203 protein-coding genes and 7 pseudogenes (2 of these 210 only partly in view) are annotated in these 227,944 nt (G+C 73.3%); 105 read left to right on the top strand and 105 right to left on the bottom strand.

Going from position 1 to position 227,944, the window contains the following annotated elements; all coding sequences use genetic code 11:
* Both OG956_RS07885 and OG956_RS07880 read left to right on the top strand, forming a co-directional pair.
* Positions 1-211: pseudogene (locus OG956_RS07885) on the top strand (ATP-binding cassette domain-containing protein) (its annotated part extends 139 nt beyond the left edge of the window); the annotation flags it as partial.
* Positions 201-612: pseudogene (locus OG956_RS07880) on the top strand (ABC transporter); the annotation flags it as partial. The pseudogenes OG956_RS07885 and OG956_RS07880, both read left to right, overlap by 11 nt.
* Before the next feature lie 147 nt (positions 613-759).
* On the opposite strand, the gene OG956_RS07875 reads toward OG956_RS07880, so the two are convergent.
* From OG956_RS07875 to zapE, 9 genes are all read right to left on the bottom strand, one after another.
* Positions 760-2,283 (bottom strand): FAD-dependent oxidoreductase, encoded by a 1,524-nt coding sequence (locus tag OG956_RS07875; RefSeq protein WP_330337227.1) that lies wholly within the window; start codon positions 2,281-2,283, stop codon positions 760-762.
* Between the two features lie 168 nt (positions 2,284-2,451).
* The gene (metG, locus tag OG956_RS07870) at positions 2,452-3,981 is read right to left on the bottom strand and encodes a methionine--tRNA ligase (RefSeq protein ID WP_330337226.1); all 1,530 of its coding nucleotides are present in this window, start codon (positions 3,979-3,981) and stop codon (positions 2,452-2,454) included.
* A 217-nt stretch (positions 3,982-4,198) separates the two neighbouring features.
* The gene (locus OG956_RS07865) at positions 4,199-5,104 is read right to left on the bottom strand and encodes a PPK2 family polyphosphate kinase (protein WP_443065540.1); all 906 of its coding nucleotides are present in this window, start codon (positions 5,102-5,104) and stop codon (positions 4,199-4,201) included.
* Positions 5,105-5,159: 55 nt separating this feature from the next.
* Positions 5,160-5,723 (bottom strand): YbhB/YbcL family Raf kinase inhibitor-like protein, encoded by a 564-nt coding sequence (locus OG956_RS07860; RefSeq protein ID WP_330337225.1) that lies wholly within the window; start codon positions 5,721-5,723, stop codon positions 5,160-5,162.
* A 10-nt stretch (positions 5,724-5,733) separates the two neighbouring features.
* The gene (locus tag OG956_RS07855; protein WP_330337224.1) at positions 5,734-6,732 is read right to left on the bottom strand and encodes a slipin family protein; all 999 of its coding nucleotides are present in this window, start codon (positions 6,730-6,732) and stop codon (positions 5,734-5,736) included.
* 134 nt (positions 6,733-6,866) lie between these two features.
* On the bottom strand, positions 6,867-8,342 hold the full coding sequence (locus tag OG956_RS07850; protein WP_330337223.1) for a SulP family inorganic anion transporter: 1,476 nt from the start codon (positions 8,340-8,342) through the stop codon (positions 6,867-6,869).
* 8 nt (positions 8,343-8,350) lie between these two features.
* Positions 8,351-8,929, bottom strand: coding sequence for a carbonic anhydrase (locus OG956_RS07845; protein WP_330342771.1), 579 nt, complete (start codon positions 8,927-8,929; stop codon positions 8,351-8,353).
* 79 nt (positions 8,930-9,008) lie between these two features.
* A complete protein-coding gene (locus OG956_RS07840) occupies positions 9,009-9,347 on the bottom strand; it encodes a hypothetical protein (RefSeq protein ID WP_330337222.1) in 339 nt (112 codons plus the stop codon).
* Positions 9,348-9,530: 183 nt separating this feature from the next.
* Positions 9,531-10,634 (bottom strand): cell division protein ZapE, encoded by a 1,104-nt coding sequence (gene zapE, locus OG956_RS07835; protein WP_330337221.1) that lies wholly within the window; start codon positions 10,632-10,634, stop codon positions 9,531-9,533.
* Between the two features lie 37 nt (positions 10,635-10,671).
* On the opposite strand from zapE, the gene OG956_RS07830 reads away from it, so the two are divergent.
* The 11 genes from OG956_RS07830 to OG956_RS07780 all read left to right on the top strand — a co-directional run bounded on the left by OG956_RS07830 (position 10,672) and on the right by OG956_RS07780 (position 20,784).
* Positions 10,672-11,553, top strand: a complete 882-nt coding sequence (locus tag OG956_RS07830) for a pyrimidine reductase family protein (RefSeq protein ID WP_330337220.1) — start codon at positions 10,672-10,674, stop codon at positions 11,551-11,553.
* A 132-nt stretch (positions 11,554-11,685) separates the two neighbouring features.
* Complete coding sequence (locus OG956_RS07825) at positions 11,686-12,162, top strand: indole-3-glycerol phosphate synthase (protein ID WP_330337219.1); 477 nt, start codon at positions 11,686-11,688, stop codon at positions 12,160-12,162.
* An 81-nt stretch (positions 12,163-12,243) separates the two neighbouring features.
* The gene (gene murC, locus OG956_RS07820) at positions 12,244-13,632 is read left to right on the top strand and encodes a UDP-N-acetylmuramate--L-alanine ligase (RefSeq protein WP_330337218.1); all 1,389 of its coding nucleotides are present in this window, start codon (positions 12,244-12,246) and stop codon (positions 13,630-13,632) included.
* A gap of 14 nt (positions 13,633-13,646) precedes the next feature.
* A complete protein-coding gene (msrB, locus tag OG956_RS07815) occupies positions 13,647-14,054 on the top strand; it encodes a peptide-methionine (R)-S-oxide reductase MsrB (protein ID WP_330337217.1) in 408 nt (135 codons plus the stop codon).
* Between the two features lie 105 nt (positions 14,055-14,159).
* Positions 14,160-15,416: a PP2C family protein-serine/threonine phosphatase gene (locus OG956_RS07810; protein WP_330337216.1), complete on the top strand. Its 1,257-nt coding sequence runs from the start codon at positions 14,160-14,162 to the stop codon at positions 15,414-15,416.
* Between the two features lie 200 nt (positions 15,417-15,616).
* Entirely contained in the window at positions 15,617-16,954 is a 1,338-nt protein-coding gene (locus OG956_RS07805) for a ferredoxin reductase family protein (RefSeq protein ID WP_330337215.1), read from the top strand.
* A gap of 18 nt (positions 16,955-16,972) precedes the next feature.
* Positions 16,973-17,389: an FMN-binding protein gene (locus OG956_RS07800; protein WP_330337214.1), complete on the top strand. Its 417-nt coding sequence runs from the start codon at positions 16,973-16,975 to the stop codon at positions 17,387-17,389.
* A 1-nt stretch (position 17,390) separates the two neighbouring features.
* Positions 17,391-18,110 (top strand): FAD:protein FMN transferase, encoded by a 720-nt coding sequence (locus tag OG956_RS07795; protein WP_330337213.1) that lies wholly within the window; start codon positions 17,391-17,393, stop codon positions 18,108-18,110.
* Positions 18,111-18,236: 126 nt separating this feature from the next.
* Positions 18,237-19,469, top strand: a complete 1,233-nt coding sequence (locus tag OG956_RS07790; RefSeq protein ID WP_330337212.1) for an ABC transporter ATP-binding protein — start codon at positions 18,237-18,239, stop codon at positions 19,467-19,469.
* Complete coding sequence (locus OG956_RS07785) at positions 19,466-20,119, top strand: ABC transporter permease (RefSeq protein ID WP_330337211.1); 654 nt, start codon at positions 19,466-19,468, stop codon at positions 20,117-20,119. Before OG956_RS07790 ends, OG956_RS07785 begins: the two co-directional genes overlap by 4 nt.
* Positions 20,116-20,784 (top strand): ABC transporter permease, encoded by a 669-nt coding sequence (locus tag OG956_RS07780; protein ID WP_330337210.1) that lies wholly within the window; start codon positions 20,116-20,118, stop codon positions 20,782-20,784. The genes OG956_RS07785 and OG956_RS07780 overlap by 4 nt, the downstream gene beginning before the upstream one ends.
* 3 nt (positions 20,785-20,787) lie before the next feature.
* On the opposite strand, the gene OG956_RS07775 is transcribed toward OG956_RS07780, so the two are convergent.
* Genes OG956_RS07775 through OG956_RS07760 form a run of 4 tightly spaced genes read right to left on the bottom strand, consistent with a single transcriptional unit; the run spans position 20,788 to position 24,894 of the window.
* A complete protein-coding gene (locus OG956_RS07775) occupies positions 20,788-21,387 on the bottom strand; it encodes a GTP-binding protein (RefSeq protein ID WP_330337209.1) in 600 nt (199 codons plus the stop codon).
* Positions 21,388-21,397: 10 nt separating this feature from the next.
* Positions 21,398-21,784: a DUF742 domain-containing protein gene (locus OG956_RS07770; RefSeq protein WP_330337208.1), complete on the bottom strand. Its 387-nt coding sequence runs from the start codon at positions 21,782-21,784 to the stop codon at positions 21,398-21,400.
* Between the two features lie 34 nt (positions 21,785-21,818).
* Positions 21,819-22,301, bottom strand: coding sequence for a roadblock/LC7 domain-containing protein (locus tag OG956_RS07765; protein WP_330337207.1), 483 nt, complete (start codon positions 22,299-22,301; stop codon positions 21,819-21,821).
* Positions 22,282-24,894: a sensor histidine kinase gene (locus OG956_RS07760; protein ID WP_330337206.1), complete on the bottom strand. Its 2,613-nt coding sequence runs from the start codon at positions 24,892-24,894 to the stop codon at positions 22,282-22,284. Before OG956_RS07760 ends, OG956_RS07765 begins: the two co-directional genes overlap by 20 nt.
* A 230-nt stretch (positions 24,895-25,124) precedes the next feature.
* Here OG956_RS07760 and OG956_RS07755 point away from each other — a divergent pair, with 230 nt between their 5' ends.
* Entirely contained in the window at positions 25,125-26,087 is a 963-nt protein-coding gene (locus tag OG956_RS07755; protein ID WP_330337205.1) for an ABC transporter substrate-binding protein, read from the top strand.
* A 22-nt stretch (positions 26,088-26,109) separates the two neighbouring features.
* On the top strand, positions 26,110-27,681 hold the full coding sequence (locus OG956_RS07750; RefSeq protein WP_330337204.1) for an aromatic amino acid ammonia-lyase: 1,572 nt from the start codon (positions 26,110-26,112) through the stop codon (positions 27,679-27,681).
* A 58-nt stretch (positions 27,682-27,739) separates the two neighbouring features.
* On the opposite strand, the gene OG956_RS07745 is transcribed toward OG956_RS07750, so the two are convergent.
* From OG956_RS07745 to OG956_RS07735, 3 genes are all read right to left on the bottom strand, one after another.
* Positions 27,740-28,195, bottom strand: a complete 456-nt coding sequence (locus OG956_RS07745) for a tellurite resistance TerB family protein (RefSeq protein ID WP_330337203.1) — start codon at positions 28,193-28,195, stop codon at positions 27,740-27,742.
* A 200-nt stretch (positions 28,196-28,395) separates the two neighbouring features.
* Complete coding sequence (locus OG956_RS07740) at positions 28,396-28,863, bottom strand: DUF6114 domain-containing protein (RefSeq protein ID WP_330337202.1); 468 nt, start codon at positions 28,861-28,863, stop codon at positions 28,396-28,398.
* The gene (locus OG956_RS07735; protein WP_330337201.1) at positions 28,863-29,552 is read right to left on the bottom strand and encodes a DUF6230 family protein; all 690 of its coding nucleotides are present in this window, start codon (positions 29,550-29,552) and stop codon (positions 28,863-28,865) included. The genes OG956_RS07740 and OG956_RS07735 overlap by 1 nt, the downstream gene beginning before the upstream one ends.
* A 578-nt stretch (positions 29,553-30,130) precedes the next feature.
* Between OG956_RS07735 and OG956_RS07730 the strand changes: the two genes are divergently transcribed.
* From OG956_RS07730 to OG956_RS07720, 3 genes are all read left to right on the top strand, one after another.
* Positions 30,131-30,784 carry a Tat pathway signal sequence domain protein gene (locus OG956_RS07730; protein WP_330337200.1) on the top strand — a complete coding sequence of 218 codons (654 nt, stop codon included), beginning with the start codon at positions 30,131-30,133 and terminating at the stop codon, positions 30,782-30,784.
* A 538-nt stretch (positions 30,785-31,322) separates the two neighbouring features.
* Positions 31,323-31,970: a ScbR family autoregulator-binding transcription factor gene (locus OG956_RS07725; protein ID WP_330337199.1), complete on the top strand. Its 648-nt coding sequence runs from the start codon at positions 31,323-31,325 to the stop codon at positions 31,968-31,970.
* A 22-nt stretch (positions 31,971-31,992) separates the two neighbouring features.
* Entirely contained in the window at positions 31,993-33,174 is a 1,182-nt protein-coding gene (locus OG956_RS07720; protein WP_330337198.1) for a damage-control phosphatase ARMT1 family protein, read from the top strand.
* On the opposite strand, the gene OG956_RS07715 is transcribed toward OG956_RS07720, so the two are convergent.
* Together OG956_RS07715 and OG956_RS07710 are read right to left on the bottom strand one after the other, a co-directional pair.
* A complete protein-coding gene (locus tag OG956_RS07715; RefSeq protein ID WP_330337197.1) occupies positions 33,167-34,429 on the bottom strand; it encodes a cytochrome P450 in 1,263 nt (420 codons plus the stop codon). The genes OG956_RS07720 and OG956_RS07715 overlap by 8 nt on opposite strands.
* On the bottom strand, positions 34,426-34,584 hold the full coding sequence (locus OG956_RS07710; protein WP_330337196.1) for a hypothetical protein: 159 nt from the start codon (positions 34,582-34,584) through the stop codon (positions 34,426-34,428). The genes OG956_RS07715 and OG956_RS07710 overlap by 4 nt, the downstream gene beginning before the upstream one ends.
* Before the next feature lie 170 nt (positions 34,585-34,754).
* Between OG956_RS07710 and cyc2 the strand changes: the two genes are divergently transcribed.
* The 5 genes from cyc2 to OG956_RS07685 all read left to right on the top strand — a co-directional run bounded on the left by cyc2 (position 34,755) and on the right by OG956_RS07685 (position 42,111).
* A complete protein-coding gene (cyc2, locus tag OG956_RS07705; RefSeq protein ID WP_330337195.1) occupies positions 34,755-36,917 on the top strand; it encodes a germacradienol/geosmin synthase Cyc2 in 2,163 nt (720 codons plus the stop codon).
* 116 nt (positions 36,918-37,033) lie between these two features.
* Positions 37,034-38,911 carry an O-aminophenol oxidase PhsA gene (gene phsA, locus OG956_RS07700; RefSeq protein WP_330337194.1) on the top strand — a complete coding sequence of 626 codons (1,878 nt, stop codon included), beginning with the start codon at positions 37,034-37,036 and terminating at the stop codon, positions 38,909-38,911.
* A 286-nt stretch (positions 38,912-39,197) separates the two neighbouring features.
* Positions 39,198-39,776 carry a PDZ domain-containing protein gene (locus OG956_RS07695; RefSeq protein ID WP_330337193.1) on the top strand — a complete coding sequence of 193 codons (579 nt, stop codon included), beginning with the start codon at positions 39,198-39,200 and terminating at the stop codon, positions 39,774-39,776.
* Positions 39,777-39,999: 223 nt separating this feature from the next.
* Positions 40,000-41,127, top strand: a complete 1,128-nt coding sequence (locus OG956_RS07690; protein ID WP_330337192.1) for an aminopeptidase P family protein — start codon at positions 40,000-40,002, stop codon at positions 41,125-41,127.
* A 51-nt stretch (positions 41,128-41,178) separates the two neighbouring features.
* Positions 41,179-42,111, top strand: coding sequence for an aminoglycoside phosphotransferase family protein (locus OG956_RS07685; RefSeq protein ID WP_330337191.1), 933 nt, complete (start codon positions 41,179-41,181; stop codon positions 42,109-42,111).
* 56 nt (positions 42,112-42,167) lie between these two features.
* On the opposite strand, the gene treZ is transcribed toward OG956_RS07685, so the two are convergent.
* Positions 42,168-43,913, bottom strand: a complete 1,746-nt coding sequence (treZ, locus tag OG956_RS07680; protein ID WP_330337190.1) for a malto-oligosyltrehalose trehalohydrolase — start codon at positions 43,911-43,913, stop codon at positions 42,168-42,170.
* Positions 43,914-44,104: 191 nt separating this feature from the next.
* Between treZ and OG956_RS07675 the strand changes: the two genes are divergently transcribed.
* Both OG956_RS07675 and OG956_RS07670 read left to right on the top strand, forming a co-directional pair.
* Complete coding sequence (locus OG956_RS07675) at positions 44,105-44,656, top strand: DUF1707 and FHA domain-containing protein (protein WP_330337189.1); 552 nt, start codon at positions 44,105-44,107, stop codon at positions 44,654-44,656.
* A 99-nt stretch (positions 44,657-44,755) separates the two neighbouring features.
* Complete coding sequence (locus tag OG956_RS07670) at positions 44,756-45,169, top strand: SSI family serine proteinase inhibitor (RefSeq protein ID WP_330337188.1); 414 nt, start codon at positions 44,756-44,758, stop codon at positions 45,167-45,169.
* A 96-nt stretch (positions 45,170-45,265) separates the two neighbouring features.
* Here the strand turns inward: OG956_RS07670 and OG956_RS07665 are convergent, their stop codons facing one another.
* Positions 45,266-46,516, bottom strand: coding sequence for a M14 family zinc carboxypeptidase (locus tag OG956_RS07665; RefSeq protein ID WP_330337187.1), 1,251 nt, complete (start codon positions 46,514-46,516; stop codon positions 45,266-45,268).
* Between the two features lie 136 nt (positions 46,517-46,652).
* Positions 46,653-48,110: a dihydrolipoyl dehydrogenase gene (gene lpdA, locus OG956_RS07660; protein WP_330337186.1), complete on the bottom strand. Its 1,458-nt coding sequence runs from the start codon at positions 48,108-48,110 to the stop codon at positions 46,653-46,655.
* Positions 48,111-48,198: 88 nt separating this feature from the next.
* On the opposite strand from lpdA, the gene OG956_RS07655 reads away from it, so the two are divergent.
* The gene (locus OG956_RS07655) at positions 48,199-49,203 is read left to right on the top strand and encodes a LysR family transcriptional regulator (protein WP_330337185.1); all 1,005 of its coding nucleotides are present in this window, start codon (positions 48,199-48,201) and stop codon (positions 49,201-49,203) included.
* Positions 49,204-49,213: 10 nt separating this feature from the next.
* Here the strand turns inward: OG956_RS07655 and treY are convergent, their stop codons facing one another.
* Both treY and glgX read right to left on the bottom strand, forming a co-directional pair.
* Positions 49,214-51,589, bottom strand: a complete 2,376-nt coding sequence (gene treY, locus OG956_RS07650; RefSeq protein ID WP_330337184.1) for a malto-oligosyltrehalose synthase — start codon at positions 51,587-51,589, stop codon at positions 49,214-49,216.
* Between the two features lie 154 nt (positions 51,590-51,743).
* Positions 51,744-53,855: a glycogen debranching protein GlgX gene (gene glgX / locus OG956_RS07645; RefSeq protein WP_330337183.1), complete on the bottom strand. Its 2,112-nt coding sequence runs from the start codon at positions 53,853-53,855 to the stop codon at positions 51,744-51,746.
* 516 nt (positions 53,856-54,371) lie between these two features.
* Between glgX and OG956_RS07640 the strand changes: the two genes are divergently transcribed.
* Positions 54,372-55,610: an SAV2148 family HEPN domain-containing protein gene (locus OG956_RS07640; RefSeq protein ID WP_330337182.1), complete on the top strand. Its 1,239-nt coding sequence runs from the start codon at positions 54,372-54,374 to the stop codon at positions 55,608-55,610.
* A 102-nt stretch (positions 55,611-55,712) separates the two neighbouring features.
* Positions 55,713-56,441 carry a 3'-5' exonuclease gene (locus OG956_RS07635; protein WP_330337181.1) on the top strand — a complete coding sequence of 243 codons (729 nt, stop codon included), beginning with the start codon at positions 55,713-55,715 and terminating at the stop codon, positions 56,439-56,441.
* Between the two features lie 62 nt (positions 56,442-56,503).
* On the opposite strand, the gene OG956_RS07630 is transcribed toward OG956_RS07635, so the two are convergent.
* Together OG956_RS07630 and OG956_RS07625 are read right to left on the bottom strand one after the other, a co-directional pair.
* Positions 56,504-57,367, bottom strand: a complete 864-nt coding sequence (locus tag OG956_RS07630) for a phosphotransferase enzyme family protein (protein WP_330337180.1) — start codon at positions 57,365-57,367, stop codon at positions 56,504-56,506.
* Between the two features lie 210 nt (positions 57,368-57,577).
* Positions 57,578-59,836 carry an MMPL family transporter gene (locus tag OG956_RS07625; RefSeq protein ID WP_330337179.1) on the bottom strand — a complete coding sequence of 753 codons (2,259 nt, stop codon included), beginning with the start codon at positions 59,834-59,836 and terminating at the stop codon, positions 57,578-57,580.
* A 397-nt stretch (positions 59,837-60,233) separates the two neighbouring features.
* Here OG956_RS07625 and OG956_RS07620 point away from each other — a divergent pair, with 397 nt between their 5' ends.
* From OG956_RS07620 to OG956_RS07610, 3 genes are all read left to right on the top strand, one after another.
* Positions 60,234-60,785 (top strand): DUF1697 domain-containing protein, encoded by a 552-nt coding sequence (locus tag OG956_RS07620; RefSeq protein ID WP_330337178.1) that lies wholly within the window; start codon positions 60,234-60,236, stop codon positions 60,783-60,785.
* A 72-nt stretch (positions 60,786-60,857) separates the two neighbouring features.
* Positions 60,858-61,493 carry a mycothiol-dependent nitroreductase Rv2466c family protein gene (locus OG956_RS07615; RefSeq protein ID WP_330337177.1) on the top strand — a complete coding sequence of 212 codons (636 nt, stop codon included), beginning with the start codon at positions 60,858-60,860 and terminating at the stop codon, positions 61,491-61,493.
* A 654-nt stretch (positions 61,494-62,147) separates the two neighbouring features.
* A complete protein-coding gene (locus OG956_RS07610; RefSeq protein ID WP_330337176.1) occupies positions 62,148-62,456 on the top strand; it encodes a hypothetical protein in 309 nt (102 codons plus the stop codon).
* A 24-nt stretch (positions 62,457-62,480) separates the two neighbouring features.
* On the opposite strand, the gene OG956_RS07605 is transcribed toward OG956_RS07610, so the two are convergent.
* The 15 genes from OG956_RS07605 to OG956_RS07535 form a co-directional block, all read right to left on the bottom strand.
* Positions 62,481-63,218: a sirohydrochlorin chelatase gene (locus OG956_RS07605; RefSeq protein ID WP_330337175.1), complete on the bottom strand. Its 738-nt coding sequence runs from the start codon at positions 63,216-63,218 to the stop codon at positions 62,481-62,483.
* Between the two features lies 1 nt (position 63,219).
* Positions 63,220-64,104 (bottom strand): ABC transporter permease, encoded by an 885-nt coding sequence (locus OG956_RS07600; RefSeq protein WP_330337174.1) that lies wholly within the window; start codon positions 64,102-64,104, stop codon positions 63,220-63,222.
* Positions 64,091-64,894 (bottom strand): ABC transporter ATP-binding protein, encoded by an 804-nt coding sequence (locus OG956_RS07595; RefSeq protein WP_330342770.1) that lies wholly within the window; start codon positions 64,892-64,894, stop codon positions 64,091-64,093. The genes OG956_RS07600 and OG956_RS07595 overlap by 14 nt, the downstream gene beginning before the upstream one ends.
* Positions 64,895-64,906: 12 nt before the next feature.
* Positions 64,907-66,016 carry an aliphatic sulfonate ABC transporter substrate-binding protein gene (locus OG956_RS07590; RefSeq protein ID WP_330337173.1) on the bottom strand — a complete coding sequence of 370 codons (1,110 nt, stop codon included), beginning with the start codon at positions 66,014-66,016 and terminating at the stop codon, positions 64,907-64,909.
* 238 nt (positions 66,017-66,254) lie between these two features.
* Positions 66,255-67,589, bottom strand: coding sequence for a sulfate adenylyltransferase subunit 1 (locus OG956_RS07585; RefSeq protein ID WP_330337172.1), 1,335 nt, complete (start codon positions 67,587-67,589; stop codon positions 66,255-66,257).
* Between the two features lie 2 nt (positions 67,590-67,591).
* A complete protein-coding gene (cysD, locus tag OG956_RS07580; protein ID WP_330337171.1) occupies positions 67,592-68,527 on the bottom strand; it encodes a sulfate adenylyltransferase subunit CysD in 936 nt (311 codons plus the stop codon).
* Positions 68,524-69,060 carry an adenylyl-sulfate kinase gene (gene cysC / locus OG956_RS07575; RefSeq protein ID WP_330342769.1) on the bottom strand — a complete coding sequence of 179 codons (537 nt, stop codon included), beginning with the start codon at positions 69,058-69,060 and terminating at the stop codon, positions 68,524-68,526. The genes cysD and cysC overlap by 4 nt, the downstream gene beginning before the upstream one ends.
* A gap of 26 nt (positions 69,061-69,086) precedes the next feature.
* Complete coding sequence (locus OG956_RS07570) at positions 69,087-69,797, bottom strand: phosphoadenylyl-sulfate reductase (RefSeq protein WP_330337170.1); 711 nt, start codon at positions 69,795-69,797, stop codon at positions 69,087-69,089.
* Complete coding sequence (locus OG956_RS07565; RefSeq protein ID WP_330337169.1) at positions 69,794-69,973, bottom strand: hypothetical protein; 180 nt, start codon at positions 69,971-69,973, stop codon at positions 69,794-69,796. The genes OG956_RS07570 and OG956_RS07565 overlap by 4 nt, the downstream gene beginning before the upstream one ends.
* A 40-nt stretch (positions 69,974-70,013) precedes the next feature.
* On the bottom strand, positions 70,014-71,711 hold the full coding sequence (locus OG956_RS07560; RefSeq protein ID WP_330337168.1) for a nitrite/sulfite reductase: 1,698 nt from the start codon (positions 71,709-71,711) through the stop codon (positions 70,014-70,016).
* A gap of 128 nt (positions 71,712-71,839) precedes the next feature.
* Positions 71,840-71,923 (bottom strand): putative leader peptide, encoded by an 84-nt coding sequence (locus tag OG956_RS07555; RefSeq protein WP_310591794.1) that lies wholly within the window; start codon positions 71,921-71,923, stop codon positions 71,840-71,842.
* Positions 71,924-72,073: 150 nt separating this feature from the next.
* Positions 72,074-72,646, bottom strand: a complete 573-nt coding sequence (locus tag OG956_RS07550) for a GNAT family N-acetyltransferase (RefSeq protein WP_330337167.1) — start codon at positions 72,644-72,646, stop codon at positions 72,074-72,076.
* A 64-nt stretch (positions 72,647-72,710) separates the two neighbouring features.
* A complete protein-coding gene (locus OG956_RS07545; protein ID WP_330337166.1) occupies positions 72,711-74,045 on the bottom strand; it encodes a hypothetical protein in 1,335 nt (444 codons plus the stop codon).
* A gap of 174 nt (positions 74,046-74,219) precedes the next feature.
* Positions 74,220-75,506 carry a GAF domain-containing protein gene (locus tag OG956_RS07540; protein WP_330337165.1) on the bottom strand — a complete coding sequence of 429 codons (1,287 nt, stop codon included), beginning with the start codon at positions 75,504-75,506 and terminating at the stop codon, positions 74,220-74,222.
* 366 nt (positions 75,507-75,872) lie between these two features.
* The gene (locus tag OG956_RS07535; protein ID WP_330337164.1) at positions 75,873-77,516 is read right to left on the bottom strand and encodes an acyl-CoA dehydrogenase family protein; all 1,644 of its coding nucleotides are present in this window, start codon (positions 77,514-77,516) and stop codon (positions 75,873-75,875) included.
* Between the two features lie 131 nt (positions 77,517-77,647).
* On the opposite strand from OG956_RS07535, the gene OG956_RS07530 reads away from it, so the two are divergent.
* The 3 genes from OG956_RS07530 (at position 77,648) to OG956_RS07520 (ending at position 80,599) form a co-directional block, all read left to right on the top strand.
* Entirely contained in the window at positions 77,648-78,862 is a 1,215-nt protein-coding gene (locus OG956_RS07530; protein WP_330337163.1) for a YihY/virulence factor BrkB family protein, read from the top strand.
* Positions 78,863-79,063: 201 nt separating this feature from the next.
* Positions 79,064-79,858: a VC0807 family protein gene (locus OG956_RS07525; RefSeq protein ID WP_330337162.1), complete on the top strand. Its 795-nt coding sequence runs from the start codon at positions 79,064-79,066 to the stop codon at positions 79,856-79,858.
* Between the two features lie 54 nt (positions 79,859-79,912).
* On the top strand, positions 79,913-80,599 hold the full coding sequence (locus OG956_RS07520) for a helix-turn-helix domain-containing protein (RefSeq protein ID WP_330337161.1): 687 nt from the start codon (positions 79,913-79,915) through the stop codon (positions 80,597-80,599).
* Here the strand turns inward: OG956_RS07520 and OG956_RS07515 are convergent.
* The gene (locus OG956_RS07515) at positions 80,582-80,983 is read right to left on the bottom strand and encodes a VOC family protein (RefSeq protein WP_330337160.1); all 402 of its coding nucleotides are present in this window, start codon (positions 80,981-80,983) and stop codon (positions 80,582-80,584) included. The genes OG956_RS07520 and OG956_RS07515 overlap by 18 nt on opposite strands.
* A 139-nt stretch (positions 80,984-81,122) precedes the next feature.
* Positions 81,123-81,755 (bottom strand): VOC family protein, encoded by a 633-nt coding sequence (locus OG956_RS07510; RefSeq protein ID WP_330337159.1) that lies wholly within the window; start codon positions 81,753-81,755, stop codon positions 81,123-81,125.
* 102 nt (positions 81,756-81,857) lie between these two features.
* On the opposite strand from OG956_RS07510, the gene OG956_RS07505 reads away from it, so the two are divergent.
* From OG956_RS07505 to OG956_RS07495, 3 genes are all read left to right on the top strand, one after another.
* Positions 81,858-82,514 (top strand): ThuA domain-containing protein, encoded by a 657-nt coding sequence (locus OG956_RS07505; protein ID WP_330337158.1) that lies wholly within the window; start codon positions 81,858-81,860, stop codon positions 82,512-82,514.
* Positions 82,515-82,670: 156 nt separating this feature from the next.
* A complete protein-coding gene (locus OG956_RS07500; protein WP_330337157.1) occupies positions 82,671-83,534 on the top strand; it encodes an isocitrate lyase/PEP mutase family protein in 864 nt (287 codons plus the stop codon).
* Positions 83,531-83,794: a hypothetical protein gene (locus OG956_RS07495; RefSeq protein ID WP_330337156.1), complete on the top strand. Its 264-nt coding sequence runs from the start codon at positions 83,531-83,533 to the stop codon at positions 83,792-83,794. The genes OG956_RS07500 and OG956_RS07495 overlap by 4 nt, the downstream gene beginning before the upstream one ends.
* 310 nt (positions 83,795-84,104) lie before the next feature.
* Here the strand turns inward: OG956_RS07495 and OG956_RS07490 are convergent, their stop codons facing one another.
* Positions 84,105-84,308: a hypothetical protein gene (locus OG956_RS07490; RefSeq protein WP_330337155.1), complete on the bottom strand. Its 204-nt coding sequence runs from the start codon at positions 84,306-84,308 to the stop codon at positions 84,105-84,107.
* 207 nt (positions 84,309-84,515) lie between these two features.
* Positions 84,516-85,532, bottom strand: coding sequence for a hydroxyacid dehydrogenase (locus OG956_RS07485; protein ID WP_330337154.1), 1,017 nt, complete (start codon positions 85,530-85,532; stop codon positions 84,516-84,518).
* Positions 85,533-85,780: 248 nt separating this feature from the next.
* Here OG956_RS07485 and OG956_RS07480 point away from each other — a divergent pair, with 248 nt between their 5' ends.
* The gene (locus OG956_RS07480; protein ID WP_330342768.1) at positions 85,781-87,349 is read left to right on the top strand and encodes a carboxylesterase/lipase family protein; all 1,569 of its coding nucleotides are present in this window, start codon (positions 85,781-85,783) and stop codon (positions 87,347-87,349) included.
* Positions 87,350-87,442: 93 nt separating this feature from the next.
* On the opposite strand, the gene mmuM is transcribed toward OG956_RS07480, so the two are convergent.
* Positions 87,443-88,372, bottom strand: a complete 930-nt coding sequence (gene mmuM / locus OG956_RS07475) for a homocysteine S-methyltransferase (RefSeq protein WP_330337153.1) — start codon at positions 88,370-88,372, stop codon at positions 87,443-87,445.
* A 250-nt stretch (positions 88,373-88,622) separates the two neighbouring features.
* Between mmuM and OG956_RS07470 the strand changes: the two genes are divergently transcribed.
* Positions 88,623-90,344: a DUF2264 domain-containing protein gene (locus OG956_RS07470; protein WP_330342767.1), complete on the top strand. Its 1,722-nt coding sequence runs from the start codon at positions 88,623-88,625 to the stop codon at positions 90,342-90,344.
* Positions 90,345-90,410: 66 nt separating this feature from the next.
* Positions 90,411-91,313: an isocitrate lyase/PEP mutase family protein gene (locus tag OG956_RS07465; protein WP_330337152.1), complete on the top strand. Its 903-nt coding sequence runs from the start codon at positions 90,411-90,413 to the stop codon at positions 91,311-91,313.
* 2 nt (positions 91,314-91,315) lie between these two features.
* On the opposite strand, the gene OG956_RS07460 is transcribed toward OG956_RS07465, so the two are convergent.
* The 4 genes from OG956_RS07460 to OG956_RS07445 form a co-directional block, all read right to left on the bottom strand.
* Positions 91,316-91,912: a TetR/AcrR family transcriptional regulator gene (locus OG956_RS07460; protein ID WP_330337151.1), complete on the bottom strand. Its 597-nt coding sequence runs from the start codon at positions 91,910-91,912 to the stop codon at positions 91,316-91,318.
* A gap of 196 nt (positions 91,913-92,108) precedes the next feature.
* On the bottom strand, positions 92,109-94,985 hold the full coding sequence (locus OG956_RS07455) for a glycoside hydrolase family 2 TIM barrel-domain containing protein (protein WP_330337150.1): 2,877 nt from the start codon (positions 94,983-94,985) through the stop codon (positions 92,109-92,111).
* A gap of 86 nt (positions 94,986-95,071) precedes the next feature.
* Entirely contained in the window at positions 95,072-96,319 is a 1,248-nt protein-coding gene (locus OG956_RS07450; RefSeq protein WP_330337149.1) for an ROK family protein, read from the bottom strand.
* 137 nt (positions 96,320-96,456) lie between these two features.
* Complete coding sequence (locus tag OG956_RS07445; protein WP_330337148.1) at positions 96,457-97,731, bottom strand: FAD-binding protein; 1,275 nt, start codon at positions 97,729-97,731, stop codon at positions 96,457-96,459.
* Between the two features lie 155 nt (positions 97,732-97,886).
* Between OG956_RS07445 and OG956_RS07440 the strand changes: the two genes are divergently transcribed.
* The 6 genes from OG956_RS07440 (at position 97,887) to OG956_RS07415 (ending at position 105,098) form a co-directional block, all read left to right on the top strand.
* On the top strand, positions 97,887-98,561 hold the full coding sequence (locus tag OG956_RS07440) for a pyridoxamine 5'-phosphate oxidase family protein (protein WP_330337147.1): 675 nt from the start codon (positions 97,887-97,889) through the stop codon (positions 98,559-98,561).
* 58 nt (positions 98,562-98,619) lie between these two features.
* Positions 98,620-99,963: a radical SAM protein gene (locus tag OG956_RS07435; protein ID WP_330337146.1), complete on the top strand. Its 1,344-nt coding sequence runs from the start codon at positions 98,620-98,622 to the stop codon at positions 99,961-99,963.
* 237 nt (positions 99,964-100,200) lie between these two features.
* Entirely contained in the window at positions 100,201-101,685 is a 1,485-nt protein-coding gene (locus OG956_RS07430) for a cellulose-binding domain-containing protein (RefSeq protein ID WP_330337145.1), read from the top strand.
* Between the two features lie 236 nt (positions 101,686-101,921).
* Complete coding sequence (rsgA, locus tag OG956_RS07425; protein ID WP_330337144.1) at positions 101,922-103,016, top strand: ribosome small subunit-dependent GTPase A; 1,095 nt, start codon at positions 101,922-101,924, stop codon at positions 103,014-103,016.
* A 91-nt stretch (positions 103,017-103,107) separates the two neighbouring features.
* Positions 103,108-104,502, top strand: a complete 1,395-nt coding sequence (locus tag OG956_RS07420; RefSeq protein ID WP_330342766.1) for a DNA-3-methyladenine glycosylase 2 family protein — start codon at positions 103,108-103,110, stop codon at positions 104,500-104,502.
* A complete protein-coding gene (locus OG956_RS07415) occupies positions 104,499-105,098 on the top strand; it encodes a methylated-DNA--[protein]-cysteine S-methyltransferase (RefSeq protein ID WP_330337143.1) in 600 nt (199 codons plus the stop codon). Before OG956_RS07420 ends, OG956_RS07415 begins: the two co-directional genes overlap by 4 nt.
* Before the next feature lie 30 nt (positions 105,099-105,128).
* On the opposite strand, the gene OG956_RS07410 is transcribed toward OG956_RS07415, so the two are convergent.
* The gene (locus tag OG956_RS07410; RefSeq protein ID WP_330337142.1) at positions 105,129-105,500 is read right to left on the bottom strand and encodes a PPOX class F420-dependent oxidoreductase; all 372 of its coding nucleotides are present in this window, start codon (positions 105,498-105,500) and stop codon (positions 105,129-105,131) included.
* Between the two features lie 171 nt (positions 105,501-105,671).
* Here OG956_RS07410 and OG956_RS07405 point away from each other — a divergent pair, with 171 nt between their 5' ends.
* Positions 105,672-107,171, top strand: coding sequence for a GDSL-type esterase/lipase family protein (locus tag OG956_RS07405; protein WP_330337141.1), 1,500 nt, complete (start codon positions 105,672-105,674; stop codon positions 107,169-107,171).
* A gap of 252 nt (positions 107,172-107,423) precedes the next feature.
* Here the strand turns inward: OG956_RS07405 and OG956_RS07400 are convergent, their stop codons facing one another.
* Complete coding sequence (locus OG956_RS07400; RefSeq protein WP_330337140.1) at positions 107,424-108,404, bottom strand: helix-turn-helix domain-containing protein; 981 nt, start codon at positions 108,402-108,404, stop codon at positions 107,424-107,426.
* Between the two features lie 513 nt (positions 108,405-108,917).
* On the opposite strand from OG956_RS07400, the gene OG956_RS07395 reads away from it, so the two are divergent.
* On the top strand, positions 108,918-110,441 hold the full coding sequence (locus OG956_RS07395; RefSeq protein WP_330337139.1) for a protein phosphatase 2C domain-containing protein: 1,524 nt from the start codon (positions 108,918-108,920) through the stop codon (positions 110,439-110,441).
* A gap of 401 nt (positions 110,442-110,842) precedes the next feature.
* On the top strand, positions 110,843-111,316 hold the full coding sequence (locus OG956_RS07390; RefSeq protein WP_330337138.1) for an ATP-binding protein: 474 nt from the start codon (positions 110,843-110,845) through the stop codon (positions 111,314-111,316).
* 115 nt (positions 111,317-111,431) lie between these two features.
* Here the strand turns inward: OG956_RS07390 and OG956_RS07385 are convergent, their stop codons facing one another.
* On the bottom strand, positions 111,432-112,481 hold the full coding sequence (locus OG956_RS07385; protein ID WP_330337137.1) for a DUF2637 domain-containing protein: 1,050 nt from the start codon (positions 112,479-112,481) through the stop codon (positions 111,432-111,434).
* Positions 112,482-112,915: 434 nt separating this feature from the next.
* Between OG956_RS07385 and OG956_RS07380 the strand changes: the two genes are divergently transcribed.
* Positions 112,916-113,704 (top strand): GntR family transcriptional regulator, encoded by a 789-nt coding sequence (locus tag OG956_RS07380; protein ID WP_330337136.1) that lies wholly within the window; start codon positions 112,916-112,918, stop codon positions 113,702-113,704.
* A gap of 223 nt (positions 113,705-113,927) precedes the next feature.
* Here OG956_RS07380 and OG956_RS07375 read toward each other — a convergent pair whose 3' ends face one another.
* Together OG956_RS07375 and OG956_RS07370 are read right to left on the bottom strand one after the other, a co-directional pair.
* Entirely contained in the window at positions 113,928-114,695 is a 768-nt protein-coding gene (locus OG956_RS07375; protein WP_330337135.1) for a hypothetical protein, read from the bottom strand.
* Between the two features lie 166 nt (positions 114,696-114,861).
* Entirely contained in the window at positions 114,862-116,535 is a 1,674-nt protein-coding gene (locus tag OG956_RS07370) for a PucR family transcriptional regulator (protein ID WP_330337134.1), read from the bottom strand.
* Between the two features lie 679 nt (positions 116,536-117,214).
* On the opposite strand from OG956_RS07370, the gene OG956_RS07365 reads away from it, so the two are divergent.
* A complete protein-coding gene (locus OG956_RS07365) occupies positions 117,215-118,681 on the top strand; it encodes an NCS2 family permease (RefSeq protein ID WP_330337133.1) in 1,467 nt (488 codons plus the stop codon).
* A gap of 98 nt (positions 118,682-118,779) precedes the next feature.
* On the opposite strand, the gene OG956_RS07360 is transcribed toward OG956_RS07365, so the two are convergent.
* Both OG956_RS07360 and OG956_RS07355 read right to left on the bottom strand, forming a co-directional pair.
* Complete coding sequence (locus tag OG956_RS07360) at positions 118,780-119,220, bottom strand: SRPBCC family protein (RefSeq protein WP_330337132.1); 441 nt, start codon at positions 119,218-119,220, stop codon at positions 118,780-118,782.
* Between the two features lie 71 nt (positions 119,221-119,291).
* Complete coding sequence (locus OG956_RS07355; protein ID WP_330342765.1) at positions 119,292-120,059, bottom strand: polysaccharide deacetylase family protein; 768 nt, start codon at positions 120,057-120,059, stop codon at positions 119,292-119,294.
* Positions 120,060-120,228: 169 nt separating this feature from the next.
* Between OG956_RS07355 and OG956_RS07350 the strand changes: the two genes are divergently transcribed.
* The 6 genes from OG956_RS07350 (at position 120,229) to OG956_RS07325 (ending at position 129,065) form a co-directional block, all read left to right on the top strand.
* The gene (locus OG956_RS07350; RefSeq protein WP_330337131.1) at positions 120,229-120,867 is read left to right on the top strand and encodes a phosphoribosyltransferase; all 639 of its coding nucleotides are present in this window, start codon (positions 120,229-120,231) and stop codon (positions 120,865-120,867) included.
* A gap of 123 nt (positions 120,868-120,990) precedes the next feature.
* Positions 120,991-122,763 carry a trypsin-like peptidase domain-containing protein gene (locus tag OG956_RS07345; RefSeq protein ID WP_330337130.1) on the top strand — a complete coding sequence of 591 codons (1,773 nt, stop codon included), beginning with the start codon at positions 120,991-120,993 and terminating at the stop codon, positions 122,761-122,763.
* On the top strand, positions 122,760-125,045 hold the full coding sequence (locus OG956_RS07340) for a serine/threonine-protein kinase (protein WP_330337129.1): 2,286 nt from the start codon (positions 122,760-122,762) through the stop codon (positions 125,043-125,045). Before OG956_RS07345 ends, OG956_RS07340 begins: the two co-directional genes overlap by 4 nt.
* Before the next feature lie 47 nt (positions 125,046-125,092).
* Positions 125,093-126,595 (top strand): VWA domain-containing protein, encoded by a 1,503-nt coding sequence (locus OG956_RS07335; protein WP_330337128.1) that lies wholly within the window; start codon positions 125,093-125,095, stop codon positions 126,593-126,595.
* A complete protein-coding gene (locus OG956_RS07330; RefSeq protein WP_330337127.1) occupies positions 126,592-127,767 on the top strand; it encodes a hypothetical protein in 1,176 nt (391 codons plus the stop codon). Before OG956_RS07335 ends, OG956_RS07330 begins: the two co-directional genes overlap by 4 nt.
* Positions 127,764-129,065, top strand: a complete 1,302-nt coding sequence (locus OG956_RS07325) for an extracellular solute-binding protein (RefSeq protein ID WP_330337126.1) — start codon at positions 127,764-127,766, stop codon at positions 129,063-129,065. The genes OG956_RS07330 and OG956_RS07325 overlap by 4 nt, the downstream gene beginning before the upstream one ends.
* A gap of 282 nt (positions 129,066-129,347) precedes the next feature.
* Here the strand turns inward: OG956_RS07325 and OG956_RS07320 are convergent, their stop codons facing one another.
* Positions 129,348-130,196, bottom strand: a complete 849-nt coding sequence (locus OG956_RS07320; protein ID WP_330337125.1) for a patatin-like phospholipase family protein — start codon at positions 130,194-130,196, stop codon at positions 129,348-129,350.
* 79 nt (positions 130,197-130,275) lie between these two features.
* Positions 130,276-131,418: a magnesium and cobalt transport protein CorA gene (locus tag OG956_RS07315; protein ID WP_330337124.1), complete on the bottom strand. Its 1,143-nt coding sequence runs from the start codon at positions 131,416-131,418 to the stop codon at positions 130,276-130,278.
* 188 nt (positions 131,419-131,606) lie between these two features.
* Here OG956_RS07315 and OG956_RS07310 point away from each other — a divergent pair, with 188 nt between their 5' ends.
* Positions 131,607-132,716, top strand: coding sequence for a winged helix DNA-binding domain-containing protein (locus tag OG956_RS07310; protein WP_330337123.1), 1,110 nt, complete (start codon positions 131,607-131,609; stop codon positions 132,714-132,716).
* 175 nt (positions 132,717-132,891) lie between these two features.
* Here OG956_RS07310 and OG956_RS07305 read toward each other — a convergent pair whose 3' ends face one another.
* The 3 genes from OG956_RS07305 to OG956_RS07295 form a co-directional block, all read right to left on the bottom strand.
* Positions 132,892-133,683 carry a S1 family peptidase gene (locus OG956_RS07305; protein WP_330337122.1) on the bottom strand — a complete coding sequence of 264 codons (792 nt, stop codon included), beginning with the start codon at positions 133,681-133,683 and terminating at the stop codon, positions 132,892-132,894.
* 226 nt (positions 133,684-133,909) lie between these two features.
* On the bottom strand, positions 133,910-136,729 hold the full coding sequence (locus OG956_RS07300) for an ATP-binding protein (protein ID WP_330337121.1): 2,820 nt from the start codon (positions 136,727-136,729) through the stop codon (positions 133,910-133,912).
* A 151-nt stretch (positions 136,730-136,880) separates the two neighbouring features.
* Positions 136,881-137,711: a helix-turn-helix transcriptional regulator gene (locus OG956_RS07295; protein WP_330337120.1), complete on the bottom strand. Its 831-nt coding sequence runs from the start codon at positions 137,709-137,711 to the stop codon at positions 136,881-136,883.
* A gap of 111 nt (positions 137,712-137,822) precedes the next feature.
* On the opposite strand from OG956_RS07295, the gene OG956_RS07290 reads away from it, so the two are divergent.
* The gene (locus OG956_RS07290) at positions 137,823-139,496 is read left to right on the top strand and encodes an AMP-binding protein (RefSeq protein ID WP_330337119.1); all 1,674 of its coding nucleotides are present in this window, start codon (positions 137,823-137,825) and stop codon (positions 139,494-139,496) included.
* A complete protein-coding gene (locus OG956_RS07285; RefSeq protein ID WP_330337118.1) occupies positions 139,493-141,085 on the top strand; it encodes an AMP-binding protein in 1,593 nt (530 codons plus the stop codon). Before OG956_RS07290 ends, OG956_RS07285 begins: the two co-directional genes overlap by 4 nt.
* Positions 141,086-141,152: 67 nt before the next feature.
* Here the strand turns inward: OG956_RS07285 and OG956_RS07280 are convergent, their stop codons facing one another.
* On the bottom strand, positions 141,153-141,923 hold the full coding sequence (locus OG956_RS07280) for a hypothetical protein (RefSeq protein WP_330337117.1): 771 nt from the start codon (positions 141,921-141,923) through the stop codon (positions 141,153-141,155).
* 250 nt (positions 141,924-142,173) lie between these two features.
* Between OG956_RS07280 and gcl the strand changes: the two genes are divergently transcribed.
* Positions 142,174-143,961, top strand: a complete 1,788-nt coding sequence (gene gcl, locus OG956_RS07275) for a glyoxylate carboligase (RefSeq protein WP_330337116.1) — start codon at positions 142,174-142,176, stop codon at positions 143,959-143,961.
* A 233-nt stretch (positions 143,962-144,194) separates the two neighbouring features.
* Here the strand turns inward: gcl and OG956_RS07270 are convergent, their stop codons facing one another.
* From OG956_RS07270 to OG956_RS07250, 5 genes and pseudogenes are all read right to left on the bottom strand, one after another.
* Positions 144,195-144,425, bottom strand: coding sequence for a hypothetical protein (locus OG956_RS07270; protein ID WP_330337115.1), 231 nt, complete (start codon positions 144,423-144,425; stop codon positions 144,195-144,197).
* A gap of 35 nt (positions 144,426-144,460) precedes the next feature.
* Positions 144,461-144,571, bottom strand: a pseudogene (locus OG956_RS07265) (MOSC domain-containing protein); the annotation flags it as partial.
* Positions 144,572-144,882: 311 nt separating this feature from the next.
* On the bottom strand, positions 144,883-146,346 hold the full coding sequence (locus OG956_RS07260) for a catalase (RefSeq protein ID WP_330337114.1): 1,464 nt from the start codon (positions 146,344-146,346) through the stop codon (positions 144,883-144,885).
* 203 nt (positions 146,347-146,549) lie between these two features.
* Positions 146,550-147,440, bottom strand: coding sequence for a 2-hydroxy-3-oxopropionate reductase (locus tag OG956_RS07255; protein WP_330337113.1), 891 nt, complete (start codon positions 147,438-147,440; stop codon positions 146,550-146,552).
* 41 nt (positions 147,441-147,481) lie between these two features.
* Positions 147,482-148,321: a TIM barrel protein gene (locus OG956_RS07250; protein WP_330337112.1), complete on the bottom strand. Its 840-nt coding sequence runs from the start codon at positions 148,319-148,321 to the stop codon at positions 147,482-147,484.
* 153 nt (positions 148,322-148,474) lie between these two features.
* Between OG956_RS07250 and OG956_RS07245 the strand changes: the two genes are divergently transcribed.
* The 9 genes and pseudogenes from OG956_RS07245 to OG956_RS07205 all read left to right on the top strand — a co-directional run bounded on the left by OG956_RS07245 (position 148,475) and on the right by OG956_RS07205 (position 155,274).
* Positions 148,475-148,723 carry a hypothetical protein gene (locus OG956_RS07245; RefSeq protein WP_330337111.1) on the top strand — a complete coding sequence of 83 codons (249 nt, stop codon included), beginning with the start codon at positions 148,475-148,477 and terminating at the stop codon, positions 148,721-148,723.
* Entirely contained in the window at positions 148,720-149,088 is a 369-nt protein-coding gene (locus OG956_RS07240) for a helix-turn-helix domain-containing protein (protein ID WP_330337110.1), read from the top strand. The genes OG956_RS07245 and OG956_RS07240 overlap by 4 nt, the downstream gene beginning before the upstream one ends.
* 200 nt (positions 149,089-149,288) lie before the next feature.
* Complete coding sequence (gene uraD, locus OG956_RS07235) at positions 149,289-149,798, top strand: 2-oxo-4-hydroxy-4-carboxy-5-ureidoimidazoline decarboxylase (protein ID WP_330337109.1); 510 nt, start codon at positions 149,289-149,291, stop codon at positions 149,796-149,798.
* A gap of 8 nt (positions 149,799-149,806) precedes the next feature.
* Positions 149,807-150,220 (top strand): hydroxyisourate hydrolase, encoded by a 414-nt coding sequence (gene uraH / locus OG956_RS07230; protein ID WP_330337108.1) that lies wholly within the window; start codon positions 149,807-149,809, stop codon positions 150,218-150,220.
* Between the two features lie 8 nt (positions 150,221-150,228).
* Complete coding sequence (pucL, locus tag OG956_RS07225; protein WP_330337107.1) at positions 150,229-151,164, top strand: factor-independent urate hydroxylase; 936 nt, start codon at positions 150,229-150,231, stop codon at positions 151,162-151,164.
* A gap of 60 nt (positions 151,165-151,224) precedes the next feature.
* Positions 151,225-151,380 (top strand): annotated as a pseudogene (locus OG956_RS07220) (purine permease); the annotation flags it as partial.
* A 137-nt stretch (positions 151,381-151,517) separates the two neighbouring features.
* Entirely contained in the window at positions 151,518-152,903 is a 1,386-nt protein-coding gene (locus OG956_RS07215; RefSeq protein WP_330337106.1) for an 8-oxoguanine deaminase, read from the top strand.
* Positions 152,904-153,207: 304 nt separating this feature from the next.
* Positions 153,208-154,575, top strand: a complete 1,368-nt coding sequence (locus OG956_RS07210; RefSeq protein WP_330337105.1) for a nucleobase:cation symporter-2 family protein — start codon at positions 153,208-153,210, stop codon at positions 154,573-154,575.
* 72 nt (positions 154,576-154,647) lie between these two features.
* Entirely contained in the window at positions 154,648-155,274 is a 627-nt protein-coding gene (locus OG956_RS07205; protein ID WP_330337104.1) for a TMEM175 family protein, read from the top strand.
* On the opposite strand, the gene OG956_RS07200 is transcribed toward OG956_RS07205, so the two are convergent.
* From OG956_RS07200 to OG956_RS07170, 7 genes are all read right to left on the bottom strand, one after another.
* On the bottom strand, positions 155,228-155,842 hold the full coding sequence (locus OG956_RS07200; RefSeq protein ID WP_330337103.1) for a 3'-5' exonuclease: 615 nt from the start codon (positions 155,840-155,842) through the stop codon (positions 155,228-155,230). The genes OG956_RS07205 and OG956_RS07200 overlap by 47 nt on opposite strands.
* A gap of 121 nt (positions 155,843-155,963) precedes the next feature.
* On the bottom strand, positions 155,964-156,386 hold the full coding sequence (locus OG956_RS07195; protein ID WP_330337102.1) for an acyl-CoA thioesterase: 423 nt from the start codon (positions 156,384-156,386) through the stop codon (positions 155,964-155,966).
* 65 nt (positions 156,387-156,451) lie between these two features.
* The gene (locus tag OG956_RS07190) at positions 156,452-157,078 is read right to left on the bottom strand and encodes a hypothetical protein (RefSeq protein WP_330337101.1); all 627 of its coding nucleotides are present in this window, start codon (positions 157,076-157,078) and stop codon (positions 156,452-156,454) included.
* 109 nt (positions 157,079-157,187) lie between these two features.
* Complete coding sequence (locus OG956_RS07185) at positions 157,188-157,790, bottom strand: histidine phosphatase family protein (RefSeq protein ID WP_330337100.1); 603 nt, start codon at positions 157,788-157,790, stop codon at positions 157,188-157,190.
* A gap of 36 nt (positions 157,791-157,826) precedes the next feature.
* On the bottom strand, positions 157,827-158,987 hold the full coding sequence (locus OG956_RS07180; protein WP_330337099.1) for a serine hydrolase domain-containing protein: 1,161 nt from the start codon (positions 158,985-158,987) through the stop codon (positions 157,827-157,829).
* Between the two features lie 85 nt (positions 158,988-159,072).
* Positions 159,073-160,875 (bottom strand): trypsin-like serine peptidase, encoded by a 1,803-nt coding sequence (locus OG956_RS07175; RefSeq protein WP_330337098.1) that lies wholly within the window; start codon positions 160,873-160,875, stop codon positions 159,073-159,075.
* Between the two features lie 181 nt (positions 160,876-161,056).
* Positions 161,057-162,265, bottom strand: coding sequence for a pyridoxal phosphate-dependent aminotransferase (locus OG956_RS07170; protein WP_330337097.1), 1,209 nt, complete (start codon positions 162,263-162,265; stop codon positions 161,057-161,059).
* 81 nt (positions 162,266-162,346) lie between these two features.
* Here OG956_RS07170 and OG956_RS07165 point away from each other — a divergent pair, with 81 nt between their 5' ends.
* Entirely contained in the window at positions 162,347-162,973 is a 627-nt protein-coding gene (locus OG956_RS07165; protein WP_330337096.1) for a winged helix-turn-helix transcriptional regulator, read from the top strand.
* A gap of 113 nt (positions 162,974-163,086) precedes the next feature.
* Here OG956_RS07165 and OG956_RS07160 read toward each other — a convergent pair whose 3' ends face one another.
* Genes OG956_RS07160 through OG956_RS07150 form a run of 3 tightly spaced genes read right to left on the bottom strand, consistent with a single transcriptional unit; the run spans position 163,087 to position 166,676 of the window.
* Positions 163,087-163,890 (bottom strand): hypothetical protein, encoded by an 804-nt coding sequence (locus OG956_RS07160; protein WP_330337095.1) that lies wholly within the window; start codon positions 163,888-163,890, stop codon positions 163,087-163,089.
* A complete protein-coding gene (locus OG956_RS07155) occupies positions 163,890-165,152 on the bottom strand; it encodes a VWA domain-containing protein (RefSeq protein ID WP_330337094.1) in 1,263 nt (420 codons plus the stop codon). The genes OG956_RS07160 and OG956_RS07155 overlap by 1 nt, the downstream gene beginning before the upstream one ends.
* 9 nt (positions 165,153-165,161) lie before the next feature.
* Positions 165,162-166,676: an IucA/IucC family protein gene (locus OG956_RS07150; protein ID WP_330337093.1), complete on the bottom strand. Its 1,515-nt coding sequence runs from the start codon at positions 166,674-166,676 to the stop codon at positions 165,162-165,164.
* A gap of 84 nt (positions 166,677-166,760) precedes the next feature.
* Between OG956_RS07150 and OG956_RS07145 the strand changes: the two genes are divergently transcribed.
* Positions 166,761-168,275: an IucA/IucC family protein gene (locus tag OG956_RS07145; protein WP_330337092.1), complete on the top strand. Its 1,515-nt coding sequence runs from the start codon at positions 166,761-166,763 to the stop codon at positions 168,273-168,275.
* 6 nt (positions 168,276-168,281) lie between these two features.
* On the opposite strand, the gene OG956_RS07140 is transcribed toward OG956_RS07145, so the two are convergent.
* A complete protein-coding gene (locus OG956_RS07140; RefSeq protein WP_330337091.1) occupies positions 168,282-169,013 on the bottom strand; it encodes a CAP domain-containing protein in 732 nt (243 codons plus the stop codon).
* 508 nt (positions 169,014-169,521) lie between these two features.
* Here OG956_RS07140 and OG956_RS07135 point away from each other — a divergent pair.
* Positions 169,522-169,974: an Hsp20/alpha crystallin family protein gene (locus OG956_RS07135; RefSeq protein ID WP_330337090.1), complete on the top strand. Its 453-nt coding sequence runs from the start codon at positions 169,522-169,524 to the stop codon at positions 169,972-169,974.
* A 143-nt stretch (positions 169,975-170,117) separates the two neighbouring features.
* Entirely contained in the window at positions 170,118-170,318 is a 201-nt protein-coding gene (locus OG956_RS07130) for a cold-shock protein (protein WP_330337089.1), read from the top strand.
* Positions 170,319-170,533: 215 nt separating this feature from the next.
* Here the strand turns inward: OG956_RS07130 and groL are convergent, their stop codons facing one another.
* From groL to OG956_RS07115, 3 genes are all read right to left on the bottom strand, one after another.
* Positions 170,534-172,153, bottom strand: a complete 1,620-nt coding sequence (groL, locus tag OG956_RS07125) for a chaperonin GroEL (protein ID WP_330337088.1) — start codon at positions 172,151-172,153, stop codon at positions 170,534-170,536.
* A gap of 251 nt (positions 172,154-172,404) precedes the next feature.
* Positions 172,405-174,279, bottom strand: coding sequence for a molecular chaperone DnaK (gene dnaK / locus OG956_RS07120; protein ID WP_330337087.1), 1,875 nt, complete (start codon positions 174,277-174,279; stop codon positions 172,405-172,407).
* A 66-nt stretch (positions 174,280-174,345) separates the two neighbouring features.
* A complete protein-coding gene (locus tag OG956_RS07115) occupies positions 174,346-174,762 on the bottom strand; it encodes a J domain-containing protein (RefSeq protein WP_330337086.1) in 417 nt (138 codons plus the stop codon).
* Positions 174,763-174,907: 145 nt separating this feature from the next.
* Between OG956_RS07115 and OG956_RS07110 the strand changes: the two genes are divergently transcribed.
* The 3 genes from OG956_RS07110 to OG956_RS07100 all read left to right on the top strand — a co-directional run bounded on the left by OG956_RS07110 (position 174,908) and on the right by OG956_RS07100 (position 176,838).
* Complete coding sequence (locus OG956_RS07110) at positions 174,908-175,288, top strand: hypothetical protein (RefSeq protein ID WP_330337085.1); 381 nt, start codon at positions 174,908-174,910, stop codon at positions 175,286-175,288.
* 257 nt (positions 175,289-175,545) lie between these two features.
* Entirely contained in the window at positions 175,546-175,698 is a 153-nt protein-coding gene (locus OG956_RS07105) for a hypothetical protein (protein WP_330337084.1), read from the top strand.
* A gap of 240 nt (positions 175,699-175,938) precedes the next feature.
* Positions 175,939-176,838 carry a hypothetical protein gene (locus OG956_RS07100; RefSeq protein WP_330337083.1) on the top strand — a complete coding sequence of 300 codons (900 nt, stop codon included), beginning with the start codon at positions 175,939-175,941 and terminating at the stop codon, positions 176,836-176,838.
* A 44-nt stretch (positions 176,839-176,882) separates the two neighbouring features.
* On the opposite strand, the gene OG956_RS07095 is transcribed toward OG956_RS07100, so the two are convergent.
* Positions 176,883-177,350: a hypothetical protein gene (locus tag OG956_RS07095; RefSeq protein WP_330337082.1), complete on the bottom strand. Its 468-nt coding sequence runs from the start codon at positions 177,348-177,350 to the stop codon at positions 176,883-176,885.
* Positions 177,351-177,597: 247 nt separating this feature from the next.
* Here OG956_RS07095 and OG956_RS07090 point away from each other — a divergent pair, with 247 nt between their 5' ends.
* The 5 genes from OG956_RS07090 (at position 177,598) to OG956_RS07070 (ending at position 182,250) form a co-directional block, all read left to right on the top strand.
* The gene (locus OG956_RS07090; protein ID WP_330337081.1) at positions 177,598-177,882 is read left to right on the top strand and encodes a hypothetical protein; all 285 of its coding nucleotides are present in this window, start codon (positions 177,598-177,600) and stop codon (positions 177,880-177,882) included.
* Positions 177,883-178,108: 226 nt separating this feature from the next.
* Positions 178,109-178,297, top strand: coding sequence for a hypothetical protein (locus OG956_RS07085; protein ID WP_330337080.1), 189 nt, complete (start codon positions 178,109-178,111; stop codon positions 178,295-178,297).
* 337 nt (positions 178,298-178,634) lie between these two features.
* Positions 178,635-180,794 (top strand): SpoIIE family protein phosphatase, encoded by a 2,160-nt coding sequence (locus tag OG956_RS07080; RefSeq protein ID WP_330337079.1) that lies wholly within the window; start codon positions 178,635-178,637, stop codon positions 180,792-180,794.
* A gap of 255 nt (positions 180,795-181,049) precedes the next feature.
* Complete coding sequence (locus OG956_RS07075; RefSeq protein ID WP_330337078.1) at positions 181,050-181,964, top strand: HipA family kinase; 915 nt, start codon at positions 181,050-181,052, stop codon at positions 181,962-181,964.
* 10 nt (positions 181,965-181,974) lie between these two features.
* The gene (locus tag OG956_RS07070; RefSeq protein ID WP_330337077.1) at positions 181,975-182,250 is read left to right on the top strand and encodes a SelT/SelW/SelH family protein; all 276 of its coding nucleotides are present in this window, start codon (positions 181,975-181,977) and stop codon (positions 182,248-182,250) included.
* 3 nt (positions 182,251-182,253) lie between these two features.
* On the opposite strand, the gene aceB is transcribed toward OG956_RS07070, so the two are convergent.
* Positions 182,254-183,879 (bottom strand): malate synthase A, encoded by a 1,626-nt coding sequence (gene aceB, locus OG956_RS07065; RefSeq protein WP_330337076.1) that lies wholly within the window; start codon positions 183,877-183,879, stop codon positions 182,254-182,256.
* Positions 183,880-184,098: 219 nt separating this feature from the next.
* On the bottom strand, positions 184,099-184,701 hold the full coding sequence (locus OG956_RS07060) for a nucleotidyltransferase family protein (protein WP_330337075.1): 603 nt from the start codon (positions 184,699-184,701) through the stop codon (positions 184,099-184,101).
* A 129-nt stretch (positions 184,702-184,830) separates the two neighbouring features.
* On the opposite strand from OG956_RS07060, the gene OG956_RS07055 reads away from it, so the two are divergent.
* Positions 184,831-185,148 carry a DUF5955 family protein gene (locus OG956_RS07055; RefSeq protein WP_330337074.1) on the top strand — a complete coding sequence of 106 codons (318 nt, stop codon included), beginning with the start codon at positions 184,831-184,833 and terminating at the stop codon, positions 185,146-185,148.
* A 24-nt stretch (positions 185,149-185,172) separates the two neighbouring features.
* Here the strand turns inward: OG956_RS07055 and OG956_RS07050 are convergent, their stop codons facing one another.
* A complete protein-coding gene (locus OG956_RS07050; protein WP_330337073.1) occupies positions 185,173-185,967 on the bottom strand; it encodes an IclR family transcriptional regulator in 795 nt (264 codons plus the stop codon).
* Positions 185,968-186,239: 272 nt separating this feature from the next.
* On the opposite strand from OG956_RS07050, the gene allB reads away from it, so the two are divergent.
* The 3 genes from allB (at position 186,240) to OG956_RS07035 (ending at position 189,703) form a co-directional block, all read left to right on the top strand.
* Positions 186,240-187,580, top strand: coding sequence for an allantoinase AllB (allB, locus tag OG956_RS07045; protein WP_330337072.1), 1,341 nt, complete (start codon positions 186,240-186,242; stop codon positions 187,578-187,580).
* A 43-nt stretch (positions 187,581-187,623) separates the two neighbouring features.
* Entirely contained in the window at positions 187,624-188,763 is a 1,140-nt protein-coding gene (gene alc / locus OG956_RS07040) for an allantoicase (RefSeq protein WP_443065665.1), read from the top strand.
* A 124-nt stretch (positions 188,764-188,887) separates the two neighbouring features.
* Entirely contained in the window at positions 188,888-189,703 is an 816-nt protein-coding gene (locus OG956_RS07035; RefSeq protein ID WP_330337070.1) for an AIM24 family protein, read from the top strand.
* A 44-nt stretch (positions 189,704-189,747) separates the two neighbouring features.
* Here OG956_RS07035 and OG956_RS07030 read toward each other — a convergent pair.
* Positions 189,748-189,903: pseudogene (locus OG956_RS07030) on the bottom strand (D-arabinono-1,4-lactone oxidase); the annotation flags it as partial.
* 122 nt (positions 189,904-190,025) lie between these two features.
* Positions 190,026-190,130 (bottom strand): annotated as a pseudogene (locus tag OG956_RS07025) (LuxR family transcriptional regulator); the annotation flags it as partial.
* Positions 190,131-190,402: 272 nt separating this feature from the next.
* Between OG956_RS07025 and OG956_RS07020 the strand changes: the two are divergent.
* Positions 190,403-192,787 carry a phosphoketolase family protein gene (locus tag OG956_RS07020; protein ID WP_330337069.1) on the top strand — a complete coding sequence of 795 codons (2,385 nt, stop codon included), beginning with the start codon at positions 190,403-190,405 and terminating at the stop codon, positions 192,785-192,787.
* An 89-nt stretch (positions 192,788-192,876) separates the two neighbouring features.
* On the opposite strand, the gene OG956_RS07015 is transcribed toward OG956_RS07020, so the two are convergent.
* Complete coding sequence (locus tag OG956_RS07015) at positions 192,877-193,263, bottom strand: ribonuclease domain-containing protein (RefSeq protein ID WP_330337068.1); 387 nt, start codon at positions 193,261-193,263, stop codon at positions 192,877-192,879.
* A 226-nt stretch (positions 193,264-193,489) separates the two neighbouring features.
* On the opposite strand from OG956_RS07015, the gene OG956_RS07010 reads away from it, so the two are divergent.
* Positions 193,490-194,674 (top strand): cytochrome P450 family protein, encoded by a 1,185-nt coding sequence (locus OG956_RS07010; protein ID WP_330337067.1) that lies wholly within the window; start codon positions 193,490-193,492, stop codon positions 194,672-194,674.
* Between the two features lie 87 nt (positions 194,675-194,761).
* Here OG956_RS07010 and OG956_RS07005 read toward each other — a convergent pair whose 3' ends face one another.
* Positions 194,762-195,784: a Gfo/Idh/MocA family protein gene (locus OG956_RS07005; RefSeq protein ID WP_330337066.1), complete on the bottom strand. Its 1,023-nt coding sequence runs from the start codon at positions 195,782-195,784 to the stop codon at positions 194,762-194,764.
* A 129-nt stretch (positions 195,785-195,913) separates the two neighbouring features.
* On the opposite strand from OG956_RS07005, the gene OG956_RS07000 reads away from it, so the two are divergent.
* The 8 genes from OG956_RS07000 (at position 195,914) to OG956_RS06965 (ending at position 206,680) form a co-directional block, all read left to right on the top strand.
* A complete protein-coding gene (locus tag OG956_RS07000) occupies positions 195,914-196,651 on the top strand; it encodes a GntR family transcriptional regulator (RefSeq protein WP_330342764.1) in 738 nt (245 codons plus the stop codon).
* Positions 196,652-196,827: 176 nt separating this feature from the next.
* Positions 196,828-197,832 (top strand): sugar ABC transporter substrate-binding protein, encoded by a 1,005-nt coding sequence (locus OG956_RS06995; RefSeq protein ID WP_330337065.1) that lies wholly within the window; start codon positions 196,828-196,830, stop codon positions 197,830-197,832.
* On the top strand, positions 197,829-198,890 hold the full coding sequence (locus OG956_RS06990) for an ABC transporter permease (protein WP_330337064.1): 1,062 nt from the start codon (positions 197,829-197,831) through the stop codon (positions 198,888-198,890). Before OG956_RS06995 ends, OG956_RS06990 begins: the two co-directional genes overlap by 4 nt.
* Positions 198,887-199,657 carry an ATP-binding cassette domain-containing protein gene (locus tag OG956_RS06985; protein WP_330337063.1) on the top strand — a complete coding sequence of 257 codons (771 nt, stop codon included), beginning with the start codon at positions 198,887-198,889 and terminating at the stop codon, positions 199,655-199,657. Before OG956_RS06990 ends, OG956_RS06985 begins: the two co-directional genes overlap by 4 nt.
* A 117-nt stretch (positions 199,658-199,774) precedes the next feature.
* On the top strand, positions 199,775-200,920 hold the full coding sequence (locus OG956_RS06980; protein ID WP_330337062.1) for an ROK family glucokinase: 1,146 nt from the start codon (positions 199,775-199,777) through the stop codon (positions 200,918-200,920).
* Positions 200,917-201,495: a sugar kinase gene (locus OG956_RS06975; RefSeq protein ID WP_330337061.1), complete on the top strand. Its 579-nt coding sequence runs from the start codon at positions 200,917-200,919 to the stop codon at positions 201,493-201,495. Before OG956_RS06980 ends, OG956_RS06975 begins: the two co-directional genes overlap by 4 nt.
* 98 nt (positions 201,496-201,593) lie before the next feature.
* On the top strand, positions 201,594-204,437 hold the full coding sequence (locus OG956_RS06970; protein WP_330337060.1) for a DEAD/DEAH box helicase: 2,844 nt from the start codon (positions 201,594-201,596) through the stop codon (positions 204,435-204,437).
* Positions 204,434-206,680: an SWIM zinc finger family protein gene (locus tag OG956_RS06965; RefSeq protein WP_330337059.1), complete on the top strand. Its 2,247-nt coding sequence runs from the start codon at positions 204,434-204,436 to the stop codon at positions 206,678-206,680. The genes OG956_RS06970 and OG956_RS06965 overlap by 4 nt, the downstream gene beginning before the upstream one ends.
* A 100-nt stretch (positions 206,681-206,780) precedes the next feature.
* On the opposite strand, the gene OG956_RS06960 is transcribed toward OG956_RS06965, so the two are convergent.
* The gene (locus tag OG956_RS06960; protein ID WP_330337058.1) at positions 206,781-207,305 is read right to left on the bottom strand and encodes a transglycosylase SLT domain-containing protein; all 525 of its coding nucleotides are present in this window, start codon (positions 207,303-207,305) and stop codon (positions 206,781-206,783) included.
* A gap of 616 nt (positions 207,306-207,921) precedes the next feature.
* Between OG956_RS06960 and OG956_RS06955 the strand changes: the two genes are divergently transcribed.
* Positions 207,922-210,447, top strand: coding sequence for an MFS transporter (locus OG956_RS06955; protein WP_443065539.1), 2,526 nt, complete (start codon positions 207,922-207,924; stop codon positions 210,445-210,447).
* 395 nt (positions 210,448-210,842) lie between these two features.
* On the opposite strand, the gene OG956_RS06950 is transcribed toward OG956_RS06955, so the two are convergent.
* A complete protein-coding gene (locus OG956_RS06950) occupies positions 210,843-211,199 on the bottom strand; it encodes a hypothetical protein (RefSeq protein ID WP_330337056.1) in 357 nt (118 codons plus the stop codon).
* A gap of 379 nt (positions 211,200-211,578) precedes the next feature.
* On the opposite strand from OG956_RS06950, the gene OG956_RS06945 reads away from it, so the two are divergent.
* Positions 211,579-212,022, top strand: coding sequence for a DUF7144 family membrane protein (locus tag OG956_RS06945; protein WP_330337055.1), 444 nt, complete (start codon positions 211,579-211,581; stop codon positions 212,020-212,022).
* A 205-nt stretch (positions 212,023-212,227) separates the two neighbouring features.
* Here the strand turns inward: OG956_RS06945 and OG956_RS06940 are convergent, their stop codons facing one another.
* Positions 212,228-212,632: a VOC family protein gene (locus tag OG956_RS06940; RefSeq protein ID WP_330337054.1), complete on the bottom strand. Its 405-nt coding sequence runs from the start codon at positions 212,630-212,632 to the stop codon at positions 212,228-212,230.
* Positions 212,633-212,983: 351 nt separating this feature from the next.
* Here OG956_RS06940 and OG956_RS06935 point away from each other — a divergent pair, with 351 nt between their 5' ends.
* Complete coding sequence (locus tag OG956_RS06935) at positions 212,984-213,592, top strand: hypothetical protein (RefSeq protein WP_330337053.1); 609 nt, start codon at positions 212,984-212,986, stop codon at positions 213,590-213,592.
* Positions 213,593-213,646: 54 nt separating this feature from the next.
* Here OG956_RS06935 and OG956_RS06930 read toward each other — a convergent pair whose 3' ends face one another.
* The 3 genes from OG956_RS06930 to rpmB form a co-directional block, all read right to left on the bottom strand.
* On the bottom strand, positions 213,647-213,928 hold the full coding sequence (locus OG956_RS06930) for a hypothetical protein (RefSeq protein WP_330337052.1): 282 nt from the start codon (positions 213,926-213,928) through the stop codon (positions 213,647-213,649).
* Positions 213,929-214,032: 104 nt separating this feature from the next.
* Entirely contained in the window at positions 214,033-214,338 is a 306-nt protein-coding gene (rpsN, locus tag OG956_RS06925) for a 30S ribosomal protein S14 (RefSeq protein WP_330337051.1), read from the bottom strand.
* Complete coding sequence (gene rpmB, locus OG956_RS06920) at positions 214,338-214,574, bottom strand: 50S ribosomal protein L28 (RefSeq protein WP_053667034.1); 237 nt, start codon at positions 214,572-214,574, stop codon at positions 214,338-214,340. The genes rpsN and rpmB overlap by 1 nt, the downstream gene beginning before the upstream one ends.
* Positions 214,575-214,655: 81 nt before the next feature.
* On the opposite strand from rpmB, the gene rpmG reads away from it, so the two are divergent.
* Genes rpmG through rpsR form a run of 4 tightly spaced genes read left to right on the top strand, consistent with a single transcriptional unit; the run spans position 214,656 to position 216,512 of the window.
* Positions 214,656-214,820: a 50S ribosomal protein L33 gene (rpmG, locus tag OG956_RS06915; protein WP_014150502.1), complete on the top strand. Its 165-nt coding sequence runs from the start codon at positions 214,656-214,658 to the stop codon at positions 214,818-214,820.
* A 5-nt stretch (positions 214,821-214,825) separates the two neighbouring features.
* A complete protein-coding gene (locus tag OG956_RS06910; protein WP_330337050.1) occupies positions 214,826-215,083 on the top strand; it encodes a type B 50S ribosomal protein L31 in 258 nt (85 codons plus the stop codon).
* Positions 215,080-216,249 carry a GTP-binding protein gene (locus OG956_RS06905; protein WP_330337049.1) on the top strand — a complete coding sequence of 390 codons (1,170 nt, stop codon included), beginning with the start codon at positions 215,080-215,082 and terminating at the stop codon, positions 216,247-216,249. Before OG956_RS06910 ends, OG956_RS06905 begins: the two co-directional genes overlap by 4 nt.
* A gap of 20 nt (positions 216,250-216,269) precedes the next feature.
* On the top strand, positions 216,270-216,512 hold the full coding sequence (gene rpsR, locus OG956_RS06900) for a 30S ribosomal protein S18 (RefSeq protein WP_330337048.1): 243 nt from the start codon (positions 216,270-216,272) through the stop codon (positions 216,510-216,512).
* A 24-nt stretch (positions 216,513-216,536) separates the two neighbouring features.
* On the opposite strand, the pseudogene OG956_RS06895 reads toward rpsR, so the two are convergent.
* Positions 216,537-216,608: pseudogene (locus OG956_RS06895) on the bottom strand (translation initiation factor IF-1); the annotation flags it as partial.
* Positions 216,609-216,686: 78 nt separating this feature from the next.
* On the opposite strand from OG956_RS06895, the gene OG956_RS06890 reads away from it, so the two are divergent.
* Positions 216,687-217,175 (top strand): GNAT family N-acetyltransferase, encoded by a 489-nt coding sequence (locus tag OG956_RS06890; RefSeq protein WP_330337047.1) that lies wholly within the window; start codon positions 216,687-216,689, stop codon positions 217,173-217,175.
* Between the two features lie 275 nt (positions 217,176-217,450).
* On the opposite strand, the gene OG956_RS06885 is transcribed toward OG956_RS06890, so the two are convergent.
* The 6 genes from OG956_RS06885 to OG956_RS06860 all read right to left on the bottom strand — a co-directional run bounded on the left by OG956_RS06885 (position 217,451) and on the right by OG956_RS06860 (position 224,341).
* Entirely contained in the window at positions 217,451-218,155 is a 705-nt protein-coding gene (locus OG956_RS06885) for a hypothetical protein (protein ID WP_330337046.1), read from the bottom strand.
* A gap of 73 nt (positions 218,156-218,228) precedes the next feature.
* The gene (locus OG956_RS06880) at positions 218,229-218,576 is read right to left on the bottom strand and encodes a DoxX family protein (protein WP_330337045.1); all 348 of its coding nucleotides are present in this window, start codon (positions 218,574-218,576) and stop codon (positions 218,229-218,231) included.
* Positions 218,573-220,606, bottom strand: coding sequence for an acetoacetate--CoA ligase (locus tag OG956_RS06875; protein ID WP_330337044.1), 2,034 nt, complete (start codon positions 220,604-220,606; stop codon positions 218,573-218,575). Before OG956_RS06875 ends, OG956_RS06880 begins: the two co-directional genes overlap by 4 nt.
* Positions 220,603-222,225: a bifunctional 3-(3-hydroxy-phenyl)propionate/3-hydroxycinnamic acid hydroxylase MhpA gene (mhpA, locus tag OG956_RS06870; RefSeq protein ID WP_330337043.1), complete on the bottom strand. Its 1,623-nt coding sequence runs from the start codon at positions 222,223-222,225 to the stop codon at positions 220,603-220,605. Before mhpA ends, OG956_RS06875 begins: the two co-directional genes overlap by 4 nt.
* Positions 222,222-223,199 carry a fumarylacetoacetate hydrolase family protein gene (locus OG956_RS06865; protein WP_330337042.1) on the bottom strand — a complete coding sequence of 326 codons (978 nt, stop codon included), beginning with the start codon at positions 223,197-223,199 and terminating at the stop codon, positions 222,222-222,224. The genes mhpA and OG956_RS06865 overlap by 4 nt, the downstream gene beginning before the upstream one ends.
* Entirely contained in the window at positions 223,196-224,341 is a 1,146-nt protein-coding gene (locus tag OG956_RS06860) for a VOC family protein (protein WP_330337041.1), read from the bottom strand. Before OG956_RS06860 ends, OG956_RS06865 begins: the two co-directional genes overlap by 4 nt.
* A 138-nt stretch (positions 224,342-224,479) precedes the next feature.
* Here OG956_RS06860 and OG956_RS06855 point away from each other — a divergent pair, with 138 nt between their 5' ends.
* Positions 224,480-225,118, top strand: coding sequence for a TetR/AcrR family transcriptional regulator (locus OG956_RS06855; RefSeq protein WP_330337040.1), 639 nt, complete (start codon positions 224,480-224,482; stop codon positions 225,116-225,118).
* On the opposite strand, the gene OG956_RS06850 is transcribed toward OG956_RS06855, so the two are convergent.
* The 3 genes from OG956_RS06850 to OG956_RS06840 form a co-directional block, all read right to left on the bottom strand.
* A complete protein-coding gene (locus tag OG956_RS06850) occupies positions 225,084-225,341 on the bottom strand; it encodes a hypothetical protein (protein WP_330337039.1) in 258 nt (85 codons plus the stop codon). The genes OG956_RS06855 and OG956_RS06850 overlap by 35 nt on opposite strands.
* A 108-nt stretch (positions 225,342-225,449) precedes the next feature.
* Positions 225,450-226,496, bottom strand: a complete 1,047-nt coding sequence (locus OG956_RS06845; protein WP_330337038.1) for a zinc-binding dehydrogenase — start codon at positions 226,494-226,496, stop codon at positions 225,450-225,452.
* A 160-nt stretch (positions 226,497-226,656) separates the two neighbouring features.
* On the bottom strand, positions 226,657-227,944 hold the final stretch of the coding sequence (locus OG956_RS06840; RefSeq protein ID WP_330337037.1) for a bifunctional cytochrome P450/NADPH--P450 reductase. 1,934 nt of this gene lie beyond the right edge of the window; the window shows 1,288 of its 3,222 coding nt (coding positions 1,935-3,222); its start codon lies off the right edge, out of view; it ends in the stop codon at positions 226,657-226,659.

Raw genomic sequence — 227,944 nt, 5'->3', positions numbered from 1 at the left:
CCTCCTCCGCCTCCTCGCCCGCCTGGACGCGCCGACGGAGGGCCGGATCACGGGCCGCCCGCGCACGGCGTACGTACCGGAGCGTTTCCCCTCGGCGCTTCCCTTCACCGCCCTCGGCTACCTCACCCACCTCGGCACCGTCCACGGACTCGGCCGCAGATCCGCCGCCCACGCCGCCGGCGCCTGGCTGGAGCGCTTCGGCCCGGGCGCACCTCGCCTGCCTGCTGACGGCGCTGCTCGCGGCGGTGGGGCTCGGGCTGGCGGCGACCGTGGTGGTGACGCTGATCAGCGCCCCGGCGAGCAACGGCCGCCAGGTCCGGGTGCCGCTGCCGCGGGCCGCCGCGGCCGGACTGCCGGCCACGCTCACCTGTGCGCTGCTCGGCGCGGCCGACCCACCGGCCGCTGCTGCGCGCCACCGGCCGGGCCGTGCCCGCGATGCTGCTGGCGGTGGTGCTCACCGGGTCCCCGGCGCAGGCCGCCGTCAGCGGTCTGGTCACCGGTTCGCAGAGCGGCCGGGCGCCGGTGCCGCTGCTGCCGCTGGCCGGCGCGGTCCTGTGCACGGCCGCCGCCTTCGCCGCGGCCGCCGCGCTCACCGCCCGCCGGTCACCCTGAGCAGGCCGTGCGCTGCGCCTCCTGCCATGCACAGCGAGGGCACAGCGTGATGCCCTTGTACGACTCCGGGTACTCCGTCGGTTCCCGGCACAGCACGCTGCCCCAAGCGACGAGGACCACTGCACGGTGGTGCGGACGGCAGGAGCCTCACAGGTCCCGCTGCTCCAGCGGCCGGACGGCCGGGCCCTGCAGGACCGTGCCGTCGACGGCGAAGCGGGAGCCGTGGCAGGGGCATTCCCAGGCGCGCTCGGCCCGGTTGAAGGAGACCAGGCAGCCGAGGTGCGTGCAGCGGGCCGACACCGCGTGCAGGCGTCCCTCCTCGTCCCGGTGCACCGCCACCCGCCTGCCGTCCACCCGGACCACCGCCCCGTCGCCGGGCTCCAGGCCGTCCACCGAACCCGGCGGTTTCAGCCGGTCGCCGACCAGGTGCCGGGCCACCTCCGCCTGGGTCTTCAGCAGCGACGGCGCCTCGCGCACCACCGACTTCAGCCGCCGCGGGTCGTACAGCTCGCGCCAGGGGCAGTCCCGTCCGGTGATCAGCGCGGTCAGCAGCAGCCCGGCCATGATCCCGCCGCTCAGCCCCCAGCCGCCGAAGCCGGTGGCGACATAGGTGTGCCTGGCCGCCGGGTGGAAGGGGCCGACCAACGGCACGGTGTCGGTGGCGTCGTTGTCCTGGGTGGCCCAGGCCTGCTCCGGGGTCGTCCCCGGGAAGTGCTCCTCGGCCCAGCGCGCGAGGGTGCCGAAGCCGGCCTCGACGTCGCCGGTGCCGGGCGTGAAGTGCTCGCCGGTGACGACGAGCAGGCGCTGCCCGTCCGCGCCGTACGGCGCCGTGCGCACCGAGCGGGTGTTCTCCTCGGGCGTGATGTACATGCCCTCCGGGTCCGGGCCGTCGTTCAGCGGGCCCGCGACGACCAGTTCGCGGCGCGGGGAGAGCCGGGTGAACAGCAGCGCCCGGTCGAACACCGGGTAGTGGGTGGCGATCACGACGTCCCGGGCGGTGACCGTGTGCCCCGACTCGGTCGTCAGCCGGCACGGCTCCCCGCCCTCCTGCAGCCCGACGACGCGCGTCCCCTCGTACACCCGGCCGCCCCGCGCGACGAGGTCGTCGGTGATCGCCCGCAGGTACCTGACCGGGTGGAACTGCGCCTGTCCGGTCACCCGCACCGCGCCCGCCACCGGGAACGGCAGCCCGGTCTCCGTCGTGAACGAGGCCGGCAGCCCCGCGTTCCGGGCCGCCTCCGCCTCCGCCCGCAGCTCGTCGGCGCGTGCCCGGTCCCGCACGTAGGTGTACGCGTCCCGGGTCTCCCACTCGCAGTCGATGCCCAGCTCGTCGACCAGCGCCGCCGCGTGCTCGATCGCCTCCGACTGCGAGCGGGCGTACAACCGCGCCCCCTCGGGACCGCGGGTGCGCCCCAGCCGGTCGTAGACGAGCGTGTGCTGGGCGGTCAGCTTGGCCGTGGTGTGTCCGGTGACCCCGGCCGCCACCCGCCCGGCCTCCAGCACCGCCACCCCCAGCCCGGCGCGGGCCAGTTCGTAGGCGGTGCTGAGCCCGGCGATGCCCGCGCCGACGACGGCCACGTCGACGTCGACGTCCTCGCTCAGCGCGGGACGGTCGGGGCCTGGTGCGGTGCGGAGCCAGTACGAGCCGGTGACGTGCCGCTGCGTGTGCATGACCGCCGGGTACCCCGACCGCGGGCCGTTCAGCATCCGCTTCCGGCATCCCGCCGGCCACGTTCGGCGGCGTCCGGTGCGGAGAACCTCCGGTGGTCCAGCGGCTCAGCCTCCGGTGCGGAGAACCTCCGGTGGTCCGGCGGCTCACATGGTTCCGCCCCGCAGCGGTCAGGCGTCCCCGGCCGGCTCCTGGAGGCGGCGGAACAGCGGCGTGGCCGGTGGCAGGGGGCCGCCGACGGCGGTCACCTGCGCCGCGATCCGGGCCGCGGAGTCCGGCACGAACGGCCGCAGCTCCTTCGCCAGGACCCGGCACGCCGTCACCAGGGCGGCGAGCACCGCGTCGAGGCGTTCGGCCGCCCCGGCGTCGCCGTGCCGCTCCGCGCGGGCCAGCTCCCAGGGCCGGGTGGCGTCGACGCAGCGGTTGGCCTCCTCCACGACGTCCCGGACGGCGCCCGTGGCGCGGCGGAAGTCGAAGCCGGCCAGCGCCGCGTCGACGCGGGCCGGAACCCGCTCGCACACCTCCAGCAGTCCGGCCACCGCGAACCGGTCCCCGCCGAGCGCGGGCACTGTGCCGCCCCGGTAGCGGTGGACCATCGTCACGACGCGGTGGACGAGATTGCCGAGACCGCCGGCGAAGTCCGCGTCGGTACGGGCGATCAGCCGGTCCGGCGTGAAGTCGGCGTCCCCGACCCGGGGCACCTCGCGCAGCAGCCACCAGCGCACCGCGTCGGTGCCGTACGCCTCGGCCAGGGCCACCGGATCGACCGTCGTCCCACCGGACTTGCTGATCTTGCGGCCGCCGACCGTCAGGTAGTCGTGGACGAGGATGTCGGTGGGCAGCGGCAGCCCCGCCGACAGCAGCATCGCCGGCCAGTACACGGCGTGGAAGCGCAGCACGCCCTTGCCGACCAGGTGGGTGCGGCGCCCGCCGGCCGCCCACCACGTCTCGTACGCGGGGTCGTCGGTGCCGTAGCCCAGGCTGGTGACGTAGTTGCCGAGCGCGTCCCACCACACGTAGACGACCTGGGTGGGGTCGCCGGGCACCGGGATGCCCCAGCCGCGGGCGCGGGTGTGCGAACGGGAGACGGAGAAGTCGTGCAGGCCTCCGGCGATCAGGGCGAGGACCTCGTTGCGGCGGGCGGCGGGCTCGATGCGCAGGGCGCCGCCGGCGATCAGCTCGTGCAGCCGTTCGGCGTACCGGGACAGCCGGAAGAACCAGTTCTCCTCCGCCACGCGCTGCGGCTCGGTGCCGTGCTCGGCACAGCGCCCGTCGACGAGTTCGGCCTCGGTGTAGAACTGCTCGCAGCCGACGCAGTACAGGCCCTCGTAGTGCTTGCGGTACAGGTCGCCGGCGGCCGCGCACCGGCGCCACAGGCGCTCCACGCCGACGCGGTGGCGCGGGTCGCGGCTGGTGCGGATGAAGTCGTCCAGCGACAGCGCCAGCGGCCCGCGCAGGGCGGCGAACGCCTCGGCGTTGCGGTCGACGAGCGTGCGCACGTCGACGCCCTCGGCCTCGGCGGCCAGCACGTTCTTCAGGGAGTTGTCGTCGGTGCCGCTGAGCAGCCGCACCCGGTCGCCGCGGTGCCGGCGGTGGCGAGCCAGCGTGTCCGCCTGGACCAGCTCCAGCGCGAAGCCCAGGTGCGGGCGGGCGTTGACGTACGGGATCGTCGTGGTGATGTAGTGGCGGGATGCGGTCATCGCACACCTTCCGGTGTCAGGAGACGAGGGCCGCTCCGCACACCACGTCGAGGCCCCGTCCCGGGGCCTCGGATGCGTCACGCGTCCATGCTCAGCAGCCCCGTCGAGGGGGCATCGTCCGGTGCTGGGGCCAAGGCGTGATCATGCGTCGGATGCTAGCAACGCGGGCCGCGGCCGGGCACGCGCTTTTCGCGCCGCGCTGCGGTACGGCAGCGGCTCAGGGGCCCGTCAGCAGCCGCTCCCGGCACTCGGCGACGTCGAAGTCCGCCTTCGGGTACTGCGGGTCCAGGTCCTGAAGGTGCTCCAGCAGCAGGCGGCTGATCGCCCAGTTCCGGTACCACTTGTGGTCCGCGGGGATCACGTACCAGGGCGCGTACGGCGCCGCGCAGCGCTCCAGGGCGAGCTGGTACGCCTCCTGGTACGCGGGCCACAGGGCGCGCTCGTCGATGTCGCCCGGGTCGAACTTCCAGTGCTTGTCCGGGCGGTCCAGCCGGCGCAGCAGCCGGCGCCGCTGCTCCTCGTAGGACAGGTGCAGAAAGCACTTGACCAGGGTGACGCCGTCCTCGGCGAGGGACCGCTCGAAGTCGTTGACGAGGCCGTAGCGGCTGCCGATCTCGGCGGGCCGGGCCAGATGCCGGACGCGGGCGATGAGCACGTCCTCGTAGTACGAGCGGTCGAAGATCCCGATCTCGCCCGGCCGGGGCAGCACCGGGCGCACCCGCCACAGGAAGTCGTGCCGCCGCTCCTCCTCGGTGGGCGCCTTGAACGCGTGGATACGGCAGCCGGAAGGATTGAGGTGCCCGATGACGTGCTTGACCGTGCCGCCCTTGCCGCTGGTGTCCATGCCCTGCAGCACCAGCAGCACCCGCCGCTGGTCGCCCGCCGTGGCCGCCGCCCACAGCCGCTCCTGCAGCCGGGCCAGCCGCTTGCCCATCCGCGCGCTGTCGGCGCGGCCGGCCCGCTTGCCGCCGGGCGCTCCGGGTGTGGCGCGGGTGTCGAACGCGGCCAGGTCGACCGGCTCGCCGGGCGGGAGCCGCAGCATCCTGCGGAGGTCCTGACCGCTCGTGCCTCCGCCCCTGCCTTCGCTCTTCGTCCCGCTCTTCTTCTCGCTCTTCTCCGCCATGGCCGCCCCTTCCCTCGGTCCGTGTACGCCGGGACGCCCGGCGGGGCCTCGCGCGCTATGCGCGGCCGTACCGGCCCGTGAGAACGCCCGTGCCCAGCGTGTGCCCGGAAAGCGCCCGCAGCAGATCGCCGCCCGAGGCGCCCGCGGCGAGCGGTACCCGGCGGTCGACGGCGTACACGGTGAGGACGTAGCGGTGCGGCCGGTCGCCGTGCGGCGGACAGGGTCCGCCGTACCCGGTCCTTCCGAAGCCGTTGCGTCCCTCCGCCGCACCCTGCGGGCGCTGCCCGGCGGACAGCCGCGTGGTGTGCGGGCCGATGTTCCAGACCAGCCAGTGCGCGAACGTGCCGTGCGCGGCGTCGGCGTCCCGCAGGACCAGCGCCAGCGAGGCCGTCCCCGCGGGTACGCCGGTGACGGTGAGCGGAGGCGAGACGTCGGCGCCGTCACAGGTGTACCGGCGCGGCACGGTGGCGCCGTCGGCGTACGCCGTGCTCGTCACGGACAGCCGGGCGGTGGCGGTGGGGGAGGGCGCGGCGGAGTGCGTGGCGGACGGTGCGCCGCCGTCGCCGCAGCCCGCCACGAGGGCCGTCGCGGCCACGGCGATCACCCAGTTCCTGCGCATGCCCGGAACGTTATCCGGAGCGCGGCTCCCGGTCACCGACCGGCGCGGCAGGGCGGGCGTCGTCCGTCTCCGGGGCGGGCGCGGTGCCGCTGTCCGGTGTGATCTGCGGGACGCCCGCGTCCAGGAGGGGCTGTGCGTCGTCGTCCGGTGCCGTCCGTGCGTCCGCGTCGGCGAGGCGCTCGGTGTCGCCGCCGCCCGGCGCGGCCTGCCCGCCGCCTCGCCCCGGCCGGCTTTCCCCGTCCCCGACCGGCTGGTTGCCCCGCTCCAGGAAGTGCAGCAGCTCCACCGGGATCGGCAGGACCAGCGTGGAGTTCTTCTCGGCGGACACCGCCATCACCGTCTGCAGCAGCCGCAGTTGGAGGGCGGCGGGCGTGTCGGCCATCTGCTGCGCGGCCTCGGCCAGCTTCTTGGAAGCCTGGTACTCGGCGTCCGCGTTGATGATCCGCGCCCGGCGCTCCCGGTCGGCCTCCGCCTGGCGGGCCATGGACCGCTTCATCGTGTCCGGCAGGGACACGTCCTTGATCTCGACCCGGTCGACCTGGACGCCCCAGCCGACGGCCGGGCTGTCGATCATCAGCTCGAGACCCTGGTTGAGCTTCTCCCGGTTGGAGAGCAGATCGTCCAGGTCGCTCTTGCCGATGATCGACCTGAGGGACGTCTGCGCCATCTGCGACACCGCGAACTTGTAGTCCTCCACCTTCACCAGCGCGCTCACCGCGTCGACCACCCGGAAGTAGACGACCGCGTCCACGCGGACGGTGACGTTGTCGCGGGTGATGCCCTCCTGGGCGGGGATCGGCAGGGTCACGATCTGCATGTTGACCTTCTGCAGCCGGTCCACGAAGGGGATGATCAGGTTGAAGCCCGGCGATCGTATGTCATCCGCGACGCGTCCCAGCCGGAACAGCACGCCCCGTTCGTACTGCTTGACCACGCGCGCCGCCATCGCCAGGTACACCAGGCCGGCGCAGCCCGCCCCGATGAGCGCACCCAGCAGATCCTCGACCATGACGACCTCCTCGCACAGAGGTCCGATGCGTCCGTCTCTGCAACGATATGCCCCCGCCGCCCAACGGGGCCATGGCCTCGGCGGACGGCCGTACCAGAAAACGGAACCTCCTGGTACGGCCGCCTCGGGCGGGCTCACCCCACCGGCGCCGTCGTCTCCACCGGCTCCGTCCCCGCCGCATGCCGCTCCGCCCAGTTCTCCAGTGCGGTCCGGCAGGCGTGGTCCAGATGGTGCAGCCCGGACAGGTCGAGCCGGACGGGACGGTCCTGCGGCAGCGCCTCCAGGCTGTCCAGGATCATCGGCAGCCGCAGAAACGTCGCGTTGCCGGAGAGATACGCGTCGACCGGCCCTGCACCCTTGTCGACGACCTCCAGCCTGACGTGCGAGGCCTGCCAGGCCGCCTTGACGACCGCCAGCGTCAGCCCGATCAGCACGCCCTCGAACATGCTGACCGCCACGATCGACACCGCCGTCACGGCCAGGACCACCGCCTCGCCCCGGTGCTCGCGCCACAGCACGGCCAGCGCCCGGACCGGCACCAGCTTGGCTCCCGCGTGGATCAGGACGCCCGCGAGGGCCGGGACCGGGATCCAGGCGAGCACGCCCGGCAGCAGCGCGGCGAACAGCAGCAGCCACACGCCGTGCAGGACCCGGGAGGCCTTCGTACGGGCGCCCGCCTGGACGTTGGCCGCGCTGCGCACGATCACCGCGGTCATCGGCAGCGCGCCCAGCAGCCCGCACACCGTGTTGCCCGCGCCCTGGGCCACCAGTTCCTGGTCGTACCGGGTACGCGGCCCGGAGTGCAGCCGGTCCACCGCCGCCGCGCTGAACAGCGACTCGGCGGACGCGATCAGCGTGAAGGCGACGACGGTGCCGAGCAGCCCGAAGTCCGCCAGTTGCCCGAACGCGCCCGGCGGCGGGGGCTGGACCGAGCCCAGCAGTCCCCGCACCTCCACCGTGGCCACCGGCAGGCCCAGCGCGGCCACCGCCGCCGTGGCGAGGCCCACCGCGGCCAGCGGGCCGGGCAGGGCCCGCACCCGCGCCGGGACGTGCCGCCACAGCACCAGCACCGCGACCGTGCCCGCGCACACCGCGAGCGAGGCCATGGCCGTGCCCTCGCCGAGGGCGTCCAGGAACGCCCCGGGCAGCCCGGCGATCTTCGCCAGGCCGGAGTCGGGCGCCTTGGCCGCCAGCGCCGGGTACAACTGCCCGGCGATGAGCACCAGTCCGATTCCGGCCAGCATGCCCTCGACGACGGAGACCGAGATGGCGCGGAAGTACCGGCCCAGCCGGAGCAGGCCCATGCCCACCTGGAGGAGTCCGGTGGCGAGCACGATCACGCCGAGCGCCGGCAGCCCGAACTCCTTCACCGCCTCGAAGACGAGCACGGTCAGTCCGGCCGCCGGCCCCGACACCTGCAGACTGCTGCCCCGCATCAGCCCGGTGACGACGCCGCCCACGATGCCGGTGACCAGGCCGAGTTCGGCCGGGACCCCGGAGGCGACGGCCACGCCCACGCACAGCGGAAGCGCGACCAGGAAGACGACGAGGGAGGCGGCGAAGTCGTGCCGCAGATGAGGGAATCGACTTATGAGCCTCTTGCTCTGCATCGGCGCGCTCACAGGGACTCGAAGGTGTCGGTCTGCGGACGGTGCGCCCGTACGGCGCCGGTGTGCACCTCGTAGTACCAGGCGTGCAGCGTGAGTTGACATGCCGTCAGCTTGCGCTCGACGCAGGGGTACGAGCGCAGCCGCAGGAGCTGGGTCAGCACGTGCGCCTGCACGCCCTCGGCGACCTCGGGGTCTTCGGCCCGGCCGGCCGGGCGCGGGGTGGCGTGCGCGAGCCAGTCGCGCACGGCGGGTGCGGCGGTCAGGTCGTCGCCGCGCACCAGGGCGCCGACGGCGCCGCAGTGCGAGTGACCGCAGACGACGATGTCGCGGACGCCGAGCACCTCCACCGCGTACTCGATGGTGGCGGCCTCGCTGGTGGGGTGCCGCGAGGTGTGGGGCGGGACGATGTTGCCCGCGGTGCGCAGCTCGAAGAGCTCGCCGGGGCGGGCGCCCGTGATCAGGGCCGGGACGACCCGGGAATCGGAGCAGGTGATGAACAGCACCTGCGGGGACTGGCCTTCGGCGAGCCCGGCGAACTCCTCAGGGCGCTGTCCGAAGGTGCGGGCGTGGTCGATGAGGGGCTGCATGGCGGGTTCCTCCTGGCGCGCCTGCGCGGGCGCGTCGGACTCGAACACGGTCGTGGGGGAAGGGTGAGCGGGCCACCTGTCAGCAGCGGAAGACCTGAAGAGCTGCCGGGGCGTGCGCTCTGGAGGATCTGGGGGCGCTCTGCGCCGCGGTTCCGGGCGCGCTCGGGCCGCCGGCGCCGGCGGCCCGGCCGGCTATGAGGGGGTGTTCCTCCGCGCGGCGGGAGGCGGAGCCGCGGACCGGGTCCGTCTCCTCGCGCTCCGGCTCGGCGCAGGACCAGCTTCCGCACCCGGCTCCGGCCGTTGCCTCACTGGGCGGGTGCGCGGGTGCGAAGGTGTCCGCGGGCGCGGAGAACAGCAGGACGAGCAGGGTGACGGCAAGGGCGGCGAGCAGGGCACGGGCCGTCGTACCTCGGAACATGCGCCCCCCTTCGCACACCGCACGCCTCTTGCACAGACCAAGGCTTGGTCAATGGATGGTCAAGAAGCACATTAACCCGGCAAAGGGCTGTGCCGGGTTAACTGCGCGTTACCCGCGCGAGAGAGCGTGAAAAGTGCTGGTCCGGTGGCGTGATCCGGCTCTTGACCGCGAGTCGGGTCGCCGCTAGGAGCCGATGAGACCCTTCGCGTCGCGGGCCAGCGCGGTGAGCCGGGAGATCGCGCGGAAGTACTTCTTGCGGTAGCCGCCGTTCAGCATCTCCTCGCTGAACAGCCGGTCGAACGGCAGCCCCGAGGCCAGCACCGGGACTTCGCGGTCGTACAGCCGGTCCGCGAGCACCACGAGCCGCAGCGCCGTCGACTGGTCCGGCACCGGCCGCACACCGGTGAGGCAGACCGCCCTCACTCCGTCGGTCAGCGCGCCGTACCGGCTCGGGTGCACCTTGGCCAGGTGCTCCAGCAGCCGCGGGAAGTCGTCGAGCGAGGCGCCCTCGGTGGCGTATGCCGCCTTCGTCACCTCTTCGTCGGTGAACGGCTTAGGCGCCTCGGGCAGGCCCCGGTGGCGGTAGTCCTCGCCGTCGATGCGCAGGGTGCGGAAGTGGGCCGCGAGGCCCTGGATCTCGCGCAGGAAGTCGGCGGCGGCGAACCGGCCCTCGCCCAGCTTGCCGGGCAGCGTGTTGGAGGTGGCGGCGAGCGCCACGCCCGCCTCGACCAGCTTGCCGAGCAGGGTGGACACCAGCACCGTGTCGCCCGGGTCGTCGAGCTCGAACTCGTCGATGCACAGCAGGCGGTGCCCGGAGAGGGTCTGCACGGTCTGCTGGAAGCCGAGGGCGCCGACCAGGTTCGTCAGCTCCACGAAGGTGCCGAACGCCTTGAGCGCGGGCTCGGCGGGGGTGGCGTGCCACAGGGAGGCGAGCAGGTGGGTCTTGCCGACGCCGTAGCCGCCGTCCAGGTAGACGCCGCGCGGGCCGGCCGGGGCCTTGGGTGCCCTGGCCCGCCCGAAGCCGAAGAAGCCGCGCCGGCCGGCTCCGGAGGCGTGCGCCCCGCCGAGCCCGGCCGCGAAGCCCTCGAGGACCTGCACCGCCTCCCGCTGGCTGGGCTGGTTCGGGTCCGGTATGTACGTCGAGAAGCGGACCGAGTCGAAGCGCGGCGGCGGCACCATCTCGGCGACCAGCCGGTCCGCGGGCACGTGCGGCTCGCGGGCGCACAGGGACAGGGGGCCCGCGTGGGTCAGAGGGCTGGAACCGGAGGTGGTGGTGGAGGACGACACGGTTATCCATGCTAAGCGCCGTGTCACACTGCACGACATGCGACGCCTGTTCCCTGTGACCGACGAAACAGCAGCCCAGGCCTCCGGCGGGGCCATCGAGAGGGAGGGGGCCAGGGGCGTCGGTGTGAGCGCCGTGGCCCATGTGCCCGGTGGCGCCGGCGGCCACGCCGACCACGAGGCCCACGCCGACCGCGAGTGGAGCCTCGCCGAGCTGGCCGCCGCCTACGCCTACCCGGAGCCCGCGCCGGGCCCCGCGCGGCCGTGGCTGCGGGCCAACATGGTCTCCACGCTCGACGGCGCAGCCCAGCACGACGGGCGCTCCCAGCCCATCTCCAGCGCCGCCGACATGCGGATCTTCGGCACGCTCCGGGCGCTCGCGGACGTCATCGTGGTCGGTGCGGAAACGGTACGGCAGGAGGGGTACCGCCCCGCACGCGCGCGTGCCGAGTTCGCCGAGGCCCGCGAGGCCGCCGGACAGGGCCCGGCGCCGGCGATCGCGGTCGTCAGCGCGAGCCTGGACCTGGACTTCTCGCTGCCCCTGTTCACCTCCCCCCTGGTGCCCACGCTGATCCTGACCGGGGCCGGGGCCGCCCCCGCCCGCGTCGCCGCCGCCGAGAAGGCCGGCGCCACGGTGGTGACCGCCGGCGAGGGTGTGGCCGTCGATCCCGCGCGGGCGGTGCGCGCCCTGGCCGGACTCGGCCACACCCGGCTGCTCACCGAGGGCGGTCCCCGGCTGCTCGGCCAGCTGGTCGCCGCAGAGGTGCTGGACGAGCTGTGCCTGACCCTGTCGCCCATGCTCACCGCGGGCGACGCCCAGCGCATCGCCGGGGGCCCGGCGGTCGCGGTGCCGCACCGGTTCGAACTCGTGTCCCTGCTGGAGGACTCCGGATTTCTGTTCGGTCGGTACCGTCGGTCCTGAAATGAGCGGAATCTCCCGTTCCGTTTAGCTTCCGGGGGGCAGACTGAGGAGCGGCACTACCCGTGCGATCACGGGGCAGGATGGTTTCCGCAGGGGCCTTGTCCAGGGCCCACGGAGGAGAAGAGGCGTTTGGTGTTCACAAGCGTTCTGATGATCGAGAAGGCTTTGACGTCCGCCGACGTGGAGTTCGTCACGACCTTGCACGGAGACGAGCCGGTCGCCTTCCACGTGCTCCTCCAGCCGCGCGGAGACCAGGCGGACCGCCTGCTGCGGGCCATCGACGACATCGCGCTCGGTGAACTCGACGAGGCGGTCCGCGAACACGAGACCCCCGAGGGGGAGGAGGCGAAGAGCGTCGGGCAGCAGGCTCTGGAGGTGTCCGTGCAGGCGCTGCGCGCCTCGGGGAACGACGCCGAGGGCCGCCTGGTCGAGGACCATCCGCTGGACGCGCTGAAGTCCCTGGTCGCCGAGGTGAACGCGGACGAGGTGATCGTGCTCACCGACCCCCACTACGTGGAGGAGTTCTTCCACCGCGACTGGGCGTCCCGCGCCCGGCACAAGGTGGGGGTGCCGGTGCTCAAGCTGTTCTCGCACAGCAAGGCGCAGTGACCTCGGCGGTCGGAGACGGATCCCGGATCGGCATAGGCTAGGGCCCGCTCAGCCTCGTACCGGAATCTTGGGGAGAACCACATGGCACCCGGCCTTCCTACCGCCATGGACCGACCGCACTTCATCGGCATCGGCGGCGCCGGGATGTCGGGCATCGCCAAGATCCTCGCCCAGCGCGGGGCGAAGGTCGCGGGCAGCGACGCGAAGGAGTCGGCGACCGTCCAGGCCCTGCGGGCGCTCGGCGTCACCGTGCACATCGGCCACGCGGCGGAGCACCTCGCCGACGACGCGAGCTGTGTCGTCGTCTCCTCCGCCATCCGCAAGGACAACCCCGAGCTGGCCCGCGCCGCCGAGCTGGGCATCCCCGTGGTGCACCGCTCCGACGCGCTCGCCGCGCTGATGGAGGGGCTGCGCCCGATCGCCGTGGCCGGCACCCACGGCAAGACCACGACCACCTCGATGCTGGCGGTCTCCCTGACCGAGCTGGGCCTGAAGCCGTCGTACGCCATCGGCGGCGACCTCGACGCGCCCGGCTCCAACGCGCTGCACGGCGAGGGCGACATCTTCGTCGCGGAGGCCGACGAATCGGACCGCAGCTTCCACAAGTACGCGCCCGAGGTCGCCATCGTCCTCAACGTCGAGCTGGACCACCACGCCAACTACGCCTCGATGGACGAGATCCACGAGTCCTTCCAGACCTTCGCCGGGAAGATCGTCCCCGGCGGCACGCTGGTCGTCTCCGCCGACCACGAGGGCGCGCGCGAGCTGACCCGCCGGCTCGCGGGATCCGTGCGGACGGTGACGTACGGCGAGGCCGAGGACGCGGACGTACGCGTGACGTCGATCGTGCCGCAGGGCCTGAAGAGCCGGGTCACCGTCGTCCTGGACGGCCGGGAGCTGACCTTCACGGTCTCCGTGCCCGGCCGGCACTACGCCCTCAACGCCGTCGCCGCGCTCACCGCCGGGGCCGCCCTCGGCGTCCCGGCCGCCGGACTGGCGCCCGCGCTCGCCGCGTACACCGGCGTCAAGCGGCGCCTGCAGCTCAAGGGCGAGGCCGCCGGGGTGCAGGTGATCGACTCCTACGCCCACCACCCCACCGAGATGACCGCCGACCTGGAGGCCATGCGGGCCGCCGGCGGCGACGCGCGCATCCTCGTCGTCTTCCAGCCGCACCTGTTCTCCCGGACCCAGGAGCTGGGCAAGGAGATGGGCCAGGCCCTCGCCCTCGCCGACGCCTCCGTGGTCCTCGACATCTACCCGGCCCGCGAGGACCCGATCCCGGGCGTCACCAGCGAGCTGATCGTCGAGGCCGCGCGCGCGGCCGGCGCCGGCGTCACCGCCGTGCACGACAAGGCGGAGATCCCCGCCGTGGTCGCGGGAATGGCGAAGCCCGGCGATCTCGTTCTCACCATGGGCGCGGGCGACGTGACCGACCTGGGCCCGCTGATCCTGGACCGCCTGTCGCAGTGAAGGGGCTGACGCTCATGCCGTACGACGTCGAGAAGCCGGACGAGCAGTGGCGGGCGGAGCTGACGCCGGCCGAGTACGCCGTGCTGCGCCAGGCCGCCACCGAGCCGGCGTTCACCGGTGAGTACACGGACACCAAGACCAAGGGCGTCTACTCCTGCCGCGCCTGCGGCGCCGAACTGTTCACCTCCGACACGAAGTTCGCCTCGCACTGCGGCTGGCCGTCCTTCTACGACCCCAAGGACACCGACGCCGTGGAACTGGTCGAGGACCGCTCCCACGGCATGGTCCGCACCGAGGTGCGCTGCGCCCGCTGCGGCTCCCACCTGGGGCACGTCTTCGAGGGCGAGGGCTACCCGACCCCGACCGACCAGCGGTACTGCATCAACTCGATCTCGCTGCGGCTGACGCCCGCCGAGGACTGACACCTCCGCCCTGCCGACGGCACCGAGGCCGCCGGGACGCAAGAGGCTGGTGCCCGGTTCGCTCCGGTTTGAGATTCTGTGAGGGTGTGGGGTGCGGCGCGCTGGATGCAGTCCCGTCGCGGGACCGTGCCCGCCGACAGCGGCCGTCGCCGTGCGGCCGAAGGCGGCGGGGCGGTGCCCGCGCGGGGCGGGGATGCCCGCCCGCGGCCGGGCGCGCTGCGGGAGGCGCTGGCCGGCGTCGGCACGACCCTGGACGAGGCCACGACCTGCGCCGAGCTGACCCGGGTCGCCGTAGGGCTGACCGGCGGGGCGGCCGCCGTGATGCGCCGCAGCGGCGAGAGCCTCTCCGGCTACGAGGCGGTCAGCGGAGACACCGGCGCGCTGCCCGACGCCGGCTGGGCCGCCGCGGTGGCCCGCGACGCGGCCGTACCGGTGCTCGGCGCCCGCCCCGAGCCCTGGATCGAGTACACCGCCGGCCGCGACGCCCTGTGTGCGCCGCTGACCAGCGGCGGCGACGCGTACGGCGTCCTGGTGTGGGCCCGCCCCGGGCGGCCGCCGCGGCGCGCGGAGGCCGAGCTGCTCGGCCTGCTCGCCGAGCGCGCCGCCTCCCACATCCGGCACGCCCGCACCTACGCGAGCGTCCACCGCACCGTCGGCGACCTGCAGCGCGCCCTGCTCGCCGAGCCCGGCCGCCCGCACCCGAACCTCGACATCGCCGTGCGGTACCTGCCGGCCGGCGGAGGCGTCCTGGTCGGCGGCGACTGGTGCGAGACCGTACGGCTGCACTTCGGGCGGACCCTGCTGGTCGTCGGCGACGTCATGGGGCACGGTCTGGAGGCCGCCGTCGACATGCACGCCTACCGCTCCTCCCTGCGCTACATCGCCTCCGCCGACCTGCCCCCGCACCGGGTGCTGCGGCAGATGGACGAGATCGCCTCACGGGAGGCGGACCTCAGGCCCGCCACCTGTCTGCTCGCCCGGGTCGACCCCGGCCGGCACCAGGTCACCCTGGCCAGCGCCGGGCACCTGCCGCCGGTGCGCATCACGGCGGACGGCACGGCCTCGACGGTGCCGGTGCCCGTCGGGCCGCCGCTGGGCACCGGGCTCGGCGGCTACGACTCGGCCACCCACACGCTCGCCGAGGGGGAGACCCTGGTGCTGTTCACCGACGGACTGGTGGAACGCCGGGGCGAGGACATCGACCGGTCCCTGCAGCGGCTGGCCGCCGTCCGCTTCCCGGGCGGGCACGGGCTGGACGACGTCCTGGACCTCCTCCTCAGCCGGCTGGACGCGCGGCACGCGGAGGACGACGTCGCGGCGATGGCCTGCCGGCCGTACGGCAGGCACGCCGTCTCGCCGTAGGGGCGCGGGGCGGCCCGGGGAGCGTCGTGGGGGTGCGCTCAGGGCCCGGGCAGCCGCGGGGCCGGCCCACCCGTATGGACCCGCCGGAGCTGCCGGCTCCCGCCTGGCCTGCCGATACTCGAGTGCAAGTCGTCCGACAGGAGAAGGAACGTATCTGCGGGCGAAGCTCGTCACCCAGGACCGATCAAGGAGCTGTGGTTGTGACGACCCTCGAGACCCGTCCCGCGCCCTCCACGGCGATCCACCCGCGCGCGGTGGCCCGCACCGGCCTGTACAGCCTGCTCGCCGTCAACGCGGCCGTCGCGACCTGGTTCTACGTCCAGGCCGGATTCGCCTCGAACACCCTGATCGTGCTCGGCCGCCTCTGCGGCCTGTACGGCGCCCTCCTCATGGCCTTCCAGCTGCTGCTGGTGGCCCGGCTGCCCTGGCTGGACCGGCGTATCGGCATGGACCGGCTGACCGCCTGGCACCGCTGGACCGGCTTCGGCCTGCTGTGGACCCTGCTCACCCACGCGGTGTTCATCGTCTTCGGCTACGCGCAGGCGTCCTCGATGGACCCGGTGAACCAGCTGGTGAACCTCGCCGAGACCGTCGAGGGCGTGCTGCGCGCCATCGTCGCGCTCGGCCTGATCGTCATGGTCGGCGCCGTCTCGGCCCGCTGGGCCCGCCGCCGGCTCGCCTACGAGACCTGGCACTTCCTCCACCTCTACACCTACGTCGCCGTGGTGCTCGCCTTCACCCACCAGGTCGCGGCCGGTACCACCTTCACCTCCTCGCCGCTCGCGCGGGCGTACTGGTACGCGCTGTGGGGCGCCGCCCTCGCCGCGGTGCTCGCGGGCCGGGTGGCGCTGCCGCTGTGGCGGAACCTGCGGCACCGGCTGCGCGTCGCGGCGGTCGTACCCGAGTCGGACGACGTCGTGTCCGTCTACGTCACCGGCCGCGACCTGGACCGGCTGCCCGCCCGCGCCGGCCAGTTCTTCCTCTGGCGGTTCCTCAGCCGGGACCGCTGGTGGCAGGCCAACCCCTTCTCCCTGTCGGCCGCCCCCGACGGCCGCACCCTGCGCCTGACCGCCAAGGCGGCCGGCGACGGCAGCGCCTCCCTCCGGTACCTCAGGGTCGGCACCCGCGTCTTCGCCGAGGGCCCCTACGGCGCGTTCACCGCCCTGCACCGCACCCGCCCGGAGTCCGTGCTGATCGCCGGCGGCGTCGGCGTCACCCCCATCCGGGCACTGCTGGAGGAGCTGCAGGGCCACGCCGTGGTCATCTACCGGGTGTCCACCGACCGCGACGCCGTCCTCTACGACGAGCTGCGCGACCTCGCCCTCACCAAGGGCGCCGAACTGCACCTGGTGACCGGACCGGTCCTGCCCGACCGGCTCGCCCCGAGCGAACTGTCCCGGCTCGTGCCCGACATCGCCGACCGCGACGTCTTCCTGTGCGGGCCCCCCGGAATGATGGCCGCCGTCCTGCGCAGCCTGGCCGAACTGGGCGTACCGAAACGGCAGATCCACTTCGAGCGCTTCAGCCTCGCGGGCTGAGAGAGGGCGATTCCCACCGTGAAGCGAGCCATTCCCGTCTTCCTCCTGACCGTCGCCGGCCTGATACCGCTGTGGCGCTACCACCCGCCGGCCGAGACCACCGACACCGCACAGCCCGCGGTGCCGCCGCCCCCCGTGCCGTCCTCGGCCCCGGCCTCCACCGCCCCGGCCGCGGCGAAGGTCGTCCGGGGCACCGCGGTGAGCACCAGCAAGGGCGTCTTCCAGGTGGAGGTGACCTTCCAGGGCGACCGGATCGCCTCCGTGCGGATGCTCCAGGCGCCGCACCATCCGCAGACCCGGTGGGCCGTGCCCGAGCTGATCGCCGAGACCCTCAAGGCGCAGAGCGCCCACATCGACTCGGTGTCCGGGGCCACGATCACCAGTTCCGGATACAAGCAGTCCCTGCAGGCCGCGATCGACGCCAGCAGGGCCTGACGTGCGGCGTGTCGAGCACGTCATGGGCCTGCCGGTCTCGCTGCGGATCGACGACGAGGGCGACTTCGGCGCGGCCGCGGACGAGGTCTTCGCCTGGCTGCGCCACGTCGACGCCCGGTTCAGCCCGTTCCGGCACGACAGCGAGGTGTCCCGGTACGGGCGCGGCGAGCCGGCGGACGGCGAGCCGAGCGCGGACCTCAGGGAGGTCCTCGGCCTGTGCGAGCGGTACCGGGCCGAGACCGGCGGCGCCTTCGACGTGCGGCTTCCCGGCCGCCCCTTCGACCCCTGCGCGGTGGTCAAGGGATGGTCGGTGCAGCGGGCGGCCGGGCTGCTGTCCGCCGCCGGGGCACGGCGGTTCTGCCTCAACGCCGGCGGTGACGTGGTCGTCTCCGGCGGGCCGTGGCGCATCGGCATCCGGCACCCCGAACAGGCCGACCGGGTCTGCGCCGTGCTGGCGGTCACCGACGCCGCGGTGGCCACCTCGGGGCAGTACGAGCGCGGCGACCACATCCTCGACGGCCGCACCGGACGCCCCGCGACCGGGCTGCTCAGCCTCACCGTGCTGGCCCCGACCCTGACCGAGGCGGACGCCACCGCCACGGCCGCCTTCGCCCTGGGCGCGGGCGGCCCGGCCTGGGCCGCCGCCCGCCCCGGCTGCGAGGTGTTCGCCGTCGACGCCGCGCGCGGCGTGCTGCGCACACCGGGCCTGCCGGTGGTCTGACCGTCCCGCTCGCCCGAAAGAACGCCGCAACACGCGCGGTCTAGACTCTCCCGGCAACGGCCCGCACGGAACGACCTTGGCCGAAAGCGGGCGGAGAGCTGCCAAACCCGAAGGGCGTTCGGCGTTTTGATACGGATAGACTCAGTCACGAAGCGGTACCCGGACGGCACGGTCGCGGTCGACCGGCTGTCGCTGGAGATACCGGACCGCGCGATCACCGTCCTCGTCGGGCCCTCCGGCTGCGGCAAGACGACGACCCTGCGGATGATCAACCGCATGGTGGAGCCCACGGAGGGCAGCATCCTCCTCGACGGCGCCGACATCCGGCAGCAGCCGGTCAACACCCTGCGCCGCTCGATGGGTTACGTCATCCAGAACGCCGGTCTCTTCCAGCACCGCACCATCCTCGACAACATCGCCACCGTGCCCCGGCTGCTCGGCTGGAGCAAGCAGAAGGCACGCGCCCGCGCCGCCGACCTCATGGACCGGGTCGGACTCGACGCCTCGCTCGCCAAGCGGTACCCGTACCAGCTCTCCGGCGGCCAGCAGCAGCGCGTCGGCGTGGCCCGGGCGCTCGCCGCCGATCCGCCGGTGCTGCTGATGGACGAGCCGTTCTCCGCCGTCGACCCCGTGGTCCGCAAGGGCCTCCAGGACGAACTGCTGCGCATCCAGGACGAGTTGGGCAAGACCATCGTCTTCGTCACGCACGACATCGACGAGGCGATCAAACTCGGCACGATGGTCGCCGTGCTGCGCACCGGCGGCCGGCTCGCCCAGTTCGCCCCGCCCGCCGAGCTGCTCAGCGCGCCCGCCGACGCCTTCGTGGAGGACTTCCTCGGCGCCGACCGCGGCATCCGCCGGCTGTCCTTCTTCCCGTCCGCCGGGCTCGAACTGCGGACGGAGCCGATCGTCGCCGTCGACGCCGACGCCGGCGAGTTCGCGGCCCGCGCCGACGCCCCCTACCTCCTCGTCACCGACACCGACGGCAGGCCGCTCGGCTGGAGCGAGCCGGACCGGCTCACCGCGGGGAACATCGACCCGGGACAACTCCTCGACCCCGGACGGCCGTTCGTGCCCGGCAAGGACTCGCTGCGCACCGCGCTCGACGGGGCGGTGCTGTCCCCGACCGGCTGGGCCGTCGCCGTGGACGCCGGCGGACGCGCCGTCGGCGTCGTCTCCCAGCAGGTCATCGGCGAGGCCATCCGCACCGCCCACAGCCGGGCGGCCGACGCCGGCGGCGCACCGGCGGGCGACGCGCAGGGCACCGGCGCCGGATCCGGCCGGCCCGAGGACACCACCGGCACCGGATCCCGCGGTTCCGGCCCGGACGGCGCCGACGACGTCAGGGCCGCCCGGTGAACGGCTTCTTCGACCTCCCGAGCGATCTCCAGCACAGCTACCTCGGGCTCGTCGGCCTGCACGTGCGCGAGGGGCTGCTGCCGGTGCTGGCCGCGCTGCTCGTGGCGCTTCCGGTGGCCCAGCTCTGCGTGCGCTTCCGCTGGTTCTACCCGCCCGTCCTCGGCATCACCACCGTGCTGTACTCCATCCCCTCGCTGGCCTTCTTCGTGGTCCTCATCGACTACTTCGGGCAGAGCGAGACCACGGTGATGATCCCGCTCGCCGTCTACAGCCTGGTGGTGCTGGTGCCGGCGATCGTGGACGGCGTCCGCTCGGTGCCCCCGGAGACCCTGGCCGCCGCACAGGCCATGGGCTTCGGCCCCGTACGCCGGTACCTGCAGATCCAGCTGCCCATCGCCGCCCCCGCGATCATCGCGGGTCTCCGGGTGGCGGTCGTCTCCAGCTTCTCCCTGGTCAGCGTCGGCATGCTCATCGGCAACCAGGGCGCCCTCGGCAACATGCTCAACGACGCCACCACCTACCACCGGCCCGCCCTGGCCGTGAACTCGGTGGTGACGACGGCACTGCTGGGCGTTCTCGCCGACGCGCTGCTGGTCCTCGTACGCCGCCTGATCACCCCCTGGATGCCGAGGAAGGGTGCCACCCGGTGAACGTCATCAACTTCGCGCACGCCTTCTTCAGCGACAGCGCCCACTGGCACGGCTACGACGGCATCCCCACCCGGGTCGCCGAGCACGTCAAGTACTCCCTGGAGGCGCTGCTGTTCGCCGCCCTGATCGGGCTGCCCGTCGGCCTGGTCACCGGCCACTACGGCCGCGGCGGCAACGCGCTCGCCCTGATCGCCACCGCCGGGCGGGCGCTGCCCAGCTTCGGTCTGCTGGTCCTGATGTTCATCTGGATCGGGTTCGGGCTGCTGCCGGTGATGATCCCGCTGGTCGTGCTCGCCGTGCCGCCCATCCTGGTCACCACCTACGAGGCGATGCGCTCCGTCGACCCCTCGCCCGTGGACGCCGCCCGCGGCATGGGCATGTCCGAGGCACGGGTGCTCTTCCAGGTCGAGCTGCCGGTCGCGCTGCCCCTCGTCCTGAGCGGCCTGCGCACCGCGGCCATCCAGATCGTCTCCACGGCCACCATCGCCGCGTACGTCAGCCTCGGCGGCCTCGGCCGGTACATCATCGACGGGCTCTACCAGAAGAACTACGAGAAGGTGGTCGGCGGCGCCACCCTGGTCGCCGGACTCGCCCTCACCACCCTCGTGGTGTTCTGGGCGGCCTCCCGGATCACGGTCTCCGCCGGGGTGCGGCGCGGCAGCTGAGGCTCAGGCCCCGGTGCGGGCCAGCGCCAGCTCGAGGACGACGAGCAGCGCGTCCCGCACCGAGCCGCGCTCCCGGGCGTCGAACACCACGACCGGGACGCCGTCGGAGACGTCCAGCGCCCAGCGGACCTCCTCCAGGGTGTGCTCCACCCTGCCGTCGAAGGCGTTGACCGCGACGGCGAACGGGATGCCCTTGTGCTCGAAGTAGTCCACGGCGGCATAGCAGTCGTCCAGCCGCCGGGTGTCGACGACGACGAGCGCGCCGACGGCCCCCTCCACGATGTCGTCCCACATGAACCCGAAGCGCTCCTGCCCGGGCGTGCCGAACAGATACAGCTTCAGCGTCGGGTCGACGGTGACGCAGCCGAAGTCCATCGCCACGGTCGTCGTGGTCTTGTGCGGGGTGTGCGTGAGGTCGTCCACCCCGGCCGCGACCTCGGTGATCGACGCCTCGGTGGTCAGCGGCTCGATCTCCGAGATCGCGCCGACGGCGGTGGTCTTGCCCACGCCGAAGCCGCCCGCGATCACCATCTTCACCGGCAGCGGCGGCCGTACGGCGCCGGCCGCGGGAGCGTCCCGGACGAGCGGTTCAGTCGGTGTCACTCGGTTCCCTTCAGGAGTCGGGGATGGCCCGCAGGCCGTCGATCAGCCTGCGCAGGACGGACGCGTCGCGGGTGGCCTCGGCGTCGGGCACGTACACCGCCAGCTGCCCCGCCTCGCGCAGGTCTTCGGCCAGGACCCGGACCACGTTCAGGTGCAGGTGCAGCCGGGCCGCTATCTCCGCGAGCGACTGCGGCAGCCGGCAGGCGGCCACGATGTCGTGCCGCTCGAAGGAGAGCCGGGCGAGCGCGTCGAGACCGGCGGCGGTGGCGACCACCTGCGTCTCCAGGGGCATGGCCCGGCCCCGGCCCGCGTCCGCGACCCGGCCGGCGGTGACCAGGTACGGCCGTACGGCGGGGGCGGGGCCGGCCGGGTCGGGGCCGGGGATGCCGTCCGCCATCGGGGGAACCTGCGCTTTCTCGGCGTACGGCGGCTCAGCGGGCCGACGGGGCGCCGACGGACTTCTTCAGCTCCAGCACCAGCTGCGGGCTGAGCGCGGCGCCGGCGCGGTTGGCGAACAGGGTCATCTCGTAGGCGATGTTGCCGAGCTTGGCCTCCTTGCCGGTGACGACGCCGAGCACGGCGCCGCTGCCGATCGCCGAGACGATCACATGGCCGCCCTCCAGGTCGATGATGACCTTGTTGAGGCCGCCGAGGCCGTAGTTGCCGGAGGCGCCGGCGGCCAGGCTGGTGATGCCCGAGACGATCGCCGCGAGCCGTTCGGAGTCGGCGTGCTCGCGCAGCTCGGACACGGCGATCAGCAGGCCGTCGGAGGACACGGCGATCGCGTCCACGACGCCCGCGGTCTCGGTCGCGAAGCGGTTCAGCAGCCAGGCGAAGTCGGCCGCGGCCGCCTGCAGATCACTCGGCGCGGCGGGGCCGCCGCCCGTCGGGGTGTCACCTGTCGACGTGCTCAACTCTCGGCTCCTTGGGGGAGGGGGCTCGGTCGGGGGTGTTGCCGGGCTCGGGCGCGTTGCCGGGCGCGGGCGGCCCCTGCGGGGGCGGATCGGCGTCGGCGGCTGCGGGAGCCTCCGGCGGCAGGGGGTGGTCACCGGTGTCGTGGAGGGCGCGGGCCACGGCGGCCTCGAACTCCTCCAGCGCGGCCCGCTCGGCCTCCGCGTCCCGGATGCGGACGGCCTCAGGCACCGCTCGGGCGGCACCGGCGGTGGTGTGCAGGGTTGCGCCACGCACGCGGCGACGCAGAGGACGGGCGGCGGCGGAGCCGGAAGTCCGCTCGGAGGCATGCGTGTCCGACGGCACGCCGGCCGTGGGCCGCTCCCCTTCAGCGGCCGGCTCACGCCGTGGGATGCGGCGGGGGAGCGGGGCGTCCGTGGCCGGGGGTGCCGGCCGGCCGGTGTCCGGGGACGGCGAGGTGCCCGGCACAGGGGTGTCCCCGCCCTCCGTCGTCTGCGCCGGTGCGGGTCCGCCCCGCGCCGCCGCGTCGGTCGGCGCCGTCCTGACCGGCGTCGCGGGCCTCCGCCCCGGCGCCGGCTGCCCCGGGGACCCCCCGTCCGGGCCGGTCGTGTCCGGGTCTGCCCGCCCGCTCAGTGGGCTCATCGTCAGCAGCAGGGACGCCGGCAACGTCACCTCCGCCGTCACGCCGCCGCCCGGGGTGCGGGTCAGGGTGACGGCGATCGACCAGCGGCGGGCGAGCGCGCCCACCACGAACAGGCCGAGCACCTTCGTCGGCGCCAGGTCCAGGCGTTCGCGGCGGACCATCCGCGCGTTCTCCTCGGCGAGCCGCTCGGGGCTCATGCCGAGGCCGTGGTCGGTGATCACCACGTGCACGCCCTCGTCCCCGGCGCGGACGGTCACCTCCACCGGGCTGCCCTCGGGCGAGAACGTCACGGCGTTCTCCAGGAGTTCGGCCAGCATCAGCGTGAGGTCGCCGATGATGTCCGGGGCGACCACGGCGTCCGACGCCGCGTACAGCCGTACCCGCTGATAGCCCTCGATCTGCCCGAGCGCGGCCCGGACCACGTTGGACAGCGCGGTCGGCTCCGCGTCCAGCACGGTCTCGCGGATGCCGGCCAGCAGCATCAGGCTGTCGGCGTTGCGCCGCAGCCGTACGGCGATGTGGTCGATGGAGTACAGCCGCTCCAGCAGCGCCGGATCGGTCTCGCCCCGCTCCACCGCGTCGATCAGCGCGAGTTGACGAGTCGTCAGGTTGCTGACCCGGCGGCCCACGTTGCCGAACATCTCGGCGGTGTTGCGTCGGCTGATCACCTGCCGTTCCAGCAGCGCCCCGGCGGTGGTCTGCACCCGGTTGAACGCCTCGGCCAGCTCGCCGATCTCGTCGCGCGCGGTGACCGGCACATCCCGCAGCCGGGGCGGCCCGTCGTCCTCGGCGTCGTCGTCGGCCACCCGGGCCAGCTCGCGCCCCGCCGCCTCGGCGACCTCCCGCGCGGCCCCGGTGAGCGCCTGCACGGGCCTCACCACCGAGCGCCGTACCAGCACCGCGAAGGCGATCCACAGCACGAACGCGAGCAGCGCGCCGCTCAGCAGCAGTACGGCCCGCCGGCGGGCGGAGCCGGCGTCGTGGTCGGCCCGTTCGGCGATCTCCCCGATCAGCGCGGTGGTGATCCTCAGCCGGGCGGCGGCCTCCTGGGGGTAGTACGGGTAGTCGGCCAGCGCGTCCTGCACCGCCCGCCGGATCTCGGCCTGGTCGTTCGCCTGCAGCCCGCCGGCGCCGACCTGCAACTCGGCGTAGGACTGGGCGATGGCGCCCTGTGCCGGGGTGTGCTCGATGCCGCCGAGCCGCTCGGCCTGCGCCGGGGAGGCGAACCGGGTGAACCGGTCGGCCTGGTGGGTGTAGAGGTCGTACGCGCCGACCGCGCTGGTGAACTCGATCAGCGCGTTGGTGTCCCCGGTCGTCGCGGCGAACACATTGGTCTCGAAAGCGCCGTGGGCGGCGTCCGCGCGCAGCAGCGAGTCCAGCAGGTTGCCGGTGAAGGTGGCGGCCAGGTCGGCGTTGCGGTCCAGACCGAGGCCGTCGATGAGCCGCTGGGCGGCGCCCGCGTAGGCCGGGTCGATGTTGTCGGCCGGCAGATACGACTGTTCCACCGAGGTGCGCAGACTCGTCAGGCCCTCCACCTCGCGCAGCGCCTGCGCCTCGCCGGCCGGCAGCCGGTCGCCGAAGGCCGTGCGCACCCTCGCCACCTGGGAGTCGACCGCCCGTTGCGCCGCGCGGTAGGCGGACGCGGACGGCCGGGCGTCACCGGACTCGTACCGCGCGGACAGCAGGATCGCCTGCTGGTGCTCGGCCTCCACCCGGTCCACCAGCCGCGCCACCTGCGCGCTGTCCCGCACCAGTCGGGCCGCCGAGGCGGCGCTGCCCGACTGCCGCACCAGCTCGGAGAACAGATACGACAGCAGGACGGCGATCACCGCGAGCGGGACGCCCACCAGCAGGTTGAGCTTGCGCCGGAAGGGCCAGCGATCGGCGAAACCGGTGGTGCCGCCGCGTCCGTGGGCGTGCCGGGCGGGCGCGTCCACTTCGTCCGTGGACACCGGGCCTCCTTCTCGGGGGTGTGTCCGACACCGAAGCGGGCCCCGTCACACCGCTGTGCCCCGATGTCAACGGCCCAGAGACTACAGTCGCTCCAAGGAGTGAAGCGGGCGGCTTTCATCAAGAATGCGTTACAAGTGCGCGCTCTGCCGCCACAACTGCCCGCAGATCGAGGCCAATCGGTGATCCACGGGACTTGACTGACCGAGAACCGGCTGGATTGGATCGGCGCGTGACTTCCACCAACCGCATCAGCAGGTCCATCCGGAGGAACCGAGGCGCGGCGGTGGTCGCCCTCGCGGCGACGACGGCTCTGCTGGCGGGCTGTTCCTCCAACGACAAGTCCGGCGGCAACCCGCTGACGGACACCAGCAAGGCAAGCGGCGACACCGTGGTCGTCGGCTCCAACAACTTCCCCGAGTCCACCCTGCTCGCCGACATCTACGGCGAGGCCCTGAAGGCCAAGGGAATCAAGGTCGCCTACAAGCCGAACATCGGCAGCCGCGAGACCACCTACGGGCTGATCAAGAACGGCGCCATCAAGGTGCTGCCCGAGTACAACGGCGCCCTGCTCGCCTACCTCGACCCCAAGGCGGCGCCGAAGACGGCCGACGCCACCACCGCGGCCATCGAGGCCAAGCTGGACTCCAAGCTGACCCTGCTCAAGCCCTCGCCCGCCGAGGACAAGGACTCGGTCACGGTCAACGCGGCCACCGCGAAGAAGTACCACCTGACTTCCACGTCCACCATCGCCGATCTGAAGGACATCGCGAAGGACCTGGTCATCGGCGCCTCGCCGGAGTTCCAGACCCGGCAGCAGGGCCTGGTGGGCCTGAAGTCGGTCTACGGCCTCGAGTTCAAGTCGTTCAAGGCGCTCGACGCCGGCGGGCCGCTCACCCAGGCCGCGCTGAAGAAGAACGCCGTGCAGGTCGCGGACATCTTCACCACGGACCCGACCATCTCCAAGGAGAAGTTCGTCGTCCTGCAGGACCCGAAGAACCTCTTCGGCTTCGAGAACGTCCAGCCCCTCGTCTACAAGGGAGCCCTGTCCCAGAAGGGCGCCGACGCGCTCGACGCGGTCTCCGCCAAGCTCGACACCACGACCCTGCTCGACCTGGACACCCAGGTGCAGGTCCAGAACAAGGACCCGATGGACGTGGCCAAGGCCTGGCTGAAGTCCGCGGGCCTCGCCTGACGACCACTCGCTCCCGTACGACATGGACGTGCCGACGCGGGTGCCCCCGGAGACGGGGAGCGCCCGCGTCGTGCTCGACGGCACCGGCCTCACGCTGCCCGATCTGGTCCGGCTCGCCGACGGCACCGCCGAACCCGCCGTCGACCCGGCCGCGCTGGACCGGGTCCGCCGGGCCCGGGAGACGGCCGACCGGCTCGCCGCGGCCGGCCGCTGGTACGGCCGCGGCACCGGCGTCGGCGCCCACCGCTCCGTGCTCGTCGACCCCGGTGAGGAGACGGCCCACGGTCTGCGGCTCCTGCGCAGCCACGCGGGCGGCGCCGGCCCCCTGCTCCCCGCCCGCCCGGTCCGCGCGATGCTCGCCGTCCGCGCCAACCAGCTCCTCGCCGCCGGCTCCGGCATCCACCCCTGCTTCGTCACCGCCCTCACCGACGCCCTCCGCCGCCACGCCCACCCGGCGATCAACGCCTACGGCGCCGTCGGCACCGGAGACCTGACGGCACTGGCCCAGACCGGCCTGACCCTGCTGGGGGAACGTCCCTGGCTGACGGCGGGGCAGCGCCCCGAAGGGGCACAGCCGACCGCGGAACCGGCCACCACGCACCCGCATCGGCCGGACGACAGCCCCTCCCGCGGTGCGAGGCCGCACCTCGACCTGCCCGAACCCGTCACCCTCCGCCCGGGCGACGCCCTCGCCCTGCTGAGCAGCAACGCCCTCACGCTCGCCCAGTCCGCGCTCGCCGCGCACGAGGCGGACCTGCTGCTGCGCGCCACGCACGCGGTCGCCGCGCTGTCCCTCGCCGCCGTCTCCGGCTCACCGGAGGCGTACGCGGCACCGGTGCACGCCCTGCGGCCGTATCCGGGCCCGGCCCGCGCCGCCGCCGAGGTACGGCGGCTGCTCGGCATGCCCGACCGGCCGGTCACCGCCGGCCGCCGCATCCAGGATCCCTACGGCTTCCGCGCCTTCCCGCAGGTGCACGGGGCCGCCCTGGAGGCCTCGGACGCGTTGCGCCGGATCGTCGAGACCGAGATCAACTGCGCCACGGAGAACCCGGTTCTGACCCCCGACGGGCACCTCTACCACCACGGCGGCTTCTTCGCCGCGCACCTCGCGCTGGCGCTGGACGGCCTGAACCTGGCCCTGCTGAAGACCGCCCAGCTCTCCGCCGCCCGGCTGTCCGCGCTGAGCCGCACCGACCTGACCGGCCTGCCCGCCTTCCTCGCCGGCGGCGCTGCCGGCAGCTCCGGCACGATGATCCTGGAGTACACCGCCAACTCCGCCCTCGCCGACCTGCGTTCGAGCGCAGCCGCGCCCGCCTCCGCCGGTCACGCCGTCCTCTCCCACGGCCTGGAGGAGGCCGCCGGTTTCGCGGGCCAGGCGGCCCACCAGACGGCACGCGCCACCGCCGCCTACGCGACGGTCCTGGCCTGCGAACTCGTCCAGGCGGTCCGGGCGTTGCGCCTGCGTCCGGTGTCACCCCCCATCTCCGTCTACACCGTCGCGGCGGCCCGCCTCCCCGCGGACACCGAGGACCGCCCGCTCACCGGAGACATCACCGCGGCGACGGAACTCCTTGCCCGGCTGGCGGAGTTGTGAGCCGTACGGCATCCCCCACGGGCCTGCGGGACCGGCCGTGCCCGCAGCCGGCCACGGCTCAGAGGTCGAACTCGTGCGGCGGCAGCTCCAGCGTGTAGCAGGCCTCACGCACCACGGCCTGCTCCGTCTTGTCGAAGTCGCCGTCCGCTCCGCCGATCACGATGCCGATCTGGATCACCGCACGCGCCTCGGCGGGCTTCTTCTTCGCCTTGGCGACCTCCTGGAGCACGCTCACCTTGCCGAACGCGAAGTCGGCCGTGAGCTTGTTCAGGTTGTCCTCGAAGCGGCGCCGCAGGTCGTCCGCCGGGAAGTTCTGCAGCACCTCGTTCGTCGCGATGAGCTGCGCCACCCGCTGCCGCTCCGACGGATCGACGGTACCGTCGGCGGCCGCCACGAGGGCGCACATCGCCATGCTCGCGTCGCGGAACGCGCCGCTCTTCAGGTCGTTCTTCTTCGCCACCAACTGGGTCTGCATCTGCGACGCAGACTCCTTGACTCGGTCCCACAGGGCCATGCGCACTCCTCGTATCACTGGCATCACCGGTACGGCGCAGGCCGGACAGTCCCCCGCACACCGGCAGCAATGTCGGTAGTCAGTCCAGAAACTGACGGCACACCGGGAAAGTTCCCGTCGTCGTCGTCGGCGGCCGGCCTGCACTGCCCGCTCGGCTGCATCTGGTGTGGGCGCCTACGGTCCGCTGGGCCGAAGGGCCGTCAGGCGGCCGCGCTCTCCGCTTCCGCCGCGTCCTCGGTCCGGGCGCGCGCCGCCGCCCGTGCCTGCTTGCGGCGCTCGCGGCGGCTGACGCGCGGCTCCTGGTCGGGGAGCCAGCCGAAGGCGAGGCAGCTGCCGGTGACGCCCAGCAGCAGGCCGATGAAGAAGCCGCCGAGGTTGGACGTCACCCAGGTGCCCAGGGAGAGCAGGACGCCGGTGATGGAGTAGAAGAGCCGCTGCGCGGGGTTGAAGAGGACGAGCAGGCCGAGCAGCGCCATCAGCGTCGGCAGCAGGTAGCCGGCCGCTCCCTGCATGCCGATGTGCATCACGACCTTCAGTGAGGCCTTCTCGGTGAGCAGGATCTCGCCGCCGGCCAGGGCGAGCAGCAGCCCGCCCCAGAACGGCCGGCGGGCCCGCCAGTCCCGGAAGGCGGCCCGCGCCCCCGGACGCGGACGGCCGGCCGTGCTCATCAGCACCCCGAGTCGCTGAAGCGGAGCTTGAGACCGGGGAGCTTGAACACCCCTGCCGTCGTCGCGTAGTTGGTCTGCCGCAGGTTGGCGATGTGCACGGTGTCGGCCTGCTGGCTGAACACGCCGATCGGCCCCTTCACGCCTGCCTTGGTCAGAGTGCTGGCGTCGTTGCCGATCTCGATGTTGCGGAAGGCGGCGTTGCCGGACAGCTCCGTGGAGTCGGTGGTCAGATCGTTCGCCCGCACCTTGTCCGCGCCGCCGCCCGCCGTGATGAGCAGGTTGGTGCCGCCGAGGTCCACGCTCTGGCACAGGTGGTCGAGCGTGGCCTTCTTGATCGCGGAGGTCACCACCAGCACCTGGCCGCCGGTGTCCCCGGCGTTCGGGCTGCCGTCCGCCATGGTGTCGAGCCCGCCGAACTGCTCGAAACCGGTTCCCCGGAGGTCGGTCGCGGTGACGGTGAACGGCATGCCGGAGATCGCGAACTGCACGCCCAGCGCGCCCTGCGCGGTGAGCACCGCGAGACCGGCGGCGACGAGGGTGGCGGGGACCGCCATCACCGCGGCCCGGCGGGCCCGGACCCGGCCCCGTCTCTGCCCGGCGGCGGGCGCGGGCGGTGTTCCGGAGGGGGAGGCGTTCTCCGGGTTCTCGGGGGTGTTGCCGACGGACGGGACGTCCGGGGACGAGGCCATGTCTGCTCCCATGGGCGTGGATCGCTGCGGGCTGGGCTTCAGCGGCGTGTGTCCTGGCGCGGACAGCGACGGCCGCGTACGCCTCCTCGCACCCCGGCGGAGCAAGGGCTTTCTCGTTACGCGGCAGTAGCCTTTCGAGGAAGTTACCGCCGGTTACTTCGGGGGGTCAAGGGAGATGTGAAAAAAGGGTGCCGGATGTGCGCGAGCTGCGATCACGCGCCGAACTGTCCTGGCCCGCCTTGACGTTGACGCTCGATCAGGTCTACAACTTGCCCTGCTTCACGGATCCGTGGCGCCGGATCCGCCGAGCGGCACCGGCCGTGTCTCCCGGCCGCCGAGCCGGCCGCTCGCAGCAGATCGCAGCAACCGTTTCCCATCACCGCGGCCCCGCACCGCCCTTCCCCCCGGCGGTGCCGGGCCGCTGCACGCCGGCCCGGCCGGAGGCCCTTCCCCCCGGGGCCTTCGGCCGGCGCCGGACCGCCGCCACCGCGGGCCGTCGCGTACGGAGAAGGCGCGACGGCCCTGCGCCGACGGCACGAACACCTCATCCGAACCCCACTCAGGAAAGAGGCACCCGCATGCGCACGCGATCCCTTCTCGCCCTCGCCGGCACCGCCACCGCACTCGCCCTCGCGGTCGCCGCACCCGCCTCCGCCGACGGCGGCGCCGTCCTCACCACCGGCGGCGCGGGCGGCACCGCCGTCGCGGCCGGCGACACCCTCACCGCCCCGCTGGCCTCCGGCACCTCCGCCGCGTTCCGCTCCAGCGCGACCGGCACCAGCGGCGTCACCTGCACGTCCTCCCAGTTCACCGCCACGGTCACCGGCAATCCGAGCGCCCCCGGCACGGCCACCGAGTCCGTCACCGCGCACACCTTCGACAGCAGCTCCTGCACCAGCAACGTCACCGGCGTGCTCGGTGTCAGCGGCATCACCGTCGACAACCTGCCCTACTCGGCCACGGTCGCCTCCGACGGCACCCTCACCGTCAGCCCGGCCGCCGGCTCCACGATCCAGACCACGGTGAAGCTGCGCACCCTGCTGGGCTCCGTCACCTGCGTCTACCAGGCGCCCTCGCTCACCGGGAAGGCCGACAACGCCGACAACAGCATCAGCTTCACCAACCAGCAGTTCAGCAAGGTCTCCGGTTCGTCGCTGTGCTTCTCGAGCGGCTACTTCTCCGCCAAGTACGCGCCGGTGACGGACGGCGGAGCCCCGGTCTTCGTCAACTGACGCCTCTCGCCTGACGAAGAGCCAGTCCGGCGTCGTCGCGGACGCACTGCGCGGGCGGCGCCCCCGGTGAGGATCTCACCGGGGGCGCCGCCCGTCTGTGCGCGCAGGGGCCCCTGACGCCGTGGCGGGAAAGATCCCCGGCCCCCGGCGGATGCGGAAGCCGGGTCGTGACGGCGGTCGGCGCACCGTCGGCGCATCGGTGCACCCGGGGCGCAAAACACCGACCGGTTCGGCTGTTTCGCGCCCGCTTCGAGGCCCCGTTGAGGAGCCGGCCGCGGGCTGCGTATGGTGGCGATCATGGGTCGGGCACCGGTCCCTTCCGAGGTCGCCGGGGGCCACCGGGCAAGGAAAGGGGGAACCGTCCTGGTCTCGTCGTTCACGAACCGCCGGGGCCTCTCCCCGCCGGATCCGCCGGTGATGCGTGACCTGACGCCGGCCGGCGGCCGATTGCCGTCGGTGCTCGGTGGGTTAAGGTGTCCGGGGAGCCAAAAACAAACCGCACGTCCCGTTCGTATGAGTCGCGAGGAGGGGTCACACGATGGCGAGGCAGTTACGCGCCGAGCAGACCCGGGCAACGATCATCACGGCCGCGGCCGACCTGTTCGACCGGCACGGCTACGAGTCCACGAGCCTGAGCGACATCGTCGCACACGCGAAGGTCACCAAGGGCGCGCTGTACTTCCACTTCGCCGCCAAGGAAGACCTCGCCCGCGCCATCCTCCAACTCAACGCCAAGGCCGCCAAGACGCTGGTCGCCGAGATCGAGGGCCGCGGCTGCTCCTCGCTGGAGGCCCTGATCCGCACCACGTTCGGCATCGCCCGGCTCGCCGTGGAGGACCCGGTGCCGCGCGCCGCACTCCGCCTCGCCACCGCCGACGTCGCCGTACGGCCGCCCCTGCGGCACCCGTTCGCCGAGTGGCTGGAGTTCGCAACCAGGAAGTTCACCGGCGCCGTCAGGGAGTCCGACGTGCACGGCGATCTCGACGTCGGCATCGTCGCGCACTCCCTGGTCTCCTTCTTCGTCGGCACCCGCGTCGCGGGCCGCTCGCTGGAACCGGTGGGACGGCTGCCGCGCCGGGTCGCCGAGATGTGGTACCTGCTGATCCGGGGCCTGGTCCCGGTGCACCGCCGTCCCCGCTACATCAGCCTCGCCACACAGCTGGAGCGGGAGATCAGAACGGCCTGACCCGCGCGATACGGTGACGGACATGCCCTCCACCCCGTTCGCACCCGTGATTCTCGGCAACGAACCCGGCTCCTTCCCGCACAGCGTGCTGGCCGAGCGGCACCCGGCGATCATCAGCCGCGTACGGGACGCCTTCCCGTACGGCCCCGGGCAGCATCGGGCCCTGGACGAGCTGCTCGAGAACTGCGCTGAAGGGACGGTCGAGCCGCTCCCGGCCGACGCCCCGGACCGGGACCGCTGGCAGGAGTGGGGGCTGGCCGGCTGCGCCGGGCGCTCCTGGTACGACGTGCCGTGGCTGTGGGCGGAGAGCTACTTCTACCGCCGGCTGCTCGACGCCGTCGGCTGGTTCGGCCCCGGCGCCTGGCAGGGCATCGACCCCTTCCGCCCGTTCAAGCGCGCCGAACTGGACGCGCCGGAGACGGCCGAGGAACTGGCCGCGCTGGACACCCTGTCCGGCCTGCCCGAGGAGCGGCGGGCGCACGCCCTGCTGCACGGCTCGCTCTGGGGCAACCGCGCCGACCTCGGCTTCCGGCTCTCCGCCGAAGGCGCCGAGTCCCGCGACCCGGCGCCCGCGCTGGTCGCCGACGACAGCGAGGCCCTGTGGTCGCTGCTGCCGCCCGACGGTACGGCCACGCTGGTCCTGGTCGCGGACAACGCGGGCCGCGAACTCGTCCCCGACCTGCTGCTGATCGCCCATCTCCTCGCCGAGGGCCGGACCGCCCGGGCGGTCCTGCACGTCAAGCCACACCCGTACTACGTCTCCGACGCCACGACCGCCGACGTGGTCGACGCCCTGCACCGGCTGCGCGCGGTGCCCGGCGCGGCCGCCGGGTACGCGCGCGTGCTGTGGTCGGCCATGGCCGACGGCCGCCTCACCGTGCGCGCCCATCCCTTCTCCTGCGCCCCGCTGGGGTACGAGGAGATGCCGGACGACCTGCGCGCCGAGTTCGCCGCGGCCACGCTGACCCTGTTCAAGGGCGACCTCAACTACCGGCGCCTGGTGGGCGACCGGCTGTGGCCGCCGACCACGCCCTTCCACGAGACGACCGCGTACTTTCCCGGCCCGGTCGCCGCGCTGCGCACCCTGAAGTCGGACGTGATCACCGGCCTGCCGGCGGCGACCGAGGCCGCCCTGGTGGCGGCCGAGGGCCGGCGCTGGCGCACCGCCGGCACCCACGCGCTGATCCAGGCCGACGTCAAGTGACCCGTAGCGGCAGGGACTTGATGCCGTTGATGAAGTTCGACACCAGACGCCCGGGCGGCGCGGCGAGCCGGGGCTCCGGCAGGACGCGCAGCACCTCCTCGTGGAGCAGCCGGAGCTGCAGCCGCGCGAAGTGGGCGCCCAGGCAGACGTGCGGGCCGCCGCCGAAGGACACGTGCGGGTTGGGCGAGCGGGTCAGGTCGAGCCGGCCGGGACCGGCGAAGACCCGCTCGTCCCGGTTGGCCGAGGCGTGGAAGACCACGACCTTGTCCCCGGCCCGGATCCGCCGCCCCGCCAGCTCGGTGTCCCGCGCGGCGGTCCGGCGGAACGTCAGCACGGGCGGATGCCAGCGCAGCAACTCCTCGACCGCCGAGGGGATCCCCACCGTGCCGGCACGCAACAACCCGTACGCCTCCGGGTGCTCCGCGAGCGCCAGCAGCCCGCCGGGGGCCGCGCTGCGCACGGTGTCGTTGCCGGCGACGGTCAGCAGGAAGAAGAACATCTCCAGCTCCGCACCGGCGAGTTCCGCGTCGTGGGCGAGCGTCGTCATGATGTCGTCGTCGGGGAACCGCCGTTTGTGCGCGGCGAGCTGTCCGACGTAGGCGAACATGTCCTTCAGCATCGCCGGGGAGCGCGGATTGACCGGTGTGCCCGCCGCGTCCAGCACCACAGGGCCGGCCTCCTCCGGATCCTGGTAGCCGATCACCCGCTGCGTCCAGTGCAGCAGCAGCCGCCGGTCGCTCTCCGGGACGCCCAGCAGATCCGCGAGGTTGAGCAGGGCGTACTCGTCGGTGACGGCGGCCACCAGATCCACGGTGCCGTCCCCCGCACGGGCCCGCTCCAGCGCTCCGGCGAGCAGCGTGCGCGCCCGCTCCCGGGCGACGGCCGCGAACCGGTCGACCCGGCCCGGCGTGAAGGCCCGGCTCACCAGCCGCCGCAGCCTGCCGTGCTGCGGCGGATCCTGGTTGAGCATCATGCGCCGGATGAACGGCAGGTCCTCAGGGTCCGGGTCGCGGATCTGGGTCGCCCCGAGGCGGGAGGAGTAGGTCGTCGCGTCCTTCAGCACCCGGACGACGTCCGCGTGCCGGGTCACCGCCCAGAACCCCGGCCCGGCCGGCCAGCCCAGCACCTCCGGCTCCTCCTGCCAGGCGACGGGATGGTGATCGCGCAGCAGACGGTAGTCGTCGTACGGCACCCCGACGGCGTACCGGCGGGGATCGAACACGTCCGGCACGGGCGGGGTCCCGCCGGTGCTCACCGCCGCTCCTTCTCGCCGGCCGGCCCGGCCGCCGTGCACGCGCCGGACGCGTCCCGGGCCTCGCGGGAGCCGGGCAGGCCGGACCAGCCGTGCACGGCGAACGCCTTGCGGGCGCCGTCGCCGTGCACCTCATGGGGCAGCACGATGCGGGTCATGCGCCTACCGTGACCCGCGAGCGGGGGCAGGGCAAGGGCGCGGAGGGGGGAGGGGCAGGTGAACGCCTCCACGGACGGCCCGGGTTCCGGTTCCGGGGGATTTCACGCGATGGTGTGATCATGTTTCGCGCGGCGGATGCGTGCCGGGGCGGTGCGGGTAGGGCCCGGCCATGACGCAGCCGTTCGAACTCCCGCACTTCTACATGCCGTATCCCGCGCGGCTCAACCCGCACCTCGACGAGGCCCGGGCCCACTCGACCGCGTGGGCGCGCGAGACGGGCATGCTGGAAGGCTCCGGGATCTGGGAGCAGGCCGACCTGGAGGCGCACGACTACGGGCTCCTGTGCGCCTGCACCCACCCCGACTGCGACGGCCCCGCCCTCTCGCTGATCACCGACTGGTACGTGTGGGTGTTCTTCTTCGACGACCACTTCCTCGACATGTACAAGCGCACCCAGGACCGTGCCGCCGGAAAGGCCCACCTGGACCGGCTGCCGCTGTTCATGCCGCTCGACCCGGCGGCCCCCGTGCCCGAGCCGGAGAACCCCGTCGAGGCGGGCCTGAAGGACCTGTGGGCGCGCACGGTGCCGTCGATGTCGGCGGACTGGCGCCGCCGCTTCTCCGTGGCCACCGAGCACCTGCTCAACGAGTCGATGTGGGAGCTGTCGAACATCAACGAGGGGCGGATCGCCAACCCGGTCGAGTACATCGAGATGCGCCGCAAGGTGGGCGGCGCCCCCTGGTCGGCCGGGCTCGTGGAGTACGCGACCGCCGAGGTGCCCGCCGCCGTCGCCGGCACCCGCCCGCTGCGGGTCCTCATGGAGACCTTCTCCGACGCCGTCCACCTGCGCAACGACCTGTTCTCCTACCAGCGCGAGGTCGAGGACGAGGGCGAGAACAGCAACGGCGTGCTCGTCCTGGAGACCTTCTTCGGCTGTACGACACAGGAGGCCGCCGACACCGTCAACGACATCCTCACCTCACGCCTGCACCAGTTCGAGCACACCGCCCTCACCGAGGTCCCGGCCGTGGCCCTGGAGAAGGGCCTCACCCCGGACCAGGTGGCCGCGGTCGCCGCCTACACCAAGGGCCTGCAGGACTGGCAGTCCGGCGGCCACGAGTGGCACATGCGCTCCAGCCGCTACATGAACCAGCGGGCGCGCGGCAGCTCCCCGTGGCAGGCGCCGAGCGGCCCCGGCACCTCGGCGGCCGACGTCGGCGCACTCCTCGCCGCGGCCGCCCGGGAACGCCTGCGCGCCTGCACGCACGTGCCGTTCCAGAAGGCCGGCCCCTGCATCGTGCCCGAGTTCCACATGCCGTACCGGCTCGGGCTGAGCCCCCATCTCGATCGCGCCCGCCGGAACCTCGCCGCCTGGTCGCACCGCATGGGCATCCTCGAGGAGGGCGTGTGGGACGAGGACAAGCTCGCCGCCTACGACCTGGCGTTGTGCTCGGCGGGCCTGGACCCGGACGCCACCGAGGAGGCCCTCGACCTCAGCGCCCGGTGGCTCGCCTGGGGGACGTACGGCGACGACTACTACCCGCTGGTGTACGGCCACCGCCGCGACCTCGCCGCCGCCCGTCTGACCACGGCCCGGCTGTCGCGGTGCATGCCCGTCGAGGGGGAGCCGGACCTCGTCCCGGCCGACGCGATGGAGCGCGGGCTCACCGACCTGTGGACGCGGACGACGGCCGGCATGACCGCCGATGAGCGGCGCAGCCTGAAAGCCGCCGTGGACGCGATGACCGAGAGCTGGGTGTGGGAGCTGTCCAACCAGCTGCAGAACCGCATCCCCGACCCGGTCGACTACCTGGAGATGCGGCGCGCCACCTTCGGCGCCGACCTCACGCTGGGCCTGTGCCGGATGGGCCACGGCCCGGCCGTACCGCCCGAGGTGTACCGCAGCGGCCCGGTGCGCTCCCTGGAGAACGCCGCGGTCGACTACGCCTGTCTGCTCAACGACATCTTCTCGTACCAGAAGGAGGTCGAGTACGAGGGCGAGATCCACAACTCCGTTCTCGTCGTCCAGAACTTCTTCGGCGTGGACCATCCGACCGCCCTGCGCGTGGTCCACGACCTGAACACCCAGCGCATGCAGCAGTTCGAGCACGTCGTCGAGCACGAACTGCCCGTCCTCTACGACGACTTCCAACTGCCGGAGGCGGGGCGGGCCGCCGTGGACGGCTATGTCCGCGGCCTGCAGAACTGGATGGCCGGAATCCTCAACTGGCACCGGCGCGTGGACCGTTACAAGGCCGAGTGGCTGGCCCGCCGCACCCACGGCTTCCTGCCCGGCCGCGCCCCCGCCGTACCGGCCCTCTCCCTCGGCTGACGGTCGCCGAATCTCCGCGTACGGAACGGGGCATTCTGGGAACTTCGGTGAGTCCTCGGGAGTCTTGTGGAGTAAGGGGAACAACAAGACCGCGAACACACGGGGGGTGTTCCACCGTGACCGAGACCATCGACCGGCTCACCGAGACGACCGCGGGGCAGCAGCAGCCGTTACCGGCGGACCAACTGACGCCGTATCTGGCGCCGTTGACCGTCCCGCCCGTCCTGCGTCCCGCCGCGGACGACGTGCTGTGCGAGACCGAGATCGCCATCCGGCCGACCTGGGTGCGCCTGCACCCCCAGCTGCCCCCGACCCTGATGTGGGGGTACGACGGCCATGTCCCGGGCCCGACCATCGAGGTGCGGCGCGGACAGCGGATCCGCGTCGCCTGGACCAACCGCATACCGAAGGACGCCGAGTACCCGGTCACCTCCGTCGAGGTGCCCGGCCGCGCGCCCGGCACCCCGCCCGCCTCCACCGAGCCGGGCCGCGAGGGCGTCGAGCCGGACAAGGACGTCGCCGCACTGCCCGCCTGGACGGTGACGCATCTGCACGGCGCCCAGACCGGCGGCGGCAACGACGGCTGGGCGGACAACGCCGTCGGACACGGCGACGCCCAGCTGTCGGAGTACCCGAACGACCACCAGGCGGTGCAGTGGTGGTACCACGACCACGCCATGAACATCACGCGGTGGAACGTGATGACGGGTCTGTACGGCACCTACCTCGTCCGGGACGACGAGGAGGACGCCCTGCGGCTGCCGTCCGGCGAGCGGGAGATACCGCTGCTCCTCGCCGACCGCAACCTGGACACCGACGAGGACGGCCGCCTCAACGGCCGGCTGCTGCACAAGACGGTGATCGTCCAGCAGAGCAACCCGGAGACCGGAAAACCGGTCTCCCTGCCCTTCACCGGCCCCTACACCACGGTCAACGGCCGCATCTGGCCCTACGCCGAGGTGGACGCCGCCTGGTACCGCTTCCGGCTGGTCAACGCCTCCAACGCGCGCATCTTCGAGCTGGTGCTGATCGACGAGGACGGCGAGCCGGTGCCGGGCGCCGTGCACCAGATCGGCAGCGACGGCGGGCTGCTGCCCCGCCCGGTGCCGGTCGACTTCGACGGGGACCTGCCCACGCTGACCGTCGCACCGGCCGAGCGGTTCGACCTGCTGGTCGACTTCCGGGCGCTGGCGGGCCGGACGCTGCGGCTGGTCAACAAGGGGCCCGACCAGCCGGCGGGAGTGCCCGACCCGGCCGGCGACGTGCGCTACCCGGACGTCCTGGAGTTCCGGGTCCGCGAGAGCTGCGAGGAGGACCCCTTCGAGCTGCCCGAGGTGCTCTCCGGCTCCTTCCGCCGCCTGACGCACGACCTCCCGCACGGCCACCGGCTGGTCCTGCTCACCCCGCCCGCCACCAAGGGCGCCGGCGGCCACCCGGAGATCTGGGAGCTGACCGAGGTCGGGGACCCTGCCGGACTACGGCTACCGGCCGACGGCATCGTGCAGGTCACCGGGCCCGACGGCACCACGAAGACGTACCGGCGCACCTCGAGGACGTTCAACGACGGCCTCGGCTTCACCATCGCCGAGGGGGGCTACGAGCAGTGGAGCTTCCTCAACCTCGCGCCCATCGTGCACCCCATGCACATCCATCTGGCCGACTTCCAGCTGCTCGGCCGGGACGCCTACGACGTCTCCGGCTTCGACCCTGCCGCCGGCGGCACCCGCACGCCGATCCGGTACGACGCCGGGCGGCCGATCCCGCTCGCGCCCAACGAGCGCGGCAACAAGGACGTCTTCCGGGTGCCGGGCGGCCAGATGCTGCGGGTCATGGGCCGCTTCGACGGGGCGTACGGCCGGTTCATGTACCACTGCCATCTGCTGGAGCACGAGGACATGGGCATGATGCGGCCCTTCGTCGTCATGCCGGCCGAGGCGATGAAGTTCGACCACGGCGGCGCCCACGGCGGCCACGGAGAGGGGCACACCGGCTGACATCCACCGGGCCCCGGCAGGCCGTCCGGGACGCCTGCCGGGGACATGCCCCGGCCCCGAACCACCCGGCCCCGAACCGCCGGGCCCCGGACCGCCGGGCGCCGGACGTCACCCCGGCCGGGCGAGCCGGCCCGCCGCCGACCCGGCCCCGGGCCCGCGCCGGCGCCCGCACGCCCGCCCCCGCCTGCCATGACTACCCTCCGTCGGCCTTCGGCCAGTCTCACTCGTTCGTGTATCGTCGCGGGCCGGCGCCCCGGGTAGAGCATCAGCCGGAGGCGAGCGAACCATGGAATACACAGCATTGCGTCCCAAGGCGATGCCCGGGCAGGACCCGCGGGAGAGCGGCCCCGCGCCCGGCGCGCCGCACCGCCCGCACGCCGAGCCGCGTCGCGCGCGGCGGCTGCGGGCGCTGATCCTCGGCGTGTGCACCGGCACCCTGCTGGTGCTGGCCGGCGTCGGCATCGGCACGGTCGGCGCCACGGTGATCGGCCTGAGCAGGCTCGCCGAGCTGCGGCACCAGGCCCCGCCGGCCGCACCCCCGGACCGGGCCGCGCCCACCGCCCCCGCCGCCGGCCCGGGCCCCGCCCCGGCCGCCGCGCCCGGGGCCACCCTGGGCGTCGAGGCCGTCGACGCCGAGAAGGCGGGCGCGCTGGTCGTGGGCGTGCACGTGCCCGGACCCGGCTATACGGCCGGCCTGGTCCGCGGCGACGTCGTGCTGCGGTTCGGCTCCGCCCGCGTCGACGGCGCGGCCGACCTCGCCCGCGCCGTCGCCGGTGCCCGGCCCGGCCGGCAGGTGCTCCTCACCGTGCGTCACAGCAGCGGGCGCTACCAGCAGTTGACGGTTTCCCCGGGCGTGGTGACCTGAGCGGACCGGCGCCGGCCGCCGCCCCACACGTTCTCGGTCACCCCGGGAAACCCGCTGGTCACCGTGGGCCCTGCACGCCATGATGGCCCCATGCCGAGTCCCTTCCGAGCCGACCGCGCCCCGCGGGGAGCAGCGGCGACCGGCTCGCGCGACCCTGTCCGGCCGGGCAGGATGCTGCCCGAGACGCCGACGCCCGTTTCCCCACCCGCACCCGGAGGCCCGGATGACCGGTAGCACGCCCGCGACCTTCACCGCCGCCGACTACAGGGCCCGCATGGAGCGTGCCGCGCGCTCCGCGGCCGACGCCGGTCTCGCGGGGCTGCTCGTGGCGCCGGGGCCGGACATGGTCTGGCTCACCGGCTACACGCCCACCGCCGTCACCGAACGGCTCACCCTGCTCGTGCTCACGCCCGGCCAGGACCCCGTGCTCGTCGTGCCGACCCTGGAGGCGCCGGACGCCGAGCACGCCACCGGCGCGTCCGCGCTCACCCTGCGCGACTGGACCGACGGCACGGATCCCTACGCCGTCACCGCCGGCCTCCTCGACGGCCACGGCCGCTTCGGCATCAGCGACAACACCTGGGCCATGCACCTGCTGGGCCTCCAGCGGGCCCTGCCGGACACCTCCTACGCCGCTCTCACCGACGCCCTCCCGATGCTGCGCGCCGTCAAGGACGCCGCGGAACTGGAACTCCTCGCCGCCGCCGGAGCGGCCGCCGACGCCACGTTCGAGGAGATCCGCAAAGTTCCCTTCGCCGGCCGCCGCGAGTCCGACGTCGGCCACGACCTCGCCGGCCTGCTGCGCCGCTTCGGCCACGAGCAGGTCGACTTCACCATCGTCGGCTCCGGCCCCAACGGAGCCAACCCGCACCACGAGGTCGGCGACCGGGTCATCCGGCGCGGCGACATGGTCGTCCTGGACTTCGGCGGCCTGATGGACGGCTACGGCTCCGACACCACCCGCACCGTGCACGTGGGCGAGCCCAGCGAGGAGGAGCGCCGGGTGCACGACATCGTCCGCGAGGCCCAGGAGCAGGGCTGCCAGGCCGTACGGCCCGGGGCCGCCTGCCAGGAGGTGGACCGCGCCGCCCGCGCGGTGATCACCGACGCCGGGTACGGCGAGTACTTCATCCACCGCACCGGGCACGGCATCGGCGTCACCACGCACGAACCGCCGTACATGATCGAGGGCGAGGAGCAGCCCCTCGTGCCCGGCATGTGCTTCTCCGTCGAGCCCGGCGTCTATCTGCCCGGCCGCTTCGGGGTGCGCATCGAGGACATCGTCACGGTGACCGAGGACGGCGTCCGCCGTTTGAACAACACCACCCGTGAGATGGTCATAGTGGACTGAGAGGCCCAGGAGACACCCCTCGACGACACCCGGAACGGCGACCCGCGATCCATGACCCAGGCACCGACACCCACCGCGGACAGCGTCCGCAGACTGGTCCGCTCGCTGCTCAAGGACGGCGACGGCACCAAGGGACCGGACGTGCGGCCCGTGACCGAGGACCGCGCGTACACCTGGTGGGTCGGCACCCGCCATGTGCTGCGCCTCGCGCCCGACCGCGAGGCCTCGGTGGCGCGCCGCCGGGAGCTGCGGGTGCGCGACCTGGTCCGCCCGCACGTCCCCGTCACCGTCCCCGTCAGCGTCGCCCACGGCGAGTGGGCGCCCGGACTCGCCTGCACCCTCGACACCAAGGTGCCCGGCGGCACGGCCGACGAGCACGACGTCTCCGCAGTCGGCGAGGCCGACCTCGCCGGGCTGCTGCAGGGGCTGCGCGCGGTGCCCGCACGGCAGGCGGAGGCGCTCGGCGTGCCGCGCACCGCGCCGCGCTCCCTGGAGGCGCTGCGCCGCATGGCCGTGCATGCGGCCGAACGGCTCGCCGCCGCCGACGAGTTCGACGCCGCCCGGCTGCTCCAGCTGCCCCCGGCGGGCGCGGCCCAGCTCGCCGCGCAGCCCGGCACCGCCGTCCTCACCCACCACGGCCTGACCGGCGAGCACGTGGTGGTCAGCGCCGACGGGCGGGTGCGCGGCATCCTCGAGTGGACCCAGGCGGCCCTCGGCGACCCGGCCGAGGACATCGCCGGGCTGGCCGTCGCCGTCGGCTCGCCCGCGGCCGTCCGCGCCGCCACCCTCGCCGGCTACGGCGCCCGCCCCTGCCTGCGCGGCCTGTGGCTGGCCCGCTGCGACGCCGTCATCCGCCTCGCCGACCACCTGGAGGGGCGTGGGGGCGGCTCCCCGGTCCTGCTGCGGACGCAACTGCGGCGCGCCTGGGAGCCGATCCTGCTGGAGCGGCTGTCCGACTTCAAGGAGGACGGAACCGAGCCGTAGCCCGTCGGCGCCGAGGACCGGAGCCGTAGCCCGCCGGCGCCGGGGACCGCGCGGTCTCAGGGCTGCGCCAGCACCACGCAGGACTCCGCGGGCACCTGGAGCAGGCCGTTCTCGTCCGGCGTCGCCACCGGCTCCCACGCCGCCAGGACCTCCGCGGGACGGGTGCCGAGCGGGATGGACGCCGGCGCCTTGCCCAGGTTCACCGCCACGCACACGTCACCGCGCCGGAAGGCCAGCCAGCGGGCGTTCTCGTCGTACGCCACCTTGGTGTCGGCCAGGTCCGGATCGGTGAGGTCCGGCTGCTCGCGGCGCAGCGCGATCAGCCTGCGGTACCAGTCCAGCACGCGCGCGTGAGGCTCGCGCTGCGGCTCCGACCAGTCCAGGCAGGACCGCTCGCGGGTCGCCGGGTCCTGCGGGTCCGGTACCTCCTCCTCGGCCCAGCCGTGCGCCGCGAACTCCCGCCGCCGCCCCTGCCGTACCGCCTCGGCCAGCTCGGGATCGGTGTGGTCGGTGAAGAACTGCCAGGGCGTGCCCGCCGCCCACTCCTCGCCCATGAACAGCATCGGCGTGAACGGCGAGGTCAGCGTCAGCGCGGCCGCGCAGGCCAGCAGGCCGGGGGAGAGGAGGGCGGAGAGCCGGTCGCCCTGGGCGCGGTTGCCGACCTGGTCGTGGGTCTGGCCGTAGCCGACCAGCCGGTGCCCGGCCACCCGCGCGCGGTCCAGGGGCCGGCCGTGGTGCCGCCCGCGGAAGCTGGAGTAGGTGCCGTCGTGGAAGTAGCCGCCGGTCAGGGTCTTGGCGAGCGCGGCGAACGGCGCCCGCGCGAAGTCGGCGTAGTAGCCCTGCGACTCGCCCGTCAGCGCGGTGTGCAGGGCGTGGTGGAAGTCGTCGTTCCACTGCGCGTGCAGCCCGAGGCCGGACTCCGCGCGCGGGGTGATGAACCGGGGGTTGTTGAGGTCCGACTCGGCGATCAGGAACAGCGGGCGCCCCAGCTCCCCGGCGAGGCCGTCCACCGCCGCGGACAGCTCCTCCAGGTAGTGCACCGCGCGCGTGTCGTACAGCGCGTGCACCGCGTCCAGGCGCAGGCCGTCGATCCGGTAGTCCCGCAGCCACGCCAGCGCGCTGCCGACGAGGAACGCGCGCACCTCGTCCGAGCCGGGCGCGTCCAGGTTCACCGCCGAACCCCAGGGCGTGGTGTGGGTGTCGGTGAAGTACGGCCCGAACCGCGGCAGATAGTTGCCGGAAGGCCCCAGATGGTTGTGGACGACGTCCAGGACCACCCCGAGCCCCAGTTCGTGCGCCCGGTCGACGAAACGCTTCAGCGCCTCGGGGCCGCCGTACGGCTCGTGCACCGCCCACAGCGACACCCCCTCGTACCCCCAGCCGTGCCGCCCGGGGAACGGGCACAGCGGCATCAACTCCACGTGCGTGACGCCCAGTTCCGCCAGGTGCTCCAGACGGGCCGCGGCCGCGTCCAAAGTGCCCTCGGGGGTGTACGTGCCCACGTGCAGCTCGTACAGCACCGCGCCCGGCAGCCCGCGCCCCGCCCACGGCACCCGCCACGCGTACCGTCCGTGGTCCAGCACCGCGCTCAGCCCGTCCGGGCCGTCCGGCTGGCGGCGCGAGCGCGGATCGGGCAGCACGGGACCGTCGTCCAGCGCGAATCCGTACCGGGTGCCGTCCGCGGCCTCCGCCTCCCCCGTCCACCAGCCGGCGCGCTCGGGATCGCGCGCCAACGCGCGCGCGCCGCCCTCGCAATGGAGCGTCACTCGGTCTGCCTGCGGTGCCCACACCTCGAACTGCACGGACGGTTCCCCTTCGTCTGTGATCTCTCGCCTGCTCACCGTGATGTCCCGCGTCCCCATCGTGCCCGCCGGAACGATCAATCAGGCGTCGAATCCGTCCTTTCCCGCCGGGTGTCGTGGAAGTACCCGCAGACCGGCGCCGATTCCCCGTTTTCTGGACACCCGGGGTCCACTGCCCGACAATCACCAGCGTGACGTCGTCCTTCGAGTTCTCCACGTACCCCGCGCGGCTGTCGGACGCGGAACGGGACAAGGCGCTGCGGGTGCTGCGGGACGGCGTCGCCATGGGCCGGCTCTCGCACGACACGTTCGTGCGCCGCATGGAGCTGGCGCTGGCCGCCCGCCGCGCCGACGAACTGGCCGCCCTCGTCGCCGACCTGCCCCGCGAGAACCGTTTCTCCCGCGCGGTCCTCGGCACCGTCGAGGCCGTCTCCGGGTTCACCGTACGGCTGCGCCGGGCCTGGCAGGCCGAGCGGCTGCCCAAGCTGCTGCTGCCGCACCCCGCGCACACCCACCCGCTGCGCATCGGCCGCGACCCGGCCAACGGGCTGCGCCTGAACCACGAGACGGTCTCCCGCGTGCACGCGGAGCTGCGCCGGCAGGGCGGTGTGTGGGTCCTCAGGGACCTCGGCTCCACCAACGGCACCACCGTCAACGGCCGCCGGGTGATCGGCTCGGTCGTGGTCCGCGAGGGCGACCAGGTCGCCTTCGGCCGGGTGGCGTACCGGCTCGCCGCGAGCTGACCGGCGCCGGCCGGCGCTGTTCGAACGCACGCGCGCGTGCCGTCCCGATCGGGTGAGCCGCACTGCGGAACACCGGCCGGTGTGCCGATGCAAGGGGGCATGACGTATCTCACCAGAGCGGCGGCGGCGGGCGGGGCCCTGCTGGCGGCCGCCGGGCTCCTCGCCGCGGGCCCGGCCGCCGCGGCCACCCGCGCCCACGGACACGGCAACTGGCTCTACCTCACCGTCACCCGGGCCGAAGCGGGCAGGGGCGCCACCCGCCACGCCCTCCTGCTGTGCGGGCTGCCCCGGCGCGACGCCCACTCGGAAGAGGCCTGCGCCGAACTCGCCGCCGCGGGCGGAGACATCGGCCGCATCCCGCCCAAGCACGTCTTCTGTCCGATGATCTACGCCCCGGTGACCGCCCGCGCGTACGGCCGCTGGAACGGCCGGCCGGTCGACTTCCAGGAGACCTACGCCAACACGTGCACCATGGAGGCGCGCACGGGGGCGGTGTTCGAGCTGGACGGCTGACGGCTGACGGCCGACCGGGCGGCGACGGTGTGCCGGGCGGGGACGGCGTGCCGGGCGGGGACGGCGTGCCGGGCGGGTGGTGTGGGTCCACGCCGCTCACACCGCCCGCTCGCGGGCCTGCTGGGCGGCCACCAGGACCGTCCGCGACTGGTGCTCCACCTGGTGCTCCAGCGGCACCCAGCGGGCCCGGAAGCGCTCCGCGAAGGCGTCGCACCAGTCGGCCACGAGCCGCTCCAGCCGGGGCGCCGCCCGGTCGTCCGCCTCCCGCAGCACCCGCAGCAGCATCGCCGCCGCGCGCAGCGGCAGCCGCCGTCCGAAGGCGTCCACACTGCCGACGTACGCCATCGTCGTCCCGGCGGGCGGCGTGTGGATCCAGTCCTCGGCGAGCCCCGGGACCAGCTCCAGCGCCCAGCGCGCCGCCCGCAGCAGCGGGCCGTCCACCCCGTCGAGGCGGGGCAGCGCCTCGGCGAGGATCCGCTCCACCTCCCTCGAGTCCCGCAGCAGCCGCTTCGCCAGGCGCCGCATCGCCGCCGCCGGCGCCGGGTGCGGCGCCGGGTCGTCGACCAGGTCGCTGGCCCACATCGGCACCTCCACCACGGCCGTCAGACCGCCGTACCGGTGCGCGTGGTACCAGGTGCTGTGCCGCGCGTCGTCCGGCATGCTCGGGTACGCGGCGCCCGTCTCCGGGCCGGGCATGACATGCACACCGGGGGCGGAGGCCGGCCAGCCGGCGGCGTCGGAGGCGCCCGTCTCCACCGGGATGTGCAGCTGCGCGGCCGACTTGGCGAACGGCTCGGCGAGCCCGGGCACGTCCCTGGTCAGCTGCACCCAGCTGCCGCCGAGATCGGTGCCGTGCAGGGTGACCTGGAGGTAGGGCCGCAGCTCGTCGATCACCCCGGTCAGCGTCCGGGTCTCGGGCGGCAGCCGGTCGGGCGGCAGCACGGACGGCGACCACTCCGGCTGCTCGGCGCCCGTCGGCCGGTAGAAGCCGAGGTGGTAGTCGAGCAGGCTGCGCGGCGCCGGTGTCACATGCAGGCTCGCGCCGTCCGGATCCGCGCACAGCAGGAAGTGCCAGGACGTGTCGGCGCGCAACTCGCGCTCCGCGAGGACGCGTTCGGCCAGCACCCGCAGGGTGGAGCCGCCGGCCGGCTCGTTGGCGTGCGCGCCGGCGACCACGAACACCGCCCGCCGGGCATGTCCCACCGACAGCAGGTGCAGGGGCCTTCCCGCGCGGGAGACGCCGACCTGCCTGAGCGAGCACAGCCCGGGTTCCTGAGCGGCCAACGCCTGAGCGGAGGCGACCAGTTCGGGAACGGTGGGGTAGCGCAGCTCCGGCAGAAGACTCACCCCCGACTTGTTCCGCCCGGCTTCGCCCTCCCAGTCCCGCACGCTCGAGGTGAACTGTCAAGCATGCGGAGGGGAGGCTCCGGGAGCGCTCGGGCACAGGGCCCGGGGCGCTGCGCGGGCGGTGCGTGCCGTGCGGTCACTGCTGGTGCAGGCCGCGTCCCGCGAGCGTCAGGAACACCTCGCCCACCGCCTCCGACAGCGTCGGGTGCGCGTGCACGTGCCGGGCCACGTCCGAGGGCTCGGCGTCCCAGCCGACGATCAGCTGGCTCTCGGCGATCATCTCCGACACGTGCGGGCCGACCAGGTGCACACCGAGCACCCGACCGCCGCCGGCCTCGGCGACGACCTTCACCATGCCGCCCTGACCGTGCACCATGCCCTTGGCCACGGCGGTCAGCGGCATCGTGTTCACCTCGACCTCGCGCCCACGCGCGCGTGCCTCGCTCTCGCTCAGCCCCACCGAGGCGGTCTGCGGCGCGGAGTACGTCACCCGGGGCACGGCCGCGTAGTCCACCGGGGCCGGCACCCGCCCGGCCAGCGTCTCGGCGACCAGCAGGCCCTCCGCGAACGAGGCGTGGGCGAGCCCGGGCGACGGCGGCGGCAGCAGGTCCCCGACGACGTGCACGCCCGGCACGGCCGTCTCCAGCCGGTTCCAGTCCGCCGGTACAACGAACCCCCGCGCGTCCGCCGTAAGGCCGGCCGCGGCCAGGTCCAGGCCCTCGGTGACCGGCGCCCGGCCGACGGCCACCAGCAGCCGCTCCGCCTCGACGGTGCGCACCTCTCCCCGCGCGGTGCGCACACGCGCGCGTACGCCGTCCGCCAGCACCTCCGCGTCCAGCAGCCGGGCGCCCGCCCGCACGTCGATCCCGCGTTTCTTCAGGCCGCGCGTCAGATGCCGGCTCACGTCGGCGTCCTCCAGCGGAACGATCCGGTCGGCGGCCTCGACCAGGGTGACCTCGGCGCCCATCGACCGGTGGAAGGAGGCGTACTCCACGCCGATCGCGCCGCCGCCCAGCACCAGCACGGACGCCGGCAGGCCCGGCGCGAACAGGGCGTCGTCGCTGGTCACCACGCGCCGCCCGTCGGGCGTGAGGCCGGGGAGCGTGCGCGGGCGCGAGCCGGTGGCGAGCACGATCCCGCGACGGGCGGTGAGTTCCCGCGCGCCGGGTGCGGACTGCGGCCGTACGCCGGGCGCGGCATCCACCGGGGCCTCCTCCACGCGTACCGTCCGCGGCCCCGTCAGCCGGGCGCTGCCCCGGACCACCCGCACACCGGCGTGCGCCAGATGCGCCTCGACGCCCTTGTGGTTGCGCACCACGATGTCGTCCCGGGTGGCCACCAGCGCCGCCCAGTCCACCGAGTCCAGCGTGGCCTTCACGCCCCACCGCTCGCGCGCCTCGGCGATGCCGTCGACCAGCTCGGCGGCGTGCAGCATCGCCTTGCTGGGGATGCAGCCGCGGTGCAGACAGGTGCCGCCGACCTTGTCGCGTTCGACGAGGACGACGTCGAGACCGAGGGCGGCGGCGCGCAGGGCGGTGCTGTACCCGCCGGTGCCGCCGCCGATGACGAGGACATCCGCTGTGGTGATGGTCATGGGCACCACCCTGCGCCCCTCGCTTGCCATGCGTCCAAGGCAATGTTCTTGTGGAAGCCATGCAGGATCTTCATGGGAGGGCGGGGAGTTGAGCCTGCGGCAGATGGAGTACTTCGTGACGGTCGTCCAGGAGGCGTCGTTCACCCGTGCGGCGGACGTCCTGCACGTCACGCAGCCCGCGCTCTCGCACCAGATCAAGGCCCTGGAGAAGTCGGTCGGCGGCGCCCTGCTGGAGCGCATGGCGCGCGGTGTGCGCCTCACCCCGATGGGGCGGGCCTTCCTGCCGCACGCCGAACTCGCCGTCCGCAGCGCCGCGCAGGCCCGCCGGGCGGCCCGCGCCACCGCCGGCGCCGAGGGCGGCGAACTGCACGTCGCCACCCTGCACTCCCTCGCCGTCGGCGTCCTGCCCGACGTCTTCGCCCGCTGGCGCGCCGCCCGTCCCCGGGTCCTGCTGCGGCTGCACGAGTACGCCACCGCCGAGGCCCTGGAGGAGGCCGTGCAGCGCGGCACCGCCGACCTCGCCTTCGGCCCGGTGCCCGCCGACCCGCCCGGCACCGTCGTACCGGTCGGCGAGGAGGAGCTGGTCCTGGTGGTCCCGTTCGACGACCGGCTCGCGGGCCGTACGACGGTGCGGCTGCCGGAGCTGGTGGACCGGGCCTGGGTCCGCTGCGCGCTGGAACCCGTCGTCCAGGGTGAGCGGTTCCTCGACTGGGCCTGCGGGAAGGCCGGGTTCCGGCCGCGCACCGCCGTGTGGACCGAGCACACCTCGACGGCCGTGCGCATGGCCGCCGCCGGGGTCGGGGTGTGCGTGGCGTCGGCCGACGTCGTGCGCGGGGCGGTGGGCGAGGACTGCGCCATCCTCACCCCCGACCCGGCCTGGAAGCGCCCCCTCGCCGTCTACGCGCGCGTGCCGCCCACCGGCGCCGCCGAGGCCTTCGTGGACCTCCTGCGCACCACATGGCCCACGCCGACAGCGCCGCCCGACGGCCGGGCCACGCCCATCGACCGGCACGCAGAGCAGGGGGCCGACGGCGCGCCCGGCGTGCAGGGGCATGGGGTCGACGACCTGCCAGCCCCACAAGAGCTGCGCTGAGCCCGGGGGCTCACGCATCCTCCGTCCGCTCCAGGAGTGCCACCGGCCACTGGTCGAAGAGGTCGGCCAGAGGTGTGTCGCCGGTGAACTCCCGGTCCGGGGTGAGGACGTCCGTCCAGCGGCCGGGCGGCAGGGTGAGGCGGGTTTCCCGCCAGCCGCCCGTCTCGGCGAGCCGGAGGGAGAGCCGGGTCACCGCCGTGACGACCTCGCCGGAGCGCGCGAACGCCACACAGTGCCCGGCCGCCGGGCCCTCGGCGGTCAGCGGGTCGTAGGACCCGGACGCGCCGAAGGCGGCGGGACGCCGGGCGCGCAGCCGCAGGGCCGCCGCGGTCAGCGCGTCCTTCTCGCCGGGCACCTCCGGCGGGAAGGACACCGGACGCCGGTTGTCCGGGTCCACCAGCGCCCGGTACTCGCCCTCCGTGCCCTGATACAGGTCCGGCACTCCGGGCATCGTCAGATGGACCAGGGCCGTGCCGAGCACGTTGGCCCGGATGTGCGGCTCCAGCGCCTTGCGGAACGCGGCCACGCGCTCGCCGGGCGGGCCGCACGGCCCGGCCGCGACGAACGCCGCCACCGCCTCCTCGTACGGCGGTTCCTGCTCCGTCCAGCTGGTGTACATGCCCGCCTCGCGCGCGTGCTTCAGCAGCGCCTGCTGCACCCGCTCCTCCTCGGCGGGGCCCAGCCCGAACACCGTCTGCCAGGCCGCCCAGGCCAGCTGCCCGTCCGGCACGCCCACGCCCTCCTCGGGCCGGTTCACCTCGGCCAGCAGCTCCGCCCACCGGTCGGGGCACTCGGTGAGGACGGCCAGCGCGGCGCGGACGTCGGCGCTGCGCTTGGTGTCGTGCGTGGAGACCACCGTGCCGGTGTCCGGCCAGTCGCGCTGCATGCGTGCGCAGTACGCGTGGAAGTCCTCCGGCGACACCCCGGGCCGGCCCGGGTCGCCGCCCACCTCGGTCGCCGACAGCAGCGGCACGTAGCGGTAGAACGCCGTGTCCTCCACCGACTTGGCGCGCAGCGCCGACGCGGTCTGCGCGAACCGGGTGCGGAACTCCACCCGGCCGGCGTGGTCCGGCGCCGACGGATCGCCGGGCGGCTCGACGAGCAGCCGGCGCACGACGCCGACGGCGTCCGCCTCCTCGGGCACCACGAAGGCGAGCCGGGCCTCCTCGGCGGCGTCCTCGGTGATGACGGAGGCGGCGTCGGTGGAGGCGTACGGCCGGTAGACCCGCATCCGCACCAGCAGCTCCTCCACGGCCGTGCGCAGGGCCCAGGGCGCCCGGTCGCGCAGGTCCAGGTCCGGCGAGGTCGCGCAGAGCCGGGTGGCCGCCCGGGTGAGCCGGTCGGTCTCGGTGGCCAGCTCGTGTGTGAGCACCTTGTAGGCGGCGCGCCGTACCGTCGCCTCCCAGTTGCCGCCCCGGTCCGTCTGCGGCGCGGCGAACGCCCGGTAGCGGCCCAGCAGTTCGTACGCCCCGGTCTGGTCGGTGAACAGGCCGTCGATCTGCCGGAGGGCGTCGTAGCCGGTGGTGCCCGCGACGGGCCAGGACGCCGGGAGCCGCTCGCCGTCGGCGAGGATCTTCTCCACCACCGTCCAGCGCCCGCCGGTCGCCTCGTGCAGCCGCGCGAGGTAGCCGTCGGGGTCGGCGAGCCCGTCGGGGTGGTCGACGCGCAGTCCGTCGAGCACGCCCTCGTGCAGCAGCTGGAGGATCTTGGCGTGGGTGGCCTCGAACACCTCCGGGTCCTCCACGCGCACCCCGATCAGCTCCGAGATGCTGAAGAACCGCCGGTAGTTCAGCTCCGTACGGGCCAGCCGCCACCACACCGGGCGGTACCACTGGGCGTCCAGCAGCTCCGGCAGCGGCAGGCCGGCGGTGCCCGCGCGCAGCGGGAAGGCGTGCTCGTGGTAGCGCAGCACGTCGCCGTCGACCACGAGGTGCTCCAGCTGGGAGGCGAGCGGGCCGCCGAGCACCGGCAGCAGCACCTGCCCGCCCTGCGCCTCCCAGTCGATGTCGAACCAGCGCGCGTACGGCGAGCCGGGCCCCTCGCGCAGCACCTCCCACAGGGGGGCGTTGTGCCGGGGCGCCATGGCCATGTGGTTCGGCACGATGTCGGCCACGAGGCCGAGACCGTGCTCGCGCGCGGTCCGGGCCAGCCATCGAAGGCCCTCCTCGCCGCCGAGTTCCTCGCGCACGCGCGTGTGGTCCACCACGTCGTAGCCGTGCGGGGAGCCGGGCACGGCCTCCAGGACGGGCGAGAGATGCAGATGCGAGACGCCGAGCGACGCCAGGTACGGTACGGCCGCCGCGGCGGCCGCGAACGGAAACGCGGGCTGGAGCTGCAGCCGGTAGGTGGCGGTGGGCACTGCCGGTCCGGGTCGGGCGGAAGTCATGGAAACCTACGTACCCAGCCCGCCGCCTTTCGTGTCATCGCCGCCTGAACGGACGCATCCTCGCCCATCCGGCCCACCGGGCGAAAACGTCCGCCACGCGCGCGTACCGGGCGGGCGGCCCCGCCCGGCGGGGCCGCCCGCCGCGCGGCCCGGCTCACGCCGGCCGTTGCAGCACCGTCAGACTGCGGTCCGGCAGGGTGAGCCGGTCGCCGGCCCCGACCTTCGGCCCGGACCCCGGCGGCACCCCCTCCGGACGGGCCGTGTCGACCACCACCTGCCACTGCCGGCCGTGGTTCACCGGCACCAGGAAGTCCAGCGGCTGCGGGGAGGCGTTGAACATCAGCAGGAAGGAGTCGTCGGTGATGCGTTCCCCGCGCGGCCCGGGCTCGGAGATCGCGTTGCCGTTGAGGAACACCGTCAGCGCGGACGCGGGCGCCGAGTCCCAGTCCCGCTGGGTCATCTCGGTGCCCTCCGGGGTGAACCAGGCGATGTCGGACAGGTCGTCGTGAGTGCCCTCCACGGGACGGCCGTGGAAGAACCGGCGCCGGCGCAGGACCGGGTGATCCCGCCGCAGCCACACCATCGCGCGCGTGAACTCCAGCAGGTCGCCGTCCGCCGGCTCCGGCCAGTGCAGCCACGACAGCTCGTTGTCCTGGCAGTACGCGTTGTTGTTGCCGCGCTGGGTGCGGGCGAACTCGTCGCCGTGGCTGATCATCGGCACGCCCTGGGACAGCATGAGCGTGGCGATGAAGTTCCGCATCTGCCGGGCGCGCAGCGCGAGCACGCCGGGGTCGTCGGTCTCGCCCTCCACCCCGCAGTTCCAGGACCGGTTGTGGCTCTCGCCGTCCCGGTTGTCCTCGCCGTTGGCCGCGTTGTGCTTGTCGTTGTACGAGACGAGATCGTGCAGGGTGAAGCCGTCGTGGCAGGTGACGAAGTTGATCGAGGCGAGCGGGCGGCGGCCGTCGTCCTGGTAGAGGTCCGAGGAGCCGGTCAGCCGCGAGGCGAACTCCGCGAGCGCCCGCGGCTCGCCCCGCCACAGGTCGCGCACCGTGTCCCGGTACTTGCCGTTCCACTCGGTCCACAGCGGCGGGAAGTTGCCCACCTGGTAGCCGCCCTCGCCCACGTCCCACGGCTCGGCGATCAGCTTCACCTGGGAGACCACCGGGTCCTGCTGCACCAGGTCGAAGAACGACGACAGCCGGTCGACCTCGTGGAACTGCCGGGCCAGGGTCGCCGCGAGGTCGAACCGGAACCCGTCGACGTGCATCTCGGTGACCCAGTACCGCAGCGAGTCCATGATCAGCTGGAGCACGTGCGGGGACCGCATCAGCAGCGAGTTCCCGGTGCCCGTGGTGTCCATGTAGTAGCGCCGGTCGTCCATGAGCCGGTAGTACGACGGGTTGTCGATGCCCTTGAAGGACAGCGTGGGGCCCAGATGGTTGCCCTCGGCGGTGTGGTTGTAGACGACGTCCAGGATGACCTCGATCCCGGCCTCGTGCAGCGCCCGGACCGCCGACTTGAACTCCAGCACCTGCTGCCCGCGGTCGCCCCAGGAGGCGTAGGCGTTGTGCGGGGCGAAGAACCCGATCGTGTTGTAGCCCCAGTAGTTGCTCAGGCCCATGTCGACCAGCCGGTGGTCGTTCACGAACTGGTGGACGGGCATCAGCTCCAGCGCCGTCACCCCGAGCTTGGTCAGGTGTTCGATGACCGCGGGGTGCGCGAGCGCCGCGTACGTGCCCCGCAGCTCCTCGGGCAGACCCGGGTGGCGCATGGTCAGGCCCTTGACGTGCGCCTCGTAGATCACCGTGTGGTGGTACTCGGTGCGCGGCGGCCGGTCGTCGCCCCAGTCGAAGTACGGGTTGATCACCACGGACGCCATGGTGTGCGGAGCCGAGTCCAGGTCGTTGCGGCTGTCCGGCGCGCCGAAGTGGTAGCCGTACACCTCCTCGCCCCAGCGGACCGTGCCGCTGATCGCCTTCGCGTACGGGTCGAGCAGCAGCTTCGCGGAGTTGCAGCGCAGCCCGCGCCCGGGGTCGTACGGGCCGTGCACCCGGAACCCGTACCGCTGCCCCGGCATCACGCCCGGCACGTACGCGTGCCGCACGAACGCGTCGCTCTCGCGGAGTTCCACCGCCGTCTCCGAGCCGTCGTCGTGCAGCAGACACAGCTCTACTCGGTCCGCGGCCTCCGTGAAGACCGCGAAGTTGGTTCCGGCGCCGTCATAGGTGGCGCCGAGCGGATACGCCTCTCCAGGCCAGACCTGCATGGCTACGACTCTCCCAGGTGTGCCGCCGCCCCGGGGCCGCCTTGGCCCCCGAGTCTCCCCGAATTGACGGAACCTCCGTGACTTCTTACCCACCGACCGGCGCACCCGGCGACTCCGGTACCCGCTGTGAGCCGCCTCAGTGGGGACGACATGTACTCCGATGGGGTTACCAGGAGGATCGGCGGCTCACCTCCCCCACCCGCGGCTGCCGGTCGCCGTGCACCGCGACGATCCGGTGGAACCCCGGCTCCCGCCCCCACTGCGCGTGACCGGGGCCGGCGCTCCCGGGGGTCCACCCGCCGAGGTCTGCCGCACGCGCCCGCGGCGTGGACGGCTATGAATCCGCTCACTCCGCGTGACCTCGCACGGCGGAACGGCCACTGGACAACGCGGAGTTGAGCAAAACAGTTGAGAAACCGACCTGTCCATCCGGCTGCACCGCCCACCGCTCGCGGAGTACCCTTCCTTGATCGTTGAGACTGGGAAAGGCCCGGGGGAGCGGAAGGCGGTGCACGGGTGGGCTCGGGAGGCCTGGAGCTGCCCCCTGGTGACGAGGGTCACGAGGGGAACTCCACAGACGTCCCGCCCGGCGCGGTGTCCCTGGCCCGCCCGATGGACGCGGGGTCCATCGGGCCGGAGCTGGACTGGGACGCCGACGCCTGGCGCGAGGTGCGCACCCGCGCCCAGCGGGCCGGCCGGGCCTACATCTGGCTGAACCTCGTCGAACAGCGGCTGCGCGCGGTCGTCGCCGCCGTGCTGCGCCCGGTCTACGAACCCGTCCACGGGGACGACTGGGTGGTCGCCGCGGCCGGCCCGGCCGGGCAGGAGTGGGTGCAGCGCGCGGTCGCCGTCCGTGAAGTCAGCCGCCGCAAGGGCTACTTGCTCGACCCGGCCGACGACAACGTGCTCAGCTTCCTCACCCTGCCGCAGCTGCGCGAGCTGATGGTGCAGCACTGGCCCTGCTTCGAGCCGTACTTCGACGAGCGCCGCGACCTCGAACTCGCCCTGGACGAGCTCGAGGTGACCCGTAACGTCGTCTCCCGCAACCGGGCGCTGTCCGGGGCGGTCCTGAGCCAGGCCGAGCGGGCCTCCGCCCGGCTGCTGGAGATGCTCGGCGCCGGCGGCGACGTGCCCTCCGCGCGCCGGCTGCCCGTGGACGCCGTCGAGGACCTGGTCGGCGACCGGTACGCCGACGTCGTCGCCGTCCACCCCGACCGGGTGCGGCTGATGCGCCAGTTCCCCGCCGAGGACCTCTTCGGCGGCGCCCGCCGCCTCGACGCCATCGGCATCGGCCTCAACCTGCTGGTGCAGAACTTCTCCGGCCGCCGCCTGGTCCGGCTCGCCGAATCCGGCTGCCGGGTACGGCTGCTCTTCCTCAACCCGGCCTCCAGCTCGGTCAAACGCCGCGAACGCGAACTCGGGATGAAACGGGGCGAACTGAGCCGGTCCGTCGAGATGAACATCCTGCACATGCGCCGGGTGCGCTCCCGGCTGCGCGACCCGGGCGCCTTCGAGATCCAGGTCTACGACGAGACACCGCGCTTCACCGCCTACCTGGTGGACGGCGACGGCGCCGACGGCATCGCCGTGGTGCAGTCCTATCTGCGCGGGGCGCGCGGGATGGAGTCGCCGGTGCTGGTGCTGCGCAACGGCAGCAAGCTGGTCAAGTCGGATGACGCGGGCGAAGCGGGGCTCTTTCCGACATACCGTGAGGAGTTCGAGCTGGCCTGGGCCGATTCGCGTCCGGTGTCCTGAACTGTCCACCGGCGCAAGCGGAACGCGATCCTCTGATTGTCAGTGCCGCGTGCGAGGGTGGAGGCCACTGGGGGAACGCACCACCAAGAAGGGGGGCCGCCCATGGGCTGGCACCGGGAGCTGCTGATCGGCTTCGACCTGGAGACGACCGGGACCGATCCGCGCGAGGCGCGCATCGTCACCGGCGCGGTGATCGAGGTCAGGGCCGGTGAGCCCATGGGCCGCAGGGAATGGCTGGCCGATCCGGGCGTGGAGATCCCGGCCGACGCGGTGGCGGTGCACGGCATCAGCACCGCGCGGGCGACGGCCGAGGGCCACCCGGCCGACCGGGTGGCCGACTCCATCGCCGACACCCTGGTGGGCTACTGGAGGACGGGCGTCCCGGTCGTCGCCTACAACGCGGCCTTCGACCTCACCCTGCTCTCCGCCGAACTCCGGCGGCACGCCCTGCCGTCCCTCGCCGACCGCCTGGGCGGCCTGGCCCCGGCCCCGGTCATCGACCCCTACACCATCGACCGCTGGGTCGACCGCTACCGCCGCGGCAAGCGGAACCTGGAAGCGGTCTGCGCCGAGTACGGCATCACCCTCGACGCCGCCCACACGGCCCCGGCCGACGCCCTGGCCGCGGCGCGGCTCGCGTCCGCGATAGCCGACCGCCACCCGAAGATCGCGTCCCTGCCGCCGGCCGACCTCCACCTGCGGCAGATCGAGTGGTACGCGCAGTGGGCGGCGGACTTCCAGGCGTTCCTGCGGAGCAAGGGGGACGCGGGGGCGGTGGTGGACGCGACATGGCCCCTGCGGGAGGAGCCGGCCGAGAGCCGGCCGGTATAGCCGGGCTGCGCGACGTCCAGGGCTCGGCTCGGACACCGGGTGCCTGAAAACACCGGAGCCCGTCAGAACGGGTACCAGCGGACGGTCTCGTCCCCGTCCCGCAGCGACGCGACCCGCCGCCGGAACTCGGCCAGCGCCTTCGGATTGCCCGGCGCGTGCTGGGCCACCCAGGCGCAGCTCGCCGTCTCCCGGGCGCCGCGCAGCACCGCACAGCCCTCCCACTCCCGCACGTCCCACCCGTACGTCCGGACGAAGGAGTCGTACGCCTCGGCCGGCAGCCCGTACCGGTCGCGGGAGAGCGCCATGACCACCAGGTCGTGTTCGCGCAGGTCGGCGGAGAAGGTCTCCAGGTCGACCAGGACCGGCCCGTCCGGTCCGACGTGCACATTGCGGGGCAGCGCGTCGCCGTGGACCGGCCCCGGCGGCAGATGGGGCGTCAGCGCGGCGGCCTGCGCCGCGAACCCGTCCCGGCGCGCGCGGAGGTAGGCGGCGTCCTCGGGGTCGATCGCGTCACCCGCCAGCCGCAGCCACCGCTCCACGCCGCCCAGCAGCTCGCGGGGCGGCAAGGCGAAAGGAGGAGAGGGCAGTGCGTGCACCAGGCGCAGCAGCCGGGCCAGATCGCGCGGTTCGGCGGGCCGCACCGGATCCGGCAGCCGGTGCCACACCGTCACCGGGTGGCCCTCGACCAGCCGCGGCTTCGGCTCGGCCGGCCGTACCGCCGGCACGCCCGCCTCGGCCAGCCAGCCGGCGATCTCCACCTCGCGCCGGGCCCGCTCCAGCAACTCGGCGTCCCGGCCCACCTTCACCACGAGGTCACCGGCCGCGAACACCGCGTTCTCGCCGAGGGCGAGCAGCGCCGCGTCCCCGGCCGGCCCCGGCACGACCCCCGCCGCGGCCAGTACACCCCGCGCCCGCGCCTCGTCCATCCCGCCGCCTCCACACCGTCCCGCTGTGCCGTCTGCCGTATCCGCCCAGTCTCGCATTGGCACAGGTCACCCATCAGGCACGCCCAGCACGGACGTGCCCCGAAGGGGCGCGGGGCCGTGTCGACATGCGGCTCCGCCGCGCGGGCGCGACCAGCCCCCACGCCCCGCATCCGCGCAGGGCCGTAACCGTCCCACCCGGTGGGCGCACCGTCACACCGGCAGCCGCTCCCGCTCGCCCTCCCCGCGTGCCTGCCGGAAGGCTCCGGCGTCGGGCCCCTCGTCGTGGGTCAGGTCGGGCAGCCGGTGCAGCCACTTCGGCAGGTACCAGTTGCGCTCGCCGAGCAGGGCCATCACGGCCGGCAGCAGCACACCGCGGATGACCGTCGCGTCGATGAGGACCGCCGCGGCCAGACCCACGCCCATCTGCTTCATGGACTGCATCGACAGTGTGCCGAAGATCGCGAACACGGCGACCATGATGACCGCGGCACTGGTGACGACGCCGGCCGTGGTGACCACGCCGTGCCGGATCGCGTCCTTCGTCGTACGGCCGCTCATCCGGGCCTCGCGGATCCGGGACACCACGAACACGTGGTAGTCCATCGACAGCCCGAACAGGATCACGAACAGGAACAGCGGCAGCCAGGTCACGATCGCGCCGACGCCCTGCGCGCCCACCAGCGACGCGCCCCAGCCGTGCTGGAAGACCGCGACGAGGATGCCGTACGCGGCGCCCACCGACAGCAGGTTGAGCACGATGGAGGTGATCGCGACGGTCAGCGAGCGGAACGACAGCAGCATCAGCAGGAAGGCGAAGACGATCACGAAGGCGAAGACCGGGACGACGGAGCCGAGCAGCTGGTCGTTGAAGTCGTGGTTGCCGGCCACCTGCCCGGTGATCGGCGCCTCGACGCCGTCCACCGTGCCGAGCGTGGCGGGCCGCACCTCGTCGCGCAGCTTGTCCAGGCTCCTGACCGCCCGGTCCATGTCGGAGCCGCCGACCAGCGGCACCGAGACCACGGCGACGTTCTGCGCGTCGTGCACCCGGATGTCGATCGGGCCGCGCGAGGCACCCGAGGAGATCGCCCGCTGCTGGAAGGCGGCGAGGGCCTGCCGCACCTCGGGCGCGCCGATGTCCTTGGCCTTGACGACGACCTGGGCCGGCTCGCTGCCGCCCGGGAAGGCGTCGTTGATCCGGTTGTAGGTCTGCACGATCGGCAGCGACGTGCCGAACTCCTGGTCCAGGGTGAGCTGCTGGGTCTTCATGCCGAGCGCGGGCGCCGCGACCGCCAGCAGGGCACCGGCCGCCACCACGACCGAGACCAGCGGCCTGGCCAGCACGGCGCGCAGCACGGCGGTCCAGAGCCGGCTGCCGTCGCCCGCGGCCCGCTTGCCGCCGCGCCGGCTCAGGAACGGGATGCGGCCCTTCTCCACGCGCTCGCCGAGCAGCGACAGCAGCGCCGGCAGGACGGTCACCGACCCGACCATGGCGACCGCGACCACCATCAGCGAGGCCAGGCCCATCGCCTCGAACTCGGCGAGCCCGGTGAACAGCATGCCCGCCATCGCCACGCACACCGTGACACCGGAGACGATGACCGCCCGTCCGCTGGTGGCGGCGGCGATCCTGAGGGCCGTGCCCGGGTCCCGCCCGGCCTGCCGCTCCTCGCGCTCGCGGCGCAGGTAGAACAGGCAGTAGTCGACGCCGACGGCCATACCGACCAGCAGCATCACGGAGTTGGCGGTGTCGCTCATCGGCTGCAGATGGCTGACGACGCCCATCAGGCCCATCGTCGCCATGATCGCGGTGATCGCGAGGGCCACCGGCAGCAGCGCCGCCACCAGGGCGCCGAAGGCGATCAGCAGGATGCCGAGCGCCACCGGCACCGCCGAGTACTCGGCCTGCTTGAAGTCGTCCCCGAAGGCGTCCTTGTACTGCTTCTGCATGCTGGCGCCGCCGATCTCCTCGATCCGCAGCGAGCCGTGCGCCTTCTGCACCCCGGCGACGGCGTTCAGCACCGGCTCCACCCGGTCGACGGCCGTCTTCGCGTCGCCGCGCATGTCGAACTGCACCAGCGCGCTGCGACCGTCGCGGGAGACGGTGTGCGTGTCGTACGGCGAGGTCACGGCCGTGACCTTCCCGGTGCCTTCGACCGCCTTCACCACGTCCGCGACGGCGGCCCGGAACTCGGCCGAAGTCGCCGTGAGACCACCGGACTTCGCCTGGATCAGCACGGTCTCCCCGGCCGGCTGCTTGATGCCTGCGTCGTCGATGATCTGCGCGGCGGTGTGTGTCTCGCCCTTGAGCTGGTTGTTCTCGTCGACGTCGACCCGGCCCGCCGCCGAGCCCAGCCCCATGGCCAGCACGACGAACAGCACCCATATGCCGACCGCCGCCCAGCGGTGCCGGGCACTCCAGCCGCCGGCGCGGGCGGCCAGCCCCCGCACCCGCACATCCCTGTTCCCCATCGCGGGCCTTCCCCCTCGTGTGCGGTGGCGACCGGGTGCCGCCACGTCTGCGCTTGCTCCGTACGACGGTATGAGCCGCCCGAGCACGGCTCGTCGTGCTGCCCGGTGAACTCGGCGGCCCGGGTGTCGGCACTGGGGAGGACGACGGCCCCTTACACCTATCGGGGCTTCCCCGGGAGGACCCTCGGGGTCGCGGCGGCCGTGGGACGTGGGCTGTCCGATCTGCCGCCGGTGCGGTGATGTGTGATTACGAAACCTTGTTGAACAAGTCACAGGCGCGTGGAGAGGTTGATACGGCACCCCCGGATCGGCCAGAGTTTCGCGGAGCCCGCCCCGCGCGGGCCCCGGCCGTCGTGCCCGCCCCCACGGGGCACGACGGCCGCTCTAGGCTGGCCGGATGACGACCTACGCGGCGCTGTTGCGCGGAATCAACGTCGGCGGCAGCAAGAAGGTGCCCATGGCCGACCTCCGCTCGCTGCTGGCCGGCCTCGGCCACACCGGTGTGCGGACCCATCTGCAGAGCGGCCAGGCCGTGTTCACCGCCGGCCACGGCGACGAGGCCTCGCTCGCGGCGGAGCTGAGCCGGGCGATCGAGGAGCGGTTCGGCTTCCCGGTCGACGTGATCGTGCGCGACCACGCCTATCTGAAGGCGGTCGCCGAGGCCTGCCCGTTCCCGGCCGCCGACCTCGCGCCCAGGCAGCTGCACGTCACGTACTTCTCCGCGCCGGTCACCCCCGACCGGTTCGCGCAGATCGACCCCGCCGCCCATCTCCCGGAGGAGTTCCGGCTCGGCGACCGCTGCCTGTACCTGTACGCCCCCGAGGGCCTCGGCCGTTCCAAGCTCGCCGAGGCCCTGTCCCGCCGGCCGGTGACCAAGGGCCTGATCGCCACGAGCCGCAACTGGAACACGGTGCTCAAACTGGTCGAGCTGACCGCTCCGGCCCGGTGACGGAATTGGACCGGTGAAGCGATCCCGCATTGGCCCGGGACGCTGAACCAATCGGGCACTAGCGTCACTGCCATGACGCACCGCGACACCGCCACCGGACCCGCACCGACCCGGGTCGACTTCTACTTCGACCCGGCCTGCCCCTTCGCCTGGATCACCTCCCGCTGGCTGCTGGAGGTCGAGCGGCTGCGCCCCCTCGATCTCCGGTTCCACGTGATGAGCCTCTTCCTGCACAACACCGGCAACGAACTCCCCGGCTGGTACCGGGACCTGGTCGACCGCTCCATCGGCCCGGTGCGGGTCGCCGTGGCCGCCGCCGAACGGCACGGCGAGACCGTGCTGCGCGACCTGTACACCGCGTTCGGCACGCGCATCCACGAGGCCCGGACGGAGGACTTCGACCGGGTCGTCGCCGAGTCACTCGCCGAGCTCGGGCTGCCGGCGGAGCTGTCGGCCGCCGCGCACGATCCGTCGTACGACGACGCGGTGCGCCGCAGCCACGAGGCCGGCGCCGAGCCGGAGACGGGCGGCTATGTGGGCACGCCGACCCTCCACGTCGACGGCACGGTGTGGTTCGGGCCCGTGCTGCGCGCCGTGCCGCGGGGCGAGGAGGCGGCCGGACTCTTCGACAGCTTCCGGGTGCTGGCCCGCCATCCCGACCTCTTCGAGCTCAAGCGCACCCGCACCGGCGCCCTCCGCTTCGACTGACGGCATCCGGGGGTGGCCGATAACCACCCCTCGTCCCCGCCGGGCGTGTGACACGCGGACCGCGCCCGGCGCAGAACGAAGAGCCGCCGCGGTCCGACGTCACAGGGGAGCGCCGGACCCGGCGGCCCCTGCCCTTTACCACGCGCCCTGCCTCCCGGGCCAGCCGTCGCCGAACCGCGCGACAAACGCGTCCCGCGGTCCCTAGGGTGAAGCGCGCAGACGGCCGGAAGGGGACGAGGGGCGGATGAGCGTGTTGGGCGGACCACCACCGGCGCCGGCACGGCATCCCGGGCGAGCGGCGGCCCGGCGGCCGGGAGCATGGGCGCGGCGCGGCAGCGTACGCGGGGCGCCCGACCACCGGCTCGTGCGCCGCGTGACAGCGGTGCCCCGCGCGCCCCTCACCGCCTCCGGTGCCTGGTCAACGGACACCGATCACCTGGACGGGTGGCGATTTTCGGCCTTCTCGGCCGCGTATGCGGGTGCCACCCCTCACCGGCCCGCTGCATGGCGGCCCCTGGCCGCCGGGCACCGGCCCGCGACACCGGTGACGTCGGCCGCCCCAACGCCTTCGGCAGCCAGATCCCGGCCGCCCGCGGCGAAGCCGTAGCCATCCCACCGCCGAAGACTCCTTCGGACCACAAGCGAGGACACCGCATGAGCAGCTACACCTTCGGGAACGGCCCCGCCGACTTCAGTCACATCGACCTCCGCAACGGACCGCCGGACCTCGAGACCCTCATGGCCGTCGCCGACCGGCTCACCGAGGCCCTGCGGGCCGAGTACCCGGGGATCGCCGGCAACGGGGAGGTCATCCAGGCGGAGCTGGCGCTGTCCGCCGAGGACGGCCTGCCGCCCAACCGGGGCCGGATCCGCACCGCGCTGGAGAACGTCGCCATCACCGCGGGCGCCGGCACCGCCAGCCTCAACTACACCCGGCAGCTCCTCACCGGGCTCGATCTGTGACCCGCTGAGGACGCCGGGGACCGGTCAGGCGCCCAGGGCCGTCAGCGCCGGACGGCGCGCGGCGTCGTAGCGTTCCAGCAGCACCCGCGCCACCTCGGGCGCCGGGCCCAGCACGTCCGCCAGTACGTCCGCCCCGGCCGCGCCCCGCGCGATGCGGTCCGGCAGAAAGCCGGGGGCCAGGACGTACGGCGCGACGGCCACCCGCGCGCACCCGAGGGCGCGCAGCTCGGCCACGGCGTCCTCGGTGCGCGGAAGGGATGCGGAGGCGAACGCAGGCCGCACGGCGCACCAACCGGTGTGCCGCCACTCCCGCGCGATTGCTGCGATCACTGCGATCGCCTCCGGGTCGGTGGACCCCGCCGAGGCCAGCACGACCCCGGTCGAGGACTTGTCGGCGGGCGTCAGCCCCGCCTCGTACAGCCGCCGCTCCAGCGCCGCCCGCAGCAGCGGTGACGGACCGAGCACATCGGCCTGCCGGATCCGCAGCCGGGACGGCGCCTGGCGCAGCACGGCCGGGATGTCGGCCTTGGCGTGGAAGGCGCGGGTCAGCAGCAGCGGCAGCGCCACCACGTCCCGCACCCCGTCGCCGTCCAGCGACTGCAGCACCCCGTGCACGGACGGCACGTTGAAGTCCAGGAACCCGGTCTCCACGCGCAGCCCCGGCCGCATCGACCGGACCCGCTCCACCAGGGCGTGCACGGTGCGGGCATGCCGCGGATCACGGCTGCCGTGGGCGATGACGAGGAGCACGGGCTCGTTCATGTCAGCCCTTCACCAGCAGCCCGCGGCTGCGCAGCACCCAGCGCTCCAGCGGGCTGAAGATCAGCAGGTCGATGGCGATGCCGACGAACAGGATGAGCAGGATGGCCTCGAACACCATGGCCATGTCGCTGGCGGTGCGGGCGTTCTCCAGCAGCTGGCCGAGGCCCGTGCCCAGGTCGGGGAAGTTCGCGATGATCTCGGCGGCCATGAGCGAGCGCCAGGAGAAGGCCCAGCCCTGCTTCATGCCGGCCACATACCCGGGGAGCGCGGCCGGCAGGGTGACGTGCCAGGTGCCCCTGACGCCGGTCGCGCCCATGGTGCGGCCCGCGCGCAGGAACAGCGGCGGCACCTGGTCCACGCCGGACACCAGCCCGTTGGCGATGGACGGCACGGCGCCGAGCAGGATCACCGCGTACATCATCGAGTTGTTCAGGCCCAGCCAGATCACCGCGGGCGGCACCCACGCCACCGACGGCAGGGACTGCAGGCCGGACAGGATCGGGCCGATGGCCGCGCGCACGAACCTCACCCGGGCCACCAGCAGACCCAGCGGGGTGCCGATCAGCAGCGCGAAGCAGAAGCCGAGCAGACCCCGCGAGACGCTGGTCCAGATGTAGCCGAGCAGCTTGCCCTGCAGCCAGTCGTTGCGGAAGGCGTGCCAGACCGCACCCGGGGTGGGCAGCTTGGTCGGGTCGTCGACGATCTTCAGAGTGATCAGGCCCTGCCAGACCACCAGGACCACCACGACCGCGGTGATCGGCGGGACCACCTTGTCGACAAAGGTCCGGCGCAGCGGCGTACCGCCCGGCTGCGCGGTCTCCAGCGCGTCGAGGCCCGCCTCCACGCTCCCCGTCTCGGGAGAGGTCGTCGTCTCAGTGCTGGCCATGGCGGCGGATCTCCCCACGCAGTACCTCGGTGATCTCCAGGGACAGTTCCGCCACGGGCGCGTCCTCGATGCGGCGCGGCTGCGGAATGCCGACCTCCCACTGGCGGGCCACCCGGCCCGGACGGGAGGAGAGCAGCACGACCCGCTGGGCGAGCCGCACCGCCTCGCGCACGTTGTGCGTCACGAACAGCACCGACACGCCGGTCTCCGACCAGATCCGGGTCAGCTCGTCGTGCAGCACGTCGCGGGTGATGGCGTCCAGCGCCGCGAACGGCTCGTCCATCAGCAGCAGACTGCTCTCCTGCGCCAGCGCGCGGGCCATCGCCACCCGCTGCCGCATACCGCCCGACAGCTCGTGGACACGCTTGCCGTACGCGCCCTTCAGCCGGACCAGTTCGAGCAGTTCCTCGGCCTTGCCGCGCCGCACGGGCTTGGGCACCCCCCTGAGCTTCAGGGCGAGTTCGATGTTCTTGCCCGCGGTCAGCCACGGGAACAGGGCGTGCTCCTGGAACATCAGAGCCGGGCGGCCGTCCGTGGTGATGGACCCGGCGGTGGGCCGGTCCAGGCCCGCCACCAGGTTCAGCAGGGTGGACTTGCCGCAGCCCGAGGCCCCCAGGAGGGTGACGAACTCGCCGGGCGCGACATCGAGGCTGATGTCGTCCAGGACGAGCTGCTGCCCGCCGGGTGTCGGAAACGACTTCGAGACGTGCTCGAGGCGTGCGGCGTACTCGACCGACTCAGCGGCCTTGGCGAGGGTCGTGGCCACGGTCGTCACCTCCTGGGAACTGATCGGGAACGGGCGTCAGCTGGTGCCGAGACCGGCGGCGTCGACCGGGCTCTCGCCCGCGGCCTTGAGGACCTTGTTGAGGATCGTCAGGTCGTAGATCCCCTTCAGGTCCGGCTTGTCCAGCAGGCCGGCCTTGACCGCGTGCGCCGCCTCCGTGTTGAGGGTGGAGGCCAGCGGGTCGTCGGTGAACTGGATGGACTTCCAGGCCGGGTCGAGGACGTTCGCCGGCAGCGCCTTGCCGGAGTCCGCCGCCAGCTGCTTGTTCGCCGCCGCCTTCGCCTGGTCCGGGTTGGCGTTGATCCACTTGTTGGCCTCGACGGATGCCTTCAGCACCGCCTCGACGGCCTTCGGGTGCTCCTTCAGGAAGGCCTGCCGCACGATGATGTTCGTGATCACGAACTTCCTGTCCGGCCACAGCGACGACTCGTCCAGCAGCACCTTGCCGCCCTCGGCGACCAGCTTGGACGCGGTCGGCTCCGGCACCCAGGCGCCGTCGATCGACCCCGCCTTGAACGCGTCCGGGGTGACCTTGTTGTCGCTGCGGACGACCGTGACGTCACCCTTGCCGCTCTGCGCGTCGACCTTCCAGCCCTGCTCGGCCGCCCAGTTGAGGAACGCCACGTCCTGCGTGTTGCCCAGCTGAGGGGTGGCGATCCTCTTGCCCTTGACGTCCTTGAGGGACGAGATCTTCTTCGGGTTCACGACCAGCTTCACCCCGCCGGAGGCCGAACCGCCGATGATCTTCAGGCTCTTGCCGTTCGACTTGGTGTAGCCGTTGATCGCGGGGGAGGGGCCGATCCAGCCGATGTCGATGGAGCCGGAGTTGAGGGCCTCGATCTCCGACGGACCGGCGTTGAAGGTGGCGTAGTCCGCCTTGGTGGCGCCCAGCTCCTTCTGGAAGAGACCCTGTTCACGGCCGACCAGCGCGGTGGCGTGGGTCAGGTTGCCGAAGTAGCCGATCTTGACGGAGTCGAGTCCGTCGATCTTCTTGGCGCCGGCGGCGACCTTGGTGGTGTCGTCGTTCTTGGACTCGGACCCGTAGCCGCAGGCAGCGAGGGTGAGCAGGGGGAGTGCGGCGAACGCGGCCAGGCCGCGGCGGAACAGTTTTGAGCGGTTGGCAGGCACGGGAGGGTTTCCTCTCGTTGGCCCGGCGGTCACGGTCTCTCAGGTCGTGGCCGGGAGTTCGGCAAAGGGTCTTCGTCGTTTCCGGGACGACACCGGGTGGGGGGACGGGGCGCGCAAGCGGTGCGCGTACGTCAGCGCACACATCGGGCCACCCCGCCCTGCCCGCTGCCGAGGGCGCCGCTGCCGACGCGGCCGCCCTCCTTCGCGAACGTCGAGTAGACGTCGGTCGTCGTCATGCTCAGAAGTCCCAGCCGTCGTCGTCGGCGGCGTCCTTGACCGGCTCCGGCGTGGCGAACGACTCGCCGACCATGCCCGCGGTCAGCGTGGTGCCGTCGCTCGGGTCGATCAGGATGAAGGAGCCGGTGCGCCGGGAGTCGGCGTAGGAGTCCACCGGCAGCGGCTCGGCGGTACGGATCTTCACCCGGCCGATGTCGTTGGCGACCAGCTGCCCCGGGTGCGGGTGCAGCGACAGGTCGTCCAGCGTGAGCCGGGACGGGATGTCCTTCACGATCGCCTTGACCGTGCGGGTGCCGTGCTTGAGCAGCACCCGGTGGCCGACGGTCAGCGGGGCGTCGGCCACATGGCAGACGGTCGCCTCCACGTCCTGCGTGGTGGGCGGCGCGTCCTTCGTCGGCACGATCAGGTCGCCGCGCGAGACGTCGATGTCGTCCTCGAGCAGCACCGTCACCGACTGCGTCGTCCACGCCACGTCCACCGGCACGCCCAGCAGGTCGATGCCGGAGATCCGCGTCGTCCGCCCGGACGGCAGGACCGTGACCTCCTCGCCCACCCGGAAGGTGCCGGCCGCGATCTGGCCCGCGTAGCCCCGGTAGTCCGGGTGCTCGGCGGTCTGCGGCCGGATCACGTACTGCACGGGCAGCCGGGCGTGGCAGTGCGCCAGGTCGTGGCTGACCGGCACGGTCTCCAGGTGCTCCAGGACGGTCGGGCCGCCGTACCAGTCCATGTTCGCGCTCGGCTCCACCACGTTGTCGCCGGCGAGCGCCGAGATCGGGATCGCGGTCACCTCGGGCACGCCCAGCTCCAGCGCGTACGCCGTGAACTCCTCGGCGATCGCCGCGAACACGCCCTCCTGGTAGCCGACGAGGTCCATCTTGTTGACCGCGAGCACCACGTGCGGGACGCGCAGCAGGGCGGCGATGGCCGCGTGCCGGCGGGTCTGCTCGACCACGCCGTTGCGGGCGTCGACCAGGATCACGGTCAGCTCGGCGGTGGAGGCGCCGGTGACCATGTTCCGGGTGTACTGCACATGGCCCGGCGTGTCCGCCAGGATGAACCGGCGCCGCGGCGTGGCGAAGTAGCGGTAGGCCACGTCGATGGTGATGCCCTGCTCCCGCTCGGCGCGCAGGCCGTCCGTGAGCAGCGCCAGGTCCGGGCCGTCCTGACCGCGGCTCGCGGAGGCCCGCTCCACGGCCTCCAGCTGGTCGGCGAGGACCGACTTGGAGTCGTGCAGCAGCCGTCCCACGAGCGTGGACTTGCCGTCGTCGACGGAGCCCGCGGTGGCGAACCGCAGCAGGGTGGTGGCCGAGAGCGCCTCGGTCGTGGTCGTGCTCATGCTTAGAAGTACCCCTCGCGCTTGCGGTCTTCCATCGCGGCCTCGGACAGCTTGTCGTCGGCACGGGTCGCGCCCCGCTCGGTGAGCCGGGACGCGGCGATCTCGGCGATCACGGCGTCCAGCGTGGTCGCGTCGGAGTCGACGGCGCCGGTGCAGGACATGTCCCCGACGGTGCGGTAGCGCACGAGCCGCTTCTCGACGGTCTCGCCCTCCTTCGGGCCGCCCCACTCACCGGCCGTCAGCCACATGCCGCCCCGCCGGAACACCTCGCGCTCGTGCGCGAAGTAGATCTGCGGCAGCTCGATGCCCTCCCGGGCGATGTACTGCCACACGTCCAGCTCGGTCCAGTTCGACAGCGGGAACACCCGCACGTGCTCACCCGGGGCGTGCCGGCCGTTGTACAGGTTCCACAGCTCCGGGCGCTGCCGGCGCGGGTCCCACTGGGAGAACTCGTCGCGCAGGGAGAACACCCGCTCCTTGGCGCGGGCCTTCTCCTCGTCCCGGCGGCCGCCGCCGAACACCGCGTCGAACTTCTCGCTCTGGATCTTCTCCGTCAGCGGAAGCGTCTGCAGCGGGTTGCGGGTGCCGTCCGGGCGCTCCTTGAGCACACCCCGGTCGATGTAGTCCTGCACCGAGGCCACATGCAGACGCAGGCCGTGCCGGGCCACCGTACGGTCCCGGTACTCCAGCACCTCCGGGAAGTTGTGCCCGGTGTCCACGTGCAGCAGCGAGAACGGCACCGGCGCCGGCGCGAACGCCTTCAGCGCCAGGTGCAGCATGACGATCGAGTCCTTGCCGCCGGAGAACAGGATCACCGGGTTCTCGAACTCGCCCGCCACCTCGCGGAAGATGTGCACCGCCTCGGACTCGAGGGCGTCCAGGTGCGACAGGGCGTACGGGCTCTCCGTACCTTCCTCGACCTCGGTCACGGTCGTCATGCCAGTCCCCTCTCGCTCAGCAGCGCGTACACCGACGCGGCCGACTCCTGCACCGTCTGGTTCTGCGACTCGATCCGCAGATCGGGCGTCTCCGGCTCCTCGTACGGGTCGTCGACGCCGGTCAGCCCGGTCAGCTCGCCCGCGGCCTGCTTGGCGTACAGGCCCTTGACGTCCCGTACGGAGCACACCTCGACCGGGGTCGCGACGTGCACCTCCAGGTACGTCGTGCCGTTCGCCTCGTGCCGCTTGCGCACCGCGTCCCGGCTGTCCGCGTACGGCGCGATGACCGGGACGAGCACCTTCACGCCGTTGCGGGCGAGGAGTTCGGCGACGAAGCCGATGCGCTGCACGTTGGTGTGCCGGTCCTCGCGGGAGAAGCCGAGGCCCGCCGAGATGAACTCGCGGATCTCGTCGCCGTCGAGCACCTCGACGCGGTGGCCCCCGGCGCGCAGCCGGCCGGCCAGCTCGTGGGCGATGGTGGTCTTGCCGGCGCTCGGCAGACCCGTGAGCCAGACGGTGGCTCCGGTGGTCACGTCGTTCTCCTGGTTCTGGTCGGTCGTCATCCGTGCAGTCCGCACTCGGTCTTGGCGCGGCCCGCCCAGCGGCCGGCACGCGCGTCCTCGCCCTCGAGGACCCGGCGGGTGCACGGGGCGCAGCCGATGGAGGCGTAGCCGTCCGTCAGCAGCGGGTTGGTCAGCACGCCGTGCTCGGCGACGTAGGCGTCCACGTCGTCCTGCGTCCAGCGGGCGATCGGGGAGACCTTGACCTTCTGCCGCTTGGCGTCCCAGCCGACGACCGGGGTGTTCGCCCGGGTCGGGGACTCGTCGCGGCGCAGGCCGGTCGCCCACGCCTGGTAGGCCTTCAGCCCCTCTTCGAGCGGCTTGACCTTGCGCAGCGCGCAGCACAGGTCGGGGTCGCGGTCGTGCAGCCTCGGGCCGTACTCGGCGTCCTGCTCGGCGACCGTCTGCCTCGGGGTGAGCGTGATGACGTTGACGTCCATCACGGCCGCCACGGCGTCACGGGTGCCGATGGTCTCCGGGAAGTGGTAGCCGGTGTCGAGGAAGACGACGTCCACGCCCTTGCGCACACGCGAGGCGAGATGGGCGACGACGGCGTCCTCCATGGAGGAGGTGACGCAGAACTTCGTGCCGAAGGTGTCCACCGCCCACTGGAGGATCTCCAGCGCGGAGGCGTCCTCCAGGTCCCGGCCCGCCTGCTCGGCGAGCGCCTGCAACTCCTCGGCGGTGCGGTCCTGCTGAGCGGTCGTCATGACTCGTCCCCTCCGTTGTCGGCTCGCTGCAGGCCCCGGGCGAGCAGCCCGAGGAACTTCAGCCGGAATGCGCGGTTGCACGCCCCGCATTCCCAGGCGCCGTGGCCCTCTTCGCTCGGACGCAGGTCCTCGTCGCCGCAGTAGGGGCAGTAGAACGGCGCGGCACGCTCACTCACGACAGCGCCTCCCCTTCATGCGCGGCCCGGTTCGCCTGGTTCACGACAGCGCCTCCTCGGAAGCCCGGGCCGCCCAGGTCGCGAAGCGCTCGCCGTCCTGGCGTTCGGCCTGGAACCGCTTCAGGACCCGCTCGATGTAGTCGGGCAGCTCCTCCGCGGTGACCTTCAGGCCGCGCACCTTGCGGCCGAAGCCGGCCTCCAGCCCGAGCGCGCCGCCGAGGTGCACCTGGTAGCCCTCGACCTGCTCGCCCTTGTCGTTCAGGACCAGCTGGCCCTTGAGACCGATGTCCGCGACCTGGATACGGGCGCAGGCGTTCGGGCAGCCGTTGAGGTTGATGGTGATCGGCTCGTCGAAGTCCGGCAGGCGGCGCTCCAGTTCGTCGATGAGCGAGGCGCCGCGCTGCTTGGTCTCGACGATGGCGAGCTTGCAGAACTCGATGCCGGTGCAGGCCATGGTGCCGCGCCGGAAGGACGACGGACGCGCGGTGAGGTCCAGCGCCTCCAGGCCCTCGACCAGCGAGTCGACCTTGTCCTGCTCGACGTCCAGGACGATCATCTTCTGCTCGACGGTGGTGCGCACCCGGCCCGAGCCGTGCGCCTCCGCGAGATCGGCGATCTTCGTCAGCGTGGCGCCGTCGACGCGGCCGACCCGCGGGGCGAAACCGACGTAGTAGCGGCCGTCCTTCTGCCGGTGCACACCGATGTGGTCGCGCCACTGCTGCACGGGCTGCTCGGGCGCGGGCCCGTCGGTCAGCTTGCGCCCCAGGTACTCGTCCTCCAGCACCTGACGGAACTTCTCCGCGCCCCAGTCGGCGACGAGGAACTTCAGGCGGGCCCGGTTGCGCAGCCGGCGGTAGCCGTAGTCACGGAAGATCGAGATGACGCCCTCGTAGACGTCCGGGACCTCGTCGATCGGCACCCAGGCGCCCAGTCGCACACCGAGCTTGGGGTTGGTGGACAGGCCGCCGCCCACCCACAGGTCGAAGCCCGGGCCGTGCTCGGGGTGCCGTACGCCGACGAACGCCACGTCGTTGATCTCGTGCACGACGTCCAGCAGCGGCGAACCCGAGATGGCCGTCTTGAACTTCCGGGGGAGGTTCGAGTACGCCTTGTTGTTCAGGACGCGGCGCTTCATCTCCTCCAGCGCCGGCGTCGCGTCGATGATCTCGTCCTCGGCGATGCCCGCCACCGGGGAGCCGATCATCACACGCGGGGTGTCACCGCAGGCGGTCACGGTGGACAGGCCCACGGCCTCCAGCCGCTCCCAGATCTCGGGCACGTCCTCGACCCGGATCCAGTGGTACTGCACGTTCTGCCGGTCGGTGATGTCCGCGGTGCCGCGCGCGAACTCCTGGGAGATCTCCCCGATGACGCGCAGTTGCCGGGTGGTCAGCGCACCGCCGTCGATGCGGACCCGCATCATGAAGTAGCGGTCGTCCAGCTCCTCCGGCTCCAGCACCGCGGTCTTGCCGCCGTCGATGCCGGGCTTGCGCTGGGTGTACAGCCCCCACCAGCGCATCCGGCCGCGCAGGTCGCTGGGGTCGATGGAGTCGAAACCGCGCTTGGAGTAGATCGTCTCAATGCGTGTCCGCACATTGAGACCGTCGTCGTCCTTCTTCACCTGCTCGTTTCCGTTGAGCGGGGTGAAATGGCCTACGGCCCACTGACCCTCGCCGCGGTGACGGCTCACCTTGCGGCGGGGCGCGGAGGCGGCGGGGTTCGGCGGAGTGGCGGCCATGGTTCTACGTCCTTCGGGACCGGTGGGCATCGGCACTTGACCAGCGCGTATGGGCGCACGCGGACAGGCGTGCGCGTCCTTGCGCAGGCGGATTCGGAAAGAGGGGTGTCTCGGCGGTGCTGGAGCGGTCAGCGGGCCGGACAGATGGCGCTGGACATGCGGCCGAGGTCGACGTGCCGCCGACTCACCAAGGCAATTCCAGTTCCAGACATGACGGAAGCGTGTCACGGCGATCTGGACACAGTCCAGCTTTATCCATGATGCGGACACCCTGGTCTCGGAATATGGGACGAGGGTGTCGTCGCTCACATGCGTCGCCGGGGGGCTTGTCCCGGCTGGTCAGGCGGGGTATCGGGCGGAGGTCAGGCCTGGTGCGCGCCCGGCCAGGGCCCCGGTGCCGGCACCTCCGGCTCCAGCTCGACCTTCGTGTCGAACAGCGTGAAGCCGCGCCGCCGGTAGTTGTCCAGCGCGAACTCGCCGTCCTTGCTGCAGGTGTGCAGCCACACCCGCTTCGTCGGCGCCCGCCCCGGCCACCGCTCGGCGAGGTCCCAGGCGCGGGCCGTGCCGTACGCCAGCAGATGGCCGCCGATGCGCCGGCCGCGGAACGCCGGGAGCAGACCGAAGTAGACGATCTCGACCACGCCCTCGTCCTGCGGCTCCAGCTCCACGTAACCGGCCGGGGTGCCCCGCTCGTAGGCCACCCAGGTCTCCACGCCGGGCCGCTCCAGGTACTCCCGCCACCGCGCGTACGTCCAGCCGAGCCGGTCGGTCCAGCGGATGTCGCCGCCGACCGAGGCGTACAGGAAGCGGCTGAACTCGGGGGAGGGCACCTCGGCGCGCACGATCCGCACATCGCCCTCGGGCGCGGCGGCGGGCAGGAGATCGTCCGGCGAGGTCTGCTCCAGAGACCAGGTGGTGACAGGAACGCTGCTCATGCGGGTCAGGGAACCATCCCGCCGCCGGGTCTGTCGATCGGCTGCGTCCCGGCGCCGCCCGCGGTCACCTCAGGGATCTGTCCAGGTCGGCCAGGGGCGTGCTGAACAGCATCCGGTCCGACACGGACCACACCTCGCCCGTCGCCTGCCAGTAGGACAGGGAGCCCGCCGCCTCGGCCCAGCAGCGGTGCGAGCCGTCCGCACCGCAGGACGCGGCCTTCGCCCCGGCGGCGTCCTGCCGCCACAGCGCGCCGTGGCCGTCCCGGGAGCCGGGCAGCCGTCCCACATACCAGGACGCGCCGTCCGCTCCGGGCTGCCGGTACGACAGCACACCCCGGATCCCGGCCGCCCGGGTCCGGTACGCCTCCACCGCCGCCGCCCGCCCCCGGGCGTCCGTGGCGAGCAGCCCCGCGCGGGCCGGGGAGGTGCTGAACGCATAGCGCCACAGCCGGGCGTTCCGGCCGCCGTCCGGCGCGGTCCACTCCGCGGCGACGAGGCTGTCCGGCACGGTGCCCCGGTCGAGCGCGAGCGCGCCGGGACAGGGCGGCCCGGAGCGGGTGCAGCGGCCCGCGGTGAAGCGGTAGGAGCCGATCGCGGGCATCACGTACCGGTACCCGTCGGCCGACCAGCCGCCCGGCACGCGGCCGATCGCGGGCCCGTCGACACCGACGCGCTGGATCCGGTCCAGGTCGTACACATACAGCGCGTCCGCGCCGCCCGTCCTCGCGGTGACCAGCAGCTTGTCCTGGTACCAGACCATCCCGGAGATCCCCGAGGACAGCCCCCGGTAGTCCCGGCCGCCGTCGACCGGCACCACCAGCAGCACCCACCGGTAGGCGAGGCGGGCGGGATCGTCGGCGTTCACGAAGGCGACCCGGGCCAGGCCCCGCTCGGCGGCCCGGCCGGTGGTGGTGCTGTGGGTCCAGCCCGCCAGCACGACCCGGTGCGCGCCCCACACGCCGTCGTCGTCGGCGTCCCCGGAGGTGGTCACCGACGCCGGGCGCCAGGCGGTGCCGGCGGAGTCGGCCCGGTCCCAGCACCAGGCGCGGGCGGGAGCCGGGGCGACCGGCAGCGACGCCCGGTCGGCGGAGGAGCAGCCGGCGGAGGTGCGCATCGCGCGGTCGGCGCTCGCCAGCACGGCGTCGACGCCGACCGGGCGGCCCATCGCGGCGGAGAGCCGGTCCAGGGTGCGGGCGGGCACCAGCCGCTCCTGGAGCCGGAGCCGGCCGGTGCCGGCGGGGGAGGAGAGCGGCTTGAGCGCGCCGGGGCTGTCCGTGACGTCCGCCTGGGACACGCTGATCAGGGTGGCGGCCGCGGTGAGCGCCAGCGCGGTCCCGGTCAGGACCGCGCGCAGCGCGGCGCCCCTGCGGCGCCGGCGGTGTCTGCCGCGATGCTTCATCTCGTCCCCTTCTCCGGGGCCCTTTCGCCGCCGGGGCGCACCGGCCGGTGCCGTGCCAACTGCGCCCGATGATCCGAACGTTGACCCGTGAAGCGGCTGCGAGGCCCGCAAGCGATGCTACGGCAGCAACGGCCCGCGCACGGCGAAGACCCCGCAAATACCCGGAACACACCCTCACCTGGCCCCGCGCCCGCCGCCCGGCGCGGCCGCCCGCCCCCGCGTGACCGCCGGCGCCGACGAGAAGGGCAGCAGGTCACGGGGATCGTCGGGGAGCAGCATCTCGACCTCCGCGTCCTCACGGAACCGGTACGGCCGGTGCTGCAGGAGTTCCCCGCAGTACCGCCGGATCCGGGACATCTCCGCCCGCACCGTCACCGTGCGTGAGGGATCCCCGAACAGATCCTCCGCCAGGGCCGCCGCCCCGCGGCCGGACCGGTGCACGGCGAGCAGATACAGCAACTCCGCGTGCCGGGGGCTCAGCTCCCGCGACCAGGAGCCCGCCGCACCCGACACCGTCAGCGCGGCGTGCCCCGGCCGCGCCAGATCCAGCACGATCCGCGCGGGCGCCCCGGCCGGCTCCTCGGCCACCCGCAGCAGCCAGCCCCCGGCCAGCGGCTCCACCGCGCACGAGCCCAGCCCCGGCAGCCACCGGCGGCCCGGCGCCAGCGACTTGGGCAGCGCCACCCGCCGCACGTACGGCATCCCGGACACCGCCGCCGACCAGCCGTCCCGGTCCACCACCAGCGCCCGCCCCGCCAGCCGGGCCAGCACCGGCGCCGCCACCGCCCGCAGCCGCTCCAGCGAGTCCCGGTGCAGCTCCCGCAGCCGCGCCTCGGCGAGCTTGGCCACCGAGTCCACCCAGGCGAGGGTCGCCGGATGCATGGTCTCCAGCGGGCCGCTGACATCCACCACACCGATCAGCCGGCCGTCCCGCGGATCGGTGATCGGCGCTCCCGTGCACGTCCAGGAGGTGTGCGAGCGCACGAAGTGCTCGGACGCGAAGACCTGCACGGGCCGCCGTACGACCGCCGCGGTGCCCACCCCGTTGGTGCCGACGACGTCCTCCCGCCAGTCCGCGCCGAGTTCGAAACCCAGCCCGTCCGCCTTGCGCAGCACCGGCGAGGCGCCCTCGCGCCACAGCACCCGCCCGTCGGCGTCCGCGACGACCATGATGTGCTGGGCCGCGTCGGCGACCGAAAGCAGACCCTGCCGCAGCACCGGCAGCACATGTCTGAGCGGTGACTCCTCACGCCGGCGCCGCACTTCGTCGCCGGACAGCAGCCCCGACCTGAAGTCGCGGTCGGGGTCCACGCCGCTGCGCAGCATCCGGCCCCAGGACTGCTCGATCACCGGCCGGGGCGCGATCCTCGCCCGCTGACCGGCAAGGGTGGCGTCGCGTACCTCGCTCAGCAGCCGCGCCGCCTGCATCGCGTCCACGGCGGCCAGGCGCGCCACGTTCATCGGCGGGTTCACCACGGGGGTCCTCCCGGAAGGGCGTCGAACATCCTTGTCAAGCCGTCCGGGCGGCGGTTTCCGGTCCGGCTGTGCCCTCTCATCTTGCCGCTGCGGGCAGGCCGGAGGCACACACTCCGCGCACGTGCGCCGACGAATTGCAACCCCCTGCAACCCTGGTGGCCGGTCGGAGCGTGGCCAAGACTTGACTCCGGCGCGACTCGTCCCGGCGAGGCCGCGTCCGCGGGCTTCAACGGGCCCAGGTGGTGGGGGTGGTGCCGTGTCGGCGCAGCACCACCCCCGCCGGGGACCCGGCCGTTCACGGAAGAGCGTGCGCGGCACGGTGAGACGCCCCGCGCCCCTGGGCCGGCCGACTCAGTCCGCGTGTGCCGGACGTGCCCGCTCGACGATCGACGTCAGGTCCAGCCCTGTCGGCAGGGTGCCGAACGACGCCCCGTGGTCGCCGCCCAGTCGCGAGGCGCAGAAGGCGTCCGCCACCTCCGCGGGCGCGTACCGGACCAGCAGGGAGCCCTGCAGGACCAGCGCGAGGCGCTCCACCAGCCGCCGGGCCCGGCCCTCGACGTCGCTCAGATCGGCCAGTTCGGTGAAGAGGTCCTTCACCGCGCGGTCGAGACGGTGGTCGGCGCCGTGCGAGCGGCCGATCTCGGTCAGACAGGCGTCGAGCGCGCCCGGCTCCCGCCGCAGCGCCCGCACCACGTCCAGCGCCTGCACGTTCCCCGCGCCCTCCCAGATGGAGTTCAGCGGCGACTCCCGGACCAGCCGGGGCAGGCCGGACTCCTCCACGTAACCGTTTCCGCCCAGGCACTCCGCGGCCTCGACCGCAACGGGCGCACAGCGTTTGGTGATCCAGTACTTCGCGGCCGGCACCGCCAGCCGCAGGAAGGCGCGCTCCTGCTCGCCCCCGTCGTCGTACGCGGCCGCGAGCCTCAGCGCGAGCGTGGTCGCGGCCTCCGACTCCAGCGCGAGATCGGCGAGGACGTTGCGCATCAGCGGCTTGTCGACGAGCCTCCCGCCGAACGCCTCCCGGTACGTGCAGTGGTGCACGGCCTGCGTCACCGCCTGCCGCATCAGCCCCGCCGAGCCGAGCGCGCAGTCCAGCCGGGTCGCCGCGACCATCCCGATGATCGTCCGCACCCCGGCGCCCTCCTCGCCGACCCGGCGCGCCCAGGTGCCGGCGAACTCCACCTCCGCGGAGGCGTTGGACCGGTTGCCGAGCTTGTCCTTCAGCCGCTGCAGGAGGAAGACGTTGCGGGAGCCGTCGGGCAGCACGCGCGGCACCAGGAAGCACGTGAGGCCGCCCGGGGCCTGCGCCAGCACCAGGAAGGCGTCCGACATCGGCGCCGAGCAGAACCACTTGTGCCCGGTCAGCTCGTATGCGCCCGGATCGGTGAGCGGCCGCGCCTCGGTGGTGTTCGCGCGGACGTCGCTGCCGCCCTGCTTCTCGGTCATGCCCATGCCCATGAGCGCGCCGGACTTCTGCGCGGCGGGCCGCAGCTCGCGGTCGTAGACCGTGGACGTCAGCCGCGGCTCCCACTCGGCGGCGAGCCGCGGATCGGCCCGCAGCGCGGGCACCGCCGCGTGGGTCATCGACAGCGGGCAGCAGGTCCCCGCCTCGACCTGCGTCCACACCAGGAAACCGGCGGCCCGGCGGACGTGCCCGGACGGCCTGACCCAGGCGCCGGTCAGGCCCGCCGACACGCCCTTGCCGAGCAGCCGGTGCCAGGCCGGGTGGAACTCGACCTCGTCGATCCGGTGGCCGTACCGGTCGTGGCTGCGCAGCCGGGGCGGATGCTCGTTCGCCTGCACGGCCCACTCCTGCAGCTGCGCCGACCCCGCGGCCCGGCCCAGCGCGGACAGCTCGGAGCTCGCCTCCTCCAGCACGTCCGGACCGGCGTGCCGCTCCACGGCCTCCACCAGGGCCCGGTCGGCGGCGAAGACGTCGTAGCCGGCCAGGGGCGGCGGCTGGTTCGTCACGGAATGCGTGGGGGTGCCTGCCATGCTTGCGAACCTACCCGGGGCAGCGGCGGTGATGACCTCCAGAGTGGCACACCGGCGCCCCCGGGCGCGCCGGATGCGCTCACCTGCCCCGGAAGGTGAGGCCGGTCCCGTGCTGCGGATACCGTTGGCTCGTGCAGCAGGCAAGTGAATCCCCCGAGCGGCCCGCCGGCCGCCTCCACCGCGCCAGAGTCCTCTACCGGAACGTCTCCAAGCGCAGGACCGCCTGGCTGCTGCTCAAGGACACCGTCAACTCCTGCATGGAGTACCGCATCCTGGGCCTGGCTGCCGAGGCGGCGTTCTTCACGCTGCTGTCCGTGCCGCCGCTGCTGCTGTGCCTCATCGGGCTGCTCGCCTACGTCGACACCTGGACCGGCGCCCACACCATCAGCAGCCTCGAGAACAACATCCTCGAAGCCTCCCGGACGGTCCTGTCCGACAAGGGCGTGAAGGAGATCACCGAGCCGATCCTGCACGATGTGATGAAGGGCCGGCCCGACGTCATCTCCATCGGCTTCCTCTTCGCCCTGTGGTCCGGCTCCCGCGCGGTCAACGTCTTCATCGACACCATCACCGTCATGTACGGCCTCGACGGCGTCCGGGGCATCGTCAAGACGCGGGTGATGTCGTTCGTGCTGTTCATCGTGGCGCTGCTGATCGGCTCGGTGGCCCTGCCGCTGATGGTCGCAGGCCCCGACGCGGTGGTGCGGGTGGTGCCCTGGTCGGCCACCGTGGTGCAGGTCCTGTACTGGCCGGTCGTGATCGTGCTGTCCATCGCCTTCCTCACCACCCTCTACCACGTCTCCGTGCCGGTCCGCTCCCCGTGGATCGAGGACGTCCCCGGCGCACTCGTCGCCCTGGCCATGTGGGTCCTCGGCAGCTTCCTGCTGCGGATCTACCTCGTGCACACCATCGAGGGCGCCACCATCTACGGCTCCCTCGCCGCATCCGTCGCCGTCCTCCTCTGGATCGGCGTGTCGGCCTTCGCCGTCCTCGTCGGCGCGGCCGTGAACGCCGCCATCGACCGGGTCTGGCCCGCCGCCGCCACGGCCGCCGCCCGCGCCGCGAACGAGCGGATCCGCGAGGCCCAGGTCGCCGAGTACGTCGCCCGCGCCGCGGCCCAGCGCGACGCCGACCCCGACGACCCCGACATGCCCTCCGAGTTCCCCGAACGCTGGTCCCGCTTCCTCCCCCCGGAGGACGTCACCGCCCGCCTGCGCACCCACGCCAAGCACGCCCCCAAGACCCATGGCCGGGAGCCGCACGAGCCCGATGACCGGCATCCGCACGAGCCCGGCGAACGGCATGCGCACGGGGCCAACGGGGACGCCGGAACGGGACGGCAGTAGCCGGCCGCCGCGGGTGCGGGCGCCGCCACCGCGTCTCCACCCGGTGGTCTCCACCCGGTGAGTGACGCTGCTGTCCACCCTCTTTCCACCCGGTGCTCCACCCCTGCTCCGATCCGCCCGGCACCGCCCGGGACCTAGCGTTTTCGCGTGGGCCGGCGCCGTCCGGCCGGAGGCGTCGCAGCGGGCAAGGAGGCAGAGGACATGGTGAACGCGGTGGGCACGACCGACGGGGCGGACATGACGGACGTGGGGGAGGCGGATGCAGCCGGTGTGTCCGGCCGGGGACGGCGCCCGCGCACGGGGGCGAGGACGGGCGGCCCGGCCTACGGCCCGCTGCTGACCGTCGCCGCCGGCATCCTGTTACCGCTCCTCGTCTACTACGCCGCCCGCGGGCTCGGGGTCGGCCAGGGCCCAGCGCTGCTGCTCAGCGGCGCACCCCCGGCCCTGCGGCTGGTGTCCGGTGCGGTGCGGCAGCGGCGGATCGACGGCGTGGACCTGTTCTGCACCGTGCTGCTGGCCGCCGCCGCGCTCACCGCCCTGATCGGAGGCGGCAACCGCCTTCTGCTGGCCAAGGACGCCGCGCTGTCCCTCGTGGTGGGCGGCTGGATACTCGTCACCGGGTTCACCGGCAGGCCGCTGGCCTTCCAGCTGGGCCAGCGACTGCACCGAGGCCCCGTGGCCGGGACGAGGGCCGGCATATGGCGGGACTCCGCCGAGTTCCGCCGCGCGCTGCGTGTCCTGACCCTGGTCTGGGGCGCCGAGCAACTGCTCGACGGCGGCCTCGGCACGCTCGCCGCCGCCACCCTGCCCACGGACGTCGTGCCGCTGCTCGCCCGGGCCCTCTCGCTCCTCCTGCTGGTCCTGACCGCCGGGGCCACCGTCGCCTACGCCCGCGCCTTCCGCACCCGCCACGGCATCCCGCTGTTCGGCGCACCCGGCACGGCAGCCGGCGCCGGCGAGCGGGTCGCCGAGCGGGGGCTGACGCAGTCGCGCTGACCGGAGAGCTCGGGCAGTGGGTCCCGGCGTCGCCCGCGACGTAGGCTGGCCCCCGTGTACAGGGAGCGGGCGTCCCGGCTGGCCGGTGCGGTCGTGTGGACGAACGTCCCCGACGGAACCGGTGGCGGCCCCGTGCTGCCCGACGGCTGCATGGACCTGCTGTGGAGCGAGGGCCGGCTGCTGGTCGCCGGCCCGGACACGCGGCCGTACGTGCCCCAGGGCCCGCCCCGGCCCTGGGCCGGCCTCCGCTTCTTCCCCGGCACCGCACCCGCCCTGCTCGGCGTACCCGCGCACGAACTGCGCGACCTGCGGGTCGACTTGGCCGACCTCTGGCCCGCCGCCCGGGTCCGGCGGCTCAGCGGGCGCGTCGAGGCGGCGGCCGACCCGGCGACGGCACTGGAGGACATCGCCCTGGACCGGGCCGCGCGCACCACGCCCCCCGACCCGCTGCTGCACCGGCTGGTGCAGCGCCTGGACGAGGGCCGCCCGGTGTCGGCGACCGCCGCCGAACTCGGCCTCGGCACGCGCACCTTGCACCGCCGCTGCCTGGGCGCGTTCGGCTACGGCCCGAAGACGCTGGCCCGCATCCTGCGTCTGCAGCGGGCGCTGGCGCTGGCCCGCTCCGGAACGCCGTACGCCGAGACGGCCGCCCGCGCCGGCTACGCCGACCAGCCCCACCTCGCCCGCGAGGTGAGGGAGCTGACGGGCATGCCGCTCGGGCGGCTACTCGGCTCCGGGTAGCGGGGCGAACAGGTCGACGCCGTTGCCGTCGGGGTCGTGCACGGTGGCGTACCGCTGTCCCCAGAACGCGTCCCACGGCTTCAGCTCCCCGTGGTAGCCGGCGGCCACCAGCTCCTCGTACAGGGCGTCGACCTCGGCGGGCGAGCCGCAGCGGAAGGCGAGCCCGACGCGTCCGGCGCCCTCGGGCGGACGCCAGCCGGAGTGGAAGGAGCGGATCGTCTCCTCGGTGTCCAGCGCGAAGGTCAGCCCACCGGGCAGCTCCGCATCGACGTGCGGCTCCTTCTCGGACCCTTCCGGGAAGACGAGCCCGAGGCGACGGTAGAAGGCGAGCGCGGCGGCCATGTCGGACGTCACCACGCCGATCAGCGCGAATCGTGGAGTCATGCCGTCACCGTAGGTGCGCGGTCGGCGCCCGGTCTTGAAGGAATCGGACACCGGGGGCCCGGTCCGCTGGTCCGGGCAGGCCTTCCCCGGCGATCGCTCGCGGCTGCCCGTCCCTCGCCTCGCCTCGCTCTGCCCCGCCTCAGCCGAAGGTGACCGGCCCGTTCGGGGTGTCGACGGTGAAGGAGAGGGCGGTGGGGCCGGGGGCGAGCGGCAGAGCGGTGCCCAGGGCCGTCAGCGGGCCGTGCAGGTCGGCCGGAGCGGGGGCCGTGCCGGACAGGTGCAGCAGCGGGGTGACCGGCAGCCCGGAGGCCGTGGGGTGGGGCGAGTCGCCCCAGTCGATCAGGAACGGGACCAGACCCGAGGGATGCGCGTGGCCGCTGTCGGTCAGCCGCCACCGCAGGAGGGCGCCGTCGGGGGTGCGGCGGCTCATCGGATGCACGGGGCCCGGGTCGTAGCCCCGAGCGCGTGCCGTCGTGATCGCCGCGTTCAGGTCGGGCGGGCTGATGGCCCAGGTCAGCGTGCGCGGCCCGGACAGCCGGTCGACCGCGAACGGCCGTGGCGCGTCAGGTTCCGGCTGCTCGGGGTCGGGGCCGATGATCTCCAGGTAGCTCCGGCCGCCCAGCCCCACCAGATGGTTGCGCGTGCCGAGGCCGAGGTGCACCCCGCCGGGCGCGGGCGTCACTCCGGTCCGGCGCGCGAACTCCGCGACGGTCGCCGCCAGATCGGGCGTGGCCAGGACGAGATGGTCCAGGAACGGGGGAACGGGGTTCATGCCGCAGAGGCTAGAGGCTGAAGCAAGGGAGCAAGGGGCAAGGGCTGGTGGCGGACGAGGAGACGCAGACACGGAAGGGGCCGAGCGGTGAGACTCGGCCGTATGACTCGCCGGCTCCTGCTCTACACCCGCACCACCGACTACCGCCACGACTCCATCCCGGACGCCGTCGCCGCCGTGCGCGGCCTCGGGAGGTTCGTCGTCGAGCACACCGAGGACCCCGCCGACCTCGAGAAACCGCTGGACGGCTACGCGCTCGTCGTCTTCCTCTCCACCAGCGGGGAGGTGCTGACCCCCGCGGGGCGGGAGCGGCTCGCGCGGTACGTGGAGTCGGGCGGCGGTTTCGCCGGGGTGCACGCGGCGGCCTGCACCGAGTACGGCTGGCCGTACTACGGCGAACTCCTCGGCGCCCGCTTCGTACGGCACCCCGACTTCCAGCCGGGCCGGGCTGTCGTCGAGGACCCCGGTCACCCCGCGACCCGCTCGCTGCCCGCGGTCTGGGACGTCAGCGACGAGTGGTACGACTTCGACGCCAGCCCCCGGCACCGGGCACGGGTGCTGCTGAGCGCCGACGAGACGTCGTACGAGGGCGGCGGGATGGGTGCGGACCACCCGCTCGCCTGGTGCCGCGAGCACGGGGCGGGCGGCGGCCGCGTCTTCTACACCGCGCTCGGGCACGCCGCCGAGGCCTACCGCGATCCCGTCTTCCTGGCTCACCTGGACGGCGGACTCGGCTGGGCGGGACGGGCCCATCCGTGACGTTTCTGCGGTGAACCGGCTCCGCCGTTCGGGTGAGTAAAGGTCGCATCCATGGAGGGTCACGTGAATATCTAGAGATGCTCTTGTCTTGGCAAAGGGCGTCGAGACGTGCGGCCATCCGGCCCCGCGTCACCCACCCACAGGAGGAGCCGGACCTTGACTTACGGTAAGAAGTTGCGCGAGCGCATCGCCGGGCCCGGGACCACACCGCTGATCGGCGTGTACGACATGTACTCGGCGTCGATCGCGGCCAAGCACTACGACGGGATGTTCGTTTCGGGCTTCGGCTTCGCGGCCTCGTACTACGGGCTGCCGGACATCGGATTCATCGCCTGGCCCGACATGGTGGCCTTCGTCCAGCGGCTGCGGGGCGCGTTCCCGCACCACCATCTGCTCGTCGACATCGACGACGGGTACGTGGACCCCGAGGTCGCCTGCCACGTCGTCGAAGGGCTGGAACGCATCGGCGCCTCCGGAGTGATCCTCGAGGACCAGAAAAGGCCCCGCCGCTGCGGCCACGCCGACGGCAAGCAGGTGCTGCCGCTGGAGGAGTACCTGGAGAAACTGCACAAGGTCCTCGAGACCCGCAAGGACCTCGTCGTGGTGGCCCGCACCGACGCCACCGACGAGCACGACATCCTGCACCGAGCCGAGCGGCTGGCCGCGACCGACGCCGACGTGGTCCTGGTCGACGGGGTGCGCAGCGTCGAGTGGATCAAGCGGATCCGCGAGGTCGTCGGGTCCAAGCCGCTGCTGTTCAACCAGATCGCCGGCGGCAAGTCGCCCCGGCTCTCCCTCGGCGAGCTGTCCGACCTCGGCGTCGACGTCGCCATCTACAGCACCCCCTGTCTGTTCGCCGCGCACGAGGCGATGGACTCCGCGCTCGCCGACCTGAAGGCGGCCGACGGACGGCTGCCGGAGGTCGATCCCGCGAGCGGGGTCGGCGTGAAGGCCTCCACCAGCCTCCTGGAGCGCAACATCGCTCGCGACCGGCTCGTCCCCGAGGGCGTGGGCGTGTGACGGGCGTCGTACCGCGCCTCGGGGCGGCCACCGCGGCCGCGGCCGCACTGCTCGGGGCCGGTGCCGCACCCGCGCTCGCGTCCGGGAACCTGATCACCGTGATCGACAACTCCCACGCCGACTCCTGGCTGGAGGTCGACCGCACGGCCAACCTCCAGGCAGGCAGGGGCACGGCCGGCAGCGACCACGACGGCAGCGCCGTGGACGCGGTCCAGGCCCTCGTCGGCGGCAGCCGCCGGCACCGGGAGGCCTGGGACTGAGCGACAGGGACGTACGCCTCGGGCTGTCGGAGGCGACCGGCTGGTGGGCCGGTTGCCGGACGGCGATCGGCGGCTGGCGATGACCGGTTGCCGGTGCCGGTGCCGGTGCCGGATGTCGGAGGGGTGAGGGGCTGCCGGGCTGCGACCGGTCGCTGCGGCGAGCCGACGTGGCCGGTGAGCCGACGCTGCCGACAAGTCGGCGTAGCCGGCAGGCCGGTCGGCGGCGAGCCGGTGTCGCCGAGGAGCCGGTGCGCCGGTGATGGCCGGGCGCCTCCGCACGGGGTGTCCGGCCATCGCCTTGTCGTGGGCGTCAGTTCTCGGCGAGGCCGGGGCGGCCGTTCTCGTCCGCCTCCGCGTCCTCCGCCGGGTCGTGCCCACCGCCGGGCGCGGCCACCGTGGCCCGGTGCCGGCCGGGGGCGAGGGTGTGGCAGGAGGCGTCGGCCGTGCCGTAGGCGGCGATCAGGGCGACCGCGGCCACGGCGAGGGCCGCTGTGGTGCGCGTGGTGAGGTTCATGACCGGAAAACGCCCTCGCGGGCGGCGCGGTCACCGCCGTGGCCCGAACGGACGCCGCACGTCACGCAGTTGGCTGGTCTCCGGACGGCGGCGTGCGCATCAACGCGGGGCGGCGACGCGGGAGTGGTCCGGGGCGCGGTCGAGCGCCGGGGATCGCAGAAGGCAGTGACGGCCGGCGCGCGTCGCTGGTGTCACGCGGCGGGCGGGTCAGGCGACCCGGCTCAGATCCGCGTGCCGTACCTCGTGCAGCGGCGGCAGGCCCGCGGCCAGCCGCTCCAGTTCCTCCACGACGATCGTGCCCAGCCGCTCCAGCTCGTTGCCGAGGGAGCCGGCGATGTGCGGGGTGAGGAAGACGTTGGGCAGCCCGTACAGCGGTGAACCGGCGGGCAGCGGCTCGGGCTCGGTGACGTCCAGGATCGCGGACAGACGGCCGGAGACCAGCTCCCGGGTCAGCGCCTCGTGGTCGACCAGCGCACCGCGCGCGGTGTTGATCAGCACGCCGCCGTCCCGGACGAGGGCCAGCCGGGCGCCGTCGAGCATGTGACGGGTCTCGGGGATGTCGGGGGCGTGCAGGCTGACGATGTCGCTGCGGCGCAGCAGTTCCTCCAGCGGCAGCAGTTCCGCGCCCAGAGCCGCGGCCTCGGCGGGGCTCACATAGGGGTCGTACAGCAGGACCGTGAGGTCGAAGGGCCGCAGCAGTTCCAGGAGCCGGCGGCCCACGCGGGAGGCGCCGACGATCCCGACGCGACGGCGGAGACTGCCGGTGGCCGCCGTGTCGGAGGGGGCCGGCGGGGTGTGCGTGCGGCGGTAGCGCTCGCGGTGGCCGAAGGCGTCCTTGCCGGCGAGGAGGATCATCGCGAGCGTGTACTCCGCCACCGGTACGGCGTTGCCGGCGGCCGCGCTGGACACGGTGACGCCGTGTTCCCACACCGCCTCGCCGACCAGGGAGCGGACCGAGCCCGCGGCGTGCAGGACCGCACGCAGCTCCGGGGCCGCGGCGAGGACCCCGGCGTCCAGACGCGGGCACCCCCAGCCGGTGATCAGCACCTCGGCCGGGGCCAGCGCGTCGGCCACCGCGGGATCGGCGAAGTCCCGTACGACCAGCTCCGTGTCGATGGCGGCCGTGCGGCGCAGCCGGGCCATGAGCGGCGGCGGGAAGAGCAGCGGGAGGTGGACCGGATCCATCGCGAACACGGCTCGCGGCGGCTGGGCGCTGGGCGGCATGGCTCTCCTGACGAACCGGAAGGAGAAACGCTTTCAGAAAGCGCCTTCTACGGTAGGTGTGCCCGGAAGAGGCGGTCAATCGGCTCCCCCGTGGGTGATCGCATGTGTGACACTGTGGTGACTCACCGTGCCGGACGTCGCTCGAACGGCCCTCCCGTGCGCCCGTGCACCGGAATACCCGGCGTTCTTGTGGTGCTCTGATGGTGCACGGTGCAGTGCACGAGCGCGCGGCGAAGGGCTGGTGGGCGATGACGGCAGACCAGACGGATCCCGTGGTCAGAACGCCGTACGGGGCGGTACGCGGCCGGTACGAGCACGGTGTCGCGGTGTTCCGCGGCATCCCGTACGCCGCCCCACCCTTCGGTCCCCGCCGGTTCCGCCCGCCCGAGCCGCCCGAGCCCTGGGACGGGGTGCGCGACGCCGGCGACTTCGGGCCCACCGCGCCCAAACCGCCGTACTCCGAGGCGTTCGCCCAGTACCTGTCCGATCCCGAGATCCCCGGCGACGACTGCCTCAACCTCAACGTCTGGACCCCCGATCCGGATCCCGGCGCCCGCCTGCCCGTCCTCGTCTGGCTCCACGGCGGAGCCCTCACCAGAGGATCCTCGGCCGTACCCGTCTACAACGGCGCCACCTTCGCCCGGGACGGCGTCGTCTGCGTCTCTGTCAACTACCGCCTCGGGGTGGAGGGTTACGGCCTGTTCCCCGACTCACCGCCCAACCCCGGCCTGCGCGACCAACTCGCGGCGCTGCGCTGGGTGCACGACGCCATCGGCGCCTTCGGCGGCGACCCGGACCTGGTCACGCTGTGCGGCCAGTCGGCCGGCGCCATCAGCGCGGGCGCCCTGCTGGCCTCGCCCGCGAGCCGGGGCCTGATCCGGCGCGCGGTCCTGCAGAGCGGACCGCCCGAGTCGTCCGAACGGGACAAGGTACGGCGGATGGTGCGCCGCATGGCCGGCCGGCTGAAGATCCCCGCCACTGCCGAGGCCTTCGCCGCCGTCGACCGCGACCTGCTGCTGCGCACCCAGGCCGAGGTCGGCCGGCTCAGCAGCCCGGTCCTGGGCGGACCCGCGTTCGGCATCGTCGTGGACGGCGACCTCGTGCCCCGCGACCCGCTGGCCGCGCTGATCGACGGCGCCGCCCGGGACGTCGACCTGCTCATGGGCTGGACCCGCGACGAGTACCGGCTCTGGCTCGTGCCCGGCGGACTGGTGGACCACGTCGACCGGCTCGGAGCCGTCGCCCTCGCCGGCGCCATGGCCCGCTGCCGCACCGGCCACGAGGTGCCCCGCGGGTACCGCGCCCTGAACCCCGACGCGGGCGCCGCCGAGATCGTCGGCCAGATGGTCACCGACCACCTGCTGCGGATCCCGCTCCACCGCCTCGCCGACGCCCACGCCGCGAACTCCTACGTCTACGAGTTCGCCTGGCCCTCCCGCCTGCCCGGCCTCGGCGCCTGCCACGCCCTGGAGCTGGGATTCGTCTTCGACTCCGGGGACATCCCCGAGTCGAAGAAGCTCGCCGGCGAGGGCGCGCCGCAGGAGCTGGCCGAGACGATGCACGCGGCCTGGGTGCGGTTCGCGGCCACCGGGGATCCCGGCTGGCAGGCCTGGGACGCGACCCACCCGGTGCGGATCTTCGGCGACGGCGCACCGCACACCGCGTACGGACCCCGCGACGCGGAAATCGCCCTCTGGTCGCTCGCCCCCACCGTCCCCGAACCGGCCCCCACCGCGGAAGTCCGGGCCCCCGGCGCGGAGTTGGCGGCGGCGGTACGACGCCTGCGCCGCTCGACAGGACCGATGCGCCGCCGCTGATCGTCGCCGGTTGCTGGTTGCCGATTGCCGGTCGCCGTCCCTGCGGGCCGTTCCATGTGCTCCGGCAACCTCAGCGGAACCTGGCGCGCGCCGTCAGACCGCCGCGTCCACCGCCTGCCGGATCGCCGCGACCGCCTCCGGCCCCACTCGGCAGCAGCCCCCGACGAGTCGCGCGCCCGCGTCCCGCCACGCCTTGACCTGCTCGGCGCCGAACCGGGTCCGGCCGGTCCAGGCACGCGCCCCGGCGTCCCACGACTCGCCGCTGTTCGGATACACCACGACCGGCTTGCCGGTGACCCGTGCCGCGATCTCCACCGCGGGCTCCACGTCCTCGGGCGCGCAGCAGTTCACGCCGACCGCGATCACCTCGTCCCTGTCGGCGGCCGGGGCGAAGGCCTCCTCCAGCGGCTGCCCGGCACGTGTGCGCCGGCCGTCGACGGTGTACGACAGCCAGGCCGGCACCCCCAGCCCGCGCACCGCCCTGAGCAGCGCGGCGCCCTCGTCGGCGTCCGGCACGGTCTCCAGCGCGAGGACGTCCGGCGCGGCGGCGGCCAGCACCTCCATCCGCGGCCGGTGAAAGCGCTCCAGCTCGTCCACGCTCAGCCCGTACCGGCCGCGGTACTCGGAGCCGTCCGCGAGCATCGCCCCGTACGGCCCGACCGACGCCGCCACCCACAGCGGCCGGCCGACGCCCGCGTCCGCGGCCTGCCGGGCGGCCTCACGCGCGAGGTCCACGCTCAGCGCGAGCAGCCGCGCGGCCTCGGCATGGCCGATCCCGCGCCGGGCGAAGCCCTCGAAGGTGGCCTGGTAGCTGGCGGTGATGGCCACGTCGGCGCCGGCCCGGAAGTAGGCGAGGTGCGCCTCCGTCACCGCCTCCGGCCGTTCGGCGAGCAGCCGCGCCGACCACAGCTCGTCGCTCAGGTCGTGCCCGGCCGACTCCAGCTGGTTGGACATGCCGCCGTCGAGCACGACCGTCCCTGCGGCGAGGGCGTCGGCAAGGCTGGGGGAGGTGTCGCTGGTCATGCCACGACGCTAGTCCACACCGCACGCCCGTGCACCGCCCTGTCCAGCAGCCCGGCGGCAGATCATCGACGCGCTGCTGCGGTCTCGGCATGCGTGCACGGCGCCACGGTCTGCGCCGGCCTCGTCCGCGACGGACTTCTCGCCCTGCGTCTGGCGCCCGGGGCGCCGTACGGCTGGGATGAAGCCCTGGGGCGCCCCGACCGGAACCGGGGTGTCCCGGGCCACGTCAGGAAGGAACGCCGCAGCCGTGATCGAACTGCCCGCCGACGACCGAGAGACGAGCCCCGTAACCGGGTACACCCGCGCCCACTGGGAGGCCGCCGCCGACGCCCTGCTGGCCGCCGTCGCGCCCTACGCCACCCCCGACCGCGCCCTCTACCACCTCCCCGGCGACCACGTCAGTCACTCCGGGCACCTCTCCGACGGCCTGGAGGGGTACGCCCGTACGCTGCTGCTGGCCGCCTTCCGCCGCGACGAGAACGCCCTCGGCCGCTACGCCGACGGCCTCGCCGCCGGACCGCGCGGCGTCTGGCCGCGCATCGAGGACCGCAGCCAGCCGCTCGTCGAGGCCGCCTCCGTCGCGCTCGCCCTGCGGCTGACCCGGCCGCTGCTGTGGGACCGGCTGGAGGACCCGGTACGGCAGCGCACCGCCGCCTGGCTGGCGGACGCCCTCACCGCCGAACCCTGGCCGTGCAACTGGGAGTTGTTCCCGGTCACCGTCGGCGGCTTCCTGCAGGAGATCGGCCACCGGCCCGAGGCGGCGCGCAAGGCGATCGACCGTGGCCTGGAGCGGATCGAGGGCTGGTACCTCGGGGACGGCTGGTACACCGACGGCGACGGCCGGAAGTTCGACTACTACAACGGCTGGGCGATGCACCTGTACACCGTCCTGCACGCATGGCTGGCGGGCGACGGTGAACTGCTGTCCGTATACGGTCGACGGCTCTCCCGCCACCTCGCCGACTACGCCCGCCTGTTCGGCGGCGACGGCGCCCCCCTGCACCAGGGCCGCTCCCTCACCTACCGCTTCGCGACGGCCGCCCCGTTCTGGCTCGGCGCCCTGACCGGACACACCCCCCTCACCCCCGGCGAGACCCGGCGCCTGGCCTCCGGCGCGCTGCGGTACTTCCTGGACGGCGGCGCGGTCGACGAGCGCGGGCTGCTCCCGCTGGGCTGGCTCGGCCCCGACGACTCCGTCGCGCAGACCTACTCCGGCCCGGCCTCCCCGTACTGGGCGGGCAAGGGGTTCCTCGGCCTGCTGCTGCCGCCGGAGCACGAGGTGTGGACGGCCACGGAGGAGCCGGGGCCCGTCGACCGCGCCGACGGGGTGCGGCCCGTACCCGTCCCCAACTGGCTGCTGCAGTCGACCCGTTCGGACGGAGTGGTCCGGCTGCACAACCACGGCAGCGAGGACGTCCGCTACGACCCCTACTACACCCGGCTCGCCTACTCGACGGCGACCGCCCCCTCGGCGTCGTACGACAACAGCGTGATCGTCGGCGGCGATCCGAGCCGTACCCGGATCGAGCCGCTCGGCGCCGGCGAGGGATGGGCCGCCTCCCGGCACACCGTGCGCGACGGGATCACCGTCACCAGCCTCGTGGTCGCCGAGGGTGCGGCGGAGGTGCGCGCCCATCTCGTGGCCGGCGCCGCGCCCGGGACCCCGGTGCGGATCACGGGATGGCAGGCTCCCGACGGGCTGCGGGCCGAACTCCTGCCGGTGTCGGGCCTGTCGGAGGGCGTGCAGGGACCGACAGGGCACACCGGCGCGGACGGGACCGCACTTCTCGTGGCACTCGCCCGGCTCACCGGCGAGCCGCATCCCCGGCCCCTGGCCGAGCTGGTGTCCGTGGCGGTGGGGGAGGACCGCCGGGTGAGCGTCCGCTGGGCCTCCGGAGCGGAACACGTCTTCGCTTTCACGGCCTCGGAGGGAGGATGCGCGGACCCGCAGTGGGCGGTGGCGCGCCGGTGAGGGGCGCGGGGCGGGCGGAGCCACGGTTCGGCGGGCGCCGAAGGGTTCCGGTCCTAGCGTGGCCGTATGACCGCAGAGCACCCCCGGACCCCGTTCGCCGCGCTCCACCACCGGCCCGGCGAGCCGCTGCTGCTGCCCAACGCCTGGGACCACGCCTCGGCGGCGGCGCTCGCCGCGCGCGGCTTCCCGGCGATCGGCACCACGAGCCTGGCCGTGGCGGCGGCCGACGGGCTGCCCGACGGCCGGGGCGCGACCCGCGAGCAGACGGTCCGGCTCGCCCGGACCCTCGGTGCGGAACCCTTCCTCCTGTCGGTCGACGCCGAGGACGGCTTCAGCCGGGACCCCGACGACGTGGCGGAGCTGGCGCGCGCGGTGTGGGCGGCCGGCGCGGCCGGGATCAACCTGGAGGACGCGCTGGGGCCGGCCGACCGGCACGCGGCGAAGATCGCCGCGGTGAAGGCCGCCGCACCGGGCCTGTTCGTCAACGCCCGCACCGACACGCACTGGTGCGGCGACGGCGACGAGCGGGACACCCTGCGGCGCCTGGAGGCCTACCGGCAGGCGGGCGCCGACGGGGTGTTCGTGCCCGGTCTGACCGATCCCGGGCGCATCGCCGCCCTCGTACGGCACCTCGATCTGCCCCTGAACATCCTCTGGTCGCCCGCGGGGCCGACGGTCGCCGAGCTGGCCGGCCTCGGCGTGCGCCGGGTCAGCGTCGGCTCGCTGCTCTACCGGCGGGCGCTGGGCGCGGCGGTGGAGGCGATGGCCGCCGTGGCGGACGGGCGCGCGCCGGAGGGCGCCACGCCGTCCTACGGGGAGGTGCAGGCGCTCGGCCGCCCGCACCCGGGCGGTGATCGCCTCGACGTGACAGGGCGTCAGACGCACAGGGGTGCGCCCTGCCCGGGCGACGCTGCCCCGCGGCAGGAAGGTCCGGGCCTGGGCAAGGGACACCCCGCGACCCAAGGGTGACGTCAGCCGGCGCCGGCGTCCCCCCGCGCCGTCTCGCGCGGCCAGTGGGTGAGGGCCAGGTGCAGCGCGTCGACCGCCTTGTCCCAGGAGGCCTGTACGTCCCGGTCGGCGCCGAAGCCGCCACAGGACTCCAGGGCGCAGTAGCCGTGGAAGGTGCTGCGCAGCAGGCGTACGGCGTCGGTCAGGTCGGGCTCCTGAAGGCCGTAGCCGCGCAGCATGCCGTAGGTGATCTCGGCGGTCCGGCGCATCGCGGGGGAGTCGGCGACGAGCGACTGGTCGATACGGATCTGGGTGGCCGCGTACCGGCCGGGGTGCTCCAGCGCGTAGGCCCGGTAGGCGCCGGCGAAGGCGGCCAGCGCGTCCTTGCCCGCGCGGCCCGCGACGGCCGGCGCGATCCGGTCGATCAGCTCACCGCCGGCGTACAGCGCGAGCCGGGTACGCAGGTCGTCCAGCCCCCGGACATGCGAGTACAGACTCGCGTCCTTCACCCCGAACCGCCGGGCCAGCGCGGACAGCGTGACGTGCGCGAAGCCCGCCTCGTCGGCAAGCTCGGCAGCCGCCGCGACCAGCCGCTCGACGGTGACGCCGGCCCGGGCCATGCAAGCCTGCCTTTCCTTGTCCTGGGAGCCCTGGTTGAGGCCCTAGGTATAGCAGGTGAGCGGCCCCCTGAACTGCGCACGGCCGGTCCCGCACCGGCCCGTCCCGGCGCGCCGGCGCAGCGGGCGGGCGCCGGTGTGAGCGCGGCCGGCCGGGTGGGAGACCCGGCCGGCCGGGGTGGTGCCGGGGCCGTGGTGGTCAGTCGGCCTTCGGGCCGGGGGCGGCGGAGAACACGAAGGAGAACCGCGCCGGTTCCGCGTGCAGCTGGTACCGGGGCAGGGGGCCGGGACCGCAGGACTGGGAGCCGATGCCGTGCTGGGCGTGGTCCAGGTTGACCCAGACGGCGTTTCCGGGCGTGAGGTCGGTGCGGTGTGCGGCGGCGTCCAGGTGTTCGGTGGTCCAGCGGCGGGCGGTGAGGAAGAAGGCCGGGTCGCCCTCGATGCGCAGGCCGCCGAGTTCCGCCCAGCGGACGTCGATGCGGGCGCCGTTCTCCTGCGGGCGGACGTACGGCGTCTGCATACCGTCCACCGTCGACTGCCAGCGGCCGACCATCGCCGCCGCCCTGGTGTCGGGGTACGCCTCGCCGGGGCCGCCGCCGTACCACCGCACACCGTCGGCCGCGGACAGCGCGAAGCGGATGCCCAGCCGGGGCAGGGGGACCGTCCAGTCGCCCTCGGGGGTGGTGGACACGGTCAGCCGCAGACGGTCGCCGTCCGACGTCCAGCGGTACTCGGTCGACAGGCCCAGCTCCCGCGCCGCCGGCGCCACCCGGGTGCGGACCGTCAGGGTGTGCTCGCCGGTCTCCACCGCGTCCAGCCGGTGCCGCATCCGGTGCAGGCCGAGCCGCCGCCACACCGGCCCGTAGCGCAGGTCGGGCTGCCAGGGCGCGCCGTCGTCGTTGTCGGTGGTGGCCCGCCACACGTCCAGGCGCAGCCCGGAGACCGGCACGCCGCCGACGGCCGTCAGGGCGCCGGTGCGGGCGTCGAAGGTGCCGGGGCCGAGCGTGATCACCCCGTCGCCGGGCACCGGACGGGCGGTCGCCGGGACCGTGGGCGCCCGGCGCTCCGACGCCGGGACCTGGCCCCAGGCCACGACATGGCCCTTCGGCGCCCAGGCCGTGTCCTCCGCGAGCGCCGCGCGGACCGTCCAGTGGGCCTCGCCGGCCGGCGCCCCGGCCGGCGGCGCGGGCAGCTTGACGTCGGCGGACTCGCCGGGCGCCAGCGCCGGCACCGGCAGGGCGCCCGACTCCACCGGTTCCCCGTCGACCTCGTACGACCAGGTGAACGCCAGTGCCGACAGACCCGCGAAGTCCTGCTTGTTGGTGACCCGGACCGTGCCGTCGCCGAAGTCGCCGGTGATACCGACCGGTTCGATCACCTTCTTGAACTCGGCGAGCCCGGGGGAGGGCGTCCGGTCGGGGAAGAGCAGGCCGTCGCAGACGAAGTTGCCGTCGTGCAGTTCCTCGCCGAAGTCGCCGCCGTAGGCGTAGCCCAGTCCGGGATGGGCGATGCCGTGGTCGATCCACTCCCACACGAAGCCGCCCTGCAGCCGGTCGTACGCTTCGAACAGCCGCTGGTAGTCGGCGAGTCCGCCGGGCCCGTTGCCCATGGCGTGCGCGTACTCGCAGAGGATGAAGGGGAGCCCGCGTCGCTTGAGGGTGCCGCCGTCCAGGCCGCGGCCGATCCGCTCGACCTCGGCGTGGGCGGCGTACATCCGGGAGTACATGTCGGTGTCACGGCAGCCGATGTCGCCCTCGTAGTGGAGCAGCCGGGAGGGGTCCCGGCCCTTGATCCACTCGGCCATCGCGGTCAGGCCCCGGCCGGTGCCGGCCTCGTTGCCGAGCGACCAGATCACGACCGACGGGTGGTTCTTGTCCCGTTCGACCATGCGGGACGCCCGGTCCAGCAGGGCCGGGGTCCAGCGGTCGTCGTCGACGGGGTTGTCCCGCCAGCCCTGCTCGGTGAAGCCGTGGGTCTCCAGATCGCACTCGTCGATCACCCACAGGCCGTACTCGTCGCACAGGTCGAGGAACGCCGGGTGCGGCGGGTAGTGGGAGGTGCGGACGGCGTTGACGTTGTGCCGTTTCATCAGCAGCACGTCCTCGCGCATGGTCTCCAGGTCCAGGGCGCGGCCCTTCTCCGGGTGCCACTCGTGCCGGTTGACGCCCTTGAAGAGGACCGGCCTGCCGTTGACCCTGATCAGGCCGTCCGCCAGTTCCACGGTGCGGAAGCCGATGCGCAGCGGCACCCGTTCGCCCGCGGTGGCCAGCACGCCGTCGTACAGCCGGGGCGTCTCCGCCGACCAGGGCTCGACCGGCACGGTGACGCACTCGCCGGTCGCGACGTCGACGCCGAGTTCGGGCACGGTCACCCGGCCGTCCACGTCGGAGTCGACGCGCAGGGTGCCGGTGCCGGCGCGGTGGTCGTAGGAGGCGTGCACGAAGAAGTCGAGGGCGCAGCCCGCCGGGCGGTGCAGCAGGGTGACGTCCCGGAAGATGCCCGGCAGCCACCACTGGTCCTGGTCCTCCAGATAGGAGCCGGCCGACCACTGGTGGACCCGGACCGCCAGGACGTTGCGCTCGGGCCTGAGCAGAGGGCCGACGGCGAACTCGTGCGGCAGCCGCGAGCCCTTGAACTCGCCGAGGTCCGTGCCGTTCAGCCACACCCGGGCGCAGGACTCCACCCCGTCGAAGCGCAGCACCGCGCCGCCGTCCGCCGGCCAGTCCCGCGGCAGGTCGAAGACGCGCAGATGGTCGCCGGTCGGGTTCTCGGTCGGCACCCGCGGCGGATCGACCGGGAACGGGTAGAGGTGGTTGGTGTAGATGGGCGAGCCGTGCCCCTGGAGCACCCAGTGGCCGGGGACCGGGACCTCCGCCCAGTCACCGGCGTCGTACCCGTCGGCGGCGAAGGAGTCGTCCTCGGCGTCGGCGGCCGGCGACAGACGGAACTGCCAACGGCCGTTCAGTGAAAGGGAGTCGGCGTCGGAGGAGGCGTACCACGCGCGGGGCGGGAGCGCCCCGGAGCCCGGCGAGACGTCCTCGACGTAAGCGGTGACGGTGCGGTTGCGGAAGGACATCGGTCTCCTAGCTCAGCCCTTGATGCCGGTCTGCGCGATCCCCCTGCACCAGCCGGCGCTGGAAAGAGGAAGACGAACAGCCGTCGTCACGAAAACGGTGCGGTACGGCCCCTCGCGTGCGCGGCGCCGCGTTTCGCGGACCTGTGCGCGACGGACTGCAGCGCACCCTCCAGCGCGAACGTGGCCGCGCCCAGGGACACCGGGTCGGTGGGGATCGGGGACAGGACGATCTCCGTGGCGGCCAGCGGCCGGCGCAGCGCGTGCCGGGCGACGGCCTGGCGGACCTCGCCGAGCAGCGGCTCGCCCAGCCGGGCGGCGACCCAGCTGCTGAGCACGACCACTTCCGGGTTGAGCAGGTTGATCAGGTCGGAGATGCCGGCGCCCAGGTAGCGGGCGGTGTCCCGGACCACCTTCAGTGCGACCGGGTCCTCGGCGGCGACCGCGCGGGCCAGCGCGTCGATGGTGGCCGTCTGGTCCTCGGGGTGCAACAGCGGGGACTGCGGGCTGAGTTCGCGCAGGTTCTGCATGATGCCGGGCGCGCCCACGTACGTCTCGACGCACCCGTGGTTGCCGCAGTGGCACAGCCGCCCGTCCAGCACGAGCGTGGTGTGGCCCCACTCGCCGGCGCTGTTGCTCACGCCCCGGTGCAGCCCGCCGCCGAGGGCCAGACCGGCGCCGACCCCCGTGCCGAGATTGACCACGACCGCGTCCCCGCGTCCCCGCGCGGCCCCGAACCACAGCTCGGCCACCGTGCAGGCGCGCAGCGGGTTGTCCAGATGAAGCGGGTAGGCGATGTGTTCCGCGAGGAGATCGAGCAACGGCACGTCGTGCCAGTCGAAGTTGGGCGCGTACTCGGCGACGCCGGTGTCCCGGTCCACCTGGCCCGGCACGCTCACCCCGACACCGAGCACCCGGGCCGCCTCGATGCCGGCCTGCGCCACCACGGAGCCGACGGCCGCGGCCACATGGCCCACCACCTGCTCCGGGCGGCTCTCGCCGGGCCGCATCTCCTCGTCGGCGCGGGCCAGCACGTTCAGCGCCAGGTCGAACAGCTCGGCATGGACGTACGTCTCCGCGATGTCGACGCCGATCAACGCGCCCCCCGACGCGTTGACGGCCACCAGTCCCCGCGGCCGGCCGCCGGCCGAGTCCTCGAACCCCACCTCGGTGATCATGCGGAGGTCGAGCAGCTCGCCGACCAGGGTGGCGACCGTGGCCAGGCTCAGCCCGGTGGCGGCGGCCAGCTCCTGCCGGGAGGTGGGAGACCCGGCGATGATCTGGCGCAACACCTCGTAGCGGTTCGCGGTGCGGATGTCACGTGATGTGCGCTTCACGCGGCTGCGCCTCCCCTCCCGTCCAGCCGGACCCGGCCGGCGGTCTCGGCACCGGCGCGGGCGCCAGGCTATGGGCTGGAAGGGAGATTCGACAAGGCTTAGGAAAGGGGATGGAGGAAGTCCGGCCGGGCGGGCGGCTACCGCTGCCCGGGAAGCCCGAGGAGGTCCCGCACGAAGTCGTTGGCGAACGTGCCGGACGGGTCCGTCCGGCGGACCAGGGAGGCGAAGTCGTCGAACCGCGCGTACCGCCCGCGGAGCGCGGCCGAGGGGATCTCGAAGACCTTCCCCCAGTGCGGCCGCGGGTCGAACGGCTCCAGCGCCTCCTCCAGCCGGCGCACCACCGGCAGCACCGCCGCCTCGTCCCGCACCCAGGTGAAGTGCAGCGCGACCGAATCCCGGTCGTGGGCCGGGCTGAGCCACTGGGCGTCGGCGGCGACCGTACGCACCTCGCAGGTCTGCAGCACACCGGCGACCGTCGACCGGATACCGTCGATCGCATACAGCGCGTCGAGCGCGGCCGACCGCGGCAGCAGGTACTCCGACTGGATCTCCTCCCCGCTGCTCGGCGTGAACTCCGCCCGGAAGTGCGGCAGCCGCTCGTGCCACGGTCCCGGCACCCCGAACTGCTCGGTGCAGTTGCCCGCGGGCATGCCCGGGACCGGGTGCAGCGCCACTGCGGCGGGCGCCGCCCACGGGAAGTCCACGGCCGGCCGGTCCGTGCGCCGCTTGACCCACACCTGCCGAAAACCCGGCTTCCGCCAGTCCGTGAACAGGCTCACGCTGTACCCCGCGGCCGCCACGGCGCCGAAGTCCAGCCCCTCCAGCGGCAGTTCGGTGTAGACCCGCTGCTCCACCCCGTAGGCCGGCTCCAGGTCGAGCGTGAGCGCGGTGACGACGCCGAGCGCGCCGAGCGAGGTCACCGCACCGCCGAACCGCGCGTCGTCCCGGCCGATCACCTCGGTGTCACCGCTCGCGACGACCATCTCCACCTCCCGCACGGCCGAGGCCAGCGGGCCGTTGCCGACGCCCGAGCCGTGCGTGCCCGTCGCCACCGAGCCGGCCACCGAGATGTGCGGCAGCGAGGCCATGTTGGCCAGGGCGAGACCGTGCGCGTGCACCGTCTCGGCCAGCTCGGCGTAGCGGACGCCACCGGACACCCGGACCGTGCGCGCCGCCGTGTCGACGTCGATCACCCGGGGCAGGCCGGCGGTGGACACCAGCACGCCGTCCGGGCCGGGGTCGGCGATCCGGTTGAAGGAGTGCCCGCTGCCCAGCACCCGCACCCGCTCACTGGCCGCCACCAGCGCCGCGAGCGCGTCGAGCGTGCGCGGACGGTGGAACTCCCGCGCCGTGTACGTGATGGTGCGCGCCCAGTTGCTGACCGTCCCGGCGGTCTCGGCCGTCCCTGTCACCGTTGCGTCCTCCTGCAGAGTGGTTCTGCGCCGACCCTCTCATCCGGCACGGGCCGACCGGGAGGCCTGCTGCGGATTTCGTTGCCGTGAGGATGAGTGTCGATGTGATCGACATTTCCCTGGTCTGATCGCTGCGATATCGGTACCTTCGGCTCATGATCCAGGAACCGCTTCCCGCCCGCCTGCCCGTCACCGACCGCACGCGGCACCATCGGCTGCGCGAGCAGGGCAGCCTCGAACGGGCCGAGCTGGAGGCGATCCTCGACGCCGCCTTCGTGTGCCATCTCGGCGTGCTGGTCGAGGGGCGGCCCGTCGTCGTGCCCACGGTGTACGGGCGGGACGAGCACCGGCTCTATCTGCACGGATCCGTGGCCAGCCGCAGCCTGGCCGGCGACACCCCGGTGTGCGTGACCGTCACGCACGTGGACGGGCTCGTGCTCGCCCGGTCCGTCTTCGAACACGGCGTCAACTACCGCAGCGCCATGATCCACGGCACCGCCCGCAAGGTCACCGACCCCGAGGAGAAGCTGGCCGGCCTGCGCCGGCTCACCGAGCACTGCGCGCCCGGCCAGTGGTCGTACGCCCGCCGCCCCAGCCGCAAGGAGCTGGCCGCCACCACCCTCCTCGCCCTCTCCCTCCAGGAGGCGTCCGGCAAGATCCGCACCGGCGCCCCGGACGACGGCGACGGTCCCGACGCGGCCCTCGGCCTGTGGGCCGGCGTCCTGCCGCTGACCACCGTCTGGGGCGACCCCGAGCCCGACCCGGCGCTGCCCGCCGGGACGGCCGTACCGGAGCACATCGCCCGTCGTGCGGGGACCCGGCACGGCTGAGCCGCAGGCGGGGGCATACGGTGTGAGACGTACGCCTGAACCGGGAGGAGACAGACGGATGGGCAGTCGTACCGCGCTGGTCGAGGATCTGATGGAGCGGTTCCCGCATGTGCCACGGGAAGCCGTCTTCAAGGAGGACCTGCTCCGCGGGGGCGTCGCCTTCGACCCGTCCGCCCTCAGCGACAACGAGGACGGCGAGGTCAAACCGAAGTCGTACTTCATCTTCTCCTTCGACCACGGGACCCTGCCCGAACTGGGCGAGGCCGCGCTGCGCCGCCCGCCCGAGGAGATCATCCTCACGGGCGGCCCGTACGACCTGCGCCGCACCGTCGTCTCCGTGCGGGTGAACCCGGCCTCGCCGTACCGGGTGGCCGCCGACGAGGAGGGGCTGCTCGGGCTCTACCTCGACGGCAGGCGCATCGCCGACGTCGGGGTGCCGCCCATGCCGGAGTACTACCGGCACACCCTGTCCAACGGGAAGTCCGTGATGGAGGTGGCCCCGACCATCCAGTGGGGCTACCTGATCTACCTCACCGTCTTCCGGGTCTGCCAGTACTTCGGCGCCAAGGAGGAGTGCCAGTACTGCGACATCAACCACAACTGGCGCCAGCACAAGGCGGCCGGGCGGCCGTACACCGGTGTCAAGGACGTCGAGGAGGTGCTGGAGGCCCTCGAGATCATCGACCGGTACGACACCCAGAAGGCGTCCACCGCCTACACCCTCACCGGCGGCGCGATCACCTCCAAGGTGGCGGGCCGCGACGAGGCCGACTTCTACGGCCACTACGCCAAGGCCATCGAGGAGCGCTTCCCCGGCCGCTGGATCGGCAAGGTCGTCGCCCAGGCGCTGCCGAAGGCGGACGTGCAGCGCTTCAAGGACTACGGCGTGCAGATCTACCACCCCAACTTCGAGGTGTGGGACCGGCGCCTGTTCGAGCTGTACTGCCCCGGCAAGGAGCGGTACGTCGGCCGGGACGAGTGGCACAGGCGCATCCTGGACTCCGCGGAGGTGTTCGGCGCGCGCAACGTGATCCCCAACTTCGTCGCGGGCGTGGAGATGGCCGAGCCGTTCGGCTTCACGACGGTGGACGAGGCGATCGCGTCCACCACCGAGGGCCTGCGCTTCTTCATGTCGCACGGCATCACGCCCCGCTTCACCACCTGGTGCCCCGAGCCCACCACCCCGCTCGGCAAGGCCAATCCGCAGGGCGCGCCGCTGGAGTACCACATCCGGCTGCTCCAGGCCTACCGCCAGACCATGGACGACTTCGGGCTCTCCTCCCCGCCCGGCTACGGCCCGCCCGGACCCGGCCGCGCCGTCTTCTCCGTCAGCTCCTTCATGGACAGCCTGCCGGCGGACGAACCGGTGGCGGACGCCCCTCGGACGCCGGCCGAGGCCTGATCCCGCGCACCGGGCCGGCCGTGCGGTGAGCGAAACGGCTCCGGCGTCCGTACAGGAGGCCGGAGTCGCGGGCCCGTCGCGTCACGCATCCTGGCCGCCACCGTCGGTAAGCGGGTGTGAACAGGCCGCTTGTCAGTTCTGTCAGGGACGTGAAAGGCTCTGTGCCCTGCCGCGAGGCACCCCGCAACTCCTTTCCTTCTATGGTGAGTTGCCCTCGCTCGTGGATGCAGGAGTCCGATGCCCGACCTGCCGACCCCCAAGGACGCCACCGAGGCCGCGCTGTTCTCGGAGGGCTGGGACGCGGTGCTCAGCTATGCGGACCTGTGCACCTCCGGGTCCCTGACGGCCCATCAGCTGGCGAACGAGGCGTTCGCGCTCGGCATGCGCGAGGTCCGCGCCGCCGCCCGCACGCACGTGCGCGGCGCGGGCCGCCGCACCCCGCGCCTGCCCACGATTCCGGCGCTCCTCACCGCCGTACGCGACACCGCCGCCGCCTGGGAGGCCGACGGCCAGGGCCACAAGCTCGACCCCGATCTGCGGCTGTGGCTCAACTCCGGCAACGCCGCCCGCTTCTCCGGGCCGCCGCTGGAGCGGCCGGTCGCCCTGCGCGGCCTCCGGGACCTGCAGGAGGCAGACGCCTCGCTGCTGTGGCTCGCCGAGGTGGAGGCGCTGCCGCTGCCCACCGTCGCCCGGCGGCTCGGTCTGGACCCGGCGACCGTCGCCGACGAACTCGACCAGGTCCGCACCCTGTTCCGGGACCGCTGCCACCGCGCCCACCTGGACACCCCGATGGACGCCGAGTGCCGCTCCTACGCCCGCCTGCTGGACGCGGTCACCCGCTCGGCGGCCGCCGACACCCCGGACGACCTCTCCCGGCACCTCGCGACCTGCGTGCGGTGCGCCGAGGCCGCCGCGTGCCTGCGCCTGCACGGCGGCGGACTGCCCGCCGCGCTGGCCGGCGGGGTCATCGGCTGGGGCGGCCTCGCCTACCTGGAACGCCGCCGGCGCGCCGCCGAGGTCCGCCTCGGCGCGGGCCGCCCCGGCGCCGACGCGGCGGGCGGGGAACCGGAGGAGGGCGGCGCCGGCCGCCACCGGGCGCTGCGCGGCGGCCTGCTCGCCGCGGCCGTACTGCTGTCGGCGCTGGCGCTGGGGGTGTCGATGATGCCGTTCGGCGGCTCCGGCGACGACAGCGCCGCCGCCCGCGACGACCGGCAGCCGGTAGCCGACCCCAGCGTCTCCCGCACCACCAGCCGGCCCCCCTCCCCGAAGGCGCCCGCCCCCACCCCCGCCCCCTCCAAGACGCGCACGGCCCGCCGCACCGGCGGCGGGAAGCCCCGCCCCGAACCCCAGGGCAGCACCTCCTCGGCCGCCCACACTCCGGGCCCCGCCCGCAGCAGCGCCCCCGCGGCCGAATGCCGGGTCGCCTACCACCTCGTCGACCAGTGGCGGGACGGCTTCCAGGCCGCGGTCACCGTCACCACCGACCGCCCCCTCGACGGCTGGAGCGTCTCCTGGACCTATCCCGACGGCCAGCGGGTCGCCCAGATGTGGGACGCCACCGTCCAGCAGAACGGCGCCCGCGTCACCGCCACCGCCACCGACTACGACAAGGCCGTCACCGCCCACGGCACCCTGTCCTTCGGCTTCACCGGCACCTGGCAGACCGAGAACCGCTCCCCGTACGGGTTCACGCTCAACGGGGCACCCTGCGCGGCCGGCTGACCATCCGGAAGAAATAATGCGTTGACGAGGGGCCCAGGCGGCGGGCTACCGTTTGCGGGCACACCGAGGTGGTGTGCGCGAAGCACGCGTGGGACGAGGAGGTGTCGACCGATGGCTGTCATTGCGATGGGCGCTGCCCGCATCCAGGAATCCATCCAGTCCACCTCCGTGGCCACCGGCTGAACCCACCGCGCGCCCGACGCGCCGCCCGGGGCCACCCTTGTGAAGGGTCTCCCTTGACTGCCACCTCTGCTGTGTACTCCGCTCTGGCCGCCTACGGCTGGGACGACGCCTGGGCCGAGGCGTTCGCGCCCCACGCCGCCCACGGGCTGCTGCCCGGCCGTGTCGTACGGGTCGACCGCGGCCTGTGCGACATCGTCACCCCGGCCGGGACCGTCCGTGCCGACACCGAGTTCGTCGTGCCCCGGGACCCGATGAAGGTCGTGTGCACCGGGGACTGGGTCGCCGTCGACGCCGACGGCGACCCGCGCTATGTGCGCGCGTATCTGCCGCGCCGCACCGCCTTCGTGCGGTCCACCTCCTCCAAGCGGTCCGAGGGGCAGATCCTCGCCGCCAACGTCGACCACGCCGTCGTCGCCGTGTCCCTCGCCGTCGACCTCGACCTCGGCCGGGTCGAACGGTTTCTCGCGCTGGCCTGGGAGTCCGGCGCCCAGCCGGTCGTCGTGCTGACCAAGGCCGACCTGGTGCCGGACCCGGTCACCCTCGCCCACCTGGTGCAGGACGTCGAGACGAGCGCGCCCGGCGTGCCGGTGCTCACCGTCAGCGCCCTGCACGGCGAGGGGCTCGACGTCCTCGTCGCGCTCGTCGGCGCCGGCACCTCGGTGCTGATCGGCCAGTCCGGCGCGGGCAAGTCCACGCTGGCCAACGCCCTGGTCGGCGCGGACGTCATGGACGTACGGGCCGCACGGGACGTCGACGGCAAGGGCCGGCACACCACGACCACCCGCAACCTGCTCGCCCTGCCCTCCGGCGGAGTCCTCATCGACACCCCCGGACTGCGGGGTGTCGGGCTGTACGACGCCGAGAGCGGGGTCGGCCAGGTGTTCACCGAGATCGAGGAACTGGCCGAGCGGTGCCGCTTCCACGACTGCGCCCACGAGACCGAGCCGGACTGCGCGGTGCGGTCGGCCGTGGAGAGCGGCGACCTCGCGCCGCGGCGGCTGGAGAGCTACCGGAAACTGCTGCGCGAGAACCAGTGGATCGTCGCCAAGACCGATGCGCGAGTCCGCGCGGAGCTGCGACGGGACTGGAAACGCAAGGGCGCCGCCGGGAAGGCCGCGATGGAGCTCAAGCGGGGGCGCTGGGAGTAGGGGCCCGCGTTCCTCCGGCGTGCCGTCCGTCAGCGTCATGTCCGTTTTCCGCTGGCCGGGGCTCCTCCGGGCGTCCGACACTGGGAGCGTGATGGACGAGGACTCCAGGTACGAGGCGGTGCGCAGCCGGGACGGGCGGTTCGACGGGGTGTTCTTCTTCGCCGTCGAGACCACCGGCATCTACTGCCGGCCCAGCTGCCCGGCGGTGACGCCGAAGCGGCACAACGTGCGGTTCTTCCCGACGGCCGCCGCCGCGCAGGGAGCCGGGTTCCGGGCCTGCCGGCGGTGCCGGCCCGACGCGGTGCCGGGGTCGGCGGAGTGGAACGTGCGGGCGGACGTCGTCGGGCGGGCCATGCGGCTGATCGCCGACGGCGTCGTGGACCGCGAGGGCGTCGCCGGGCTCGCCGCGCGGCTCGGCTACAGCGCGCGGCAGGTCCAGCGGCAGCTGACCGCCGAGCTGGGCGCCGGACCCGTCGCGCTCGCCCGGGCCCAGCGGGCGCACACCGCGCGGGTGCTGCTGCAGACCACCGAGCTGCCGGTCACCGAGATCGCGTTCGCGTCCGGGTTCGCCAGCGTGCGCCAGTTCAACGACACCGTACGGGAGGTGTACGCCTCCACCCCGACCCAGCTGCGGGCCGCCGCACCCCGGCGCCGGGCCGGCCGGGGGACGGCGCCCGGCGCGGGGATCCCGCTGCGGCTCGCCCATCGCGGCCCCTACCAGGCCGGCGCCGTCTTCGACCAGCTCGCGCGGGAGGCGCTGGCCGGTGTCGAAGAGGTCACCGGCCCGCCGGGCGGCCGCACCTACCGGCGCACGCTGCGGCTGCCGTACGGCACCGGGATCGTCGCCGTGGCGGAGCGCACCCGGACGACGCGGCCGGGGACCGGCACCCGTCCGGGCGGCTGGCTCGACGCACGGCTGCACCTCACCGACCCCCGGGACCTCACCACCGCGGTGCAGCGGCTGCGGCGCCTGTTCGACCTCGACGCCGACCCGTACGCCGTGGACGAGCGGCTCGGCGCCGACCCGCGGCTCGGCCCGCTGGTCGCCGCCCGGCCCGGACTGCGCTCGCCCGGCGCCGTGGACCCGCTGGAGCCCGCCGTCCGGGCGCTGGCCGGGAAGGAGGGCGCCGAGGAGCTGGTGCGGCGGTACGGCAAGGTGCTCGACGCGCCCTGCGGTGGCCTCACCCGGCTCTTCCCCGAGGCCGCCGTCCTCGCCGAGGCCGAGCCGGACGGCCCGCTGGGCGCGCTCGCCGCCGCCCTGGCCGACGGCACGGTACGACTGGATCCCGGCGCCGACCGGGACGACGCGCAGGAGGCCCTGCTCGCCCTGCCCGGCATGGACCCGGCCACCGTGGCCGCCGTACGCGTGCGCGCCCTCGGCGACCCGGACGTCGCCCCGCCCGGCGCGGAGGTGCCCGACGCGTGGCGGCCCTGGCGCTCGTACGCCGTCCAGCATCTGCGGGTGGCAGGGGAGTGGAGCCGATGACGGCCGGCTACTGGACCGAACTGGACTCCCCCGTGGGCCGGTTGGTGCTCACCGCCGACGCGGACGGGGCGCTCGCCTCGCTGTCCGTGCCCGGGCAGAAGGGCGGGCGGAGCGCGGAGAGCCTGCGGAACGCGGGGGACGGGTGGCGGTGCGACAGGGGCCCGTTCCGGGCGGCGGCGGAGCAGCTGGCCGCCTACTTCGCCGGTGAACTCAGGGAGTTCCGGCTGCCGTTGCGCGCGCGCGGCACCGCGTTCCGGCAGCGTGTGTGGGCGGCGCTGGACGAGGTGCCGTACGGCGCCACCGCCACCTACGGGCAGATCGCCGCGCGGACCGGGGCGTCCCGCGCGGCGGTGCGCGCCGTCGGCGGTGCGATCGGCGCCAACCCGCTGCTGATCGTGCGCCCGTGCCACCGGGTCATCGGCGCGAACGGGGCGATGACCGGGTACGCGGGCGGCGTCGAACGCAAGGTGTGGCTGCTGACCCTCGAGGGCGCGCTCACGGACACAGCGCAGGCGGCGCCGTCCGCGGGCGGTCCTGCCGCGCGCAGGGGCGGAGCAGCCCGGCGTCCCGCCAGCGACGCGGGGCAGGCCGGCTGATGCCCGGCCCGCCGGCCGCCGGCGGCGCGGCTACTCCTCCTCCAATCCCCAGCTGTGCACCCTGCGGGGATGGATGCGGATCACCTCCTCGCTGAGGTGCGGGCCCAAGTCGTGCGGGCCGACGAGGAGTTCCGCCTCGCCGCGGATGTCGACGCCGCGCACCCGCCAGGGCCGCAGGCTCGCGATGTCGTCGACGACCAGGGCGACCTTGGGGTTCTGCCGCAGATTGCGCCACTTCTTCGTCGTCCCCATCGCGTAGCCGCCGATCAGGATGGTGCCGTCGTCCTGCAGGTGGAAGCCCACCGGGTTCGCCTGCGGCTGGCCGTGCCGGTCGACGGTGGCCATGCGCCCCAGCCGCTGCGACGCCAGATACGCGCGCTCCGCCTCGCTGAATTCGGTCATACCGCCAGCCAAGCACGCCCGCCCGCCCGGCACATCGGCTCTCCGCCCTAGAGCCGCCGCCCTACGCCCGGTTGCGCCGAGCGGGTGGCCGGCCGCCGAGGGTGCGGTGGCACGGCCCGGCCGTGTGGCACGGTCTGCACCGACGGGCGACGGGGAAGGTCGGGTGCGCGGATGACCGGGGTCGGGCGGATCCTCGCGGTGCTGGTGATGGCGATGCTGCCGGGTCCGGCACACCCGGCCGCCGCGGCGCCGGCGTCGTGGGCCTGGGGCGACGGTCCGGGGGCCGTCGCCGGGGTGGTCTCACGGGCCGCCACCGGTGGCCGGGCCGTGAGCGGTTGCCGGGCCGTGAGTGGTGTCCGGCGGGTGGAGCCGGGGGCGGTACGGGGGGAGTCGGCGAGGCCGCGTCGGGTGGGCGGCCGGGTGGTGGAGCCGGTTGGCCGGGCGGGTGGGCGGAGGGCCGAGGGCTCGCCGCCGTACGGGGCGGGTGGCCGGAGCGTCGAGGGGCCGCCGGTGCGCCGGGCGGGCGGTCCCGGAGTGGGGGTGTCGGCGGGCCGCTGGACCGGGAGCTGGGAGAGTGCGCCCTCGGGCGCCGCCGCCGCGCTGCCCGGTGCCGCCGTGCGCAACGTGGTCCACCTCAGCGTCGGCGGCAGCGCCGTGCGCGTGCGGCTCAGCAACCGTTTCGGCAGGGGGCCGCTGCGGCTCGGCGCGGTCACCGTCGCACTCCGCGCGGCCGGTCCCGGCGCCCTGCCCGGCACCCTGCGCGTCGCCACGTTCGGCGGCGCCCGCGCGGTCACCGTGCCGCCCGGCGAGGACACGGTCACCGACCCGGTGCCGCTGCCCGTCCGGCCCGCCGCCGACCTCCTCGTCAGCGTCGCCACCCCCGGCGACGACGGGCCCGCCACCTTCCACCAGACCGCCCTGCAGACCAGCTACATCGCCCCGCAGGGCGCGGGCCGGGCCGCGGACGAGGACGGCGCCGCCTACACCACGATGGTCGGCTGCTGGTACTACGTCACCGGCGTCGACGTCCTCGGCCCCGCCACCGGCAGCGTCGTCGCGTTCGGCGACTCCCTCACCGACGGAAACGGCTCCACGCCCGACACCAACCACCGCTGGCCCGACCGGCTCGCCGACCGCCTCCGCACGGACCGGCTCGGCGTCCTCAACGCCGGGATCTCCGGCAACCGTCTGCTCCGGGACGGCGCCGGACCGAGCGCCCTCGCCCGCCTGGACGCCGACGCCCCGGACCGTACCGGGGTGCGGGTGCTGGTCGTCCTGGAGGGCATCAACGACATCAAGGGCTTCCCGGCGGCCGACGACGTCTCCGCGTACGCCGCGGCCTACCGCACGCTCGTCGCCCGCGCCCACGCCCGGGGCGTCCGGGTCGTCGGCGTCACCCTCACGCCGTACCGGGGCTTCCCGGCCTACACGGCCGCGCGCGAGGCGGTACGGCGGCGGGTGAACGCGTTCATCCGCACCGGCGGCGCCTTCGACGCGGTCGCCGACGCCGACGCCGCCCTGCGCGACCCGGCCGACCCGACCCGCCTCCGTCCGGCCTACGACCCGGGCGACCACCTGCACTTCAACGACACGGGCATGGCGAAGCTCGCCGACCTCGTGCTGCGCGCGCTGCACCGGGTGACGGTGCGGGGTGGGTCCGCGGTGGGATGAGGTGGTGGTGTGGCGCGGTGGGGGGTGGGGTGTGGCCGGTGCGCGGGTGACGGGTGTCCGGTGCGCGGCGGCCACGCCGGCCGGCAGGGGTGCCGCAAGCGCGTCCGGGCCCTAGGTCCTGTCGTCAAACTCCCGCCGTCCGCCCGGAGGGCGGGCCTCGCGCCCGCTGCGGAGCAGCTGATGCATGCCGTAGGTGCGTGCTCTGGGGGTCCCCCCGGCCGAAGGCTGGGGGAGGGAGTTTGACGACAGGGCCTAGGCACGGGTCACCCAGCCCCGCTCGTACGCGTGCCAGCCCAGCTGCAGCCGGGTCGTCACCCCGGCCAGCTCCATCAGCCGCCGTACCCGGCGCTGCACGGTCCTCAGGCCCAGGTCGAGCTGTTTGGCCACGCTCGCGTCGGTCAGCCCGGCCAGCAGCAGCGACAGCACCTCCAGGTCCGTCGCGTCGGGCTGGTCCGGCTCCTCCTCGACCACCTCGGACGCCTCCAGCCGCAGCGGCAGCGCCTCCCGCCACACCGACTCGAACAGCCCGGCCAGCAGCTCCAGCAGCCCGCTGGCGTGCACCACCAGCGCGGCCGGCTCGCCCGTGCGCGAGGTCAGCGGCACCATCGCGAGCGCACGGTCGGCGATCACCAGCTTGGCCGGCACCCGGTCCACCACCCGCACCCGCTCGTCGCGGGCCAGCGCCGCCGACAACTCGGTGAACCCGTGCGGCAGTTCCAGCACCGCGCGCTCCACCACCACCCGGTAGCGCACCCCGCGTCCGGCGGCCTGCTCCTCCGCCTCGTTCTCCACGCCGGACACGACCACCGGATTGCCGGTGACCAGCGCGCACACCTCCTCGGCCGCGCCCAGCTGCAGCTGCAGAAAGCGCTGGGCGACCGCCGCGGCGCCGGTCACCACCTCGACCAGGTCGTGCACCGCGGGCTCGGCCGCCGCCGCCCGGTACTCCTCCGCCAGCAGCGCCGCCGTCAGCTCCGCCTTCTCCAACTCGTGCCGCCGCTGGGTGAGCAGCGCGCCCAGGGCCACGCCGGGCGGCGCGGCCACCCAGCGGCCCGGCCGCGCCGGGGACTGGGCGGCGAGCCCGTGCCGCTCCAGCCGGCGCAGCGCCCGCTCCGCCTCCGGCTCCGACAGTGCCAGGCGCCGTGCCAGATCGGTCACGTCGGCCGCGCCCACGGACACCAGCGCCCTGTACGCCGCCTCGTGCGTCTCGTCCAGCCCTATCGCCGCCAGCATCGGCTCACGTCCCCTCCCCTGGAACAGGCCCGGCGCCGGGCCCGGGAACTCGCCACCGAGAAGCCGCCATGACGGGCCCGGCCTGGCGGAAACCGGCCACGGCGCAAACCCGCCGCGCAACATCATCGCCGCACCGGTGGTGACTCTGCCAAGGCGGCAGCATCACGGAACGCGAGCGTGCACCCGAGGCACAGCCGCGTCCCGGGAAACCAAGCCACCATCAGGCCAGTCGGCCGGGTGCCCTGTTACGGCCCCGGCCGCCCTGGGCCGTGGCCCGGGCCCGGACCTGTGCGAGCCACGCGAAGGGGATCCAGGGCCGGGCCACTCCGGACGCCGCCGGGCGGCCCTCCCGTGGGGGGGGTGGGGCCGCCCGGCGGCCTCCTGCGCCCCTCGGCCGTCGCTCGTCGTCTGCTGTCCCACCCCTCACTCGACGCGCCGTTCGACGGCGCCGGGTGCGCCGGATTTTCCCGATGCCCCGTTTTCAGACGGCCCGCGCGGTGGACAATCAGGGGCATGAGCCAGCAGGGGGGAAGGCCCGCCCGTCCCGAGGACGACTGGTGGGGACAGCTGTACGACGACTCCACCGCGGACACGGGGCCGGCGGCCGCGGCCGATTCCCTGGACGACCGTTTCGCCTCCGCCAAGCGCACGGTGACGGGCCGTCCGTTCACGCCACCTCCCGCCCAGGCCGAACCCGGCGACGACACCGAGGGCGACACGGCCCCCGGGAATCCACCGGCACCGCCTCACCCCGGGCCGGCGTTGCCGGCCCAACGCGCGCCCGAGGCCCCGCCCGCCCCACCGCCTCCCGCCCCCGCCCCTCCGGCCGCCTCCAGCGACGTACCGCCACCCCGCCGCCCGACCCCGCCCGAGCCACTCCGGCCGACGGAGCGGCAACCCCGCGAGCCCCTGCGTCCGGCGGAACCGGAACCCCCTGCGCCGCCCGCGGAACAGCCCGCGCAAGAGCCGCAGGCCCCGGCCCAGCCGACCGCTTCCGCGCCGCCCGCCGAGCCGCAGGAGGCGTCCCCGGCCCCTGCGGCCCCCACCACCCCGCCCCCACCCCCCTCCTCCGTCGACTACGTCGGTTCGGGGCCGCCCACCTACGACCCGGAGCCCACCGCGTTGCCGGTCGCCGATCCGGACGGGCTGGGGGAGCTGGTCGCGGACACCGTGCTGGACGGGGCCCGGTACGGGGCGTGCACACTGCGAGCGGTGTCGCTGCGCGGGGACTCGGCGCGGTTCCGGGGCGAGCCGCGGCGGGACTCGCTGCTGACCGCGCGGTTCGGGACCGGCGAGAACGCCCTGGTGCTCGTCGCGATGGCGACCGGCGTGCGCGGGGCCCCCGACGCGCATCTGGCGGCGGCCGAGGCGTGCCGGTGGATCGGGCGGGCCGTCGGCCGCAGCCATCACCGGCTCGTGGAGGACATCCGGGCGGCCCGGCGCGGCGACCTGAAGTCGGGCCTGAACCGGCTGACCGACCGCAGCCTCGGCAAGCTCCGTGCGAGCGCCGCCGAACGGGGCGTCGACCCCGAGCAGTACACGGCGAGCCTGCGCTGCCTGCTGCTGCCCGCCGACCCCGGCTGCCGTACCCGCGTCTTCTTCGGCGTGGGCGGCGGCGGCCTGTTCCGGCTGCGCGACGGCGCGTGGCAGGACATCGAGCCGCAGGTCACCGCCGAGGCCGGCACCGGCGTGCCCGTGGTCGGCTTCGGCTCGCCCCCGGCGGAGACCCCCGACGGCGACCGGCTCACCATGGACTTCGGCATCCCGACCCCGCCGAGCCCGTACGAGCCGGCGCCCGAGCCGCCCCGGGAGCCCTTCCGGTTCCGCGCCTCGATAGCCCGCCCGGGCGACGCCCTGCTGATGTGCACCGCGGGCCTGGCCGATCCGCTGCACGGTGAGGCCGCCCTCTGCGCCTACCTGGCCCGCCGCTGGTCCGGCCGGACCCCGCCGGGGCTCGCCGCGTTCCTCGCCGACGCCCAGGTGCGGGTGAAGGGCTACGCCGACGACCGTACGGCGGCCGCCGTGTGGGAGGCGTGACCGTTTCCCCGACCGTATGGCGGGGGCCGTGTGGGAGGCGTGACCGTTTCCCCTGTGCGTCCAGGGGAGCGGGCGGTGCGCGCCGCGCCGCGCCGTGCGGAAACCCGGCCCCGGGGAGCGGATTTCGGCCAGTTTCACGGCGTGTGACGGTGTGCCGACGGCCGGTGCCGGGCGCATCTGCCTTGGCGTCCCGGGGCGTTCGAGGCGGCCCGCGCCGTGTGGAGGGCCGGCGCGCCGGGCGCGGCACGGCCCTGCGGGCGCCCCGGGACGCCGTACGGCCGTGGCCGAACCGCCGGTCATCGCGCACGGGTGATGACTGGCTGTGTGCGCGCTGGGCAAGCATCCCCCGTGAACGTGTTCGACCAGGAGGGGCAGGGTCCAGCGGCGTGCGGGCGGGGGTCATGAAGAGTCAGGCACGAGGGGGCGGTCCCGCGGTCGTCGGGGGCTCCTCGGCGGCGACGGGGGAAGAGGCCGGCACCATCAGGGCACACGCACACCGGCTGCGGCGCAAGCTGGGCCGGGCCGATCTCAGGGCGGTGCCCGAGGCCCGCCGGGAGTTGCGCGAACTGCTGCGGCACTGGGGCAAGCCGGGCCGCTCGGAGATCGCCGAACTGCTCACCAGCGAACTGGTCACCAACGCGCTCGTCCACACCGACGACGACGCGGTCCTCACCGCGGTCGTGGAGCCGGGCGGACTGCGCGTGGAGGTACGGGACTTCGTGGCCCGCAGACCCGAGCTGACCGGCCCGGACTCGGACGACGACACCCATGGGCGGGGCATGCTGCTGGTGCAGTCCCTCGCGGACGCCTGGGGCGTACGGCCGCACGGGGTGGGCAAGTCGGTGTGGTTCGAACTGGGCGCCGAGGCGGCGTGACACACGGCGGGCACGCCGGCTCACCGGCGGGACGGGCCGGGGGCGTGACCCGTGCGGTCACGCCCCCGGCCCGTCGTGAGCGGCGCCTCCAGCCGGCCCGCGCCGAGCGGCGGTTCTAGCCGAACTGCTGCTCCAGGTCCTTCAGCTTGCGCTCCAGGGAGTCCAGGCGCGGCAGCGCCATGGTGTCGTCCTCGGCGGTGAGGTCGACGGTCACCGGCTCAGCGGACGCGCTGCGGACCGGCTGCAGGGAGGGGCGGGCGCGCACGGGCAGCTGCTCCGCGGCCGATATGGCAGGCTCCGCGGTCGCCGGGGCGGGGCCGCGCTCGACCGCCTGCACCTCGACCTCGACCTGGCGGCCGCCGCGGCCCACGAAACCGCGGTGGCCCCGGCTGATGGCCTTCAGCTGGGCGCGCTCGATGCGCTGCTGCTCGCGCCGGCGCTGCCGCTGCTGGTCCTTCTGCCGCTTGTCGTCGCGGACCTCCTCGACCGCCTCGTCCAGGCTGCGCACGCCCTCCAGGAGCATCAGCGACCAGGCCTTGTAGGTCTCGCGGGGGGCCCGCAGCCAGCGCACGATGCGGATCTGCGGCAGCGGACGCGGCACCAGGCCCTGCTCGCGCAGCGCGGCCCGGCGGGTCTGCTTCAGCGCGCGGTCGAACAGCACGGCCGCGGACAGCGACATACCGGAGAAGAACTGCGGCGCTCCCGCGTGGCCGGCGCCCCGGGGCGCGTGCACCCAGTTGAACCAGGCCGCCGCCGCGGCGAACATCCACACGAGTATCCGGGAGCCGAGCGCCGCGTCGCCGTGGCTGGCCTCGCGCACCGCGAGCACGGAGCAGAACATCGCCGCGCCGTCCAGGCCGAACGGGACCAGGTACTGCCAGCCGTCGGTCAGCCCCAGGTTCTGTTCGCCGAAGCCGACGAGGCCGTGGAAGGACAGCGCGGCCGCGACCGCCGCACAGCAGAACAGCAGCACATAGGAGGCGGTGCCGTACACGGCCTCCTTGCGCCTGCGGCGCTCCTCGCTGCGCTCCCACGAGTCGTCCGCGCTCGCGTTCTCCCCGGAGGTGCGCTTGCCGCGTGCGAGCACCGCCACCGCGACCAGCATGCCCAGGAGCAGCACGGCGCCCGGAAGCAGCCAGTTCAGCGATATGTCGGTCAGTCTCATCAGAGGGTCCCTTGCATGGGGATAGGGCGTAACGCCCGCCATAGTGGCCCACTCCCGAGGGCCCTCAAGGGGTTTCGGGGCAAGAGGCCGCCACGGAAGCGCAAGGGGATGCCCAGGACGGCGTTCTGCTCGAACTACCGCGTGAGGGGCGGGAGTTGAGTTCGAATAAGACTACCCGTACGGGTGGTTCCTCGGAAAGTTCCCGCGACGGGTGAGGACATTGTGAATCACCTGTCGGAGGGGGTGGGGTGAGTGGGCGGCCGTACCGGCGATGATCTTAGTGGACGCCGCGCGGTGCGGAGGACTCAGGCAAGGCTTGCCTCGCTTGCCCTCGGTGAGTTTGACCTGGCGCCTCGGCGGCCTATGGTGCTTGACGGAGAAACGACAACCCGCCGTTAATGACCCAAGTGCCGACAAGCCGCCAGGAGGGACCCGTGAAGCAGAGCGCGCAGGGCTCCGCCGGCGCGGGGACCCCGCCCGGCCGGCCCCGGGTGCCCGTGCAGGCGCGCGCGGCGGACGCCCTCGACGGCTTCCGCGAGCGGGACACCGCCGTGCCCGCGGCCCGGGGCGAGCACACGCACGGTGAGCGGCCGGTCCCCGGCGTGCGGCCCGCGGTGCAGCGCTCCTCGGTACGGGGGCAGATCCTGGACGCGCTGCGTGCGGCCCTGGTGACCGGGGAGCTGCGGCCGGGCGAGGTCTACTCGGCGCCGGTGCTCGGCGAGCGGTTCGGTGTCTCGGCCACGCCGGTGCGCGAGGCCATGCAGCAGCTCGCCCTGGAGGGCGCCGTCGAGGTCGTGCCCAACCGCGGCTTCCGGGTCGTCGAGCGCGGGGCGCGGGAGCTGGCCGAGCTGGCGGAGGTGCGCGCGCTCATCGAGGTGCCGGTGATGCTGCGGCTGGCCCGGAGCGTGCCGGGGGAGCGGTGGGCCGAACTGCGTCCGCTCGCGGAGGAGACGGCACGCGCGGCGGCCTCCGGCTGCCCGGCGGCGTACGCCGAGTCCGACCGGGCCTTCCACCGCGCGCTGCTCGCCCTGTCCGGCAACGAGCAGCTGGTCCGCATCGCCTCCGACCTGCACCGCCGCGCCCAGTGGCCCCCGGTCCGGCAGGGCCGGGCGTACCTGGTCGCGGACGCGGCCGAACACATGGCCCTGCTGGACGCGTTGATCGCCGGCGACGTGGACGTGGTGCGGACGCTGGTCACCGAGCACTTCGCAGGCGCGCGCTGAGCCAAGCCGCCCCGAAGGGGTGCGGGCACTGCGCGAGTGCCCCACTGACCCGCGCCCGCGACGCGAGGGCGCCGACCGGCCCCTGGGCCCTGTCGTCAAACTCCCTCCCCCAGCCTTCGGCGGGGGGGACCCCCAGAGCACGCACCTACGGCATGCATCAGCTGCTCCGCAGCGGGCGCGAGGCCCGCCCTCCGGGCGGACGGAGGGAGTTTGACGACAGGACCTACGCCGTGGCCACCCCCGGCGCAGGCGGGGCCAGCTGCCGCGCCAGCCAGGTCGGCACGCCGCCGAGGAGCCGGAACAGCCGGCGGGCCTCCTCGCGCAGCCGGGACGCCTCCGGTTCGGACTCCGCGTCGGCCAGCGAGGCGAGCGCGGGGGCCGTGCCCACCAGGTAGCCCAGTTCCTCGCGGATCCGCAGGGATTCCGCGAACCCGTGCCGGGCCTCGGCCAACTCCCCGTCCCGCAGCGCGAGTCCGGCGAGGTGGCGCCAGGTGAAGGACAGCAGCAGCGCGTCCGCGTGCGCGGCGGCGCCCGCGTGCGCCCGGCGGTACGCGGCGCGCGCCGCCTGCGGGGAACGGGTCAGGTTCTCCGCGATCAGACCCCGGCGGAAGTCCAGCAGGGCCCGCAGGGGCGCCCCCGGAGGGATCAGCGCCGCCGCCCGCCCCAGCGCGGCCCGCGCCTCGTCCGCTCGGTCCCGGACGCCGTGCAGCGTGGCCGTGTAGGCGAGTTGGCCGCGCTCGCAGGCGGCCGCCCCCCGTTCCTCGTCGGTGTGCGCGAGCGCCTCCGCCGTCCGCAGGGCGTCCTCGGCGTCCGCCCAGCCCCGCTCGGTGTACAGGCACCGTTCGACGAGCAGCGCGGCTCGCTGCAGGGCCGTGGCGGGGGTGTCCGGCGGCAGCAGGGCCGCCGCGTCGGCCCAGCAGGCCCGCGAGCGCAGCCGCCATACCGCGGTCTGGAGAGGATCGTCACCGGCGGTCGTTCCGTTCCCAGACATGGCGGGATGCGCCACGTTGCCCTCCCCGAGCACGCCATCGAGCTGTTGAGTGGTGGCGGCATTCCAGCACCAATCGCGGGGCCGGGCCAAGAGGGTGGGTGAAAGATTTCACAAAGTGGCGGGGCGCGGGCCTGGCCGTATCCGGCCGCCCCGCGCCCCGCTGACCTCAGCTCATGCGCAGGGCGAGGAAGAAGTCGAGCTTGTCCTCCAGGCGCGACAGGTCCCGTCCCGTCAACTGCTCGATCCTGCTCACCCGGTAGCGCAGCGTGTTGACGTGCAGGTGGAGCCGGGTGGCGCAGCGGGTCCAGGAGCCGTCGCAGTCGAGGAAGGCCTCCAGGGTCGGGATCAGCTCGGCCCGGTGGCGGCGGTCGTACTCCCTCAGCGGGTCCAGCAGGCGGGCGGTGAAGGCGCGGCGGACGTCGTCCGGCACGAAGGGGAGCAGCAGGACGTGGCTGGCCAGTTCCTGGTGGCCGGCCGCGCAGACCCGGCCCGGCCGGGCGGCAGCCACCCGGCGGGCGTGCCGGGCCTCCTCCAGGGCGCCGCGCAGCGCCTCGGCGGAGTGCACGGCCGCGCTGACGCCGAGGGTGAGCCGGCCGTCGTCGTTCAGGCCGGCGGACAGCGTCTCGCCCACCGACCGCAGCAGGGCGTCGGCCAGCAGGCCGGTCTCCGAGCCGTCGTGCTCGGCGGCGACCGCGGGCAGCGGCACCAGGGCGACCGCCTCGTCGCCGGTGTGCGCGACGGCGATCCGGTCCGACGGCTCCGGGCCGGTCGCCAGCGGGTCGACGAGGATCTCCTCCAGCAGGGACTGGGCGACCGGGCCGCCCTCGACCTGACCGCCCTCCCACTCCACCCGGGCCACCACGACCTGCCAGTGCGGGGCCGCGCCGAGGCCGGGCAGCAGCACCGGGGCGGCCACCCTCAGGCGGGCGGCGATCTCGGCCGGCGCGGCGCCCGTCTGGACCAGCTCCAGCACCTCCTGGGCGAGCCGGCGCCGCACCGTGCGCGCCGCGTCCCTCCGGTCCCGCTCGACGGCGATCAGCTGGGTGACGCCGTGCAGCAGGTCCATGCGCTCCTCGGGCCAGTCGCCGGCGTCCGCCTCGACGGCCAGCAGCCAGTCCGACAGCACCGTCTCGCGCACGTCGCGGGCGCCCTGCGGGGAGCGGCCGGAGGAGCGGATCGGGAACAGCGAGTACGTCGTACCGCCCAGCAGGACCCGGTGCGGGCCGCGCCGGCCGGTGCGGGTGGCCGCCAGGTGCTCCGCGGCGAGCTGCGCGCAGGTCTCCGCGGACAGGGCCGGGCCGTGCGCCTCGGAGCCGGCGATCAGCCGCCCGGTCGGGGCCAGCACCCAGGCGCGCAGGTCCAGGTCGGAGCCGAGCAGGTCGAGGACCACGTCCGGGCCGCCGCCCGCCGGGCCGGAGGTCATCATGCGCCGGTGCCGGTCCACCACCGCCGCGAGGTCGCCGGCGCGCTCGCCGGAGACCTGCCGTACGACGTGCTCGGTGATCGTCGCGAACGCCACGGACTCGTGCACCGCGAACAGCGGCAGCCGGTGCTTGGCGCAGGCCACGACCAGGTCGTCGGGTATGTCGCCCAGCTCGGCCTCGCCGGCCGCGAGCGCCGCCACCCCGGCCTGCACCAGGATCCGTACGAACGGCTCGGAGTCGTCGGCGTCCCGGCGCCAGGCCAGGCCGGTGAGCACCAGCTCGCCCCCGGAGAGGTAGCGGCTCGGGTCGCGCAGGTCGGTGGTCATGACCCCGCGCACCGACCGGTCCAGCTCCTCCTCGCCGCCGAGCAGCCGCAGGCCCAGCGCATCGGTGTCCAGAAGTGCGCGCAGCCGCATCTCGTCGCCGCCGTTCTTTGTCTCGAAACCTACGATGATCTTGGAGGGTGACGGGGGAGTCGCCCGGAATCGGACGCACAGGGCGTCTCCGGGGTCTCCGCACTGTTTCCTGCGGTTCTGCGGGAAATCGGAGAGGTGACCGACGACCTCCGTTCATACGAATCTACAAGATGCCCGCCGTGGCCAGCCAACTCCTTCATGTTTTCGGTGACTGACCCGGCCGGAGCGCCGGACGGTGTACTGAGTCCGCTCCACGTGAACAGGACATGAACGAGCCGGGCCCGCCGCCCGCGGAGTGGCTCGATCCGTACGACCCCCCGAGACGAAGAAGAGAGCCGGTCATGGACTTCCTGCGCCCCGCCGGCCGGGAGGAGGCGCGCGCCCGCGCCCGCCGTCCCCGCGGCGATCCGGGACGCGACCGGGCCGGAGCCCGCCGGCACTCCGGTGCGGCCCGGCCACCGTACGGGACCGCGTAACCCCACAGCTCTCCGGGCGGCGCAGGGAACGTCACACACTCCGCCGCGCCGCCCGGAGGAACCCCCTTCGGTTCCGCACCGCTCGCGGGCCCCGAAGCACCACCCCTTTGTTCGTCTCGGGCCGTCCCCCGGGTCGTCCATTCCCAAATCCCGTACCCGGCACAGGTGTACGGGTGTCCCTATGAACCTTGGGAGATGGCACCATGACCCAGCAGTCAGTGGAGCCGACGACCACCGCCGAGGACGCGGGCGCGGGTTCGCGTCCCTCGGCCGGCAGGTCGTGGCTCGACCGGTACTTCCACATATCCGAACGAGGATCCACCGTCGCGACCGAGGTCCGCGGTGGCGTCACCACCTTCATGGCGATGGCGTACATCCTTCTGCTCAACCCGGTGATCCTCAGCGGCGCCGACAGGTCCGGCGACTCCCTGAGCCAGAAGGCGCTCATCACGGCGACCGCGCTCGGCGCCGCGGCCACCACCCTCCTCATGGGCTGGGTCGGCAAGGTGCCGCTCGCCATGGCCGCCGGACTCTCCGTCTCCGGTGTGCTGGCCGGTCTGGTCATGGGGACCAAGACCCTCACCTGGGCCCAGGGCCTGGGCATGTGCGTCGCCTACGGCGTCGTGATCATGCTCCTGGTGGTCACCGGCCTGCGCGAGATGATCATGAACGCGATCCCGCTGCCGCTCAAGCACGGCATCACGATGGGCATCGGCCTGTTCATCGCGTTCATCGGCCTGGTCAAGGCAGGGTTCGTGCACGCCGGTACGGCGACCCCCGTGACACTGGGCGACAAGGGCGAACTCGTCGGCTGGCCCGTCCTGCTCTTCGCCGTCACGCTGCTGCTCATCTTCGCGCTGCAGACCCGGAACGTCCCGGGCGCCATCCTCATCGGCATCGTCACCGGCACCCTGCTCGCGATCGTCGTCAACGCGTTCGGGCTCGTGGACGCCACGTCCTGGGCCAACGGCGAGAGCCCCGCGCTGCACGGCGGCGCCGTGTCCATGCCGGACTTCTCGCTCATCGGCAAGGTGTCCTTCAGCGGCCTGGGCGACGTCGGCTACATGACGGTCACCATGATCGTCTTCACCCTCGTGCTCGCCGGCTTCTTCGACGCGATGGCCACCATCATCGGCATCGGCACCGAGGCCGGACTCGCCGACGAGCGCGGCCGCATGCCGGGCCTGTCCAAGGCGCTGTTCATCGACGGCGCCGGCGGTGTCGTCGGCGGTGTCGTGGGCGGCTCCGGCCAGTCCGTGTTCGTGGAGTCCGCGACCGGCGTCGGCGAGGGCGCCCGCACCGGACTCGCCTCGGTGGTCACCGGCGGCTTCTTCGCCCTGTGTCTCTTCTTCACCCCGATCACGGCGATCGTGCCGCGCGAGGTGGCCTCGGCCGCCCTGGTCACCATCGGAGCGATGATGATGATGAACGCCCGTCACGTGGACTGGGCGGACCGCTCCGTCGCGATCCCGGTCTTCCTGACCGTCGTGATCATGCCGTTCACCTACTCGATCACCCCCGGCGTCGCCGCCGGCGTCATCTCCTACGTCGTCATCAAGCTCGCGCAGGGCAAGTGGCGGGAGATCAGCGTCTTCATGTGGGGCCTGACGGTGCTCTTCGTCGTGTACTTCTCGCTGCACCCGATCCGGGAACTGCTGGGCGTGCACTAGCCAGCCGCCCCGCCGGGAGGCCGTCAACGGGCCGGCGGCCGTCCGCCGGCCCGTCGCACGTCCCGGCGCCGCGCCCGCCCGCGCCGCCCGCGACCGGTTCACGCCTGCCTGAGCAGCCGGTTCGCGGCGCGTCCGAACACGTACCGCGCCGGGGCCTGCAGTACGTCGTCGACGGCGCGGGGCAGGAAGCGCACCCGCACCTCCTCGCGCCACAGCACCCGGCTGCGGCCCCCGGGACCCGGCAGGACCTCGATCTCCGCCCAGCCCAGCAGCACCCGGCCGCGCTTCTCCAGGCGGCACCGGCCGCCCTCGCCGCCGGCCGGCGGGCGCCACACCGTCACCTCCATCACGTCGTCGACGGCCAGCGGGCCCACGCCGCTCCGGGCCACGAAGCGCGTCCCCACACCCGTGGGCCCGGGGGTGAGCACCCTGATCCGGGTCAGCGGGACCGCGTCGGCGTGGCGGGGCCACTCGGTGAGCCGGCGCCACGCCTCGTCGAGGGGGAGCGGGGCCGTACGGGAGAGGGAGAAGATCGGCACGGCACGATCGTAGGCAATGCCTGCCGTCGGGCCGGACGCCCGGCGTGCGCGGGACCCGGCGCGTGGCGGCGTCAGGGGCGGTACACCTTGCCCGGTTCCGCCTTTCCGGGCGCCAGCAGCTGAGGCACCGTCACGAAGACGTAGCCGCGCGCCTTCAGCGCGTCGATGATGCCGGGCACGGCGGGCACGGTCCCCCGGTAGATGTCGTGCAGCAGGATGATCCCGTCGCGCGAGGCCTGGTCCAGGACCCGCCGGGTGATGAGCGCCGAGTCCTCGGTGGTGTAGTCCTTGGCGGTCACGCTCCACAGCACCTCCGCCAGGCCCTCCTCCTTGGCGATCTCGTGCACGTCGGAGTCGGTACGGCCCTGCGGCGGGCGCATCAGCGTGGGCCTGCGTCCGGTGAGCCGCTCGATCGCGTCGTCGGGGCGCTTGAGTTCCTCGCGTATCTGCGCGTCCGGTATCCGCGTGAGGATCTTGTGGTCCCAGGTGTGGCTGGCCACCTCGTGCCCCTCGGCGGCCATCCGCTTGACCAGCTGCGGGTACTTCTCGATGTGGTTCTTGCCGAGCAGGAAGAAGGTGGCCGGGACCTTCTTCTGCCTGAGGATGTCGAGCAGCCGGGCGGAGTTCTCGCTGGGGCCCGCGTCGAAGGTGAGCGCGATGCACTTGGCCTCGCGGCAGTCGACGGTCCCGAACCTGGCCGGGGCGCCGTGTGCCGCCGCGGCCCGCGCGGTGCTCGGTGCGGTCGTGTCGACCTGGGCGCAGCCGGACAGCGTGAGCGCCAGTGCCAGGGCGGCCGAGGCGAGCGCGGCCGGACGCAACCTGCGGGCCGTTTCGCGCATCTTCCTGGGCGCGTGCAGCGGGGTCGGGATCTTGTCGGTCGATTGAGGCATGCGGTGACTATACACTCAGTGTATAGTTCGGTCGTTCGAATACCGCGCAGGCTCCGCATGCCTCGTCCGCCCCACCGGTAGCACCATGGAAGGAGAGGCACCGCGAAGGAGGACGGCCATGCGCTTCCGGGACCGTGCCGAAGCCGGGCGGGAACTCGCCGGAGTGCTGGGTGACCTGCGCGCACGGGGAGCCCTCGCCGACCCCCTCGTCCTCGCCCTGCCGCGCGGCGGCATCGCCGTCGCCGAGCCCGTCGCCCGCGCCCTCGACGCGCCCCTCGACGTCCTCGTCGTCCGCAAGATCGGCGCCCCGCACCACCGGGAGTTCGCCGTCGGCGCGCTCGTCGGGGACGACCCGCCCCTCTACAACACCGGCACCCTGGAACGGCTCGGGCTGACCGAGGAGTCCATGGCCCCGGTGGTCGAACGCGAACGGCAGGAGCTGCGCCGCCGCGAGGAGCGCTACCGCGGCGGGCGTCCGGCGCCGGATCCGGCGGGCCGCACCGTGATCGTCGTCGACGACGGCCTGGCCACCGGCGCCACCGCCCGCGCGGCGCTGCGCCACGTACGGCGCCGGCGGCCCGCACAGCTCATCCTCGCCGTGCCCGTCGGCGCGCCGGACTCCGTGCGGCGGCTCGCCGAGGAGGCCGACAGGGTCGTGTGCCCGCACCAGCCGGCCGGGTTCAGCGCGGTGGGGCAGTGGTACGAGGACTTCGAGCAGCTCTCGGACACGGAAGTGCTGGCCGCGCTGGGGCGTTGAGGGGGCGGACCGTGCCGCACCCCGCACCGCCGGTGTCTCTCGGCGGACTCCGGCACCGTTCCTGCGTAACGCCCCCGTGCACACCAGTAGTACCGGACCGGTACGCGGAGTAACCTCAGGGTCATGACGCGCACGGGGGAGCGAGCCGTCAAGTCGTGGTTACGGACACCGTCCTGGATCGCGCGCATCGAGGCGCCGGACGGGCGGGTCCTCGGTGCCGGGGTGCTGCTCGCCCCCGACCAGGTGCTCACCGCGGGCCATGTCGTCCGGCCCGGCCTGGACTACGTCGTCCGCCTGGTCGGCGTGCCCGAACTCGCCGCCGTGTCCGGCACGGTGGGCGAGGACGAGCACGTGCCGCCGCACGAGGACCGCTGGGGCGACCTCAGCGGGGACCTCGCCCTGCTGCGGCTGACCGAGCCCCTGCCCGCCCAGCACACCACCCGGCTCCACCGGCTCGCCACCCCGCACGGACCGGTGAGCATGTACGGCTTTCCGGCCGGCCACGAGGGCGGCCGCTGGCACGGCGCCACCCTCGTCGCCGCCCGGGGCCGGGACAGCCAGGTGCAGCTGCGGCCCGTGGAGGGCGAGCTGGCCGTCCCCGGATTCAGCGGCGGGGGAGTGGTCGACCACGGCATCAACCAGGTCATCGGCATCGTCCTCGGCGTGGACGAGGGGTTCAGCTACATGAGCCCCACCGAGACCATCCTCCGCCATCTGCCGCAGGTCGCCGCCTGGACCGACGGCGCCGAGGCGGTCGACCCCCGGCTGCGCACCGCGGCCTCGGCCGCGGGCGGCGCGCTCGACGTGCCGTTCGCCACCCAGCTCGCCTCCTGGTTCCGGGGCGAGGGCTGGCCCGTGCTGGTCGCCGTGGCCCCCGCGCACAGCGACCGCGCCTGGACCCTGAACCGGGCCGTCACCCTCGCCGACCGGGAACTGCGCTCCGACCGCAACACCAGCGGCTTCAGCCACGACCCGCCCGAGACGGTGCCCCCGGCCGGCGCGCACGACCTGGCCCTGGACGTCAAGGGACTGACGGCCGCCGACGTCATGGACCGGATCGCCGTCCGCCTGGGCATCCGCGACGACATCCGGCCCGAGCGGCTCGGCGCCCTGCGCGTCCCGCTCACCGCCGTCCTGGTGGGCGTCGACCAGAGCGCCGAACCCGTCGCCCTGCTGGGCCTGGCGGACCGGCTCGCCCGGCAGGGGGCGCGGCTGCTGCTGGTCTTCCGCAGCCGCGGAGTACGCGCCGACGAGGCCGACGAGCTGCTCGTACGCCATCCGCTGCGCGACCGCTGGAACCGGCTGGACACCGAACTGAACCGGATCACCGAGGAGTTGAGCCCGATCCTCGACCGGCTCCGGGACCGCGTGCTGCCCGGGCCCGGCGCCGGGCGGCTGGTGGAGCAGGCCGAGGCGGGCGTACGGCGCACCCGGATGCTGCGCGCCTGGGTCGACCACACCCCCGAGCGGGAACGCGAACCGGCCCGCGCCGACCTGCTGTTCACCTTCGAGGACGCCGCCGACCGCCGCCGGCAGCGCCTGGAGCAGGCGATCGGCGCGCTCGAGGCCCGGCTGCGCCGCCGCGAGGAACTCCTCGGCCGGGTCAGCGCCGAATGGCCGCTGTGCCGCGAACGCGCCGCGCACGGCGACCGGCTCATGGAGGCCTACCGGCTCTACGAACAGGCCCTGTCCCTCCTGCGGCACACCCCCTGCGACATCGAGCGGGCCGAGGCCGCCGTCGGCCGCTTCGTCGGCTTCTGCTCGGCCTGCGCACCGGCGGCCCCGGCACCGCCGGGCGTCCCGGACACGCCCGCCGCATCCCACGCCCCCGGAACGCCCGACGCCCCCGACGTCCCCGGAAGACCCGGCGCACCCGGAAAGGAGAGCGCGCCGTGATCTCGTGCGTCCGGCCCGGCTGCGCGGGCCACATCATGGCCACCGGCTACTGCGACACCTGCGGCCGGCGGCACATCGAGCCGCGCTCGGAGGAGCGTCCCGCCGTCGCGCCGTCGGCCGCACCCCGCCGCACCGCGCCCCCGGACACCTCCGCCGAGGAGAGCCCCGGCCCGCCGGCCGTGCACGCCGTCGCCGGTGTAGGGGACCTCGACCAGCACGGACTGGTCGTCCTGCCCGAGGTCCCCGTCCCCGACGACGTGATCATGACCGACTTCCGCCCGCCCACCGGCGGCCGCCGGTGCCGCGGGGAGGGCTGCACCATGACCGTCGGCGTCGGCTACGGCGGCCAGCCCGCCCGGGACACCGGCCGCTGCCCCCGCTGCGGCACGCCCTACTCCTTCGTGCCGCAGCTGAAGAAGGACGACGTGGTCGCCGACCACTACCGTGTCCTCGGCTGCCTCGCCCGCGGTGGCCTGGGCTGGGTCTATCTCGCGGAGGACACCCGCGCCGAGGGGTACCGGGTGGTCCTCAAGGCCCAGATCGACGCCCACGACGCGCTCGCCCGCCGCACCGCGGTCGAGGAGCGCCGCTCCCTGACCGACCTGCACCACCCCGACATCGTCCGCATCATCACCTATGCCGACCACACTCCCCCGGACGGCCCGCCCACCGGCTACCTGGTCATGGACTACATCGGAGGCCGCTCCCTGCAGCAGCTGTTCGACGCCGACGACGTCGAACGGATCTTCCAGGGCCGCCCCCGCCTGGACCACGTCCTCACCTACGGCTGCAAGATCCTCGGCGCGCTGGAGTACATGCACGAGCGGGGGCTGCTGTACTGCGACATGAAGCCGGCCAACGTCATCCACTTCGGCCGCGCGATCAAGGTCATCGACCTCGGCGCCGTCCGCGCGATCGGCGACCGCAGCTCCCGCTACGTCTACACGGCCGCGTACGCGCCGCCCGAGGAGGAGATCGAGCGGCGCGGCTGGCACGTCGACAGCGACCTCTACACCGTCGGCATGACCCTCCAGGCGCTCTTCCGCGGCACCGAACCGGCCCGCGGCCTCGCCCCGGACTCCTTCCGCCGGCTGATCGACCGCGCCGTCCACCCCGAACCCCGGGCCCGGTTCAGGTCCGCGGCCGAGATGTCCCGCCAGCTCTGGGAGGTGCTGCGGGAGTTCCGCTCGCTGCAGTTCGGCGAGCAGCTGCCGGAGAGCTCCACCCGGTTCCGGGCCACCGGCGCCAGCCTCGACGCCGGGCTCGGCGCGATCCCCGCCCTCGACCACTGGACCGCCGGCCCCGGCGGGCGGCCGCGCGACCTCGACGTCTCCCCGCCGCCGGCCGCCGAGGTCGCCGGCGCCCTCCCCGAGCCGGTCCCCGACCCCGACGACGGCGCCGCCCTGCTGCTGGACAGCTTCCCGCCCGACGCCCCCGACCGGATCGCCCGGCAGTGGCCCCGCGAGTCCCGCCTCGGCACCCCGGAGACCGCGCTGTGGCTGTGCCGCGCCTACCTCAGGAAGGGCGAGCGGGAGCAGGCCGAGAGCTGGCTCGCGGAGGCCGAGACCCAGCTCGGCGAACGCGCCGCCGCGCACGACTGGCGGATCGCCTGGCACCGCGGCGTGCTCCACCTCAGCGGCGGACAGGTACGGCAGGCCGGCGCCGCCTTCGACGCCGTCCACCGAGCGCTGCCCGGCGAGTACGTGCCCAAGCTCGCCCTCGCCTACTGTGCCGAACACGAGGCCGGCCCGCGGCGCAGCCCACGGGCCATGCGGTTCTACGAGGCCGTCTGGAAACGGGACTTCGCGCACACCGCCGCCGCCTTCGGCCTGGCCCGCGGTCATCTGGCCGCCGGGGACCGGGACGCCGCCGTCCGCGTCCTCGACGACGTGCCCGCCACCTCCCGCCACCACGACACCGCCCGGATCGCGGCCGTCCGCGTCCGCGCCGGCGTCCTGTACGGCAGCCCGCCCACGCCGGCCGATCTGCGCGACGCCGCCCGCCGGCTGCCCGGACTGAGCCTGGACGGCGGCGCCGCCGACGGCGAGTCCCGGGCCCGGCTGGTCGCCGAGGTCCGCGAGAACGCCCTGCACTGCCGCCCGGAACAGGGCTGGGGGCCTCAGTTCCCCGCGGGCGACCTGCTCGGACCCGGTGACGAGGACAGCCTGCGCCGCCTGCTGGAGCACTCCTTCCGGCAGCTCGCCGCGCAGGCCCGCACCGCCGGGGAGCACGGCCGGCTCCTCGACCTCGCCCACGAGGTACGGCCCATGACCGCCTTCTGACACCCTTCCGACGCCCGCGCACACCCTGACCACCGAGGGGACACACGATGACCGTGGCCGAGCAGATCGAGGTGACGCTCGCGGTCGGCCAGCAGAGGGAGCTGCCCGTCGTGCCCGCGCCCGGGCAGCCCGCCGACCGGGAGATGCACGCCATCCTGGAGATCGGCGTCCGCGGCCCCGGCGGCCCGGAAGCCGGCGACGGCCCCGCGCACGGGGCGGCGCCCGCGCTCGCCGAGGTGCTGATCGTCGACACCTCCCGCTCGATGCTCCACCCCGCCGCCAAACTGCGCGCGGCGAAGGACGCCACCGCCGCCGCGATCCGGCTGCTGCCCGACGGCACCGCGTTCGCCGTGCTGTCCGGGCGGTTCGACGCCACCGTGGTCCATCCCGGCCCCGGCCGGGCCCCGATGGCCGTGGCCGGACCCGCCGAGCGGGAGGCCGCCGAGCGGGCCGTGCACATCCTGGACGCCGACGGCGGCACCGCCCTCGGCACCTGGCTCGACCTCGCCCGCCGGCTGCTGAAGGACCAGCCCGCCCCCGTCAAGCACGTCCTGCTGCTCACCGACGGGCGCAACGAGCACGACCACCGGGCCGCCGTGCGGCTGGACACCGCCCTGGACGCCTGCGAGGGCCGGTTCGTCTGCGACGCCTGGGGCATCGGCGACGACTGGGACGCCGACCTGCTGCTGCGCATCGCCCGGCGGCTCCACGGCCGCGCCGGAGCGGTCCGCGAGGAGTCCCAGCTGACCGCCGCCTACGAGGAGTTGATGACCGGGCTGCTCGGCACCACCATCCCCGAGCTGCGGATCAGGATCACCCCCACCCCCGGCACCGCGATCCGCCGGGTCAAGCAGGTGGTCCCGCGCGAGCAGGAACTGCCGCCCGTCCCCGCGGGCCCCGGCGCCGAGTACGTCACCCGCGCCTGGGGCGAGGAGGTGCGGCACTACCAGGTCGTGCTCACCGCAGACCCCGCCGGCCGCGAGCTCGGCGAGGACCTGCAACTGGCCGCCGTCGAGGTCGCCGTACCCGACTTCGGGCGACCGGTGCGGCTGCCCGCGCCCCGGCCGGTCCTGGTCCGCTGGACCGACCACCCGCTCGACGCCTCCCGGCGGCATCCCGCGGTCCGGCGCAGCGAGCTGTACCAGCGGGCGAGCGCCGCGGTCGCGGAGGCCTACCGGGCCTGGCTGCGCGGCGACGACGGGCGGGACGCGGCGGACAGCGCACTGGCCCGCGCCCTCGCCGTGGCCGGGGAGCTGGGCGACACCCAACTGCTGGACGCCCTGCGGGCCATCGAGGACGAGCGGAACGGCGCGGGCACCGGGCGGATCCGCTCCGGCCTCAAGGACGTCGACTGGCAGCACCTGATCCTCTCCAGCGCCCTGACCACCCCGCCGCCCCCCGGCGCGCAAGCGCCGCCCGGCCCCGGCATCCCCGACCCCGCCGGCGCCGAGGCCCTGACCGAATGCCCGGAGTGCGGCTGGCTCGGCCCGGCCGACTCCGTGTACTGCGGCGGCGAGTGCGGACGCCGGCTGAAGGAGCCGGAGTCGTGACCGCGGACACGGGCGCCGCACGGCCCGGCGACGGCCCCGGCCGCCGTCCCGGCGGCCCGGACGGTCACCCCCGGGAGGCGCCCCGCACCGCCGGGACTCCCGGCACCGGGCCGGGCCGCGGACACGGCGGGCCCGGTCCGGGAGCGCCCGGTGCCGCGCCGGCCGCCCACCGGGCCTCGCCCGCCGGCCGCCGCACCCGCGCCGGGGCGCCCCCGCGCCGCCCGCGCCGTCTCCTGCCTCCCGGGCGGCGCGCAGCGGGCGGCGAGAGCACGACCGCGCACGACCTCGCCGTACGCCACCGCCTGCTGCTGACCCTGTCCGCGCTGCTGACGCTGTCGCTGTTCCTGTCGTACGAGGGCGTGCACGGCGACGCGAACCCGCTGCGCACCTCCAGTGCGCCCGCCGTGCTGTCCATCGACACCGCGCTGTACGCGCTCGGGCAGGCCCAGCGGGACGCCGGCGCGGCGGCGCCCACCAGCGACTTCCAGAAGCAGATCTCGGTCGCCGCGCAGAGCCTCGCAGCCGCCGCCGGGGACGACGTCGGCGGGACGGCGGGCCGGCAGGCCCTGCAGACGGTCGCCGGACTGATCACGGTGTACGCCGTCAAGGTCCAGCAGGCCCAACTGCAGCCCGCCGGCAGCATGTTGCGCGAGGCCTACCTCAGCTACGCCACCAGCGTCCTGACCGACCGGGGCTCCGGCATCCAGGCCCGGCTGAAGGCCCTGCAACGGCAGGAGCGGGACGCGGTACGGCAGCAGACCTCGTTCGGTCCGCTGCTGTGGCTCGGCTGGACCGTGACCCTGCTGCTGGCCCTCGCCCTCGCCGCGGCCCTGGTGGAGACCCAGCTGTTCCTGCGCCGGCGCTTCCGCCGCCGGTACAACCGGGGACTCCTCGCCGCCGGCGCCCTGCTGGCGGCCGGAACCGCCGCCACACTGCTGTTCACGGTGTGGACGCACCAGGGCATGGCGCACACCCGCGACCTGCTCGACCGCGAACTGACCAGCGGCCCGCTCATCACCGGCGCCGGGCGGAACACCGCGTCGTACCTGGCGGACACCGGTTTCCGCGCTTCGGCCGCGGTCTGGATCCTGATAGGAGGCGTCCTGCTCATGGCCCTCGCCGAGACGGGACTGCGGCGGCACATCGACGACTACCGGTTCAGGCCCCGGTGAGCGCCCCGCAGGGCGGCACCGCCGCCGGCCGCCGACCCCGCCGCCTGCGCACCCTGACCGTGCTGGCGAGCTGCCTGGTCCTGCTCGCGGCGGCCGTCGTGTTCGCCGTACGCGCCCTCGGCCAGGAGCCGACCGTCACGCTGCTCGCCAACTGGACCGGAACCGACGAGCGGAACTTCCGGCAGGCGGTCATCGCGCCGTTCCAGCGCAAGTACCACATCCACGTCGACTACCAGGGCAGCTCCGCCGAGAGCCAGGTGCTCGGCGCCGACGTCGAGGCCGGCACGCCGCCGGACGTGGTGGTGCTGACCGGTCCCGGCGAACTCGCGGACTACGCCGGGCAGGGGCAGCTGAAACCGCTCGACGGCCTCGTGCCCGCCGCCGGTTTCGGCGCGTCCTGGAGCACGCCGCTGAACGGGCACGTGTACTGGTTCCCGCTCAAGGCCGACCTGAAGTCCATCGTCTGGTACCCGGCCGGCACCGGCGAGCGGCAGCGCACCGAGGCGGCACACCGGCCCGGCCAGTGGTGCGTCGGCATGGGCTCCGGGGCGACCAGCGGCTGGCCGGGCACCGACTGGATCGAGGACATCCTGCTCCAGAAGTACGGCCCGGCCGTCTATCAGCGGTGGGCGCGCGGGGAGTTGTCCTGGCGGTCCCGGCAGGTGCGGTCGGCCTGGACGACCTGGGGGCGACTGGTGGCGGGCGCGGGCGGGAACAGCGGACTGGTGCGGCGGGCGCTGAAGACGCCGTACCAGGACGCGGCGAAGCCGGTCACCGCTCAGCCGCGCGGCTGCACCCTGGAGCACCAGGCGTCCTTCATCCGCAGCCAGGAGAGCGCCTGGCAGCGCGTGGACGGCCGTTACGAGCACTCGGCCCGGCTGATCCCGGGTGCCACCGCCACCGGCGCCTGGGAGGTCTCCGGGGACCTGGTCGCGCTGCTGCACGACACCCCGCACGCCAAGACGCTGATCCGGTACCTGGCCTCGGCCGGCGCGCAACGCGCCTGGAACGCCAAGGAGTCCGGTTTCTCGGTCGATCCGCAGGCCCAGCCGGCGCCCGCCGACGCCGGCCCGGCCTGGCACCGCTCACTGGCCCGGACCCTTCTCGACGAGCGCGCGGTGCACTGCTTCGACGCCTCCGACGCGATGCCGCCCTCGGTCCGCGACGCGTTCGCCGAGGCGACGATCGAGTACCTCGCGGGCCCCCGCCGGCTCGACGCCCTGCTGGCCTCCCTGGACACCCTCAGCCACGCCCCGGACCTGACCTGGCTCCCCTCCGTCTGCGACCACGTCCCCTGACCCGCGCGCGTTCCACCGGTGCGGGCCGGTGCGCGTGCGGGGCCAGGGATCCGGCGCCGCGCGGCCGCAGTCGGCGGCCCGTCCCGGACGCGCCGCTCGCGCGTACCCGGGGTCCGGCGCCGCGCGCGGTGGAGGACGCCGGCCGCTCTCGCGGCGGCGGTGCGGAGCCGGCGCCCGGAGCGCCGCCGGCCCCGGTCGTTGCGCCGGGGGCGCGCCCCGGCTGCCCACCCGCTCCCGGATGGTCGGTGCCCGTCGCCGTGCCTGGATCGGCGCCGTCGCCGCTCAGTCGGACGGCCGGCCCCACGGCACGGTGACCGCGCGGCCCTGGGCGCGGCCCGCCGCGGCGGACGGGGCGCGGGTGGCGGGGTCCAGGGGGTTGGCGCCGATCGCCGCGGCCGAGGCCTCGTCGGGCGCGATGACCGCCACCTCGGCGCCCTGGGCGCGGAGTTCCTCGACGGAGCGCTCCAGCGGGTACTCGCTGGGGAGGGGTTCGGCGGCGCCGAGCGGCACGATCACCAGCACTCGGTCCGCGCCGGCGGCGAGGTCGGCGTTGGCGACGGAGCGCACCCCGCCGTCGACGTACCGGCGCCGGCCGATCGTCACCGGCGGCCACACGCCCGGCACGGCGCAGCTCGCCGCGACGGCGTCCACCAGCGCGACGCCCGACGCACGGTCGAAGACGACCGGCTCACCGCTCTCCGCGTCCACCGCGACGATCTTCAGCGCGCGCTCCGGCCAGCCGTGCGACGGCAGCCGCGACTCGATGACCCCGCGCCGGGCCGCTTCGGACACGGTGCGCGCCCCGAGCGCGATCCGCCCCATCGCGCGCCGCAGCTCCCGCGGGGAGGCGGCCGAGCCCGTCGCGGCGCCGAGTTCGGCCACGAACTTCTCCGGATCCAGCTCGGCCATGATCTCGGCGGACTGCAACGCGGGGTCCACCTGCCGGTCGTACAGCTCCCGAAGGCTCAGCCCGCTGCCCAGCTGGGCGGCCACGGCGGACCCCGCGGAGGTGCCCACGAGCAGACCGGCTCCGCTGACGTCCTGCCCGGAATCGGCCAGCCCGGCGAGCAGTCCCGTCATCCAGGCGATCCCGCCCACCCCGCCGCCGCCCAGTACCAACGCCTCGGTCATCCCCAACTCCTCGCCGGTCGACGCTTTCTCGCTGATCGGAAGCGCCCGCCGCGGCACGGTCATTCCCGGGCGCCGCCCGCTACAGCCAGTCCCGCTTCTTGAAGACGACGTACAGCGTCAGACACACCACGCCCATCAGCGCGACGGCGAACGGGTAGCCGAACAGCCAGTGCAGTTCCGGCATGTGGTCGAAGTTCATGCCGTAGATCGTGCCGACGAGGGTGGGCGCGAAGAGGATGGCCGCCCACGACGAGATCTTCTTGACCTCCTCGTTCTGCTCGAAGCCGGCCTCCGCCAGCGCCCGCATCTCCGCGTTCTGCTGCTGGGACACCAGGGTGGCGTTGACCGTGAGGATCTCGGAGAGGGCCTGGCGGAAGCCGTCGACGCGTTCGCTGATGTGGGTGACGTGGTCGGCGACGTCCCGCAGATAGCGCTGGAGTTCCGCGTCGGTCTCGTACTTGGCGAAGCCGGCCATCAGGGCGTGCAGCATGCCGACGAGCGGGCGGGTGGCACGCTGGAACTCGACCACTTCACGGGAGAGTTCGTAGATGCGGCGGGAGACCTCGGGGTCGCCGCGGAACACCTCGGTCTCGATCTCGTCGATGTCGTTCTGCACCCCGGCGACCACCGGGGCGTAGCCGTCCACGACGGCGTCGAGGATCGCGTACAGGACCGCTTCCGGTCCGAGCTTGAGCAGTTCCGGGGAGTCCTCCATCCGGCGGCGGACCGCCGACAGGTCCGGGGCCGCGCCGTGCCGGACCGTGATGACGAAGTCCGGTCCGACGAACACGTGCAGCTCACCGAAGTCGACCTCCTCCGGCGCGTCCAGGTAGCGGGCGGCGCGCAGCACGACGAACAGCGTCTCGCCGTACCGCTCCAGCTTGGGCCGCTGGTGCGCCTCCATCGCGTCCTCCACCGCGAGGGGATGCAGGCCGAACTCGGCGGCCAGCGAGTGCAGATCGGCCTCGGTGGGCCGGGCCAGGCCGATCCAGGCCATGCCCGAGGGCTGCTCGCGCAGCTCGCGGTAGGTCTCGGCGAGCGTGGCGGGCGAGGACAGGCGGACGCCGTCGCGGTAGAGCGCCGCCTGCACGATGCTCGCCGGCTCGGCTCCCTCCCCGGCGGCGGGTGCGGGCGCCTCGGCGGCGGGTGACGGCGGCGGGGTGGGGGCGCGGCGCCAGACGGGCCTGCGCCCGCCGTTCCTGCCGTTCTCTCGCTCGGACATCGGCCGCCTCTCCGTCGCGTCAGGCGAACCTGACCACTTGAGCGGGCACAGGGATGGATCGGAGGAACCCACGGGTACCGGAGCAGAAGGATATCCGCGGGGCGCCGGAACGGGCCGACGTCGTGGTGCGCGGGGCGGGCCCGGAGTCGCGGACGGAGGGCGTCCGCGATCGGGGTTAGCGTGCGGCCATGACGAAGAGCAGGACGACGAAGGCCCCCCTCCTGGACATCCGCGCCCTCAACCGGGCGACGCTGGAACGGCAGTTGCTGCTGCGCCGCTCCGCGCTCGCCCCCCTCGACGCCGTGTCCCACCTGCTCGGGCTGCAGGCGCAGAACGTCCGGCCGCCCTATTACGCCCTCGCAGCCCGCCTCGACGGCTTCCGGCCCCAGCAGCTGTCCGCGCTGATGGCAGGCCGCGAGGCCGCCCGTATCGTCACCCTGCGCTCCACCCTCCACACCCACACCGCCGACGACTGCCTCGCCCTGCGGCCCTTCGTCCAGCCCGCCCGGGACCGCGAGCTGGGCCAGTTCCGCGCGGGCCTGACCGGCGTCGACCTGGACGTCCTGGCCGCCGTCGTCCGCGAGTCGGTCGAGGACGAGCCGCGGACCATGGCCCAGCTGCGGCAGACGCTGAGCGCGCGGTGGCCCGACGCCGATCCGCGGGCCCTGGCGGTCGCCGCCCGCTGCACCCTGCCGCTGGTCCAGGTCACCCCGCGCGGCCTGTGGGGCCGCAGCGGGCAGGTCGCCCTCACCACCGCCGAGCACTGGCCCGGCCGCCCGGCGGCGAAGGCCCCGGAACCTGACTCCGTGGTCCTGCGCTATCTCGCCGCGTTCGGCCCGGCGTCGGTCAAGGACATGCAGACATGGGCCGGGCTCACCCGCCTGCGGGACGCCTTCGAGCGGCTGCGCCCCCGGCTGCTGGTCTTCCAGGACCCCTCCGGCACCGAGCTGTTCGACCTCCCCGGCGCGCCGCGCCCCCACCCGGACACCCCGGCCCCGCCCCGCTTCCTGCCCGAGTTCGACAACCTCCTGCTCGCCCACGCCGACCGCGCCCGCGTCGTACCGCCCGCGTACCGGGGCCGGCACTGGCGGGGCAACCAGGCCTACCGCACGCTCCTGGTGGACGGTTTCCTCGCGGGCCTGTGGAAGCTGGAGGCGGACGCCCTGGTCATCGAGCCCTTCGCCGGGCTGACCCGGAGCCTGCGGGACGAGGTGACCGCGGAGGGGGAGCGGATGCTCCGCGTCCTGCACCCGGACACGCCGTACGACATCCGCTTCGGGACCGTGGACCGGCCCTGAGGCCGCCCGGCGCCACCCCGGGCCGGAGCGCCCGGACGGCAGGCGCGGCGCCGTTTCACTGGACGTGGAGAGGGGGGCGCTGCGGGCCGCTCGTGGTGGCTCGCAACGCCCCCCTGGCATCTACCTGAGGGGTGCTCAGGTGTCCCTCTTCCGGGTTACGAGCGGACCTGCGCGGTCATGCGCCGACCTGCGCGGTCACCAGGTCCGAGAAGGCGGCCAGCCGGGTGTACACACCCGGGCGGCCGGCCTCCGCGCACCCCTCGCCCCAGGAAGTGATCCCTGCCAGGACGCCCCCGATGAGCAGGGGACCGCCGCTGTCGCCCTGGCAGGTGTCTACGCCGCCGGAGGTGTATCCGGCGCATACCATGTCGGACTGGACGAAGTCCGAACCGTAGGAGGAACGGCAGCTGGAGTCGGACACGACCGGGACGGTCGCGGTCCGCAGCTGGTTGGAGGAGCTGATGTACTCCGAGGTGGTGCCCCAGCCGAGGATCCGGGCCGTGGTGCCGGCCGCGTAGACGCCCGTCTGGGAGGAGGAGACGTACGGCACCGGCTTGTACGGCATCGACGTCGACAGGGTCAGGACGGCCACGTCCTTGCCGGTGGTGGCGTCCGTGTAGTCGGGGTTCACCCAGATCCTGCTGACCTTGCTGACCGTGCCGTCGGTGCCGTGGAGGTAGGTCCTGCCGCCGACCACACGCACCCCGCTCGGGGACGCGCCGGCCATGCAGTGCGCCGCCGTCACGACCTTGGTGGCGGCCACCAGCGTGCCCCCGCAGAACTGGTTGCCGGACGCGTCGGTGATCTGCATGACGAACGGATAGGCCGCCGTCGTGGTGGTCGTACCGCCGACGATGGGCTGCGGGGCCGCGCTCGCCGTGGGGGAGGCGAGCAGCGTGGTCGCCGCGGCGGCGGCGGTGGCCACCAGCGTCGCGGCGGTCTGTCTGGCACGTCTGAACCCGAACATGAGTCTCCTCAGTGGGGGGTTGCACCGGTGGGGGATCGCACGGGGTGGAGCACGGGGCGGGTTCCCCCGCTCGGCGGAGCGTGGGGGAGGATCCGACCCCGTGTGCCCGGGCGAGCGGCACGCCCACTACGCTAGGTCCCGGAACCCCCGGCTCCCAATGAGGGAACCCCCTAGGGGGTCGGGTGAGGGAAAACCCTCGGTCCGGCTCAGTTAACTAGGGCGGCGCTCAGCGCGCCCGTCGAGCCGCCGCCAATCGGACGATGTCCACCCGGGACCGGATCCCCAGCTTGCGGTAGACCCGGGTCAGGGTCGCCTCCACCGTCTTGACGCTGATGAACAGCCGGGCGGCGATCTCCCGGTTGGTGGCGCCCTCCATGACCAGCGCGGCCACCTGACGCTCCATCGCGGCCAGCACCTGCAGCGCGTCCAGGGCCTCCGGCACGGCCGGCCCGGGCTCTGGCTCGGGGGCGGTGAGGGATTCGTCCACCTGGCGCAGCCAGGGCAGCGCCCGGCAGCGCCGGAACATGCGGGTGGCCTGGTCGTACGCCGTGGCCCCCGGGCGCCCGCCGCGCAACCGGGCCAGGGCGAACGCCGCCCGTGCCTCCTCCAGGCCGTAGCCGAGCTTGCCGAGCCGGTCCTGAGCGGACGTCAGCTGGGCCACGGCCGCCTCCAGGTCGCCCTGGGCGGCCCGCACCAGGGCCTCGGACCGGTCGAGGACCGCGAGCACGCTCTCCCGGCCGAGCCGCAGGGCGTGCTCGCGGCTGCTGTCGATGACGTCCTGCGCCTCGGCCGGTTCACCGATCCGGACCAGCGCCTCGGCGAGGTCGCCCTGCCAGCGGCCGCGCGCCGGGTCGGTGATGCCGAGAGCCAGCTCCAGCGCGCGCACCCGGCGCAGCGAGCGCACGGTGCCCGCGGGATCCCCGGCCACCAGCTGGGCGTAGCCGAGCGCGCCCAGGGCCCGGGAGAGGTACATCTGGTCGCCGTCCTCCTCGGCGTGCTCCACCGCCTCCCGGGCGAGCGCCAGCGCCCGGTCCACGTCGCCGCCGGAGGCCTCGGCGAGCGAGGTGAGCATCGCCGAGGCGGTCTCGCCGATCCCGGAGTCCCGGGCCAGACGCAGGCTCTCGCGGGCCAGTTCCAGGGCGCGCCCGCAGTGCCCGGCGCGCAGTTCGGTCTCGGCGAGCCCGCGCAGGAAGTGCACCTCGCTCTCCACCGAGCCGCGCCGGCGCACCTCGCGCAGCAGCGCGGTCACCGTCGCCCGGGCCTCGGTGAGCTGGTCGCTCATCACCAGCCAGCGGAACCGGGCGCTGCCCGCCCCGTTGTGGTGCCAGGCCACCTTGGGGTCCTGAGGCTCCTTCAGGGCGCGCTTGATGGTGCGGGGCGCGTCCGGGTGGCCCATCAGGGTCTCGGTCTGCGCCTGGAAGGCGAGGGCGAGCTGCTCGGTGCGCCGGTCCTCACCGCGCGCGGCCAGCTCGGCGGCGTGCGCGGCGGCCTGGCGGGCCTCGGTGAAGTCGCCCTCCACGATCAGCGCCCGCCACGCCAGCTGGTAGTGCACCAGCGCCAGCAGCCGGGGGTCGTCGCCGGCGTCGGCGAGGGCCTGCGGGAAGACGGCGTCGACCTCGGCCATGGTGTGGCCGGCGCTGTCGATGACGATGATCCAGGCCCGCACCCGTTCGGCGGGCACGCTCGTGCGGGCCAGCACCTCGCGCGCGATGTCCCGGGCCAGGTCGATCTCGCCCGCGGTGATCGCGTCCTCGGCGGCCTGCAGCCGGCGCTCCTGAGGGCTCGGCGCGCCCTCGGCCGGGGTGTGCCGGGCGGCCAGCAGGCCCAGGTGGGCCGCGACCGAGGGGGCGCCGCGGTCCCGGGCGAGGGCGGCAGCCTCGGCGAGCCGGGCGGCGACCTCGGGGTCGGTGCCGGTGGTGGCGAGGGCCAGGTGCCGGGCGCGCTCGATCGGGTCGGAGGCGGCCGTGGACAGCGCCGCGTGCGCGGCCCGCCGCTCGGGCGCGGGCGCCTCCGCGTACAGCGCGGCCGAGATCAGCGGGTGCGCGAACCGTACGGCGGGGGCGTCCGGCTCGGTGGCCAGCAGCCCCAGTTCGGCGGCCTGGGCGCACTCCGCCTCGGCGTTGTCCCGGCCGGCCGCGTGCAGCAGCGCCATCGTGGGACGGGCGCCGGCGCTGGCCACCAGCAGGGTGCGGCGGGCCTCGACCGACAGCATGTCCAGGCGGCTGAGCACCAGGGCGCGCAGGCTGGTCGGCACCGGCAGCGGCTCGCCCGGCCGGGGCGGGGTGGGGCGGTCGGCGAGGGCGCGGCCGAGTTCGAGGGCGAACAGCGGGTTGCCGCCGGAGGTGCGGTGGATCTCGCGGACGGTGGAGCGGGGCAGGCCGCCGTGGCCGCGGTGGTCGAGCAGCTGGGCGACCTGGGCGCGGGTCAGCGGGCCGAGGCGGACCGCGAGGGTGTCCGGCGGGCAGGCGCGCAGATACCGGTCGTACTCCTGGCTCCCGGTGCCCTCGGTGCGCACCGCGCACAGCAGTTGCACCGGGGTGCCCTCCAGGCGGCGCGCCGCGAAGCCGAGCAGTTCGGCGCTGGCCGGGTCCAGCCACTGCAGGTCGTCGGCGACGACGAGGACGCCGCCGTGCCCGGCCAGCGCGCGCAGCGCGGACAGCACCGCGAGGCGCAGCGCGAGGCCGTCGCGCTGGAGGCTGGACTCGCCGCGGCCGGTGAGCGCGGACTCCAGGGCGGTGCGCTGGGCGAGGGGCAGCCGGGGCGCGACGTCGTCGAGGACCAGGCCGAACAGGTCGGCGAGGGCCAGGAACGGCAGATGCGATTCGGACTCGGTGGCGGAGCAGCGCAGGACGGTGCGGGCGGTGGCGCCGTATTCCTCGGCCAATGCGCGCAGGACCGTGGATTTTCCAATTCCGGCGGGACCGTGGAGCAGCACACTGCCGCCCGAGGCGAGTTGCTCACGGGCGCCGGCGCACAGGTCCTCGCGGCCGATGACCAGGTCGGGGCGGCACCTGGCAGGCTCCTGGAAGTCCCGTCGCACGGTCACCGCTCCCCTCGTGTCGTGTCCGGGCCAAATTCTAGGCAACGATCCTGGAAATTCGGACGGAGGCTGTGGTGAGGGAAATAACAGACGGTCAAGGACGAGGAAATTAAAGGCGCCCAGGCCGGAACGAGAAGGTTTCCTGACGACCGTCGCGTCACGGCAACAGCCCCGCCCTGCGGGCCGCGGTCACCGCCTCCCCTCGGGTGTGCGCGCCCAGCTTCCGCATCGCCGAGCGCAGATAGCCCTTCACCGTCTCCGGGCGCAGCCCCAGCCGCTCGGCCACGGTCGCGTTGGTCGCCCCCGCCGCCACCCAGGACAACACGTCGAGTTCCCGCGGCGCCAGGGTCACACCACCGGAGCGTGGCGGCGCCGTCAGCAGGCCGCAGGCCGCCAGCAGTTCCGCGCGCAGGTCCGGATCACCGATCCGCGGCGCCAGGGCCCGCAGCGCCGCGTGCGCCTCACGGACCTGTTCCCAGGCGGCGCCCCGGTCGCGGTCGGCGGGCTCCGGCCGCGCCGCCGCCAGCAGCTCCCCGGCCTCGTCCCGCACCACCAGCGCCTGCTCCACGTCCCGCGCGACGGCCATGGCCGCGCCCAGCGTGCGGTCACCGAGCGGCTGGGCCGAGCGCAGCGCGCCGTAGAGCACCCCGCGCACCCGGCGCCGCACCACCACCGGCACCGCGAGCACCGAGCGGATGCCCTCGGCGGCCACCGGGGCGTCGTACTCGTGGCTGATCTGCCGGGAGCTGGAGTAGTCGGTCACGGCGCACGGCCGGGCCAGCGCCACCGCCTTGCCGCCGAGCCCGTTGCCCGAGGTCACCGCGAGGGAGCGCAGGGCGGTGGTCGTCGTGCCGCTCAGCTCGCTGATCCGGATCTGCGGCCGGCCGGACTCCACGAGGCCGCCGAAGGCGACGGGAAGGCCCGTGGCCCGCCGCAGCCGGCCCAGCGCGCCGCCGATCTCCACCGCCTCCGCCGCGTCTGCCGTCACCTGCTCGCCCTTTCTGCCGCCCACACCCCCGTTCGGGGGTGGTGAGACCTGCATCACGGATTAGACGATGCCAGAGAGCCGCCCGGCAATGGTCCGGTACGAGGAGGACAGATGACGACGGCGACCGAGCAGTTCCGCGGGGCGCGGGACTTCCTGCTGGCACACCGCGAGGACTATGCGGCCGCGTACGCGGGCTTCGCCTGGCCGCGGCCCGCGCACTTCAACTGGGCGCTGGACTGGTTCGACGCGATCGCCGCCGGCAACGACCGGACCGCGCTGCACATCGTCGAGGAGGACGGCGCCGAACGGCGGCTGTCCTTCGCCGAGATGTCCGAGCGCTCGAACCGGGTCGCGAACCACCTGCGCAACCGGGGTGTCGCCGCCGAGGACCGGATCCTGGTCATGCTCGGCAACCAGACCGAGCTGTGGGAGACCATGCTGGCCGCGATGAAGCTGCGCGCCGTGGTCATTCCGGCCACCCCGCTGCTCGGCCCGGCCGACCTGTGCGACCGGGTGGACCGGGGCCGGGTCAGGCACGTGATCGTACGGGCCGAGGACACCGCCAAGTTCGACGGCGTGCCGGGCGCCTACACCCGGATCGCGGTCGGCGGCCTGCCCGAGCAGGGCTGGGAGCCGTACGAGGACGCGTACACGGCCCCGGCGGAGTTCCTCCCCGACGGCCCCACCCTCGCCGACGACCCGCTGATGCTCTACTTCACCTCCGGTACGACCGCACGCCCCAAGCTGGTCGAGCACACCCACACCTCGTACCCGATCGGGCATCTGGCGACCATGTACTGGATCGGCCTGAAACCCGGCGACGTGCACCTGAACATCTCCTCGCCGGGCTGGGCCAAGCACGCCTGGTCCAACCTGTTCGCGCCGTGGAACGCCGAGGCGACCGTCTTCCTCTTCAACTACACGCGGTTCGACGCCGCCCGGCTGATGGCCGAGATGGACCGGGTGGGCGTCACCACCTTCTGCGCCCCGCCGACCGTGTGGCGCATGCTCATCCAGGCCGACCTCGGCCAGTTGCGCACCCCGCCCCGCGAGGTGGTGGCCGCGGGGGAGCCGCTCAACCCCGAGGTCATCGAGCAGGTCCGGCGGGCCTGGGGCGTCACCATCCGGGACGGCTTCGGGCAGACCGAGACCGCGGTGCAGGTCTCCAACAGCCCCGGCCAGCCGCTGAAGCCCGGCTCCATGGGCCGGCCCAGCCCCGGCTACCGCGTCGAACTCCTCGACCCGGTCTCCGGCGCGCCCGGCGCCGCCGAGGGCGAGATCGCCCTGGACCTCGCCGAGCGCCCGGTCGGCCTGATGACCGGCTACCACGGCGACCCGGACCGCACGGCGGAGGCCATGGCGGGCGGCTACTACCGCACCGGGGACATCGGACGCCGGGACGAGGACGGATACATCTTCTACGTCGGGCGCGCCGACGACGTGTTCAAGGCCAGCGACTACAAGATCAGCCCGTTCGAGCTGGAGAGCGCGCTGCTGGAGCACGAGGCGGTGGCCGAGGCCGCCGTCGTGCCCGCGCCGGACGAGCTGCGGCTCGCCGTGCCCAAGGCGTACGTCGTGCTCGCCGCGGGCTACGAGCCCGGACCGGACACCGCGAAGGTCATCTTCGAGCACTCCCGCCAGGTGCTCGCCCCCTACAAGCGCATCCGCCGGCTGGAGTTCGGCCCGCTGCCCAAGACCGTCTCCGGCAAGATCCGCCGGATCGAGCTGCGCGAGGCGACGGCCCAGGGCTCCGGGAACGAGTACCGCGAGGAGGACTTCCGGTGACCGCCGAGCTGTCGTACACCCACGGAACCGGTGCCACCGCCCTGCTCGGCGACACCATCGGCGCCAACCTCGACCGGGCCGTGGCTAAGTGGCCGGAGCGCGAGGCGCTGGTCGACGTGCCCTCGGGGCGGCGCTGGACGTACGCCGAGTTCGGCGCCGCCGTCGAGGAGCTGGCGCAGGCGCTGGCGGCGAGCGGAGTCGCCAAGGGCGACCGGGTGGGCATCTGGGCCGTCAACTGCCCGGAGTGGGTCCTGGTCCAGTACGCCACCGCCCGCATCGGCGCCATCATGGTGAACATCAACCCGGCCTACCGCACCCACGAGGTCGAGTACGTCCTGAACCAGGCCGGGATCTCGCTGCTCGTCGCCTCTCTGAGCCACAAGACCAGCGACTACCGCGCGATGGTCGAGGAGGTCCGCCACCACTGCCCGGCGCTGCGCGAGGTCGTGTACATCGGCGACCCCGGTTGGGAGGCGCTGCTCGCGCGCGGCACCGGGGACGCCGCGTACGAGGAGCTGTCCTGCGACGACCCGATCAACATCCAGTACACCTCGGGGACGACCGGATTCCCGAAGGGCGCCACCCTCTCCCACCACAACATCCTCAACAACGGTTTCTTCGTCGGGGAGTTGGTCGCCTACACCGAGCAGGACAGGATCTGCATCCCGGTGCCGTTCTACCACTGCTTCGGCATGGTGATGGGCAACCTCGCGGCCACCTCGCACGGCGCCTGCATGGTCATCCCGGCCCCCTCCTTCGACCCGAAGGCCACCCTGGAAGCCGTCCAGCGGGAACGCTGTACGTCCCTCTACGGCGTCCCGACCATGTTCATCGCCGAGCTGAACCTCCCGGACTTCGCCCGTTACGACCTCTCCTCGCTGCGCACCGGCATCATGGCGGGCTCGCCCTGCCCGGTGGAGGTGATGAAGCGGGTGGTCGCCGAGATGCACATGGCGGAGGTGTCCATCTGCTACGGCATGACCGAGACATCGCCGGTGTCGCTCCAGACCCGCCGCGACGACGACCTGGAGCACCGCACCGGCACCGTCGGCCGCGTCCTGCCCCACCTGGAGGTCAAGGTCGTCGACCCGGCCACCGGGGTCACCCGGCCGCGCGGCACGGCGGGCGAGTTGTGCACCCGCGGCTACAGCGTGATGCTCGGCTACTGGAACGAGCCGGAGAAGACCGCCGAGGCCGTCGACGCGGGCCGCTGGATGCACACCGGGGACCTGGCGGTGATGCGCGAGGACGGCTACGTCGAGATCGTCGGCCGGATCAAGGACATGATCATCCGGGGCGGCGAGAACATCTACCCGCGCGAGATCGAGGAGTTCCTCTACGCCCACCCCAAGATCAGGGACGTCCAGGTCGTCGGGGTGCCGCACGAGAGTTACGGCGAGGAGGTGCTGGCCTGCGTGATCCCGCAGGACGCGGCCGACCCCCTCACCCTGGAGGAACTGCGCGCCTTCTGCCACGGCCGGCTCGCGCACTACAAGATCCCCAGCAGGCTGCGGATCCTCGACTCCTTCCCGATGACGGTGTCCGGAAAGGTGCGCAAAGTCGAACTGCGGGAGATGTACCAGGCGTGAAACGCCGCTGGGCGAGAAGCGTGAAACGCCGCTGAGCGAGCATCGGCTTCTTTGCGCCGACGGGTTCTCAGAGGCCGTCGGGAGCCGGCCGCGTGCCCCGTCCCGGTGCGCCGGTGGTGTTCAGTGTGCCGGCCGGTTCGTTCACCGGCCGGGCGACGCCCGCGAGGTCCAGGACGAACAGGGGGACGCCGAGGGCGTCCGCGCCGCTGCGGGCGGCGTCGGTGTACCCGGCGAGGGAGAAGTACACGCAGTCCGCCGACTCCGTCATCGCGGTCAGCCACAGGCACTCAACATCGCGGGGCGCCGCCGGGCGCACGGTGGGGTCGACCTGGGCGAGGAGGCCGGGCGCGGCGAGCCCGATGCCGTTCGGGGGCCGCTGGTCGGCGCGGCGGACGTCCCCGTAGCCGAGCCGGCGCAGATGGAGCGCGGCGACGGTCACGGCGTCGAGGGCGGTGCGGATGGCGCGCGGCGGGAAGGCGGGGCGGCGGGCGGCGGGCTCCGGCCCGGGTCCCGCCGGCGGTGTGCCCAGGGCGGCCGGGAACGTCTCGGCCGCCCCCGGCGGTGTGCCGGTGTCCGCCGCAGTCGTCACCGGGATGCGCAGGACCGTGCCGCAGGGGCAGCCCAGCTCCGGACGCGGCCACTGGTTGCGGCGTCCGCAGGCGGCGCAGGGCACGGTGAGCCACTCGTCGTCCCAGGCCCGGTGGGCCGCCACGGCCGGTTCGGCGGCCGGGTCGAGGCGCGGGGCGGTGGGCGCGCCGCAGGCGCAGGGGTACGACGGCGCGGTGTAGAAGTGCTCGCGCCGGCAGGCCGGGCAGCGCACCGGCACGCTCTCGGGCATGACCCATCTCCCAGGCGTCGCGTCGGATCCGTCGCGGGACAGCGGCTCCCATCGTCCTCCCTCCGGGCCCCGCTTGTCCGGCTCTTGTCCCGTCCCGGCCGCTCTTGACGACATGGTCCCGCGCTTCTACATTGCTTCCAGATAGTAGAAAGTAACTTCCGCAATGCGGAATAACAGGAGACCTGGAGACTGTGCTCACCGCGGGGCGCGACGGGAGTACGCATCCGAGAAGCCGGAGCAGGAGTACTCGATGGCCCGAATGACCGCTGCCCGCGCGGCAGTTGAGATCCTCAAGCGCGAGGGCGTCACCGACGCCTTCGGTGTGCCGGGTGCGGCGATCAACCCGTTCTACAAGGCCCTCAAGGAGGGCGGCGGCATCCACCACACCCTCGCCCGCCACGTCGAGGGCGCCTCGCACATGGCCGAGGGCTACACCCGCACCAGGCCGGGCAACATCGGCGTCTGCATCGGCACGTCCGGCCCCGCCGGCACGGACATGATCACCGGCCTGTACTCGGCCATCGGCGACTCCATCCCGATCCTGTGCATCACGGGCCAGGCGCCCACCCACGTGATCCACAAGGAGGACTTCCAGGCCGTCGACATCGCCTCGATCGCGGGGCCGGTCACGAAGATGGCGGTGACCGTCCTGGAGGCCGCCCAGGTCCCCGGCGTCTTCCAGCAGGCCTTCCACCTGATGCGCTCCGGCCGTCCCGGCCCGGTCCTGGTCGACCTGCCGATCGACGTCCAGCTCACCGAGATCGAGTTCGACCCGGAGACGTACGAGCCGCTGCCCGTCTACAAGCCGGCCGCGACCCGCGCCCAGATCGAGAAGGCGATCACCTTTCTTCTGGAGTCGCGGCGTCCCGTCATCGTCGCCGGCGGCGGCGTCATCGGCGCCGACGCCGCCGACCTGCTGGTGGAGTTCGCCGAGCTGACGCAGACCCCGGTCATCCCGACCCTGATGGGCTGGGGCGCGCTGCCCGACGACCACGAGCTGCACGCCGGCATGGTCGGCGTGCAGACCTCGCACCGGTACGGCAACGCCACCTTCCTGGAGTCCGACTTCGTCCTCGGCATCGGCAACCGCTGGGCCAACCGCCACACCGGCTACAAGCTGGACGTGTACCGCGGCGAGCGGAAGTTCGTCCACGTCGACATCGAGCCCACCCAGATCGGCAGGATCTTCCCGCCGGACTACGGTGTCGTCTCCGACGCCAAGGCCGCGCTGGAGCTGTTCGTCGAGGTGGCGAAGGAGCTGAAGGCGGCCGGCAGGCTTCCCGACCGCTCCGACTGGGTCGCCTCCACCCAGGAGCGCAAGGCGACGCTGCTGCGCCGTACGCACTTCGACAACGTGCCGATGAAGCCGCAGCGCGTGTACGAGGAGATGAACAAGGCCTTCGGCCCGGACACCCGGTACGTCACCACCATCGGCCTCTCCCAGATCGCCGGCGCGCAGATGCTGCACGTCTACAAGCCGCGCCACTGGATCAACTGCGGCCAGGCCGGCCCGCTCGGCTGGACCGTTCCCGCCGCGATCGGCGTCGCCAAGGCCGACCCGGACGCCCCGGTCGTCGCGCTCTCCGGCGACTACGACTTCCAGTTCATGATCGAGGAACTGGCGGTCGCCGCCCAGCACAGGATCCCCTACGTCCACGTGCTGGTGAACAACGCCTACCTGGGCCTGATCCGCCAGGCGCAGATCGGCCTGGACATCGACTTCCAGGTCAACCTGGAGTTCGAGAACATCAACACGCCCGAGATCGGCGTCTACGGCGTCGACCACGTCAAGGTCGCCGAGGGCCTCGGCTGCAAGGCGATCCGGGTCACCGAGCCGGACCAGCTCGGCGCCGCCTTCGAGCAGGCGAAGAAGCTGGCCGCCGAGTACCGGGTGCCGGTCGTGGTCGAGGCGATCCTGGAGCGGATCACCAACATCTCGATGAGCCGCACCATGGACATCAGCGACATCACCGAGTTCGAGGAGCCGGCCACCGAGCCCGGCCACGCGCCGACGTCGATCAGGCCGCTGAAGGTCTGACACCGCCGGGCACACCAAGGGCGGCCCGTCCCGCTGGACGGGCCGCCCTTTCGCGTCCCCCGTGGCATCCCCCGTCGTGCTCCCCCGTGAGGGGCCCGCCGCCCCCGTGCCGGCGGGCCCTGGTGCACGTAATCTGCCCTACCGCGGGGGCGGTTGACGCCTCCAGCCCCGTCTTCAGAGGTTGATTTGAGGGTGCCGTAGCCCGTCTACGACCGCTGTCGTACACCCTGTCGCTACAGCTCGTACTCCGACAGCCCCGGCCAGTCGTCGGGCCCGCCGCCCTGCCACTCGATCAGATCGCTCTCCTCCACCTCGATCCGGTCCAGATCGGCCAGCCGCAGGATCTCCACGACATCGTCCAGATGCGAGGCGATCCCCAGCGTCACGTGCCCCTCGGTCACCCGCCGCGACCCGTCGAGAGCGGGGGAGTGCACCACGATGTGCGGGTACTGCGTATTGCCCATGTCTTCAGCGTGCGGCGCGGGACGGCGATGCGCACGCCGACGACCTGCTTCAGCAGCCCGTGCCGGAAGTTGTCGATCTGCAGGCAGGGAGTGCGCAGGCCGGTGACCTCCAGGACCGCGGAGTCGCCGATGCGCAGCAGCGTGCCGGCGCGCGGCGCGGCCTCCGTGATCACCGGCGGCCGGGGCCGTGGGGAACTGCCCGGCAACGCCGAACGCTCCCTCGCCGGAGGGAGCGAACCGGCGCAGGGAGCGTTCAGCGTGGTGACCGTCCGGCGGCGCGAGGCCGGGCGCGACAGGTCGTTCGCGCCGCCGGACGGAGCGGGTGGCCCCCGTCGAAGGGGGCTGGGCGGGACCGCGGTGGCTACGACGGAGCCGGGGTGCCCTTCCCTCTGGTCGAGAAGGGGCCCCGGTCCTTCACCACCGCACTGGCTCGCAGGCCACCACGGTCCTCGCCCTGTCAGTCCTCGCGCAGGGCGCGGACCGCCTCCGCCACGCGCTTGCCGTACTCGGGGTCGGCGGCGTGGAAGTGGGCCAGGTTCTTCTCGATCACGTCGTTGCGGGAGACCTGGGACAGGCCCCCGGCGATGTTCGCGATCAGGCGGGACTTCTCCGCCTGCGACATCAGGCGGTAGAGCTCACCGGCCTGGACGAAGTCGTCGTCCTTGGTGTGCAGCGGGGCCTCGTGGTTGCCGGTGTACCCGGACACCGGCAGCGGCGCCGACAGCGGACGGCCGGTCTCGACGGGACCGTCGTAGGAGTTCGGCTCGTAGTTCCTGGCGTGGCGGCCCTGCGGGTTGAGCGCCATGAAGCCGTCGCGGCCGTAGTTGTTCGCGCCGCCCGGAACCGCCTTCGGCGCGTTGACCGGCAGCAGGGTGTGGTTGACGCCCAGGCGGTAGCGGTGGGCGTCGGCGTAGGCGAACAGCCGGCCCTGGAGCATCTTGTCCGGGGACGGGCCGATGCCGGGGACGAAGTTGTTCGGGGAGAACGCGGCCTGCTCGACCTCGGCGAAGACGTTGTCCGGGTTGCGGTCCAGCACCAGGCGGCCCACGCGCTGCAGCGGGTAGTCCCTGTGCGGCCACACCTTGGTCAGGTCGAACGGGTTGAAGCGGTGGTTCGCCGCCTCCGTCGCCGGCATGATCTGGACGTACAGCGTCCAGGACGGATGCATGCCGCGCTCGATGGCCTGCAGCAGGTCCGTCTGGTGGGAGTCGGGGTCCCTGCCCGCGATCTCCGCGGCCTGCTCGCTGGTCAGGCAGCGGATGCCCTGGTCCGTCTTGAAGTGGTACTTGACGAAGAAGGCCTCGCCCTTGTCGTTCGTCCACTGGTAGGTGTGCGAGCCGAAACCGTCCATGTGGCGGTACGACGCCGGGATGCCGCGGTCACCCATCAGCCAGGTGATCTGGTGCGTGGCCTCGGGGGAGTGCGCCCAGAAGTCCCAGACGTTGTCCGGCTCCTGACGGCCCGTGAACGGGTCCCGCTTCTGGGAGTGGATGAAGTCGGGGAACTTGACCGGGTCCTTGATGAAGAACACCGGGGTGTTGTTGCCGACGAGGTCGTAGTTGCCCTCCTCGGTGTAGAACTTCACCGCGAAACCGCGCGGGTCGCGGACGGCGTCCGCGCCGCCGAGCGAGTCGGCCACGGTGGAGAAGCGCACGAACACCTCGGTGCGCCTGCCGATCTCGCCGAGGAAGCCGGCGTGGGTGAAACCGGTGACGTCGCCGGTCACCGTGAAGTGACCGTAGGCGCCGGAGCCGCGGGCGTGCACCACTCGCTCCGGGATGCGCTCGCGGTTGAAGCGCGCGAGCTTCTCCAGGAGCTGCTGGTCCTGGATCAGAAGCGGCCCGCCGACGCCGGCGGTGGCGGAGTTCTGGTTGTCGGCGACCGGGGCGCCGGACTCGGTGGTGAGCACGCGCTGCGACATCGGGGACCTTCCGTGCGGTGGCAGCGGAAAACTGTTTCCGCTTTGTGGAGCCTAGAAGTCTTCGTGGAGCCCAGGAGCAGGCGATCCGTATGTCAACATTTTGTTGAAGTGGAGCGCGGGGGTGGTTCCGGGCGGCGCCGCCGCCTGGGCGCGACAGGACAGGTGTCGGCGGCGGCGCCGCCCGGAAGTGCGGGGGGTCCGGGTCAGACCTGGGCGCCGGAGAGGCGCTCCACGGCCCGCAGCAGGGCGGAGTGGTCCAGGCCGCCGTCGCCCTGGGCGCGCAGCGAGGCGACCAGCTGGGCGACCACGGCGCCGACCGGCAGGGCCGCGCCGACGTTGCGGGCGGCGTCGGTGACGATGCCCATGTCCTTGTGGTGCAGGTCGATGCGGAAGCCCGGCTTGAAGTCGCGGTTCAGGAAGTTGTCCTTCTTCCGCGTCAGCACGGTCGAGCCGGCCAGGCCGCCGTTGAGGACGTCGAGCGCGGCCTTCAGGTCCACGCCGGACTTTTCCAGGAAGACCACGGCCTCGGCGCACGCCTGGATGTTCACGGCGACGATCAGCTGGTTGGCGGCCTTCACGGTCTGGCCGGAGCCGTGCGGGCCGCACAGCACGATGGTCTTGCCGAGCGCCTCGAAGATCGGCTTGGCCTCGTCGAAGTCGGCCTGCTCGCCGCCCACCATGATCGACAGCACGGCCTCGACGGCGCCGGCCTCGCCGCCGGAGACCGGGGCGTCCAGGACGCGGATGCCCTTCTCCCCGGCGGCCTTGGCCAGGTCGACGGAGGTCTGCGGGGTGATCGAGGACATGTCGATCAGCAGGGCGCCGGACCTGGCGTTCTCCAGGATGCCGTCCGGGCCGTAGGCGATGGCCTCGACCTGCGGGGAGGCGGGCACCATCGTGATGACCACGTCGGCGTCGCGCACGGCCTCGGCGATCGAGCCGGCCGCGGTGCCGCCGGCGGCGGCGAGGCGGTCCAGCTTCTCCTGCTCCAGCGTGAACCCGGTGACCTGGTAGCCGGCCTTGATCAGGTTCTCGGACATGGGGGAGCCCATGATGCCGAGGCCGATCCAGGCGATCTTGGGAAGGTTGTTCATGATGGGGATGCCTCTCTCAACTGCCGTGAAAAGTCAGGGGGTCAGCGCGCGGCACGCGCTTCGCGCGGGAGCCAGCCGAAGGACTCGGCGCTCGGGCGGTCGCCGGCCTTGTACTCCAGGCCCACCCAGCCGTCGTAACCCGCCTTCCTCAGCTGGTCGAGCAGCTCCTCCAGCGGGAGCGAGCCCGTCCCGGGGGCGCCGCGGCCGGGGTTGTCGGCGATCTGCACGTGGCCGGTCTTCGCGGCGTACCGCTCGATGACCGACGGCAGGTCCTCGCCGTTCATGGACAGGTGGTACAGGTCCATGAGGAACTTCGCGTTGCCGAGACCGGTCGCCTCGTTCACCTTGTCGACGATCTCGATCGCCTTGGGCGCGCTCACGATCGGGCACTTCGGCGACTCGGGCCGGTTGAGGGCCTCGATCAGGATCGTCCCGCCGACCCGGGCGGCGGCCCGGGCCGCGAGGGTGAGGTTCTCCAGGGCGAGCGCGTCCTGCTCGGCCGGGTCCGCGCCGTCGACGCGGTTGCCGTACAGGGCGTTGAACGTCGTGCAGCCCAGGGACTGCGCGAAGGCGATCGCCACGTCGATGTTGGCGCGGAACCTCTCCGACTCCGCGCCCGGGACCGACAGGGCGCCGCGGTCCGGGCCGGGCAGCTGCCCGGCGTAGAAGTTCAGGCCCGTCAGCCGCACGCCCGCGTCCTCGATCGCCTTCTTCAGGGCGTCGAGCTCGGACCGCTCGGGGGTGGGGGTCTCGGTCCAGGGCCACCACAGCTCGACCGCCGTGAAGCCGGCCGCGGCGGCGGCCGCGGGACGCTCCAGGAGCGGGAGTTCCGTGAAGAGGATCGACAGGTTGACGTTGAAGCGCTGGTCTGCGAATCCCATCGGGGGCCGCGCTCCCTTCCGTAGTCGAGCGAGTTTCCGTATAGCGGAAGTTTGTTTCTGCGTAATGGAAGATTGCCGCCGCGTGTCGGTGCTTGTCAAGAGGGGCCGGCCGGCGGGCGCCCCAAAACGCGTGCCGGGCGTTAGGTTGTGCGCGTGCGATTGAGAGTGGAGTTCACGACCGAGCCCTTCGACCTCGACGAGGCGCCGCCGCACGCCGTGGTCGCCCGCGAGGTCGTCGAGGCGGCCGAACTGGACGCCGTGGACGTCGGGCCGTTCGGCAACACGGCCGAGGGCGGTGCCGACGCCGTGCTCACCGCCGTGGACGCGCTGCTGCGCAAGTCGCTCGCGGCGGGGGCCACCCGGATCTCCCTCCAGGTGAACGTGATCGGGGAGGGCGCGTGACCGGCACCGGGGACGAGCCGTTCATCGCGGCCGTGAAGCCGCTGGTCGACGCGATCGGCGGCGAGATGGTGCCGCCGGACGAGGCCCGTCCCGACGACGTGGTCCTGGCCTGGGAGGGTCAGGACGTCGTCGCCGTACGGCTGCCGCAGCTGGCCGACTCCCTCGACCACATCCTCGCCGCGATGGAGCGCCGCAAGGGCATGCCCCTGGCCGACCTGGACCGCAAGGCCAAACAGGAGATCGTGCGCATACTGGAAGCGCGCGGCGCCTTCTCGGTCCGCCACGGCGTGGAGACGGTCGCCAGCGCCCTCGGCGTCAGCCGCTTCACCGTCTACAACTACCTCAACCGGCAGAAAGAGGCCTGATCAGAGGCCTTGGCGGGCGTACCGCGAGCCGTCGTCCGGGGGACCGGGCGGCGGCTCGCGCCGTTCACGGCGGTCCCACCGGGGACGCCCCGGCGGGCCCTCGTATTTGTTACTCCGAATTTTCAACAAACTGTTGACGCGGTGTTCCGGAGGGCGTTAGCTATCGGCAGCCCGTTCAGCACAAGGCCACGGAGGCACCCGTGACTTCGACTTCCACGCCGCCGGGCCTGGCCCGCTTCAACGCCCTGGACGAGGACGCGGCACTCGCCGCGCTCCTCGAGACGTGCAGCTCCACTGCATGGGCCCGGCGGCTGCTCGCCGCCCGCCCGTACGCCGCCCCCGAGGACCTCTACGCAGCCGGTGACGCCGCCATGGCGGAGCTGACCGCCGAGGACCTCCAGGAGGCCATGGCCGGGCACCCGCCGATCGGCCGCCCCAAGCCGGGGGATCCCACCTCGGCGCGGGAACAGCGCGGCATGGCCGGCGCCTCCGAGGAGCTCAGGGCGGAGATGCTCGAACTCAACCTGGCGTACCAGGAGAAGTTCGGTCATGTCTTTCTGATCTGCGCCACCGGCAGGACCGGTGAGCAGATGCGGGACGCCGTCAAGGAGCGGATCGGCAACTCGCCGGAGCAGGAGCGGGAGATCGTCCGCGCCGAGCTGGGCAGGATCAACCGCATCCGACTGGCACGACTCGTCGAAGAGGACTGACAGCAGCCATGAGCACAAGCACCGCGGCCCCGCCGAAAAGTTCGGTGTCCACGCACATCCTGGACACCTCCGTCGGCCGGCCCGCCCAGGCCGTCGCCGTCCGCCTCTCGGCCCGCTCCGGGCCCGGCGCGGACTGGCAGCCGCTCGGCGGTTCGGCCACCGACGCGGACGGGCGGTGCAAGGACCTCCCGGCCCTGCCGGAGGGGACCACCCACGTACGCCTCGACTTCGACACCGAGACGTACTTCGCCAAGAAACAAGCCGCGGCCCAGCAGGACGCCCCCGCGCTCCGGGACAGCGAGAACGGCCGGCCCGTGTTCTTCCCCGAGGTCACCGTCGCCTTCGCGGTGGTGCCCGGTGAGCACTACCACGTTCCGCTGCTGCTCAACCCGTTCGGCTACTCCGTTTACCGAGGGAGCTGACCGACACCATGACCCGCTTCGTCCTGGGACAGAACCAGTACGGCAAGGCAGAGAACCGCGTCGTGAAGATCACGCGTGGCGGCGACACGCACCACATCAAGGACCTGAACGTCTCCGTCGCCCTCTCCGGCGACATGGAGGAGGTCCACCGCAGCGGTTCCAACGCCAACGTCCTGCCGACCGACACCACCAAGAACACGGTGTTCGCCTTCGCCAAGGAGCACGGGATCGAGAGCGCCGAGGACTTCGGCATCAAGCTCGCCCGCCACTTCGTGGACGACACCGAGCCGATCCACCGGGCCCGCATCCGCATCGAGGAGTACGCCTGGGAGCGGATCGAGACCTCCAAGGGCGGCGCCCGCTTCGTCGGCGCCGACGAGATCGCCCACTCCTTCGTCCGCAAGGGCCAGGAGACCCGCGTGGCGCAGATCACCTACGACGGCCACGGCGTCCAGGTGCTCTCCGGGTTCAAGGACCTGACCGTCCTGAACTCGACCAACTCCGAGTTCTGGGGCTTCCTGAAGGACAGGTACACCACCCTCCAGGAGGACTACGACCGCATCCTCGCCACCACCGTCTCCACCTGGTGGCGGCACAACTGGGACGGCATCGACTCCCACGCCCCCGACTGGGACCGCTCCTACAGCGGGGTCCGCAAGCACGCGCTGCAGGCGTTCGCCGAGACCTACTCGTACTCGCTCCAGCAGACCCTCTTCGAGATGGGCGTGCGGGTGCTGAACTCGCGCGACGAGGTCGACGAGATCCGCTTCTCCATGCCGAACAAGCACCACTTCCGCTCGGACCTGTCGCCCTTCGGGATAGACAACGAGGCCAAGGACGGCGCCGTGTACTACGCCGCCGACCGCCCGTACGGCCTGATCGAGGCGACCATCCTGCGCGACGGCGCCGAGCAGCTCATCCCGGTCGACATGACCAACCTCTGACGCGGGACGCGCGTCCCCGGCCCCGCCGGCCGGGGGCACGCCACACCGGAGGGACCACCAGCACCGTCCTTCTACGCCGGTTTCCCGGTCTGGGCGCAGACCGTGCCCGGCTCCGGCATCAGCGCGGGAGCGCTCGTCGCCGTCCTGCTGAACCTGTTCTTCCACCATCTCGGCGCCCGGCGCGGCAGCCCGGCTCCGGCCCTCGGATCCTCCTAGGATCCCGCCATCCGCTCCGCGGACTCACCGCCCCCGGCGGCCCCGAGATCCGGCGGACGCCATCCCGTCCCGGACCGCCACCGAGATCCGCGGACCGCGCCCCGCCCACGGACCGCCCCCGAAAGACGAGGAAGCACATGGCACCACCGGCAGCCCAGCGCATCGTCATCGAGAACTGCGCGATCGCCACCGTGGACGCGACCGACACCGAGTACGCCTCCGGGCACCTCGTCCTCGCCGGAAACCGCATCGAGTCGGTCGGCGCGGGCAGGGCCCCCGACGGCCTCGAGAACGTGGCGCGCCGGATCGACGCGAGCGGCCATCTGGCCACACCCGGCCTGGTCAACACCCACCACCACTTCTACCAGTGGATCACCCGCGGCCTCGCCACCGACCACAACCTGTTCAACTGGCTCGTCGCGCTCTACCCGGTCTGGGCGCGCATCGACGAGCAGATGACCTACGCGGCCGCGCAGGGATCACTCGCCGTGATGGCCCGCGGCGGTGTCACCACCGCCATGGACCACCACTACGTCTACCCGCACGGCTCCGGCGACCTGTCCGGCTCGATCATCCGGGCCGCCGCCGAGACGGGCGTCCGCTTCACGCTGGCCCGCGGCTCGATGGACCGCAGCGAGAAGGACGGCGGGCTGCCGCCGGACTTCGCCGTGGAGACGCTTCAGAGCGCGCTCGCCGCCACCGAGGAGACCGTCAGGAAGCACCACGACGCCTCCTTCGACGCCATGACCCAGGTGGCCGTGGCACCCTGCTCGCCGTTCTCGGTGACGACCGAACTCCTGCGCCAGGCGGCCGACTTGGCCCGCCGTCTGGGCGTACGGCTGCACACCCACGGCTCCGAGAGCGTGCAGGAGGAGAAGTTCTGCCACGAGCAGTTCGGCATGGGCCCGACCGACTACTTCGAGTCCACGGGCTGGCTCGGTGAGGACGTGTGGATGGCGCACTGCGTCCACATGAACGACTCAGACATCGCCGCGTTCGCCCGCACCGGGACGGGCGTCGCCCACTGCCCGTCCTCCAACGCCCGGCTGGGGGCCGGCATCGCCCGCGTCCCCGACCTGCTCCAGGCGGGCGTCCCCGTCGGCCTCGGCGTCGACGGCACCGCCTCCAACGAGTCCGGCGAACTCCACACCGAGCTGCGCAACGCCCTGCTGATCAACCGCCTCGGCACCCACCGCGAGGCCGCACTGACCACCCGCCAGGCGCTCAGGCTCGGCACCCACGGCGGTGCCCGGGTGCTCGGCCGGGCCGACCAGATCGGCTCGCTGGAGCCGGGCAAGCTGGCCGACGTGGTGCTGTGGAAGATGGACACACTCGCCCACGCCTCCATCGCCGACCCGGTCGCCGCGCTGGTCCTCGGCGCGGCCGCCCCGGTCACCGCGTCCTTCGTGGGCGGCCGGCAGATCGTGGAGAACGGCCGGCTGCTCACCGTCGACGAGGACGCCGTCGCCCGCGCCACCCGCGACGAGGCCCGGCGCCTCGCCAGGATCACGGCCGAGGCCTGATCCCCGCACACCTCGGTGGACGGCTCCGCTTCACGGCCGCCCACCGGATGGGACTCCGGCCGGGAGGGACGGCTCCCGGCCGGGGCCCGTGGACCCGAGCGGGGTCCACGGCAGCCGTCCGGGGCGCGTGTACGACGCACGCGCCCCGGACGGTCCACCGCCCGAACCGCTCAGCACCACCCCGTCCCCGGTCCCTCCCCCGGCTCTCGACTCCGCTCGAGCCGGGGGCGCCCCCACGACCCCATGCCCCACCTCCATGAAACCCACGTCGACGACGACGTGTTAACCGCCCGGAGGACCCGCCGTGGCCGCCCATCCTGTTGACGAGAAACTCCCCGCCCTCACAATGGCGACCAGCGGCCTGCAGCACGTGGCCGCCATGTACGCGGGAGTGGTCGCCCCGCCCCTGATCGTCGGAGCGGCCGTAGGCCTGTCCGGCAAAGACCTCACCTTCCTCACCGGAGCCTGTCTGTTCACCGCCGGGCTCGCCACCTTCCTGCAGACCCTCGGGTTCTGGAAGATCGGCGCCCGGCTGCCCTTCGTCAACGGCGTGACGTTCGCCGGCGTCGCCCCGATGACGGCGATCGTCGCCTCCGCGAAGGACAAGTCCGACGCCCTGCCGATGATATTCGGCGCCGTGATCGTCGCCGGACTCCTCGGCTTCCTCGGCGCGCCCTTCTTCAGCAAGGCGATCCGCTTCTTCCCGCCCGTCGTCACCGGCTCGGTCATCACCCTGATCGGCGTCTCCCTGCTGCCCGTCGCCTTCGGCTGGGCCCAGGGACCGAACCCCGCCGCGCACGACTACGGCTCGACGGCCTACCTCACGCTGGCCGGCATCACCCTGGCGATCGTGCTGCTGCTGCGCCGTTTCACCCGCGGCTTCGTCAAGCAGATCGCGGTCCTGCTCGGCCTGATCACCGGCACGCTCGTCGCGATACCCTTCGGCGTCACCGACTTCGGCCCCGTCGCGCACTCCTCCGTCGTCGGCTTCCCCACCCCGTTCCACTTCGGCGCCCCGACCTTCCACATCGCCGCGATCCTGTCCATGTGCGTGGTGATGGTCGTCTCCATGACGGAGTCCACCGCCGACATGCTGGCGCTCGGCGAGATCGTCGAACGCCCCGCGGACGAGAGGACCATCGCGGCCGGCCTGCGCGCCGACACCCTCGGCTCCGCCCTCAGCCCGCTGTTCAACGGCTTCATGTGCAGCGCGTTCGCCCAGAACATCGGCCTGGTCGCCATGACGCGGATCCGCAGCCGCTTCGTGGTCGCCGTGGGCGGCGGCTTCCTGGTCCTCATGGGCCTGTGCCCGATGGCCGCCTCGCTCATCGCGGTCGTCCCCCGTCCGGTCCTCGGCGGCGCCGGCGTCGTCCTGTTCGGCTCGGTCGCGGCCAGCGGCATCCAGACCCTGGTCCGGGCCGGACTGGAGAAGGACAACAACGTCCTGATCGTGGCCGTGTCCCTCGCGGTCGGCATCGTCCCGATCACCGCGCCGGACTTCTACCACGCCTTCCCCGACACCGCGAAGATCGTCCTGGACTCGGGCATCTCCACCGGCTGTGTCACCGCCGTCCTGCTCAATCTCGTCTTCAACCACATCGGCAGGGGCGGGGAGGCCGAGGACGTCACGCACCCGATGGAGGCGGGGCAGGAACTGACCGCCGCCCACTGAACGCCCGCGCGGGGCACGGCGATCGACGGCGATCACCGTGCCCCGCGCCCTCGCGTACGGCAGTCTTGGCGCATGCCCGTGAACGAGTCCGGCCGCGTCGAGGCCTTCAGCGACGGGGTGTTCGCCATCGCCATCACCCTGCTCGTGCTGGACATCAAGGTGCCCAGGACGGGGGACCACGGCGGCCTGTGGCACGCGATCGGCGCGCAGTGGCCGTCCTACGCCGCCTACGCGGTGAGCTTCCTGGTGATCGGCATCATGTGGGTCAACCACCATCAGCTGTTCAGCTACGTCACCCGGGTCGACCGGCCGCTGATGTTCCTGAACCTGCTGGTGCTGATGGTCGTGGCCGTGGTGCCCTGGCCGACCGCCATGCTCGCCGCGTACCTGCGCGAGGACGCCGCCTCGCACGCGGCGGCCGCGGTCTACAGCCTGGTCATGGTCGCCATGGCGCTCACCTTCCAGGCCCTGTGGTGGCACCTGACCCGCACCGGCCACCTCTTCGACGAACGCGTCGACACCGCCGCCGCCCGCGCCACCCGCGCCCGGTTCGCCCTCGGCTCCCTCGGCTACCCCCTCACGGTGGGCCTCGCCTTCGTCTCCGCGCCCCTCACCCTGGCCGCGCACGGCCTGCTCGCCCTCTACTACGGCTTCAACCAGGTTCCGGTACCGCTGCGCCGGGACCCGGCCACGCCATGAGGTTCGCCAGCAGTTCCGCCTGCTCGACGGCGTCGTCCAGAGCATGGTGCGTGTGCGGGCGGCGGGAGAGCAGGTGGCGCGGCATGGTGCCCTTGGCCGCCGCGCGCAGCGGCAGCCCCGCCTTGGTGGCGTACAGCGTCTTCATGTCCAGACAGCCGGAGTGCCCGAAGGGGCTCTCGCCGGTGAACCGGATCAGATACCAGTACAGGAACGTCCAGTCGTACGACGCCGGATAGCCGCACATCACCGGCTGGGCGCCCGCGCTCACCTCCCGCACCCACGCGCTGAACTCGGCGAGCGCCACCGCCGGTTCGGCGCCCTCCGCCACGAGCCGCTCCCGGTCCAGGCCGCTCACCCGCAGCGCCTCGGGCACGAACTCGGCGGAGATCGGGCGCAGTTCCCGGTAGAAGGTCTGCCGCTGCGGATCGGCCGGGGTGAAGCCGCCGGCGTCCTGCGTGCCGGCCACGGCCGCACCGATGCTCAGCATGGAGTACGGCCCCGGGATCGGCCCGTCGGCCTCGATGTCGACGGAGATGCAGCGGCTGGGTCTGACACGTGGTGCGGACATGGGTCCGCAGCATGGCAGCGACGGCCGGTGCCGCGCATCCGGATTCACGCGTCCGCCGCACCGGGCGATGCGCGCGGCCGCGGCACCGCCCCCGCCGGCCTCCGGCGCAGGCCCCCGGCCCCTACAGGCCGAACAGGGCGAGGTCCGTCGTCAGCTCCTTGAACACCTCCCGGGGATCGGCGACCAGCCTGCGCTCCTTCAGGTCCATCAGGCCGCCCACCGCGCTGACCTCGGCCGCCAGGGTGCCGTCGGTCTTGCGTATCTCCTGCACGATCCGGAACGTCTTGCCGCCGCCCCACTCGAACGCACAGGTCACGTCGACCTCGTCACCGGCGAGCAGTTCGCGCCGGAAGCGGATCGTGGTCTCCAGCGCCACCGGGCCCACGCCCCGGCCCACCAGCCGGGCCTGGCTGATCCCGGCCGCCTGGAGCAGCGACCAGCGGGCGTGCTCCGCGTAGTTGAGGTACACGGCCTGGTTGAGGTGCCCCTGGGTGTCGGTCTCGTAGCCCCGGACGGTCACCCGGACGGAAAACGGTTCGGCCACTGCCAGCCCTTCTCGTGTTCGATTCTCCGGTCGGTCGATCCTGGCACGCCGCTCAGACCCGGCGCTCAGACCCGGCGCGGCGAGGCCAGCAGATAGCGCACCCGCGTGCGCGGCTCGGTGTACTCGCCGGCCTGCCAGCCCGCGCGCTCCAGCGTGGCCGCGCACGCCGCCAGGCTCTCCGCGTCCGGCGCGTACACCGCGACCGCCTCCGGCTGCGGGGTCGCCCGCACCCGGTAGCCGTCCGCGTCCCCGCTCGCGGGACGGTGCCCGGCCGCCTCCAGGGCCAGCGCGGCCGCCCGCACCAGATGCGTGCGCTCCCAGCCGCAGGGCCGGTCGGCCGCGCCGTCCGGGTTGGTCATCCGGCGCAGCTCCAGCAGCCCCTGCCAGGCGCTGTGCACCTCGCGCAGCCGCGCCCCGCCGTCCGCGGGCGGCTCCTCCTCGCCCCCGACCCGGGCCGCGAACACGCCCGTGTCCGGCGCGGTCTCCCCGGCCGCCGGTTCCGCGGCCGCCGCCTCGCGTATCCGGTGGCCCGCCGGCGTCAGGAAGTGGTCGTGCGGCGGTCTGGGATGCCGGAAGGCCAGCCCCCGCTTCACCAGCGCCGCCAGCTGCGCCTGCGTGCCGCGCAGCCGCCCGGTCACCGGATCGGCGGCCTCGATCACCCGCCGCTGCGCGGCGGTCGGCGGTCGGCTCACGATGCACCCCTTCCGCTCCCGTGCCCTGCCGCGGGCGGCCCGTCGGGACGGCCCATGCGCAGAGTACGGCGGGGGTCCGACAACGCGGGGCCGTCGCCCGCCGCCGCCCTCACTCCTCGCGCGGCCGGATGTTCCAGCCCGCGACCACCGGCCGCCCGTGCTCGGTGCCGAGCCGGCCCAGCGCCCCCGTGCCCAGCAGGAACAGGGCGCCGTGCCGGGCCGGCAGGCCGAGGCGGCGGGCGGTGAGGACGCGCAGGATGTGGCCGTGGGCGACGAGGACGACGGCGCCGTCGGTGCCCTCGAGGGCGGCGTCGGCCTTGGCCAGCATCCGGTCGGCGCGCTCGCCGACCTGCTCCGGCGTCTCGCCCGGGCGGTCCGGCGGCCCCGGCGCGACCCCGTCCGTGAACAGGAACCAGCCGGGCCGGCTCCGCTGGATCTCCGCGGTGGTCACGCCCTCGTACCCGCCGTAGTCCCATTCCTGCAGGTCGGCGTCGACCCGGGCGTCCGGGAGGCCGATGAGTCCGGAGGTCTCCCGGGCCCGCTGCAGGGGGCTGACGAAGGCGGCGGCGATGCGGTGGGAGCGGATCAGCGGCGCGAGCCGGCGCGCCTGCTCCCGCCCGTGCTCGGTGAGGGGTACGTCGGTCCGCCCGGTGTGCCGTCCGGACCGCGACCACTCGGTCTCGCCGTGCCGGACGAGAAAGAGGTCGCCCACGTCCGCGTCCTTCCCGCTCGTGTCGTCAGTACCGTGTCACAGGGAACCGGCCGCCCGCAGGACGGACTCGGCCAGACGGCCGTTCTCCAGGGCGGCGCCCACCCCGGAGGGGAAGGCGAACCGGCGCCGGGTGTAGGCGTACGCGATGCCGTGTGCCGGGTCGGCGAAGCCGAGCGAGCCGGTCGCGCCGCTGTGCCCGAAGGTGCCGGCGTCCAGGAACGGGTAGAGCGCGGGGATGTGCTCGAAGCCGCGCGCGAAGTGGTTCTCGCTGCCGGTGACCAGGTCCGGGCCGCCCGGGGTGCGCAGCTCGGCGAACCGGGCCGCGGTCTCGGGGGTGAGCAGCGGCGGCCTGCCGTCGACGCTGCTGATGGCGGCCGCGAACATCCCGGCGACCCCGCGCGCGTTCCCGACGCCGCCGGAGGACGCCGGCCCGAGCGCCTTCACCCGGGGGTGGTTGCCGAAGGCCACCAGGTCGATCGGCTCCGGTCCGTGCGCACTGAACGCGATGCCCCGCAGGCTGTCCGGAGCCGCCGCCCGCTCCTTCAGCAGTACGGCCTCCTCCGGGGTGGGCACCAGCGGCTGCACGTCCACCCAGCGCGGTTCCGCATCCTTCGGCAGCCCCAGGTAGTAGTCGAGGCCGTACGGCGCCCGGATCCGCTCCTCGTACAGCTCCTGGATCGACCGGCCGGTCACCCGGCGCACCACCTCGCCGGTGAGGGCGCCGATGACGAAGGCGTGGTAGCCCCAGGCGGTACCCGGCTCCCACAGCGGCGCGCGTCCCGCCAGCCGGGCCGCGATCACCCGGTCGTCGGCCAACTCCTCGGTCGTGAACGCCTGTTCCGCATCGCCGACGAGACCCGCCCGGTGCTCCAGCAACTCGCCCAGCGTCAGCCGGTCCTTGCCGTGCGCACCGAACTCCGGCCAGTAGGCGGCGACTTCGCGGTCCAGGTCGAGTACCCCGTCCTGCACCAGCAGGGCGACGACGAGATGGGCGGCGCCCTTGGCGATCGAGTACAGGGTCGTCAGCGAGTCCCCGTCGATGCCGTCGCCGCCCCACAGATCCACCACGCGCCGGCCGTGCCGGTACACCACCAGCTGGGCGCCCGGATCGTCCCGCTCCCCGGCGAGCACGGCCGCGAACTCCTCGCGCACGCCCTCGAATCCGTCCGCCACCGTCCCGTGCACATCGATCGTCATGTGTCGTTCCCCCTGTCCGTCCGTCGGCGACGGGGATCGACAACAAGGGGCCGCCGCCGGGCATTCCCGTGAGCCGCACCGCCGCTCAGGTGCCGGCCGGGACCAGGGTGTTCTCGGTGCCGAGGGACTTCGCTCCGGTGTCGGCGTACAGCGAGGTCTCGCCGTCGGACCAGCGCACGACCAGGTCGTTGCGGACGTGGTCGGCGGTGAGGTCGCCGGTGGTCATGACCTGGGCGTGCTGCCAGGTGCCGTTCGGGCCGCGCAGCTGCGCCCGGGTGCCGATGCCGGAGGCGGAGACGCCGGTGCGGGTGTCGAGCGAGCCGTCGGACCAGCGCACGAGCAGGTCCGCGCCGGCCGTGCCCCTGAGGGTGCCGCCGCTCAGCAGCGCGGCCTTGGTCCAGGCGCCGTTCGCCCCGAGGAGCCGCCTGCCGGTGCCGAAGGAGCCGGAGCGGATCCCCGTGTAGAGCACCAGGCTGCCGTCGGTGCGGCGCGCCAGCAGGTCGGTCGTGCCCTTGCCTCCGTGGAACTGCCCGGCGGTGAACTGGACGACGTTCTTCCAGTCGGAGCCCTGCTTGGCCATCCGCACCTCCCGGCCCATCCCGGAGGGGCCGGGGGCCGGATAGAGGGTGACCTCGCCGTCGGACCAGCGCACCAGCAGGCCGGGCCGGTCGCCGCCGAAGGTCCCGCCGGCGAGGCCGCGGGCGTGCGTCCAGGTGGAGTTGGCCTTCAGCAGCCGCTTCTCGGCCCCGAACTCGCCCTGGCCGTCTCCGGGATACAGCGTGACCGCGCCGTCGGACCAGACGACGAGCAGGTCGCCGAGGCCGTCCCCGGTGTAGTCGGCGGAGGTCATCAGCGCGGCGCTCTTCCAGCGGCGCGCGCCGCCGGGCAGCTGCAGTCCCTGGTAGGGCGGCAGACCGGAGGGCGGGTCCTGCCCGGCCACCGCGTCCGCGAGCAGGTTCGCGGCGTCGGCGCCGAACGCGGGAGCGTAGCTGATGTAGTCGGCGTTCGCGTCGTTGCCGCCGCCGTTGTAGCCGCCGAGGTTCCCTATGACGTGGCCGGTGCGGGCGCCGTCCTGGTAGTCGGTGATCCAGGGGCTGCCGGACGTGCCGCCGTAGTAGCCGCCGCAGGTCATGGACATCTGCCGGTAGCCGGGCAACTGGGCCGTCGGCACGGTGCACTTGACGGCCTGGCCGGTGCTGTTGTGCGCGTAGGAGGGGTAGCCGACGACGGTGACGTTCTTCTGCGTGTAGCCGCCGGGCCGGGTGAAGGTCAGCCCGCCGCCCACCGCGTCCTGGACGCTCTGCCCGCTCTGGTTGGGCGCGACCCGGGCGAACGCCGTGTCCAGGTCGGACGAGGGGCCCTTGGTGGTCGACGCGCCCTTGTCGGGCGTGTACCGCGGGTCGATGTAGAGGTGCTGGACGGGGAAGATGCCGTACGGCTGCCGGTCGGGACCGGCGCCCCGCGCGAACTGCGGGACGAAGACGTAGTCGCCTTTCATGTTCAGCGCGCAGTGGGCCGCGGTGAGGACGACGTCCCGTACGGCGGTGTCGATGACGCTGCCCGTGCAGCGCCAGGTGGTGCCGCTCGGCCCGTCGGACCCGAAGAACGTCCCCACCAGCGGCGTCCCCTTGAACAGGGTGCCCTGCGGCCGCCCGGCCCCCGCGGCCCCCGGTCTGCTCCCGCCCGGCGCGGCCCGCCCGGCGTCCAGCGGTCCGGCCTCCGCCATTCTCCGCGCGGTCCAGAACCGCGCGGCCTGCCGGGCCTGACGGCCCGCGGCCGGCCCCGGCGACGAGGACGCCGCCGCGCGCCCACCCGGCACCGCGAGCCCGGCGGCGGCCCCGCACGCCATGGCCACGGCCACGGCGGTCCAGCGTATTCGGTACGACAACGACACCGTTCCCCCTGGTCCGTTCCCGATCATGGGGCGCGATCTTCGCACAGACGTCACCGGAGCGGCCAATGCCGCCGGGGCGTCCGGGACGCGCGGCTTCTCGCTCCGGCTCGGCCTCTCGGCATGCCGGGACCCGCGCACCACGACCCTCTGGTGCGAAGCCGTCCGCGGCCGGACGTCACTGCCGGTATCCGCCGAGGAACCGCCCGATGCGGCCGATCGCCGCTTCCAGGTCCTCCGCGTGCGGGAGGGTGAGGATGCGGAAGTGGTCGGGGAAGGGCCAGTTGAAGCCGGTGCCCTGGACCACCTGGATCTTCTCGCGGAGCAGGAGGTCCAGCACGAACTTCTCGTCGTCGTGGATTCTGTGCACCTTGGGGTCCAGGCGCGGGAACGCGTACAGCGCGCCCTTGGGCTTCACGCAGGACACCCCGGGGATCTCGTTCAGCTTCTCCCAGGCCACGTTCCGCTGCTCGTGCAACCGGCCGCCGGGCAGGGTGAGTTCGCGGATGGACTGGCGGCCGCCGAGCGCGGCCTGGATGGCGTACTGGGCGGGCGCGTTGGCGCACAGGCGCATGGAGGCCAGCATGGTCAGGCCCTCCAGGTAGTCCTTCGCGTGCTGCCTGGGGCCGGTCACCACCAGCCAGCCGGAGCGGAAGCCCGCCACCCGGTAGGTCTTCGACAGGCCGCAGAAGGTGAGCACGACCAGGTCGGGGGCGAGGGCGGCGGCCGAGTGGTGCACGGCGTCGTCGTAGAGGATCTGGTCGTAGATCTCGTCGGCGAACACCATCAGGCCGTGCCGGCGGGCCAGATCGAGGATGCCCTCGACGACCTCCTTCGGGTAGACGGCGCCCGTCGGGTTGTTCGGGTTGATGATGACCACGGCCTTCGTCCGGTCCGTGATCTTCGACGCCATGTCGGCCAGGTCGGGGTTCCAGTCGGCCTGTTCGTCGCACAGGTAGTGGACGGCCTTGCCGCCGGCGAGGGTGGTGGCCGCCGTCCACAGCGGGAAGTCCGGGGCGGGGACCAGGATTTCGTCGCCGTCCTCGACCAGGGCGGTGACAGCCATGGAGACCAGCTCCGAGACGCCGTTGCCGAGGTAGACGTCGTCCACGCCGACGTCCAGGCCCAGGGTCTGGTAGCGCTGGGCGACCGCCCGGCGGGCCGAGAGGATGCCGCGCGAGTCGGTGTAGCCGTGCGCCTGGGGCAGCATCCGGATCATGTCCTGGAGGATCTCCTCCGGCGCCTCGAACCCGAAGGCCGCGGGGTTGCCGGTGTTCAGGCGCAGCACGCTGTGACCCGCCTCCTCCAGCGCGTTGGCGTGCTCGATCACCGGGCCGCGGATCTCGTAACAGACCTCGCTGAGCTTGTTCGACTGCCGGAACTCCATGCGCCCCTCCGGAAACTCGTGTTGCTTGGTTTTACCAAGTGGGCGCTTGGAAAGTCCAACGTGTTGTCTAGACTGCGTCGCATGTCACCTCGCCGAAGCTACGACCAGTACTGCTCCGCCGCCCGCGCCCTCGACCTCGTCGGCGACCGCTGGACCCTGCTGATCGTCCGGGAGTTGCTGGCCGGCCCCCGCCGCTACACGGACCTGCACGCGGACCTGCCCGGCGTGAGCACGGACGTACTCGCCTCCCGGCTGAAGGACATGGAGCGCGACGGCCTCGCCACCCGCCGCCGGCTGCCCCCGCCCGGCGCGGCCTACGTGTACGAACTCACGGGCAGAGGACGCGCGTTGCTGCCGGTGCTCCAGGCCCTCGGCCGGTGGGGCGAGGCCGAGCTGGGACGGCGCCGCCCGACGGACGCGGTCCGCGCACACTGGTTCGCCCTGCCGCTGCTGCGGGGACTGGAGGGCGAGGGACTGGTCGAAGTCCGGCTGGAGGAGGGGGACTTCCACCTGCGCGTCGGCGCCGAGGAGGGCCCGGTGTACGGCGACGGGCCCGCGCCGGCCGAGCCCGACGCCCGGCTGGCGATGGACGCGGCGACGTGCGAGGCGGTGGCCCGGGGTGAGGTGGGCCTGACCGACGCGGTGCGGGACGGCCGGGTGACGGTGACCGGGGACGGCGCCCTGGCCAAGGCGCTGCGCGAGGCCTGACGCCCGCCGAAGGCCCCGCATGCGGAAGGCCTCGTAAGCAAGCGCAGGGCCCCGTAAGCAATCAGGCCCCGCAAGCAGAAGGCCCGCCCCGAGGGGGCGGGCCTTCAGGCGTGTCACGCGTCCGGCGGTATCCGGGACGGCCGCCCGGATCCCCGCGTCAGCGCGTACCCGCCGATACCGGCGAGAGCCGCGAGGACGCCGCCGATCGCGGTCCACACCCACCGGTCGCTCCACCAGCCGGAGGACCAGCCGTCGTCGGAGCCGAAGCTCGACAGCACGGCCGTCCTGGAACCGTCCCCACTCTCCTGGGACTTGGCCGCGATGCCGGGGACCAGCGGCTTGCCCAGTGAGCCGTCCACCGCCGCCGCGCCCCCGATGTCCTCGGAGTCGGCGCGGACGTCGGCGCTCACCGGCTTGCCGAGGTCGGCGGCGCCGAGGTCCACCACGGTCAGCCGGATGTAGTACGTGCCCGGCAGCGGGTCGTTGGCCCACGGCTCCGACCAGCCGCGCACGGTCCGCAGCACGCAGGCCAGGTCCACGGAGGACGCCTCCGGCCCGGCCGTCCGGCTCGCCGCCCCGTACTGGCAGGCCTGGCGGCGCCGGAGCCCGTCGTACACGTCGATCTGCCAGGTCTCGGCCCCGTGCGCGGCGGGCAGTTTCACCGTCGCCCTCACGGTGGGGCGCTGGCCGGTGTCCGCCGGGAACGACCAGTAGAGGTAGTCGCCGGTGGACCCGGACGCCGTGGCCTGCTGCCCCTGCCGGATCTCCGTCGCCGTGCGGAAGGAGGTGCCCGCCTGGGTGGGCGCGCCGCCGTCGCCGGAGGCGCTCGGCGACGGGCTCGGGGAGTCGGCCGCGGCCGGTCCGGCCGCGAGCCCCAGTGCCAGCAGCGCGGCACCCAACAGCCGTGTGATCCGCATCAGTTCGTCCTCCAGACCGCGACCCGCCAGCGCGACAGCCAGCCCCACAGCAGACCCGCGAGGAAGCCTGCCAGCACCAGCGCCCCCAGCAGCCACCAGCCTCGTCCGAGGCCGAAGGAGGCCACGTCGTGGTGGCCGGACGGCCCGTCCACGACGTCGACCGTCAGCTCCAGCGGCAGGCCCGGCGTGCTCTTCACACCCGGTGCTGCCGAGAAGGAGTGGGTGACCTCCAGGCACACCGTCTCCGGCGTCGCCGTGTCGTCGTCGCTCGCGGGCTTCGGGTAGCGAAGTCCCGTCGAGACGGCGTCCGTCCGGCCCGTGCCGGCGGCCTCACCGCGCACGATCTCCCGGCCGTGCACGGTCACCGCCCGCAGCAGCACCCCGTAGTCGGGGTTCACCGCGCGGTCGTCGGCCACGCTCACCGAGGCGCGCAGCTCCTTGCCGGGGTCGACGTCGACCTTGTACCAGCGCTGCTGCCCGAACTCCTCGCGGTCCGTGTAGAGCCCGGACTTCAGCGTCGGCGCCGTCGCGCACTGCGCGGCGCCCTGCGTGGCCACCGGCGTCACCACCGGATCGGCCGCCCGGTCCACCAACTGACCGACCCGGCCGGACAGTTGCTCCTTGTGCCGTACGTCGGTGTAGGTGCCGCCGGTCGCGTCCGCGATGCAGCTGAGCTGGTCGCGGGTCTTGGCGTCCGGCACCAGGCCGAGGGTGTCGATGGTCAGGCCGATGCCCTTGGCGGCTATCTCGCGGGCCACCTCGCACGGGTCGAGCGGCTGGCAGGTGTCCTCGCCGTCGCTGATCAGGACGATGCGGCGGGTGCCGTCACCGCCGCTGAGGTCGTCCGCCGCCTTCAGCAGGGCGGGCCCGATCGGCGTCCAGCCGGTGGGCTGCAGCGTGGCCACCGCCGTCTTCGCCTCGGTGCGGTCGAGCGGGCCGACCGGGTACAGCTGCGCGGTGTCCTTGCAGCCCTCCTTGCGGTCGTTGCCGCGGTATTGGGCGCCCAGGGTGCGGATGCCGAGCCGGACCTCCTGCGGGGTGGCGTCCAGCACCTCGTCGAACGCCTGCTTGGCGGCGGCCATCCGCGAGTCGCCGTCGATGTCCCGCGTCCTCATCGAACCGCTGACGTCCAGCACGAGTTCGACCTTCGGGGCGGCCGCCCGCGTCTCGTCGGCGACGGCCCCGCCGGGAAACGCGATCCCGGCCGCCAGGGCGGCGAGCAGAGCACAGACGCCCGCCGCCAGCCGTTGTCTTGTGATCATCGCCGGATCTTATTGACCGGACCGGCATGGCTCCAAAACGAGCGGGTTCGGCAGCGACGTCCACTGGTCGCCGGGGGTCCGCGGGGACAGCCGCATCAGCGTCAGCGCCTTCGCGGGCAGCGGCCCTCGAAGCAGTGCGCGCAGGTCCGGAGTGTCCGGCAGGTCCGGTACGGCGGCCGCCAGCGCCGCTCCCAGCGCCGGGCCCGAACCCGCCGTACCTGCCAGGGCGCCCGCCACCAGGGAGCCGAACAGCTTGCGGCGCAGGGCCGTTTCGTCGTCGGTGACCAGGCGGCCGGTGAGCGCGGGCGGCGCGATGCCGTGCCGGGCCAGCCGGACCGGACTGATCCGGATGTCGGCGAGGTCGCGGTAGACCAGCCGCAGCGGGGCGCCGTCGGCGGACAGGACCACCAGCAGGTTCTGGCCATGCGCCTCCAGGGCCACCCCGAGGTCGAGCAGGCGCAGCCCCACCGTCAGCGCCAGCCGGGCGAACGCGGACAACCAGCCCGGGGACTCGGGCAGGGCGGTGGTGGCCAGCGCGGCCACCGGCAGCACGCGTTCCCCCGGCGCCGCGTACACCTCGGGCGACTCCCGCAGCAGCGCGGCGAGATCGGGGGAGCCGGCCGAGACCGCGCCGAGCGTGCGGGTGACGTGCAGCAGGCCGCCGGTGCGGGCGGCCAGCTCTTCGCCGAGCGCCGACAGGGGGGCCGCGGCCTCGACGGAGTACGGGGAGATGTCCCGCACGGACGACGTCAGCCGGGCGCTCAGCGAGGTCTTCACATGCGGCCCGTCGGGCAGCGCGAGGGTGCGCAGGGACAGCAGCGGACGCGCCGGGCGCCACGGGTCGTACGACCGCTTCAGCACGTGCTCGGCCTGCCAGGGGTGCACCGGCAGCAGCAGCCGCCGGCCGTCCCGCAGCTCCGCCGGCCAGTCCCCGGTCACCAGGCACCCGTCCGCCGGCACCGGCACCGTCCCCAGCTCCACCACCGGCCGGTGCTCGGGGCCGTACGCCAGCTGGTCCGCCACCGAGAAACCGGGCCGGGACCGGCAGTTCGGGTGGTACGGATGCCCGTCGGTCACCCGCTGCTCCCACTCCCAGTCATGCTCCGGCCACGTCTCCGGCTGACCGGCGCCGGCCCGTGACAGCGCCAACGAGGCCACGCTGTCGGCCAGTTCGGCGGCGAAGCAGGCGCCGTCCGGCACGCCGAGGGCGGTCACCAGCGCGGCCGGATCCACCTCGCGCGCCCGGTCCAGGCGGACTTCGGTGACGTACGCGCCCGTGGCGTACGGGTCCGCGTGCGGGCCGTACAGCGTGCGGCCGTCGACGAGCCGCAGCGCCAGGCTGTGCGCCCCGCTCACCCGGCCGGTGATCCACGGCAGCGGCTCATGGGCGAGCGCTCGCCACAGCCGGGTCAGCACCGCGGCGCGCGCGCCGGGCAGCTCCGCGGTGAACCGGGGCAGCAGCGCGGGCCGGACGGCGGCCAGTTCCTCGGCCACCCGGGCCTCGGCGGTGGGGGGACGGTGCACGGTCGGCTCCTCGGGTACGCGGGCGCGCAGGACGATTGTCGGCGACGACAGACATACTGATCGTGACCACCCCGGACGAAACGAATGGATCGCGTGGACTCCTCACCCCCCATCGGAGCACCCCGGGCCGGAGCCGCCGGCGGCGGCGCCGACGCCTACGCGGTCGCGCCCCTGCTCAACTGCCTGCTGCGCGAGGTGGCCGTGCCGCTCGACGGCCCCGGTGACCGCCGGGTCCACCGGCTGCCCAGCGGGCGGCTGCTGCGGGTGCGCGGCGGCCGGCGCCCCGCCGACCCCGAGGTGCGCGCGGCCGGCACCTGGCACCGCGTCGGCCACACCGAACTGGTCAAACTGATCGCCGAGGAACTGCGCCGGCACACCGGGCTGCCCGGCGGCGACCTGCCCGCCGAGATGATCGACAGCCGGGACGCGGTCGCCGCCCTGCTCGCCGCCCGGGCCCGGGCGACCCCGCCCGCGGACCCCTACCTGCGCTCCGAGCAGTCCCTGATCACCGGCCACCCCTACCACCCGGCGCCCAAGGCGCGCGGCGGCGGCCCGGTCGCCTCCTGGCTGCCGTACGCCCCCGAGGCGCACGCCCGTTTCCCGCTCACGCTGCTCGGCGTCCGCGAGGACCAGGTGGCCGAGGAGGGCGACACCCGCGCCCTGGACGCGCTCGGCACGGCCCCGCCCGGCTACCGGCTGCTGCCGGCCCACCCCTGGCAGCTGGAGCTGGTCGGCCGCGACCTCGCCCCGGCCTTCGCCGACGGCCGCCTGCTCCGCCTCGGCGCCACCGGCTTCAACACCTGGCCGACGGCGGCGGTCCGCACGGTGTACGAGCCGGGGCGCGACCTGTTCCTGAAGTTCAGCCTGGACGTCCGCATCACCAACGACATCCGCCGCCTGTGGCGCCACGACCTGCGCAGACTGCGCCGCACGGACGCGGCGGCCCGGCACGCCTTCGCGGCACTGGGGCCGCCCGCGGCCTGGCTCGGCGACCGCGGCTACCGCACGGCCGCCTTCGCCTTCGAGGAACTGGCCGTCCTCGTCAGGGACGGCCTGCGCGGCCATCTGCTGCCCGGCGCCACACCCCTGCTCGCCGCCGCCCTCGCCGAGGGCTTCGACGGCAGCCCGCTGGCCGCCGCGGCCGACCCGGCGGCCTGGTGGGAGGCCTATCTGGGCCAGGTCGTGCCGCCCGCCCTGACGGCGTTCGACGACCACGGGGTCGTCCTCGAGGCCCATCTGCAGAACACCCTCGTCGCCGTGGACGGCTCCGGCACGCCCGTGCAGGCGCTGTTCCGGGACGCCGAGGGCGCCAAGACGCTGCCCGACGTGACCCGGGCGGCGGGCTGGGAACGGCTGGTGTACTGCCTGGTCGTCAACCACCTCGCCGAGATCGCCGCCGCCCTCGCCGACCACCATCCGGGATTCGACCCCTGGCCCGCGGCGCGCCGGGAGCTGGCCCGGCACGCCCTGCCCGAGATCCCCGCCCTGCTCGCCTCGCCCACCCTGCCCGGCAAGACCAACCTGCTGCTGCGCTGGACGGGAGCGGACGGCGCGGACGCCCGCTATCTGCCCCTGCCCAACCCGCTGGCGGGCGGCTGACCTAGGTCACCGGGGCGTGCCGAAGTCCTGCGTCCAGTAGCTGCCCGGCTGGGCGAGGCCGACGCCGATCTCCTTGTACGAGCAGTTGAGGATGTTCGCCCGGTGGCCGGGACTGTTCATCCAGCCCGTCATGACCTGTTCCGGGGTGGCGTAGCCGTAGGCGACGTTCTCGCCGTAGGCGCTCCAGGTGTAGCCGGCCCGGGTGATGCGGTCGCCGGGAGTGGACCCGTCGGAGCCGGTGTGCGACATGTTCCGGTGCGCCGCCATGTCCGCGCTGTGCGCCTGCGCGGCCTGGGTCAGCTTCGCGTTCACGGTCAGCGGGTGGCAGCCGACCTTGGCGCGCTCGGCGTTGACCAGCTGGACGACGCGCGCGGTGGCCGAGGACGCGGTGGCCGTGGCCGAGGGCGTGGGCTTGGGAGTGCTGGGGGCGGCCGTGGTGGTCCGCGGCGCGGGGGCCGTGGTCTTCGTGCTGGTGCTGGGGTGAGCGGTGGGCCGCTGGGTGGGAGACGCGGTGGGCCGCTGAGCGGGGGACGCGGGGGCGGCGTTGCGGTGGTGATGGTGCCGGTGGCCGTGGTGGTGCGGCCGGTGGGTGGTCGTCGCGGCGGCGTCGGGCCGGTCCGTGCCGCCGTGCGGCCAGTCGGTGCAGGCCAGGGCGACGGACGGCACGCCCACGGCTCCGATGGCGACGGCGGCGACGACTATGCGCCGGTAGGGCTTCGTCTTGCGGTGCTGGGCCATTCGTCAACCTCGTTCGGTGATCGCGGGGCGCTCATTTTCGGGAGGGCTTCACAAGGAGCGCAAAGGGCGTTTCTACGAGGAGCGGTAGTAGGGGAGGACGCCTCTTGTCAGGCGGCCGCAGAGGTGCCGGGTTCGCGTCCGCGATGTTTGCTCTCGCCTGGCGGGCCGTCAGGAAGGGCCTACGGCGGCGGATACGGGACCGAGCCGGGCGGAGACGGTTTCCCGGCCCGGCGGATGGCCGGCGCCGACGGCAAGCCGGACAAGTCCCCCATGTCGGCGGAGCCGCGCCTACTAAGCCGGGCGCCTAGGTGCCGCTCGCGCTGTGAGGGATGTCACCGTGACCACCTCGTGTGCCGGTGACGCCTTTCCCCTTCTGTCCGTCACGGGGAATATGGGCGCCTGTACGTCGGTTGTCCCTTAATGGAGGTCCCGGTCAGGGGGACTTCCGGAACGCCGACGGACCGTCGTACGAGCGGTCCCGGAGCCTTTCGGAAGGAGATGATCGGAAATGACGCTTCCTGTGCGGCACGAGCAGGGCAGTGCGGTCTGGGACCCGTTCAGGGAGTTCCAGGACCTGTACGACCGGATGGGCCGGCTGTGGCAGACGGCCGTCCCCGGTGGCGGTGGCCTGGCCGGTCAGGCGTGGGCGCCGCCGGCCGATCTGGAGGAGACCGACGACGCCTACCTCCTCGAGGTCGATCTGCCCGGTGTGAAGAAGGACGACATCCGGGTCGAGCTGAACGCCGGCGAGCTGTCGGTGCACGGCGAGATCGAGGAGAAGGAGCGCACCGGCGTGCTGCGCCACCGCACCCGGCGCACCGGCCGGTTCGACTGCCGGGTGACGCTGCCGCAGGACACCGACGAAGAGCACATCAGCGCCGAACTCGCCGACGGCGTGCTGACCGTCACCGTCCCCAAGGCGCAGAAGGCCAAGCCCCGGCGCATCGAGATCACCGGCTGACGGCCGTGCCCGCACCCGGCGACCGAGCCCGCCCGTCGCGGCGGGCTCGGTGTGCGTCCGGCCAGGCGTGTCGCCCGGCGTCCGGAAGGAATCCCCGGCGAGAATGTCGCCGCTGACACCGGTACGACACAGCAGGAGCGAGCGTGGCGCAGGGCACCGTCAAGTGGTTCAACGCCGACAAGGGCTTCGGTTTCATCGAGCAGGACAGCGGTCCCGACCTCTTCGTGCACTACTCCGAGATCAAGGCCACCGGCTTCCGGAGCCTGGAGGAGGGCCAGCGGGTCGAGTACGAGGTCACCCAGGGCCACAAGGGCCCCCAGGCCAGTGCCGTCACCGTCCTCTGATCCGGCTCCGCCCCGCTCGCCGCATGACGCAGCGCACCGGCTCGTGACCCGAGAGGGGGCGTGATGCGAGGCCCCGGTCCGTGTTCAGAAGGTTCGCGTGATTGAAGAGCCGTCCGCGCCGTGACGGGCGCCGGCGCGCGCCGCGAGGCGGGTGTCCGCGGTCCTGTGCGGAGACCGCCGGGCACCCGCCCCGGGCCGTCACCGGACGGCGACGGTCACAGATCGGCGCCGGCGCCGGCGCCGGCCTTCTCCTTCTCCTCGGGCTTGTCGGCGATGACGGCCTCGGTGGTCAGGAACAGCGCGGCGATGGACGCGGCGTTCTGCAGCGCGGAGCGGGTCACCTTCGCCGGGTCGATGATGCCGGCGGCCAGCATGTCCACGTACTCGCCGGTCGCGGCGTTCAGGCCGTGGCCGACGGGCAGCGTACGGACCTTCTCCACCACGACACCGCCCTCCAGGCCGGCGTTGCGGGCGATCTGCTGCAGCGGGGCGGTCAGCGCGCGGCGGACCATCTCCACACCGGTCCGCTCCTCGTCGTCCACCTCCAGCTTCTCGAACGCCTTCTCCGACGCCTGGAGCAGGGCCACGCCGCCACCGGCGACGATGCCCTCCTCGACGGCGGCCTTGGCGTTGCGGACGGCGTCCTCGATGCGGTGCTTGCGCTCCTTGAGCTCCACCTCGGTGGCGGCGCCCGCCTTGATGACCGCGACACCGCCGGCGAGCTTCGCCAGGCGCTCCTGCAGCTTCTCGCGGTCGTAGTCGGAGTCCGTGCGCTCGATCTCGGCGCGGATCTGCTTGACCCGGCCCTCGATCGCGCTGCCGTCGCCGGCGCCCTCCACGATGGTGGTCTCGTCCTTGGTGACGACCACCTTGCGGGCCCGGCCCAGGACGCCCAGGTCGGCGCTCTCCAGCTTCAGGCCGACCTCCTCGGACACGACCGTCGCGCCGGTGAGGATGGCGATGTCGCCGAGCATGGCCTTGCGGCGGTCGCCGAAGCCCGGGGCCTTGACGGCGACGGACTTGAAGGTGCCGCGGATCTTGTTGACGACCAGGGTCGCCAGCGCCTCGCCCTCCACGTCCTCGGCGACGATCAGCAGCGGCCTGCTCTCCTTCATCACCTGCTCCAGCAGCGGCAGCAGGTCCTTCACCGCGCTGATCTTGGAGCCGACCAGCAGGATGTACGGGTCCTCCAGGACCGCTTCCATGCGTTCGGGGTCGGTGACGAAGTAGGGGGAGATGTAGCCCTTGTCGAAGCGCATGCCCTCGGTGAGCTCCAGCTCCAGACCGAAGGTGTTGGACTCCTCGACGGTGATGACGCCTTCCTTGCCGACCTTGTCCATGGCCTCGGCGATCAGCTCGCCGATCAGCCGGTCGCCGCCCGCGGACACCGCGGCGGTGCTGGCGATCTCCTCCTTGGTCTCCAGCTCCTTGGCCTGCTCCAGCACGGCCGTGCAGACGGCCTCCACGGCCTTCTCGATACCGCGCTTCAGAGCCATCGGGTTGGCGCCGGCGGCGACGTTGCGCAGGCCCTCCTTGACCAGGGCCTGGGCGAGAACGGTCGCCGTGGTCGTACCGTCACCGGCGACGTCGTCCGTCTTCTTGGCGACTTCCTTGACCAGCTCGGCGCCGATCTTCTCGTACGGGTCCTGAAGCTCGATCTCCTTGGCGATGGAGACACCGTCGTTGGTGATCGTGGGCGCGCCCCACTTCTTGTCCAGGACCACGTTGCGGCCCTTGGGGCCGAGCGTCACCTTCACGGCGTCCGCGAGCTGGTTCATGCCGCGCTCCAGGGCGCGGCGCGCCTCCTCCTCGTAAGCGATGATCTTGGCACTCATCGGGTGCGAGTCTCCTCCGCATGATCCTGAGTCGACGGCGGCGGACCGGGGTGACGCCCGCGACGATCGCCCACGCGACCGGAGGCTCGCTCACGGCCGCACGAGCACGTCACCCGACCCAGCCGTTGGCACTCTCGAGGGGAGAGTGCCAAGTGTTCGTTTAGCACTTCGGGATGCCCGACGGCAAGGGAACCCGGCCCGCGCCACGCCGCACGGTACGGCGGCCGGGCGGGCCGGCCACGTCCCTGTTCTCAGCCGACCGCGGACTTGTCGTCGTCGACGATCTCGGCGTCCACGACCTCGTCCTCGGACGCGTCGCCGGCCGTACCGCCGGTGGCCGACGCCCCGGACGCACCCGCCGGCTGCTCGGCCCGCGTCCTGTCGTACAGGGCCGCACCGAGCTTCTGCGCGGCCTGCGCCGTACGGTCGATCGCCTGCCGGATCGCCGCCGTCTCCGCGCTGTCGTCCTTCAGCTTCTCCTTCAGATCGGCCAGCGCGGTCTCGGTCTCGTTCTTCGCGTCCGCCGGGATCTTGTCGGGGTTGTCCCTGATGAGCTTCTCGGTGGAGTAGACGAGCTGTTCGGCCTGGTTGCGGGTCTCGGCGGCCTCCCGGCGCCGGCGGTCCTCCTCGGCGTGCTGCTCGGCCTCGCGGACCATGCGGTCGATGTCGTCCCGGGGCAGCGCGGAGCCGCCGGTGACGGTCATCTTCTGCTCCTTGCCGGTGCCCAGGTCCTTGGCGGAGACGTGCATGATGCCGTTGGCGTCGATGTCGAAGGCGACCTCGATCTGCGGCACTCCGCGCGGGGCGGGCGCGATGCCGGTCAGCTCGAACATGCCGAGCTTCTTGTTGTACGCGGCGATCTCCCGTTCGCCCTGGTAGACCTGGATGGTCACCGAGGGCTGGTTGTCCTCGGCGGTGGTGAAGATCTCCGAACGGCGGGTCGGGATCGTGGTGTTGCGCTCGATCAGCTTGGTCATGATGCCGCCCTTGGTCTCGATGCCGAGGGACAGCGGGGTGACGTCGAGCAGCAGGACGTCCTTGACCTCGCCCTTGAGGACACCGGCCTGCAGGCTGGCGCCCATGGCCACGACCTCGTCGGGGTTGACGCCCTTGTGCGGGTCCTTGCCGGTCAGTTCCCGCACCAGCTCGGTGACGGCGGGCATACGGGTCGAGCCGCCCACCAGGATGACGTGGTTGATGTCGGAGACCTTGATCCCGGCGTCCTTGATCGCGTTGTGGAACGGCGCCTTGCAGCGGTCCAGCAGATCCGCCGTGAGCTGCTGGAACTGGGCGCGCGTCAGCTTTTCGTCCAGGTGCAGCGGGCCCTCGGCGGACGCCGTGATGTACGGCAGGTTGATCGTCGTCTCCGACGAGCTGGACAGCTCGATCTTCGCCTTCTCGGCGGCCTCGCGCAGCCGCTGCACGGCCATCTTGTCCTGGGACAGGTCCACGCCGTAGTGGTTCTTGAACTGCTTCACCAGGTGGTCGACGATCCGCTGGTCCCAGTCGTCGCCGCCGAGGTGGGTGTCGCCGTTGGTCGCCTTGACCTCGATGACGCCCTCGCCCATCTCCAGCAGCGACACGTCGAAGGTGCCGCCGCCCAGGTCGAAGACGAGGACGGTCTGGTCGTTCTCCTTGTCGAGGCCGTACGCCAGCGCCGCCGCGGTCGGCTCGTTGATGATCCGCAGCACGTTCAGACCGGCGATCTCACCGGCCTCCTTGGTCGCCTGCCGCTGGGCGTCGTCGAAGTAGGCGGGCACCGTGATCACCGCGTCCGTGACGTCCTCGCCCAGGTAGGACTCCGCGTCCCGCTTGAGCTTCTGCAGCACGCGCGCGGAGATCTCCTGCGCGGTGTACCGCTTGCCGTCGACGTCGCCGTGCTCCGGGAACCGCCAGTTGTGGTCGCCCATGTGCCGCTTGACCGAGCGCGCGGTGCGCTCCACGTTCGTCACGGCCTGCCGCTTGGCGACCTCGCCGACCAGCACCTCGCCGTTCTTGGCGAACGCCACCACCGAAGGCGTCGTCCGGGCGCCTTCCGCGTTGGTGACCACGGTGGGCTCGCCGCCCTCCAGGACCGAGACCACCGAGTTCGTCGTACCGAGGTCGATACCGACCGAGCGCGCCATCTGGTTCTCCCTCCTTGTCCTGGTGCTGTGCGCGCCTTGTCCGTGTGCCCTGCGTGCCGCACGGGGTCATCGCGGCGGTTCCCACCGGACGGGACCGGCGCGCAGGGGCGGCTCGGGGGGAGCGGCCCCGAGCACCACGAGGTAACGCCGCGCGGCCCGGGGCGGCCGCGCGGAGCGGGGACCGCGTCCGGGCGCCGGCCCGGCCCGCCCGCCCGTGTGCTCGTGCGTCTGGTCGTAGGCCGCGCGCAGGACCGGATCGCGGAGCGTCTCGTACGCCGCCCGCACCTCACCGAACCGTTCGGCGGTGACCGCGTCGACGCGGGTGTCCGGGCGCAGCTCCCGCACCCTGGCGCGGAAGGCGGAGGTGATCACCTCGGACGGTGCCGAGGGCTCCACCCCCAGCACGGCGTACAGGTCCGCTCCCTGATCCCGCGCTTGCATCCCGGCCACCTCCTCGCCCGCCGCGAGCTGCGGTTTCGCCATTGGTTGCCTACAGCCATGAAATAAAACTTGAGCCGATTCTTGTCAAGATCCGGGGCGGGGAGGTATAGGGATTGCCAGAGGGTCCGAGGGGCTGTTCGTACGCCTTGGAGACCACACTCGCCGACCCGACAGGAGGTGCCGTGCCGTGATCACCGAACTTGCCGTCGAACGTGTCGAGTTCACCTGTGGCTCGTGCTGGCACCGCTGGAGCGTCGACTACGACGTGCAGCGCTACCGGGACGCCCTCGACGCCGAGTGGGAGGTCTTCTACCGCGACAACGCGGCGGTTCCCTCCCCGTACACCCCGCAGGGCGCGCCGCCGTGCGCACACTGCGGCCGGCGCTGGGTCGGGCGCCTCGTGGCCCGCCGCCCCGTGCCCCTGCCCGGCGACGCCGCCGCGCCCCGCAGCCGCGTCCCGGCCGAGGGCGCAGACCGCCCGGAGCGGCACGCCGCACCGATGCTCCACGCCGCCGGCCATCCCCAGCCGCAGGCAGGAGCCGAACAGCCGTCCACGCACCGGTCCTGAGCGACCTGCCCTTCCGCCCCCGCGCGGCGCGCACCGCCCGGGGGCGGGTTGCGCGGGGCCCTACCGGACCCGGGCCCGGTACGGCCCGGCGCGCTCCGGATCGGTCTCCGCCGAGGCGCCGTCCAGGCGTCGTCCGTCGAGGCGTCGGCGAGGCGTCATGGTCGCATGCGCGAAGTATGTGAGCTGCGGCATTGCCGGGGGCAGAAGCGAGCCCGCACGATGAGGCGGACCACGAGCCTCGAGGAAAGCAGCTCATCATGGGTGATCATGTGCATGTGCGACTCAGCCAGGGGCTGAGCGTGTCGGAGGACGGCGAACTGGTCGAGCACTCGCGCTGCCGCTGCGGCGCGACCTTCACCAGGGTGTTCGACGCCGACGGCGGGGAGCCGGAGCGCCCGGGCCGGTCCTGAAGCTCTCCGGGCAGCCGCCCTCACCCGGATGGCCGAATGCCGGCAGCCCGTTTCCGGGGGCCGGGAGGACGCGGCGCGGGCCGGGCTTCCGCATGTCACCGTCCCTGGCCGGGGGTGCTCCCGACGGGTGATCTTGGCGCGGGACGCGCAGGATGATGCCGGCTGCCCAGCCGCAGGGGTACGGCCGGCCGGGCGGCCGCTGAACGCCGCCCGATCCCCGCACGCAGGGAGCAGCCCTCCATGGCGATGACGCAGACCTTGATACCGGCGCTCGAGGATGCCCACCATGCCCATGCCGCAGCGCGCGACCGGCTGCGGGCCGACGCGGCCCTCGCGCCGCCCGGACCGCACCGGCAGCTGCTCGAACGCCGCGCCGACGACATGCAGGAGCATGTGCACCGCATCGACCGCCACGTCCGCGGACTGCGGCCGCGCGGACTGCTCGGCGGCGCGACCGACGTGACGCGGTTCGCCGCCCGCCTCACCTGGAGAACGGCCACGCTGCCGCTGACCCTCGGGCAGAAGACGGTGACCGGGGTGATGCGCGGGCGCGGGCCGGCCGACGAGCGCCAGGTGCTGAAGAACACCGAGGACGAGTACGCCGCCGCGGCGCGGGCCCTGGCCGCGGCCCGGGTCGGGGAGGTCCTCGCCGGTCAGGCCCAGGACCGCGCCGCCGTCGACCTGCTGCGGGAGATAAGCCACCAGGACGAGGAACTGCTGGCCGCGCTCGAGGACAGCCTCGACCGGCAGGCCCGCACCGTGGCCGCCGCGGGCGACGGCTTCCGCGTGGAACAGCCGGCGGACGGCGGCCTCGCCCACACGGCCACCCGCCCGCTGCGGGCCGTCGCCGAGCGGCTGCGCCGGATGACCCACCCCGGGCAGCATCCCGGCGCCGACGAGGAGCGGGTGACGGAGACCGCCGAGGTGGGCGCCGCGGCCGAGCAGATCCAGGGAGCGGTCAGCACCGAGGACAGCCTGCCCATCATCGGCTTCAGCCAGCTCAGCGTCGAGGAGATCGAACGGCGCCTCCCCGGGCTGTCCGAGTCCGACCTGCACGTCCTCGAGGGCTACGAGCGCGCCCACGCCCACCGCAAGGGCGTCCTGGAGGCCATCGAACGGCTCGGCTCCAGCCCGCGCTGACCGGGGCCGCTCCCTCCGGCTGCGGCGGCCGGAGGGACCCCGCGCTACCCGACCGTGACGAGCCCGTCGGCGCCGGCGCGCTCCGGCGCCGCCGTGACCGGCTCCTCGCCGGGCGCCCGTGCGTCGCCGGCAGCCGGGCCGCCCGGAGCGGGGCCACGGCTCGGCCCGGTGCCCGTCGGCTTCCCCGGGCTGCGCAGCTTCTGCGCACCGCGCCGCTTCTCCGTGCTGTCTCGCCACTCCGTGCTGAGCCGCCGCAGGGCCGCCGCCAGCCCGTGCGGGTCGTCGACGGACAGGGCGACGCGGGCGTACGGGCTCTGCCCGGGGCGGAAGTCGACGACCAGGACGGGCTCGCCCTCCGTCAGCGCGACGAAGTCGCGGCCCCTGGCGTGCACCAGCTCTCCGGCGCACCACCGCCCCGGCCGGAAACGGAAGTGCCGGCCCGGCGTGCCGATCCGCAGCGCCCGCCACCACGACGGCTCCACCCGGACCTCCGACACGGGTTCCAGCGGCATGTGCACAGTCCGGCACCGCGCGGCCACGGCCAAGCGCCACGGCAGACGGACGAGGAGCTGATCACCGGCTGCCCGCGCCCGTATCCGCACGGCCCACCACCTCCTTGTTGAGTCTTCTACTGTCAAGAAAGTACTCGTCAAGTTGTCATATTCCTTGCCGCGTCGTATATGAGAAAAGAGCGTCCACCGGCGCAGACCCACTCCAGCCGAACCGTCCGACACCCTGATCCCGGAAGGGCAACCTGTCGTGATATCCGCTGTCGTGGTCCCCCTGATCCTGCTCCTCGCCGTCCTCGCGCCCGGCGTGTACCGCGAGTGGAGGGCGTACGTCCGGCAGAACCGTCTGCCGCTGCCGCCGTCCCGAAGCAGGCTGGTCACCGGCCGGCTGAGCGCCGAGATCGCACTGCTGCGGCGCCGCATGACGCGCCACGCCCCCTCCGGCGGAGCACCGGGCACCCGGCTTCCGCATGCCGGGCGCGGCGTGGACAGGCCCGCCGCGCGGACTCCGGTGCTCAACTCCCGCGGCGAATAAGGGGCGGTGCCGTGAGGGGGCGGCGCGCGGGCGTCACCTCTTCGCGCAGGGGCCGGCCTCTCGGGGCAGGCGCCGGCCTCTTCCTGCAGACGTTGGCCTGTTCGGGTGGTGTTGCGCATCGTGCGCGCGGGCGGATCGTTGGCGGGTTGTCGCGGTAGAGCCGCCCTCGACTCGGCGCCCGGGCGCCGGTTGCGATGTCGCCGGGCCACTGCAGAAGGCATCAGCTATGGACATCCAGCAGATCCGCACCCTCAAGAGCAGCGGACGCAGCTTCGCCGCGGCGCTGACCGCCTCGGTTCTGGCCTCCTGCGGCGCTGCCGAGACGGAGGAGCCGGACGCCGCCCCGGGCACGCCCGCACCGGATCCGGTCCCAGCCGAGCAGACCGCGGCGCCCTCGGTGGCCGCCTCGCCGTGACGGCCCCGGGCACTGTTCCCCGGCCGTCGCACCCCGTCACGGACGTACCTCCCGGACTGATGGGGCGCCGTCGTCGCTGCGCGGGCGTACTGTCCTGGTATGTGCGACGGACGCCGTGCCCGGTGCCGGCCGTCCCCGCCGGAGCCCGCCGGTGCCGGCCGCCGGTACCGCCATGCCGGGCCCCCGCGGGCGGACTGCCCGACCCGGTGGCGCCGTATCCGGTCCGAGGCAGCCCGGCGCCCGCTGGCGCCGGCCGCCGGTGCGCCGGGCGTCAGCGGCGGAGCCCGCTTCCGCTTCATCCGCCGGTGCGCCGGCAGGGACCGACCGGGACCGGGCGATGTCCCGACACGGTGAGCGGTCCGCCGCACGGACGCCGGAGCGGGCTCTGGACGAGGCGCTGGCCACGGCCGTGCGCCGCACCGGGGCCTCGGGCGGTGGCGTCTATGTGCTCGACGAGCACGAGCGGGCGCTGTGCCTGGTGGTGACCGGCGGCCTGCCGGCCGAGTATGCCGAGCCCTGGACCCGCATCGCGCTCGCCGCCCCGGACCCGGTGGCCGACGCCGTACGCGAGAACCGCCTGGTGTGGATCGGCGGCCTGGAGGATCTGGCGCGCTGCTACCCGCGCGCCGCCGCCGCGCTTCCCTATCGCTTCTGCATGGCCGCCGCGCCCCTTCCGGGCCGGGGCGCCCGCCGGGGCGCCCTGCTGCTGTTGTGGCCCGCCGCGCACGCGCCGTACATGGACGCCTGCGAGCGCGCACGTATGACACATGCCGCCCACCGCATGGGCGGCCTGCTCCAGGCTGCCGACGGGCCGCCCGTCATCCCCGACCGGCCACGGCTCGTGGACGTCCACGGCCAGGGCGAGCAGGGCTCGCAGGCCGTGGCCGGCTTCGCCGAACGCCTGCCCGGGGGCAGCCTCGCCCTGGACACGGAGGGCCGGATCACACTGGTGACCTCCGGCGCCGCCCGCCTGCTGGGCGGTGACGCCGCTCAGTTGCTGGGCCGGCCGCCCTGGCGGGCTCTGCCCTGGCTCGACGAGCCGTCCTACGCGGACAAGTACCGCACCGCACTGCTCAGCCAGGAGCCCACGTTCTTCCACGCGTTGCGCCCGCCCGCCACCTGGCTGGACTTCTACTTCTTCCCCGGCCCCGACGGAACCAGCGTCCGCATCGTCGAGACCGCGCTCGCCGACCGGCCGCCCGTGGTCCCGGTGCCGATCAGGCCGCCCACCGTCGGCGGGCATGTCGGCGTGAGCCGCATGTACCAGCTGATGCACCTGTCCGCGGCCCTGACCGAGGCCGTGGGCGTACGCGATGTCGTCGACCTGGTCGCCGCCGAGGTCCTGCCCGTCTTCGGCGCCCAGGGCCTGGTCCTGTCCGTCGCCGACGCCGGGCGCCTGAGGATCACCGGCCACCGGGGCTACCGGCCCGAGGCCGTCGAACGGCTCGACGGCCTGCCGCTGGACACCGCCCTCACGCCCGCCGGGCAGGTCATCGCCCGTGGCGTGCCCTCCTTCATCACCGACCCGGACGACATGGCGCGCAGCTATCCGCAGGCACCGAGGATCAGCGGCAAACAGGCCTGGGCGTTCCTCCCCCTGATCGTCTCGGGGCGGCCCGTCGGCTGCTGCGTCCTCTCCTACGACCGGCCCCACGCCTTCACCGCCGACGAGCGCGCCGTCCTGACCTCCCTGGCCGGGCTGATCGCCCAGGCCATGGACCGCGCCTGCCTGTACGACGCCAAGCACCAGCTCGCCCACAGCCTGCAGCAGGCTCTGCTGCCCCGCAGCCTGCCCCGCATCGCCGGCCTGGACGTGGCCGCCTGCTACCTTCCCGCAAGCCAGGGCATGGACATCGGGGGCGACTTCTACGACGTCATCCGGCTGGACCGCCACACCGTCGCGGCCGTCATCGGCGACGTACAGGGCCACAGCACCGCCGCAGCGGCCCTCATGGGGCAGGTCCGCACCGCCGTCCACGCCCATGCCACCGCGGGCGCCGGCCCCGACCAGGTCCTTGCCCGCACCAACCGGGTCCTGACCGATCTGGGACCCGACCTCCTCGTCTCCTGCCTCTCCGCCCACCTCGACCTCACCGGCCGGCGCGTCACCCTCGCCAGCGCGGGCCACCTGCCCCCGCTCATGCGCCGCCCCGACGGCCACACCGCCCCTCTCACCATCGAACCCGGCCCCCTGCTCGGCATCCACGCCGGCGCCCAGTACCCCCTCACCACCGTGCCGCTGCCCCTGAACACCCTCCTCGCCCTCTACACCGACGGGCTGGTGGAAGTCCCCGGACAGGAAACCGACGACACCACCGCCGCTCTCGCCGGCCACCTCTCCCGCACCGGCGCAGCCGATCTCGATCAGCTGATCGACGACCTGGTACACCAGACCTGGCCCCAGGGCCGCCACACCGACGACATCGCCGTCCTCCTGCTCCACACCGTCGACACGCCCGCCTGCGACGCCGTGAACGCCGCGAGGCGGCCGGAGTAGAGGGGAAGCGGGACGGCCCGTTTGCTCGTCTAAGCTCTTGCCACCGCTGCCGAGGCGCTCCGCCGCCCGCGGGGCAGGGGGCTCCGGCACGTCCGCCCCCCGATCAGCCCGGAGGCGGGGGGACTTCCCCAGTGACGCGGGGGCGACGGCTCGGCCAACCCTCCCGGGCTGTCACGCCTGGTTACTATGCTCCGATTGCAGCCCTTGGGAGGTGGCCGTGGAATGCACGGGCAACAAGCGGTGGAGCCTTCGAAAATGCTGAGGGAGGTCACCGCGACCCGCTATGTCGCGCCCCTGCGCTCCGGCGGCTCCGTGCCCGGTGTCGTCGAGGCCGACGACCTGGGCACGTATGTCGTGAAGTTCACCGGCTCGGCGCAGGGCCACAAGGCGCTGGTCGCGGAGGTGATCGTCGGTGAGCTGGCCCGCGCGCTCGGCCTGCGCTTCCCCGAGCTGGTCCTCGTCCACTTCGACCCCGCCATCGCCGCGGGCGAGCCGCACCAGGAGGTGCGCGAGCTGCACGGCGCGAGCGCCGGCGTGAACCTCGGCATGGACTTTCTCCCGGGCGCCCGGGACTTCACTCCCGAGATCGCCGCGGTGTTCCCTGTCGACCCGCTGGAGGCAGGACGGATCGTCTGGCTGGACGCGCTGACCGTGAACGTGGACCGCACGGTGCACAGCTCCAACCTCATGGTCTGGCCCACCCTCGGCACCGCACCGCCGCGCCTGTGGCTCATCGACCACGGCGCCGCCCTCGTCTTCCACCACCGCTGGGACACCACGGACCCGGGCAAGAGGTACGACTTCCGGCACCACGCCCTCGGCCACTACGGCCCCGACGTCCGTGCCGCCGACGCCGAACTCGCCCCGAAGCTGACGCAGGAACTGCTGCGCGGGATCCTCGCCGAGGTCCCGGACGCCTGGCTCGCCGAGGACGCCGGTTTCGCCGCCCCGGACGACGTCCGCGCCGCCTACGCCGACTACCTCCTGGCCCGTGTGCGCCTGTCGCACGAGTGGCTGCCCACCGACTTCCCGAGCCGCGAGCAGCTCGCGGCCGAGGAGGCCGCCCGCGCGGCGAGGACTCAGGCGGGCCGCCCGGACTGGCTGAAGCGCGTCCCCGACCTGCACGGCAAGCCGGCGGCGGAACAGGACTGGACGGTGCACCTGGGATGAGGCACATCGGATGAGCCATCGCGTACAGATCGAGTACTGCACACAGTGCCGCTGGCTGCCCCGCGCCGCCTGGCTGGCACAGGAACTGCTCACCACCTTCGAGGCCGAGCTGACCGAGCTGGCGCTCAAGCCGGGCACCGGAGGCGTCTTCGTGGTCCGCGTCGACGGCGAGGTGGTGTGGGACCGCAGGGAGCAGGGCTTCCCGGAGCCCACCGCGGTCAAGCGCCTCGTACGCGACCGAGTGGCCCCGGGCAGGGCCCTGGGCCACTCGGAGCGCTCGTCGTGAGGCTCAGCTTCCCAGCTGCTCGTACGCCGGCAGGGTGAGGAAGTCGGCGTAGTCCTCGTCCAGGGAGACCCGCAGCAGCAGGTCGTGGGCCTCCTGCCAGCGGCCGGCGGCGAAGGCCTCCTCGCCGATCTCCTGGCGGATGGCGGACAGTTCCTCGGCGGCGACCTTGCGGGCGAGTTCGGGCGTGGCCTTCTCGCCGTTCTCGAACTCGACGCCCGCGTTGATCCACTGCCAGATCTGGGAGCGGGAGATCTCGGCGGTGGCAGCGTCCTCCATCAGGTTGAAGATGGCGACCGCGCCGAGCCCGCGCAGCCAGGCCTCGATGTAACGGATGCCCACCTGCACGGCGTTGACGAGACCCGCGTACGTCGGCTTCGCGTCCAGCGAGTCGACGGCGATCAGGTCGGCCGCCGTCACGTGCACGTCCTCGCGCAGCCGGTCCTTCTGGTTCGGCTTGTCGCCGAGGACCGTGTCGAAGGCCTCCATGGCGATCGGGACCAGGTCGGGGTGGGCGACCCAGGAGCCGTCGAAACCGTCGTTCGCCTCGCGGTCCTTGTCGGCGCGCACCTTCTCGAAGGCCACCTTGTTGACCTCGGGGTCCTTGCGGGACGGGATGAACGCCGCCATGCCGCCGATCGCGTGCGCGCCGCGCTTGTGGCAGGTGCGGACCAGGAGTTCGGTGTACGCCCGCATGAACGGGGCCGTCATCGTCACCGCGTTGCGGTCCGGCAGCACGAACTTCGGGCCCCCGTCACGGAAGTTCTTGACGATGGAGAACAGGTAGTCCCAGCGGCCGGCGTTCAGCCCCGAGGCGTGGTCGCGCAGTTCCCAGAGGATCTCCTCCATCTCGTAGGCGGCCGTGATGGTCTCGATCAGGACGGTGGCGCGGATGGTGCCCTGCGGGATGCCGACGTAGTCCTGCGCGAAGACGAACACGTCGTTCCACAGGCGGGCCTCGAGGTGCGACTCGGTCTTCGGCAGGTAGAAGTACGGGCCCTTGCCGAGGTCCAGCAGCCGCTGGGCGTTGTGGAAGAAGTACAGGCCGAAGTCGACGAAGGCGCCGGGGACCTGGCGGCCGTCGGCGTCGACGAGGTGCCGCTCGTTCAGGTGCCAGCCGCGCGGGCGCATGACGACGGTCGCCAGCTCCTCGTCCGGGCGCAGGGCGTACGACTTGCCGGTGCGCTCGTCCGTGAAGTCGATGTTCCGGGTGTAGGCGTCGATCAGGTTGAGCTGGCCCAGGACCACGTTCTCCCAGGTGGGCGCGGAGGCGTCCTCGAAGTCGGCGAGCCAGACCTTCGCGCCCGAGTTGAGGGCGTTGACGGTCATCTTCCGGTCGGTGGGGCCGGTGATCTCGACGCGCCGGTCGTTCAGCGCGGCCGGGGCCGGGGCGACCTTCCAGGAGTCGTCCGCGCGGATCGCGGCCGTCTCGGGCAGGAAGTCGAGCGTGGAGGTGCGGGCGATCTCGGCGCGGCGCTCGGACCGGCGGGCGAGGAGTTCGTCACGGCGCGGGGTGAACCGCCGGTGCAGCTCCGCCACGAAGGCGAGCGCCGCGTCCGTGAGGACCTCTTCCTGCCGGGGCAGGGGCTCGGCGTCGACGATGGCCAGCGGGGACGGCGCTGGTGCGGACATGAGCTGTCACTTCCTTCAGCGGTGGCACCGGGTGCCTGGCGGCACGTACAGGGCGGACAGCGCCAACGATGGGGTCCCCCCGCCCGAGCGAAGCCGAGAGTGGGGGAGGGCAGGCGCTTCAGAAAAGTGGATACTAGTTTCCTCATCGTGGAACTTCAATGGTTTGTTGATGTCGAGATTCTCTGGGTCGAGGCAAGGTGGCGCGCAGTGCCACCCCGTTCACTCAAGGTGGCGCAGGTCGGCCTCGGTGTCGATGTCGTACGGCTCGGCCACGTCGGCGCACTCCACGAGCCGGAGCCGCGCCGCGTGGTCCCGCAGATAGGCGCGCGCTCCCTGGTCGCCCGCGGCGGCCGCCGCGATGCCCGGCCAGTGGGCCGAGCCGAACAGCACGGGATGCCCGCGCACGCCGTCGTAGGCGGCCGAGACCAACGACGTCTCGTCCTCGTAGGCGTCCAGGACACGGGCCACGGCCGCCGCCCCGATGCCCGGCTGGTCGACGAGACTCACCAGGGCGGCGCGCGCCCCCGTCCCGGCGAGCGAGGCCAGTCCGGCGCGCAGGGAGGAGCCCATGCCCTCGGTCCAGCCGGGGTTGTCCACGAGCGCGCAGCCGGTGAGGTCGGCCCGCTCCCGCACCTCCCCGGCGCGGGCGCCGAGCACGACGTGCACCCGTGCGCACCCGGCGGCGCGCAGCACCCCGGCCGCGTGCTCCACCAGCGGCCTTCCCCGGTGCTCCAGCAGCGCCTTGGGCCGTCCGCCGAGCCGCCGGCCCCCGCCGGCGGCGAGCAGCAGCCCGGCGACCTCCCCGTGTGGATCGCGCGTCATGGTTCCTGCATACCTGACGCGGCGGGGGAGGGCCGCTTTCCTTGGGCTGAATTTCGGTCCGCGCTGTGGCGCTCCCGGACGCGGTGGCGTTTACTGGCCCGCGCACGACGGAGTGTGAGGGGGAGGGCTGTGTTGCGGAGCTTGGGGCAGAAGCCAGTGACCGGCAGCGGCGAGGACCCGAGGGTGGCGGAATTGCGGACCGCGGTGGCCCGCCTGCGCCGTGAACTCGCCGCGCTGCCGGCCGACTTCCCCGACCGCGCCATCGCCGAGGACGAACTCGCGGCCCTCGCCGCCATGGCCACCGGCGGCTCGCCGGAGATTCCCCGCCTGCGCAGCTCCCTTTTACTGATAGCGGGCGCCATCGGCTCGGTCAGCGCCCTGTCCAGGGGGTTGAGGGAGGTCCGGCAGGCGGTGGACCTGTTCGGGGGACCGACGCAGCGGGGCTGACCGCGGTCCCCCGGAGGCGGACGGTCAGGCGCCCGAACTGGCCAGCGCCTGGGACAGCTCCAGGGCGATCTGCTGCAGCACCGGCACGATCTTCCCGGTCGCCTCCTCGGTGACCCGCCCGGCCGGCCCGGAGATGGAGATCGCCGCGGCCGTCGGGGAGTCCGGTACGGACACCGCCAGGCAGCGGACCCCTATCTCCTGCTCGTTGTCGTCGACGGCGTACCCCAGCCGCCGTACGTCCTGGAGCGCCGCCAGGAAGCCCTCCGGCGTGGTGATGGTCTTCTCCGTCGCGGCCGGCATCCCGGTACGGGCCAGCAGCGCCCGCACCTCGTCGTCCGGCACCCCGGCCAGCAGCGCCTTGCCCACACCGGTCGAGTGCGGCAGCACCCGGCGCCCGACCTCGGTGAACATGCGCATCGAGTGCTTCGACGGCACCTGGGCGACGTACACGATCTCGTCGCCGTCCAGCAGCGCCATGTTCGCGGTCTCGCCGGTCTCCTCGACCAGCCGGGCGAGATAGGGCCGCGCCCAGGTGCCCAGCAGCCGGGACGCCGACTCGCCGAGCCGGATCAGCCGCGGTCCGAGCGCGTACCGCCGGTTCGGCTGCTGGCGGACGTACCCGCAGGCGACCAGGGTGCGCATCAGCCGGTGAATGGTCGGCAGCGGCAGCCCGCTGGTCGCGGACAACTCGCTCAGGCCGACCTCGCCGCCCGCGTCCGCCATCCGCTCGAGCAGGTCGAAGGCGCGCTCGAGGGACTGGACCCCGCCCGCGGCGGAGGGCTTGGCGGAGTCGGTGGTGCTGGCGCTGGACGTCGGCACGGCGCGTTCCTTTCGGGACTGGCAGGAGGTGAGAAGCCTACCCGGCGGCCGGTTGACTCCCTGCTTGTACGTAGCTACGTTCTGCTTGCTGGAATGGTAATTCCGCTTTGTGGAAACGTCCAGAGCGGAGACGGCCGGCGCCCTGTCCAGCAGTGTGCCCCTTGACGGCGGACAGGCGGGAGTGAAGACTCCTTCAACAGAACGTTGAAATCCGTTACGTGGGTGTAAATCCGTTTCCTGGGCGTAAAACGGCGGTACAGAGAGGGGTTCGGGTGTCCGACGCTGAACTGGTCCTGCGCTCGACGCGCGTCATCACTCCGGAAGGGACGCGGGCCGCCACGGTCGCCGTGTCCGCCGGCACGATCACGGCCGTCCTGCCCTACGACGCACCGGCCCCGGCCGGCGCCCGGCTGGAGGACCTCGGCGACCACGTCCTGCTGCCCGGCCTGGTCGACACCCACGTGCACGTCAACGACCCGGGCCGCACCGAGTGGGAGGGCTTCTGGACCGCCACCCGCGCGGCGGCGGCCGGCGGCATCACCACCCTGATCGACATGCCGCTCAACTCCCTCCCGCCCACCACGACCGTCGAGAACCTGCGGATCAAGCAGGACGTCGCCCGCGACAAGGCGCACATCGACGTCGGCTTCTGGGGCGGCGCCCTGCCCGACAACGTCAAGGACCTGCGTCCCCTGCACGACGCCGGCGTCTTCGGCTTCAAGGCCTTCCTGTCCCCGTCCGGCGTGGACGAGTTCCCGCACCTCGACCAGGACCAGCTGGCCCGGTCCATGGCGGAGATCGCCGGCTTCGACGGCCTGCTGATCGTGCACGCCGAGGACCCGCACCACCTCGCCGCCGCACCCCAGCACGGCGGCCCCAGGTACGCCGACTTCCTCGCCTCCCGGCCGCGCGACGCCGAGGACACCGCCATCGCGAACCTCATCGCGCAGGCCCGCCGCCTCCACGCGCGCGTGCACGTGCTGCACCTGTCCTCCAGCGACGCGCTGCCGCTGATCCGCGCCGCCCGCGCCGAGGGCGTGCGGATCACGGTCGAGACCTGCCCGCACTACCTCACCCTCACCGCCGAGGAAGTCCCCGACGGCGCCAGCGAGTTCAAGTGCTGCCCGCCGATTCGCGAGGCCGCCAACCGGGACCTGCTCTGGGAGGCGCTGGCCGACGGCACCATCGACTGCGTCGTCACCGACCACTCGCCCTCCACCGCCGACCTGAAGACCGACGACTTCGCCACCGCCTGGGGCGGCATCTCCGGCCTCCAGCTGAGCCTGTCCGCCGTCTGGACCGAGGCACGCGCGCGTGGGTACGCCCTGGAGGACGTCGTGCGCTGGATGTCCGCGAAGACCGCCGCCCTGGCCGGCCTCGGCGCCCGCAAGGGCGCCATCGCGCCCGGTCACGACGCCGACTTCGCCGTCCTCGCCCCCGACGAGACCTTCACCGTCGACCCGGCCGGCCTCCAGCACCGCAACCGGGTCACCGCCTACGCCGGCAAGACCCTGCGCGGCGTCGTGAAGTCCACCTGGCTGCGCGGCGAACGCATCGTCGACGGCGGCGAGTTCACCGCCCCGAAGGGCGCCCTGCTCGCCCGCCCCCAGTAAGCCACCCCCGCATCCGCACCCGGCCGACTCCGGAAAGGACCCCCTGATCACCGTGACGGCGCTGCATCAATCGAGTTCGGCGAGTTTCACCGGCGACGCGAACCCCTACGGAGGCGGCGACCCGTACGCGGACTACCGCACCGCCGACTTCCCCTTCACCCGGTACGCCAACCTCGCCGACCGGCAGCTCGGCGCCGGTGTCATCGCCGCCAACGACGAGTTCTTCGCCCAGCGCGAGAACCTGCTGGTGCCCGAGCGGGCGGAGTTCGACCCCGAGCACTTCGGGCACAAGGGCAAGATCATGGACGGCTGGGAGACCCGCCGCCGGCGCGGAGTCTCCGCCGAGCACCCCTGGCCGACCGCCGAGGACCACGACTGGGCGCTGGTCCGGCTCGGCGCGCCCGGCGTGATCCGGGGGATCGTCGTGGACACCGCCCACTTCCGCGGCAACTACCCGCAGGCGGTCTCGGTCGAGGCGACGTCCGTACCCGGCGCGCCGTCCCCGGAGGAACTGCTGGGCGAGGACGTGAAGTGGACGACGATCGTCCCGCGCACCGCCGTCGGCGGCCACGCGGCCAACGGCTTCGAGGTCGGCGTCGAGCAGCGCTTCACGCACCTGCGCGTCAACCAGCACCCCGACGGCGGCATCGCCCGCCTGCGCGTGTACGGCGAGGTCGTCCCGGACCCGCGGTGGCTGTCGGTGCTGGGCACCTTCGACGTGGTCGCGCTGGAGAACGGCGGCCGGGTCGAGGACGCCTCCGACCTGTTCTACTCGCCCGCCACCAACACCATCCAGCCGGGCCGCTCCCGCAAGATGGACGACGGCTGGGAGACCCGCCGCCGCCGCGACCAGGGCAACGACTGGATCCGCTACCGGCTCGTGGCCCAGTCCCGGATCCGCGCGATCGAGATCGACACGGCCTGCCTGAAGGGCAACAGCGCCGGCTGGGCGTCGGTGTCCGTGAAGAACGGCGAGAACGGCGAGTGGAGCGAGATCCTTCCCCGCACCCGCCTGCAGCCCGACACCAACCACCGCTTCGTGCTCCCCGAGCCCGCCGTCGGCACGCACGCGCGGATCGACATCTTCCCCGACGGCGGCATCTCCCGCCTGCGCCTGTACGGCTCCCTGACCGAGCAGGGCGCCGCCGGCCTCGCCGCCCGACACCAGGAACTCGGCGGCTGACCCGCCCCCTGACACGCGCGGGGCGCCCCGGCCCGGACAGCACCGGGGCGCTCCGCGCGTCACCCGCACGGACCCGATTCCCGGCGGCTGGAACTTACGGGTCCGGCTCCCGCGTTCTCACCGCGTGACCCTTCAGCAAGAGATCGTCGGCAACGCCATGCAGATGGCGGTCGTCAACCTGCAGCCCGGCCAGACCGTGTACTGCGAGGCCGGAAAGTTCCTGTTCAAGACGACGAACGTGACCATGGAGACGCGCCTGTCCGGCCCGTCGAACAACGGCGGACAGCAGCAGGGCGGCTCCGGCGGCGGCATGGGGGGCCTGCTGCGCCAGGCCATGGGCACCGCCATGCAGGTCGGCCAGCGCATGCTCGCGGGCGAGTCGCTGGCGTTCCAGTACTTCACCTCCCAGGGCGGCCAGGGCACGGTCGGCTTCGCGGGCGTCCTCCCGGGCGAGATGCGCGCCCTCGAACTGGACGGCACGCGCGCGTGGTTCGCCGAGAAGGACGCCTTCGTGGCCGCCGAGTCCACCGTCGACTTCGGCATCGCCTTCGCCGGCGGCCGCACCGGCATGAGCGGCGGCGAGGGCTTCATCCTGGAGAAGTTCACCGGGTACGGCACGGTGATCATCGCCGGCGCGGGCAACTTCATCGACCTCAACCCGGCCGACTTCGGCGGCCGCATCGAGGTGGACACCGGCTGTGTGGTCGCCTTCGAGGAGGGCATCCAGTACGGCGTCCAGCGCGTCGGCGGCCTCAACCGCCAGGGGATCATGAACGCCGTGTTCGGCGGCGAGGGCCTGTCCCTGGCCACCCTGGAGGGCAACGGCCGGGTGATCCTGCAGTCCCTCACCATCGAGAGCCTCGCCAACGCGCTGAAGAAGGCCCAGGGCGGCGACAAGCAGGGCCCGACGGGCGGACTGTTCTCCACCCACGCCGGCTGAGCCGATGAGTTACGGGCGGCGGGGTCTGAGACGGTGACAGCAGATTCCGCGCCCGGGTCCGTCCGGCGGACCAGTGAGGCGAAGTCGTCGAACCGCGCGTACCGCCCGCGGAGCGCGGCCGAGGGGATCTCGAAGACCTTCCCCCAGTGCGGCCGCGGGTCGAACGGCTCCGGCGCCTCCTCCAGCCGGCGCACCACCGGACCGGCGCCCTCGTCCGCTCCCTGATCGACCTCAGGCTCCTCGACACCCTGCACCTGCTGACGTTCCCGGTGGTGCTCGGCTCGCGGGCCGACGACCCCCGTGTGCGGGCGGCCGGGGCGGGTCAGCGGGGCTTGGCGACCGTCAGCAGGACGGCGGAGTCCTCCAGGGCCTGCACGCTGTGCCGGGCGGGCGGCACGAGGAGCAGGTCGCCGGCCATGGCCTCCCACTTGGCCGCCGTAGACGGTCTCGGCGCTGCGGCCGGGGGAGGGTCGCCGCCCTGCCCGTGCCCGGCGCCCAGAGGCCGTCGACGCGGTACGGGCCCCCGGCCGGCGCCGGCGCCGCGCGGCCCCGCACCCGATCCGGGCCGGACGGCACCGGATGCCGTCGGCGGGTGTGACCCGAACGGCCCTGTCGGGCACCCGGCGCTGCGGCGGAGGGTGGAGAGGGCAACCCCGCGCACGACACCCGACCGCTGCCCCGACACGGAAAGGAACCCCGATGTCCGCCGACACGCAGCAGGTGCCCGCACGGCTGGAGCAGGACGAGCTGAGGGCGCTGGACGCGCACTGGCGCGCGGCGAACTACCTGTCCGTCGGCCAGATCTACCTGATGGCCAACCCCCTGCTGACCGAGCCGCTGCGGCCCGAGCACGTCAAGCCGCGTCTGCTGGGCCACTGGGGCACCTCTCCGGGCCTGAACCTCGTGCACACCCACCTCAACCGGGTGATCAAGGCCCGCGGCCTGGAGGCGCTGTGCGTGTGGGGACCCGGCCACGGAGGCCCGGCCGTGCTGGCCAACTCCTGGCTGGAGGGCTCGTACACCGAGACGTACCCCGACATCACCCGGGACGCCGCCGGCATGGCCCGGCTGTTCAAGCAGTTCTCGTTCCCCGGCGGGGTGCCCAGCCATGTCGCTCCGGAGACGCCGGGCTCGATCCACGAGGGCGGCGAGCTGGGCTACGCGCTCTCCCACGCCTACGGCGCCGCCCTGGACAACCCCGGCCTGCTGGTGGCCTGCGTGATCGGCGACGGGGAGGCCGAGACGGGGCCGCTGGCCGCCTCCTGGCACTCGAACAAGTTCCTCGATCCGGTCCGCGACGGCGCGGTGCTGCCGATCCTGCACCTGAACGGCTACAAGATCGCCAACCCGGCCGTGCTGGCCCGGATCCCGGAGGGCGAACTCGACGACCTGCTGCGCGGCTACGGCCACGACCCCGTCCACGTCACCGGCGACGACCCCGCGGCCGTGCACCGGGCGATGGCGGGGGCGATGGACACCGCGCTGGACCGCATCGCGGCGATCCAGCGCGCCGCCCGGGAGGACGGCGCGACCGAGCGGCCGCGCTGGCCGGTGATCGTGCTGCGCACCCCGAAGGGCTGGACCGGCCCGGCCGAGGTCGACGGCCTGCCCGTGGAGGGCACCTGGCGCGCCCACCAGGTCCCGCTGGCCGCCGTCCGCGACAACCCCGAGCACCTGCGGCAGCTGGAGCAGTGGCTGCGCTCGTACCGGCCCGAGGAGCTGTTCGACGAGCACGGCGCCCCCCGCCCGGACGTGCTGGCCTGCGTCCCCGAGGGCAGGAGCCGGCTCGGCGCCACCCCGCACGCCAACGGAGGCCTGCTGCTGCGTGAACTGCCGCTGCCGCCGCTGGAGAAGTACGCCGTCGAGGTCGACAAGCCCGGCGCCACCCTGCACGAACCGACCCGGGTCCTCGGCGACATGCTCCAGGACGTCATGGCCGCCACCGCGGACCGGCGCGACTTCCGGCTCGTCGGCCCGGACGAGACGGCCTCCAACCGGCTTCAGGCGGTCTACGCGGCCAGCGGCAAGGCCTGGCAGGCGGGCACGCTGGACGTGGACGAGCACCTCGACCGGCACGGCCGGGTGATGGAGATCCTGTCCGAACACACCTGCCAGGGCTGGCTGGAGGGCTACCTCCTCACCGGCCGGCACGGGCTGTTCTCCTGCTACGAGGCGTTCGTGCACATCGTCGACTCGATGGTCAACCAGCACATCAAATGGCTGCGCACCACCCGCCGGCTGCCCTGGCGGGCCCCCATCGCCTCCCTCAACTACCTGCTGACCTCGCACGTGTGGCGCCAGGACCACAACGGCTTCTCCCACCAGGACCCGGGCTTCGTCGACCACATCCTCAACAAGAGCCCCGAGGCCGTGCGGGTCTACCTCCCGCCGGACGCCAACACGCTGCTGTCGGTCGCCGATCACGCCCTGCGCAGCAGGGACTACGTCAACGTGATCGTCGCCGGCAAGCAGCCCTGCTTCGACTGGTTGTCCATGGAGGAGGCGAAGGTCCACTGCGCGCGCGGGGCAGGCATCTGGGAGTGGGCCGGCACCGAGGACGGCACCCGGGAACCGGACGCCGTACTGGCCTGCGCGGGCGACGTCCCCACCCAGGAGGTGCTGGCCGCCGCCCAGCTGCTGCGCCGGCACCTGCCCGAGCTGGCGGTGCGGGTGGTGAACGTCGTCGACATCGCCCGGCTGCTGCCCGGTGAGGAACACCCGCACGGGATGAGCGACTTCGAGTACGACGGCCTGTTCACCGCCGGCAAGCCCGTGATCTTCGCCTACCACGGCTACCCGTGGCTGATCCACCGCCTGGCCTACCGCCGCAGCGGCCACAGGCACCTGCACGTGCGCGGCTACAAGGAGATCGGCACCACGACGACGCCGTTCGACATGGTGGTCCGCAACGACCTCGACCGCTACCGACTGGTCATGGACGTCATCGACCGCGTCCCCGGCCTGGCGGTCCGCGCCGCCGCCGTACGCCAGCGGATGGAGGACGCCCGCCAGCGGCACCACGTCTGGATCCGCGAGCACGGCATGGACCTGCCCGAGGTCGCCGACTGGACCTGGGACGGCTGAGCGCCGGTGAGCCGGCCGGCCCGGAACGCGGGTGCGCGTGCCCTGTCAGGGCACGCGCACGCGGGGTCGTCCTGTCGGGATGCCGGACCTCAGCAACCGAAGTCGATGAGGTCGAACGTGGCGTAGTGGTCGGAGGTGTAGTAGTCCTCCTGGTACTGCTCACCGGCGACGATGCGGCGCGCGCCGCGGGTGGAGGAGCCGGGCGTGATCACCGTGTACTCGTGGTAGTACCCGCTGGGCTCGCTCGGCAGGACGCCTTCGCGGTTGGAGAAGACGGTGCCGTCCTGCGAGTACGGGAAGGGGCCGCCCTGGTCGATCAGGTCCAGGGTGTCGTACGCCTGGGAGGGCAGGTCGCTGTAGCAGACGCTGCCGACCGCGGCGGACGCCGGGGTGGCGCCGACGGTGCCGCCGACGAGGAGAGCGGACAGGACGGCGGCTGCGGCGCCGACACGCGTGATGTGTGGGGGGAATCTCATGGCCTCATGATGACGCGCGTAGAAGGTGGCATGTCAATGACAATCATGGGGAGTTTTCCGGCACGTCCCATGAGTTCTCGGGGAGTTAACCGGGCACACGCCGTCTGCACGTTCGTGAGCGTGGATCGCGCTTCTCGGCCGTGGCGGGCACCAAGCCCGGGCGCCGTGCGTTGTCGTGGTACCGGGAGGAGCCCGGTGGGCCCCGGGGGCGTCCGGAAGGGGAGCGATGGACGGGCAACACGTGGTCGAACTGGGGGAGTTCGAGGAGGCGCTGCGCACGGATCCGCATCCGGTGTACGCCCGGCTCCGCGAGCAGGGCCCCGTGCACCGGGTCCGGCTGCCGGGCTGGCAGGACGCGTCCTGGCTGATCGTGGGGTACGCGGAGGCGCGGGCGGCCCTCGCCGACACCCGGCTGGCCAAGGACGCGAGCAGGATCGGCGTGACCGTGATGGACCAGGAGATGATCGGCCGGCATCTGCTGGCCACCGATCCGCCCCAGCACACCCGGCTGCGCGGTCTGGTCGCGCGGGCGTTCACGATGCGCCGGGTGGAGCAACTGCGCCCGCGCGTCCAGCAGATCACCGACGAACTGCTGGACGAGATGCTCCCGGCCGGCCGCGCCGACCTCATCGCCTCGCTCGCCTACCCGCTGCCCATCACCGTCATCTGCGAACTCCTCGGCGTCCCCGGCATGGACCGCGAGGAGTTCCGCAAGACGTCCACGGAGGTGGTCGCCCCGACCACCGAGCAGACGGGGTACGAGGCGGTCGTCCGCCTCGGCGCGTACCTCACCGAGCTGATCGAGGACAAGCGCGCCTCCGGCCCCACCGGCGACCTGCTCAGCGATCTGATCCGCACCACCGCCGAGGACGGCGACCGGCTCTCTGCGCAGGAGCTGCGCGGCATGGCCTTCCTGCTGCTGGTCGCGGGCCACGAGACCACCGTCAACCTCATCGGCAACGGCGTCCACGCCCTGCTCACCCACCCCGGCCAACTCGCCGCGCTCCGCGCCGACATGAGCCTCCTGGACGGCGCCGTCGAGGAGATGCTGCGCTACGAGGGCCCGGTGCACAGCGCCACCTACCGGTTCGCCGCCGAGCCGCTGGAGGTCGGCGGAGCGGCCATCGAGCAGGGAGACCATGTCGTGATCGGCCTCGCCGCCGCCGGACGGGACGGCGCGCGCTACGCCGAACCCGACCGCTTCGACATCCGCCGCGACACCCGCGGCCACCTCGGCTTCGGCCACGGCATCCACTACTGCCTGGGCGCACCCCTGGCCCGCCTGGAGGGCCGCACGGCCATCGGCACCCTCCTGCGCCGCGCCCCCGCCCTCGCCCTCGACGGCCCGCCCGGCGAATGGCTCCCCGGCCTGCTGATGAGAGGCGTCCGCACCCTGCCGGTGCGCTGGTAGGCCGACGGTCCGGGCGCACCGGCGGATGACCTCACCGGTCAGCCGCCAGACACCCACCCGGTCGGCGGCCGGCCCCGCGGGAGCCGGTCAGCCGCCGGCCGTCCGTGTCCCGTCCGGGATCTCCGCCAGGGCCACCGGGCGCCGCTCCCGGCGGGAGATCTCGCAGGCCTCCGCCACGCGGAGCGCCTGAAGGGCCTCGTGGCCGTCGCACGGGTTGGGGCGCTCGCCGCGGATCACGTCCACGAAGGCGTTCAGTTCGGCCTCGTACGCGGGGCCGAACCGCTCCAGGAAGCCCGGCCACGGCTTGTCCGCGGGCGGTGGCCCGGTCGGCTCGGTGGACGCCAGCGGCGTACGGTCGTCCAGGCCCACCACGACCGTGTCCCGCTCCCCGGCCAGCTCCATGCGCACGTCGTACCCGGCGCCGTTCAGCCGGGTCGCCGTGGCCGTGGCGAGTGTGCCGTCGTCCAGCGTGAGCAGCGCCGCGCCCGTGTCGACGTCCCCGGCCTCGCGGAACATCGCGGGCCCGGCGTCCGACCCGGTGGCGTAGACGTCGGTCACCTCACGGCCCGTCACCCACCGCAGCACGTCGAAGTCGTGGATCAGCGTGTCCCGGAACAGCCCGCCGGACAGCGGCAGCCACTCTGGCGGGGGAGGGGACTGGTCGCACGTCAGCGCGCGCACGGTGTGCAGCCGGCCAAGCCGTCCCGAGCGCACGGCCTCGCGGGCGCCGGCGTATCCCGCGTCGAAACGCCGCTGGAACCCCATCTGCAGGATCGTTCCCGCCGCCTCGACCTCGGCGATCGCCTGCAGCGTGCCCGGCAGGTCGAGCGCGATCGGCTTCTCGCAGAACACCGGCAGGCCCGACCGTGCCGCCCGGCCGATCAGCTCGGCGTGGGCCGACGTGGCCGTCGTGATCACCACGGCGTCCACGCCCCAGGTGAAGATCTCGTCCACCCCCGGCGCCGCCGTCTCGCCCAGCCGGTGCGCCAGGCCCTGCGCCCGTGCGGGATCCGCGTCCGTCAGGATCAGCGATCCGACGTCGCGGTGCCGGCTGAGCGTTCTCGCGTGAAGGGTGCCGATGCGGCCCGTACCGATGACCCCGATGCGCATGGAAACAAAGTGCGGTCGGACCCCGTACCCTGTCAATGCGTATGTCCGGACAATCGGACTTCACGACTTCCCGTCAACCGGCCACGGGGCTACGCTCGGGCCGTGCCGAAACCAGATGTGGACCCCACCGTGTCGCTCGACCTCCATGTGGACCGTAGCTCCCCGGTGCCGCTGTACTTCCAGCTCTCCCAGCAGCTGGAGGCGGCCATCGAGCACGGCGCCCTCACTCCGGGCAGCCTGCTCGGCAACGAGATCGAGCTGGCCGCACGGCTCGGCCTGTCCCGGCCGACCGTCCGCCAGGCGATCCAGTCCCTGGTCGACAAGGGTCTCCTGGTGCGCCGCCGAGGCGTCGGCACGCAGGTGGTGCACAGCCAGGTCAAGCGCCCGCTGGAGCTGAGCAGCCTCTACGACGACCTGGAGGCGGCCGGTCAGCGTCCCGCGACCAAGGTGCTGGTCAACACCCTCGTGCCGGCCTCCGCCGCGGTCGCCGCCGCGCTCGGCGTGCCCGAGGGCGGCGAGGTGCACCGCGTCGAGCGGCTGCGCCTCGCGCACGGCGAGCCCATGGCGTACCTGATCAACCATCTCCCGACCGGCCTGCTCGAGATGGAGACCGACCAGCTGGAGGCCACCGGCCTGTACCGGCTGATGCGCTCCGCCGGGATCACCCTGCACAGCGCCCGCCAGTCCATCGGCGCCCGCGGCGCCACCGCCGCCGAGGCCGAGCGGCTCGCCGAGGCCGAGGGCGCGCCGCTGCTCACCATGCAGCGCACCACCTTCGACGACACCGGCCGGGCGGTCGAGTTCGGCGACCACGTCTACCGCCCCACGCGCTACTCCTTCGAGTTCCAGCTGCTCGTACGGTCCTGATCGCGGGCCCGGATTCGTCGCAATGTCCGGACAATCGAACGGGCCTCCGCTCCCCGCCGTGTCATGAGTGTGACCGGTGTTTGATACTGATGCATTTGGGGCCGCCGAGCTGATCGCCGGCCCTTGCGCACGTACGAACACAGCAAGACGGACACGGCAAGAAGGGGCATCGCCTCGTGGCACGGTTTCGGACCTGGGCAGTCATCGCGCTGACCGGGGCACTTTCGCTGTCTCTGGCAGCGTGCAGCAGCACCGGGGGCAAGCGGGCCGAGGACGCCCGCAAGGCCGCCGCGGCCCAGGGGAGGGCGGCGGTGAACACCCCGCGCTGGACCTTCGCGATGATCACCCACTCGGGAGACGGCGACACCTTCTGGGACATCGTGCAAAGCGGCGCCCGGCAGGCCGCCGTGAAGGACAACATCAACTTCCTCTACTCGCACGACGACCAGGCCCAGCAGCAGGCCCAGCTGGTGGACGCGGCGGTGGACAAGAAGGTCGACGGCATCATCGTCACGCTCGCCAAGCCCGACGCCATGAAGGCCGCCGTGGCCCGCGCCGAGAAGGCCGGCATCCCGGTCATCACAGTGAACTCCGGTTCGGAGGAGTCCAAGGCCTTCGGCGCCCTCGCCCACATCGGGCAGGACGAGACGATCGCCGGCGAGGCCGTCGGCGAGGAGCTGGACAGGCGCGGGAGGAAGAAGGCCCTGTGCGTGCTGCACGAGCAGGGCAACGTCGGCCACGAGCAGCGCTGCGCCGGCGTCGCCAGGACCTTCCACGGCACGCTCCAGAAGCTCTACGTCAACGGCACGAACATGCCCGACGTCCAGTCCGCCGTCGAGGCCAAGCTCCAGGCCGACCACTCCGTCGACGCCGTCGTCACCCTCGGCGCCCCCTACGCCGACACCGCCGTGAAGGCGAGGAACGACGCGGGCAGCAAGGCCGAGATCGACACCTTCGACCTCAACGCCCAGGTCGCCGCCGAGCTGAAGAACGGCACCCTCGGCTTCGCCGTGGACCAGCAGCCGTATCTCCAGGGCTACGAGGCGGTCGACCTGCTGTGGGCCTACAAGTACAACGGCGACGTCCTCGGCGGGGGCAGGCCGGTGCTGACCGGCCCGCAGATCGTCACCAGGGACCAGGCCGCCGCGCTGGCCGCGTACACCGAGCGGGGCACCCGATGAGCGCGACCGCCGAGAAGACGTCCGCGGAACCCCCGAAGACCGCTGACGAAAGGATTCTGCAGAGCTCGCCGCTGAAGAAGCTGCTCTCCCGGCCGGAACTGGGCTCGGTCGTCGGCGCGCTCGCCGTCTTCGTCTTCTTCGCCTTCGCCGCCGACGGCTTCCTCAACGCCTCCAGCCTCAGCACGGTCCTGTACGCCTCCTCGGCCATCGGCATCATGGCCGTACCGGTGGCGCTGCTGATGATCGGCGGCGAGTTCGACCTGTCGGCGGGCGTCCTGGTGACCTCCTCCGCGCTGGTCTCCTCGATGTCCAGCTACCAGATGACCGCGAACACCTGGGTGGGCGTGGGCGTCTCGCTCCTGGTCACCCTGGCCGTCGGCGCCTTCAACGGCTTCATGCTCACCCGCACGGGGCTGCCCAGCTTCATCATCACGCTCGGCACCTTCCTGATGCTGACCGGCATGAACCTCGGCTTCACCAAGCTGATCGACGGCACGGTGTCCACCAAGACCATCGGCGACATGGAGGGCTTCCCCTCCGCCCACGCCGTCTTCGCCTCGACGCTCACCGTCGGCGGCGTCGACGTCAAGGTCACCATCCTGTGGTGGCTGGGCCTGGTCGCCCTCGCCTCCTGGATCCTGCTGCGCACCCGGGCCGGCAACTGGATCTTCGCCGTCGGCGGCAACCAGGACGCGGCCCGCGCGGTCGGCGTCCCGGTCGCCAGGACCAAGATCGGCCTCTACATGGGCGTGGCCTTCGGCGCCTGGGTCTCCGGGCAGCACCTGCTGTTCTCCTACGACGCCGTCCAGTCCGGCGAGGGCGTCGGCAACGAGCTGATCTACATCATCGCCGCCGTCATCGGCGGCTGCCTGATCACCGGCGGCTACGGCAGCGCCATCGGCTCCGCCGTGGGCGCCCTCCTCTTCGGCATGACGAGCAAGGGCATCGTCTTCGCCGAGTGGAACCCCGACTGGTTCAAGTTCTTCCTGGGAGCGATGCTGCTCCTCGCGACCCTGCTCAACGCCTGGGTCAAGAAGCGCGCGGAGGCCGACGCATGACGCTCGTCCAGCTGACCGACGTCAGCAAGCACTACGGCACCGTCCGCGCCCTGGAGGGCGTCTCGCTGGAGGTCCACGCGGGCCGGATCACCTGCGTCCTCGGTGACAACGGGGCCGGCAAGTCCACCCTGATCAAGATCATCGCGGGCCTGCACCGGCACGACGGCGGAACCCTGCGCATCGAAGGGGAGGAGACCACCCTCACCTCCCCGCGCGACGCCCTGGACCGCGGCATCGCCACGGTCTACCAGGACCTGGCGGTGGTCCCCCTCATGCCGGTCTGGCGCAACTTCTTCCTGGGCTCCGAGCCCCGCAAGGGCACGGGCCCCTTCAAGCGCCTCGACACCGGCCTCATGCGCCGTACGACCCGCGAGGCGCTGCTGCGCATGGGCATCGACCTGCGGGACGTCGACCAGCCCATCGGCACCCTCTCCGGCGGTGAACGCCAGTGCGTGGCGATCGCCCGCGCCGTCCACTTCGGCGCCAAGGTCCTCGTCCTGGACGAACCGACGGCGGCACTGGGCGTGAAGCAGTCCGGTGTGGTCCTGAAATATGTGGCCGCGGCACGCGACCAGGGACTGGGTGTTGTCTTGATCACCCACAACCCGCATCACGCGTACCTGGTGGGAGACCGGTTCGTGCTGCTGCGCCGGGGCACGATGGTGGGAAATTGCACACGGGACGAGATCACGGTGGACGAGCTGACGCAACAGATGGCCGGGGGAGGCGACCTCGAGGCTCTGCGCCATGAACTGCAACGTGGTTGAGGGGCGCGGGGAACTGCGCGATCAACCACGACGGGCCCGCACCCGGCAACGATCGCGCACTCGCTCTCGTTGCCCCGCGCCGCACTCAGCGTGAGCGTGCGGCAGAATCGACGAACGATGAGCACCTACCGCGACCTCACCGCCCCCATCGGCTCCCGCCGGGCCCCCGTGCTCCGCACGGTCGGCACCAGGGAACGCCGCTCCCACCTGACCGCACCCCGGGTGCCGACGGTCGGCATCGACATCGGCGGCACCAAGGTCATGGCGGGCGTCGTGGACGCCGACGGCAACATCCTGGAGAAGCTCCGCACGGAGACCCCGGACAAGTCCAAGAGCCCCAAGGTCGTCGAGGACACCATCGTCGAACTGGTCCTGGACCTGTCCGACCGGCACGACGTGCACGCCGTCGGCATCGGCGCGGCCGGCTGGGTCGACGCCGACCGCAACCGCGTCCTGTTCGCGCCCCACCTGTCCTGGCGCAACGAACCGCTGCGCGACCGCATCGCCGGCCGCCTCGCGGTCCCGGTCCTGGTCGACAACGACGCCAACACCGCCGCCTGGGCGGAGTGGCGGTTCGGCGCGGGCCGCGGCGAGGACCACCTCGTCATGATCACACTCGGCACCGGCATCGGCGGCGCCATCCTGGAGGACGGCCAGGTCAAGCGGGGCAAGTACGGCGTCGCGGGTGAGTTCGGGCACATGCAGGTCGTGCCCGGCGGGCACCGCTGCCCGTGCGGCAACCGCGGCTGCTGGGAGCAGTACAGCTCCGGCAACGCGCTCGTCCGCGAGGCCAGGGAGCTGGCCGCGGCCGACTCGCCGGTGGCCTACGGGATCATCGAGCGCGTCAAGGGCAACATCCACGAGATCACCGGCCCGATGATCACCGAGCTGGCCCGCGAGGGCGACGCCATGTGCGTCGAGCTGCTGCAGGACATCGGCCAGTGGCTCGGCGTCGGCATCGCCAACCTCGCCGCCGCCCTCGACCCGTCCTGCTTCGTCATCGGCGGCGGGGTCTCGGCCGCCGACGACCTGCTCATCGGCCCGGCCCGGGACGCCTTCAAGCGCCACCTGACCGGCCGCGGCTACCGCCCCGAGGCCCGCATCACCCGCGCCCAGCTCGGCCCCGAGGCCGGCATGGTGGGCGCCGCCGACCTGGCCCGGCTGGTCGCCCGCCGGTTCCGCCGGGCCAAGCGCCGCCGGGTGGAGCGCTACGAACGCTACGAGCGGTACGCCCAGGCGCGCCGCGACCGGGACACCGCATGACCGCCGCCCTGCCCCGCCAGGCCGCGCCGGAAGAGCCGCGCCACCCCGCCGAGAACCCCGGGCACAAGGCCAGACGCCGCGCGCTCACCCTGCTGATCATCGTGCTGCTGATCGGCGTCCCGGCCGGCTACCTGGTGATCTCCGCGAACCAGAGCCGCAACAGCGGCAAGGACAAGGAGGCCAAGTACTCGGCGACCGGCCTGACCCCCGGCTGGCCGTCGAAGGTGCAGCGCCGCCTGTACCAGGTGGACGTCCCGCACCCCGCCGACTCCATCGCCTACTACGAGACCAACAACTGGAAGACCAGCCGCCTGTACGTGCAGTTCCGCACCAACGACGCCGGCCTGGACGCCTTCCTGCAGACCATGGGCACCCGCCGGGAGCAGCTGAAGAAGGGCGACATCGCCATCGGCGCCCGCGACCAGAAGGTCAGCGGCTGGCGCTTCACCGGCACCGGCCCCTGGTGGGGCCTGACGCACGCGCAGAAGAACCCGGCGCCCACCCAGGACGTGGTCGTGAACATGTCCGACCCGAACTACCCGATGGTCTACGTCGTCTCCCGCACGGTCCCGTGACCAGCGGGCCCCGGCCGCTGCCCGGGGCCGATTGTCAGACCCCGCCCGTAGAGTCGAAGACGTCTGATCCGGCACAGGGGCGGGAGGTGGCAGGACGTATGAGCACAGGCGGCACGGCAGCGCCGGCCGAGCGCACGGCGGGCTCCGGGCGGACCGGGGCTCCGGTTCCGGCGCGCCTGGCGTCCGTCTACCTCCCGGCGCCCCTCCCGCGCGAGGGCCGCGTCGCCTTCTGGGACCCCGGCGCCGGGCCCGTCGAGGGCGGCACCGACGAAATCACGGTCGTACGGCGGCATGGCGCCGCGGTGCGCCGCCGGCAGGTGCCCGCGCTGACCCTGCCGCTCGCCGAGGCCCTGCCCCTGCTGGTCCGGGCCCGCCGCGACCCGGCCGCCCATCCGGCCACGGCCTGCTGGGGCGCCGCCGCACTGCACGCGCTGCGCCTGGCCGCCCGCGGCCGCCTGCTGCCGGGCCTCACCCCGGCCGGACACGACGCCTGGCGGGCCGGCCCGCTGGAGCCGGAGGACATCGCCCATCTGCGCGCGATCGCCGCGGCCCTGCCCCCGGAGGGCCACGCCGTGCCGCTGGCGGGTCCCGGGCCGCTCCGGCTGCCCGAGCCGGAGGCCCTGATCCGCTCCTTCCTCGACGCGGTCGCCGACACCCTGCCCCGCACCCCGGCCGCCCCGCACACCGCAGGCCGCCCCTTCGCCGCCCGGGAGCCCGTCGCCCTGCCGCAGGCCCACGACTGGGCGGCCGAGGTCGCCGCCGGCATGGACGCCGGCGTGCGGATCTCCCTGCGCCTCGACCTGTCCGCGTACGACGTCTTCGACGCGGGCCAGAGCGACGGCACCCGTGCCGCCGGAGCCGCGATCGTGCAGGTGCACAGCCTCGCCGACCCCACCCTGGTGGCCGACGCGGCGGCCCTGTGGGCGGGGGAGGCCGACACGGCGTTCGGGCCCCGCGCGCGCGTGGACGCCGCCCTCGCGGTGCGGCGCGCGGCCCGGGTGTGGCCGCCCCTGGAGCGGCTCGCCGAGCAGGACGTGCCGGACGTCCTCGCCCTGTCCGAGGAGGAGCTGGGGGAGCTGCTCGGCGCCGGCGCCGCCCGCCTGGCCGCCGCCGGCGTCGCCGTGCACTGGCCGCGGGACCTCGCCCGGGACCTCACGGCCGCCGCCGTGGTCCGCCCGGCGCCCGGCTCGGCGACCGACGGCACCGGCTTCTTCGAGAGCGAGGACCTGCTGCAGTTCCGCTGGCAGCTGGCGCTCGGGGGGGACCCGCTCAGCGAGGCCGAGATGGACGCCCTCGCCGAGGCCCACCGCCCGGTCGTACGGCTCCGCGACCGCTGGGTGCTGGTCGACCCGGCCCTCGTACGCAAGGCCCGCAAGCGCGAACTGGGCCTGCTCGACCCGGTCGACGCGCTGTCCGTCGCCCTCACCGGCACCGCCGACGTCGACGGCGAGACCGTCGAGGCCGTGCCCGTCGGGGCGCTGGCCGCCCTCCGCGACCGGCTCACCGCGGGCCTGCGCCCGGCGGACCCGCCTCCGGGCCTGAACGCCACCCTCCGCGACTACCAGCTGCGCGGTCTCGCCTGGCTCGACCTCATGACCTCCCTCGGCCTCGGCGGCTGCCTCGCCGACGACATGGGCCTCGGGAAGACCGTCACCCTCATCGCCCTGCACCTCAAGCGCGCCCGCACCGAGCCGACCCTCGTGGTCTGCCCGGCCTCCCTGCTCGGCAACTGGCAGCGGGAGATCACCCGGTTCGCCCCCGGCGTCCCCGTCCGCCGCTTCCACGGCCCGGACCGCACCCTGGAGGGCGTCGACGGCGGCTTCGTCCTCACCACCTACGGCACCATGCGGTCGGCGGCCGCCCAGCTCGCCGACCGCCCCTGGGGCATGGTCGTCGCCGACGAGGCCCAGCACGTGAAGAACCCGTACTCCGCCACGGCCAAGGCGCTGCGCACCATCCCCGCCCCCGCGCGCGTGGCGCTCACCGGCACCCCGGTGGAGAACAACCTCTCCGAGCTGTGGGCCCTGCTCGACTGGACCACCCCCGGGCTCCTCGGCCCCCTCAAGTCGTTCCGCGCCCGGCACGCGCGAGCGGTGGAGAACGGCGAGGACACGGAGGCGGTCGAGCGCCTGGCCCGCCTGGTCCGTCCCTTCCTGCTGCGCCGCAAGAAGTCCGACCCCGGCATCGTCCCCGAGCTGCCCCCGAAGACCGAGACGGACCACCCCGTCCCCCTCACCCGCGAGCAGGCCGCGCTGTACGAGGCGGTGGTGCGCGAGTCGATGCTGGCCATCGAGACCGCCGAGGGCATGGCGCGGCGCGGCCTGGTGCTGAAGCTGCTGGGCGCGCTGAAGCAGATCTGCGACCATCCGGCGCTGTATCTGAAGGAGGACGCGCACCGGGACCGCCTGGTCCACCGCTCCGGCAAACTCGCCCTGCTCGACGAGCTGCTGGACACGCTGCTCGCCGAGGACGGCTCGGCGCTCGTCTTCACCCAGTACGTCGGCATGGCCCGGCTCATCACCGCCCACCTGTCCGCCCGCGCGGTCCCGGTCGACCTGCTGCACGGCGGCACGCCGGTGCCGGAGCGCGAGCGCATGGTCGACCGCTTCCAGAGCGGTGAGACGCCGGTCCTCGTCCTGTCCCTGAAGGCGGCGGGCACCGGCCTGAACCTCACCCGCGCGGGCCATGTCATCCACTTCGACCGCTGGTGGAACCCGGCGGTGGAGGAGCAGGCCACCGACCGTGCGTACCGCATCGGCCAGACCCAGCCCGTCCAGGTCCACCGTCTGGTCACCGAGGGCACGGTGGAGGACCGCATCGCCGAGATGCTCACCGCCAAGCGGGCCCTGGCCGACGCCGTCCTCGGCTCCGGCGAGGCGGCCCTCACCGAGCTCACCGACCGCGAGCTGTCCGACCTCGTCTCACTGAGGAGGCCGTCGTGACCCCCGAGGACGAAAGCCCCGCAGCCGCCGCCCGCCGCGCCTTGCGCACCGCCCGAGAGCGGGCGAGGGCCGAGCGTGAGGGCGGGGAGCGGGCGCCGGCCGAGCGCGCGGAGGGGGAGCGGGGGCCGGCCGCGCGACGGGAGAGGGGCGAAGACGCGTCGGTTGTGCGTCCGGCCGCCCCCGGCGCGAACGGCACCTTCGGGAACGGCACCCGCGGGAACGGCACCTTCGACCAGGACCCACCCCGGACCGGCCCGGCGGGGGAGAAGGACGCAGCGGAGACGGACGAGGCCGAGACCGGTGCGGCGGGGACGGGCGGCACACCCGAGACCCGCGCAGCCGGGACCGGCACGCCCGAGCCCGGAGCGGCCAGGCCGCAGGCCCGGCCCGCCGATGTCGCCAGGGAAGCGCTGCGTGCGGCCCGGCGGCAGGCGGCGGGCGCCGAGGGAGAGGACGCCGCTCGTGGGCGGACGGGGGCGGCGGGGCCGCGCGCATGGCGCGGGGCCCGAGCGGCGGCGGGTGGCTCCGACCGCCGCTCGTCGGCGCGTGCCACCCCGGGCTCCGAACCGGGCTCGGCCGCGCGGGCCGCCCGGCTCAAGGCCGTCCAGGACATGCGGCGCTACCTGGAGACCGCCTTCCGGATGCCGGCGTGGTCCGACACGGAGGAGGACCACCCGGAGACCGCCGACACCACCGGCACCACCGGCACGCCCGACCTGGGACCCGCGAAGGCGTCCCCACCGGGCCCACGGACCCCCGGAACCGTCTCCGCCGGGCCGGACCCCACACCCGCCGAGCGGACGTCCCCGCGCACCGGCCCGGATCCCACCACCCCGCACACCACGAACCCAGACCCAGACCCGGCCCAAGGCCGAGAGACAGACCCGCACCCAGAATCGACTCGCCACCCCGCCACCCCCCTCCACAACCCACCTGCCACCCCCGCCGCAGCACCCCCGCACCTGCCCACCACCATGGCGACCCCCCACCGTGACGGGGAACTGCGCCGTACCTTCCCGGAGTTCGGGCCACGGGAGGCCACCGCTGAGGGTGCGCCGTTCGCGGGCACCTGGTGGGGGAACGCCTGGGTGGACGCGTTGGAGCAGGGGGCGCTGGATCCCAAGAGGCTGGCGAGAGGCCGGGGTTACGCCGACCAGGGGCACGTCGACGCGATCACCGTCACCCCGGGGCTCGTGCTGGCGTACGTCCGCGGGAGCCGTCCGCGCCCCTACCGCGTACAGGTGCGGGTCCGCACGCTGGACGACGAGGACTGGGCGCGCTTCCTGGACGCGGCCGCCGACCGGCCGGGCCACATCGCCGCGCTGCTCGACAAGGAGCTGCCCCAGTCCCTCGCCGACTGCGGTGTGCCGCTGCTGCCCGGCCCCGGCGATCTCGTACCGCGGTGCAGCTGCCCCGACTCCGGACACCCCTGCAAGCACGCGGCCGCGCTCTGCTACCAGACGGCGCGGCTGCTCGACGCCGACCCGTTCGTGCTGCTCCTGCTGCGCGGCCGGGGTGAGCGGAGCCTGCTCGACGCGCTGTCCCGGCGCAGCGCCGCCCGCGCGGCCCGCGCCGCCCGGGACCGGCAGCCGGAGACCCTGCCCGGCGTACGCGCCAGCGAGGCCCTCGCCCCGCGCGAACTGCCGCCGGTGCCGCCGCCGTTGCCGGTGCCGCCGCACCCCGAGCAGCCGCCGGTGTATCCGGCGGCGCCCGGCGGCCCGGACCCCTTCGCGCTGGACCAGTTGGCGACCGACGCCGCCGCCCGCGCCCACGCGCTGCTCACCACCGGACGCGACCCGGTGGGGGAGCTGACCCTGTGGCAGGACGCGGTGCGCCTGGCCGCGGCCCGCCCCGGCTCCGGGCTCACCGCCGCCACCCGCGCGCTCTACGCCGCGCTGGCCGCGGCCGTGGGGCGCAGCCCGGCCGACCTCGCGCGGGCCGTCGCGGCCTGGCGGCAGGGCGGCCCCGACGGGCTGGCCGCCCTGGAGGAGCCGTGGGATCCGCCGGCCGGCCGCTTCGACCGGGCCCGCCCGCTGCTGCTCGCCGCCGACCTCCCGGCGTTCCGCCCCTGGCGCAACCGCCTGACCCATCCGCGCGGCCACGTCCAGCTCCGCCTCGGCCGTGACGGCCTGTGGTACGCCTACGAGTCGGAGCCCGGCCGGGACGACTGGTGGCCCCGGGGCACCCCCGACCTGGACCCGGTGGGCGCGCTCACCGGCCTCGGCACACCGGACGACGTATGACGGCCCGCGGCACGACGAGGCCGGTGCCGGCAGCGGTGGTCGCTGCCGGCACCGGCCTCGCGGTGCTGGGGTGCCCGGCTCAGCAGGCGCAGTACCCGGCTCAGTAGGCCGAGTTGACGTTGTCGATGGAGCCGTAGCGGTGGGCGGCGTAGTTGGCCGCGGCGGTGATGTTGGCCACCGGGTCGGTGATGCTGTTGGCGGTGCCGGACACGTGGTAGGCGTGGAAGGTCGGGTCGATGACCTGCAGCAGGCCCTTGGAGGGGGTGCCCTGCTTGGCGTTGACGTCCCAGTTGTTCTGGGCGCCGGGGTTGCCGCCGGACTCGCGCATGATGTTGCGCTTCAGGCCCTCGTAACTGCCGGGGATGCCCTTGGCCTTCATGATGCTCAGCGACTTCTTGATCCAGGCGTCGAGGTTGCCGGTGCCGGCGGTCTGGCCCTTGGCGGCGGTGCCGGCGTCGTGCGAAGAGGCCGTGACCACCGTGTGGGCGGGCACCTGGTTCGCTTCGGCGGCCTGTGCGGTGGTCGGCATCAGGGTCAGGGCGGCGGCCGCCGCGCCGGTGGTGGTGATGCCGGTCAGGGCGAGCGTGCGCAGGCGGGCGATGCGGGTGCGGGTGGTCTTGGCCATGCGGAAGTAATCCTCCAGGGGAGACATCAGGGTGGTTGCCGTCGTGAGCGGGGCGGATCCGGCGGAGTGCCGTTCGTCCGGTCCCTCGCTCCCGGCGACGACAGCAATAGTTAGCGGCGGGCTGGGCGCCGCGCAATGATGTGACGTACTACGCAATTACGGAGTAATGTCCGAAATGAGCTCTTATAGAGCCATCTGTGCAGCTCAGCACAGTGCCGGTTCTACGACCTTCCTTAAGATGTGATCTGCCTCCTATGGGTGGCATCACACGCACACCCCCGTTTTCCGGGGTTCCGCGTCGCCGACGCGGGGGGAAACGGCGGCCTTCTGTTCGGCCGGCGTGGGCGCGGTGCGGGCGGCCGCCGGCGGCATCTACACTCAGTTGGTAGCCGCAAGCAACGGAACGTGAGTGATGGCCGTCCCACTCGTCCGCTGAAGCACCTGACGGCGACCTGGCCGCCCGCACGTACACCAGCCTCGGAGCCGGGCCGCGCCCGGCCGGCGAGGCGAGGCAAGGAGATCCGCACGCATGACCACGTCCGCATCCCCGGCCCGTGGGGGAACCGAAGCGATATCGGCACCGGCGCCGGCCGGCAGACTGACGCATCGCCAGATCATGACGATCCTCAGCGGCCTGATGCTGGGCATGTTCCTCGCGGCGCTCGACCAGACCATCGTCAGCACCTCGATCCGCACCATCGCCGACGATCTGCACGGCCTCAGCGCCCAGGCGTGGGTCACCACCGCGTACCTGATCACCTCGACGATCAGCACGCCGCTGTACGGAAAGCTCTCCGACCTCTACGGCCGCAAGCCCTTCTTCCTGGCGGCCATCACGATCTTCGTCGCCGGCTCGGCGGCCTGTTCGTTCGCCACCTCGATGACGGAGCTGTCCGCCTTCCGGGCCTTCCAGGGCATCGGCGCGGGCGGCCTGATGTCGCTGGCGCTGGCGATCATCGGTGACATCGTGCCGCCCCGCGAGCGCGCCCGGTACCAGGGCTACATGCTCGCGATGTTCGGCTCCTCCAGCGTGCTCGGCCCGCTGATCGGCGGTTTCCTCGCGGGCCGCAGCAGCATCCTGACCATCGCAGGCTGGCGCTGGGTGTTCCTGGTCAACGTGCCGGTCGGCATCATCGCGCTGTTCGTCGTCGCCAAGGTGCTGAACCTCCCGCACACCCGGCGCGAGCACCGCATCGACTGGTGGGGCGCGCTCACCATCGCCGTCGGCGTGGTGCCGCTGCTGCTCGTGGCCGAGCAGGGCCAGGACTGGGGCTGGACCTCCACCAGGGCCTACGTCTGCTACGGCGTCGGCGTGCTCGGCCTGCTGGTCTGGGTGCTCGTCGAGCGGGCCATGGGCGAGGAGGCCCTGATCCCGATGCGGCTGTTCCGCAGCGCGGTGTTCAGCAAGATGAGCCTGCTGTCCATCCTCATCGGCATGGGCATGTTCGGCGGGATGATGATGGTCCCGCTGTACCTGCAGATCGTGAAGGGCGTCAGCCCCACCAAGTCCGGCCTGCTGATGCTGCCGCTGATGGTCGGCATGATCGCCGGCACCATCGTGGTCGGCCGGATCATCCAGAAGACCGGTAGGTACAAGGTCTTCCCGGTCATCGGCACCCTGCTGATCATCGCCGCCATGCTGCTGTTCCACTACCGCGTGCAGTGGGACACCGCCCTCCCCGAGACCATGGCCTACATGGCGCTCTTCGGCATCGGCCTGAGCGGATGCATGCAGATCCTCACCCTGGCCGTGCAGAACGCCGTCGAGCCCAAGGACATGGGCGTGGCGACCGCGTCGGCCACCTTCTTCCGGCAGATGGGCGGCACCGCCGGTACGGCCGTCTTCCTCTCCGTGCTGTTCAGTACCGTCGGCGACAAGATCAGCTCGGCGTTCCGGGCCGCGTACAGGACGCCCGCGTTCCAGGCCGCGCTCCATGACCCGGCCGTACGGGCCAACCCCGCGAACAAGCCGGTGCTGGAGATGTTCCGGCACCCCGGCGCGGGCGGCGGCAGCGGCTCGGGCGTGCTCGACGACTCCTCGTTCATCCAGCGGCTCGACCCGCGCCTGGCGGAGCCGTTCAAGGTCGGCTTCACCGACTCCATGCAGCTGGTGTTCATCATCGCGGCGGCCGTGATGGTGCTGGGATTCCTGGTCGCCGTATGGACCAAGGAGGTGCCGCTGCGGAAGGTCTCCGGACTGGAGGCACGCGCCGCGGAGGAGGAGTCCACCGGCCCCGCCCCCGAGCCGACCGTCACCACGGCCGCCGCTACCACGCCCGCCGCCGCGGACTCCGCCGCTGCGAGCCCGGCCGGTGATGACGCCCAGCCCGTCGAGCCGGCCGGCGACCGCTTCGCGCCCGTCCAGAACCCCAGCCGCCACCGCGTCCACGGCCGCGTGCTGGACGGCACCGGCGCCCCCGTGCCGCAGGCCGTGATCACGCTGATCGACGTCGGCGGACGGCAGCTCGGCCGGGCGGTCAGCGGCGCGGACGGTGCCTACGCCCTGGACGTCACCGCACCGGGCACCTATGTGCTGATCGGCGCCGCCGGTTCCCGGCAGCCGCAGGCCGTGACGGTCCTCGTCGGTGACGAGCCGGCCGAGTGCGACCTCGCGCTGAGCGGCACCGTCGCCCTCACCGGGACGGTCCGCGACGCCGTCGAGGGGCAGCCGCTGGCGGGCGCCCTGCTGGTCGCCACCGACGTGCGCGGCGAGGTCGTGTCCTCCGGCACCTCGGCCGCCGACGGCGGCTTCGTCCTCGCCGACCTGGTCCCCGGCGGCTACACCCTCGTGGTGAACGCGCCCGGGCACCGCCCGGCCGCGCTCCCGGTCGAGGTCGCCCCGGGAGCCACCGACCCGTACGAGGTCGGCCTGGAGCCCGGCGCCCGCATCAACGGTGTCGTCAGCACCCCCGCAGGCCTCCCGCTCCACGACGCCAAGGTCACCCTGCTGGACTCGGCGGGCAACGTGGTCGGCTCCACCGTCACCGGCCCCGACGGCGCGTACGGGTTCACCGACCTGGACACCGGCGAGTACACCGTCATCGCCAGCGGCTACGCCCCGGTCGCCGCGTCGCTGCACCTGGACGGCAGCGGCGTCACCGACTTCGACCTGGAGCTGTCCCACGAGGAGCAGCCCCGCTAGGCCCAGTCGTCAAACTCCCTCCCCCAGCCTTCGGCCGGGGGCCCCCAGAGCACGCACCTACGGCATGCATCAGCTGCTCCGCAGCGGGCGCGAGGCCCGCCCTCCGGGCGGACGGCGGGAGTGTGACGACAGGACCCAGGAGCGACCGCGCCCCCAGCCCCGCCGGAACCGGCCGGCGGGGCTTTCGCCTGCGCAGGCCGCGACGGGGAGCCGGGCGGCCCCGGCCGCCTCTCCCGGCGCCGACTGCTCACGCACCCTCGCCGCCGGCAGTTCCGTGTTCTTCGACCACCCCGTGAGGCTCGCGCCGGCCTTGGGTCAGGCTCGCGCCAGGAAGCCGCCGCCTCACCCGGACGCTGCCCGCCTGAAGCGGTCGGTGCCGAGCACGGAGCCGGCCGTCACGCGGCCATGCTGAGCGCGGCGGCGCCGGCGATGGCGGCGTCGATGCGGGCGTGGATGACCAGGCTGGTACCGCTCTCGTCGGCCGCGGCCTCCAGCCGGTGGCGTGCCGGGGCGTTGTGGGTGGCCACGGACATCAGAAGCCCGAGGCGACTGCACAGACGCTGCACCCGGAGGATCACGCCGGCGATGGAGGCTCGGGCCGCCGGCTCGTCCAGCACGATGACGACGGAGGCCGGCCGAAAAGCCTGGATCAGGTCGCTGATCCTGGCCAGAAGCGATGCCCGTCCGCCGGCGCCGGGATCGTCGTGCACCGTGATGACGAGCACTCCTTGTTCGAACGCGTGAGAGAGCATGCCCTCCCTGGCCCCCTTGTCCCTGGCGGTCGGTTCGTCCAGCCGGGTACCCGGTGGGGACCCCGCCATACGGTCCGTGCCGCGGTGGACCGGTGCGGGGGTGCAGGGGGTGCCAGGAGTGCGTGGCGTGCCAGAGGTGCGTGACGTGCCAGGTGTACGTGACGTGCCAGGGGTGCTTGGCGTGCCTCGCGTGCAGGGGGTGCAGCATGGCGAGACTGCCGCCATCCGTCCGCAGAACCTGCTGTGCCGCCGCACACGGGAGTCCGTTCACCCGAACGGCCCCATCCTCCTGGCTGCACCGCCGTACATCGCGGAAGGTCAAAGGAGGTCAGGCGGACGACACCCACACCGCCCGCCCTGCGAGAAACGGAGCGCGACCATGACGGCACAGCCCCATTCCCGGACGTCCTCCGGCAGCTACGGACCCGCCCCCACCCGCAACAGCCCCTGGGCCACCGGCGGCGCCACCTTCGCCGGCGTCCTGCTGCTCCTCAACGGAGTCCTGGCCGTCTTCCAGGGGATCTCCGCGATCGCCAGGGACGACGTCTACGCCCGCATCGGCGACTACGTCTACAAGATCAACCTCACCGGCTGGGGGTGGATCCTGCTCGTCCTCGGCGTCATCGCCGCCTTCGCCGGCTGGGGCATCCTCACCGGCGCCGCATGGGCGCGCGTGGTCGGCATCGCGCTGGCGTCGCTGAGCCTGATCGCCCAGTTCCTGTTCCTGCCGTACGCGCCGGTGTGGTCGGTCATCATGATGGCCATCGACGTGTTCGTGATCTGGTCCCTGGCCGTCTACCAGCCGGAGTCCGCACGACGATGACAGGGGGGCCGGGCCGGTCCGCCACCGCGACCGGCCTCGCCCGACTCCTGCGCGACACCGCGCCCGTCACCGGCGGGGCGACGGGGCGAACGCGAACCGGACCGACCGCCGGGCAGAGCCGCACGGGAGGCGACCGAGCAGGCGACTCGCTCGGCACGCGGCGCCCATGCCCGGCGGGCGCTGGTCCACGCCTCCGGAACAGGCCCTAGTAGGACTGCAGTTCCACGAGCGTGCCGTCCGGCGTCCTCAGGTGCGCGGTTCGCAGGCCGGGATTCCACTCGGGGCGGTCCTGGGGCTCGGCGAGGACCGACGCGCCGTGACCGGTCAGGCGGCGCGCCGCGTCGTCGACGTCGTCGACGCGCAGGACCAGCATCGCGGCGTCCTGGGCGGGCGCGGCCGAGGGCAGGCCCTCCGTGCCGACAGCCTGGGCGATGGCCTTGCGCGCGTACAGGACCAGGACGGCTTCCGCGTCCAGGTCCCAGTTGGCGTAGCCGGCAGCGGGTACCACCTTGACGGGCTCGATGCCCAGCAGATCGCGCAGCCCTTCCGTCCAGAAGCGGGCCGCGGTGCCGAAGTCCTCGACGAGCAGCCGAGGGTACAGGGCATCCATGGGGCGGATCGTACGCATCACCGCCCGCGGCCGGCAGACCACCGCGAACGGCCTGCACGCAGGCCAGTCCGTCCCTGCGTGCAAACGACGCAGCTCGACGAATGCGTCGCCGCCCGCTCCCACCGCCGGGCGGCACGGGCGCGCGTGGCCTCGGCCGCTACCCTCTACGCCTGCACGCTGCTCCGGCCGGACACCGCCGCCCGGATCCACGACGCCCTGCCCGTCCGGGGCAGCCCTGCCGGCCTCGCCGCCGAAGCGCCCCGAACAGGAGCCGACATGAGTGACAGCATCGAGTGGCTTGGCGGCCACTGCTTCGAGAAACCGATGGGCGGTCCCGGTATGCGTGGCGGAGTGTCGCTGACCGCCGTGCGTGGTCTTCCGTCAGAGGACCTCCTGCGGCGCATGGGTGCGGGGGACGACCAGATCGGCGTACGTGCGCACTACCGTGACTTCGATCCGCTGTCCGTGGATGACCCGTGGACGCCCTGCATGTACGGCACGTCCGGTGAGTGGTCGTACGTCCTGGAGGACTCCGGGGTGTGCGCCTGGTATCAGCACTGGGCCGATGGCAGCAGTTCCGTGATGCCTCACGAGGGTGAGGAGTTCGTGTGCCTGTATGCGAATGCCGCGGTGCAGCCGTCGTGGTTGTTCTACGCGCCTGGTGAGGGTGGCCTTCTGCGGGCGGAGTTCCGGCACACCCTGACGGGTCCTGCTCCGGCCGGTGAGTCCGACAGGGCTCGCCGGCTCGACAGCAGGATGCGGAGCAACGGCGCCGTATGGCCGGACCCGGATGAGTTTCCCTCCCGTGAGGCATGGCGTGCTTTCGTGGAGCAGAGTTCCGCCGGACTTCACGCAGCCGTGTGGAGGTCGGTCGGCGAGCACACCGGTCTGAGGATTCCCCGGGACGCGGTCGAGTCGGGCGATCTTCCCGTGGCGCTGCTGCTGGATCCGTTCATGTGACATGCGAAGGGCGGCTGGTGGACCAGCCGCCCTCACTGTTTTCTCCCGTTCCAGTCAGTGGTCATCGGCGAATCCCGCGGAGAAGGCTGCCATGGACCCACTGTTCTGAGCGCCTGAGATGGACGGCCTTCCGCATACCTCCCTGAAGCTCGGCATCGTTCCGGGAAGGTTTCTCAGATGGATCGTTCCGTTGTCCGTCTGGGCGTATGTCTGCATGCACTCGGCGCCGGTGGAGACGGGGTTGAGTCCGTCGAGGCCGGCCGGCTGTCCTCCGCTGTTGTACGAGGCGTTGAAGGTGAACTCGTCGCAGTTCGGATCGTCGGTGCTGCTGTTCATGGCCGCCGGGTCGTAGTTGGTGCGCGCCCATGGCGCGTTCGGAGCCGGATACAGATTCGGGCTGCGTCACTGGCGCGCCCGTTGTGAGCCCCTGTCGTGCCGGGTCACCAACTGCTTTTGGTCACGCCAGGGAGCTCGCCCGCGTGGGCCATCTCGCGTACGCGGATACGGGACAGGCCGAAGGCGCGCAGGTAGCCGCGCGGGCGGCCGTCCACCGAGTCGCGGTTGCGCAGGCGGGTGGCGCTGGCGTCGCGGGGCTGCCGGCGTAGTTCCCGCTGGGCGGCGGCGCGGTCCTCGTCGGAGCTTCCGGGGAACGCGATGATCGCCTTCAACGCGGCGCGGCGCGCGGCGTATCGGGCCACGACGGGGCGCCGCTGGTCGTTCTTCGCGATCTTGCTCTTCTTCGCCATCAGACCTTCCCTCCACGGGCGCGGATGCGGGCCACGGCGGCCTCGATGCCGATCGTGTCGACCGTCTTGATGCCCTTGGCCGAGAGCGTGAGCCGGACGTGGCGGCCTTCGCTCGGCAGCCAGTAGCGCTTGCTCTGGACGTTGGGATCGAAACGGCGCTTGCTCCGCCGGTGCGAGTGGGAGATGTGATGGCCGAAGCCGGGCTGTCGGCCGGTGAGTTGGCAGTGGGCGGACATGGCTGTTCCTCCTTGGGGTGGATGCAGCAGCACACTAGCGTCAGATGAAAATGAAAACCAATCTCTTGTATGGTGCTGTCCATGGCCCGTAACGAACTGCGCCCGATCATCAAGCTGAGGTCCACCGCCGGTACCGGCTACACCTACGTGACCCGCAAGAACCGCCGTAACAACCCCGACCGGCTCACCCTGCGCAAGTACGACCCGGTCGCCGGCCGCCACGTCGACTTCCGTGAGGAGCGCTGAGAGCCGTGAAGCCCGGAATCCACCCCGAGTACCGCCCGGTCGTCTTCCGTGACCGGGCCGCCGACTACGCCTTCCTCACCCGGTCCACGGCCACGAGCGACAAGACCATCGAATGGGAGGACGGCAACACGTACCCGGTCATCGACGTCGAGATCTCCTCGGCGAGTCACCCCTTCTACACCGGCACCCAGCGGGTCCTGGACACCGCGGGGCGGGTCGAGCGCTTCGAGCGGCGCTACGGACGCGGACGGAGCGAGCGGTGAGCGGGCACGAGGCGCGGCTGCCGGTGGCGATCGTCGCCGGGTTGCACGCGGACGCCCGCCGGGCCGCCGTCGAGGTGATCCTGCGTACGGTCCCCGGCTCGGTCGCGCTGCACCACGACCTGACGTCCGCCGCCGACAGCTCGGTGCGCCGAACGGTGCGCGACGCCGGCGGTTTGCTGGGCAGTGGCGACGCGCCCCTGGTGAACGACTGCGCGTGCTGCGCACTGCGCGAGGATCTCGTCCCCGAACTGCTGCGGCTCGCAGCGGAGGGAACGTACCGGCTGGCCGTCGTGGAACTGTGGGACTCCGTCGAGCCCCAGGCCATGGCCGCAGTCATCGCCGCCGCGGGCGCACCGCCGGCCCTGACCGGGGTCGCGACCGCGGTCGATCCGGCACTCGTGCTGCCGTACCTGTCCAACGGCGACGACCTGGCCGACGTCGGCCTCGCCGCCGCGCCGACCGACCAGCGCACGGTCGCCGACACCTTCGCCCGGCAGCTGGAGTACCCCACGGTGATCGCCCTCGGCCACGACGATTCCTGCGGCGAGGTCGCCGACGACACCGACCACGCGCTGCTCGCTCAGCTCACACCAGGCGCACGAAGCGTACGAGTGGGGAGTGACGGTGCCCTGGGGGCAGCGCTGTTGGCGGGCTTCGACGTGGCAGCGGCCGCCGCCCGTGTGCATCCCGCGTGCGCGCTGCTGCCGCAGTCGTGCGACGAGCACGGTGTGAGCACCTTCGTCTGGCGGCGCGAACGGCCCTTCCATCCGCAGCGCCTGTACGCGGCGCTTGAGGACCTCACCTGTGCCGCCGCGCGCAGTCGTGGACGGTTCTGGCTGGCGGACCGCCCCGACACACTGCTGTCCTGGGACGCCGCCGGCGGCGCGCTGTGCGTGGAGTCGGCCGGCCCCTGGCTGGCAGCTCTGCCCGACGCCGCCTGGGAGATGGTGCCCGCCGAGCGCCGCCTCGCCGCTTCCGTGGACTGGCACCCGGAACACGGCGACCGCTGCCAGCACCTCACCTTCACCTCGCCCGGCCTGGACCGCGACGGCCTGTCGGCCCTGCTCGACTCCTGCCTGCTCACCGACGACGAGTACGCGGCCGGCAGGGACCGCTGGAAGCAACTCCCGGACGCATTCGACGACTTGCTCGACCCCGTGACCTGAAGGAGAGGACCGACCTCCCCATGACCCGACGCACAAGCATCCGGCGCCAGACTGTCAAGCGTCAGCGCACCAACCCGCTGGACGCCGCCGGTATCACCTACATCGACTACAAGGACACCGACTTGCTGCGGAAGTTCATCTCCGACCGCGGAAAGATCCGCAGCCGTCGGGTGACCCACGTGACGCGTCAGCAGCAGCGGCAGATAGCACAGGCCATCAAGAACGCACGCGAGATGGCGCTCCTGCCCTACGGCTCCCGATAGGGCGATGGGCGCCGGCTCCTTCCGTCACGCCCTGTACCGGTAGTGGATCCGGCCGCGGGTGAGGTCGTAGGGGCTGAGTTCCACGAGCACTCGGTCCCCGGAGCGGTGCAGGAATCCTGACCGAGCTGCCGACCCGACGCACGACGGCACGTCCCGGTGCGAAATACTCTCCCGATGAGTTCACGTACTTTCCCGATCAGCCAGGCGATCACGATACGGAGGGCCGTTGCGCGGGATGCCAAACGGCTCACGCGGCTCGTGCGTGGCTCAGGCGCCTACGAGGGTAAGTACGCAGCCGCCGTCGCGGGCTACCGGGTCGGTCCTGATTACATCGAGGCCCACCGCGCCTTTGTGGCCGTCGGTGCCGACGCGCATGGAGGCCGGGTCCTCGGGTTCTACTCGCTCGTCCTTGCTCCACCGGAACTCGACCTGCTGTTCGTCGCCGACGAAGTGCAAGGACGGGGTATTGGACGGCTGCTCGTCGCGCACATGCGGTCCGAGGCCCGTGCCGCTGGGCTCGACCGTGTCAAGGTCGTGTCGCATCGTCCCGCCGAGGACTTCTACCACCGCGCCGGTGCGGTGCGGATCGGGACCGCGCTCGCGAACCCGCCCGCCGTGCCGTGGGACCGTCCCGAATTCGAGTTTCACGTTTCTTCGGATTGACGCGCTGTCCGGGGCGCAGGGCACCCGGCTTCGCCTGCACGGTGGCCGGCATACGGAGCCGCTGGGCGCCGCGCGCTCCGTGAGTGTCGTCGCCTCCGGCCTGGCGGGCGGGACGCCTGCGCCAGCGGTTGGGGGAGGTGGAGTATGGCCCGAACGATTGCTCGACCTCGCGGCGGCCGGTTGCGCCGACTGGCGCGAGTGATCGGTGCGGTGGCTGTGGTGGCACCGGCTGGGCCGGTGTCACCGCTGCTCACGTCAGAGGGCGGACGGCGATGTCAGCGGTTCGTGTCGGCGTCGCCGTCGTCGTTCGGAGGCTCTCCCTGTCTCCTGCCGCCCGGAGGGGAGCCGTTCCCGTGCTCTTCCAGCAGTTCGAGGAGCGCGGCATCCGCTCTTCTCTGGTCTTCCTTCGTCAGCTCGACCGGTGCGTTGTTGTAGACGGTGTAGCGACCTGGATCGATGATGTTGGCGGCCCTCAGGATGAATGTCAGCAGGGGGCGCCATCCCTTGCGGTGGCCGACCCGCACCTGTATCTGGGCCTTGTAGTCACGGGCCTCCGGGAGGAATCCGGAAAACGGGGCCTCGAACTCCAGGAAGAGTTGTTGCGCTTCTCTGCCGGGCACGACGAATCCGGCGGGCAGCTTCGTCTCCTCGTCCGGCCCCGGTTGGAGCCGGGACGGGGAGGACACCCACAGGAGTGGCAGATGAGAGGCGGGTTCATCGGGGAAGGTCAGGATGAGGTCCTGCACGACGATCGGTTTGGGACCGGTGTTGTGCACGACGAGCGGCAGTCGTAGGCGTGCCGTGGAACCGTGGATGATCGCCGCGAAGGCATGAGGTTCCCACGCCTTCAGGCGTCCCTGTCGGGCGTTGAGCCACCAGAACGACGCGACGGTGAACAGCAGTGCGCAGACTGATACCACACTGGCGCCGGTAAGCGATGAGGACGCGATCTGATCCGCCGCGACCATCAGCGGAACCACAGATTCAGTCTGCCAGTCCCGTGGTGGGCTCGCTCACAGGACGAGTGGCCGCGGACCATTCCCCAGGAACAGATCACAGGTCGGCGAGGAGTACGAGATACCAGGCGACCAGGGCCGCGCACGCCACCGCGGGGACGAGCTTGGGCACCCCGTCGCCCTTGCGTACGTGCGTGGTCACGGCACCGGCGAGCAGCATCAGCAGCCCGATACCGGCCAGGCCGCCGCACAGCGGTACGACCGGGCCGAGGGCCACGCCGATGGCGCCCGCCAGCTCCAGGCCGCCGATGACCCGGTAGGCAGCGGTTGTGAAGCCGGCGTGGGCGGCCAGCTCGGGCATCGGGCCCAGGGCCAGGATCTTGGCCACGCCCAGCAGGGCGAAGACCAACGCGATGAGACAGGTCAGCGAGGCGGAGAGGATCACGAGACGCCCTCGGGGGTGTGCGGGTGGCGGAGCCGGCGGCGTTCGGCGCCCAGGCCGGCGAAGTAGGCGATCAGGTCCGGGTTGTCGACCGCGGAGGGGTTGAGGACCTGCTCGGCGGGTGTGCCCTGGAGGAGGCGTTTGACCGGGACCTCGAGTTTCTTGCCGGTCTTCGTGTGCGGGATGGCCGGCACGGCGAGGATCTCGTCGGGGACGTGGCGGGGGGAGGCGCCGGTGCGGATCGCGTCCCGGATCCGGTCGCGCAGGGCGTCGTCGAGGGCGACGCCGGGGGCGGGGACGACGAACAACGGCATCCAGTAGCCGCCGTCGGGTTCCTCCGCGCCGATGACGAGGGCCTCGGCGATCTCGGGGAGGCGTTCGACGATGTCATGGATGTCGGCGCTGCCCAGGCGTACGCCGTTGCGGTTCAAGGTGGCGTCGGAGCGGCCGTGCACGATCACCGAGCCGTGACCGGTGACCGTGATCCAGTCGCCGTGCCGCCACACGCCCGGGTAGGCGCTGAAGTAGGCGTCGCGGTAGCGGCTGCCGTCGGGGTCGTTCCAGAAGTACAGCGGCATCGACGGCATGGGCCGCGTGACGACCAGTTCCCCGACCTGGTCGACGACCGGCCGTCCCGCGCCGTCGTACGCCGCGAGCGCCACGCCGAGGTTGGGGGCGGACAGCTCGCCCGCCCAGACGGGAGTCGTGGGGGCGCTGCCGGCGAAGCCGGAGACGACGTCCGTGCCGCCGCTGGTGGAGGCCAGCTGGACGCCTGCGCCGACGTGGTCGCGGACCCAGGGGTACGCGGAGGCGGGCAGGGCGGAGCCGGTGCAGCCGATGACGCGGATCGCCGACAGGTCGTGCACGGCCGGGTCGACGCCGAGCTTCGCCATGGCCAGCAGGTACTGGGGGCTGGTGCCGAAGACGGTGACCCTGTGCCGGGCTGCCAGCTCCCACAGGACGTCCGGGCGCGTCACCGGCGCGGGGCTGCCGTCGTAGGTGCAGGTGGCGGCACCGGTCAGCAGGGTGGAGACGACCAGGTTCCACATCATCCAGTGGGTGGTGGTGTACCACAGCAGGCGGTCCCCGACGCCCAGGTCGCAGTGCAGGCCGAGGGTCTTGAGGTGTTCCAGCAGGACGCCTCCGTGGCCGTGGACGATGCCTTTGGGCAGGCCTGTGGTGCCGGAGGAGAAGACGATCCACAGCGGGTGGTCGAACGGAACCGGGGTGATGGTGAGGTACTCGGTGCGGCCGGCCGCGTCCTCCCAGGGAACCGTCAGCTTCGCGGCCCGGGTCGCGGGCCACGCGAGGCCCAGGTGATCCACGAGGACCGTGGCCTTGAGCGTGGGCAGGGCGGCAGCGAGGTCGAGGGAGGCTGCGCGACGGTCGTGGCGGGTGCCGTTGAAGAGGTAGCCGTCCGCGGTGATGAGCACGGTCGGTTCGAGCTGGGCGAAGCGGTCGGCGGCGGCCTGGGGCGCGTAGTCCTGGCCGCACACGGACCACACCGCGCCGAGGCTGGCGGTGGCGAGGAAGGCGATGACGGCGTGGGGGGTGTTGGGCAGGTAGCCGACCACCCGGTCGCCCTGTCCGACGCCCAGGTCGCGCAGGGTGGCCGCGACGGAGGCGACCTGGGCGCGGAGCTGCCGGCCCGTGATCTCGTAGCAGGCGCCGGTCTCGTCCAGCGCGGTGATCGCGAGGGCGTCCGGATGCGGGTTGCGCAGTGCGTGGTGGGCGTAGTTGAGGGTGGCGCCGGGGAACCAGCGGGCGCCGGGCATGGTTTCCTCGGCCAGCACCCGCTCGTACGGAGTGGCGGCGTCGATGTCGAAGTACTCCCACACCGCGGCCCAGAACCCCTCCAGGTCCGTGACGGACCAGTGGTGCAGGGCCTGGTAGTCGGTCGGGTCCGGAATCCCTTCGGCGCCCTGGTGTCGGGCGGCCCAGCGGGCGAAGTCCGCGATGCGGCTGCCGGCGGCCGCTGGGGGGTCGGGCGGCAGGAAGGGCTCCGGACAGGGCGTGGAGTGCGGGGTGGTCATGGTGTGGTGTTCCTCGGCAGGGGGTCGGGCCGGGCTTCGGCGGGGCGGCGGGCCGTGTGCAGCAGGGGAGCCCAGGCGGCGGCGTCGGTGAAGTCGCCGGTGCCGGTGGGGACGGTGTCCATCACGACGCGGTCGGGGCGCAGCAGGACGGCGTCCGCCCGGCCGCGTGCCAGCCAGGCGGCCAGCGTGCCGTCGTCGTCCAGGTCGCCGACATGGATCACGGATGCGCCCAGGGCCGTGGCCACGCCCGTCATCCGTGCCGTGGGCGGCAGGGCGGTCAGCACGGCGAAGGAGTCCCCGAGGATGTCGTCGAGGCGCTCTCGCCTGCCGTCGACGATCACCCAGGGTTGCGGGCAGAAGGTGCCGGCCAGTGAGCGGCCGGTCAGCCGGGGGCGGCGTCGTACCAGCGGATTGGCGGTCAGTGCGGGACTGAGGTCGCGGCTCACCGCCGCGGTCACACCGGGGATGCGGCAGGCCGCGCCCACCACGGCCCGGCGGATGGCCGCACCGCGGTCCTGTCCGCCGGTCATGGCCCAGCCGACGGCGACCGCAAGACGGATCACATGGCGGGCGTGCGGCTTGCGCTCCTGCTGGTAGGTGTCCAGCAGTCGGTCGTCCGCGCCCTGCTGAAGGACGCGGGCGAGTTTCCAGGTGAGGTTGCGGGCGTCGCGCAGGCCCGCGCACAGGCCCTGCCCGATGAAGGGCGGGGTGAGGTGGGCGGCGTCGCCCAGCAGGAAGACACGTCCCCGGCGCCAGCGGTCGGCGAGGCGGGCCCGGAAGGTGTACTGCGCCTGCCGGATCACCTCGAAGTCGTCGTCCTCCGACCCGTCGGACGGCAGATCCACCCAGGGGGCGACCAGCTCGTGCAGCTGCTCCAGCCCTTCCGGGCCGTCCAAGGGCTCACCCTCGGCCAGCCGGAACTCCCAGCGGTAGCGGTCTTCGCCGACTCGCATGAAGGTGGCCGGGCGGGTGGGGCAGCAGATCTGTTCGGCGCCTTCCCAGGTGCGCACCGGGAGGCTGGTGCGCACGTCGATGACCCGCCAGCTCTCCTCGAAACGCAAGTCCTCCCACACGGCGCCGATGGCGTCGCGGGTGATGCTGCCCGCGCCGTCGCAGCCGAGGACGGCGTCGGCCCACACGTGCTCGTCCTCGTCGCTGCCGTCGCGGCGGAAGGTGACCCGGACCGGAGCCGTTCCGTCGGTGTCCTGGCTGACGGACACGACCTCCACCCCGCCCCGCAGCTCGCACTCGGGGCGACGGGCCAGGGCGTCGCGCAGCAGCCGTTCCAGCTCTGGCTGGTCGAACATGCTGGTCTGCGGGAAGCCGTGGTGGCCGCGCAGGGACCGTGGGAACTCGGCGATCACGCGGCGCCGGGCGTCCAGCAGCCGCAACCCGGGCGCCGGCCTGGCGAGGGTGGCGAACTCCTCGTGGACGCCGACGCTCTGCAGGATCCGGCGAACCTCGTCGTCCACGACGACGGCGCGCGGAAGGGGGTAGATGTCCCGGTGGCGTTCGAGGAGCAGGCTGGGCACTCCGTGCCGGGCGAGCAGGAGCGCGGCCGTGACTCCGACGGGTCCCGCGCCGATGATCACTACCGGTCTCCGGGATGCGGCGCTCACGTCGCGTCCGCCACAGCGGTCCGCTGCTCGCCGAGGTCGATGCGCCCGTCGGGGGTGGCGATCGTGGCGGTGACGAGGTCACCGTCGCGCAGGTACAGGGGGTTCTTGGCCTGGCCGTTGAAGAACGCCTTCCACTTCAGCGCGGGCGGAAGCAGCGCGGCGATCTTCTCGACCGGCTTGGGCGGGGCCTTCAAGGCCGTGCCGCCGGGCGTACCGGTCAGCAGCAGGTCGCCCGGGTCGAGGGTCTGGAAACGGGCGAGCAGGGTGAGCGCCTGCGCGGGCCGCACGATCATGTCGGCCAGGGTGCGGTCCTGACGCGTTACGCCGTTCACCGACAGCCGCAGTCGCAGGTCGATCAGACGGTCGAAGTCCTCCGGCTCCAGCAGGGCCAGGTACGGACCCGTCGGCGTGAAGGTCGGGTAGGACTTGCTCTCGTAGAACTGGGTCTTGGTCAGCTGGACGTCGCGGGCGCTGACGTCGTTGGTGAGGACGAGCCCGGCGACGTACGAAGGAAGGTCCTGCTCCTCCACAACTGTGCCCACCGGGAGCGTCGCGCCCATGACGAGGCCGAGTTCGACTTCGTAGTCGAGGAACTTCACGTGCGCCGGGCGGACGATCGTGTCGTGCGGGCCGCTGACCGAGCCGGACGCCTTGCGGAAGAAGGTGGGCGGGATGTCGCCCGTGAAGCCCGAGTCCTTGGCGTGGCTGCGGTAGTTGACCATCTGGGCGACCACCCGGCAGGGGGTGGTGACCGGGGGCAGCGCCACCAGGTCGGCGACGGGCGTGCCGTTCTCGCCGGAGGCGGCGGCCTCCTGCACCGCGGCCCGGTCGGCCAGCAGTTCGGCGGTGGTGACGGCTTTGGTCTCGACGCGGACGGCGCGCTCGGTGGTGGTCCCCCCTGCTCGGGCGGAGTCGAGAGCTTGGGGGAGGACGGCCCACCAGCCGTCGGGGGTGCGCAGGACGTTGGTGCTCATGAGCTCATCGCTTTCATCAGGCCCAGCAGGCGTGCGGGGTCGAGTTCGTTGTCGCCGCGCAGGGCCGTCATGACCTCGCGGAGCTTGGCGGGGGAGGGGTTGGTGCCCAGGAAGTCGCGGGTGACGGGCGGGCCCCACTGGGCCAGGCCGCTCGCCGACATCGGCGCCCAGCCGGGTTCCAGGTCGCAGGAGAACAGGTCGCCGTCGGCGAAGTGCTCCAGCATGAAGCGGTCGGGGTCGCGCCAGTAGTCGAAGAGCTGGCTGCCCTGGATGTGTCGGCCGATGCCCCAGCTGCGCTGATAGCCGCGCTCGGCGAGGTACTCGCCGCCGGCGGCGATCGCGTCGAGGTCGGTGACCTGGTAGGCGGAGTGGACGTAGCCGGTGCCCGGCCCGAGGTGCAGGGCGAGGGTGTGGTGGTCGACGGGCAGGCTGCCCTGGTCGCAGCGGATGAACGCCATGGTCGGCCCGCGCTGGCGCTGCCCGTCCAGGAACAGGAAGTCGGACACGATCATGCCGAGGGTGTCCAGGTACCAGTCCAGTGTGCGGGTGAACGTCCGCGTCTCCAGCACCACATGGCCGAGGCGCTGGATGCGGGACGGCTCACGGGGCGGGCGCTGGGTGGTGTTCGTACGACGGCCTTCGATGCCGGTGTTGAGGATCAGCGGCTGCTGCCCGGGCAGCGCGGGAAGCGGTTCGGCGCAGTGCACCACCCGGACCGGGAGTCCCGAGGGATCGAACAGGGCGACCGACCGGCCGCCGCCGGGGACGTCGATGTCCCGGACGGTGTTTCCTACGGCGGCGGCGAGCCGGTCCACATCGGTCCGCTCGGCCGCGCGGAACGCCGGCCCGACGAAGCGGGACGCCTGCCCGCGCCGGATGACCATGCAGGGAGGGCCCGCGAACGTGCCGCGCAGCCACAGCTCGTGATCGGTGCGGGCGGCGATCGCGAAGCCGAAGTCACGGGCGAACACCTCGGCCCGGTCCAGGTCCGGCTTCTCGAACTCCAGCCAGGCCAGGTCCGCCACTTTGATCACGGGATTCCGGGCTCGTCCGGGGTGTTCACCGCGTAGGGCGCCCTGCTCGCTGTGGAGGTCTTGGTGGGGCGTCAGAGGACCGCCCTTGTTAACGGGGATGTGGGACATGGTGTCCTCCAAGCAACACTGCCGTAATGAGGAAATCATCAACTCTGCCGTTTCTCTCCGTCAATAGGTGCAGCCCAAATAATTGAGGATCTCATCAGTAATGGCAGAGTCATCGTGGCGACGGTTACACTGGGCCGTATGCCGACGTCAGCTCCGCCCAAGAACCGCTTCGAACGGCGCCGTGCCGAGACCCGCCAGGCGCTCGTCCGCGCGGCCCGGCAGATCCTCGCGGAGACCGGGGACACGAGCGCAAGCATCCAGGCCATCGCCGAGCGCGCCGATGTCGGCTTCGGGTCCTTCTACAACCACTTCGAATCGAAGACGGAGCTGTTCGACGCGGCGGTGACGGACGCCCTGGAGGAGTTCGGGCAGGTCATCGACGCGCGCGTGGAAGGCATCGACGACCCGGCCGAGCTGGTCGCGGCCGGCTTCCGGCTCACCGCCCGGATGGCCGACTCCCACCCGGAACTCATGCGAATCCTGCGCGACCGCGGCCTGTCCCACATCCACTCCGACCGCGGCCTCGCCCCACGCGCCCTGCGCGACCTGGAGATCGGCATCGCCTCGGGCCGCTTCACCTGCAGCAACGCCACCACCGCCCTGTCCGCCCTGGGCGGCACCCTGCTGTCCCTGGTGGCTCTGCGGCTGGACCGCCCGGACCTCGACGGCGACGAGGCCGCCTCCGACCTGGCCGAGATGGTCCTGCGCATGCTCGGCCTCGCTGCGGACGACGCCCACGAGGTCACCCGGCGCCCGCTGCCCGATCTCGCCCGATGACCTCCTGCACCTGAAACGCGGCCCTCTGTGGTGCTACGCCGGCGGCGAGGAGGAACGCGGTTGCCACGGTGCGCCGGGCGACGCCGGCCGCCTGAGAGATGCTGTCGAGACTCGCGTCCGGGTCCTCCCGCAGTTTCCGCCGGGCGGCCGCGAGGATGCGTCGGCGGTCGGAGTGAGCATCCTTGCGCCGCCAAGTACGGCCCGGGGTGTCGGTCGTCTGCATGGTTCTGTCTCTCCACGGTTGCCGGAAAGCCGTGGGCGCCGGTGCTCCCTCACGCACCGGCGCCCACTCACCCCTGCCCAGGGTGGCTTGTCGTCCTGCTGACAGGCGTCAGGGGACGAGGATGAGGCGGATCGGGTCGCCGATCTTGTTCTCCAGTCGGTGGACGGCGTCGGCGGCCTCGACGAGCGGGATGTGGTCGGTGATGGAGGGGGCCAGGTCGAGGCGGCCGGCCGCGGTCAGCTGCACCAGCTCGGAGACGGACTCGGGGAAGCCGCCGTAGTGGCCGCGCACCTGCTTCTGCAGGTAGTTGAAGGTCAGGCCCTCGGTGATGGTCAGCGGCCGGGGCGTGATGCCCACCAGGATCAGGGAGCCGCCCAGGCCGAGGACGGAGGCGGCCTGGTCGCGGACGGCGGGGACGCCGGCGCAGTCGAAGGCGAAGTCCAGGCCGCGTCCGCCGGTGGCTGCGCGGACCCGGTCGGCGAAGTCGGGGGCTGCCGGGTCGAGCGCGAGGTCCGCGCCGAAGGCGAGAGCGCGCTCGCGGGCGCTGGGCAGCGGGTCGACGGCGATGATCGGGGCGGCGCCGACCAGGCGGGCGAGGCGTACGTTGTGCGCGCCGACCCCGCCCACGCCCCACACCCCGACGGACTGGGCGGCACGGACGCCTGCGGTGGCGACGACGGCGGCGTAGGGGGTGGAGACCGCGTCGGGGATGATCGCGGCCTGGTCGAAGGGGAGGCTGTCGGGGATGGGGATGAGGGTGTCCTCCCGGGCGACGACGTACTCGGCCCAGCCGCCGTCGTAGTCGATGCCGGCGGTGAGCATCCGGGTGCAGGGGCGATGGCGCACGCACCCGGCGCACGTGCCGCAGGTCTTGCCGGCCTCCAGGGTGACGCGGGTGCCGACGGGCAGGCCGCGCTTGAGGCCGGGGCCGAGCGTGTGGATCACACCGGAGACCTCGTGGCCGACGGTGATGGTGTCGGAGGTGGCGAACAGCGGGACGAGGGAGCCGTCGAGCAGGTGGACGTCGGAGAGGCAGACGCCGGCGGCCTTGACCTCGATGAGGACCTCGCCCGGGCCCGGCACGGGGATCGGGACCTCTTCCACGGCGAACTTCTTGCTGTCCAGGTGGAAGCGTCCGGCGAGCATGGTGTCCATGGTGATCTGCTTTCTGTGAGCGGCACGGCCCGGTGGTGCGGGCCATGGGTGCCATGGGGTGTCTGAATGGCTGGTGGGGCCGGGAGGCGTGCGGGGGAGGCAGGACGTCCGCACGCCTCCCGGCGGTCGGGGGTCAGCGCGCCTTGACGGCGTGCGACGGTCAGGCGAAGACGTCCTGCTGGTAGCGCTCTTCCGCTTCGAGCTGGGCGAGCCACTGCTGGGCGGTCTCGTCGTCGCTGCCGGTCTTCTGGCGGTGGATGGCGGCGAGGGCCTCGCGGACGGCGGGTGCCATGCGGCGGCCGTCACCGCAGACGTAGATGTACGCGCCGTCCTGGATGGCCTGCCACACCGTGTCGGCGGCGTTGGCTATGGCGTTCTGCACGAACCGGGCCGGGTGGCCGGTCACCGCGGAGTAGGCGGTGTGCACCCGGGCGATGCCGGCCTGCTCCCAGTCCTGCATCTCCTGGCGGTAGAAGTAGTCGTGCTCCGGGTGGCGGCAGCCGACGAACACCTGGGACAGGCCCACCTGGGTGCCGTTCGCGTGCTGTGTCGCCCGCTCCTCCAGGAAGCCGCGCAGCGGCGCGATGCCGGTGCCCGGGCCGATCAGGATCAGCGGCGTGGCGGGGTCGGCCGGCGGTGCGAACGTCGGGGAGGGCACGCGGACGTAGCCGTACACGACGTCACCGGGTTCGAGGCCCGCGATGTAGGCGGAGCAGGTGCCGCGGTACTGGCCGTCCCCGGACAGGGCCGGGCCCTCCAGCAGGCCGACGGTCAGGCGGACGTGGCGCGGGTTGGCGGACGGGGCGGAGGAGATGGAGTAGAAGCGCGGCCGGATCGGGCCCATCATCTCCAGGAACACCGCCAGCGGCAGCTCGACGGCCGGGAAGCGCTCCAGCAGGCCCAGCACCGAGATGCGCTTGCCGAGGATCTCCTTCTGGTAGCGCTCCTCGGCCTCCTGGGTGTCGGCGGTGTACGCCTGGAGCTGCGGCCGGGTCCACGGGCACTCGGTGTACTCGGCGAGCGTCTGGATCTGGGACCGGGTGGCGACGTCCTGCAGCTCCAGGAACTCGGTGAGCAGGATGCCGGCGGTGACCGGGGTGCCGACCGGCAGGTGGGTGCGGCCACCGGCCGGCTGGTCGAGCCGGAGCACCTGGTCGTACTCGACGCCGAGCCGCCTCAGGGCGCGTTCCACCAGGGCGAGTTCGTTCTTGGCGAAGACGGCCAGGTGGTTGCCGGTGTCGTAGGTGACGCCGTCGGGCAGCTCGAAGGCGATGGACTTCGCGGACGGGCGCGGCGGCTCGATGCTGAAGTCCCACAGTCCGGTCGCGTCGGCCACGAGCTCCTCGTTGGCCACCACGGTGAGCGGGTACGCCTGCTCGGAGACGATGGCGGGACGCACGTCGGCCTCGGTGAGCAGCTGGACCTGGTAGCGCGGGCCGCTCGCCTGG

Source organism: Streptomyces sp. NBC_00557 (assembly GCF_036345995.1).
In the GTDB taxonomy this organism is placed as follows: domain Bacteria; phylum Actinomycetota; class Actinomycetes; order Streptomycetales; family Streptomycetaceae; genus Streptomyces.
The sequence above is the reverse complement of the archived record's forward strand: the minus strand, read 5'-3'. Positions and strand labels throughout refer to the sequence as shown.

Coding starts and splice junctions, on each gene's coding strand:
- rpmB (WP_053667034.1), bottom strand. CDS start 214,574: ATGTCCGCCCACTGCCAACTCACCGGCCGACAGCCCGGCTTCGGCCAT.
- OG956_RS07370 (WP_330337134.1), bottom strand. CDS start 116,535: ATGCGGCTGCGCGCACTTCTGGACACCGATGCGCTGGGCCTGCGGCTG.
- dnaK (WP_330337087.1), bottom strand. CDS start 174,279: ATGGCGCGCTCGGTCGGTATCGACCTCGGTACGACGAACTCGGTGGTC.
- OG956_RS07745 (WP_330337203.1), bottom strand. CDS start 28,195: ATGGCCCTGTGGGACCGAGTCAAGGAGTCTGCGTCGCAGATGCAGACC.
- OG956_RS07350 (WP_330337131.1), top strand. CDS start 120,229: ATGCGCTTCCGGGACCGTGCCGAAGCCGGGCGGGAACTCGCCGGAGTG.
- OG956_RS07080 (WP_330337079.1), top strand. CDS start 178,635: ATGTCCCGACACGGTGAGCGGTCCGCCGCACGGACGCCGGAGCGGGCT.
- OG956_RS07215 (WP_330337106.1), top strand. CDS start 151,518: ATGGCACCACCGGCAGCCCAGCGCATCGTCATCGAGAACTGCGCGATC.
- OG956_RS07365 (WP_330337133.1), top strand. CDS start 117,215: ATGACCCAGCAGTCAGTGGAGCCGACGACCACCGCCGAGGACGCGGGC.
- gcl (WP_330337116.1), top strand. CDS start 142,174: ATGGCCCGAATGACCGCTGCCCGCGCGGCAGTTGAGATCCTCAAGCGC.
- OG956_RS07690 (WP_330337192.1), top strand. CDS start 40,000: ATGACCGGTAGCACGCCCGCGACCTTCACCGCCGCCGACTACAGGGCC.
- cyc2 (WP_330337195.1), top strand. CDS start 34,755: ATGACGCAGCCGTTCGAACTCCCGCACTTCTACATGCCGTATCCCGCG.
- OG956_RS07005 (WP_330337066.1), bottom strand. CDS start 195,784: ATGCGCATCGGGGTCATCGGTACGGGCCGCATCGGCACCCTTCACGCG.
- OG956_RS07205 (WP_330337104.1), top strand. CDS start 154,648: ATGCCCGTGAACGAGTCCGGCCGCGTCGAGGCCTTCAGCGACGGGGTG.
- OG956_RS06855 (WP_330337040.1), top strand. CDS start 224,480: ATGCCGACGTCAGCTCCGCCCAAGAACCGCTTCGAACGGCGCCGTGCC.
- rpsN (WP_330337051.1), bottom strand. CDS start 214,338: ATGGCGAAGAAGAGCAAGATCGCGAAGAACGACCAGCGGCGCCCCGTC.
- OG956_RS07620 (WP_330337178.1), top strand. CDS start 60,234: ATGACGACCTACGCGGCGCTGTTGCGCGGAATCAACGTCGGCGGCAGC.
- OG956_RS07290 (WP_330337119.1), top strand. CDS start 137,823: ATGACGACGGCGACCGAGCAGTTCCGCGGGGCGCGGGACTTCCTGCTG.
- OG956_RS07860 (WP_330337225.1), bottom strand. CDS start 5,723: ATGCGCAGGAACTGGGTGATCGCCGTGGCCGCGACGGCCCTCGTGGCG.
- OG956_RS07320 (WP_330337125.1), bottom strand. CDS start 130,196: ATGACCGAGGCGTTGGTACTGGGCGGCGGCGGGGTGGGCGGGATCGCC.
- OG956_RS07555 (WP_310591794.1), bottom strand. CDS start 71,923: ATGTCTGGAACTGGAATTGCCTTGGTGAGTCGGCGGCACGTCGACCTC.
- OG956_RS07585 (WP_330337172.1), bottom strand. CDS start 67,589: ATGAGCACGACCACGACCGAGGCGCTCTCGGCCACCACCCTGCTGCGG.
- OG956_RS07710 (WP_330337196.1), bottom strand. CDS start 34,584: ATGACCCGCATCGTGCTGCCCCATGAGGTGCACGGCGACGGCGCCCGC.
- OG956_RS07105 (WP_330337084.1), top strand. CDS start 175,546: ATGGGTGATCATGTGCATGTGCGACTCAGCCAGGGGCTGAGCGTGTCG.
- OG956_RS07160 (WP_330337095.1), bottom strand. CDS start 163,890: ATGCGGATCACACGGCTGTTGGGTGCCGCGCTGCTGGCACTGGGGCTC.
- OG956_RS06985 (WP_330337063.1), top strand. CDS start 198,887: ATGACGCTCGTCCAGCTGACCGACGTCAGCAAGCACTACGGCACCGTC.
- OG956_RS07610 (WP_330337176.1), top strand. CDS start 62,148: ATGAGCAGCTACACCTTCGGGAACGGCCCCGCCGACTTCAGTCACATC.
- OG956_RS07540 (WP_330337165.1), bottom strand. CDS start 75,506: ATGAACGTGGCGCGCCTGGCCGCCGTGGACGCGATGCAGGCGGCGCGG.
- glgX (WP_330337183.1), bottom strand. CDS start 53,855: ATGCAGGTCTGGCCTGGAGAGGCGTATCCGCTCGGCGCCACCTATGAC.
- OG956_RS07155 (WP_330337094.1), bottom strand. CDS start 165,152: ATGATCACAAGACAACGGCTGGCGGCGGGCGTCTGTGCTCTGCTCGCC.
- OG956_RS07465 (WP_330337152.1), top strand. CDS start 90,411: ATGACCGCAGAGCACCCCCGGACCCCGTTCGCCGCGCTCCACCACCGG.
- uraH (WP_330337108.1), top strand. CDS start 149,807: ATGAGCACAAGCACCGCGGCCCCGCCGAAAAGTTCGGTGTCCACGCAC.
- OG956_RS07830 (WP_330337220.1), top strand. CDS start 10,672: ATGCGACGCCTGTTCCCTGTGACCGACGAAACAGCAGCCCAGGCCTCC.
- OG956_RS07145 (WP_330337092.1), top strand. CDS start 166,761: ATGGATCGCGTGGACTCCTCACCCCCCATCGGAGCACCCCGGGCCGGA.
- OG956_RS07100 (WP_330337083.1), top strand. CDS start 175,939: ATGGCGATGACGCAGACCTTGATACCGGCGCTCGAGGATGCCCACCAT.
- OG956_RS07525 (WP_330337162.1), top strand. CDS start 79,064: ATGGTGAACGCGGTGGGCACGACCGACGGGGCGGACATGACGGACGTG.
- treY (WP_330337184.1), bottom strand. CDS start 51,589: ATGACTTCCGCCCGACCCGGACCGGCAGTGCCCACCGCCACCTACCGG.
- OG956_RS07310 (WP_330337123.1), top strand. CDS start 131,607: ATGACGAAGAGCAGGACGACGAAGGCCCCCCTCCTGGACATCCGCGCC.
- OG956_RS07865 (WP_443065540.1), bottom strand. CDS start 5,104: ATGGCGGAGAAGAGCGAGAAGAAGAGCGGGACGAAGAGCGAAGGCAGG.
- OG956_RS07840 (WP_330337222.1), bottom strand. CDS start 9,347: ATGTTCCGAGGTACGACGGCCCGTGCCCTGCTCGCCGCCCTTGCCGTC.
- pucL (WP_330337107.1), top strand. CDS start 150,229: ATGACCCGCTTCGTCCTGGGACAGAACCAGTACGGCAAGGCAGAGAAC.
- OG956_RS07140 (WP_330337091.1), bottom strand. CDS start 169,013: ATGGCCCAGCACCGCAAGACGAAGCCCTACCGGCGCATAGTCGTCGCC.
- OG956_RS07010 (WP_330337067.1), top strand. CDS start 193,490: ATGGACGGGCAACACGTGGTCGAACTGGGGGAGTTCGAGGAGGCGCTG.
- OG956_RS07750 (WP_330337204.1), top strand. CDS start 26,110: ATGGACGTGCCGACGCGGGTGCCCCCGGAGACGGGGAGCGCCCGCGTC.
- OG956_RS07250 (WP_330337112.1), bottom strand. CDS start 148,321: ATGGGATTCGCAGACCAGCGCTTCAACGTCAACCTGTCGATCCTCTTC.
- cysD (WP_330337171.1), bottom strand. CDS start 68,527: ATGACGACCGTGACCGAGGTCGAGGAAGGTACGGAGAGCCCGTACGCC.
- OG956_RS06940 (WP_330337054.1), bottom strand. CDS start 212,632: ATGGATGCCCTGTACCCTCGGCTGCTCGTCGAGGACTTCGGCACCGCG.
- OG956_RS07685 (WP_330337191.1), top strand. CDS start 41,179: ATGACCCAGGCACCGACACCCACCGCGGACAGCGTCCGCAGACTGGTC.
- OG956_RS07410 (WP_330337142.1), bottom strand. CDS start 105,500: ATGACCGAATTCAGCGAGGCGGAGCGCGCGTATCTGGCGTCGCAGCGG.
- OG956_RS07395 (WP_330337139.1), top strand. CDS start 108,918: ATGAGCCAGCAGGGGGGAAGGCCCGCCCGTCCCGAGGACGACTGGTGG.
- OG956_RS06980 (WP_330337062.1), top strand. CDS start 199,775: ATGAGCACCTACCGCGACCTCACCGCCCCCATCGGCTCCCGCCGGGCC.
- OG956_RS07405 (WP_330337141.1), top strand. CDS start 105,672: ATGACCGGGGTCGGGCGGATCCTCGCGGTGCTGGTGATGGCGATGCTG.
- OG956_RS07305 (WP_330337122.1), bottom strand. CDS start 133,683: ATGTTCGGGTTCAGACGTGCCAGACAGACCGCCGCGACGCTGGTGGCC.
- OG956_RS07600 (WP_330337174.1), bottom strand. CDS start 64,104: ATGGCCAGCACTGAGACGACGACCTCTCCCGAGACGGGGAGCGTGGAG.
- OG956_RS07400 (WP_330337140.1), bottom strand. CDS start 108,404: ATGCTGGCGGCGATAGGGCTGGACGAGACGCACGAGGCGGCGTACAGG.
- rpmG (WP_014150502.1), top strand. CDS start 214,656: ATGGCCCGTAACGAACTGCGCCCGATCATCAAGCTGAGGTCCACCGCC.
- OG956_RS07095 (WP_330337082.1), bottom strand. CDS start 177,350: ATGCCGCTGGAACCCGTGTCGGAGGTCCGGGTGGAGCCGTCGTGGTGG.
- OG956_RS07390 (WP_330337138.1), top strand. CDS start 110,843: ATGAAGAGTCAGGCACGAGGGGGCGGTCCCGCGGTCGTCGGGGGCTCC.
- OG956_RS06930 (WP_330337052.1), bottom strand. CDS start 213,928: ATGAACAGCAGCACCGACGATCCGAACTGCGACGAGTTCACCTTCAAC.
- OG956_RS07875 (WP_330337227.1), bottom strand. CDS start 2,283: ATGCACACGCAGCGGCACGTCACCGGCTCGTACTGGCTCCGCACCGCA.
- OG956_RS07270 (WP_330337115.1), bottom strand. CDS start 144,425: ATGGGCAATACGCAGTACCCGCACATCGTGGTGCACTCCCCCGCTCTC.
- mmuM (WP_330337153.1), bottom strand. CDS start 88,372: ATGACCAGCGACACCTCCCCCAGCCTTGCCGACGCCCTCGCCGCAGGG.
- msrB (WP_330337217.1), top strand. CDS start 13,647: ATGCCGTACGACGTCGAGAAGCCGGACGAGCAGTGGCGGGCGGAGCTG.
- OG956_RS07180 (WP_330337099.1), bottom strand. CDS start 158,987: ATGACGATCGATGTGCACGGGACGGTGGCGGACGGATTCGAGGGCGTG.
- OG956_RS07845 (WP_330342771.1), bottom strand. CDS start 8,929: ATGCAGCCCCTCATCGACCACGCCCGCACCTTCGGACAGCGCCCTGAG.
- OG956_RS07260 (WP_330337114.1), bottom strand. CDS start 146,346: ATGTCGCAGCGCGTGCTCACCACCGAGTCCGGCGCCCCGGTCGCCGAC.
- OG956_RS06955 (WP_443065539.1), top strand. CDS start 207,922: ATGACGATCCTCAGCGGCCTGATGCTGGGCATGTTCCTCGCGGCGCTC.
- metG (WP_330337226.1), bottom strand. CDS start 3,981: ATGACCGCATCCCGCCACTACATCACCACGACGATCCCGTACGTCAAC.
- OG956_RS07280 (WP_330337117.1), bottom strand. CDS start 141,923: ATGCCCGAGAGCGTGCCGGTGCGCTGCCCGGCCTGCCGGCGCGAGCAC.
- OG956_RS07855 (WP_330337224.1), bottom strand. CDS start 6,732: ATGGTCGAGGATCTGCTGGGTGCGCTCATCGGGGCGGGCTGCGCCGGC.
- OG956_RS06865 (WP_330337042.1), bottom strand. CDS start 223,199: ATGAGCACCAACGTCCTGCGCACCCCCGACGGCTGGTGGGCCGTCCTC.
- OG956_RS07515 (WP_330337160.1), bottom strand. CDS start 80,983: ATGACTCCACGATTCGCGCTGATCGGCGTGGTGACGTCCGACATGGCC.
- OG956_RS07355 (WP_330342765.1), bottom strand. CDS start 120,059: ATGCGCGAAACGGCCCGCAGGTTGCGTCCGGCCGCGCTCGCCTCGGCC.
- murC (WP_330337218.1), top strand. CDS start 12,244: ATGGCACCCGGCCTTCCTACCGCCATGGACCGACCGCACTTCATCGGC.
- aceB (WP_330337076.1), bottom strand. CDS start 183,879: ATGTCCGCACCAGCGCCGTCCCCGCTGGCCATCGTCGACGCCGAGCCC.
- OG956_RS06990 (WP_330337064.1), top strand. CDS start 197,829: ATGAGCGCGACCGCCGAGAAGACGTCCGCGGAACCCCCGAAGACCGCT.
- OG956_RS06960 (WP_330337058.1), bottom strand. CDS start 207,305: ATGGCCAAGACCACCCGCACCCGCATCGCCCGCCTGCGCACGCTCGCC.
- OG956_RS07480 (WP_330342768.1), top strand. CDS start 85,781: ATGACGGCAGACCAGACGGATCCCGTGGTCAGAACGCCGTACGGGGCG.
- OG956_RS07630 (WP_330337180.1), bottom strand. CDS start 57,367: ATGGACGAGGCGCGGGCGCGGGGTGTACTGGCCGCGGCGGGGGTCGTG.
- OG956_RS06890 (WP_330337047.1), top strand. CDS start 216,687: ATGAGTTCACGTACTTTCCCGATCAGCCAGGCGATCACGATACGGAGG.
- OG956_RS07085 (WP_330337080.1), top strand. CDS start 178,109: ATGGACATCCAGCAGATCCGCACCCTCAAGAGCAGCGGACGCAGCTTC.
- OG956_RS07075 (WP_330337078.1), top strand. CDS start 181,050: ATGCTGAGGGAGGTCACCGCGACCCGCTATGTCGCGCCCCTGCGCTCC.
- OG956_RS07060 (WP_330337075.1), bottom strand. CDS start 184,701: ATGACGCGCGATCCACACGGGGAGGTCGCCGGGCTGCTGCTCGCCGCC.
- rpsR (WP_330337048.1), top strand. CDS start 216,270: ATGACCCGACGCACAAGCATCCGGCGCCAGACTGTCAAGCGTCAGCGC.
- OG956_RS07335 (WP_330337128.1), top strand. CDS start 125,093: ATGACCGTGGCCGAGCAGATCGAGGTGACGCTCGCGGTCGGCCAGCAG.
- OG956_RS07015 (WP_330337068.1), bottom strand. CDS start 193,263: ATGAGATTCCCCCCACACATCACGCGTGTCGGCGCCGCAGCCGCCGTC.
- OG956_RS06875 (WP_330337044.1), bottom strand. CDS start 220,606: ATGACCACCCCGCACTCCACGCCCTGTCCGGAGCCCTTCCTGCCGCCC.
- OG956_RS07670 (WP_330337188.1), top strand. CDS start 44,756: ATGACGTATCTCACCAGAGCGGCGGCGGCGGGCGGGGCCCTGCTGGCG.
- OG956_RS07490 (WP_330337155.1), bottom strand. CDS start 84,308: ATGAACCTCACCACGCGCACCACAGCGGCCCTCGCCGTGGCCGCGGTC.
- OG956_RS06845 (WP_330337038.1), bottom strand. CDS start 226,496: ATGGACACCATGCTCGCCGGACGCTTCCACCTGGACAGCAAGAAGTTC.
- OG956_RS07605 (WP_330337175.1), bottom strand. CDS start 63,218: ATGAACGAGCCCGTGCTCCTCGTCATCGCCCACGGCAGCCGTGATCCG.
- OG956_RS07460 (WP_330337151.1), bottom strand. CDS start 91,912: ATGGCCCGGGCCGGCGTCACCGTCGAGCGGCTGGTCGCGGCGGCTGCC.
- OG956_RS07345 (WP_330337130.1), top strand. CDS start 120,991: ATGACGCGCACGGGGGAGCGAGCCGTCAAGTCGTGGTTACGGACACCG.
- OG956_RS07570 (WP_330337170.1), bottom strand. CDS start 69,797: ATGACGACCGCTCAGCAGGACCGCACCGCCGAGGAGTTGCAGGCGCTC.
- OG956_RS07740 (WP_330337202.1), bottom strand. CDS start 28,863: ATGAGCACGGCCGGCCGTCCGCGTCCGGGGGCGCGGGCCGCCTTCCGG.
- OG956_RS06945 (WP_330337055.1), top strand. CDS start 211,579: ATGACGGCACAGCCCCATTCCCGGACGTCCTCCGGCAGCTACGGACCC.
- OG956_RS07505 (WP_330337158.1), top strand. CDS start 81,858: ATGACTCGCCGGCTCCTGCTCTACACCCGCACCACCGACTACCGCCAC.
- OG956_RS07615 (WP_330337177.1), top strand. CDS start 60,858: ATGACGCACCGCGACACCGCCACCGGACCCGCACCGACCCGGGTCGAC.
- OG956_RS07550 (WP_330337167.1), bottom strand. CDS start 72,646: ATGAGCAGCGTTCCTGTCACCACCTGGTCTCTGGAGCAGACCTCGCCG.
- OG956_RS07850 (WP_330337223.1), bottom strand. CDS start 8,342: ATGCAGAGCAAGAGGCTCATAAGTCGATTCCCTCATCTGCGGCACGAC.
- OG956_RS06850 (WP_330337039.1), bottom strand. CDS start 225,341: ATGCAGACGACCGACACCCCGGGCCGTACTTGGCGGCGCAAGGATGCT.
- OG956_RS07810 (WP_330337216.1), top strand. CDS start 14,160: ATGCAGTCCCGTCGCGGGACCGTGCCCGCCGACAGCGGCCGTCGCCGT.
- OG956_RS07415 (WP_330337143.1), top strand. CDS start 104,499: ATGACGGCCGGCTACTGGACCGAACTGGACTCCCCCGTGGGCCGGTTG.
- OG956_RS07560 (WP_330337168.1), bottom strand. CDS start 71,711: ATGGCCGCCACTCCGCCGAACCCCGCCGCCTCCGCGCCCCGCCGCAAG.
- OG956_RS07455 (WP_330337150.1), bottom strand. CDS start 94,985: ATGTCCTTCCGCAACCGCACCGTCACCGCTTACGTCGAGGACGTCTCG.
- OG956_RS07115 (WP_330337086.1), bottom strand. CDS start 174,762: ATGGCGAAACCGCAGCTCGCGGCGGGCGAGGAGGTGGCCGGGATGCAA.
- OG956_RS07695 (WP_330337193.1), top strand. CDS start 39,198: ATGGAATACACAGCATTGCGTCCCAAGGCGATGCCCGGGCAGGACCCG.
- OG956_RS07375 (WP_330337135.1), bottom strand. CDS start 114,695: ATGTCTGGGAACGGAACGACCGCCGGTGACGATCCTCTCCAGACCGCG.
- lpdA (WP_330337186.1), bottom strand. CDS start 48,110: ATGACCATCACCACAGCGGATGTCCTCGTCATCGGCGGCGGCACCGGC.
- OG956_RS07435 (WP_330337146.1), top strand. CDS start 98,620: ATGGGCAGTCGTACCGCGCTGGTCGAGGATCTGATGGAGCGGTTCCCG.
- OG956_RS07510 (WP_330337159.1), bottom strand. CDS start 81,755: ATGAACCCCGTTCCCCCGTTCCTGGACCATCTCGTCCTGGCCACGCCC.
- OG956_RS07720 (WP_330337198.1), top strand. CDS start 31,993: ATGCCCTCCACCCCGTTCGCACCCGTGATTCTCGGCAACGAACCCGGC.
- OG956_RS07735 (WP_330337201.1), bottom strand. CDS start 29,552: ATGGCCTCGTCCCCGGACGTCCCGTCCGTCGGCAACACCCCCGAGAAC.
- OG956_RS07535 (WP_330337164.1), bottom strand. CDS start 77,516: ATGGCAGGCACCCCCACGCATTCCGTGACGAACCAGCCGCCGCCCCTG.
- OG956_RS06860 (WP_330337041.1), bottom strand. CDS start 224,341: ATGTCCCACATCCCCGTTAACAAGGGCGGTCCTCTGACGCCCCACCAA.
- OG956_RS07200 (WP_330337103.1), bottom strand. CDS start 155,842: ATGTCCGCACCACGTGTCAGACCCAGCCGCTGCATCTCCGTCGACATC.
- OG956_RS07020 (WP_330337069.1), top strand. CDS start 190,403: ATGTCCGCCGACACGCAGCAGGTGCCCGCACGGCTGGAGCAGGACGAG.
- OG956_RS07165 (WP_330337096.1), top strand. CDS start 162,347: ATGTCACCTCGCCGAAGCTACGACCAGTACTGCTCCGCCGCCCGCGCC.
- OG956_RS07420 (WP_330342766.1), top strand. CDS start 103,108: ATGGACGAGGACTCCAGGTACGAGGCGGTGCGCAGCCGGGACGGGCGG.
- OG956_RS07430 (WP_330337145.1), top strand. CDS start 100,201: ATGCCCGACCTGCCGACCCCCAAGGACGCCACCGAGGCCGCGCTGTTC.
- OG956_RS07440 (WP_330337147.1), top strand. CDS start 97,887: ATGATCCAGGAACCGCTTCCCGCCCGCCTGCCCGTCACCGACCGCACG.
- groL (WP_330337088.1), bottom strand. CDS start 172,153: ATGAGTGCCAAGATCATCGCTTACGAGGAGGAGGCGCGCCGCGCCCTG.
- OG956_RS07255 (WP_330337113.1), bottom strand. CDS start 147,440: ATGAACAACCTTCCCAAGATCGCCTGGATCGGCCTCGGCATCATGGGC.
- OG956_RS07315 (WP_330337124.1), bottom strand. CDS start 131,418: ATGTCCGAGCGAGAGAACGGCAGGAACGGCGGGCGCAGGCCCGTCTGG.
- OG956_RS07625 (WP_330337179.1), bottom strand. CDS start 59,836: ATGGGGAACAGGGATGTGCGGGTGCGGGGGCTGGCCGCCCGCGCCGGC.
- OG956_RS06950 (WP_330337056.1), bottom strand. CDS start 211,199: ATGCTCTCTCACGCGTTCGAACAAGGAGTGCTCGTCATCACGGTGCAC.
- OG956_RS07385 (WP_330337137.1), bottom strand. CDS start 112,481: ATGAGACTGACCGACATATCGCTGAACTGGCTGCTTCCGGGCGCCGTG.
- OG956_RS06970 (WP_330337060.1), top strand. CDS start 201,594: ATGAGCACAGGCGGCACGGCAGCGCCGGCCGAGCGCACGGCGGGCTCC.
- OG956_RS07730 (WP_330337200.1), top strand. CDS start 30,131: ATGCGCACGCGATCCCTTCTCGCCCTCGCCGGCACCGCCACCGCACTC.
- OG956_RS07135 (WP_330337090.1), top strand. CDS start 169,522: ATGACGCTTCCTGTGCGGCACGAGCAGGGCAGTGCGGTCTGGGACCCG.
- OG956_RS07725 (WP_330337199.1), top strand. CDS start 31,323: ATGGCGAGGCAGTTACGCGCCGAGCAGACCCGGGCAACGATCATCACG.
- OG956_RS07070 (WP_330337077.1), top strand. CDS start 181,975: ATGAGCCATCGCGTACAGATCGAGTACTGCACACAGTGCCGCTGGCTG.
- OG956_RS07770 (WP_330337208.1), bottom strand. CDS start 21,784: ATGGCGGACGGCATCCCCGGCCCCGACCCGGCCGGCCCCGCCCCCGCC.
- OG956_RS07635 (WP_330337181.1), top strand. CDS start 55,713: ATGGGCTGGCACCGGGAGCTGCTGATCGGCTTCGACCTGGAGACGACC.
- OG956_RS07485 (WP_330337154.1), bottom strand. CDS start 85,532: ATGCCGCCCAGCGCCCAGCCGCCGCGAGCCGTGTTCGCGATGGATCCG.
- OG956_RS07545 (WP_330337166.1), bottom strand. CDS start 74,045: ATGAAGCATCGCGGCAGACACCGCCGGCGCCGCAGGGGCGCCGCGCTG.
- OG956_RS07170 (WP_330337097.1), bottom strand. CDS start 162,265: ATGGAGTTCCGGCAGTCGAACAAGCTCAGCGAGGTCTGTTACGAGATC.
- OG956_RS06975 (WP_330337061.1), top strand. CDS start 200,917: ATGACCGCCGCCCTGCCCCGCCAGGCCGCGCCGGAAGAGCCGCGCCAC.